The organism is Bradyrhizobium sp. SZCCHNS30572, assembly GCF_032484415.1.
In the GTDB taxonomy this organism is placed as follows: domain Bacteria; phylum Pseudomonadota; class Alphaproteobacteria; order Rhizobiales; family Xanthobacteraceae; genus Bradyrhizobium.
In genome coordinates this window covers 226,623-413,352 of record NZ_JAUESY010000010.1, presented here as the reverse complement: position 1 = coordinate 413,352, position 186,730 = coordinate 226,623, and the positions used below count along the sequence as shown (strand labels likewise).

The following is a 186,730-nucleotide window of genomic DNA, read 5'->3' as shown; positions in this document are numbered from 1 at the left end:
AACTCCAGCAGAAGCGCTTGACGAGCTGCTGTCACGAATGAAAACACTTGGTGTTGCGACCACCGCTTGAGCCCGCCGGATCGTCCGGCTGAGCCTGTGGTTCCTGCCCCGTGCACTTCTTCACGCACGGGGGCCGCGGGTATCAGCGGATACCCGGCCTTCCCTGCGCCCTCTGTTCAAAGAGGGACACCGTACGATCATCACCCGGGCGCGCAACGTGCCGCGGGATCGCGATGACATGCTGTTTGACATTCACATCAGAACGCCACGCGCATGACCCCCGCGCGAGAGCGTCACTTGCCGTCGTCGAGATGGACCAGCACCGCCGCATTGGCGATGATGATGGCATCGCTGCCGGCCTCGGCCGCAATCTCCAGCCCGCCTTTGACCGCGGTCACGGTCACCGTGCCATAGGGCAGCTCCTTGGCCACTGCAGCGGTGTCGACAGCCTCCGGGTTCGGCACGCCGATGGTGACGTCCACGAACATGTCCTGCGGCGTCTTGCCGACCATGCGGAAGAAGCCGAGGCTGGAATGGCGGATCGCGTCCGACACCGCGCGCTTGGCCGCCTTGGTGGCGTCGCGGCCATGGACGTCGACGCCCATGCCCATCTCGGTGATACAGCGGACGCGCGCCATGTCGTGTTTCCCTCGGTTGCTTGCCTCGTATGCCATGCGACCTTAGCCAACGGCGCGGCCGACGCAACCCGGGTGGACATCAAGCGCCCCCGCCGCAGAAAATGGTCATCTGATGCCGACATATATCGTGCAAGATGATGCGCTGGACGAACCCGAGAACAAGGTCTTCGAATGATGTTCCTCCCCGTCTTTCCCGTGATGGCGATCCATCGGCCGGATCCGGCAGGCATGGCTGACCACGAGGAACATTGAAGGAGAACGCCAATGGGTTTTTCACACACGCTGGGCGGTACGCGCTATCGGTTCGACGACCTCAGAACCTTGCTTGCGAAGGCAACGCCGTTGCGCTCGGGCGACGTGCTGGCGGGCCTCGCCGCGGAGGATGCCGCCGAACGCGTGGCGGCACGGATGGCGCTCGCCGAGCTGCCGCTGCGCCATTTCCTCAACGAGGCCGTCATCCCCTACGAGAGCGACGAGGTCACGCGGCTGATCGTCGACCAGCATGACGGCAAGGCGTTCGCTCCCGTCGCAAGCCTCACGGTCGGCGCCTTCCGCGAATGGCTGCTGTCGGATGCGGCCGACGCAGATGCACTCAGCGGCGTATCGCCAGGGCTGACGCCGGAGATGGTTGCTGCGGTCTGCAAGATCATGCGGCTGCAGGACCTGGTGACGGTCGCGGCGAAATGTCAGGTGGTCACCCGCTTCCGCTGCACCATCGGCCTGCCGGGACGGATGTCGACGCGGCTGCAGCCCAACCATCCGCTGGACGATCCCAAGGGCGTGGCAGCCTCGATCCTCGACGGGCTGATGTACGGCGTCGGCGATGCCACCATCGGCATCAACCCAGCGAGCGACGACCTCGACACCATGGTACGGCTGCTCGACTTGATCGAGACCTTGCGGCTCGCCTCCGATGCGCCGATCCAGTCCTGCGTGCTCGCGCATGTCACGACGGCGCTGAAGGCGATCGAGCGCCGCGCGCCGGTCGATCTCGTGTTCCAGTCCCTGGCCGGCAGCGAGGAGGCCAATCGCGGCTTCGGCATCACGCTGTCGCTGCTCGACGAGGCGCTCGCCGCGGCCGAAGGCCTGCAGCGCTGCCCCGTCGGGGGCAACGTGATGTATTTCGAGACCGGACAGGGCAGCGAGCTCTCCTCCGGCGGCCATTGCGGCGTCGACCAGCAGACCTTGGAAGCACGCTGCTACGCGGTCGCGCGGCGCTATCGGCCGCTGCTCGTGAACACCGTGGTCGGATTCATCGGTCCGGAATATCTCTACGACGGAAAGCAGATCATACGCGCGGGCCTGGAGGATCATTTCTGCGGCAAGCTGCTGGGGCTGCCGATGGGCTGCGACGTCTGCTACACCAACCACGCAGAAGCCGACCAGGACGACATGGATGCGCTGCTGACCCTGCTTGGCGTCGCCGGCTGCACCTACATCATGGGTGTGCCGGGCGCCGACGACATCATGCTGAACTATCAAAGCACCTCGTTCCATGACGCGCTCTATGTGCGCAAGGTGCTCGGCAAGCGCGCGGCGCCGGAGTTCGAGGCCTGGCTCGCGGCCACCGGCCTCAGCGATGCCAAAGGCGAGCTGCGCTTCGAGCCGGCGCGGCTGATGCCGGCGCTGCCGCTGCTGGAGGCCAAGTGATGGGCGGCTCCGACGAGAGCAACTCGCCGGCAACGTCGTCATCGGACGATTGGCGCTGGCTGTCACGCTATACCGAAGCGCGGATCGCGTTGGGACGCTGCGGTCCTGGCCTGCCGACATCGGCACATCTCGCCTTCCAGGCTGCCCACGCCGAAGCGCGCGATGCCGTGCTGAAGCCGTTCGACGCCGAGCGCTTTGCCGCCGAGGCGACCGCGCATGGCTGGCCGGCCCTTGCCGTGCACAGCCGCGCCGCCGATCGCGCCACCTATCTGCAGCGTCCCGATGCAGGGCGCCTGCTGTCGTCGGCGTCGGAAGCGCTGTTGTCCGAGCCGCGCGCGCCGGCAGACATCACGCTGGTGGTGGCTGATGGCCTGAGCAGCCGCGCGGTCCAGGTCAACGCCCTGCCCGTGCTCGACATGTTGATGCCGCGCCTGGCTGCAACCGGCAGACGGCTGTCGCCGGTGATCGTTGCTTCGCAGGGCCGCGTCGGGCTCGCCGATCATGTTGGCGAGCTGTTCGGCGCGTCGGCCTCGATCATCTTGATCGGCGAGCGCCCGGGCCTGAGCGCGGCCGATTCCCTCGGCCTCTATCTCACCTGGATGCCGCGCCGGGGCCGCGTCGATGCCGAACGCAACTGCATTTCCAACGTCCGCCAGGGCGGCCTCGCACCGGCGGATGCGGCGAGCCAGGCGGCCGAACTGATCCAGCGCATGTTCCTCCACCAGGCCGCCGGCGTCAGCCTCGCCCGGCTGCCGCAACTCCCCGCACCGGACGGTGATGGCGCGTCATGATGCCGGGGCGGTGCGAGACGTCATACCGCGCAATAGCGGTCCTGGATGTCCTTGTCGGCCAGCAGCGCCGCGGCGCTGCTCTCATGCACGACCTCGCCCTGGTCGATGATGACGGCGCGATCGGCGAGCCGCAGCGCCCATTCGACGTTCTGCTCGACCAGGAGCAGCGTCTTGCCCTGGTCGCGCAGCCGCCGGAACAGCACGCCCATCTCTTCGACGAGCACCGGCATGATGCCTTCCGACGGCTCGTCGAGCAGAACCATGCGCGGCCGCGCGATCAAGGCCCGCGCGATCGCCAGCATCTGCTGCTCGCCACCCGACAGCGTGACGCCCTCCTGATCCAGCCGCTCGTTCAATCGTGGAAAGGTCTCCGCAACCTCGGCGAACGCCGCGCGCTCCTCGATATCGGCGCTGGCGGCGACCAGCCCGAGCCGCAGGTTCTCGCGCACCGACAGGCCCGGCACGATGCGGCGCTCCTCCGGAACATAAGCGAGCCCGAGATGAAAGCGCTTGTGGGCCGCAAGCGGCAGCAGATCATGGCCGGCAAAGCGCACGCGCCCCGCGGCCCGCGGCATCAGCCCCATGACGGTGCGCAACGTCGTGGTCTTGCCGGCGCCGTTGCGGCCGACGAGCGCGACCACCTCGCCCTCGCTCACGCGCAGCGAGATGCCGTGCAGGACGTGGCTGGCGCCATACCAGGCCTGGAGGCCGTCGAGCTCGAGCAACGCGGTCTCAGCCATAGCCTTCACTCTGTCCCAGATAGACCCGGCGCACGTCGGGGTTGGATCGGATGTCCTCAGCACGACCATCGGCGAGCAGCCGGCCGTGATGCAGCACCAGCACCCGCTGGCTCAGGCCGAGCACCATCTTCATCTTGTGCTCGACCAGCAGCACCGTGCGCTTCTCCGCCAGCCGCTCCAGCAGCGCCACCATCTCCTTGGTCTCCTCCGGCCCCATGCCCGCGGTCGGCTCATCGAGCAGCAGAAGCTCCGGTTCGGAGACCAGCGCAATGGCGATATCCAGCGCGCGCTGCTGGCCATGGGCGAGATACTTCGCGAGCTCGCCGCGCCTGCCGATCAGGCCGACAGCCATCAGGGCCGCATCGGCGCGTTCGCCGAGTTCGGCAAGATCGGCGCGCTTGCGCCAGATGTCGTAGCTTACCCGCATCGCCTGGGCGGCGACCCGGACATTCTCGTGCACCGACAGATCGGGAAAGATGTTGGTGATCTGGTACGAGCGCGAGATGCCCTGATGCACGAAGCGATGCTGTGGCAGGCCGTTCAGCTCGCGGCCCTTGAACCGCAAGGTGCCGCTGCTCGGCGACAGCGTGCCGGAGAGAATGTTGAAGAAGGTGCTCTTGCCTGCCCCGTTCGGGCCGATGATCGAGGTCAGCTCACCGACCGCGAACGCGACCGAGATCCCTTCCAGCGCGACGAAGCCGCCGAAACGACGGCCGATCCCGTCGGCGCGCAGCAGCTCGGTGCTCATCGGCGTTGCCTCGCGATCGGCAGCACATCGAGGAACGTGCCCCAGATGCCCTTGGGCAGGAACAGCACGAACACCACGAAGATGGCGCCGACCACGATCTGCCAGTGCGGCGTCCACAATGACACGACGTCCTCCAGGATCAGGAAGACCGCGGCCCCGACGAACGGCCCGAAGAAGCTGCGTGCGCCACCGAGCAGCACCATCATCACGATCATGCCGGAGGTCTGGTAGTGCAGGATGTCGAGCGGAACGATGGACAAATGCAGAGCCGACATGCAGCCGCCGACGGCGGAGATGGCGCCCGACAGCATGAACACGATCAGCTTGCAGCGCTCGACGTCGTAGCCGCAGGCCCGCGCGCGCTGCTCGTTCTCGCGGATCGCCTCGATGACCGCGCCGAATGGCGAGTTGAGGATGCGCGACTGCACCCAGATCGCGATCGCCGCGAGCACCATCAGCACGTAATATTTGTTCACGGGATCGAGGAAGTTGATCTGCGCGCCGAACAGACCGATGTGGTCGACCGTGAAGCCACGCAGCCCGTTCTCGCCGCCGGTGAAGGAGGAGGCCTGCAGCGCCACGTAGTAGACGAGTTGCGCCAGCGCGAGCGTGACCATGGAGAAATAGATGCCGCGGGTGCGCGTCGAGATCGTTCCGATCAATGCGGCGAGCGCCATGCTCGCCGCGATCGCCAGCGGCACTGCGGCAAACCACGGCAGGCCCCAGCGGCCGATGGCGATGCCGGTCAGATACGCGCCGGTGCCGAAGAAGGCGGCGTGGCCGAACGACAGCAGCCCGGTGTAGCCGAACAGCAGATTGTAGCCCATCACCACGACGCCATAGATCAGGACGTTCACGGCGAGCGCCTTCGACGGCAGCAGCCAGGGCAGCAGCGCCAGTGCGACCAGCGAAACCAGCACGCGGTGATCCGCGAGAAGCGTAAAGAGGCGCTGCGCCTGAGGAAGCGGCGGTGCTTCGCCGGTCGAATGCACCGTCATCACGTTCTCCCCTTGAGGCCGAACAGACCCTGTGGCCGGATCAGCAGGACCGCGGCCATGAGCGCGAACATCACGATCGTCGCCATCTCGGGCGCAAACAACGCGACCATGCTGATGCAGATGCCGACCATCAGCCCCGCGACCACGGCGCCGACGATCGAGCCGAGGCCGCCGATCACGGTGACGACGAAGGCCTCGGCCAGCACCAGCGTTCCCATCTCGGGATTGACGCTGCGCATGGGTCCCGCCAGCACCCCGCCGAGCGCGGCAAGGCCGACGCCGAGGCCGAAGATCGCGAGCCACACCTTGCCGATGTCGACCCCGAGCACCCGCATGATCAGGGGATCACGGGCGCCGGCCCGCACGATCAGGCCGACCCGGGTCTTCTCCAGCATCAGCCAGAGCACCAGCAGCACAACGGCGACCAGCGCGATCACGAACAGACGATATTTGGGGAAGAAGCCGACGCCGAGATCGACGACGCCGATCAATTGGGACGGTGTCGGAAACGGAATGCCGTCGCTGCCGAACACGATGCGCACCCCCTCGACCAGGATGTAGCTGAGACCGAAGGTGAGCAGCAATGGATCATCGATCGACCGGCCATACAGGCGCCGGACCAGGACGAATTCGATCAGCATGCCGAACGCGCCGACCAGAATTGGGGCGAGCAGCAAGCCCCACCAGAAGCTGCCGGTCAGCGATGCCAGATACAGACCGGCATAGGCCCCGATCATGAACAGCGCCCCATGGGCGAAATTGACCACGCCGAGCATGCCGAACACGATGGTGAGGCCGAGCGCAGTGATCACCAGCACCGCCCCAAGGGCGATGCCGGAAAACAGCTGCATGATGATCAGCGAGAGGTCCATGCGATCAGGATCAGGTGGCGTGGCCGAGTTCGCCGCAGCTGCGCAGCATCTCGTCCGCCCCGGGATCGCTGGCCACGATCGCGAACAGGTCGTTCTCGCTCGCCATCGCCGACTTCTTCTTGGATTCCAGCACAAGCACCGACTGCACCGACTGGTGGTCGCATTTGCGGTAATGCTGCGGGCCCTTGGTCAGATCGTATTGCAGCCCCTCCAGCACCGCGATGACCTTATCGGTGTCGGTGCCACCGGCGGCCTGCATCGCCTGCAGCAGCGAGCCGACGCCGGAGTAGCCATAGGCGCCGTAGTCGGTCGGGATCGCGCCGCCATTGGCGGCCCGGAACGCCTTGTTGAACTCGGCCGCGGTCTTGTTCTGTGTCTCAAGACCCCAATAATAGTTGGCGCCGCCGACGACGCCCTCGAACACGTCGGGCCCGACGGCGAGGCGCTGATTGTGTAGGATCACCGGCACCACGATCTTCATCTGCTGCTTGATGCCGAAATCCACCGCCTGCTTGATCGCGTTGGCCTGGTCGCGGCCGAAATTGCTGATGCACAGCACGTCCGGCCGCAGCGACATCAGCCGCGGCATGAAGGTCGAATAGTCGGCTGCACCGAACGGATGCAGGATCTCGCCGACGCTCTCGGCACCGATCGCCGTCTGCGCCCGCTTGAAGCCGCGCAGCATCTCATGGCCATAGGCATAGTCGGCCACGAGATGGGCGACCTTCATGCCCTTCTTGATGGTCTGGCGGGCCACGGCCGCCGTGGTCATGTGCGGGTTCAGCGCCTCGTGGAAGGTGTATTTGCTGAAATCCTTGACCTCGTTGATGGTGTCGGACTGGCTGATCGACACGTAGATCACGCCGCGAGCGCGCGTCACCTCGTTGACGGCAAGCTGGACGGCGCTGGAGAGCGCGCCGACGATAGCGTGCACCTTGTCCTTCTCGATCAGCTCGAGCGTCCGCGTCGCCGCCTCGCCGGCGTTGAGCTTGTCGTCGCGCACAAGCAGCTCGACCTTGCGGCCGGCGACGCCGCCCTTGTCGTTGACCAGCTTTACGGCGAGTTCGGCGCACTTGACCTGGTCACGCGCCTCGGCGGCGAACGGACCGGTCAGCGGCGTCGGAAAGCCGATCCGGATGGTGTCATCGGCGGCGCGTCCCAGGCGCGGCATCGCGAGCGTGGCGACACCTGCCGACATCCCCATCAGCGCCGTACGGCGGGATATTCCTGTGCGTCGCAGCCTTGTCTCGTAGTTTGGCATGATCTCCTCCCTCATTCGTTTTTCTTAGAACCGGTTGAGCGCCTTGAGCACGCGCGCAGGCGTGATGGGAATGGTGTTGATGGAAGCGCCGAAGGGCATCAGCGCATCATTGACCGCATTCAACACACAGGCCGACGCGGCCGCGGTGCCGGCCTCGCCGCAGCCCTTTGCACCGAGAATGGTATCCGCCGTCGGCGTCTCGACGTGATCGATGGTAATGTCTGGCATCTCCATCGCCATCGGCACCAGATAGTCGGCCATCGACCCGTTGAGCAACTGGCCGGTCTCACCGTAACGGCACTCCTCGAACAGCGCGGCGCCAAGACCCTGCACGACACCGCCGCGCAACTGCTCGTCGACCAGCATCGGGTTGATGATCCGGCCGCAATCCTCGACGACATAGTGCTTCAGCAGCTTGATGAAGCCAGTCTCGACGTCGACTTCGAGGTAGCAGCCCTGGATGCCATTGGTGAAGGCAAAGGGGTAGCCCTGGGGCGCGAAATGATGGCTGACCGTCAGTTGCGCCTGAGTGCCCGGTGGCAAGGTGTCGGACCGGAAATAGGCGATGCGCGCGATCTCGGCGACTGGGATACGCGGCTGCCCCGTCGCGACAGTGATGATCTGGCCGTCGACCACGTCGAGCGCGGCGGGCTGCTCCTGCAGCACCAGCGCGGCAATCTCCAGAATGTTCGCCTTGAGCTTTCGCGCGGCCTGCAGTGCCGTCTCGCCACCGATGCCCGCACCGCGGCAGGCCCAGGTCGCACCACCATGCGGCGTGACCTCGGTATCGCCGGTGATGATCTTGACGTGCTCCTGGGCGAGGCCGAGCTGGTCGGCGACGATCTGGCTGATGATCGCCTCGGTGCCCTGTCCCTGCTCGGTCACGGAGATCGCACAGCGCACCTCGCCCGACGGAGTCAGGCTGACGGTCGCGCCATCCTGCGAGGAGATGCGCGCGCCGCCGACGCCGTAGAACGCCGGGCTCGGATTGGTGATCTCGACGAAGGTCGCAATGCCGATGCCGCGATGGATGCCGCGCCGATGCAGTTCGGTCTGCTCGGCGCGCAGCGCGTCATAGTCCATGATCCCGCGCAGCCGCCGCAGGCAGACCTCGTGCGACAGCGCCTCGAACCTGTAGCCGCTCGGCGAGGCCGTCGGATAGGCATTGTCGGCGATCACATTCCTGGCGCGCATGCAAAACGGGTCGATCCCGACGCGGCTTGCGGCGAGATCCACCATGCGCTCGGTGACCGCGCAGGCGATGGGATGTCCGACCGCGCGATACTGGCTGGTCTGCACCTTGTTCTGGAACACGACCTCGAGCGCGGCACGATAGGACTTGAAGTCATACGGCGCACCGATCAGGCGGATGACCTGATTGCCTTCGACGACGCTGGTGCGCGGATAGGTCGAGAACGCGCCGATCGCCGTGGCATCGTGGACGTCCATGGCAAGGATCTTGCCCTCGGCGTCGACGGCCATGCGCGCGCGGACGTGGTGGTCGCGGGCATGAATATCCGACACGAAGGACTCGATGCGATCGGCGACGTATTTGACCGGGCGCCCGAGCAGGATCGACAGCCCGACAACCGCCATGTCCTCGTGGTAGACATGCAGCTTCATGCCGAACGACCCGCCGATATCGGGCGCGATCACGCGCACGCTGGCTTCCGGGATGCCGTAGTGGCGAGCGTACAGATCCTGGAACTGGTAGGGCGTCTGCGTGGCGTGGTGCACCGTCAGCGCGCCGCTCTCGGGATCATAGTCCGCGACGATGGCCCGCGGCTCGAGCGTGACCGGGGTATGACGGCCGAAGCTGAATTCTTCCTCGATCACATGCGCGGCCGACGCGAAGGCCTGATCGACGCCGCCGCTGTCGAGCTGCGTGCGGAAACAGATGTTGGACGCCGCAACCGGATTGACCAGCGGCATCCCCGGCCGACGCGCGGCGTCGAGATCGACCACCGCCGGCAGCTCCTCGTAGTCGACCGAGATCAGCTCCAGCGCATCCTCCGCAATCGCCCTGCTCTCGGCGACCACGGCAATCACGGCCTGCCCGGCCCAGACGACGCGATCCAATGGCAGCGGCAGCTGCGGCTCGGACGTCATGCCCTTGAAATGATCGAGCGTCCCGGTCCACGGCGTGCAGATCTTCGCCAGATCGGCGCCGGTCGCAACCAGATGTACGCCCGCAAGCGCCCGCGCCGCATCGACCTCGATGCCGGTGATCCGTGCATGAGCATACGGGGTGCGCAGGAAGGCGGCATACAGCATGCGCGGCAGGCGAATGTCGGTCACATAGCGCCCGCGTCCGGCGAGCAGTCGCTTCGCATTCGGTCGCGGCACGGAGCGGCCGATATAGGAATTCGGACGGTCCAGCGAGGTCAGCGGCGGGCTCATCGCGACGAGCCCTCCGCGCCCTGCGATGCCGTTGCTGCCCGTGCCGCGGCGACCGCGGCGATGGCGTCGACGATCGCTTCATATCCGGTGCAGCGGCAGAAATTGCCCGAGAGCGCGTCGCGGATGGTCTCACGACTCGGCCGTGCCACGTGGGTCAGCAGCTCATGAGCGGTGATCAGCATGCCCGGCGTGCAGAACCCGCATTGCAGCGCATTGCGCCGATGAAACTCGGCTTGCAGGTCGGCGATCACGCCGCTCTCCGAGAGCCCCTCGATCGTATCGATCCGCGCGCCATCGGCCTGCACGGCGAACATCAGGCAGCCATGCACGGCAGCGCCGTCGAGCTGAACCAGGCAGGCGCCGCAGGCGCCCATTTCGCAACCGGCATGCGTGCCGGTCAGCTCGAGCTGCTGGCGAAGACAATCCACCAGCGTGTCGCGAGGCGCGACGTCACACGCCACCTTGCGGCCGTTGACGATGAGGCGAATGCGGACCTGCTCCTCGGTCTCGATGTCGACCGGCGGGCTCATGCGGCTTCTCCGATCCGTCCCAGCAGCCGGCCGAGCAGAACGCGCGCCAGATGCAGACGCATCGCCGCCGGAACATCGTCGCTGTCAGCGGGCGCGAGATCGGCGTCGAGCGCAGCCTGCGCCGCCGCAATCCGTGCAGCATCGATCCGGTTGCCGGTGAGCGCTGTCTCCGCATGCCTCGCACGGGTCGGGACGTCGCCGACCGAAAAGAATGAAATGCCTATGCGCTCGATCAGATCGCCCTGGCAGGTCGCGAGCAGGCCGCAACCGACCAGTGCATAGTCGCCGCGCCGGCGGGCCAGCTCATCGAACGCAATGCGCTGGCCGGCTTGGAAGAGAGGAACATGAACCGCGACGAGGATCTCGCCGGGCGCGATCGCCGTCTCGAAAAGATCGATGAAGAAGTCATCGGCTTTGACGCGGCGCCGGCCGGACGCGCCGGCAATCTCAATCTCGGCGTCGAGCGCCAGCACCATCGCCGGAAACTCGGAGGCTGGGTCGGCCAGCGCGACACTGCCGCCAAAGGTCCCGCGATTGCGGATGGCAGGATGCGCAACGAACGGCGCTGCGGCGCGCAACAGCGGCGCAAACTCAGCGATCAGCGGATCGGTCAGCATCTCGCAGTGCCGGGTCAAGGCGCCGATCCGCAACCATTCGCCGTCCCGCGTGATGCCGCGCAGCGCTGCAATGTGGTTGATATCGATCAGAATTCGCGGGGCCTGAAGACGCAACGCCAGCGCCGGAACCAGGCTCTGACCACCAGCAATGAAACGCACATCGTCGCCGGCGCCCGCATGAGCTTCGAGCGCCTCGCCGATCGTGTGTGCACGAAAATAGCTGAAAGCCCTCGCTTTCATCCGTTTCCTCACCGCCAGGGCTCGCCAGCCCGGATTCCCAAATTTGTAACCATCTGGTCTCAAAAGAGTTGCACGCAGCGGCACCGCGGTCAACCAGAAACGAACGATTGGTCACAAATCAGCTTTCGGCTATCAAGCAGACTGTCGCCGCAATCGATAGAGACCATGGCTAGCACCCCGAAGACAGCGAGCGCTGAGACAACAGGCCGAGTTGATGGACGCCCGCGCAGGTCCGAGAACCGTCCTCAGGCGAGGCGCCGCAACATGCGCGCCGCCGACCGCGAGCGCGTGATCGTAGATGAAGCGATCCGCTTTTTCGCCGAGCGCGGCTTCGAAGGCCAGACGCGGGAGCTCGCCAAGCGCATGGGCATCGCGCATTCGGTGATCTACCGGCACTTCCCCAGCAAGGAAGCCCTGATCGAGCGCGTCTATCAGGAGGTCTATCTTAGCCGCTGGTCGCAGGACTGGGGCCCGCTGATCCGCGATCGCAGCCATCCACTCAAGACGCGACTGACCGGCTTCTATCTCGACTACGTGGCACGCGTGTTCGAATACAACTGGGTGCGGATCTTCGTGTTCTCCGGCATGAAGTCGTTCGGCATCACCGGCCGCTATCTCGACCTCGTCCGGCACGAGATCATCGAGCCTGCCGCGATCGAGCTGCGGCATGAACTGCAGCTGCCAGACGTCGCCACCTGCCCTCTCGGCAGCCGCGAGACCGAGATGTTCTGGGGACTGCACGGACGCATCTTCTATCTCGCGATCCGAAAGTTCATCTACGAGACACCGGTTCCATCAGATCTCGAACAAACCGTGCGTGATGCGATCGACCTCTTCATGGACGGCGCCAGGCTGGCGCTCCCTCGGTTCCTGCGCGACGATCAGGCCGGAACAGCACGATGATCCGGCCCGTCGTCGATGACCGTCACGCCGTCCGGCCGCGCCCGCCCTTGATCTTCGCGGCGACGAGATAGGATAGCGGCATGGCGACGACGAATCCGACCAGCGCCGCCAACGGCAGGTCTTTCATCGGACTCGCGACCAGCCCCTGCACCGTCAACAATGCCGTCACCGCGCTGCCTGCCAGCACCGTGCCCAGCATGACCCAGATGAGAATTGCGACCTTGAACATCTGTCTTTCTCCGTCAGTAGGAAAGCTTCCGATCCCTTGACGCGAGAATGCTCTGCCTGCGGCTTCCGAGCGGCATTGATTTGGAACAACCGGACTCGGCAATCGAGGGAGGAGCGACCTGCTCCTCCCTCGATCAGTCCGTATAAGCCAACGGCCTATCGCTGGCGCCTCGCAATCGGCGAACGACGATGGTCTATCGTGTCACCGGAACGAAGTGATCGCGCTTGCTGACCGACGTCCCGGTCGCCGGATCCGTGATCTTGATCTCGATGTCCACCGGCGCGGAGGGAAGGTCGGCCCCCTTGGCCTCGATCGACATGCGGATCTCGCGGGTCTGATCCTGGCCGACGTCGATCACCATCCGACCGTCCTGCTCGCGCGTTTCGCCGGCCACCGTCACCTTGGCGTTCGGAAGCCCCACGACGTCCAGCACGAAGTCGCGCGGCCCGCGCTTGTTGAGCAGACGAACCGTGTAGTCGTTGCGGACGCCGCCATCCGACAACTGCACGAACAGCGGGTTACGTTCATGCAGCACGTTGATGCCCATCGTGCCGCGCGTCACCAGCGAGTACAGCATGATCCCGCCGACGAGCGCGATGAAGGTCGCATAGATGATCGTGCGCGGTCGGATGATCCGGTAGATCTCGGGCTTGCCTTCCTTGCGGCGCTGGACGTTGATGTCGGTGTCGTAACCGATGAGGCCCGTCGGACGGCCGATCTGGGTCATCACGCTGTCGCAGGCATCGATGCACAGGCTGCACTGGATGCAGCCGAGCTGGATGCCGTGGCGGATGTCGACGCCGGTCGGGCAGACGTTGACGCATTGATGGCAGTCGATGCAATCCCCGGCGGGTGCGCCCTGCAGCCGTGCAGCTTCCGCCTTCTTGACCGACATGCGCGGCTCGCCGCGGTCGCCCTTGTAGGTGACGTTGAGCGCCCACTCGTCGGTCAGCGCCGCCTGGATGCGCGGCCACGGGCACATGTAGATGCAGACCTGCTCGCGGGCGTGGCCGGCGAACACATAGGTCGTCGCCGTCAGGATGCCGATCCAGAGATAGGCGGTGAACGGCGCCTGGAAGGTGGCGAGGTCCTTCACCAGGGTCGGCGCATCGTCGAAATACAGCACCCAGGCGCCACCGGTCCACCAGCCGATCATGATCCAGAGGAAATGCTTGAGCGCGGCCTGGCGGATGTGGGTGAAGGTCCAGCCGCGCTTGTCGCTGAGCATGCGCTCACGTCGGTCGCCCTCGGCCCAGCGCTCGACCGCGTAGAACAGGTCGGTCCACACCGTCTGCGGACAGAGATAGCCGCACCACAGCCGGCCGGCGACCGCGTTCATCAGGAACAGGGCGACCGCCGCAATGATGAGCAGGCCGGTGAAGTAGTAGACCTCCTGCGGCCACAGCTCGATGAAGAAGAAGTAGAACCGGCGATGCGGGAAGTCGACCAGCACCGCCTGGTTCGGCATGCCGGGTCCGCGATCCCAGCGGACGAAGGGCAGCAGGTAGTAGATGCCGAGCGTGATGCACAGGATCGTCCACTTGATGCGCCGGAAGCGACCATGCACGGCCGCCGGATAGACCTTGTCGCGCGCCTTGTAGAGCGGCCCGACGATATAGGTTTCGTCCGAGTCAGCCATGATATCCCCGCTTCATCTTGCCGTCCTTCCGACCGATTCAGGAGAACGCGTTGCCGCTTTTGAGCCCCAGCTTCTTGAAGACGATCGCCGCCGGGCAGAAGCCCGTGAACGAGGCCTGGATCATGTTCACGCCCGCAAAGGCCGCCAGCAAGAACCAGTAGGGACTGACGTACCAGCCCAGCGTCAGGCTGAGCAGGACGACGACGCCCGCGAAGGTGAGAACTGCTTTGTCGACGTTCATGACATAATCCTTCATGGTTGCATTTGAGCGTAATCAAGCAAGTGCCGGCCCGGCCGTACGGCTACTGCCGCAGGCCGGACAGTGTCCAGGCGACGATTCGTTGCGAGTCCATCGCACCCGAGATTCGCGCCAGCTCCCGCCCCTGCTGCAGCAGCAGCATGGTCGGAATTCCGGAGATGCCGAACCGCGCCGACACCTCCGGCGCCTCGTCCGAGTTCAGCTTCAGAAGCTGCACACGCGGCTCCAGCTCTTGCGCAGCGCGCGCGAACATCGGCGCCATCGCGCGGCACGGGCCGCACCATGGCGCCCAGACGTCGACGAGCAGCGGCAGACTGCTGTGCGCGACATGGCGTTCGAACGCGGCCTGGTCGACCTCGATCGGATGGCCGCTGAACAGCGGCGTATGACACTTGCCGCATTTCCCCTGCGTCGGCGCCCGGTCCGCGGGCAGACGGTTGATCTGCCCGCAATGGCCGCACACGATCTGCAAACCGTTGCTCATGTGCCGGTCCTGACTTCCTTGATCTTGGCGATGTTGAGCCGGTCGAGCAGGAACTTTTCGTAGAACGGCTCGGGCGTCCCGCGCCTCATCTTGCGCAGGAAGTACTTCTCGAAGGCGACCTTGGCGTAGTGCACCCACTCTCCCTTCGACGACCAGTTGACGTTGCGCGGCGGGATCTGCGGCTGGGCCAGAAAGGCGACGCCGGAATCACCGAAATCGGCAAGACAGATCGCGTTCCAGGTCGGCTCGGCTTTGGGCTCCTGGCCGCGCAGCAGCGCCCCGATGTTCAAGGCCGTCGCCGTCACCATCGATTCGATCATGAAGCCGGTCTTGGGCACGCCGACCGGCACCGGCGTCGGCCCGATCGGCGGAATCGCAACGCAGACGCCGATGGCAAACACGTTGGGGAAGGTCGGATTACGCTGATGCTTGTCCACGACGACGAAGCCGCGGGGATTGGTGAGCTTGTCGATGCCGCGGACGGCTCCCACGCCGCGAAAGGCGGGCAGCATCATCGAATAGGCAAACGGTAGCTCGTGCGTCTTGCGGACGGTGCCGTCGTCGGCGACCTCCTCCACGAACATGCGGCCATCCTCGACCTTGGTGACGCGCGCGCTGGTGATCCACTTGATGTGCTTTTCGCGCATCTCGCTTTCCAGCAGACCCTTGGTGTCGCCGACGCCGTCGAGGCCGAGATGGCCGATATAGGGCTCGGAGGTCACGAAGGTCATCGGCACCTGATCGCGCATCTTGCGCCGGCGCAGCTCGGTTTCCAGGATGAACAGGAATTCGTAAGCGGGGCCGAAGCATGAAGCGCCCTGTACCGCACCGACGATCACCGGCCCGGGTTTCTCGGCGAGCCTGTCAAAGGCCGCCTTGGCATGAGCGGCGTGGTCGACGTGGCACACGGATTGCGTATGCCCATCGGGTCCAAGCCCCGGGATTTCGTCGAAGGCGAGTTCGGGACCGGTGGCGACGACGAGATAATCGTATGCCACCATGCCGCCGTCCGTCAGCTCGACCTGGTTCTCGGCCGGATGCACGCGCTTGGCGCCCTGCGTCAGCAGCCGGATGCCCTTGCGCTGCATGACGTCGACCAGATCGATCTCGATCTCGTCGCGCTTGCGCCAGCCCACGGCCACCCAGGGGTTGGATGGCACGAAATGATAGGAGGAGCCCTGCGAGACGACGGTCACGCGATCCTCCTTCCTCAGTTGCGGCAACATTTCATAAGCCATCAGCGAGCCGCTCAGCCCCGCCCCGATCACCACGATTTCCGCCATTGGGATCCTCCATCCGCACTTGATTCATTCTTGCTTCATGTCACCGCGGCGCCGCCGCCGGCCTTGACTATATATTCGAATATCTGTATATACGCAACTATGAAAATTAACGCTGACATCATGGAGGCGGCGGCGGACCAGGCCAGCGACCTGCTGAAGGCGCTGTCGAACCGCCATCGCCTCCTGATCATCTGCCAGCTGGTCGACGACGAGCGGTCGGTCGGAGAACTCGCCGAGTTTCTCGGCCTGCGCGATTCGACCGTGTCGCAGCACCTGGCGCTCCTGCGCAAGGACGGCCTGGTCACCGCCAGGCGCGAGGGGCAGACGATCTACTATTCGATCACAAGCGATCCGGCCCGCGAGGTCCTCAAGACGCTCTATCAGGTGTACTGCGGGCCGAGACCGTCACCGAGACTATGAGGATGCCGGACCGGCATCTTGACCGATATCAAACGGGAACTCCCATCCAGGTGAGATGTCTGCAGCCGGCTGCGGACGGCTCGCCCGAACCCCACAAATCGAATCAAACCAGACAGGAATAGGCTGATGCGCAGATTATCGGTCCTGAGCTTGATCGCCGCGATGGCGTGGCAGGCAGCGCCGGCCCTTGCGGAGACGCTGACGGTGGCGCCGCGGCAGGTCGCCGACGAGAAGGCGGTGTTCGCGACGGTGGAGAGCATCAGCGTGGTCCCTGCCCGCGGCCGCATCGGCGGCACCATCGTGCAGCTTTCGGTGCGCGAAGGCGACCCGGTCAGGCGCGGCCAGCCCATCGCCTTGATCGGCGACGACAAACTGGCCCTGCAGATCAAATCGCTCGACGCCCAGATCGAGGCGCTGCAGGCGCAAGCGAACCAGGCGCAGATCGACTTCACCCGCACCGAGGGCCTCGTCGAGCGCGGCACCCTGCCCCGCATCAAGCTCGACGAGACGCGCACGGCGCTGAACGTCGCCGAGAACGGGCTGCGGGCCAAGACCGCCGAGCGTGCCGTGGTCAACCAGCAGATGACTGAGGGCCAGGTGCTGGCTCCCGATGACGGCCGCGTGTTGAAGAAGCTGGTTGCCGTCGGATCTGTGGTTCTGCCCGGCGATCCCGTGGTCACGGTGGCGCAGCAGAACTTCAAGCTGCGACTGCGGGTGCCCGAGCGCCACGCTCTCTTTCTCAAGGCCGGCGACAAGGTCCGGGTCGACGGTGCCGAGTTCGGCGACAGCGCCGACAAATGGGGGGTGATCGACTTGGTCTATCCGCAGATCGAGGAAGGCCGTGTCGTGGCCGACGCGATCGTCTCCGGTCTCGGCCAGTATTTCGTCGGCGACCGGCTCCGGGTCTGGATCTCCGGCGGCCAACGCGATGCCTACGTGATCCCGCAGCGCTACGTCACAACACGGTTCGGCATCGATTATGTCCAGTTGCAGCAAGGGACGCAGAAGGTGAGCGTTCCGGTGCAGCGCGGCCGCGCTCTGCCGAGCGCCGATCTCCCCGATGGACTCGAAATCCTGTCCGGCCTGCGCGCCGGCGACCAGTTGGTGCAGCCGTGAAACTCGGACTCTCAGGCAAGCTTACCCAGGCGACCATCGCCTCGCCGCTGACGCCGCTGTTTCTACTCGCGGCGCTCGTGGTCGGCCTCATCGCCGTCGTCGTGATCCCGCGCGAGGAAGAGCCGCAGATCAGCGTGCCGATGGTCGACATCCGCGTCAGCGCCGACGGCCTGCGTGCGCCCGACGGCGTCGAGCTCGTGACCAAGCCGCTGGAGACCATCGTCAAGGCGATCGATGGCGTCGAACACGTCTACAGCCAGACCGAGGACGACCGTGTCATGGTCACCGCGCGGTTCCTGGTGGGGACCAAGTTCGAGGACGCGATCCTGCGCGTCCACGAGAAGCTACGCGCCAACCTCGACCGCATCCCCGTCGGCATTCCCGAGCCGCTGATCGTCGGCCGCGGCATCAACGACGTCGCCGTCACCGTGCTGACGCTGTCGCCGAAGCCGGAAGCCGCCGGGCGCTGGTCCGACAAGGACCTCTACGAGCTCGCCGACAAGCTGCGTGCGGAGCTGACCAAGGTCGACAATATCGGCCTGACCTATATCTCCGGCGGCGGCGCCCAGCAGATCCGGGTCGAGCCCGATCCGGAAAAGCTGTCGCTGTTCGGCGTGACTCTGCAGCAGCTCGTCGCCAAGGTGAAGGACGCGAACCGCTCTTTCCTGGCCGGAGACGTTCGCGACGGCGGTATCGTGCGCAACGTCGCCGCGGGCCAGACGCTCACGGGCATCCCGGACATCGGCCTGCTGCTGATCTCGACGCGCGACGGCCGTCCCGTCTATGTGCGCGACGTCGCCACCGTCGTCATCGGCCCCAACCTCGCAGAGCATCGCGTCTGGGATGACGCCCGCACCGACAAGGGCGACTGGCACCGGGTGCCGGCGGTGAGCCTCGCGCTCGCCAAGCGCGCCGGCGCCAATGCCGTGGTGGTGTCTCACGACATCGCGCAGCGCCTCGAAGGGCTGAAGGCCAGTCTCATTCCGAGCGACGTCGCAGTCACGGTGACGCGCGACTACGGCGAGACCGCCAACGAGAAGGCCAACGAGCTGCTGTTCCATCTCGGCCTCGCTACGATCTCGATCGTCGTGCTGATTGCGGTCGCCATTGGCTGGCGCGAAGCCCTCGTCACCTTCGTGGTGATTCCGACCACGATCCTGCTGACGATGTTCGCCGCCAATCTGATGGGCTACACGATCAACCGGGTCAGCCTGTTTGCCCTGATCTTCTCGATCGGCATCCTGGTCGACGACGCCATCGTCGTGGTCGAGAATATCGCGCGCCATTGGGGCATGCATGACGGCCGGCCGCGCCTGCAGGCCACCATCGAGGCGGTCGCCGAAGTCGGCAACCCCACCGTTGTCGCGACTTTGACCGTGGTCGCCGCCCTGCTGCCGATGCTGTTCGTGTCGGGACTGATGGGCCCCTACATGGCGCCGATCCCGGCCAACGCCTCGGCGGCGATGCTGTTCTCGTTTTTCGTCGCCATGGTGGTGGCGCCGTGGCTGATGCTGCGGCTGGCGCCGAGGTCGACCAGCGCCTCGGCGGACTCTCACGACGCGCATGGAGAAGGCCGTCTCGGACGCATCTACCGCAGCGTCGCGCGCCCGATCGTCGCCAGCAAGCGCTCCGCCTGGATCTTCCTGCTCGGCGTCGGCATCGCCACCTTGCTGTCGATGACGCTGTTCGCCACCAAGTCCGTCACCGTCAAGCTGCTGCCGTTCGACAACAAGTCGGAGATCGCGGTGATGGTCGATCTGCCCGAAGGCGCGAGCCTGGAGGATACCGAGCGCACGCTGTTCGCGGCCGCCGACATTGCGCATGGGCTGCCGGAGATCACGACCGTGCAGAGCTATGCCGGCACGGCGGCCCCGTTCAACTTCAACGGTCTCGTGAGGCACTACTATCTGCGGGAGCGGCCCGAGCTCGGCGAGCTCCAGGTCAATCTCGCCGCGCGCGGCGACCGCAAGCGCGCGAGCCACGACATCGCGCTCGAGCTGCGCCAGCGGCTGAAGAGCATCCCTGTGCCGGCCGGCACCAGCATCAAGGTGGTCGAAGTGCCGCCCGGGCCTCCGGTGCTCGCCACCCTGCTGGCGGAGATCTACGGTCCGGACGCGGCGACCCGGCGCGCCGTCACCACCGAACTCAAGAAGGTCTTCGCCGACGTTCCCTTCATCGTCGACATCGACGATTCCATCGGTCAGCGCCGGCCGCGGCTGCGACTGTCGATCGACCAGGACAGTCTCGAGTTCTTCGGTGTCGAGCAGCGCGACGTCTACGACACGATCCAGACGCTGTTCGGCGGCGTCTCGGTCGGCTACTCGCATCGCGGCGAAGACCGCAATCCGATCGAGATCGCCGTGCGTCTGCCGAAGCACGACAAGAGCTGGAGTCAGGCCCTGGCCTCGACGCCGGTGCCCGCCAACACGGTGCCCGGCAGCAAGACCGTCGTCGAACTCGGCCAGGTCGTGAAGGCCACCATGGAAGAGGGGTCGCCGACGATCTTCCGCCGCGACGGCCGCTTTGCCGACATGGTGATGGCAGAACTCGCCGGCCGCTTCGAGGCCCCGCTCTACGGCATGCTCGCGGTCGCCGACCGGATCGACGCCCATGACTGGGGCAAGCTGCCGAAGCCCGTGATCGGCTTCCACGGCCAGCCCAAGGACGAGTCCCGTCCGACGCTGCTGTGGGATGGCGAATGGGAGATCACCTACGTGACCTTCCGCGACATGGGCGCCGCATTCGGCGCCGCCATCCTCGGCATCTACGTTCTGGTCGTGGCACAGTTCAAGAGCTTCCGGCTGCCGCTGGTAATCCTGACTCCGATCCCGCTGACCCTGATCGGCATCCTGCTCGGCCACTGGTTGCTGGGCGCGCCGTTCACGGCGACGTCGATGATCGGCTTCATTGCGCTGGCCGGCATCATCGTCCGCAACTCGATCCTGCTGGTCGACTTCATCCGGCACAGTGGCGGCGAGGGCAAGACCCTGCGCGACGTCGTGTTGGAGGCCGGCGCCGTGCGCTTCAAGCCGATCCTGCTGACGGCGCTCGCGGCGATGATCGGTGCTGCGACGATCCTGCTCGACCCGATCTTCCAGGGGCTGGCGATCTCGCTGCTGTTCGGCCTGGCCTCCTCCACCCTGCTCACCGTACTCGTGATCCCCGCGATCTACATCGCACTGCGCGAGCCTGGCAAACCCACCACGAAGATGTCGTAGGAGCTATCATGACCAAACTGTACAGCGAGATCTGCAAGGACATCTCGGGTAACCTGAAGACGCTGCGCAAGGACATTCCGGACGTCATGCAGGGCTTCTCTGCACTGGCGAGGGCCGCCGCCGCTGATGGCGCGCTCGACAAGAAGACCAAGGAGCTGATCGCGCTGGCGATCGGGGTTGCCGTTCGGTGCGACGGCTGCATCGGCTTTCACGCGGAGGCGCTCGTCCGTCTCGGTGCAAGCCGGCAGGAGGTCGAGGAGACGCTCGGCATGGCGATCTACATGGGCGGCGGACCGTCGTTGATGTATGCCGCCGATGCGATTGCGGCGTTCGAGCAATTCCAGCAACAGGCAGCCGCCGCCTGAGCGCGGGTTCAGCCGCAGATATCGAGAATGGCCAGCATGTAGATGCGGATCATGTCGAGATAGTCGGGAATGTCGACGCGCTCGTCCGGCATCGTGTTGTAGCGGCCGCCCGGTCCGCAGACGATGCCCTCCATGCCGCCATAGGTATAAAGATGGCCGGCATCGGTGCCATAGAAGCAGCTCGGCGTCACCGGGCCTGTCGGCTGGGCGGCGCCGCGCACGACACGATAGGCATTGTTAACGGCACGGACGATCGGGCTGTCCGGTGCGACCTCGAACGGCGGCATGGTCGGCACGCCGGCGCGGTCCTCCGACATCAGATGGGCCTTCAGGCCGGGAAAACGCCCCTCCAGCGCATCGAGCTCGCGCCGCATGTCCGCGAGCGCGCCCTGCTCGGTCTGCCCAGGAGCGTAACGACCGGAGCCCTTGATGCGGACGAAATCCGCGACCTGCGGCGTCCGCCATTCGTGCAACTCACGACCGAGCGCGCCGTGCACGACGCCGACATGGACGCGATTGATGGCCTCATGTGCCGGCGAACGCGCGCCGGAGAACCGCATCGCATTGAGGCGCGGAATGAGATCGCAGGCGGCGGTGATGGCGTCCACCGCCTCCTCGCGCTTCGACAGATGCCGCGTGTTGCCGACGAGCTCGATGATGAACATGAATGCCGCGGCATGCATCGTCATCGCCTTGAGGTCGGTCGGCTCGGAATTGATGAAATAGTCCGCGCGCAGCCCCTGCTCCAACAACGAATAGGTGCCGACTCCGCCTTGCAGCTCGCCGACCACATAGGTCAGAACGACATCACCCCTCAGCCTGACGCCGGCCTCGATCAGCGTCTTGACCGCGCAGAAATAAGCGGCGTCGCCGGCCTTCATGTTTGACACGCCGATTCCGTAGACGAAGTCGTCGTCCACCTTCCCCGCCCAGGGATCGAGGGTCCAGCCCTCGGTCACTGGATTTGTATCGACATGGCCGTTGAAGAGCAGGCTCTTGCCGCCGCCGGTGCCGTGCCAGCGGCCGACCGCGTTGACACGGCCCTCGGCCCCGAACGGGGCGACGGCGGCATCCAGGCCGATCGCGCTCATCTGTTCAGCCATGAAGGTCGCGAGCTGCTTCTCGCCCTCGGTCTTCGAATAGCTCTTGTGCTGAACCATGCGCGACAGCAGCGCGAGCGAAGCTGGAATGTCGATGCGGGCGAGCAGGTCGTTGCGATCCATGGGGGCAATCCTTGCGGTCAGCCAACGGGCGCTGGCGAGGCCGCCATCAGCTCGCGGGTGTAAGGGTGAACGTCGTCTGCACCGAAGGCATCGACGGCACGGCTGTCGACCAGCCGGCCGTGGCGCATCACGACGATGCGGTGCGCGATCTGCCTGATCAGGTTGAGATCGTGGGTGATGAAGAGATAGGCCGCACCCGTCTCGGCGCGCAAAGCCAGCAGCAGCTCGATGATCTGGGCCTGGACCGAGACGTCGAGCGGCGCCGTGATCTCGTCGCAGATCACCAGGCGCGGCCGCGCCGCAAAAGCACGCGCGATCGCGACGCGCTGCTTCTCGCCACCCGAGAGCTGGTGCGGCCAGCGCATGGCATACGACGCCGGCAGCCGGACCTGTTCGAGCAGGCGCGGCACGGCGGCTGTGTCGCCGCCATAGAGCTTCAAGGGGCGCGACAGGATCTCACCGATCCGATGGCGCGGATTGAGCGAGGAATCCGGGTGCTGGAACACGATCTGGACATCGCGCCGATAGGCACGGTTCATGTCACCGGCCCTGCGCAACGTTCGGCCGTCGAAGCTGATCGTGCCGTCGAAGCGGGCAAGCCCGGTGAGGGCGCGAGCGACGGATGACTTTCCCGAGCCGGATTCACCGACGAGGCCGACGATTTCGCCGGCACGGACGCGGACATCGACGGCCCTGGTCGCCGGTGGCGGAGCCGCACGGAACAGCCCGCCCCTGCCGTAATGGACTTCGATGCCGCGTGCGTCCAGCACCAGGGCCGCGCCCGGCTGATCGTTCACGAGCCGCCGCTCCGGACGCGGCACGGCGGCGATGAGAGCCTTGGTGTAGGCGTGCTGCGGCGTCCTGAAGATGTCAGACGCGGGCACCTGCTCGACGATGCGGCCGTGCCGGATCACCGCGACACGATCGGCGACCCGGGTCATCATCGCGAGATCGTGCGAGATGTAGAGCGCAGCGACGCCCGTCTCCGCACGCAACCGCGCAAACAGCTCGATGATGCGGGCACCGGTGATGACGTCGAGCGCCGTCGTAGGCTCATCGAACAGGATGACATCGGGCCGGCACCCGAAGGCCGTCGCGATGACTACCCGCTGCTTCTCGCCGCCGGAGATCTCGTGCGGATAGCGCCGCAGCACCGCCACGGGGTCGCGCAGCTCGACATGGCCGAGCAATTCGATCGCGAGGTTCCTGGCGGCCCGCGCATTCAGATCGCGATGACGCATCAGCGCCTCGGTGATCTGGCGGCCGATGGTCAATGTCGGATTGAGCGCGGTCGACGGATCCTGGAACACCATGCCGATGCGGCGGCCACGGACCGCGGTCAGTCGCTTGAGGCTGAGGGACCGCAGGTCGAGGTCACCCAGACACAGGGAGCCCGAGACCTCGCGGGCATTGGCCGGCAGATGCCGCATCAACGCCCAAGCCAGCGAGCTCTTACCGGAGCCGGATTCGCCGACGAGGCCGAGCACCTCGCCGGGCGCGATCTCGAGCGACACGTCACGCAGCACCTCCACAGCGCCCGCCGGGGTGACGTAGTCCAGCCCGTAACCAGTGATGGCGAGCGCCGGCTTCATCGATCGTCCCTCGGATTCAGCGCGTCGCGCAGGGCATCGCCGACGAGATTGAAGGCGATCGCCGACAGCGCGATCGCGGCCGAGGGCGCGATGAGGATCCATGGCGCCCGGTGCATGTATTGGCGCGCATCGGCCACCATCAGGCCCCATTCCGATGCCGGCGGCTGTGCACCCAGGCCGAGGAAGCTGAGCGTCGCGAACAGCATCACCGCAAATGACACCCGGATGGTGGCCTCGATGATGATTGGGCCCATCACGTTCGGAAGCATCTCGCGGAAAATGATCTGCGATGCCGCTTCGCCGCGCGCGATGGCGGCCTTGACGTAGTCCTGACTGCGCACAGCAAGCGCCACGGAGCGCGTGACCCGTGCCATGCCCGGCGCGAACGCAAAGGCAATCGCGATCACCGCGTTGACAGCCCCATTTCCGAGCGTGCTGACCAGCAGCAGCGCCATGAGGAGACCGGGAATGGCCATCACAGCATCGTTGGTGCGCATGATGAATTCGTCGGCCTTGCCACCGAGATAGGCCGATGCGACGCCGATCACGGCGCCCATCGCGCTGCCGGCGAGCGTCGCCGCGAGCGCCATCGGAACGGTGGCGCGCGCGCCGGACAGCAGCCGGCTCAGCACGTCGCGGCCGAACTGATCGGCGCCCAGCCAGTTCTGCCATCCCGGCGGGCGGAAACGGCCGAGAAAATCCATCTTCTCCGGCCCATAGGGCGCGAGCCACGGGCCGAGGATGCAGACGATGGCGAGGGCAACGAGCAGCATCACGCTGATCGCCCCCTGCGGCTTGCGGATCATCCTGCCGAGCAGCTCAGTCATAGCTGATCCGCCTGTCGAGCAGCGCGTAGACGACATCCGCCAGCGTGTTGGTGATCGCATAGGTGACCGCCATGATCATCGCGCCGGCCTGGATCGACGGCAGATCGCGGGTGGTGATGGCGATCATCAATGCCCGGCCGATGCCGGGAATGGCGAAAATCTCCTCGATGACGATGATGCCGCCCAGGAGATAGCCGACGTCGAGCGCGACGATGGTGATGACCGGCAGCAGCGCGTTGCGCATCACATGCCGCACCAGCACCGTCCGCTCGGGCAGGCCTTTCAGCCGCGCCGCGCGGACGTAGTCGGACTGCAGCACGTCCAGCGTCTCCGAACGCATCATGCGCATCACATGCGCGACGAGAATGACCGAGACGGTCAGGACCGGAAGGATCAGATGGCGCAGCGCCGGCCCGGCATCCTCCAGCGGCGACACGTAGCCGGTCGCCGGCAGCCATGGCAGAATGTCGGTCAGCAGCAGCGCGAGCACGGTTGCCGTGACGAACTCCGGCAGGGAGACCCCGAGATAGGCGACCACGCTGGTGGCCGTATCCGCCGGCCGCCCCTTGCGGAGCGCCGCGAAGATTCCGAGCGGGACCGCGATCAGGAGGGTGACGACGAGTGCGCCCGCTGCCAGCAGCAGCGAGCGCGACAGCGCCGTCAGCATCTCCGGCGCGACCGGCAGGCCGGTGCGCATGGAGACACCGAAATTGCCGATGGCCGCGTGCGCGACCCAATGCGTGAATTGCAGCCAGACCGGGTCGTCGAGCCCGAGCCGGCTGCGAATTGCGGCCAGCGCCTCCGGCGAAGCGTTCTCGCCAAGCAGCGTCTGCGCTGCGTCAGCCGGTAGCGCCTGTGTGATGGCGAACACCAGCACACTGACGACGACGACCGTATAGACCATCAGGAGCAGCCGCCGCAGCAGCCAGGCGAATGACACCGCTCGGATCCCCGCCTCAGCTGCGCCTGGGCGCGCCTGCGCCGAGCGAGACGAGATCGAGCCGAAACACCGATCCGCGCGGATGCAGCTGGTATCCTTCCACATAGGCGCGCTGCGCCGCCAGGATGTCGAAGAAGACCGGAATGACCGACGGCACCTCCTCGCTCATCATCGTCTGGGCCCGCGCATAGAGCGCGGCGCGATTGGCATCGTCGGTCTCGCTACGCGCCGCATTGACGATCTCGTCGAAGCGCGCATTGTTCCAGCGTGTCTCGTTCCAGGCGGCATCCGAGGTGTAGAGCAGCTTGAAGATCGCGTCGGCGGTCGATTGCATGTTGTAGAATCCGACGTAGAAATTGCCCTTCTTCCAGACCTGGTCGAGATAGGTCGCGTGCGGCATCGTCTGAACGTTGATGCGGAAGCCGGCCGGTGCCGCCATCTCACGGATCGCAACGCCAAGCTGCGTGCGCGTGTCCGGTTTGTCGGATGCCACCATCGTCAGGTCGATGCCGGAGGGATAGCCGGCATCGGCGAGCAATTGCCTGGCTTTCGCGATGTCGGGCTTCTTCAGCTTGCTGTCCTGATAGAACCGGTAGGCGGGGCTCAGCGGCGTGTCGTTGCCGGGCGTGCCGTAGCCGCCGGCCACGAAGCCGGCCATGGCCTCGCGATCGATGGTCAGCGCCAGCGCCTGGCGCACGCGAACGTCGTTGAACGGCTTCTGATCGCAGCCCATGTTGACGTTCAGAAACTGCCCCGAGGGGACCCGCACCGCCTTGACGCCGCTGGCCTTGCCGAGCCGCTCATATTCGCCGGGCGTGGTCGACAACATGAGATCGATGTCGCCCGAAATCAGAGCCGATGCTTCGGCGGTGCGGTCGGGATAGACGAGAATCTCGACGCGATCGAGCAAAGGCCGCGCCGGATCGTAATACGCCGGGTTGCGCTCGACGACGATCTTGCGGTCCGGCTCATAGGACACGAGCTTGAACGGCCCTGAACCATTCGCCTTTGTGGCGAGGCTGGCGAGATCGGCAGCAACGACTTTCGCAGGCACGATGCGCGCATTGTTGTAGGCGAGCGCGACCGGAAAATCGGCAAAGGCAACCGACAACGTGAACCGCACGGTCGACGCATCGACGGCAGTGACATCCTTGATCGGGCCGACATTGGTGCGCGCCGGTGATGCGGTCTTCGGATCGAGGATCGCCTTGAAGGTCGCGACGACATCCTCCGCCGTCAGCGGCGAGCCGTCGTGGAAGCTGAGATTGGGCCGCAGCCTGAACGTCCACTCGGTGAGCCCCGCGCCGGCCTGCCACGACAAGGCGAGGTCCGGCTCGACCGACATGTCCGGCTTCAACCGGGTCAAGTTGGAATAGAGCAGCTCGGTGATGAGGTATTCCGGATTGACACGCGCGAGCAGCGGGTGAATGACCGCCGCGCCCTGGTCGACCGAGATCCGCAACACGCCGCCGCGCTTCGGCGCCTCGGCCGAGAGAGAGACTTGCGGCAGAGCACCAAGCACGAGCGCGGAGCCGGCAAGGAAATGACGACGGGTCACGGACGGCATCAGGCGAAGTCCTTTTCAGGCGTGATGGCTTCGGGACAGAGTTCGGGACGGAACTCGGCTGCGAGATAGGCGAGCACCGATTTCGCCAATGCGACGATGTCGGCGAGCGTCGTGGATTCGCCCGGCGCATGAATGCGGCTATCGGGCCTGCCGAGGCCCGTGAGCAGCACCTCCTGCACGCCCGTGGCCTGCTGCACCCAGCCGAAATCGGAGCAGCCGGCCGCCCCCCAGCGAGCGAAGTCTTCCGCGGCATAGCCGAAACCGGCCGACAGCGCCTGCTGCCAGCGCGACCAATGCGGCCCGCCGGGATCGGATGTCGGCATCAGATGGCCGGTGAGGATGATCTCGACGTCGAGGGTGCCGGCCGCCTGCCGGACGGCCGCTTCGATCTCGCGGCGTGCAGCGGCGAAGTCCTCCTCGGGCGTGTATCGGCGGCACAGGAGAATCTCGACCAGCGAGGGGATCTGTCCGCCGCATTGGCCGCCATGAATGGCTGAGATGTCGAGGCTCGCGGCGAGCGGTCCAGCCGCCTGCGGCGGTGGCGGCAACGCCGACGTCCGCTGCGCGATGACCGGCTCGAGGGCCGCGAGCGCATTGAGGATCGGCAGCGCCGCCTCGATCGCGTTGGCGCCGGCGCGGCGCTGCTCGCCGGCATGCGCTGCCTTGCCGTGAACCCGCACCGTGAGCGTGAACAGGCCGAAGCAGCCGGCCCAGATCCGCGGCATGGCACTGCCGTTGAAATTCAGAATATGCCCTTCGAGACGGCCCTGCTCGGCAAGGTAACGCACGCCGGGATAAAGCCCTGCCTCCTCGTCCGTGCACAGCAGCAACATCGGATCATAGGCCAGCGGCAATCCAGTCTGCTGCGCGCCGCGGAGTGCGAGCAGCGCCGCCGCAATCGATCCCTTCATGTCGGCCGCGCCGAGTCCGATCAGACGGTCACCGTCGCGGCTCAGCTGCAGCGGATCGGTGACCCAGCCGGGCGCCGCCGGTACCGTGTCCACATGGAAATAGAGCCCGAGCACCGGTCTGCCGGCGCGGCGCCGTGCAATCAGATTCGTCCGCGATCCGCGCGCGCCCGGTGCGCGCCATAGGTCCTCCGGAACGATCACGCGCTCGCTATCCAGTGCCAGCGGGGCAGCGAGCTGCTCCATCACGTCGGCAAATGCATCGTAGCCGGCCCCCGGAGGAAAGCTGGTGTCGACCGCCACCATCTTCCGCAGGTCCTCGACCGCCGTCTCGGCCATGGCGTCGATCGCGGCAAAAGCGCTGGCCAGGCTGCGCGCGCCCCGGTCCGCTGGAATGCCCTCAGAAATCATTTGCCGCCAGCTCTATCCTATATTCTATATAGAAATAGAATTCACGACGCGGCGTTTGTCAATTCCATGAAAAAGGCAGCTGTGGCCACCAAAGCGGCAGACGGGGTGGGGGCGGGTCCGGGCGCGCTGCCGGTGCCGCTCTACGAGCATGTCAAGCGCCAGATCGCCGAGGCGATCCTGATCGGCGACATGCCGCCCGGCACAGTGCTGCCCGGCGAGGTCGCGCTCGCCAATCAATATGGCGTCGCCGTCGGCACCATCCGCCGCGCGCTGGCCGATCTCACCGCGGGCGGCATGCTGATGCGCCGGCGCAAGACCGGCACGGTGGTGACGGGCCGCGCGTCGCAGCATGGGCTCAGCTTCTTCTTCCAGTACTTCCGCCTGCTCGCCGCGGACGGCAGCCTGCTGCACTCGGAGGCCGAGGTGCTGTCGGTGACGACACGCGCCGCCGAGTCACGCGAAGCCGCGCTGTTCGCGATGGCCGAGGGCGGGCCGCTGCTGCATCTTCATCGCATCCGCCGCGTCGCTGGCGCGCCGGTGCTGCATTCGCGGATCTCGATGGTCGCGAGCCGCGTGGCGGGATTTCCGCGCGAGCCGAAGAAGGTCCCTGCCCTGATCTACCGCCATCTGCTCGAGGCCTATGGCATCCGGATCGCCGCGGTGCGCGAGAAGGTGACGGCCGAGGTCGCCACCAAGGAAGACCGCAAGCTGCTCGGCCTGCCCTCTCCGAGCGCCGTGCTCGTGATCGACGAGGAGGCCTTCGACCAGACCGGCGCGCTGGCGATCCTCAGCCAGCACCGCGCCACGACGGCGCAACACTACTACTCGAACGAGATCCGCTGAGCACGCATTGCTTCAGCAGCCCCAGCGCAGCGCCGCGGTGTGCACCGGCGCGTCCCACAGGCCCAGCGACGCATCATCGAGCGCGGTCACGGTGAGCGAGCAGCCGGCCATGTCGAGCGAGGTGACGTAGGAGCCGACCAGCCCGCGCGCGATGGCGAGCCCGCGCCCTTCCAGGATGCGCCTCGCCGCATTGGCCATCACGTACAATTCCATCGCTGGCGTGGCCCCGAAGCCGTTGACCAGCAGCAGGCACGGAGTTCCGGGCTTCGCTGCAAGATCGGCCAGGATCGCGCCCATCATCTCCTCGGCGATGGCGTCCGCGGACGCCAGCTTGACCCGGCGCCTGCCGGGCTCGCCATGGATGCCGACCCCCATCTCCATCTCGTCCTCGCCGAGCGTGAAGGTCGGCTTGCCCGCGGCCGGCACCGTGCATGAGGTCAGCGCCACGCCCATCGAGCGGGTGCGCCTGTTGACGTCGTCACCAAGCGCCTTCAGCGCGTCGAGATCGCGGCCCTGCTCGGCCGCAGCACCCAGCATCTTCTCCACGACCAGCGTGCCGGCAACGCCGCGGCGGCCCGTCGAATAGGTCGAGGTCTCGACCGCGACGTCGTCGTCGGTAATGACGGTCGCGACCTTGCCCTCCATGATCTCCGCGGCCATCGCGAAATTCATCACGTCGCCTTCGTAGTTCTTGACGATGAACAGCGCGCCCGCGCCGGTGTCCACGGCCTGCGCGGCCGCGAGCATCTGGTCAGGCGTCGGGGAGGTGAACACCTGGCCCGGACAGGCGGCATCGAGCATGCCCGGCCCGACGAAGCCGGCGTGGAGCGGCTCATGGCCGGAGCCGCCGCCGGAGATCAGCGCGACCTTGCCCGGTTTGAGGCTCTTGCGGCGAACGAACTTGTTGTCCTCGCCCAGCGTGACGATGTCGCCATGCACGGCGGCAAAGCCCTGCAGGCTCTCGGTCAGCACGTCGGAAACGGCGTTGATCAGCTTCTTCATGGCTTCCCTCCCGGTTCGGCGTCGTCGTTGTTTTCGTTGGCTGAGATCAGCGCGGTGATGCCGCGCGCGACGCCGGTGATGATGCGGTCGGCATGGGCGTTGAGCGCGGGGTCGCCGAAGTCCGGCAGCTCGACCACGAGGCGCCGCATCGGCCGCTGCGCCTCGACCTCGTCCAGCCGGCCCGGATGGGCGGCGCGGTAGGCGGTCAGAAAAGCCTGCTGCTCATGCGGCGAGAAGTGACAGATGTGGAAGATGGTCTCGAGATGCTGCAGCGGGATCGGCGTCGCATAGGCCGGATTGACGATCTGCGAGATGAAGCTGCGATTCTTGCCGATCGCCTCCGCCAGCCGCTGCCGTGTACCGGAGGGACGGCTGTCGATCACCCCGCGCAGGATCGCCTTGTATTCGGCGAGCGGACTCGCGGCCCCCGATGCATCCTGGTCACTCATGCGCCCTCTTCCGCGGTCTTTTCCGTGCCCTTGGCGAGGTCAAGCTCGCGGATCGCCGCCTTCACCAGCGGCAGCAGGCCCGGCGCGACCGACAGCGCGCGCACACCGAGCTCAAGCAGCGCCGGCATGGCTCTGACATCACCGGCGGCGTCGCCGCAGATCGAGACGTCCACGCCCCGCGCAAGACCGGCGCGCACCACATGGGCAATCATCGCCAACACCCCGGGATGCAGCGCGTCGGCATAGTCGGCGACCTCGGCGCCGTCACGCGAAGCAGCGGTCGCGTATTGGGTCAGGTCATTGGTGCCGATCGAGAAGAAGTCCGCAGCGAAGTCATGCGCTGCCAGCGCAGCAGCCGGCACCTCGACCATCATCCCGAAGGCCGGCGCGGCGAACGCGACGTTGCCGGCGGCCAATTCGGCGAGCACGGCGCGGAGATGGCGACGCGCGACGTCCAGCTCCGCTGCATTGGTCACCATCGGCAGCATCACCTTGAGCGGTCCGAGCGCAGCGGCGCGGGCCAACGCGCGCAATTGAACGCGGAAGATCTCGGGGTGACGCAAGGACAGACGGAGGCCACGAAGGCCGAGAAACGGGTTGCTCTCGCCATCGATCGTGTAGCCCGGAATCGGCTTGTCGCCGCCGGCATCGAGCGTGCGGATCGTGACCGGCCGGCCTTCGGCCCAGCGCACGAGCTCGGCATAGGCGTGATATTGTGCCTCCTCGTCGTGAAGCAGGTTGCCGGTGAGAAACTCGGTGCGTGCCAGGCCGATGCCGTCGCAGGCTGCGGCCGGAAGCAGCGTCATGTCGGCAGGGCCGGAGATGTTGACGAGCACCGAGACGCGGGTGCCGTCGCGCGTCAGTGCCGGTTCGTGCTGGCGCGCGATCGCGTCCGCCTTGCGGCGCGAGGCGGTCGCATCCTCCGCCCGGGCGGCAGCGATACGCTGCGCACTGGGATCGGCAATGACGACACCGCGACCGCCATCGACCAGCAAATCCCCTGTCAGCTTGTCCCAATCGTGACCGAGCCCGACCACCATCGGCACGCCGCGGCTGCGCGCCAACATCGCGACATGGCTGGTCGGGCTGCCCTCGCCGAGCGCGATGCCCCCTCCATTCGTCCACTCGATGGCGAGGAAAGCCGATGGCGCCAGATCACGCGCAACGACGATCGCCCCCTTCGGCAACTTGCCGTTCTGCTGCAAGCCGAACAAGTGTCGCAGCACGCGATCCCGGATGTCGGCGAGGTCGCCGGCGCGGGCGCGGAAATATTCGTCCTCAGCGGACTCATACCCCGCCATCTCCTCCGCCATCGCCGCACGCCAGGCCGCATCCGCAGCGACGCCGCCCTCGATCTGGACGTAAGCCGCCTCGGTCAGCGCATCGTCTTCGAGCAGCGCGAGCTGAAAGCCGATCAGCTCGGCCGCGTCTCCCTCGAGCCTGTCGATCAGCTCGGCCACGGCCTCGCGCGCATGCGCGACCGCTACGGCGAGCGCTTCATGCTCCTCGGCGATCGCCCCTTTCGTCCGGCTGGCGCCCTCCAGCGCATGCAGGATCGCCGCGGGCCCGATGGCCATCCCGTCCGACGCCGCCCGCCCGAAGATACGCCGCTCCATCGTCACTCCTCGTCGAACTTGCGGTTCACCAGATCGACCAGCGCGGCGATGGCGGCCTCGGCATCGGTTCCATTGGCGCGCAGGAACAGCGTCTCGCCCTTGGCGGCCTTGACGCGCATGATCTTCACCGGGCTCTTGGCGTCGGTCCAGGGCCCGTCGGCCGCGATCGCGACTTCGATGGTCGACGCAAAGCGCTTGGCGAGCTGGGTCAGCTTGACCGAGGGCCGCGCATGCAGCCCGACCTCGTTGGTCAGCAGCGCGTGCGCCTTCGCTTCCTGCATGCCGATCTCTCCACCGTCAGCCATTGTCGTTCCTGCTCATCCGCCCATCAGCTCTTCGGCGGTCGCGCGCACCGCATCGAGCGGCGAGCCGCCGGAGGCTTCCGTCGCCGCCATCACGGCGCCTTCGACCAGCGGCGCGTTGCAGATCACGATGCGCTCGCGCCGCTCCTCCGGCATCATCTCCACCGCCATCTCGCTGTTGGTCTCGGCGCCGCCGAGATCGACCAGGATCGCAACGCCCGACTCCGACCATGCCTTGTCGATCGCGCCCATGATGGCGCCGACATCGGTGCCGAGCCCGCCATCGGCATTGCCGCCGACCGCCGCGAGCGGCACGCTGTCGCCGACCATCTGCCGGACCATGTCGGCCGCGCCTTCCGCCACCTTGGCGGAATGCGACACGATGACGATGCCGACATTCTTCTGCTCACTCATGTCCAGGCCTCATTGAATACGCCGCAGATCGCCTGCACCAGCAGGCTGGACGAGCGCGCGCCGGGATCCATGTGCCCGATCGAGCGCTCGCCGAGAAACGAAGCGCGGCCGCGGATCGCCAGCATCGGCACCGTCGCGTCGGCGGCCTCGGCGGCGATCGCGGGCAGCCGGGAACTGAGATCGTCGCCACCGGCCGCAAAAGCTGCCTGCACCGGGATCAAGACGTCGAGCATGGTCTTCTGACCGGCTTCCGACTTGCCACGCGCTCTGACGTCCGCGATGGCGCGACCGAGCGCCGCCGCCGCTTCGGCGGCAGAGGGCTCTGATGGCAGCGCCTTGCCAAGTCCCATCGCCAGCGTGCCGTAGAGCGGACCGGACGCACCGCCGACCTTCATCACCAGCGCCATGCCGACCGCCTTCAACGCCTCGGGAAGAGGCTTGGCGGAGATATTGTCCACATCGGCGAGCACGGCCTCGAAGCCGCGCTTCATGTTGAGGCCGTGATCGCCGTCGCCGATCGCCGAGTCGAGCGCGGTCAGCTCCTCCGCATGGGCGATGATGGCATCGGCCATCGCCACGATCACCTTGCGCTTGAACGCCTGGTCCATTGTCTATCTCACCCGCTGGCCCGCCCGGTCGAACAGCAGCGGCCGGGTGAACTCGATAGCGACGGAGTCGCCGACTTTCAATTCCGTATCCGGCTCCACCAGGCTGACGATGGTCTGGTCCTGCAGCGTGATATGCAGATGATTCTGATCGCCGAGATGCTCGATCCATTTCACCCGTGCGTCGGCACGGCTCTCGGCGCGCCGGACCGTCATGTGCTCGGTGCGCGCGCCGATCGTCGCGACGTCGCCCGGCACCGCAAGATCCGGAAACAGCCCGCGCGGCAGCAGATTGATGCCGGGACTGCCGAGCCGGGTCGCCACATAGGTATTGGCCGGATCCTCATAGACCTCCCGCGGGCTGCCGACCTGCACCAGCCGGCCCTGCTCGATCACGCCGATACGGTTGGCGAGCGTCATCGCCTCGATCTGGTCGTGGGTGACGTAGAGCATGGTGGCGCCGAGATCCTGCTGGATACGCTTGAGCTCGATGCGCAGCTCGGAACGCAGCTTGGCGTCGAGCGAGGACAGCGGCTCGTCTAGCAACGCGATCGCAGGTCTGCGCACCAGCGCGCGGCCGATCGCCACGCGCTGCATCTGGCCGCCGGAGAGCTGAGTAGCGCGGTTGCCGAGCTTGTCCTCGATCCGGAGCATCGCCGCGACGTCACCGACGATGCGCCTGATCTCAGCCTCCGCAATCTTGCGCACCGGCGAGCGCAGTGGGAAAGCCAGATTGTCGTACACCGACAGATGCGGATAGAGAGAATATTGCTGGAACACGAACGTGACGTCACGCGCGGCCGGCGTCGCCTTCGTCTGGTCGACACCGCCGATGGTGACGCTGCCGCGATCCGGCATCTCGAGGCCGGCCACGAGCCGCAATGTCGTGGTCTTGCCGGCACCGGTCGGCCCGAGCAGCACGACGAGCTCGCCGTCGCGGATGGTCAGCGACAAATCCCGTACCGCCGGCTTGGAACCGAACGACTTGCTGACGGCGTTGAGCCGCGTCTCAGCCATGATGGCGCCCTCCTCTCACCGGCTGCTCATACAGCGCGGTGCGGACCGCGCGGCCCGTGGCGGCGTCGAACAGCGACAGCCGGTCGGCGCGGAAGCTGAGCCCGACCGGCTCCGCACGCTGCACCCGGACCGCCGCGGGCGCGCGCGCCTTGACGATGCCATGAGACGTCGTGACGGTGATGATCTGGGTGGTGCCGAGATATTCGGTGCCGAACACCTCGCCGCGCAGCCCGCCTTCGGCGCTGAGCGCCACCTGCTCCGGCCGCACGCCGAGGATCAGCTCATCGCTCCCGGCATCCTCGCGCAGCTCGGGCACGCCGATCTCGGCGCCGTCGATCCGCACGCAGTTCGCGCCGGCGCCAAGCCTGCCCGCGAAGCGGATGAAGTTCATCGCCGGCGAGCCGATGAAGTCTGCGACGAACATGGTGGCGGGACGGTCGTAGATCTCCTGGGGCGTTCCGAGCTGCTCCACGACGCCGCGATTCATCACCGCGATCGTGTCGGCCATCGACATCGCCTCGAGCTGGTCGTGAGTCACGAACACGGTGGTGGCCTTGAGCCGGTCGTGCAGGGCGCGCAGCTCGCCGCACATGATGTGACGGAACTCCGCATCGAGCGCGCCGAGCGGCTCATCCATCAAGAACGCTTTCGGCTCCCGGACGATGGCGCGGCCGAGCGCGACGCGCTGGCGATCGCCGCTCGACAACCCGCTCACCGGACGGTCGATCAGATGGTCGATGCGCAGGATGCGCGCGGCTTCCTCGACCCGCCGCCGGATCTCCCCCTTGGGCACCCCCATCGAGACCAGGGGAAAAGCGATGTTCCGGCGCACGTTCATGTGCGGGTAGAGCGCGAACAGCTGGAACACCATGGCGATGTCGCGCTCGCGCGCGCGGCGGAAGGTGACGTCCTCGCCGCCGAGCCTGATCGCCCCCGAGGTCGGCAGCTCCAGGCCTGCAATCATGCGCAGCGTCGTGGTCTTGCCGCAGCCGGACGGACCGAGCAGGCAGAAGAACTCGCCGTCGGCGATCGTGAAGCTTGTGCCGCGCACGGCGGCAAAGCCGCCGAACTCCTTGAACAGATTCTCGATCCGGATCTCGGCCATGGCGTCAGTCCGGAAACTTGGAGACGATGGTGAACATCACGACGCCGGCGAGCGTGGTGATGAAGGAATAGGTGTAGAGCACCAGTGCGAACGGCTGCAGCAGCATCAGCACGCCGGCCGCAATGAGGATCGTTGCCAGCGTCTCCATCGGGCCGCGCCGCAGCGCCCGTGGCCAGCGCGAGTGCGCCGCATCGGCCGGCTGATCTTGTGCCATCTCGCTCATTTGCGCACCGCTCCGAAGGTGATGCCGCGCAACAGATGTTTTCTCAGCAGCACCGTGAACACGACGATCGGGATCAGGAACAGCGTGGTGCCCGCCGCGACCGCCGGCCAATCCTGGCCGCCCTCGCCGATGATGATCGGGATGAAGGGCGGCGCGGTCTGCGCCGTGCCCGAGGTCAGAAGCACCGCGAAGGCATATTCGTTCCAGGCGAAGATCAGGCAGAAGATCGCGGTGGCGACGATGCCGGTGGTGGCCTGCGGCAACACGACCTTGAAGAAGGCTTGCAGGCGGGTGTAGCCGTCGACCATCGCCGCCTCCTCGTATTCGCGCGGGATCTCGTCCATGAATCCCTTGAGCAGCCAGACCGCGAGCGAGATGTTGACGGACGTATAGAGCAGGATCATGCCGAGCCGCGTGTCGGACAGGCCGAGCTCGCGATACATCAGGTAGATCGGGATCGCGACCGCGATCGGCGGCATCATCCGGGTCGACAGGATGAAGAACAGCAGATCATCCTTCAACGGCACCTTGAAGCGCGAGAACGCGTAGGCCGCCAGCGTGCCGAGCACGACCGACAGCGCCGTCGAGCCGAACGCGATCACCAGCGAATTCACGTAGCGTGGGATGTAGTTCGATGGACCCGCGACCACCATGTTGCGGCCGCGCGAGATGCGGTCGCACAGACTGGCAGCCGGTGGCAGCTTGGCCATGTACTCCGGCGCCTGCCGGGTCCGGGTCGTGAACAGGTTGCAATAGCCCTCCAGGCTCGGCTCGGCGACGAGCTTCGGCGGATAGGCGATCGCGTCCGACGGCGACTTGAAGCCGGTCATGAAGATCCACAGCAGCGGCACCAGAGTGATCAGCGCATAGGCGATCACCACGGTTGCCGCGATCCGCTTGGTCAGCGGCGACGGATCGACGACGGAATGGGCGGTTGCGAGACCGGTCATCGGCTTTTCACCCGGTTGAGCGCCTTGACGTAGATGTTGGCGAGGCCGAACACGGTGACGAACAGGATGATGGCGAAGGCCGAGGAATAGCCGGTCCGCCACTTCTCGAAGGCTTCGCGCTTCAGGGTGATCGAGGCGACCTCGGTCGTCGAGCCTGGACCGCCGCCGGTCAGGAGGTTGACCATGTCGAACATCTTGAAGTTCTCGATGCCGCGGAACAGCACCGCCAGCATGATGAACGGCAGCGCCATCGGCAAAGTGATCGACCAGAACTGCCGCCACGGCGAGGCGCGATCGACCTCGGCCGCCTCATAGATGTAGTCGGGAATCGAGCGGAGACCTGCAAGGCAGATCAGCATCACGTAAGGCGTCCACATCCAGGTGTCGACGATGACGATCGCCCAGGGCGCGAGCGGCACTTGCGCCAGCATCTGGAAAGACGATGCGGGCGCGCCCGTCGCGGCGGAGATGACGTAGTTGAAGAGCCCGATCTGCGGCTGGTAGAGGAACGTCCAGAAGTTGCCGACCACAGCCGGCGACAGCATCATCGGCAGCAGGATCAAGGTGGTCCACAGGCCGTGGCCGCGGAACTTCTTGTCGATCAGCCAGGCTAGCGTAAAGCCCAGCAGGGTCTGGATCAGGATGGTCCAGAACACGAAGCGCGCGGTCACCGTCATCGCCGCCCAGACGTCCGGATCGGTCAGGATCGACTGGTAGTTGGCGAGTCCGATATCGAGCACGGTGGCGTTCGGACGGTTCGCGCGATAATTGGTAAAGGACAGCCGGATGGTCCAGATCAACGGGAAAATGTTGATCGCGAGCAGCAGCAGCATGGTCGGCATGATGAATAGCCAGGCGATGGCGCGCTCGGACAGGCCGCGCACGCGCCCCGCCACGGCGGGCGGCGTCACCAGGGCGGCGCGGTCGACGAGGCTGCTCAGTCCGGTTTGGTCGGTCATGCGAGGGGCTGCTTCACTGGCGGCTTCGGGCTGGCGGTGAGACTGGCTGGTCCGCCCGGCAAGCCGAAGCTCGCCGGAGGGATTGTCGTGGCGGATCTCGCTTGCGCGAGAGGTGCCGCCTCCATCACAGCTTGCCGTCCTCCTTGAACACCTTGGTCCAGTCGGCGATCAGCCCGTCGAGCGCGCCTTTCGCCGTACCCTGGTCGGCGACGACATAGTCGTGGACGCGCTTCTGCATCGCGAGCAGAAGCTGGGCGTAGGACGGCTCAGCCCAGAAGTCGACCACCTGGTCCATCGCCACCAGGAAGTCGGCGGCGAACGGCGCGGTGTTCTTGAAGTTGGGATCGTTGAGCACGCCCTTGTGGCAGCTGTAGCCGCCGAGCGCCCACCACTTCTTCTGGGTGTCGAGCGCGGCGAACCACTTGATATATTCGAGCGCTTCGGCGCGGTTCGGCGAATATGCCACCACCGAGATGCCCTGCCCGCCGAGCTGCGAGCCCTTCTCCTTCTGCGCGGGGTTGACGAAGAAGCCGATCTTGTCACCGCCGACATTGGGATCCTTGTAGAGGCCCGGGAAGAAGGCGAACCAGTTCATCTGCAGCGCGACCTGGCCGGACTTGAAGGCATCGAGTCCTTCCTGCATGTAGCCGTTGGAATAGCCGGGCGGCGTGCAGCATTTGTACAGCGCCTTGTAGAATTCGAGGCCCTTCACCGCATCGTCCGAGTTGACGAAGCCCTGCATGTCATACGGCTTCTTCGGGTTCTGGTACTTGAAGCCGAACGGATAGAGCGCGTTGGTGACGCCCATGGTGATGCCTTCCGAGCCACGCTCGGTGAAGATGGCTGCGCCATAAACGGTCTTGCCGTCGATCACCCGCTTCTGGAAGAACTCGGCAATGTCCTTCAGCTCTTCCTGCGTCTTCGGCACCTCGAGCTCGCGGCCGAATTTCTTCTTGAATTCCTCGCGAATCTCCGGCCGCGCGAACCAGTCCTTGCGATAGGTCCAGCCGTTGGCGTCGCCCATCGCCGGAAGCGCCCAGTAGTTCGGCGAGCCCTTCGGCCATTCGGCGTAGCCGGCGACGGTGGCCGGCATGAAATCGGAGATCTTGATGCCTTCCTTGTCGAAGAACTCGTTGAGCTTGACGTATTGGCCATTCTCGGCCGCGCCGCCGATCCATTGGGAATCGCCGATCATCAGGTCGCACAGCTTGCCCTTGGAGTTGAGCTCGTTGAGCATGCGGTCGGCGAAGTTCGGCCATGGCACGAACTCGAACTTCATGTTGACGCCGGTCTTGGCGGTGAAGTCCTTGGACAGCTCGACCAGCGCATTGGCCGGGTCCCAGGCGGCCCAGCACAGGGTGATCGTCTTTCCTTCGGCGCGCGCCGGCGCGGACGCGCCGAGCACGGTCGCGGCGGCGACCGTCGCCGCCAGTGCAAATGTCTGCAGCAACTTCATCTGGCACTCCCTCCCTGTTGGCGCCGTCCCCGCTTCGCGTGGGTGACGGCGATGCATGGCCCGCGGCGAGCGACGCCGTCACAACGACAGCGCGAGCCGCAAGCGTTTCCCCTGGCCCTCGGATCATCCGTCCGAGTTAAGTATTTTGTTTAGTAGATTGCGAACGACTAAACATGTCAAGCGCATTTTCAGGACGTTTGCAGCGCATCATGTTTAGCGACTGCGGTAAGCTGCTCGTCGTCCGGAGGTTTGCCGGGAATGGCGATGGCGCGGCTCTCCGGCGCCGCCGCCAGGACGCAGGCGCGGCCCAACTCCAGGCTGCATCCGCGTGATCAGCCCTTCGCCAACGTCACGCCGCAACTGACCCGGCCGTCAGCGATGAAGAAGCGTCCGGCAAGGCGAGCAACGGCGGCCGGCCAATCCTCTCTCATGACACGCACCTCGAACGTGCCCGCCGCCCATGCGATCGCGAGCTCGACATCCTGGAAATCCAGGAAGCCGCGCGTGAGCGGATACTGGCATTTGTAGTAGGCTTCCTTGGCGCTGAAGATCACGATCGGCAGCATCGGCTGCAACGCGTCGGGCTGGCCGCGAAGCCATTGCCGTTCGGCCGGCGTGAGCACAAGATCGCGCATCGACGGATCGAGCTCGCGCAGGTCCTCGACATCCAGTCCAAGGGACGGGACATCCCTGCTTCGGGCCACGGCCACGGCGCAATGATCGGCACAATGGGAGATGCTTCCCGCATAGCCCGACGGCCACACCGGCGCGCGATCCGGCGTCGGGACGAGCGCGACCGGCGAAGCTCCCAGCGACGCCAGCGCCCTGCGCGCCAGGATCCGGGCGGTCGCGAACTCGGCGCGCCGCTTGGCGACCGCGGCCTGGATATGCGCGCGCTCTTCGGGAAACAGCTCATCCTCCGCCAGCGAGAGGCTGGACGCCGCCACCACGACCGGACCGTCAAACAGATTTGCAAGCACTCACATCACCAACTCTGCACGCGCGTCTCTTTGCGGACCGGCCTCGACCGGCCGCCACCGTATACGAAACGGCGACGTCGAAGCGAATTCCAACGATTCAACATGTCTCGCGATCTCGCGGCGCCACGCCCCCGAGCTTTGCATGGCGAGCGCACGCTGCCGCTCGGCGAGCTGCACCACCGACCACTGCGGATCGGCATCGACCAGCACTTGCGCCCGGCGAGGTGCCAATGCACCCGGCTCCCCCCGGGAGCCCATGGTTGGATCAGGATCAGAACATACTGCGATGCAAGTCGATTCTGCCATAACTCGCCGGCTTGTCCAACGCGCCCCGGCCGCTGTCCCCCGGTCCATGCTTTTCGGCCCCGCTGACATGCGCGTCGGCGGCCAGCTTTTGCTTGACGGCAGCGGGCTGCAACGGGACTTATCCAGTCCCTCTGTCTGCCGAAGAAGTGCGTTCCCATGGCCGCCGATCCGCTCTCGATCCTCAAGACCGTGTTCGGTTACGACAGTTTCCGCGGCCGGCAGCGTGACATCGTCGAGCACGTGATCGCCGGCCACAATGCCTTCGTGCTGATGCCGACCGGCGGCGGCAAGTCGCTGTGCTACCAGATCCCGGCGCTGGCGCGTCCCGGTCTCGGGCTGATCATCTCGCCGCTGATCGCGCTGATGGAGGACCAGGTCGCGGCGCTGCGGCAGGCCGGCGTGAAGGCCGCGGCGCTGAACTCGCGGCTCTGGGGCGCCGAGAAGGACCTGCTGTGGCAGGACATCGAACGCGGCGAGCTCGATCTCCTCTACATGGCACCCGAGACGCTGCTCAAGGCGGAGAACCTCGAGCGGCTCAAGACCGCACGGTTGTCGCTGATCGCGATCGACGAGGCGCATTGCGTCTCGCAATGGGGCCATGATTTCCGTCCCGAATACCGCGCCCTCGACTGCCTCGCCGGGCTGTTCCCGACCATCCCGCGCATCGCACTCACCGCCACGGCCGATGCGCCGACGCGGGCCGAGATCGTCGAGCATCTTTCGATCGGCGACGGCAACAGCTTCATCGCCGGCTTCGACCGGCCGAACATCCGCTATGGCGCAGCGGAGAAAACCAGCACGATGCAGCAGATGCTGGCCTTCCTGAAATCGCGCGAGGGCGAGAGCGGCATCGTCTATTGCCTGTCCAAGCGCAAGACCGAGGAAGTCGCCGCCTCGCTCAGCGATCATGGCTTCCCGGCGCTGCCCTATCATGCCGGCATGGAGATGAAGGCGCGGGAGAAGAACCAGCGCCGCTTCCAGCTCGAGCAGGGCCTGATCATGGTCGCCACGATCGCCTTCGGCATGGGCATCGACAAGCCCGACGTGCGGTTCGTTGTTCATGCCGATCTGCCCTCCAGCATCGAGGCCTACTACCAGGAGACCGGCCGCGCCGGGCGCGACGGCCTGCCCTCCGAGACTCTGATGCTGTACGGGGCGGAGGACATCGCGCTGCGCCGCCGCTTCATCGATGAGTCCGACGCGCCCGATGCGCGCAAGCGCACCGAGCGCCGCAAGCTCGATGCGCTGCTCGGCTTCGCCGAGACCTGCCAGTGCCGCCGCCAGGTGCTGCTGCGCTATTTCGGCGACGATTGCGCGCCGTGCGGCAATTGCGACATCTGTCTTGACCCGCCGGAGACCTTCGACGGCACCATCGCCGCGCAGAAGCTGCTGTCCTGCATCCACCGCACCGGCGAGCGCTTCGGCCAGGCCCACGTCATCGCGGTGTTGCTCGGCGAGACCGACGAGCGCATCGAACGGCTCGGCCACGACAAGCTCTCGACCTTCGGCATCGGCAAGGAGCACGACCGCAACGCCTGGCGCTCGATCGTCCGCCAGCTCGTCGCGCATGGTCTGATCAGCGTCGACGTCGCCGGCCATGGCGGCCTGTCGATCTCGCCCGAGGGCCGCCAGTTCCTGCGCGACAAGCCGCAGCTCAGCCTGCGCGTGCTGAAGAAGCCGCGGCGCGACCGCAAATCCCGGGAGCGGCAGACCACGGCGGCATTTCCCGACCTCGACCGCGACCTGTTTGAGAAGCTGCGCGTACGCCGGATGGAGCTCGCCAAGGCGCAGAACGTCCCGCCCTATGTCATCTTCCACGACAAGACGCTGGCCGAAATGGCGGCCCGCCATCCGCGCTCCGTCGCGGAGCTTGCGAGCATCTCCGGTGCCGGCACGGTCAAGCTCGCGCGCTACGGCGAGGCCTTCGTGGCGGTGATCAATGCGCATGATGCGGGCGCCTGAGCCGGCCATCGTCCAGCAGCACCGCGGCTCCTTCGCTCGACGATCAGACGGCACACATGGCTCACACATGGCCTCGCGATCCCGCCGCTGATGACGCCCGGGTTATGCAACTGAAGTCCCCTTCTCCTCGAAGAAGAGGCGCAGGGAAGACCGGGTATCAGCTGATACCCGCGGTCCGCGTGCAGCAAAAAGCACGCGGCAGAACCACAGGTTCAGCCCAATATCCGGCCTTCCCTGCGCGACGGTTTGACGACTTATAGGCGCTCTCCCCGGGGATCGGCTGTCTTGCCCCCGTCGCCGGCGGATCATCATCACCGCCGGCTTGGCATCAGCACCGCGATGCCAGGACCACACCACTTCGCCGTCGCATCGCTCCGTTCGTCGGCGCGGGCTTTGACACCCGGCTGCGGAGCAACGCGCCCGTCGCCTCCCCGGCTCGACGCTCGTGACGATCGCGAAACGTCCCTCTTCAGCGAGCCGGGATAACAGGAAATGTGGATGTGATTTGCCCGACGGTGCAAGTGATGAGTTTGCGACAAACTGGCACGACGGGCAGTTGGCGCATACGCGCCATGCAGAGATTGCCCGTCGTGCAGCTCGGGATGGCGCGAGTTCGTCGGGTCACAGCAGCCGGTCCCATCGACGCCTTCAAACGTCTTCAGTGATTGGAATGCACCGTCACAGTGATGAGCTTGGCTCCGGCACCGAGCTGCCGGGTCGGCAAAGCACGAGCCATTCTACTTCTCCGCGTGCCCGGCGGCACTGGTCCGACCGCATGGAAGTTCGGGCGGGGCCGGAAGATCGATGCTGCCAATCAGGTCCGAGCGCAACGTTTCAGCGGCGGCCGTCGCCGCCATGGTCTGTCGCAAGGTGCTGACGTTCGATCCGAGCGAAACGATGCCGCCGAGCACCGCGGCAATCGTCCCGAGGACGACGACCGCATTGGACCCCAGCAGGCCCAGCACCGCCCCGAGCAGCAACGCGGCGCAGCCGGATATCACGATCTTCGAGGCCATGATGATCTTTCGACACCGCTCGGCCACGTCGGCCAGCTGTTCGATCCGCGCCTCGATGAGGGAGATTGATCGCTCCGGTCGTCCTCATCCATCAGACCAACTGTTCTCCACGGTGTTGCTTTGGGCTAATTCCGTCCCCGCCCACCAACGTACGGCCATTGGTTTGGACAATCCAAGAGATGGTTTGCGGCCGTGAGGCATCGACCTTGATGAAGCTCGCGATCATCTGAGATATTACAGGCCTTGGATCACACCAACGCATGGCATCTGGCTTTGTTACGGCGCGACCAAGCCGAGGAGCCTCTCGAGACTAGGCCGGCACGGGAACCCCGGCCTTCTTCTCCAGCGCGGCCACCCGGTCGCGAAGGCTGCGGATCTCCGCGACCAGATCGAGGACGTCCGGCGCGGGCTGATGCCCGATCATCCCAACATGGGTCGTTGTCACACGAATGGTCGACGAGCTGATCTCCATGCTGGTGCGGGAGCCCGCAACCGATGGACCCGGCTGCAATGCAGGCGTTGCGGGGACTGCGATCGTAACGCCACCCGCCACAATTCCGTCTGGAGCGGTAACGGTTTTCTCGAACCGCGCGGCGCCTTTAACGGTCACGTCTTCGAGTTTCGCCGCACCGTGAATCGAAACGCCCCCGACGTAATGCTTGCCATCGTTGAGAACAAGTTCGTCAGCCTGGGAGTGCGAGAGCGCCGCGCGCGCCGCCGGGGGCACTTTCGGGTTCTGAAGCTGCACCATCTCGACGTTGCATACCATCATTGCTCGCCCCAACCAGGCCGGGGCCAGCAAGACACGCCCCGCGTGGGCCTCCGCGCCGTCAAACTCGATTCTGAGCATGCCGGGATAGCCCTGCGCGTCGACGGGAATCCTGACGTTGCCGCTCTGCAGCACAGTCGTTGATCCTTCCAGGATGACCGACGTGTCGGTGAGTTTGATGTCGCTCGTCATGTTCGCCGCCTCCCGCTGAAGATGTAACTTAAAATATCGTCAACTCGGCCGCCGCGGGTTGATTCACGTCAACGCTCCATCGGCTGGCGCCTGCGACCGTTAGCTATGAAGTAGGATGTTCTGGCGCGCGCCAGGCCGCGCTCAGAACATGGGAACTGGCGGGGTCTTGAAATGCCCAATGATCTGCACACCGTCCTGAGCGGCATTCACGGATTGAAGGTCGACGCAGTCGAGAGGTCGGTTCCGGCCTGCGCGGACCATGCCTTCGCCTGGGCAGGCAAGCTGCTCCCCACGCCCCACGTTCGAGCCCGCGCCGATTTCAGCTCGGCTCATCATCAGGCCTGGCTCGAGGCAATGGGCAATTTAAGGGCATGGAAGACGCGGCAGATCGATATGAACCTGCCGGCATCGGAGAAGCTGCTCATTGTCGGATGGTACTTCCCGGAGCTCGCGAGCCTGCTCGGCACTGCGGAAAAAAAGCATGTGGTCGTTCTGGTGTCGAATGATGCTCCCTGGCTCTCCGAACTAAAGGACGCAGGCACGACACTGAATTTTCGGGCCCAAGGCGGTGCGTCGGCGCTCGCCGCCTACATGCGCGACGGTCGCAACGTGTTCGCGATGATGGACAATATTCATCCGGGCACCGAGTTCGTCCGCAGCCCATTCTTCGGACGTCCCGCCAAGACCCCGGTCGCCATTCTGCGGCTTGCGATCCGCAACGGCTACACGCTGGCGCTGATAGCGCCCAGGGACAGCCGCGTGGAAGTGGTGGCGACACTGCCCACCGCCGGCAAGCAGCCGGAGGATCTCGCTGCCTGGGTGAACCAGAAGATCGAACAGGAAGTCAGACGGGCGCCGGAACGCTGGCTGTCGTGGCCGACGCTCGCCTACCGCTTCCAGGCAAGCTGATTCACCAGTCAGGAGGACGCGCGCATGCCCACCACGTCGTTCAATCAGCTCGCGCAGCAGGCCGACGCACTTTACCCGCCGCAGTCGATGCACAGCCTGTTGTCCAGGCTGCGCTACCCCGGAGCGGCACCGGGAACGACCCTGCCGACGGCTTCGTTCGCCGAGGCGGCTTGGCGCCTGTCGGGCCCCTCCACGACACGAATTTCATTCCTCCACTACAACATCTGGTGCCTGCGCGCGAAGATCGGATTGAAGGAGATCGTCGCCGCTGCCGGAGGGGTGGGCCACTTCGCGGCTTGTCTTGGGGTCTCATCGGCTGAGTTCATCGGCAAGGCACTGGAGATGATCGGGGCCGACATCGGAGATGTCTGCGACCGCATCTTCCCGCCGATCGTGGAAGTCTGCGGCGTTTCCGCCAACCCGCTGAACGATGCCTGCAAGCTGGTGGGCAACAGCCTCTCGCTCGGCGGATACATCATCGAAAATCTCAGTTCCGACCTCGACTGGCTGATAAGCCTCTTCTCGATCCCCGAGGAGGTCGTATTCGAGGTGCTGATGCAGTTGGTCGCGCCGGTGCTTGGCGTGTTCGAAGTGAGTGTCATGGAGAAGCCGGTCATCCCCGAGCGCGCCGACGAAATCGGCCGGAGGGTGTTCGCCTACGACCTCGTATCGCTGGTCGAGGCTTGGGACCAGGATACGCGGGATACGATCCTGGCACATGGCAGCGCGCAGCATGTCGACGGACCGACCGGCTCCCTTGCCTACAAGCAACTGCAGAGCGGGATCCTCGTGCTCAGCCCGACGCGGACGATCGAGAATGGCGGCGGGCATGTCTATGCCGCGGACGGCGTGTCGCGAGTGATGCCCGGCGGATGCGAGATGGGCTACATGTTCGATTCTGACAAATGGGCGAACAAAGGGGTGCAACTCACGCGTATCCCGGTCGGCTTCGGTGCGATCGAGCTCTATTCGACGCATGTTTATGCCGGCGATGGCGGCCTTCTGCCGCCCGGTCCAACTGACGCGGAGAAGATCGACGTCAGGCGCAGGCAGATTGATGAGTTGATTGCCTTCATCAAGGCGACGCACCTTCCATCCAACGTGGCCATTGTCGCAGGAGATTTCAACATCGGTGCTGATACCGACGAATACCACAACCTGGTCGCGGCGATGGAGCAGGCCGGCTTCTATGACCTGTGGAGCGTCCCGTACGATACGATGAAAAGCGACGGTTTGACCGACCGTCACGGCGAGGGCGACGAGCCGATCTACAACGACTTCAATACCAACTGTAAGGTCTATCGCGCCAGCGAGGCATATCGGCAAGCCTACGATCCGGCCGTTGCCACGCCGACGATGTCAGATGATGTCGATTACTACTGCGACGACATGCAGCCAGACGACGCGAATCCCACCGGATCGAGGATCGACTACCTATTCATGGAACGTGCGACTGCATTTCACGGCTTCAATCTCGACGTCTCACGTGTGCGCCGGCGTGCTTTCAAGTCACGCATTCGCTGGGTCGTCACCCCCGGCCCGCAGGACTACCTTTCGAACCACATCGGACTGGAGGCGACTTTGTTCGCCAGCTCAAGGCACTAGAGCTCCGGGCGTTCAAGAAGCGCGGCAGAGGCTCGGAGTCACAGAATGGGTCACTCATCGTCGACAACGCCGACTTGGCCGTCTGCGCAGCGCTTGTCGGCGGGGATGCCAAGTTGAGGCGTCTTGGCACTCGACCTGGTAAACGGTAGGCCATTAGCATCACCAACCTCTCGCCGACCGCTGAGCATAAGGGTTCGGCCAGCTTCATGTTCATGCGCGCCGGCAGGCCGCCGACCTTGTGGTGCGACTTGATCGTCACCGACAGGCCGCCGGTGAAGAAGACGCTCTCGATCACGTCGAGATAGGGCCGCAGATCACCTTGCGACTGCCCACTTGGTGCGGGACATCGCACGACCGCGTGTTGTACGTTTCAAACAGCAGGCAAGGCTGAGCCATCTCGCGGCGGCATCCGCCCGAGTTGTCATCTTGAGTGAATCTCTTCCTCCGAAGAAGAGGCGCAGGGAAGACCGGGTATCAGCTGATACCCGCGGTCCGCGTGCAGCAAAAAGCACGCGGCAGAACCACAGGTTCAGCCCAATATCCGGCCTTCCCTGCGCGACGGTTTGACGACTTATAGGCGCTCTCCCCGGGGATCGGCTGTCTTGCCCCCGTCGCCGGCGGATCATCATCACCGCCGGCTTGGCATCAGCACCGCGATGCCAGGACCACACCACTTCGCCGTCGCATCGCTCCGTTCGTCGGCGCGGGCTTTGACACCCGGCTGCGGAGCAACGCGCCCGTCGCATCTCCGGCTCGACGCTCGTGACGATCGCGAAACGTCCCTCTTCAGCGAGCCGGGATAACAGGAAATGTGGAGGTGATTTGCCCGACGGTGCAAGTGATGAGTCCGCGACAAACTGGCACGACGGGCAGTTCAGGCATGAGAGGCATGCACGGATTGCCCGTCGCGCAGGGATGGCCGTGGTCAGATGCGCCGCTGCACCGACGCGGGCTGGAGATCCTGCTCGCAGTGGCAGGTCCTCTGCGCCCTCTCCCGCAGGATCTGCGAGACCATCCGCTCCGTCCCGGTCAGGCCGGTCAGGATCGTCGCGCCGACAGCCATGCCCGATCGCAATCCGGCGGGCATGGCCGCCTTCAGCAGGCTGATCTTCAGCGCGATCCGCGCTTCGCCGGTTGGCGAGCCGGACGCCGCGCCGATCCACTCAGCATCCGCGACATGTCCATAGAGCCGGACGGGCAGGCCCGGCACGTCGATCGTGACCGCCTGTCCGATCGCGACATAGGTGATCTCGGAAACCGCGAGGGCTGCGATGACGTGGGGCTCGCCGGGCGTGACCACCGCCATCAACGACCGATCTGTCGTCACGACGTCGCCGACATGGAGACCGCTTGCAGCCACGACGCCGGCGACGGGAGCGATGACGTCGTTCAGCGCGACCGTCGCGGCGCGCTCGTCCCGGTGCTCGATCCGCGCGAGAACCTGTCCCGCAGCGATCTCCTGGTTGTCGGTCACGAGCAGGTCCCTGACCAGGCCGGACACCGCCGACCTGACCGGGATCTCGTTCATACTGACATAGGCGTCATCGGTGTGAACCAGATATTGGCCCACGGTCACATACTCGACCATCCACGGCACCGCGACCAGCATTCCGAACATCAGGCTGAGCGCGACGAGCAACCACAGCGCACGTGCTGCGGACGCCCTGGCGCGCGGCTCCGCCGGGGGACACTCCCGATGCAGAATGACCGGCCGGGATCCACCCGGCGCTTGCTGTCCGTCCACCACTCGCTCCTCACGACTACGGCATCGGGCGCGTTGCCGCCTCGGCGGCATCCTCTTGACGTAAGAGTCGCACCCATCGAATGCCCGTGACGCGAGATGTGGCGGCTCGCGGGCCGGTTGATAATGGCGCCTGGACCGAATTGGGTCTTCAATTTCTCGAAATAATGCCCGTGTCGACGACACCGCGACACCGCCGCAGCCTCGACACGAGACGGGGGTAACGCCGTTGACCGTCGCGCAAGCTTTGCCAGCGCTTCAAACAACGGCCCCAAACAGCCTTCCGATGCCTGCGGTGAGACCCAGGGCGAAGGCCCCCCAGAACGTCACGCGAAAGGTGGCGCGCGGAATGTTGGCCCCGCCTGCCTTTGCGCCGATCGCTCCCAGCACCGCGAGAAAGGCGAGAGAAGCGGCGGAGACGATCGGGACCAGCAAATTGGCGGGCGACACCACGACCATCAGCAAGGGCATGGCGCCCCCCACCGAAAACATCATGGCCGAGGTCAGGGCAGCCTGGATCGGCCGCGCTGCGGTGATCTCCGAGATTCCCAATTCGTCGCGGGCATGAGCCGTCAGTGCGTCTTTCGCCATCAACTGCTCGGCCACCTGCCGCGCAAGGGATTGATCCAGACCTCGCTTGACGTAGATTTCGGCAAGCTCGTCGCGTTCGAATGCGGGGTTGTCGCTCAGCTCCTTGCGTTCCCGGGCCAGGTCGGCCTGCTCCGTATCCGACTGCGAACTGACGGAGACATATTCACCGGCGGCCATCGACATCGCTCCGGCGACCAATCCCGCCACGCCTGCGATCAGGACGTCGTTTCGTGTCGCTGCTGCCGCAGCAACACCGACGATCAGGCTCGCAGTCGAAATGATGCCGTCATTGGCTCCCAGAACGGCCGCTCTGAGCCATCCGATCCGCGCCACCAGATGGCTTTCGGGGTGGATGTGAAGGCGGCTCATGTCTTTCTCCTGATCACGCCTTGCAACTTCGTCGCGGCCGCCACGGTGTTGGAAATCGTTCCATACTTCCTGACATTCTGATGAAGCAGCTCGAGCCGGCGGTCGTCTTCGTCGGTGTCGACGATCAGCTCGTAATCGATCGACGCCATCATCGGCGGGCTGTCCTGACGGACGCCGATCAGTCGCACCTCGACGCCACGAACATGGAACTTGAGCATCGGCGTCACGCGTTCGATTCCCTTGATCATGCAGGCGGCAACCGCGGCGAGAAGAAGCTCGGCCGGGTTGAACGCATCCCGCCGTCCCTGGACATCGGTGTCGAGCACCACGGTCGCATCCTTGCAGTCAGCGACGCTTTCATGCGCATCGATCCGTCGGGCGTTGACGCGATACTCTAGCATTGGGGGAGTCTCCCGGCCGTGTTTCCTTGGGGATTGGCAATCCGAACCATGAGCGGAGTGATCGATCGGATCGCGACCGTTCGGTTACGGCGGCGGAAGCGACCGGCGCAATCCATGGTTTCCGACAGGCGTGTCGCTTCCCTAGTCGTCCGAGTGAGGCAGCATGCGAAGCAGCGTCCGGTCCCGGAAGATCCAGTGATGGATCAGCGCGGCGGCCGCATGCATTGCAGCCACGATGACGAGGGCGTGGGCGAGAATTTCATGCACTTCCTTGACGTTGTGAGCAAACGCACGGTCCTTGGGCCAGGGCGACGCGATCTCGGCGATGCCAAACAGCGGCAAGGAATCACCGCGCGCAAACTGCAACACGATGCCAACGACGGGCACGGCAAAGAGCAGCGCATAGAGAACGTAGTGCGCGAAACGCGCGGCCGGATCCTGCCACTTTCCCATCCATGTGGCGAACTCAGTCGCTTCGGGCGGCGGAGAAGGATCGGCCAGCCGCCAAGCCAGGCGCACCGCCAGAAGCATGAGGATCGCGATCCCAGCCGTGACATGGACGAGCAGGCCGGACTCGCGCGGCGCGCCCTTGGGCAGCACGTCACCGAAGACCCCAAGCGCCCAGGCGACGGCCACGAGAACGACCGTCAGCCAATGCAGCGTCTGCGGAATCGCCCCGTAGTCCCTCGTCGAGTTGAAGAGCTGCATCTCAGACCTCTTTGGTCAAAAGATGCTCCTGGCGCGACCGTCCCTCGTTGATGTGGATCAAGCCCTTGCCGGTCTGGGTGCTCAGGACGGCGGGGCGAGTGCCAGCTCTGCATCGGCGATGACATAGCGGACGTAGCGGTAGTCGCGGATGAAACTGATCTTGCCGTCGCGCCAGCTCAGCCACATGACGTAGCTGGGCCGCGGATCGCCCTGGCGTTCGAACACGGCGATCACTTCCCGGCCCTCGAGCCAGGCCGGCGCCAGCCAGACGCCGTCCATCCCGGCGTAAATGCTGAAGAACATCCCGACATCGGCCGGGCCGACACGGACGGGATGAGTGGACTGATGCAGTTTGACGTCGTGTGCCAGCAGCGCGCGCAGGCCGTCCCAATCACGCCGGTTGAACAGGCTCACATAGCGTGTCGCCGCATCGGAGGCGGGTCTCGCCGCCGGCCGCGCCTCGGCCACAGCGTTGATCTCGGAGAGCCGCGCCCGGGCGCGGGCGAGATGTGCCTTCACCGAGTCCACCGTCAGGTCGAGCAGCGCCGCGATGTCGGCGAGCGACTCATCGAGCACATCCTTCAGAACGAGGACGCTCCGCTGAGGGATCGGAAGCTCCGTGAAGCGCGACACCGCGGTCCGGATCGCCTCGTCGCGCATCATCGCCTCCACGGCATCCGGCACGGTGTCATCGGCGACACCGTCAGCCGCCTCCATCGGTTCGGCGGCCCGGATCGCACGGCTGCGCAGCAGGTCCAGCGCCCGGTTATGCGCGACCCGGAACAGCCAGGCGCGCAGCATCGCGACGTCGCGCATCTCGTCCACCGCGACGAGCGCTTTTGTCAGGGTGTCCTGCACGACGTCCTCGCCGTCGATCACAGAGCCCATCAGGCGCGCGCAATAACGATGCAGCTCGGGCCGCAGCTGCTCTGCGAGGGCCACGAGCTCGGCGCTGCGCGCGCCGCGCGAAGCATGTCCGCCGTCGCTCAAGCTGCCGCTCCTTCCATCACCGTCACGCCGGAATCTCCGTTGAGACCGAACACGACGCCGTCGACGAACCGCGGGTCCTCCAGCACTGCGACCACACGATCGCCGAACGCCCGTGGCGGCATCGGCGCGCCGAAGCGGGCAACGAACGCTTCCGGCGCAATGCCCATGGACCCGGCATAAGCACCCGCGGCCGTATCCCCCACTCCCGTGCCGAGGATCATCATACGCGGCACGATCGCCTGGAAGCGGATGCCGAGCCTGTCGTCCTGCGACACGCCGTTGGCGTATTTCGCCATGAACCAGAGCATGCGCTTGGCGCCGCCGTAGCCGCCTGACATCTGCGAACCGCCCACCGCCGCGCCGCTCGATCCGACCAGGACGCGGCTTCCTGGTTTCAGGGGGAGCTTGAGCGCCGCCTGGATCCAGTACAAGCCCGCCTTGACGTCCGTTTCCCAGGCAACCGAGAAATCCCTCCAGGTCAGCCGATCCAGCCGGTCCATGTGCGGCGTTGTGCCGGCGTTCAAGATCAGGATGTCGGGGCTGATATCGCCGACGATGCGATGCGCAGCGGCCTCGTCGGTGACGTCGGCCGCGATCGTGGCCACACCCAGGCGCGCAGCAATCGCGTTCAGCGCCTCGGTTCCGCGCGCGACGACGGTCACCTTGGCGCCGCGATCGACGAGGGCCTCCACGACTCCCAAGCCAAGGCCGCGGCTTCCGCCGGTCACGACGATCGTCTTGTCTTTCAGGCTCATGATGATGCTCCAATGTCCAGATGACATGAAAACGATCGAGGCATCGGAAAAGAGTCAGGCGGCGAAACCAATGCGAGCCCCCTTGCGCAACCGGCCGCCCGGCTGGATGCTCCGGGCACATCGTTCATCACGGGAATCGCTTCATGTCCGTCGACACCACCGCCGCCACCGATCGTCTGATGCGTTTTCTCGCCGTCCAGGGCGTGACCGGACAGGAAAAGGCGATCGGGCGCGAGATCATGGCCGCGCTGAAGCAGGCCGGCGTGCCGGCCAAGGCGATGCGGCTCGACGATGCCAATACGCGCATTCCGCTGCCGACCGAGACCGGCAACCTGATCGTCGAGCTGCCCGGCCGCGGCAGCCAGCACAATCAGCCGCGGATCATGTTCATGACCCACATGGACACGGTGCCGCTGTGCGCCGGCGCGCAGCCGAAGATCTCCGGTCGCAAGATCGTCAACCAGGCCAAGACCGCGCTCGGCGGCGACAATCGCTGCGGCTGCGGCATTCTCGTCACGCTCGCGGCCGAGCTGATCCGGCAGAAGCTCGATCATCCGCCGATCACGCTGCTGTTCTGCGTGCGCGAGGAGAGCGGGCTCTATGGCGCGCGGCACGTCAACACCGACGACCTCGGCGCGCCCGAGATGGCGTTCAACTTCGACGGCAGCTCGGCCTCCGCCGTCACGATCGGCGCTGTCGGCGCCGACCGCTGGGAGGTCGAGATCTTCGGCCGCGCCTCGCATGCCGGCGTCGCGCCTGAGCGCGGCATCAGCGCCACCATGATCCTGGCGCTCGCGCTCGCCGAGGTGAAAGCCGGCGGCTGGTTCGGCAAGGTGGTGAAGGGCAAAGGCAAGGACGTGAGGCTTGGCACCAGCAATGTCGGTCCGGTCACCGGCGGCGAAGGCCGCCCCGCGGGCGACGCCACCAACGTCGTCACCGACTACGTCCACGTCCGCGGCGAATGCCGCAGCCACGATGCCAAATTCATCCGCGAGATCACCAAGGCCTACAAGGCGGCCTTCGAGAAGGCGGCCAAGCAGGTCACCAACAGCGAGGGCAAGTCCGGCCGCGTCAAGTTCAAGGCCGAGACCGACTATCATCCGTTCCGGATGAAGGAGACCCTTCCCGTCGTCAAGCGCGCCATGGCTGCCGTTTCCGACATCGGCGCCGCGCCGACCCTGCGCGCCGGCAATGGCGGCCTCGACGCCAACTGGATGGTCCGCCACGGCATCCCCACCGTGACCTTCGGCACCGGCCAGAACGAGCCGCACACGATTGACGAATGGATCAACCTGGACGAATACGATCGGGCGTGTGCGCTGGCGGTCAGGCTGGCGACGATGGGGTGAGACGACGCCATCCGGACACGCACTTGGATGGCTGCAACCTCCTTGCTCCCGCGCAACGTCGTGATGACGGGCTTGCCAGCAAACGCGCATGTTCCGAACAGGTCGAACAGCGAGACCACGACGTCGCGCTCCCGCGGCGGATTGCACCCAGGCAGAGATTCCCCGTCGTGCAGCTCGGGACGGCGCGAGCTCGTCGGGTCACAGCGGCCAGTCTCATCGACGCCCGTCAAACGTCTTCAGTGATTGGAATGCACCGTCACAGTGATGAGTTGGCTCGGGCACCGGGCTGCCAGGTCGGCAAAGCACGAGCCAATCCTCCTCCGTGTGCCCAGCGGCCCTTGTCCGATCGCATGGAAGTTCGGGCGGGGCCGGAACTCCAAAGCCGGACGGCGGTTCTAGTGCGATGGACCTGCCATTTGCGTTGGACCCTCGCCAGCTCCTCGGCGAGGTCAGGTCCAGAACCGCAATTGATCATCCGTTTGCCGGCATTGTTCGGCTCTGACGTTCGTCACAGTTCTCGGCAGAGCCAGACACCGGAGACATCAGCCAATCACGGCGCACTTCACTGGAGGCCTGACATGTCGACCAAACCAGCTCTGCTCGGCCGCACGGCCGCAATTGCTTCATTGACTGCACTCGCGATCGGCGCCTTCACCCCGACCAGTGCCGACGCGCGAAATGGGCGCTGGCACGGCGGCGGCGGCGCTGCGATCGGCGCGGCGCTTGCGGCGGGTGCCATCGGCACCGGTCTTGCGATCGCCGCAAGCCGCGACGCCTATGATTATTACGATGGCCCGGTCTATGACGGCCCGGCCTATTACGCGGCTCCGTCCTACTACGGCGTGAACCCCCACGCCTATGGCTATTACCGCAAGGGCGAATACCCCTATCAGGTCTATGGCGGCGACAGCCCGAACGCGGTCTGCGCGCAGGGCACGACCTGGAATTGCCGCTGAGACCGCTTCTGATTGAAACTCGACGCGGCATCGGGCGAGGTCTCGCGGCGCTCGCCCGGCGCTGGACTCCCTTCTCTGCCGTCGCGATCAGTCCCGTAACCTGCCATGAGCGCAGCGACATGCGGGACCGATCTCTCGCCGGGTCGCTTCCCCGAAGCCCATTGAGCCGCGGCGGGGGCTACGCGTCGAACGCGAGGCGGATGACCGATCGCGATACCCTTGCCGGCATGCGCACCGCTGCCCAAATGCGGCGCGCCAGCCGGCATCATGATCCCGATGCGCCATCCGGCGGGATGACGCCCTTGCTGAAGATGAAGCAGCCGTAGAACCGGCGCTCGCCGGTGGCGATCACGCAATAGGCTGATCTGGCCATCTCATAGAATGCGAAGCGCTCGACGCCGACCAGCGGCCACGCCCTGCCCTCGGCGCGGTCGATCACCGCCTGCACCTCCTGCTGCACCGGCGTCACCTCCGCAGGACTGCCCACGACCTCCATCCGCACGGCGGCATCGTCGATGAAGCTGTCGAGCGGCAGCACCGACAGCACGGCCTGGACCGCGCGCGCCGCGCTGACATTATCGATGCGCAGCAGCCCGCCGAACACTGTCTGCCGCGCGATCGCATCCGCTGGAAAATTGGTGTCGCAGATCACGAGACGGTCGCCATGCCCCATCGCGCGGAGCGCATGGAGCACGTCGGCATTGAGCAGTGGATCGATCCCCTTGAGCATGTGGTCTCCCTGTCATTTTCATCGAACGGAGCAGGTCGCCGGGCCATCGGCCAAGGGCAACTGCTGCCAAACACCTGGAGCGCGTCACGCCATCATCCCATCGCGAACTACACGCTCCCTCGCCTCTCGCCGACCAGGCGAAGATCGATGCTGCCGATCAGGTCCGAGCGCAGCCTTTCAGCGGCGGCCATCGCCGCCATTGTCTGTCGCAACGTGCTGACATTCGATCCGAGCGACACGATGCCGCCGAGCAGCGCCGCAATGGCGCCGAGGAGCGCGACCGCATCGGATCCGAGCAGGCCCAGCACCGCGCCGAGCAGCAATGCGGCGCCGCCCGCTATCGCGATTTTCGAGGCCAGGATGATCTTTCGGCACCGCTCCGCCATCTCGGCAAGCTCGTCGATCCGCGCCTCGATCCGGGAGATCTCTCCGCTCGGGTCGTCCTCATCCATCACGCGAGCTGCCCTCCGCGCCATCAGCGCCTCATCCTGAAACGACCCGGTCCCCGATCATGCCACCTGTCACGTGGCGCGCGAGCGTACGACGCCGCCATCCCACCGGCAACCATCCACGGCCTGACTTCACCGCGCACAACAGGTCCCGATGCACGCGGACGCTCCTCCAGGGCCGCGGCCGCAGGCCCGGAACAAAGCCGGCAACTCCGGATTGTCGTAACCGGAATTTCCACACGGCGGATGGGCGGCTCATGCCGAGCGCCCGTTCGGCAACCATCCGCTGCTATTGCCTACACGGCAATGAGCAACTTCTGACCTTGGTGCCAGCAGCTCATCAATGAGAGCTGAGCGGAAACGACAATTCAACTACGAAAGCAGCGCGTCGGCCAGGCGATATCAGGAAAAGGCCGCAGAGGCGCGTGATGCTCAAGGCGCCTCGTTACGGGGACGCGCAACCATATCATCTCGAGTTGCCCAAACACGAGCACCGTCCGCTACTCGCGGCGGCCCGAGCCGTTCGTCAATTGCAAACTTTCCAAGTTGATCCCGTGTTGCACGCGATATAGTAGCGAGCCGGCGGGATCCGAAGCGGCGCGACTCCACTAGCGAGCCATTTGCGTGCGTTGGCCGGGCGGCGGGTGGGGAAGGCCACCCCACCCTGGACAACGACAACGGTTCTCCTAACCACTGCCGCGTCCCCACTTCAGGCAACGACCTGGGGCCGACTTTCACAAGCCGCGAAGTGTGACCAAGTCGTTCTCATGCCTCCAGGCTCCGAGAGGTCACATCGAGCCATGCCTGCGAGCTCACGAGCATGAGAGTCCTCAAACGTTCGCGCCGGCGACGTTCCTGCCCGCGAGCCAGCCGAAGACCAGCGCCGGACCCAACGTGATGCCGGGCCCGGGATAGGCCCCTTCCATGATCGAGGCCATGTCGTTGCCGCAGGCGAACAGGCCAGGAATGGGTGAGCCATCCGCGCGCAACACACGCCCGCGCGCATCGGTGACGAGGCCCGCAGACATGCCGAGATCGGCCGGATAGACCGCGACGGCATGGAAAGGCGGCTCCAGGATCGGCGCGACGCAGGGATTGGGATGCTGATCGGCGTCGCCGAGCGCACGCTGATAGATGTCGCCGCCGCGGCCGAAGGCGGGATCCTCGCCGCGCACCGCACCGGCGTTGAACTGGTTGACGGTTGCAGTCAGCGCCTGCGCCGGGACGCCGATCGTCTCCGCGAGCGCGTCCAGACTGTCGGCACGCTTGAGATAGCCCGCGGCGACGTCGTCAGCGACACTGCGCGTGAACGGCTTGATCTTGCCGAGGCCGTACCTCCACAGGAAGCGGCGATCGCAGATCAGCCAGGCGGGAATGGCCGCAGCGTGATCGAGCTGCGCGCGCACGAACTCGTGGTAGGACACCGCCTCGTTGACGAAGCGGCGGCCGGTGCCATCGACCGCGATCAGGCCGGGCTTGGCGCGATCGGTGACCGTGTGCGGGAAGACGCCACGGCTGCCGTCGGCCCGTGTGAAGGTCGAAGCCGGCACCCAGAACGCGCCCGCTTTCGTCGGCGCCAACAGGCACGCGCCCAGGGCCATGGCCAGCCGTGCGCCGCGCGGTGCGGCGCCGGGATCGACGGTGGCCGACAGCAGGCCGGCGGCCTCAGGCACATAGCAGCGGCGCAGCTCGGCATCATGCGACAGCCCGCCGGTCGCGAGCACCACGCCGCGCCTTGCGGTGATCCAGGAGCGGCCGGAGCGATCGACAATTTCGAGCCTCGAGACCCTGCCCTGCGCGTCGGCCTCAAGCTGCTGGGCGGAGGTGCCGGTCCGTATCACGACGCCCCGATCGAGTGCCGAGCGCAGCAGCCGCGCCGCCAGCGCGTTGCCGAGATAAAGCGTCGTGCCGCGCCGCGCCGTGAGCCGTTGCAGGCCATAGCGCGCGATCAACCTGGCCGCATGCAGAGCCGAGCGCAACGATCGGCCGGCACGGCGCAGATGCGGGATATCCTGGCGGCTGATCATCATGCCGCCGAACAGCATGAACTCCGGCAGCGGATCGCGCAGCAGCGCAAAGGCGTCGCCGAGGCCGCGCGCATCGAATGGCAGCGGCTCCAGCACCCTGCCTCCCGCGGTGGCACCGGGCAGGTCGGGATAATAATCCGGATAGGTCGGCACCGGCTGCAGCCGCAGCGCAGTGCGGGCCTCGAGATCGCGCAAGGCTTCGTCGCCGAATGCAAGGAACGTCTCGAGCCGCGTGCGGTCCTGCCCCGGCACGGTCCGGGCCAAATACGTGCGCGCCGCCTCCAGCGTATCCGCCCGCCCCTCCGCGGCCGCCTTGTGATTGGCAGGAATCCAGACCATGCCGCCGGAGATGGCGGTGGTGCCGCCGATAAATTCGGCCTGCTCCAGCAGCAGCACCGAGCAGCCGTCAGCAGCCGCGATCGTCGCCGCCGTCATGCCGCCCGCGCCGGCTCCGACGACCACGACATCGAACGTCTCGCCGGCGTGCACCGCCGCCGTCATGCTCACACCATGCCGCCATTGGGCTGCACGATCTGTCCCTGGATCCAGGAGGCCTCGCCGGAGGCCAGGAAGCGCACCACCTCCGCAATTTCGCCCGGCTTGCCGATGCGATTGAACGGGCTCAACGCCGCCATGCGCTGCTTGGCCTCCTCGGTCTTGCCGGCATTGAAAAGTTCGGTGTCGACGGGACCGGGCGCCACCGCATTGACGCGAACACCGCGCGCCGAGAGCTCCTTCGCCATCGACCGCACCAGGCTTTCGACCGCTGCCTTGGTCGCCGCATAGGGCCCGGTGCCCGGCACCGCGTGGCGGACCAGCGACGTCGTGATCGCGACGATGGCGCCGCCGTCGCGCACGCGCCGCGCTGCCTCCGCCAGCACGTTGAAGGCACCTACGACGTTGACCTCCATCAGCAGCCGGAAGTCCTCCGGCCTGAAGCTCGCCAGCGGACCTGCCGGCACGTTGATGCCGGCGTTGGCAATGACGGCCTGCGGCGCACCACCGAAGTCGGCGGCAACTTGCGCGAAGACCTGCACGACCGACGCGGCATCGCGGATGTCGACCTTATATTGCCTGCCGGGCCCTCCGTCCGACGGGCTGGTGGCGTAGGTCGAGGCCACCTGCCAGCCGGCGACTGCAAACGCCTGCGCGCAAGCGGCGCCGATGCCGCGGGAGCCGCCGAAGATGAGAACGATCGGAGAAGAGGTGGTCATTTTCGATTCCCTGATGCAGATGGTGTCTTCGCCATCGCGGCCCGCGTCGCTTCGATCGTCGCCTCGATGCCTTTTTGCAGATCGTAGCGCGGCTGGTAGCCGAGCTCCGCCTTGGCGCGGCCGATGTCGAGCGCGCCCTTGACGGCGCTCAGCACGCGGCCGCCATGATGATAGGGACCGGTGTCGCCGACCGTGATCCTCGCACCGGGAATGGCGCGATTGACGGCGTCGGCCGTGTCGCGCAGCGTCGGAGCCACTCCGGTCGCGACATTGTAGGCGTCGAAGCTGTGATGCGGCTTGTCGAGCGCGAGCAGCACGCCGGCCACGGTATCGTCGATATAGACCTGATCGACCGCGAGATTGCCGCCGTCCTCTTGATGAAATGGCTCGCCGCGCAACGCGGCCTCGATGAAGGTGCGCGGCATGCGCAGGCGCGGCAGATGCGGTCCGTAGACCCAGCAGGTCCGCACATTGATGCATTCGAGGCCGTGATCGCGCGAATAGACGCGGCCATAGTGCTCGGCTGCGAGCTTGGTCACGCCGTAGACGCTGGCCGGCTTCTGTGGGTGCTCCTCGTCGATCACGGCGGATTGGAAGTCGCCATAGGTCTCCTCGGTCGAGATCTGCACGACGCGCCGGACGCCGGAGAGCCGCATCGCCTCGAACAGGTTGATCGCGCCCTCGACATTGACCCGCAGCGCCTTCAGCGGGATATCCGCGGCCTGAACCACGCCGACCACCGCGGCGGCGTGGATGACGGCGTCGGGACGAAATGTCTGGAACGCCCGCAACACCTCATGCCATTCGCCGAGATCGATCGCCGCGGTGACGAGCAGCTGTTGTTGCGAGGCGAGTGCGGCCATGGCCGGCGAGACCATCAGGTCGATGGCGACGACGCGATCGCCGCGGGCGAGCAGCGCCTGCACGATCGCCGAGCCGAGCCAGCCGCAGGCGCCGGTGACCAGGATGGTCTTGCTCGTGGTCATGCCCGGCCCCTCACCGCGGCGCCGGCTCCTCATCGGTCGGCGGGCTGGTGATCACGAGGAACAGCAGCGGGTCGTTGCCGGTGCAGTGGAATTCGTGCACCACGCCCGGCGGAATGTAGGTGACGTCATTGGCACGGACCAACCGGCGCTCGCCGTCGAGGATCAGGATGCCCTCGCCCGACAGCACGTGATAGATCTGCTCCTGCACCTTGTGGGAATGGCTCTCGACATGCGCGCCGGGCTCGTAGGAGGAGATGCGATGGTCGAAGAAGCGGCTGCCGGTGGTGTCCGGCGTCACGATCGCCTTCGACAGCGCCTGGTTATAGTGGCCCGGATACTGGGTCCAGAAAATCTCGGCGAGATTGCGCGTCACCGCCTTCTTCTCTGTCGCCGCATTCGCGGAGGCGTTCGGTCCGGGAACGACGATGGTCATGTCTCATCTCCTCAGGAAGGTTCAGATTGGGCCGGCCAGCCGGTGCCGATGGTCACGAACTCGCAGCTGCTCATGACCGGTTTGCCGCGCGTTGCACTGCATCAGCGGTCTGAGTGATGCCAAGCAAACGCCCTTGCAGCTCGTGATCGGCCGCGAGCGCGGCAGCATCGCCGACATGGGCCACGCGCCCATTCACCAGCACATAGGCGCGGTCCGCCATCGCCAGCACGCTCTCGGCATGATGCTCCACGATGACGAGGCTCGCGCGCGACCTCAATTTGGACACGGCGTCGCGGACCTCCTGCACCACGGCGGGCGCCAGGCCCTCGAACGGCTCGTCGAGCAGAATCAGCCGGCTCGGCACCATCAACGCGCGCGCGATCGCCACCATCTGCCGCTCGCCGCCGGAGAGATTTTCGGCACGCGCCTTGTGCAGGATGCGCAGCTTCGGGAACAGATCGAACACGTCGTCGAGCGACGCGCCGCCGGCGCGGGTCGCGAGCTTGAGATTCTCCTGCACGGTCAAGTTCGGAAACAGCCGCCGTCCTTCCGGCACCAGCGAGATGCCGAGCCGGTTGATCTCGTCCGGCCGCAGCCGGTTGAGCTCCCTGCCGTCGAACATGATGCGGCCGCCGCTCGCCGGCACCGTGCCGGTGATGGCCCGCAGCGCGGTGGTCTTGCCGACGCCGTTGCGCCCCAGCAGCGCCACCACTTCGCCCGGCCGCACGGCCAGGTCGAGCCCGTCGAGAACGGTGCCACCGCCGTAGCCGGCGCGCACGCCTTCCAACCTGAGCAGCGGCTCGGCGGCGACGCTGCCGGGCAGCGGCGTCACGTTGGTGGCCCGCGACGGAGCCGCCGCGACCTGGCCATGGGCGGTGCCGAGATAGGCCGTGACGACGTCCGGATGGGCCGCCACGTCCGCCGGCCTGCCGTCGGCGATCAGCCGCCCCTGATGCAGCACCGTGATCCGATCGGACATCGCCAGCACGCGGTCGATGTCATGCTCGATCAGCAGCACGGCATGGGACTTCGCCAGCCGCATGATCAGCTCGCCGACGACCTTGCGGTCCGACTCCGCCAGACCGGCCAGCGGCTCGTCGAGCAGCAGGAGCTTGGCATCGATCGCGAGCGACACCGCGATCTCCAAGAGCCGCTTCTCACCATGCGCCAGCGCGGAGCAAAGCTCGGCGGCGCGATCGGCGAGGCCTACGGCATCGAGCAGCGACCACACCTTCGCGTTTGCAGCCGCATCGTCATAGGCATCGCGCCAAAGACCTGTCCATTGCCGGTTGGCAGCCTGGACCGCGATACGCACGTTCTCGAATGCGGTGAGGTTGGGAAAGACGCTCAGGATCTGGAACGAGCGGGCGATGCCGAGCCGCGCGCGCTTGTACGGCGACAGCTGATCGATGGGCATGCCCTCGAACAGGATGGTGCCGGCGTTGGCCCGGAGCACACCGGTCAGCAGATTGAACAACGTGGTCTTGCCGGCGCCGTTGGGGCCGATCAGGCTGTGCAGTCCGGTGCGGCTCATCTCGAAGGACACGTCGTTCTGGGTCACGATCGAGCCGAAATGCTTGGACAGGTTGCGGATCGCGAGAATTGGCACCTCTGAGGCCGTCGCCGCAGCCTGACGTGCACGATCCGGCGCATAGGGAACGATGTCGCGCGGCCGCGGTGGAATGACATTGCGCGTCAGGGTCCAGCGGCTGCGGCCGGCGATACGCCGGAAGATGCCGTGAATACCCTCATCTGACAGCAGCGCGAAGGCGATGATGATGGGGGCGAAGATCAGCCACCAATTCTCCGTGACGGCGCTGAGCCGGTCCTCCAAGACGATGAAGACGATGGCACCCCACAGCGGCCCCAGGAAATGATGCACGCCGCCGAGCGCCGCCATCAGCACCGGATCACCGGCATGCTCCCAGTTCAGATTGTTGGCGTAGACGCCCTGCAGCAGCAGCGCCATCAAACCGCCGGCGACGCCGATGCCGCCGCCGGCAATGACGAGCGCAATCAGCTTGGTGCGGTAGGTGTCGAAACCCAGGCTTGCGACCCGCTGCTCATTGTCGCGCAACGCCTGCATCAGCCGGCCGAACGGCGCATGCGCCAGCCGCCACAGCATCCACAATGATCCGATCACCACGACGAGCGTGAAGCCGTGGAAGGCAAGCGCGGAGCGAAACAGCGGACGCGCGACGTTCTGCAGGCCGTTCTCGCCTCCGGTCACTGAGGTCCATTTGAACGCAATCTCGAACGCGATCTGGGAGCACGCCAGCGTCAGCAGCGAAAAGTAGAGTCCGCGCCGGCGAAGGATGATGGCGCCGACGATCAGCGCCAGCAGCAGCGAAAATGCCACCGCGATCGCCAGACCGGTGATTTCATTGGCGGCCGGCATGAAGCCCAGGCCGATTGCCAGCGCATAGCTCGCGCAGCCGAAGAAAAAAGAGGCGCCGAACGGCACCAGGCCGAGATAGCCGATCAGGAAGTTCACCTCCGCGCCGTAGAGCGTGTAGATCGCGATCTGGGTGACGCGATGGATCGGCATGCCCACAGCGAGCGCGATGCCGGAGGCGAGCGCCAGTATCGCGGCCGCCACGAGCACCGGGTGACTTGCGAGCCGCTGCAGCACGGACTTGACCGTCGTCATTCGAAACGCTCCCAGCGCTCGCCGAATAGCCCGCGCGGCCGCAGCAGCATGATCGCGAACATCAAGGCATACATCGATGCGGCGGCCGCCTCTGGCCAGAACTGAATGGTCAGCGAGGTGACGATTCCAACCGCGAGTCCGGCGACCACTGCGCCCCGAAAGGAGCCGAGGCCGCCGATGGCCACGATCACGAACGCTGGCATCACCGCATTGGCAGCCATTGACGGCGACACCGTCCACAGCGGCGCGGCCAGCACGCCGGCGATCGCCGCCAGCATGCAGCCGAGCCCGAACACCGCAGTGAGCACCCGCGGCAGATTGATGCCGAGCAATTCCACCATCTCCGGGTCCCGGCTGCCGGCACGCAGGATCCGGCCATAGGGTGTGAACGCCAGGAAGCCCCATAGGCCGAGCAAGGTCGCCGTGGTCGCGCCCAGCACGGCCACGCGATATTTGGTGATCAGGAGAGGACCAACTTCAACGATCCCTGCAAAGGCCGGCGGCGGATTGAACGGCTTGCCGTCGGCGCCCCAGGCGTAGCGGATCACCGCTTCGATCAGGAGCGCCAGAGCAAAGGTCACGATCAGGCTGAGCAACGGCTCCTTGCCGTAGAGGCGGCGGATGATCGTCACCTCCACAGCCATGCCGATCAGCCCGACCACCGGCGGCGCCAGGATCACGGCGCTCCATCCGAACAGCTGGAACAGCTGCCAGGCCACGTAGGCCCCCAGCGCGAAGAAGGCGCCATGCGCGAAGTTGATGACGCCGAGCAGGCCGAAGGTGATCGACAGACCTACGGCGATCAGCACGTAGATGAAGCCGAGCACGAGTCCATTGGCCGCCTGGGAGACGAGAGTGTCGAGCATCGTTCGAGCCTGTCAGTACGCTGCAGGAACAAGGGTCGCCGCCGCCTCAGAGCGAGGGCATGCTGCAGCCGATATCCTCCTTGGTACCGAACGCCTTCGCCGTCTCCTCGGCGGTCGCCGAGGTGTTCTTCAGCACGTCGAAATAGTCGAACTTGTCGGTGATCTGCTTCTTGATCTGGACGATGACGGCCGGGCGCACCAGCTGGTGATCCCAGTCGCGGAAGAAGAACGGAAACTCGCCTTCGGTGTTCTTCCACTGCTCGAGATGCGCCACGAGCTGAGCGGCCTCGGTCGACTTCGCCGCCTCGATCGATTCCAACAGCGCCCGCATGCCGATCCAGCCCGACCACGTCTTGTCCGATGGCGGCTGATTGTACTTCTTCTTGAAATCCTCGATCAGCTTCTGTTCGGCGGCGGTATTCTTCGGATTGTTGTAGTACCACGGCTTGATGTAGATGCCGGTCGAGGCCTGCGGCCCGACGTCCCAGAAATCGGTGTCGGTGACGGCGACCGCCGCATAGGGGATCTTGTCCTTCATCCCCATCTCGTTCCACTGCTTCAGGAAGTTGGAGAAGTCGCCGCCCACCAGGCCGCCGACGATCACGTCCGGCTTGGCCTGGCGGATCTTGAGGATGTAGGAGCTGTAGTCCGCGGTGTTGATCGGCACCTCGTCGACCCCGACCTCGGTGGCGCCGACCTGCTTCAGCATCGCGCGCGAGGCGCGCAGGATGTCCTGGCCGAAGGCATATGACGCCGTGATGAAATAGACCTTCTTGCCGATGCTGGAGACGTAGGGCATCAGGCCGGCCATCTGGACCGGCACGGTCGCCTGGGTGCGGAACGTGTACTTGCTGCAGCTCTTGCCGGTGATCTCGCTGGCCGCGGCGCCGGTCAGGATCAGCGGCACCTTCTCGCGATTGGCAACGCTCATCATGGCGAGCGCCGAGGACGAGTAGTTGCCGCCGACCACGGCGACCACCTTGCTCTCGTCGACAAGCCGCTGCATGTTCTGCTGCGACACCTGGGGATTGGGCTCGTCGAGCCAGACCAGCTCGATCGGGCGGCCCAGCACCTTGCCGCCGGCCTGCTCGACCGCAAGCGCGCTGCCGCGTTGCAGGTACTCACCGATCGAGGCGCCCGGCCCCTGCTTAGCATAGATCATGCCGATGCGGACGGGCCCGTCGGACTGGGCCCTCGCGGGACCGCCGGCGCCGAGCATGGATGCGGCGGCCACGCCGGCCGATGCGCGCATGAAGGATCGCCGGTTCAGATCACGCTTCAACATGGTGCTCCTCCCTCTCAATGTTGTTATCTTTGTTTTGTATCGTCAGTCGCGTTTGTAAGGCTTGCCGAACACCGGCTCCTTGAATGGGATCGGCGGCAGCTCCCAGGTGCCCGTCGATGGCGGGCGCACCTCGGCGTCGACATGCAGATCGATCACGCAGGGGCGGCGGTTCTTGATCGCGGTCTCGACTGCACCGCGCAGGTCGGCGCTGCGGGTCACCGTCACGCCGTCAGCGCCGCAGGCGCGCGCCCAGGCCGCGAAGTCGGGGTTGTAGCGATCTCCGCCGGGCCCCTGATTGCCGCGATAGAACGCGGTGCCGAGCTCGCGGCCCTCGAACAGGCCATACTGCAAATCGCGGATCGCGCTCCAGGCGAAGTTGTTCCAGACGATCCAGATGCACGGCAGGTCATATTCGACGGCCGTGGCGACGACATAGGGCGCCATCATGAAGCCGCCGTCGCCGACGACGGCGACGCAGGGACGGTCGGGCGCGGCCAGCTGCGCGCCGAGCACGCCGCAGACGCCGAACCCCATCGACGAAAAGCCCCAGCTGTTCAGCATGCTCTGCGGCCGCTTCGGCTGCCAGAACTGCATGAACCAGTTGTGATGCACGCCGGAATCGAGCGACAGGATGACGTCGTCCGGCAGCACGTCCTGCAGGGCTCCGACGACATATTCCGGCCGGATCGGCGTGGTGTCGGCGCTGAAGTGCGGCCGCACGAACGCCTCCCACTCCGCCTTCCAGGTCCCGATCTGGTCGCGCCACGCCGCGAAATTTTCGCGGCGGATCGCGGGGCGACGCTCCAGCGCCGCGAGCAATTGCGCGGCGAAGGTCTTGGCGTCGGCGATGATGCCGAGCGTCGGCGGATAGTTGCGGCCGAGCTCCGCCGGATCGATGTCGATCTGCAACAGCTTCGTCGACGGAAAATTCCACGAGTAGCCCTGGTGCCAGCTCGAGGACGAGCGATCGTCGAAACGCGTTCCGATGCAGAGCACGAGATCGGCGTGACGGCCGGCCTGGTTGGCCGGATAGGCGCCGTTGCGGCCGATGAAGCCGAGCGTCAACGGATCATCCGCCGGCACGCAGCCCATGCCATTGGGCGAGGTGATGACCGGAATGCCGTGGCGGCTCTGCAGCGCGCCGATCTCGGGACCGGCCTCGGAGAGGGTCGTGCCCTGCCCGATGAAGAACACCGGCCGCTTGGCGGCTTCGATCAGATCGAGCGCCCTGGTGACGTCGGCCTCGCTCGCACTCGGCCGGTGACTGCCGTGAACATGCGACAGCGCCGGCAGCTCGACGTCGGCCTCCTCCTGGAAAACATTGTACGGGATATCGAGATTGACCGGGCCGGGACGTCCCGTGACCATGGTGTCGAAGGCTTGGCGCAGCGCCAGCGGCAGCATGTCGACGCGGCTCGGCTGGAACGAGCGTTTCACCACCGGGCGCAGCACCTGGGCGAAATCGGCTTGGTTGTGCGCGTACAATTCCTGGAACGGCGCGCGATTGGCCTGCGACGTCGGAACATTGGCGGTGATCGCAAGGAAGCTCGAGGAGTCCGACAACGCAGTTGCGAGCGACATCACCATGTTGGCCGAGCCCGGCCCGGTCGAGGTCAGGGTCGCGACCGGACTGTGTTTGACGCGGAAATAGGCGTCGGCCATGTGGCCGGCGCATTGCTCGTGGCGGGGCGAGACCAGCTTGACGCGGTCACGCACCTGGTAGAGCGCATCAAGAATGCCGACATTGCCGTGTCCGCAGATGCCGATTACGAAGGGCACCTTCTGCTTGACGAGATATTCGGCGATGACTTCGCCGCCCTTCATCTTGGTCATGGTCAGATCCTTGTCAGGTGACGGTTCGCGTCATGCGAGGATCGTCACGATACGCTCTTCGCTCATTTCGCGGATCGCGTAATGCGGCCCTTCGCGGCCGAACCCGGAATCCTTGGAGCCGCCATACGGCATAAGGTCCACGCGGGAGCTCGGAGTCTCGTTGATGTGAACGCCACCGACTTGCAATTGCCGCGCGGCCTGCAGAGCCTCGTCCAGGCGTTTTGTGAAGATGCCCGTGGCAAGTCCATAAGGTGTGTCGTTGACGCGCGCGATCGCCTCGTCCAGCACATCGAAGGGCGCGACGCACATCACAGGCCCGAACACTTCCTGGCAGCCGAGCGGGGTCGCCTTGTCGACATTCGTGAGCAGCGTGGGAGGAACCACGGCGCCCACCCGCGCGCCGCCGACCAGACGCCGCGCGCCGCTCTGCTCGGCCAGCGCGATCCAGGACTCGATGCGCTGCGCGGCGGCCTCGCTGACGACCGGCCCAACAACGGTGTCGTCCTCGCCGGGGTCTCCGTAGGGCAGCCCGGCAACGAGCTCTGAAAGTCTCTGCTCCACCTGCCCGATCAGCGAACGCTGCACCAGCAGCACCTGGATCGATGTGCAGACCTGGCCGGCCTTGCGGAAGCCCGCGTTGACGACCTTCGGCAACGCAATATCGAGATCGGCGTCCTCGCAGATCACGCAGTGCGAGATCGAGCCGAGCTCCATCTGCGTGCGGCGCAGTCCCGCCTTGCTTTGGATGATGCGGCCGATGTCCGTGCTGCCGGTGAACGCGAAGAACTTCACGGCAGCTTCGCTCATCAGCCAATCGGCAACCTCGCTATCGCCATGCAGCACCGACATCAGGCCCGATGGCAGACCTGCCGCGATCAGGCACTCCGCCATGATGCAGGACGTCATCGGCGTATGCAGCGACGGTTTCAGCACCACGGCGTTACCAGCCGCCAGCGCAGGCGCAACCTTGTGCGCCACCGTATTGAGCGGAGCATTGAACGGCGTAATCGCGGCCACGACGCCGAGCGGCACGCGGATGGTGAAGCCGATGCGGCCCTTCTGGCCTGCGGCCCCTTCCATCGGCACCATCTCGCCGGCCAGCCGCCGCGCCTCTTCGGCGGAGAGCCGAAACGTCGTCGCACAACGCTGGACTTCGCCCATTGCATCGCGGCGTGGAAAGCCCGCCTCCTGGCGCAGCACCTCCACCAGCTCCGACGCACGCGTCTCAAGCTCGACCGCAGCGCGATCGAGGATGAGGCCGCGATCATAGGGCGTCAGTACATTGGCTTCGAACGCCCGCTCCGCGGCGACAATGCAGCTGCGGACCTGCTCGCGCGACGGCAGATGCGCGGACATGGCGGGCCGCAGGCGATATTTGTCGAGCACGGCGATGGTGTGCGGACCATTCACCCATTCCCCGGCGATCAAGAGGCGGCACGATGGCAGACCGGCCGACGCCTGTCCCTGAACCGCAGCGTCCGCCATCGTCTGGTTCCTCCCAAAGGGTCTTCACACCTGTTACCCTCGTCCTTAGAGAGAAATTGACATTAGCAAAAATACTGTTTTGGATTAGTTGCCATAAGCTGAGCATATAGCCCGGCGGCAAGGTCTCGTTCTTCCCAAGCAGTGCGGTTCCCGCTCATGGATTTGCGTCAGTTGCGCTATTTCGCCCAGATCGTCGAGAGCGGCAGCCTGTCGAAGGCGTCGCGCTGCCTGTTCGTTGCGCAGCCCGCACTGAGCCAGCAGATCGCAAAGCTCGAGGAGGAAGTGGGCAGGCCCTTGCTGCAGCGCTCCTCGCGCGGCGTGATCCCGACCGAGAACGGCCTTGCGCTCTACCATCACGCCCGGTTCATGCTGCGGCAGCTCGACCATGCGCTGTCGATTGCCCGCCAGGATTCGGCAGAGGTCAGCGGCATGGTATCGGTCGGCTTGCCCGCGACGACCGTGCTCGCGATCGGGCTGCCGCTCACCAAGTGCATCCGCGCCAAATATCCCGGCATCCTGCTCAACGTCGTCGAGGGAATGAGCGGCCACATCGCCCACATGATGCGGCTTGGCCAGCTCGACCTGGCCATCCTGTTCAACAACGACGTGTCATCCAAGCTCGACGCGATTCCGCTGCTCGACGAGGAATTGTTCGTGCTTCTCCCTGCCGACAGCCCGCTGGTGCCGCGCCACCGTTGCAGCATCACAGTTGCAGAAGTTGCAGAGCTGCCCCTGATCCTGCCGACGGGAACTCATGGCCTGCGCCGGCGTGTAGCTGCGGAGTTCGAGCGGCGCAACATCACGCCGAATGTGGTCGCCGAGATCGACTCGCTCTCGCTGGTGATGAGCTGCGTCGGTGAGGGCATCGGGGTCACCATCAAGCCGATGTCGGCGCTGCAGGCAGGAGGACGAAGCAGCGAGGACTGGCGCGCCCTGCCGATCTCGGACGCCCGGATCACGCGACGCAACTATGTCTATTCGATCAAGCCGGACCTGCTGGCGCCTGCAGCCCTCGCCGTCGCCAAGGAACTCCAGGATACTGCGCGAACGCTCGTCACATCCGGACAATGGCGCGGCGTCAGCTTGGTCGACGACTCCATGTCTTCCGCCATCCCGCCGGCGGCCTAGCGCACGCGCCGACCGTCTGACCGGCGGTCGCGACTGCATCACGCCCCGCCTCCGGCCCGGTCTCGTCTACTTCAGCGCCGCTTGCCCGGCCAGGGATACGACGTTGTCCTGGGCGCCCGACCCACCACTCACACCGACGGCACCGATGATCTTGCCATCCACGACCAGCAGATTGCCGCCTCGCGATGCGATCATGTCATCGAGCGTGGCGAGATAGGCGAAATACGCACCTTTGCCCAGCAACGTCTCGAACACCAGCGTGGGGCGTCGATAACGTGCCGACGTGCGCGCCTTGTGCTGAGACAGGCCGATCGACGCATATTGGCAATTGTCCTGCTTTTCGAAATAGACCAGATCGCCGCTCGGATTGACCACGGAGATGCAGAATGCGTTCCAATTGCGCTTCGTCGTTTCGGCAACGGCCGCAGCAGCCACCTTCTTGGCCATCTCCAGGCTGATCGGCTCGCCATAAGGAGGCGGCGTCAGTGCATCCGCGACCGCGTCGTTGGGATTGTCGGTGTTCGATGTCTGGGCGAGGCTGTTCGATAAGTGCAGAGCTGCGACGCATGCGATGACGCTCAAAATGGTCCGATAGTGCATGTCTTCCTCCCGACCCTGTTGCCTTCTCCGTGCTCTCGTCGGCCAGCCTGGGCGCCTTGTTTCGCTCGACGAGGCGTGTCGTTCTCAGCCTCCTCATTCCGACGGCCGTGCTTGGAGGTTGCCGAGATCTCCCGGCTGCCCTGCTTGCATCTCCAACGGAGTCATACGCTGCAGGTCAGCGCCGCTCGTCTCGGGCAAAGCCATCGCGGCGATGAAAGCAAGTCCATAGGCGGCGAGCGCGCAAAGGCCCATCGACAAGCCAAGAGGATGCGACGCAGCAAGCACGCCCACGGTCGCAGGCACGACCGAGCCAAACCCACGCCCGCCACCGAGGCAGAAACCCTGCCCGCTCGCACGAATCTCGGTCGGAAACAATTCGGCAAAGGTCGGCAACATTCCTGATGCCAACCCACCCTGGAACGCGCCCAGAAAGAAGCTGAGCAGGATCGTCGCGTTGGCGCCGATCGGAGCAAGCAGGTAGATGCTCGCGTTCACGGCCTGGCATAGCAGGAAGATCATGAACGCGGGACGCCGGCCCGTGCGATCCGAAAGCCAGCCATAGAGCAACGGTCCGACCAACGAACCCAGGATGTTCATGGCAAGATAACCTGCACTGCTCCCCACGGTCAGGTTGAGGACGGTGCGCAGATAGGTCGGCAGCCACGTGATCATCACATAGGCACCGCCGAAAATGCCGGTGGCCATCGTGACCGCCGCCACGGTACGCCGCACATGGGCCCTGGTGAAGATCGTCCAGGCGGGCAGTCCGGCTGTCTCGTCCGCGCGGCTTTGACGATAAAGCCCGGACTCCGGCACAAGGCGGCGGATGAAGAACACGAGAAAGGCCGGCGCGATGCCGACCGCAAAGAACACGCGCCAGCCGAGCTCTTCAGAAAACAGCGATGAAATGACGGGGAGCAGCGCGACGGAAATCGCATAACCCACCGCGTAGCTGCTCTGCACCGACGCGGCCACCCGGCCGCGAAGCGCGGGCCTGACGACCTCGCTGATCAGGACGCCACCCACGGCCGCCTCACCGCCGTAGCCGAGGCCCTGGAGAAAACGCACGATCAGCAAGTAGTTGAAGCCGGTCGCGAAAGCCGATGCGAGCGTGAACAGGGCAACCCAGAGGATCGTCAGTTGCAGGACCTTGATGCGGCCGATGCGATCGGCAAGGATCCCCCCGCCCCAGCCACCGATGGCTGCACCGACGAGGGCTGCGGTCGCGAGATAGCCGGCTTCAGGGCGCGTCAGTCCGATTGTTGCAATCAGCGCCGGGATGACCAGCGCGTAGATCGTCGAATCCAGCGAGTCGAGACCAAAGCCCGCGAAGCAAGCCCAATACGTCCGGCGTTCGACCTCGTCGAGTTCGGAATACCAGCCCAGTTTCATGATCGTTCACTTTCAGGCCAGGACTCGAACCAGATGCGCTTCTTCGTTGGCCGGGAGAACAAGCGCGAGTGCAGTACAATCGGGTGGCCGCATGGACCATGCAGGCGCACTTTCCGAGCGTGCCTGCCGGTCGTGTCCATCATGATTGCCGACAGCTTCATCGCCCGCCGATTGGAGATAGACGGAATTCCAGCACAGCCAAAATACGATTTGGCGTTGGCGCTCATAAGCCAAAGATATGGCTTGGCCGGAGTTCACCACGGCATCACGGGGCGACCTTGGCGGTGACAAATCCACTTTGATCGAGCACTCGGCGCACCGTGCCATTCGCCTTGGCATCTGCAAGAAATCGGGCCGCCCACTCCCGCGCCGTCACTTTGCCCTTCGGGACGACCACGACGACGCCCGTTGATTGGATGACCTCGTTCAAGACCCGGCTGCCCGACAGGCGCCGCGACAGCTCCTCCAAGGCTTCCATGCCCATGGCGAGGGCGTCGAGCCGACCCTGGCCGATCAGCTCAGCGGCCTCTTCAGGCTTGATGAATTTCGTCACGCTGGCACTTTTCATGCTCGCCTCGACCGTTCTGGACGTCGAGGTGCCTTCGATGCAGCCGACCCGGATTCCCGGACGGTCGATATCGGCGACGGCCGTGATGTCCGAGTTCGCGCGAATGAGATACCCGCTCATGTAGGCGACATAGGCAGGTCCTTGATCGACGAACTGCTCCCGCTTGCGATCCGCCGGCATGAAGGACAGATCCCACGCCCCTTTGCTGCCGGCGGCCGCGATTTCGTCCGAGCTCTGATATTCGACGAGCTCAAGCGGCACATTGAGCTTGCCCGCGGCCGCCTTGGCCAGTTCGACTGTCACGCCGACAGGCTTGCCTGTCGCCGGATCGCGTGTCGTCCAGAACGCGGAGGCGGCCGGCCCGACCGCAACAGCGACGCGCAGCACGCCGGTCGGAGCGATCTCGCGCGCATCCTGCGCAGCTGCTCCCGCCATCATGGCCCAGAAGCCCAAGCCAAGGCTTGCGATGGCAAAGCCAAGCGATGCGAGCGGACCGGTCGATTTCATGCGTGGTCTGGCGCGATCCGACATCGGTACCGCCGTGCTGACAATGTGCCGGTCTTTCATAGCGTCGGATTCCACGATGATGGGATCAGCCGATAGCCGGCGCCGTCTTTCTCGACGCGTCCGACCGACGGGAACGCGAAGTGGAATCCGATCACGGTCGCCTTCTCCGCTGCCGCATCAGCCTCAGCTTCATGTCTCGTCCCTCCCGCTTCGTCTTCTTTTTTCGTCAATCCGCAGAATGCACCGGAGAAGACCGAGCCGACGAGCCGCCCGCCGCGCCGCCAAGGGAATGGATCAGACGATGATGTTCCGTCGCTTCTCATCGCCGTGACAGCCGATCACGCCGCGAATAGTGCGCGCAACCGGCCGATGTCGTCGATTTCTTCGAGCCGCCCAACCATGTCGATCAGCTTCTCCGTCTTCTCACGCCCCAGAACGGGCGTCATCAGATCCCTGGTCTTGACGTTGACGGCCTCCGTGCCCAGCGGATTCTCCTTGGTGCCCGGCGGGTGTCTGGTGAAATGATCGACCTTGCGGCCATCGACCAGAGTCACCTCGACGATCGCACCGCGTGGCGCAGCCGGATCCATCAAGCCCTTGTCGCCTGCGAGCGTCACCTTCGCCCGTTGCTCCAGGATCGTCGGGTCGCGCATCAGCGCGACATCATGACTGTCTCCGAACGAGACCGCCCCCTTGACCAACGCAAGCGCGACGAGATGCTGACAGTTCACGTCGGGCATGGCGCTGTCGCCGACGATGCCCATCGCGTCGGTCGGAAGCTTGACCAGGATGCTGCGGACGTTGTCTGGAGTGAGCCCTTGCTGTCGGCGCAGCGTGAGCAGCGCATCCAGCGGCGACTGGATCGGATAGCCGACCGAAAAGGTCTTGATGGCCGTCTCCGTGACGTAGAAGCGGCTGCCGAGATCCCTGACCATCTCCTCCGGCTTCGGATCGCTCGACAGCGCGATGAACAGGTTGTGGGTGCCATCGAGCACGTCATCGACGCCGGTGAGCCCGGCCATCACCATGTCGACCGCCATGACACCGTTGCGCGCGCCCATTCCGGCGAAATCGAATGCCTTCTCGATGTGGTCCGTGTCCTTGACCCAGCTCCACAGCCCCGAGACTTGCTGCGCCGAATAGGAAATGGCGTGACGCATGCCCCTCTCATCGAGCCGCGCCAGCGAGGCCGCAGCGCCGAGCGCGCCGAATGTCGACGACGTGCCCTCGGCACTGCGATGCGAGCCGCGCACCAGGTCCGGCCCGAGCGCCATCAGAAGGCGGCAGGTCAGGTCATAGCCGAGCACAACGGCGCGGATCACGTCGCGCCCATTGCGATGCTCCCGTTCAGCCATAGCGAGCGCGGCGGGGATGACCGCGCACCCCGGATGCGCCTTGGTGACCGGTTCGAAATCGTCGGTCTCGTCGGCGTGAGCGCACATGGCGTTTGCCATCGCCGCATTGACGGCCGTCGTCCGGACGTCGGAGCCGGCGACGGACGCCTGCGGCTCGCCGCCGAGGCTGCGCACGTATCTCAGCGCCATCTCGCCCGGATGCATACGCGCACCCGAGACGATCGCACCGAGCGTGTCGAGAATGCGGTGCTTGCATGCGAGCATCACCTGCTCCGGCAGCTCCTGGTCACGCGCCGCAACCATGTAGCGCGCCAGGCGCTCGGTCACGCCCGGGCCGGCGGCCCGGGAGAAACGGATCGGCGTCGCCGAGATTGCAGCAAACGCCCCCGCCGATTGCAGCAGACGGCGGCGCGACGACATGGCCCTCCTCGCCATCGTCAGGCCGACGCCGACATCTTCGCGATGTCGGCAGCATTCGACAGACTCTCGACATTCCAGCAGGCGTCCATGATCCGCCGGATCGACGCCGCCGGAACGATGCCGTCGGCGAGGTCCACGAACTTCGCCTCGAGCTGCTGGTCGGTCATCGGCACTTCCACGCTGCCGACGGCGTGCTCGATGCGGCGGCTGAGCTTCCGCCCATCCTTCAGCACGATCATCATCTCGACCTGCTCCGGCTTGATCTCGGGCGTGATGACCGGAATGACCTTGCCACGCAGCGACAGCACCGTCGGATCGGTTACCGCGCGATCGCTGAACTGCTTCTCTCCGCCCGCGCCTTCCACGATCGCCACGGCCACCGCATGAAAGATGCTGAACTTGCCCTCGAGCCCCTGCTGCGGCGTCTTCTTGCCGGTCAGCTCGAGCACGAGCGGATTGACCTTGAGATCGACGTGATCGATCTGGTCGCCCGTCAGCCTGTTCTCGTTGCGCAGCTGAATCGCGGCATCGATCGCCGGATGCAGCACGATGCCGCAGGCGAACGGCTTATAGGTGTTGAGCGCGGCTTCGTAACGCTTGCCGAGATCGCCGACGATCTCGCCATAGTCCTGCTTCGTGCTGATCGTGTTGGCCCAGCCGCGCTTCGCCTCGATCATCCCGTCCGACGACGTGAAGTTCTTCGACGCCAGAAGGCCGGCAAATATGCCGTTTGACGCCGCACGGCCGGGGTTGAAGCTCTTGTTCATGGACCCGAACGATTCGCGCAGGCCGACCGGCTGCGACGCGGCGAGGCCCAGCGCCCAGGTCATCTGCTGCTCGCTGAGCTTCAACAGCTTGCCGGCAGCCGCAGCCGCACCGAACACCCCGGCAGTCCCGGTGATGTGCCAGCCGACATCGTAGTGGTTCGGATAGACGGCGTTGCCGATCCTGCACTCGGTCTCGACACCGAGGACGAGCGCATTCAAGAACTCCTTTCCGGAGACCGGCTGCATTTCCGAGAGCGCAATGATCGCCGAAACCACCGGACCGGCCGGATGGATGATCGTCTTCAGATGGGTGTCGTCGAAATCGAAGATGTGGCTGGACACGCCGTTGATGAAGGCGGCGTTCATGATGTCGAACCGCTCGCGCCGGCCGAACAGCGACGCCTGCTGCGGGCCGGAGAACGGCGCCAACGCCGCGACCGCGATATCGACCGTTTCGTGTCGCGACCCGCCGATCGCGACGCCGACCCAGTTCAGCAGCGTCCTCACGCCTTCCTTGCGGACCTTGACCGGCAGAACATCATATCCCGCCGAGACGATGTACCGCGCAAGCGTACGCGTGATCTCCTTGGGCGGCGCCGCGGCGGGCGCCGCCGGTGCCTGAGCCTGTGCAAATGCCGTAGTCGCGCCGACCGCGGACAAGGGAAGAGCGGCGGCGGCCTGAAGCAGGGTCCTGCGATCAGTGTGCATGTGACATCTCCCGGGCTTTGAACGAGGCCAATTGCGCGGCGAGCCGGACCGCGCTTTCGAGCGCGCCGGTGTCTGCGACGCCCTTGCCGACGATGTCGAACGCCGTGCCGTGCGAGGGCGTGGTGAAGACGGTCTCGAGGCCGGCCGTGACGGTCACTCCGCGATTGAAGCCGCGCAGCTTCGTCGCGATCTGCCCCTGGTCATGATACATCGCGACGACGCTGTCGAACTCGCCGGCAAAGGCGCGAATGTAAACCGTATCCGCCGGATACGGACCGCTGCAGACAATGCCCTGTTTCGCAATCGCCTCCACCGTCGGCTTGATCATCTCGATCTCGTCGCGACCGAACAAGCCGCCCTCGCCGGCATGCGGATTCAGTGCGGCCACGGCGATCCGCGGCGCGGCGACTCCGGATCTCCGCATCATCCTGTCGACGAGGACCACCGCATCGGTGATCCGCGGCGGGCTGATGTCGTTCAGCGCCTCGCGCAGGGACTGGTGCCCGGTGACGCGCGACATCCATTGTCCATCCAACACGTTCATTTCAGAAAAATACGTACGGTGCCCGAGCAGGTCCGCGAACATCTTGTGCTCGTCCGGGTACCTCCAGCCGCCGTCGAACATCGCGCGCTTGTTCAAGGGCGCGAAGGTGATGGCATCGATCGCGCCGTCTTTGGCAAGATCGATCGCCCGCGACAGCGTCTCTCCGGTGAGCCGCCCGGACTCGGCGCTGGCCTTTCCGATCGGGTGCCTCGACGGGTCGGTGTTGCCGAGATCGATCAGCTGGATCTTGCCGGAAACCCAGGAAGCCTCGCTGGGTGAGCCGATCCGCTCGATATCGAAGCTCACGCCGGCATGCGCCATTCCCATCTCCAGCACGCGGGCATCGCCCACCACGACGAGGCGCGCCGCATCGGCCAGGCGGTGATCGGAGAGGATTCGCGCGGTCTGCTCAGGACCGATACCGGTGCAATCACCGGGAACCAGCGCCACGATCGGCAAGTCTTCACTGAGAACCATGGATCCTACTTTGCTGCTTTCATCTGGACGACCCGCCCCCAATCGTCGCGGTCGAATTCACCATCCCATTTCGCCACCACGATCGCGGCCACTGCGTTGCCGATGGTGTTGGTGACCGCGCGCGCCAGCGACATGAAGCGGTCGATTCCGAGCAATAGCGCGAGGCCTTCGACAGGCAGCCCGGCCGCAACGACGGTCGCCGCCAACGCGGCGAACGCTCCGCCCGTGACACCGGCTGCGCCCTTGCTGGTGAACAGCATCACGACAAACAGGCTCAACTGCTGCGCCGTGCTCAGCTCGATGCCGTAGACCTGCGCCACGAAGATCGTGCTCAGCGGCAATGTCAGCGCCACGCCGTCGAGATTGAAGGAGTAGCCGGACGGAATGACGAGACCGATCACGGCGCGTCCCACCCCCGCCCTTGGCAGCTTCTCCATCATTCCGGGAATCGCCGTCTCCGACGACGACGTTCCGAGCACGACGAGAAGCTCGGGGCGCAACAGCCGGAGCAGGTCCATCAGCCGGATGCCGACCAGACGGCAGATCATTCCCAGGACGACGAAGATGAAGAACGCCATCATCGCCCAGGCCGTCCCGACCAAGAGCGCGAGGGCGTACAATGTGGCGGCGCCGAATTTGCCGACCGTGAACGCCATGGCGCCGAAGGCCCCGATCGGTGCCAGCATGACGACGACATGGACCACGCTGAACACGAGCTCGGTCAACCGCTCCATGCCCGAGCGCAACGGCAGCGCCTTTTCGCCGAGCATCAGGAGGCCAATGCCGCACAGCAGCGCGAGCACGAGAACCTGAAGCACGTCGCCGCTGGCAAAGGCGCCGAAGAAGCTTTCGGGGATCATGTGCTGGACATAGGCCGACAACGAGCCGACATGGGTCTGCGCATAGCGGGCCACGGCTTCGGCCTGTTGCGGGGTGGCGTGCGCCACACCCGCGCCGGGCTGGACCCATCGCACCACGATGAAGCTGAACAGCAGGCAGAGCGTCGTGACGATTTCGAAATACAGGAAGGCCTTGAGTCCGATGCGCCCGACCGCCTTCATGTCGCCGACCTGCGCGATGCCGGTCACCACGACCAGGAACACCAGCGGCGCAATCGTGACCTTGATGAGCGAGATGAAGCCGTCGGCGAGCGGCTTGAATTCGAGTGCTGCAGCCGGAAACAGCGCGCCGACGAGTGCGCCGAGCACGGCGCCCGCCACGATCAGGACATAAGGCTCCCGCCAAAGCGAGCCGGCACGGGGCGCAGCAGCCTGCGTCGGGAGCGCCTCGGACAAAGGAGTCGTTGTGATCGTCAATTCCGTGTCCTCCCGCCTCGCGCTCTTTGGCGCTGCAAACAGCGTCTCCGCGGCCCTTATCTTTGGCCTGACATTGGACCAGCCGGTGCCGCGGTGCTAATGCCGTATTGGAATAATTCAATAACGAGCTGGCATCATGGACCTGAGCTGGATCGAGGATTTCCTCGCCATTGCGGAGGACGGCGGCTTCTCCCGCGCAGCGCTGCGCCGGCACGTGACGCAGCCGGCCTTGAGCCGGCGGATCAAGTCGCTGGAAGCGTGGCTTGGAGCGCCTCTGTTCGAGCGCAGCACGCATGTCGTGAAGCTGACGCCGGCGGGGGAGAGTTTTCGTCCGGTGGCGGAGGACGTCATTCGCAGGCTGTCAAACGGCCGCGAGGAGGCCCTGGAAGCGGCGCGCCTCAAGGCCGAGACGGTTCAATTCGTCGCCACCCACGCACTGTCGCAGACGTTCTTTCCGGACTGGATCCGCCGGGTCGACCGCGCGCGATCCGGATCCGCCGTTCAGCTCGTGGCGTCGAACTTCGCCGGGTGTGAGAAGCTCCTGCTCGAGGCCCATGCGCATTTCATGCTGGCGCATTACCATCCATCGCTCGCCAGCCGTCTAAATAACGATCGCTTTCAGCGCATCGACCTCGCCGACGATGTCCTGGTCCCGATCAGCGCGACCGGTTACAAGGCCGTCACGCGCAGCGGTCGCCGCCGACAATCGATGCCGCGGTTTGCGCTGCCTGGCTCCGCGGACAAACCGCTGCCCTATCTCGCCTATCATCCGGGTTCAGGCGTGGGCCGCATCGTGACCGCCTTCCTCGCGACGAAGCAGCCGAGCGCCATGCTGCTCCCCAGCTTCTCAGCACCGGTGATGCTGCTCATCAACATGGCCCGAGAAGGCCGCGGGATCACCTGGGCTCCACGCAGCCTGGTCGAGCTCGATCTCCAGAGCGGCCGATTGGTGAGAGCCGGCCCCAAGGACTGGGACATCAAGATCAGCATATGCCTCATCCGCGCGCGGGCGCGGATGATCCATGCCGCTGAGAGTCTTTGGAGCACGGCAAGGAAGCTGGCAGCGACTTAGCCAATTGGCGAAGATGGCGGCATAGCCAGCGTTGCTGGTCAGCCCACGCAGGGCTTCGGCGTCGCGCTCCATCTCCGCATGTCCAGCGCCTCTTCGACCCGCTACCAGCGGCAGGTTCCGGTATGCGAATTCGTAGCCCGATACCCTGATCGAGGTTCTTTCTCAGTTCAGACCTACGCAAACCCTCGCAATTGGAGCGAATCCGACACCGGCGTCTGGAACTGATCTATTGTTTGGTCCAAGATTCGGGAGAACAGTTGGACCAGAGAACCGATGGCACGACGCCGAACCATCATCGCAATTCCCTCGCTGGGCTCGCTCGACCGGACTGCCGGCCGCGTTGGATACCAACTGACTCAAGCGCTTCGCGAGGCGATATCGAAGGGGATCCTGAAGCCTGGCGAGCGACTGCCATCCACTCGCGCCCTTGCCAATTCATTGCAGCTCGCGAGAGGAACCGTCATCGAGGCGTTTCATCAGCTCCATGCAGAAGGCTACCTCGAGGCCCGGGCCAGAGGCAGCACGATCGTCGCGAACGTCAATGCCGACACCGATTTGATGACCCGCGCTCCGGCGTTGATCGAACGCGCAGACCCCAGTCCTCTGTTGCCGGAGAAAGTCGCCCGTCTGGCTGAGGTCGCGCGGTCTCTCCGGCCTCAAGACCCGGCGCCGTTTGCGATTGCTCATCCCGCGGGTGCAGTTGCCCCCGGCGACCAATGGCGACGGCTTGGCAATCGTGTCCGGGCTCTGCGGGCAGCCGCCCCGTCGGGCTACATTGATCCGAAAGGAGTACCCGATTTGCGGATCGCAATTGCCGAATATGCACGGAAGGCTCGGGGCGTGAAATGCGAGCCCGATCAGGTCATCGTTACGGCGGGCACGCAACAGGGGCTTTTCATATCGGCGACCGTTCTTCTCTCTGACGGCGATGCCGTGTGGGCCGAAGACCCGGCCTACCCCGGCATCATCGCCGTGCTCGAAAACTTCAATGTCCGGACGTTCCGGATTCCCGTGGATGATCAGGGCATCGACGTCCAAGACGGTCTCGTCCAGTGCCCGAACGCCCGGGTCGCTTTCGTCACACCTTCGCATCAGTATCCGTTGGGCATGCCCATGAGCATGGCGAGACGCACCGCGTTGCTGTCGTGGGCGCGGCAGAACAATGCCTGGATTGTCGAAGACGACTACGACAGCGAACTTCGCTACGCCGGACATCCATTTCCATCGTTGCAGGGACTTGATCCCGCGCGCGTCGTGTACCTTGGGACGATGAGTAAGGTCTTGTTCTCCTCGATGAGGATCGGATATGCGATCGTTCCCCCTCCCCTGGTCGACGCGTTCGCTGGCGCGCGCGCCCTCATCGATCGCCATTCGCCGGCGGTCGACCAGCACGTCCTCGCGCAGTACATGCGCGAAGGCCATTTCGAAGCCCACATCCGGCGCATTCGCGGCGCTTACGCAGAACGACGCGCCGCCCTGATCTCCGCCCTTGTCAAGGACCTACCGTCCTGGGCAACGCTGCAGCCGAGCGACCAGGGCATGCACCTGTTACTCTGGCTTCCGCCCGGCCTCGACGATGTCGCGGTTGCGGAGCAGGCGCACAAAGCGGGGCTGGTGGTGCGACCGATCTCGCCCATGTACCATGCGACCCCGCCTCGTGGCGGACTCATGCTCGGGTTCGGCGGCTTTTCGATTGCGGAGCTACAGTCCGCCGTCGTCCGCCTCAGAGGCGTCCTCGATGCATTCGTCGCAGCCAAGGGGACGGCTCGCCCATCCAAGCCCGCGCCGCTGACGGCGGTCAGATCGTGAGACAGTCGCTCATGCTCACACCGGCGCGCCGGACGTCCCCTCGCCCCGCGTGGGGACGCTGACAAATACTGACAAATACGACGGCTGGATCGCTCGCGCGCTGCTCTTATCGCCTGATTGCCGCGTCTCTACTCCTGGCTTGCCTTGACGGCTGCGGCCGCCAGCATGGCGTCTCCGATGAGATGCTCGCCTCGTTCTTTCAAGGCCTCGCCTGCGGAGCGTATGTCCCGCACCTCCTTGTTCTGGCTCAGCTTGGATTTTCCGACCAGGTTCGTGATTGCGATCTCCAGCCCGACGATCGCCTTGAGCATCGTGTCGATATAGTCCTTCGGACCGTCAGTCATCTTCCAAGGGACCGGTTGAGACGCTTCATGCTTCCGTGTCAAACGGGCGACATTGCCGCGCACGTAACGTTCGTCGTCGTGAATGGTCACGCGCCCGTACGCATGCGCGACGAGATAGTTCCAGCTCGGCACCTGCTTGTGGAAATCCTGCTTGCTCGGGTACCATTGAGGGGAGATATAAGCGTCAGACGCGCGGAACACCACGAGCACCTCAGCGCCAGTGTCCAGATCCCGCCACACCGGGTTCGCGCGCGCCACGTGGCAGTGCAACTTTCCCCACTGCCCCTGCGCTCGGTTCAGCTCGAACGGAATATGATTGGCGTCCAAGCCGCCCTTGCCGTGCGTGATCAAAATGCCAAGCGGATTCTTTTCGATCAGATCGCAGAGCATCTCAGGACGGGCTTCGTCGAAGTGCGAGGGAACGTACATTGCAACTCCTTCGGCAGGAAGAGAACGTCACGTCACCGTTGACGCTCACGCAGCCATTGTCAGGATTTGTTCAGACCTCGACCATCGCGAAGTCGCTCTTGCCTGCACCACAGTCGGGGCAGATCCAATCTTCGGACACGTCCTGCCAACGCGTGCCGGGTGGAATGCCGTCGTCGGGCCATCCGTCGCGTTCATTGTAGACGAGTCCGCAGAGCAGGCATGTCCAACTCTTGTAGACGGGCGCCTCAGCGGTCGTTGCGGAGTTCGGGTGAGCGCTGTCCTTGCTCATGATGGCTTGCCCTTGTGTCAGGAGGCGGTTCACGAGCGATTTAGGCCAGGCCTGCCCCATTCAACAGGGCCAGTTCTTGGCATTATCACTGGACCAGAATTGTCCTTAGTGAGACGGCTCGCCAGCTCCGTGCGGGCCGGCCGGTCCAACACGGCAGCTACCGGCCTCCACGAGCGGCGGGTAAAGTCCTCCAGGCTGCGGTGCCACGCGATCAGGAACTGATCACAGCCCTCTAGATTGTACCCGCCCGGGCGGCAGACTCGATGCTTTGCCTGAAGATGAGCTGCTCGTCGCCATTGTCGATTTGCCGAGCGGGAGCTTTCCTGCATGATCCCCTCGCCGGACCGCTCTCGGTGGCGTGCTCAAACGTCGCCCTGACGGCCGGGCCGACCTCAACTGATCGACAATCCCGCAACGCCCGCAAAGGCAGACAAGATCGGTGGCGCGGCCGCGCCCTGGCGACGCCGCCGCGCAGTGCTTTGACGCCACTGGATAGACGGCAGATCACCCTGCGACTGTCCACCTGATCAGGACATCGCACGGGTGCGTTGTATACGTTTCAAACAGCGGGTATGGCTGAGCCGTCTCGCGGCGGACTACGCCCGAGTTGTGTCCTGAGTGAACCTCTTCGTCCGAAGAAGAGGCGCAGGGAAGACCGGGTATCGGCTGACACCCGCGGTCCGCGTGCAGCAAAAAGCACGCGGCAGAACCACAGGTTCAGCCCAATATCCGGCCTTCCCTGCGCGACGGTTTGACGGGTTATAGGCGCTCTCCCCGGGGACCGGCTGTCTTGCCCCCGTCACCAGCGGATCATCATCCCCACCGGCTTGGTCTCAGCGTCGGGAGACCAGGACCACGCCACTTCGCCGTCGCCTCGCTCCGTTCGTCGGCACGGGCTTTTGACACCCGGCTGCGGAGCAACGCGCCCGTCGCCTCTCCGGCTCGACGCTTCATGACGATCGCGAAACGTCCCTCTTCAGCGAGCCGGGATGCGCGAGAATGTGGAGGTGATTTGCCCGACGTGACAAGGGAGAACTGCGCGACAAACTGGCACGACGGGCAGTTGGCGCATGCGGTGCATGCGCGGATTGCCCGTCGGGCAGATGATCACTTGGACGACGACGGGGTGTCCGTCGATGGCTTTCACCGTCTTTAAGTCGCGAGCAACTTGCTCAATCGCAGCGAGGGGAGCGGAGGAGTTTCGCGTCACCGTAAACTCCCCACCGTAACTCCCGCTTGTCCGCCTCACTCGTCAAGGACCGACGGATCGACCGTAAGGGCGCGCCCGCGGCGCTTCCCGACTTTCTTGCGTAGCCGCCCTGCCCGCCGGGAAATGTCCATGATCTCCTTGAGGACGGCGTCCGCGTCCACGCCAACGGCCTCGCAGGCGGAACGCGTAGTCATGGGCTTGCGCGTGATCTCCGGCGCGACTACCGCCTCTGATTGCGAGATGGCGAAGTCAACCTGAGACATGTCGAGGTGCTCGACGGATAACTTCAAGGGGAACGGTTCGGCGAGCGCCTGCCGAAGATCCGCCGCCGACGGCCTATCTCCTTTCCAGAACTTTTTGAGCGCCGTGCGATGCAGAAGCGTCGCGTTCCCAATGCGGTGCGGCACCTTCACCCGAAAGTATTCCTGCTCCAGAAACCGGATCAGCGTCGAGGCATCTGTAAAATAGACCCCGTCGATTGGCTCAAGCCTTGAATAAGGCAAAGAATGCAGCACGCATGCGATGACTGCCTTCCCGACGTGTTGCGGACCCAGCTCCTTTTCAACGATATCGGGATAAGTCCGAAGCGCATCGGCTAACCGTGCCGCCTGCTTGGCTTGGCTCCTTACCTCTAAGTCAAAGTAATACACTGACACGGGATCATTGCCCGACAGACTGCGGTTCTTGCATTCGAACACAAAGATAGTGTCGTCCCACACCAACACCGCGTCGTATTCGAATGTCTGACCGTCCCGCGTCGCTGTGAAGGCATAGACGTCGAGATTATTCCTTTTGAGTACATCGCGGATATGCGTTTCGAACGCCTTTCCCTTGGCACCCAGTTCTTCGTTGCGGTTGGAAAGATTGGAGAGGACCGCAAGCGGCATGTTTCCGTCGATAACCCCAGGCGAGAACAAGATGATTTTGCCGTCTTGCATTCGGATCAACGGGCAATCGAACATATCGCGGCTAGAGCGATGCAACACGGTCAGCGCAATGAAGCGCTTCGCTTGGCTTCGTTCAAGGCCGCAACGCTCCAGAATATCGAGCAAGTCTTCTTCCAAATAGACGAGCATCAACGCATCGCCCGACACGCCGTTCTTGCGAGCTTGCTCCTGTCCCAGCGCCTTCAGGACCGCGTAGCCCCGCAGCCACTCCAGCAAGCGCAACCCGCCCGGCTGGGATGTATCATCGACAATCGCATACCCAAGGATTTCGGACAGAGAGACGCCGGCATGAATTTCCTCCGGCGAGACAAATTGATCCGGAGGCAGCTTCGCGCCCGCATCGATACCGACGCTCAAATCCGAGATGCGGTGCTCAACATCCATCTCCATGAACGTCTGTAGCAAACGGTCCTTCAACCTTTCGTTAGCAAGAAAATCGTAAACTTCTCTCTCCGAGAGGCCGCCTTCTGCCGGGATGTACCGAAGGATGGCTTCGACCCGCGGATCGAGATCGGGCGGACGTTGCGCCCCTCTCAAGGTCCGGATTTCGCCGTCAAGATAGCGCCGGCGCTTTTCCAGCCGCTGCCAGTTCCGCCAGTACAGCGCCATAACCTGCGTAGCGCCGGACTGAAATCGCTCCTGTTCCCCGACCTTGGGCAAGGTTGGCAGTACGACGACATCGTCGTTAAACCAGTTATTTTTATATGCCTCCATGATCACCGTCATGGTCACAGATGCCGACAGACCTTCGACCACGGCGTCAGCCGACACCACGTTTCCATCATCGTCCCGAATCCCGGCAGCCGCCATGAGTTCAAGACTCTTGGTCGCGTTCAATGCCGCCTGCTGCCGCTTGAGAACATCTGCGTATTCGTGGCAGGCGCGGTTAATGCAGGCTGCAACCCTAACATCGGCGGGCTGCTTGCCGATAGCGCATTGGTCGAGGACGTGCAGGATCGACCGGTACCCGTGTTCAATCAGCTTGACTACAGACCGAACCGCGGTCACCTTATCGGGGGCATTGGGGCCGACTTTATCCCGCACGTAGTTTGCAAGCTCGGTGAAAAACGTCTCCCGCTTCTTCTCGAAACCCTTTCGGGGATACTTCGCGATCCAATCCGAAAAGCGACGGATGTGGCCGCAAAGGTCGACAACGTCGTCCATCGTAAGTGCGATCGGGTCAAGATGCGCCTTAAGCTTTGGCCAATCGACGTCCTTCAGCGCCTCTTTTACCAAGTCTTCACGGAGCCTTTGAGTTTCGGAGATCGCTTCAGTCATTTGGTCATCATCCAAAATGGCAAGTTTGCGCGTCGCAATTTGCGCTTCAATTTAACGTTGATTATCGGCATACCCGAAGGAAATTTCGGTGACGCTGCACTTCAAGTTGGAATCCGCCCACTAAACTCTAAACTTCCCATTTGAATCAACCGCGACCATTCCGCTACTTCGCGCATCACCGACCAGGCGAGGATCGATCCCACCGATCAGATCCGAGCGAAACGTCTCAGCGGCGCCATCGCGGCCATTGTGTGTCGCAACGTGCTGACGTTCGATCGGAGTGAAACGATGCTGCCCAGCACCGCGCTGAGAAGCAAGCCGCCGCCGACATAGATCAGGATGATCTTTCGACACCGCTCAGCGACCTCAGCAAGCTCCTTAAGGCGCGCCTCGATTCGGGATATCTGTCAGCTCCTGCCCGCTGCGGAAATGAGCACCTCTCAGCGCGAAAGCCGCCCGTCCGGTAGGATGAAATGTGCACGGACCGCCGTGACCCGCTCGAAGCCCGCGACGCTTGCGGCCTCCGAAATCACGCCCACGAGCCTCCAGCCCCAGGCGCCATCGGCGAAGATCGGCGCAAGCATCGGGCCGCCCGAGATGCCGCCCAGGTCATAGCCCTCCGGCGGCAATCCCGCCCCGCGAACATCCATCCAATATCCACGCTCAAGCTGACAGCAGAGCTGGTGGTCCGTGAAGCTGGTCAGGGGTGTTAAGGCGCTGTGAAGGCCGAACACCATCGCATGCGGCCCTACCGCATCGCGCTCGCATCCCGGAAAGCCGCCGAAGAACACGCCCTCATTTGGCTTGTTTGGCGGTAGCGGCCACGCACCATCCGTACCCTGCACGATCTTCTTGCCCGTAGCCGCGATCTCCTCGGGCGTGACCTTAAAGGTTGCGATGTCGAGCCCAAGATCCTTCCCGTGGGCGATCAAGCGCTCCTCGGGGTTGAAGGAGATATTGGCGATCTGGCAGCTTCGGATGCGCCGCGTCCGGTGATCCTCGACGAATTGCTCGAATACATGCGCCGCCGTGACCGCGAAAGGCCCGCGTCCGCAATCGAGGAAGAACATCGAGCCCTGCCGGGGCATAAACGGTGTCTGTAGCACCTTCGACTGATAGCGCCACACGAACCAGGTGACATGTTCTCCGCCACTATTGATCATCCGCCGCCCGAATTCCTGCATCTCGGGCGATTTCCTCTCTTCCTCGCTGAGCCTGCTCAGGTATTCCGGCGTGAAAGGCTGCGGCGGCTCGGAAGGCGCAAGCTCCTCGGGTGCGGTGGGGATGATCAGGCGGGTCATCCCGCAATCAGATAGGAACAGGAAGCAGCGACACAAGCGCCGTCAGGGGTGGCCGACCTTCCGCCCGGGAAAATCCCAGTCAGCAGGCCGGCACTCCAAACTGCCATACGGAAGCCGCTCCTTCGGCTTCAGCTTCAATCCGCTTTGCATCCAGCTCTCTTGCTCGCGCAAGCGAAAAACCCGGCGCGTCCAGACTTCCCGAAAATGACGGTCTCGCGCCGTCCATTGAGGCGATGGTCCAGGGCAAAGGGCACTGATCGCTTCGGATGCTCGCGGGTGGGTTTGAATCACTCCCACTCAATCGTCCCCGGCGGCTTTGACGTCACGTCGTACACCACCCTGTTCACGCCCTTCACCTCGTTGATGATGCGCGTCGCGGTGTTGCCCAGGAACTTCATATCGAACGGATAGAAATCCGCGGTCATGCCGTCCGTCGAGGTGACCGCGCGCAAGCCGACGACGTAGTCGTAGGTGCGGCCGTCGCCCATGACGCCGACGGTCTTGACGGGGAGCAGCACGGCGAAGGCCTGCCAGATGGTGTCGTAGAGGCCGGCTTTGCGGATCTCGTCGATGTAGATGGCGTCGGCCTTGCGCAGGATGTCGAGCTTGTCGACGGTGATCTCGCCGGGGCAGCGGATGGCGAGGCCGGGGCCCGGGAACGGGTGGCGGCCGACGAACACGTCGGGCAGGCCGAGCTCGCGGCCGAGCACGCGGACCTCGTCCTTGAACAGCTCGCGCAACGGCTCGACCAGCTTCATGTTCATGCGCGCCGGGAGGCCGCCGACATTGTGGTGCGACTTGATCGTCACCGACGGGCCGCCGGTGAAGGAGACGCTCTCGATCACGTCGGGATAGAGCGTGCCCTGCGCCAGGAAATCGGCGCCGCCGATCTTCTTCGCTTCCGCCTCGAACACGTCGATGAAGAGGCGTCCGATCGTCTTGCGCTTCGCTTCCGGGTCGGTGACGCCTGCGAGCTCGCCGAGGAAGAGTTTTGACGCGTCCACGTGCACCAGCGGGATGTTGTAGTGGTGCCGGAACAGATCGACGACGGTCTCGGCCTCGTTGAGCCTGAGCAGGCCGTGGTCGACGAACACGCAGGTGAGCTGGTCGCCGATCGCCTCGTGGATCAGCACCGCGGCAACGGCGGAATCGACGCCGCCGGAGAGGCCGCAGATCACCTTGCCCTTACCAACTTGCGCGCGGATCTTCTTGATCTCCTCCGCGCGGAAGGCGTGCATGGTCCAGTCGCCGCCGAGGCCGGCGATGTTGCGGACGAAGTTGCGGATCAGCTTGGCGCCGTCGGGCGTGTGCACCACCTCGGGGTGGAACATCAGGCCGTAGTACTTGCGCGCCTCGTCCTGGATCACGGCGAACGGCGCGTTCGGCGACACGCCGGCGACGGAGAAGCCCGGTGGCATCTGCGTGATGCGGTCGCCATGGCTCATCCACACCTGATGCTGCTCGCCCGGCTGCCAGACGCCGTCGAACAGCAGGCTTGATGTTTTGACCTCGACGTCGGCGCGGCCGAACTCGCGGTGGTGACCACCCTCGACGGTGCCGCCGAGCTGGGCAGCCATCGTCATCTGGCCGTAGCAGATGCCCATCACTGGGACGCCGGAGTCGAAGATCAGTTGCGGAGCGCGCGGCGAGCCTTCCTCGTGGACGGACTCAGGGCCGCCGGAGAGGATGACGGCCTTAGGCCTCATCTGCCGGAAGGCGGCCTCCGCCTTCTGGAACGGCACGATCTCGCAATACACGCCGTCCTCGCGCACCCGGCGCGCGATCAGCTGCGTGACCTGGCTGCCGAAATCGACGATCAGGATCTTGTCGTGGAGCGCGGCCACCGAGGTGTCAGTGGCGGCGCTGGCGGGGGTGTTGGGCTGGGCTGTCATGGCAAGGAATTACGCCGAGAGCACGAGTCCCGCAACCCTTCGCCGGGGTTGACGCCCTTTCCTCCCCGTCATTCCGGGGCGCGCGGAGCGCGAGCCCGGAATCCATAACCACGACCGGGAGTATGGATTCCGGGCCCGCGCCAAGGGGCGCGTCCCGGAATGACAGCGTGCTTGTGGCAACGCCGTCATGCCCCGCGAAGGCGGGGTATCCAGTGCGCCGCGGCGTCTCGGTCGGCCACGACCGGCGGGTGGATTACTGGGTCCCCCGCTTTCGCAGAGGACGACGGTGGAGGATGCCGCGGCTGCCTCCTCCGTCATTGCGAGCGCAGCGAAGCAATCCAGAATCTCGCGCGCAGCCCTGGATTGCTTCGCTTCGCTCGCAATGACGGCGGTGGGTGGAGTTTAGGCCTGCTTCTTCAGCACCGACACGAAGAAGCCGTCGGTGCCGGTGCGGCGGGGGGTCATCAGCCAGCCCTCCTCCGACTTCAGCGCGGCCTCGGCGAAGGCCTCGGCCTTGTCCCAGAGGACGGTGGCGGTCTGGTCGGGCGGCTGGATGGCGAATTCCGGGTGCCGGCCTAAGAAGGCGCGGACCTGGTCGCCGTTCTCCGGCTGCAGCACCGAGCAGGTGATGTAGGCGATGCGGCCGCCGGGCTTGACCAAGCCCGCAGCCCGATCAAGCACTTCGGCCTGGTCCTTCAGGCGGATCTCGAGCGCGCCGGGGCGCATGCGCCATTTGGCGTCGGGGTTGCGGCGCCAGGTGCCGGTTCCCGTGCAGGGCGCATCAATGACGACCAGATCGGCGGACGCCTTGATGTCGGCGAGCGGATCGGCGTCGCCCTTCGGGCTGCGGACGTCGGCATTATGGACGCCGGCGCGCGACAGCCGCTCGTGGATGGGGGCGAGCTGGCGCTTGTCGTGGTCGGTGGCGATCAGGCGGCCCTTGCCGCCCATCATCGCCGCCAGCGCCAAGGTCTTGCCGCCGGCGCCGGCGCAGAGGTCGATCACCTGCTCGCCGGGCTTGGCCGCGGTGAACAGCGCCGCGAGCTGCGAGCCCTCGTCCTGGACCTCGATCGCGCCCTTGATGAAATCCTCCTCGGCATGGATTCCGGGATTGCGGGCGTCGGCACCGAGCGTGATGCGCAGGCCGATCGGCGACCACGGCGTCGGCACCGCGCCGAGATGCTTCAGCGAGGCCTGCACCTTGTCGCGCTTGGCCTTCAGCGTGTTGACGCGCAGGTCGAGCGGCGCGCGGCTGGCCATCGCCATGGCCTCCGCGACGCGGTCGTCGCCGAACACCGCAGTGAGATACGGGTCGAGCCAGTCGGGATAGTCGCCGGCGACCGGCGGCGGCGCGCCCTCGGTCGTGCGCGAGGCCAGCGCGGTCTCCTCCTGCGCGGTCAAGGGCGGCGGCGCGAAGCGGCTGCCGTCGCACATCGCCGCGATGGTCGGCACATCGAGGCCGCGCTCGAGCTTGAGCATGCCGAGCACCCGCGCCCGCGCCGTGTCGTCCTCCATGACATAGGCGCTGGAGGCACGGCGGCGCAGCACGTCCCAGACCAGGCCCGCGATGGCGGCACGGTCGCCGGAGCCGGCGAAGCGGTGGCTGGTGCCCCAGTCCTTCAAGGCCTTGGCCGCCGGCGCCCTCTGGGCCTCGATGGTCTCGATGATGTCGATGGCGGCGGACAGCCGGGCGGCGGGGGTCATTCAGGAGGTCCAGTTCTAGATCAGGAGAAGGATCTTGAGGGCGAAATACAGCCACATCGCCAGCAGCACCAGCGCCGAGGCGGTCCAGGCGAGGCCGCGCTGGCGGCTGTCCTTGGCGCCGCTGACGAGGCCGGCATCGACGAAGCGGGTCACCACGAACACCCAGGACAGCAGCACGATGACCAGATCGGCATGCCGCAGCGGCAGCGCAATCGCGATCAGCGCGTAGAACAGGGTCGGCAGGCCGAATTCGTCGGCGACGTCAGCGGTTTGTGCCCGTGTCCTGTTCCAGAACAGCAGCGCGAAGGTGAGCCCGACCTGCACGAAGACGGGCAGCAGCACCATGGTCAGCGACATGGAAATCCCCTGGGAAAGTCGAAGGCCCGGCATGATGCCGGGCCCTCGTGGATGAACCGGTTCCCTCAGGACTCCCGATAAGCGCCCGTGGTTCCCGCTTTTTTCCAGACAGGCTTAAGAATTACATCAGGTGTGCTCAGGCCTTGTCGGGTCCGACCCGCACCAGCTGCTTGCCGAAAGGAGCGTCTTTATCGCCGCATTGAAAACACTGCGGTTTTCTTTCGCCTGTTCTCGTTCCGTGCCGGGGGGTTCGATCCGTTGCTGGTACGAAACTGGTACGGGCACCCGTACCACCGGCAGAGACAGGTTCGACAAAAGCTATTGATTCTGATACAAAATAGTGGTGGACCGGTCGGGGATCGGACCCGAGCCCGCGCAGGTGGAAATCCGGCGAGCGTCTCCAGACCCGGCCCTTCCTCGGAGGCCGTCAGTCACGCGCCAACGTGACCAACAGCCTCTTCGGTACCCGATAGCTTCATGTTGTCATGTACCACCTACCTTTCGACCCGCCTCGAACGGGTGCCACACTTCGTGAGAGCCACCGGAGCCTTTGCGGCTCCGGTTTTCGTTTGAGCGTAGATCAAAATGGACCCTCGCTCTTATTCGGAAATTTCATTTTAGCTTCAGTCTTTTCATTGGCCGACCTGATCCGGCTGTCAGCACTACGAATGGTTTTTGGGATGCCACACGCGTCCGCTATCAGTCGCCACCACCGCCGAAACTCGGGCGCAGTCCAAGGCAAATCGTCCCACTCAGAAACCACGATGGGGCCGCTATTAGGCAATTTACCGCCGTTTTTCGCCTTCACGCGCTCAAGCTCCTCCATCACCATCGGAGCTTTTTTCAGCTCGATCTTACCTTTCCCGCTAGGCTGGTGATCCAAGATCAGGTTCTCGTCGATCTCCTCCCACCGGATACCCCGAACCCACTTCAGTCCGTTCGATATGACATCGGAGATTCCCGGCTCCCCAACCGGTAACCACTCGCCGATGACATCCTTCTGCAGTAAGCCACACTCCGTCTGGAAGGCTTGAGCCAAGGCTATCGAGTCCCGCTCCTTCTCGTGGGCTTTCATCCTAATCAGGTTCGCTTGTTCGCGTGTAAGTTGTTGGGTGCGGGCTTTCGGAACCTCGATGGACATGCTGCTCACGATGCCGAAGAGGCGTGCGCAATGTTCATCAGCGAACGTCGCAAAACCAAAGTTAAAGAGGCCTCGCAGCATCACCATCTTGGCGCGGGCCATAGCGGCCTTGTTGCCCGCCTTCCACTTTTCGTACCATTCTTGCAAAATCGCCGCATTGAGATCGGCGATTGGTTGTGCGCCGTGCTCACGCTCGATTAGACCGATGATGGCCTTATAGCTTGCACGGGAGTTGTGCTTGAGCCCGTGATAAGGAGACCTTGCGTCATCACGGTACAATTCGATGAGGTCACGCAGCGTCAATGTTCGCGGCACGTTGGGATATGGCGTTGACGGCTCACCATCGATCCGAACCGTTATGCCGTACTTTGCGGCTAATTTCGCCGCAACTTCCTGTAGTTGCGCTTTGTCGCGCTCCATCTCCTCTGCTTCAGCAGCAAACCGCTTCATCTGCTCAAGCGCATACCTCCTCCGACGCTCGATTTCATCAAGCGTTTGAGAAATATCCGGCAAAGGCTTTTTGGGCAGATCGGTCAACCGAATCCTCGTGGCGCGACAAATAGTTGCCCCGAGAAACTCGCGCTCCCCCACGGAGGGCGGGTTTCTGCGTTTTTGCACGTGTAGTGTACGCCGATTCTCTAATCGCACAATATGGAAAGTTGCAGAATTCGACAGTTTACGCAAACCGCCCGTATTGGTTCGCTTAAAACCCGGACACGACGCCGTTGATAAACAGCGCTATCGGCAGCTCTTGACCAAGCGCCAACGGCCCCAAAGCCGAGCATGGCCGCTATCTCTCAATCATCGGCAGGTTGAGCCCATATTCCTCAACGGTCGCGGGCGCGACCTGTTCGCGCGTGGTCCTCTCTGTTCTGCCGTGCTGCCGCATGATCTCTGCGACCGGCAACAGCCGCTCGCCTGTCCCAAGCGATTGCACCTCAAGCCCCATGTCCCGCAAAGTTTGGGGCAAGCCTGATCCGGGCAGGCATTCAAACCTGACCGGCCACGCCGACGCCATCGACACGATCCAGCCCCCTCCCCTTCGAATCGATTCCTCAACATCATCCCAAATGCGCTGCTGGTCGCTCGGCTTAATCGGCATGGCTCAAGTCCCTGCAGTGATCTGCGCGGCAAGGAACTGGACCACTTGACCGGATGAGAGAGCTGTTGAGTTCGATCCGTTACCGATCACGACGTCAGCGCTAGTAACGGGCGGACCGACCGTCAGGCCGCTGGCGACAATCATGCCGTTTGAGTCCGCAAGCCGGGCCGTTGTCGCCGTCCCGCTTCCCGAAGCGATTGAGACCGCTGTGCCACTGGAGTTGAACGTCAGCACGCCTTGAGCGGCGCTCCCGCATGGTCGTGCCAGGGTGATCGTTGCGAGGGTGGTCCCGGCGCTCAACAACAAGACCAACGAGCCTGCCCCGCCTCCGCCGTCTATCGTGTTGGCAACAGCCTGAAGTCGGGCCGTGTTCGTGGAGAGGCTATAAGTCGGCGTCATTTATGCGGCCATGGACGACGACAAAGCCAAGCCCGACGCCTTGGCAAAGTCCTTATAGAATCGCCGTGTCTGCCCCTTATCCTCTTGCCTGTAACACAGCGCATCGTGATCGGGGCAGTACGACCGGCTTGAGTATTTGGTCAAACCGCAGAACAGCGTGCCGCCTTTGGAGTCATAGGGATATCGGCACTGCATCGGCCCAAGCTCGATCAAAGGCAGCAACAGCGGCGTCACAGCTGCCTCTCTGAGGCGCGGCAGCGCCATACGCTTCATCGAAGTCAATGGAACGTCGTCTCCGGGTTTGCGGCCTCTTCCCTGGCCTCGATCTCGTCCTTGAAGCGCTGCAAGACCGCCTCGCGAGAGAAGCCGAACAGCTTGCAGAAATCTGTGATCGTCGTTTCGGCCCTATCGGGATCGCCGGTCAAAGCAAGAGATAACCCGACCCAAAGGTGATCTGGGATCGCTGCGGGTTCTGGATACGGCAGAGGCCGCTGAAATCGTTTACCAGTTCGCGCCATAGGTCAGCCTGATTGAATCACGGTCATCGTGGTTGTGGCCGTGCTGCTGCCCGCCGTGACATTCAGCCGAATAGCGCTCACGGGAAAGGCGATGCTGAAGAGGCCGCTGGAGACTTGCGCCGATGCGAGCGACGAGAACCACGTCGCCGCGCTGGAGATGAAGGTCGAAGACCCCGAGAAGTCCTGCGAGACTTCGACGTTGTAGGTCGCCGACGAGCCGGTAACGGCGATCCCGACCGCGAACGGTCGAACCATCCAGTCGGGAAAGAACGTCGGAAATCCCGTCGGAAATCCCCCCGTTGAACTCAACCCTGTAACCGACTGAGACCATCGCCCGCAAGGCATTGGCACCCCACAATTGTTCGTAAGTTGTTCTGAAGCTTAGACTATTTACATCGTACCACTTTTGTTCTACTCTGGAAACAGTGGCCCGTCGAGGGCATTTTCGGGGTTAAGGCGCGAGATCGCGCAATTGAGGGATTGGATGAGCGAGAGATTCAAAATCCTGAAGCGCCCGCCAAGCGTCGGGGAGTTCGACCGGTTTTATCACAAGGGCCGCCACACGCCCGGCGACCCCCGGGCCGACGGGCTGGTCAGCACGAAGCAGGCCGAATACGAGCACGCCGCCCGAGGCCCCCAATTCGTTGAGGATCAACACTGCCCCTCATATCGAAATGACATTCCTACAAGCCGCTGGGTCGCTGGCGCCAATGGCGATGCCACGCGTAAGCCCTATTTCGATCACGCGCCGAAGCGTGGTCACGAGCGGTTTGGTGGCAATGACGGCGTGACCGAGGGCTTGCCGATCAGTCGGCTGCCTGACGAGGACACCTACCCAGACCACACTAACGGACGGCCGGATCGGCTCCGTTATCGCGACCCCACTAAGGGATCGGGTGACTTTTCGCACGGGGGAGTCCCCGGGCGTGAACACTACAGCATGAAACATCACCCGGACGGCAGCGCCACGGCGCGGGCCCATGGTCATAAAGGGGGGCGCTGATGGCCGAGGATTTCTTTATCCGAGCCGCCCGCAAGCGCGCTCTGGAGCTGGATGCGGATATTCGAGAGATCGAGACCGGCATGATGCGAGCAAGGGCCGACGATGACGAATTGCGCGCTGCTGAACTCTTCGATGGCTTGACGGCGGCACGCGATGCGCGTGTCCGGCTTGACCGAGAAGTAGACCACTATGTTCGCCAGAACACGCCGCCGCAGCAGCAGCCGATGACCGATGCCGAGTTCATGGCGATGAGCCCAGAGCGGATGCAGCAGCATCCGGAGGCGTTGAACCGCATCTTCTCGAAGTCGAAGTATTACGACAAGCAGATGTGGTCTGACCCTGACGTGGTGCGACGGGTCTCGGATGGCGTTGCTGAAGTCGAGCGTCGGCGCGCTCGCGGAGAGTGACGATGTTTGACTCCAAACCCTCCGACATGACGGCCACCCTGTCCCAGATGGAGCGATGGTCCCGCGAGCGAACAAACTTTAACCAGCCCGAGGCGATCAAGAAATTCATTGAGTATATCGGCACGGACCGCCGGTTTGATGGTTTCGATGCCCAGAAGCTCGCAGAGCGGGTGCAACACTGTAAGAACTACGGGGCCACCCTCGATCTTGAGGCTCCGGAGTTAAGGCGTGGCGGCCACAAGAGGCCCTTGGATCGCTCAAACTATTAGTCCGCCCAGGCACGGTATGGCGCGCGTTGGCGCGTTGAACCGGGTTAGGCAGTGGGATTGCTGAATGTCCCGAGAGGAACGTAAGACATGGCGAAGGTTACGAGCCAGCTTTCTGTAGGTTTGACCGATGAGCTTGTCGCCGCCGTTGAACTGGCGAGCGAGATGGAGGGCATTCGGCCGAGCCAGATGGGCCGCCTGGCCCTCGTCGAGCGCCTGGTGAGCAGAGGATATATGGAGTCCCCCGCCCAGCGTATTCAGAGACGCATGGCTGAAGGGGCCAAGTAGTGCGCAGGCGGAAACCCTATGTGCCGAAGTTCAAGGATGGTGGCGCGGTGCCCGCTGACGTGCCTGAGGCTTCGGTTCAAGACAACACGTCATCCCCACTTAAGGCTCAGATCGAGGCTTCTATCCGTGCGGCCGAGCAACCGCCGCAGCCCCCCGACCCGCTAGACAGCATCCCCCTGCCCCCATTGGCAAAGGACTGGCTCCGTAAGAACCCGGAGTATTTGTATGATGGTCCGAAGAACGAGCGCTTGCAGCGTCTTCACTTTGATCTCGTGAACGAAGGCCATGAAGCGTATGGCCCGGAGTATTTTGCCGAAGTAGATCGCAGGCTGGCCGCCCCGGCTGACGATGAAACCGCAGATCGAGCCCTGGCCACAGCAAAGCGTCATGAGGCAGCCACGGCGGCTAGGCAGCGAGCTGATGACGATGATGCGCAAGTATTCGTCTCTCCTAACGGCAATCGCTTGCGCGTGTCTGCGCCGCCCTCGCGGGAGGGAACGATTGCCGCAAGCTACATGGGAGGGCGCGAATACGACCTCAGCCAAGGCCGCATCACTCTGACTGGTGCGCAGAAGGAAGCAGCGCGCATTTCGGGCATCTCGGAGCGAGAGTATGCCGCCCAGCTGTTGGAACTTAGAGCCCGCAAACAGGCTGGAGACTACGGGGGCAGCCCATGAGTTTGACCGTTCGGGGCCTGAGCCGCGTGGCGGCTGTCGGCTGCGCGCAACAGCGCGTACTGGCGGCCTTTACAGCATTTTTGGTCGCCCCCTCGAAAGAGCGGCGGCGGGCGCTTGATTATGCCCTGTGTCAGCATGACGACTTATTAGACTCGATGCTCTGCGATTGGACGGGCTATGGCCCGACTCTCTACGAAGGTGAGCAGGCATGAACTATTACGCGCAGCCTGCCGGGCTGGTCGGTCAGGATGATTTGGCCAAGCGCCGCAAGATCGATGATGCCCTTAAACAGATCGGCCATCAGCAAGCGTGCGTCATGATCAATCTGCAACAGTGGCTTCGGTCGAGGGACCAAGCAGCCATGGAGCGCCTTCTGGAGGCGCGGGCTGCCGAAAACGCGCTGTTTCGCGACTTGTTCGGAATCAGTTCTGACCGCCTAGCGCTGACCAAGGCGTGATGATGATGACGAACAAAATCCAAACAGATCCCTCTGATGATACAGGCAGCAAGCAGGTATCAACCCGCTTCAAGCCCGGCCAATCGGGCAATCCTGCTGGACGCCCCAAGGGGGCGAGATCGCGTTTAGGCGAGCAGTTCATTCAGGCCATGGCGGATGACTTCGATGAAAACGGCGCCGTCGTCATTCGGCAAGTCCGGACAAGAGACCCGACAGCTTATCTCAAGATCATGACCAGCATTCTGCCCCGCGAAGTTCTCGTTCGGGCATTCAACTTGAATGCGACGGTCGATATTGGTGCGATCGAACAGGCGCAGGGCTATTTGGAGGCCTATCGCTACGCCCGCGACCGGATTGGAGCGCCCATCAGCCATATTGAGGAGGGAACGCTCGTAACGGAGGCTTGGCGGCATCATGACGACGACTAGCCATCCTGAGCCGAGCATCTTCGATGGCTGCGAGTCTTTGGACGAGATCATCGCTTTGTTCCTCAGCCTCATACAAGAGCCTGATGAGTTGCGGCAACTGCTGACCGAGGTCGACCTTGACCGTGAAAGCCTTGAAACGATCGCCGAAAGGCTGTCGGCGGCCGGTCTGCCGGGCGCAAGCATCGTCCTCGAATTCACCGCGACAGCTGCCACCAAGGCCGAACGGGAGATCGATGAAATCCTGGCTGATCCCCTCCGCGCCAACAAGAAATCCCGACTCCGCGAGTACTACAATCGCCATAGCGGCAACCCCGACGTCATCGACGCCCTAGCATCCCGAGGCATCACCGTCTTACAGTGAACGGACGGCATGGAATGGGTCGAATGGGGTGAAATAGACCGGGTACCCCGACGTCCCCGCCTCCCCTTTTTGATTTCAAGTTCCACCCCCGTATAATGCCCGGTATGGTGCGGATGTACCACTTACCGGAATAGCCCGCCAGCGGTGACCCCAAGTCCTACGGCGGGCTATTTCTTGCCCCCGGAGACGAGCACCTCGGGGGGTCCAAAAGTTGCCCGGCTGAGATGCCTGATGAGACGTGATAAAAGCGGCGTAAGCCACTGATCTGAAACAAATTTTACGCTCATCATTCTGATCTTACGGGCGGAAGAAACCGCGCGATTGATCGCGCAACTTCGAGGGCTAGAAACTGAGCGCTTTGTCACCTCGCTTAGAGGCGCCTTAGGAGGTTTGCGACCGACGACGCGTGCCAGCGGCCGCCCCTTGGCGTCACCATCTCCCGGCTGTTCAGTTCAGCAGCAATGGCGCTGAGGGTGGTGGCGCCGCTGTTACGGATATCCTGAACGACATTGGCGAGGTCGCGGGCGCGTTGATCGGCATCGGCCGTCACCCTGGCTAAAGCCGCCTTATTGCCCTTCCCTGCCCGTCTGAGAGCCGCCGCGCCGTTTGGGTTGCCAAGCCTCATACCTCGCGCCCTGGCCGCCTTAAGGGCCTCTTTGGTGCGGATCGAGATCGCCTGTGCTTCATGCTGATTGACGATGGCTAGAACGCCTATGGTCAGATCATTGGCCTCCGGCATGTCACAACAGACGAACCTCACGCCGCTGTCTCTTAAGGCCAGCGTGAACGATGCGGAGCGGCTTAAGCGGTCCAGCTTGGCAATGACCAGGGTCGCTCCTGTTACCTTGGCATGGTGAAGCGCGGCGGCGAGTTGCGGCCGCTCGTTGGTCTGACCAGACTCGATTTCAGTGTATTGGCCGATGGTCTTGGCAGATCGCGCCTTGGCGAACGCGCGGATGGCCGCCTCTTGCGCTTCAAGGCCCAGCCCGCTCTGCCCCTGCTTTTGGGTCGAAACGCGTATATATGCGATGATTTTCATAGGTCGCCTCCATACAGGACTGGCTGACGGACGTTGCGCCGATTTGTAATCGACAGGTTTGAGAAAGGGGCGCCGCGAAGCGCCCCAGCCTGTTAGTTCGCTGCCGCCTTACTGCAAGAGCCCCTTTCGCACCTCCTCGACGATACCGAGCGCTCGCCCCATGGAGCCGTACATCTGGGGCAGCTGCGACAGCGCCAAGTCTCGCGCCTCGATCTCAAGCCGATAGGCATTGAAAACCGCACAATTCGCGATCAAGAACGCCTCATGTTGAAGGCGCAATCCTTCGTCGCCAGCGGCGACAGCGCTTTTCAGGCTGAGAGCTTGTTCGGCCATTTGTTCGATCAACTGCCTTAGGCAGTCATCGATCACCCGTAACTGGTCCGGCCAAGAGGCGAGATCGGTTGCCATGTCCGTGGGCATCGTCAGCGAGGTCAATTCCTGGACCAACGCAGACCGTCGTTCTTCGGATAGGAAATACATATCGTTCTTCCCTTATCGGAGGAGAACGGGAGGCGCTACGGCCTCCCGCACTGATGGGCTTATTGTTCGGAATTGATCAGGCCGACGGCTGCTGCACTGCTTCGCCAGACTTGCCCTTACGGGTGGCCTTACCAGGCGCTACGGGCGCCGCTGGTGCGACAGGCGAGACCGAGGGCAGCTTGCTGGCGGAAGGGCCGGAGGTCGCCTTGGCGGCCTTCTGTGCCAGCAAGGCTTCCGCTTCCGCCTTGGCGATCGGCTCAGTCTGGGAGACGTGGAAGAGGCGGAGGTTCTTTGCTTTGATCGCCTTCTCGCCTGCCTTCACCTTCCTGCCCTGCTGCAACCACTTGGAGTAGGTCAGGACGTTCACATGAGGCTGAACATCGGCATAGCCAGCACGCTTGAAGGCCTTGATGGCTGCTTGAGCTGTCTCGTCGGCCTTTGAGGCCTTAGCTGGCTTCGCAGGTTCGGCTGCGGTCTTGGCCGCCAGTGCGGCGGCGACCGCTTGCTGCACGATGGCTTGAAAGGCGGGATCGTTGAGATCGAACGTGACGGGCTTGCTCATGGTGCGATCCTTTCGCAGGTTGAGCCGACCTCGACGGCGATCCGGCCGCCGATCGGCTCGTCCCACTCAGGCGACGCGCGAGATCGCACGCCCATGGCTCCCGAGCGTCCGCGAGGCCGTGATCCTACGGATCACGAACCGTTGACTTGTGCCGGGCTTCCTGCGGTGCGCGCCCGCGATATGGCAGGCCCCTGCCCCGGGGGGGCGGGCTGTTAGTTGTTTGTTCGGTTCAAACCGATCGGCGCTCGATCGCGTGGTCAGTGCGGGAGAGCAGGCAGGCGGGCGGACGGGTGTTCGCCTACGGGCTTTCAATCGCGCGAGTGCGCCAGACTGGGTCCGGGGTTACGCCCGCCCCCGCTATGCGGGGGGGCCGGGGGTGGCTTGGACAAATTTCCTTGTGCAGACACCCCTATGCCTCCCAAATCCAATCAGGCCCAAAAATTTGCAAACAAAAATTTCGGGGATCGATGTTCGGAAATTGTTCTGATCAGGCCCTTACGCCAACCAACCTCCGATGCCGTTCCACGAGTGGTCACAGAACCCGGACAGCCGCTCGTAGTATTCGAAGTGCGGCTCTGTGGCGCGCTGGAGGGCCGCCTGCATCAGTTCCATGCCGCCTATGGCGTTAAGCTCCTGACCGATCCGTTTCATGTCAGCTGCGTGCTGATCAGTTGGCCGCTGGCCGTCAGCATAGGTGAAAGCCATGGCTTGCAGGAGGCTTGCGAGTTCCGCCTCAACCTGCGTTGCTGTTTTGGTCACGTCGGGTCTCCCTCAAGGTGCGCGATTGGCGGATTTGCGCCATTGCTGCGCCATTGGGAAATAATCAATAGGCGCCATTGCGCCATTGATATTTACCTATGGTGCTTTCATTCAATGGCGCAAAATTCTGCGCCATTGCTGCGCCATTGAAAAACGGCCAATGGCGCAAACATCAGGGTCTCTTGGAGTTGTTCACCCAGAGCCCCTTTACTGGCTTTCTGGTGTCCGGGTTATCGTATTCGTCGACGAACAGCAGGCCCGAAGCGAGCCAGGAGCTGATCATTTTACGTGCGGCGGCTTCAGCCTTCTCTGGCACGTGTTTGACAACGACGCGCCACGCCGCCCGGTCTTTGGCGGCAACAGCGCTGCTGTATCGATTGCCATTGGGTAATCCCTTTTCGATATCGTTCAGGATTTCGTTGATCGTGGGAATCGAGACATCGGCGAATATCGGTGGCGGTGTCCACCTCTCAACAGTCTGGACCTCGTCCCCGTTCGGGTATCTCTCGGTGCCGTTGCCTATCCTAATCCCGACCAGACGGAACCATGTGGCGCTTTCGGTTGGGGGCGCGATATTGACCTTGCCGCTGTCCATTCGGACCAGATAACGGCGCTCGGCGTCTGACAGACCGAACTCCTTCGCCTCGTCAGAATTCATCGGCGTCAGGGTGTACACGAGCCGGAAGGCGTCTTTAGTGGCAGAAGCGCCCCGCCCCCTCTTGGCGTTGCCCGGATCGGATGGCCCCTTGGCCATATGATGCGGAACATCTACGGCAATGTCGTGCTTGATCGCCAGCTCGGTCAAGATTTGGGCCACTCGGTCCATGGCGTTGTTGTCGTTTTCGCCGACACTGTGCAACTTGATCAGGGGGTCGAGTGACACGATATCGATTTGTCGTTTAACGATTACCTCGGTGATCCGCTCGGCAAGTCCTCCCATGACGAGCCGACCTTTTGAGTCGATTTCGAGCAGCTTCCCGGAGTCAAGGCCGGGGGCCGCCAGATACAGCCAGCCCTCCACGTCCTTCAATTCAATGCCATGATGGAGACGAGCCGCGAGCAGCCGCCGCTTAAGCTCGGTCGCGCCATCCTCCAACGACACGATCAGCACCCGGCTCCGCTGGAAAACGTGCTCTCCCGTCAGAGGTCGCCCCGTGGCCAATGACAGCAACTGCACATATCGGAGTGACGATTTGCCTACCGCGCCATCGGCGAGAAGCGAACTGGCGAACTGGCGGCAGAAGATATTCCCCAAGAGCCATCCACGAGGGGGCGGCACGGAATCGTCGAGACCGGCATCCCATTCCCCGAGCGGTGGCGCTGGCTCGATTTCGCTTGCCGGTTCGGTGATGCCGCATTCGGCAGCTTGCCGATAATTGGTCTGCCAGTCCTTCCATTCCCAGGGATGGAGCCTCCCATTACTCAGCCCGCTCCGAATGGTGTTCTTGACGCCCATTGGCCCGCCGCTTGTCCGATCCTGCATCAGCCCGTTGGACTCGCAGGCCCGATTAAGCGCTCGGACAACCGCTCCCTCCCGAAGCGAGCCGTCCGCCACAAGCTTGCCGAGCAGAAATGCCGTTCTATTCAGTTCAATGTTCCGGCCACTATTCGGCCCCATTTGAGACAAACGCGTGCATGCGTTGTGCATAACAGCTTCAGCGTATCTTTGCCGTGAACCAGACTGGCCGTCATCATGATGAGGTAGCGCCCAAGATTCGTCTGAAGGTGCCTGCCTGCTCTCGTCGGAGTCGAGAATAAGGTCGTAAAGCCAGTCCGGGGCGTCTGCGATCTCGGAGGCGTCATAGACCTCATAGCGTGCACCTCCCGCATTCTGAGACGGCGGCGCGATGATATATCCTCCATTGCCGCGAACGTTGATGCCCAGTCCCCGCAGCTTGCCTTCACGGGTTGTGACCGGCTTGTCGCTGCGCCATTTGAACAGCAGATGTAGGCCTCCAGTCGGGGTTCGATGGACCCGCGTTGCAGGCGCGTAGCCATGCTCTTGTTGAAGTCTATCCCAATTCAGAACCCCATCAGCGCCTAAAGGAGTCTTAGGGATGTCCGGATCAATGGCCCATATCCCGGATGCCTCCCCCATCCGAAGCCCGATCATGGCGTTTGGAAATTGACTCCACCAAGCCCGTATCTGGTTCTCGTCCGTGCTCGCCTTGTAAAAGCCGCCCGTCTTATCGATCTTGTGGCCATCAGCATCTCGGTCACTGCCGACAAGTGGTTCCTTGTTCAGGGTGCTGCATGGAAAGACAGGAATTCCACGCCTCGCATAAGACAGCGCCTCGTGTAGCAATGATGGGACTTCGGTAACATGAACGCGCGCTGAAACCGAGCCTGAATTCGTTTCTTCAATTGACATGACTTCTCCTGCGGCGCGGATTGTCCGCGTCCCCAATTCGGCTTGAATATTTGGGCGAAGGGCGGCGACGACCAATGCGTCACCGCTCTTTTCGTCTTGGTTCAGATCAGAACGGAATGTCTTCGTCGTCAAATTCATCAGTTTGCTTCGGGGCCGGCTCATTCTTTGACGGCGCCGCGCTGATTGGACGAACACGAACGCCGGGACCATAAGTCGTCTGTTCAGTGTAGAGTTCAACAGCCGCGCCGGTCCACTTGGACGTATCTTTTCCGAGCACCGCCGCCAATGCTGAAGCGTTGGTTTGATTGAGTGGCAGCGCTTTGTCACAGCCGTCGAAGTGAACTGCGAGTTTCCGCTTGGTCATGCCATCGCGCTGTTTCAGCGTGACTTGCTCAACCAGTCCGATTTTGCGCCGGATCACTTGTCCGCTCAGGTCCGCAGCACCGAGATACTTGGAGCCATACAGGGCGTCGAAGTCGTTCGTCGTCATCGGTTCGTTTCCATTTTGAGCGCGGGTGTGGGACACCGCGACAGCTGCGCTCGACGCCGCTGCGGTGTGTTCCTTGATATCCTTAAGGTTGAAGCTCGGACGCTGGCCGAGTCGTTTGACCACGGTGTCCTGCATCTCAAGAAGGGTCACGGCATCCTGGCCGGACAACCAATGCCGCCAGCGGCGGCAGGCTTTGCAGCGCAAGGCCGCAAGGTGCTGCGCTTTGCCTTCGTCAAGAATTGAAGTGAACCCGCCGCAGTCGCGACAGGGCGTCTGCATCTCGATCTCCGCACCCAACAGGGGCGCAACGTCTAATCTATTAGTTATTAGTTGCATGCTCGGCTCCGGGCGCTGGCGTCAACGCGTCTGTGGCCGGTATGCCGGGCCGTGGATCGCGGCTCAACGCAAATCGCATGCATCTGCCGCTCAAAACGCGGGCAGCCGTATTCTTACTGATTAGTTGCCGCCACCCTTCTGCCACAGTCGAACAATTTCCGAACAAGACAGCAGCGCAAGGGGACTCCCGTCATGCCGATCACGAACATCATACGAACATGGGAACAGGTTTGATTTCCTGAGACTGGACGAGCGCACGGAGCCGCGCCATATCGGGGTCGCGGCCACGCCCCCTCGTGGCGGCACTGCCCGATTGGATGATCGGCGCCTCCCCTGTCCCGGCGCAGATGCTCCAACAAAACTGTTAGTTGTTAGCTGGCGCGTGGCCCGGCCGGGCGGCATGGCAAGGCACGCGATCGTGAACTTCGTTCCCCTGCGGTGGCGGGAAGCCCCCGGCAAATTTCTCTCGACAGCGACCCATGACAGCGCCGATGATTCCGCTTCCCGGCACAATCACCAACACCACGCCTTTAAGGCTCGAAACTGCTGCAACATTGGCGTTTCCTGATGGGACCATTACGGCAGCGACGTTGCGCCGAATGATTGCAAACGGCCAGCTCAAGGCCGTGAAGCTTGCCGGAAGGTACTACACGACGCTCGGCGCCATAGGGGAGATAACAGAACCATGCCTCGTAAAAGCAAAGGACCGCGACTTGAACTCAAGCGCTATCGGGACCGGCCCGCCAGATGGGTCATCCGTGACGGGCAGCAAACCCTTGGCACTGGATGCGATGAACGCGACCGCGATGGCGCTGAAAGAAAGCTTGGGGCGTACATCCTCAAGAAGCATGATCCAGCCAAAGCCATCCGCCAAGGTGACCCCAATCAGGCCAAGATAGCCGACATTATGTCGCTGGAGATGCAGCATATTGCCAAGTCGGACATCACCGACGTTCGCAAAAAGCAACTCATCAGTCTGTGCGAACGGATAGGCAATTGGTTCGGTGATCGTGTTGTTGGCGATCTTAACGGCGAACTGCAAGAGCGGTATGCGGCGGAGCGGATTTTCCAGCCCTCCGCATGGCGTGAACTCAAAATCCTCGCTGCTGCCGTGAATCGTTACCTCAAAAGGAATGTTGGCGGGGTACAGGTCAAGTTCACCCCAACGCTGCCCGATGCACCTCAACCGCGCGAGCGCTGGTTGACGAGGCAAGAGGCGGCCAAACTGATCCGTGCCGCATGGCGGCTACACCATGAGGGTTTTAACGGCGGCAAGGTCTACACGTCCCGCCATGTCGCCCGGTTTATTCTCGTCGGCTTGTATACCGGCTCCCGTGCTGGTGATATCTGCGGCGCCGCTTTGACCCCAAGCCTGCACCGGGGCTTTGTAGACCTGGAGCGAGGCATCTTTCGGCGCAAACCAGCTGGCAAGATTGAAACGTCAAAGCGTCAACCCACGACGCCTCTGCCTCCCCGGCTACTTGCCCATATGAGGCGCTGGCAGCGGCTCGGCATCAGCAAGCACTCTGTCATCGAATACAACGGCCGGTCGATCCATCGCCTACGCAAGGGTTGGGATACGGCCGTAAAAGAGGCCGGGCTTGCGACCGATAACCCCAAGATGAGGGTTGTCCGGCACACCCTGCGGCACACCTCAATTAGCTGGTATCTTGCCAGCGGAACCGATATCGAACTGGTTAGCCAGTTTACCGGGGTGTCGGTCGCGACCATCCGCAAGGTTTACCGCCACGCCCTGCCGGGTACTTTTGATCCGGTTCTAGACGCATCCCATCGGTTTGGACGGTAAGCCGAAGCGCATCGTCAGATAGCCCGCCCAGGGGGTCCTGAGCGGGTTTTTTGTTGCCACGTTTCTGGTACGCAAACTGGTACGCCAGAGAAAAATCAGCAACGTTATCAGTGGTCCGGGCCGACTCTTACCAATTGCTTGCCGAAATTGGCGCCCTTGAGCAGGCCCATGAACGCGGACGGCGCGTTCTCCAGGCCCTCGGTGACGAACTCCTTGTACTTGACCTTGCCGTCGCGGACCCAGGTCGACATGTCCTTGAGGAAGTCGCCATGGCGGGAGGCGAAATCGCTGACGATGAAGCCGCGGATGGTCAGCCGCTTGGTCAGCACGTTGCGCATCAGGGCGCCGGCCCATTTCGGCGCCACCGACTGGGTGTCGTTGTAATGCGCGATCAGGCCGCAGACCGGCATGCGGGCGAAGGCGTTGAACAGCGGAAACACCGCCTCGAACACCGGGCCGCCGACATTCTCGAAATAGACGTCGATGCCCTTGGGACAGGCTTCTTTCAGCTTCGCCGGGAGGTCGGGATCGCGATGGTCGAGGCAGTCGTCGAAGCCGAACTCGTTCTTCACATAGTCGCATTTGTCCTTGCCGCCGGCGATGCCGATGGCGCGGGCGCCCTTGATCCTGGCGATCTGCCCGACCGCCGAGCCGACCGCGCCCGAGGCCGCGGCGACCACCACGGTCTCGCCGGCCTTTGGCTGGCCGATGTCGAGCAGGCCGGTGTAGGCGGTCATGCCGGGCATGCCGAGCACGCCCACCGCGGTCGAGATCGGCGCCAGCTTCGGATCGACCTTGGCGAGGCCCTTGCCGTCGGAGATCGCGTGCGTCTGCCAGCCGGCGCGCGCCAGCACGATGTCGCCGGCCTTGAAGCCGGGATTGTTCGAGGCCACCACCTCGCACACGGTGCCCGCCTCCATCACGCCGCCGACCGGCACCGGCTGGGCATAGGACGGCCCGTCGCTCATGCGCCCGCGCATATACGGATCGAGCGACAGCCAGATCGTGCGCAGCAGCACCTCGCCAGCACCGGGCGTCGGGACGGCGTAGTCCTCGAGACGGAAATCAGTGGGCTTGGGCTCGCCGACGGGACGGGCGGCGAGAACGATGCGCTTGGCTTGGGACATGGTGTTTCCTCCTGATGTTATTATGCTTGCTGAGGGAGCGGTGCCCTCTCCTCCGTCATTCCGGGGCGCGCGTTAGCGCGAACCCGGAATCCAGAGGTGAGGTGCGCAGGTGATGATGCAAGACAATATCGGGATTCCGGGTTCAGCACGCCGCGCGTTGCGCGTCGCGCTGCCCCGGAATGACGTGGGTATGGCTTACGCCCCACCCGGATAGTTCGGGCTTTCGCGGGTGATCGTCACGTCGTGGACGTGGCTTTCGCGCAGGCCGGCGCCGGTGATGCGGACGAACTCGGCCTTGGAGTGAAATTCGCCGAGATCCTTGGCGCCGACATAGCCCATGGCTGCACGGAGGCCGCCGGCGAGCTGGTGCATGACGTTGCCGACCGGGCCCTTGTACGGCACCTGGCCCTCGATGCCCTCCGGCACGAGCTTCAAGGTGTCCTTGATGTCCTGCTGGAAGTAGCGGTCGGCCGAGCCGCGCGCCATCGCGCCGACCGAGCCCATGCCGCGATAGGCCTTGTAGGAGCGGCCCTGCCACAGGAACACTTCGCCCGGGGTCTCGTCGGTGCCGGCGAGCAGCGAACCGACCATGGCGACATCGGCACCGGCGGCGAGCGCCTTGGCGAGGTCGCCGGAGAACTTGATGCCGCCATCGGCGATCACCGGTACGTCGGCCTTCTTGGCGGCCTCGACCGCATCCATGATCGCGGTGAGCTGCGGCACGCCGACCCCGGCGACGATGCGCGTGGTGCAGATCGAGCCCGGGCCGATGCCGACCTTGACCGCGTCTGCGCCGGCATCGATCAGCGCCTGGGCGCCGTCGCGGGTGGCGATGTTGCCGGCGATCACCTGCACCGCGTTGGAGATGCGCTTGATGCGGTTGACCGCCTCGAGCACGCGCGAGGAATGGCCGTGCGCGGTGTCGACCACGACGAGGTCGACACCGGCCTCGATCAGCTTCTCGGTGCGCTCGAAGCCGCCCTCGCCCACGGTGGTCGCGGCGGCGACGCGCAGGCGGCCCTGGCCGTCCTTGCAGGCCAGCGGATGCGCGACCGCCTTCTCCATGTCCTTCACGGTGATCAGGCCGACGCAGCGATACTGGTCGTCGACGACGAGCAGCTTCTCGATGCGGTGCTTGTGCAGGATCTTCTTGGCCTCGTCCTGGCCGACGCCCTCGCGCACGGTGACGAGGTTCTCATGCGTCATCAGCTCGGAGATCTTCTGGCGCGGATCGGTGGCGAAGCGCACGTCGCGATTGGTGAGGATGCCGACCAGCTTGCCGGGGATGCCCTTGCCGCCGCCGGTGACCACCGGGATGCCGGAGAAGCCGTAGTCCTTCATCAGCGCCAGCGCGTCGGCGAGCGTGGCGTCCGGCGCGATGGTCAGCGGGTTCACCACCATGCCCGACTCGAACTTCTTGACCTGGCGCACCTGGGCGGCCTGGCCCTCGGGATCGAAATTGCGGTGGATGACGCCGATACCGCCGGCCTGCGCCATGGCGATCGCCATGCGCGCCTCGGTGACGGTATCCATGGCGGAGGCCATGATCGGAATGTTGAGCGGGATCTCGCGCGTCACGCGCGAGCGGATGTCGACCTCGGAGGGCAGCACATCGGACAGGCCCGGCTTCAAGAGCACGTCGTCGAAGGTGAAGGCTTCGCGAAGTGTCTGGACGGTCGCCATCGTCAACTCCTTGTCTGCGGCCAAAACGGCCGCGATGCGGGTACGGATGAGCGACGCCGCCGTCGAGACCATGCCTCGCCGTCGAATCGGTGCCCATCGGTGGGGTTGACGCGGGTCGATAGCATGGGCCTGTGACGAATCAAAGGGCCGATCCGCTGTCCTCCCGCGATTGCGAAGAACGGCCCAGACCGGCCCTGATCGGGTCCGAAACGCGCAACAAAAGGTCGCGAAGACCCCGATTCCGGAGCAGAAGTTCCGCGCCTCTAGCGCCATGCGCCCGGCGGTGGCCCGTAGCGGCGGATGGCCTCGACCACCTCGCGGTGCCGCCGGTCCTCCCGCCGCATGTGCACGGCGACCAAAGCGTGCGCCGAGGGCACCAGCAGCATGACGTGGAAGAACAGGCCGAGGACCAGGCACACCAGACACAGCAGCAGGTTGAAGATCGCCGCGAACGGCTGCCCGTTGAGCAGCAGACCCAGCGGCGGCACCAAAGCGGCGAGCAGGTAGATCATCGGCACATCTCCAACAAAACGGGACGCGGCAGCGTCACGCTGCATCTAGGGGGCCATGCCAGCAGCGCAATGGCCTCGTTCGCCGCAGGGTGTTAAAGCCCCGGCGCCCGCCCTCCTCCTCCCGCTGCCGACCTCCGATGAACAAGCAACGCGTCATTCCGCTGATCGTCGCCACCGCCCTGTTCATGGAGAACATGGACTCCACGGTCATCGCGACCTCGCTGCCGGCGATCGCCAGGGACATCGGCACCAGCCCGCTGACGCTCAAGCTCGCCATCACCTCCTATCTGCTGTCGCTGGCGGTATTCATCCCGGCGAGCGGCTGGACCGCCGACCGCTTCGGCGCGCGGCGCGTGTTCTCGAGCGCGGTCGCCGTGTTCATGATCGGCTCGATCGGCTGCGCGCTCGCCAACTCGGTCGAGAATTTCGTATTCGCGCGCATCCTGCAGGGCATGGGCGGGGCGATGATGACGCCGGTCGGGCGCCTCGTTCTCTTGCGTTCCGTCGACAAGAGCGCCCTCGTCGGCGCCATGGCCTGGGTCACCATCCCCGCGCTGATCGGTCCCGTCATCGGGCCGCCGGTCGGCGGCTTCATCACCACCTATTTCTCCTGGCACTGGATCTTCCTGATCAACATCCCGATCGGCATCGTCGGCATCATCATGGCGCTGCGCTTCATCGATCCGATCAAGAGCGACAATCCCGAGCCGTTCGATCTCTATGGCATGGTGCTGGCCGGCATCGGCCTCGCGGGCCTCGCCTTCGGTCTCTCGGTCGCCGGTCTCAACCTGCTGCCGTGGCCGGTGGTCGCGAGTCTCGTTGCGATCGGCGCGATCTCGATGACGCTCTACGTCCGCCACTCCTGGCGCACCAACTCTCCTGTGCTCGATTTCTCGCTGCTGCGGCTGCCGACCCTGCGTGCCTCGATCGTCGGCGGCTTCATGTTTCGCCTGGGCATCGGCGCCCTGCCCTTCCTGCTGCCGCTGCTGATGCAGCTCGGCTTCGGGCTGTCGCCGTTCCAGTCCGGCCTCGTCACCTTCGGCTCCTCCGCCGGCGCAATGGGCATGAAGGCGCTGGCCGCGCGCCTCATCCGCGCCTTCGGCTTCCGCCATCTGATGACCGTCAATGCCGTCGTCAGTTCGGTCTTCCTCGCCGCCTGCGCGCTGTTCACGCCGGCGACCCCGCTGCTGCTGATCCTGATCATTCTCGTGGTCGGCGGCTTCTTCCGCTCGCTGCAGTTCACCGCGATCAACACCGTCGCCTATGCCGAGGTCGAGACCGCCCAGATGAGCCGCGCCACGACGCTCACCAGCGTCAACCAGCAGCTCGCGATCTCCGCCGGCGTCGCGGTCGGCGCGTTCTCGGTGGAGACCACGATGTGGATGCACGGCGCGAGCCAGCTCACCGCGGCGTCCTTCGCGCCCGCCTTCATTGTCGTCGCGATCACGTCGGCGCTGTCGTCGATCCTGTTCTGGCAGATGCCTGATGACGCCGGCAGCGAGATCTCAGGCCGCAAGGTGGCCGCGATCGCGAGCCGCAAGGGCGCCGAGAAGGGCGCGGAGAAGGCCGCCAGGAAATCGGCGAGCGAGACCACGCATGATGCGCGGGATCAGAAGCTCGGCTGATCGTCCCGCTTCCGGCTCAAGGCCGCCTCGCCCCGGACTTCCAGTAGTCGGCCAGGCGATCGGCCCACATCCGCGCGTGCAACTCGGTGCCGGCATGGCTCATGTGGCAGCCATCGTGGCGCAGCTTGAGCCCGATCTGGTCGGTATCCGGGCCAGGATAAACGCCGAGTGCCGGGTTCGGCACGGCGGCCTGGGCTGAACGGATGATCTCGTCGGGAACACTGCCGCAGAGCGTCGCCGTGGCGACGAAGATCGGCGCCGTCAGGTCGGCCGCCCGCAGGCCGGCAACGATCTCAAGATAATTGCGCAAGTAGGACAGTCGTCCCGCTTCCTTCATTTTCGCAGTGACGTGCAGGGACGCGCCGTCCTCCGCACCATTGGTGGAGAACGCGAAGGCGTTGTACTCGCCCTGATGCCAGAGCACCGCGCTCGGTTCGAGACCTACGTCGCGCAGGCCGGCGACGGTTGCGAGCAGCACCTCGAAATACTTGCCGCCGCGGGCGCGCCACTCCTCGAGATAAGTCCCGCCGATCGCAACGGGTGCGATCACGACCGTCTTCGCCAGCCCGCGATCGATCAATTCGTCGCCCAACCGGGTGGCGACGTTCTCGCCCTCGCCCGGCGTTCCCAGCAATGGATTGCGCGCCACGTAGCAGCGGCCGTCGAAGCGGTCGAAATTGTAGAACCGGTTGTGAGGCTGATAGAGCCGGCCACTCTGATCGGGCGCGCCGGTGTTGGAGATGTTCGACTGGCCCGCGGTCAGAAGCACCACCAGCCCCTCGCGCGGAATCGCGTCGCAGGCAACCGGCGTGGCCCTGGCACGCACGGCCTCGTTGTCCGGCAGGAGGCAGCGCGAGGCGTTGCCGCCCGCGATGAAATCCGCGTCAGAACCGTACAGTGCACGGGCCAGGTTGCGTCCCTGCAGCAGGCTCTGCACCTCCGGGTCTCCGCTCGCGCCATCGATACGACGGTCGATGTCGGCAAAGGCGGCGCGCCGCGTGCGCACCTGCTCCAGCAGTGCCAGGAACCCAGGGGCGGTCGAGATGGGTCCGACGGCGCAGGGAACGCAATTGCCGTCGCGCGATTTGGCCGAGGTGGTCGGCTGGCAGACATCGCGGGCCGGCAGCACCTCCGCAGCTCCTGCCGTCGCGGTCAACGAGACGGCCAACCACGCTGCGACAAGCGTGGCCACGATTGCGCGTCGCATCATGCTCGGATCACTTCTTTCGTCGCCTCGGTTGACGGCCGCCTCAGGCGCCGGGCATCTGACTCCCAGCCTCGAACATGCCTGAGGAGACCGGATTTCCATTATAGTCCGACTTCATGAAAGAGAGCCGAATCGATCCGCAGCCGCTCGCGGCGATGGCGATGAACTGTTGGCCGTCCGCGCTTCTCCTGGCAGCGACGGCGCTTGCCGCCCCGGCACTCGGCGGCATCGTCAGACCAGCCTTCATCCTCGGCTGCGCGGTGGCCGGCTGGTTCGCGTGGCGTCGCAGCCCCGCGGCCCACGTGCAGTCGGCGATCCTGATGTTCGCCTTTGCTCCTTTCGTGCGCCGCCTGGTCGACATCTCCGCAGGATTCGATTCGTCCGGCGTCATGCTGAGCGGCCCGCTGCTGTTCATCATCGCGCCAGTTCCGAGTCTGGTGCTTTCGCCCTCGGACAAGGACAGGCCGGGCAATCCCTGGCTCGTGGCGCCCTTCATCGTCCTCGCCTGCATCGTCTATGGCGGCGCGCTGTCGATCTTCCAGAACGACTGGTTCAACGCCGCCAATGGCGGAATGAAATGGGCCGCGCCCGTACTCTATGCGATCGCCCTGCAGCAGCGGGCGCGATCCGACGGCGCCCTGCTCGATGCAATCACGCGCGTATTCCTGCTGGTGCTGCCCGTCACCGGCCTTTACGGCATCTGGCAATATGTCGATCCGCAAGGCTGGGATCGGTTCTGGATGGTGAATGCCAGCATCACCTCGGCCGGCTATCCGCTGCCCTACATGGTGCGCGTGTTCAGCACGATGAACGGCCCGGCCAGCTACGCGACCTTCACGGCCACCGGCCTGCTGCTGGTGGGCTTCCTGCGCCCGGGATGGCTGGCAATGGCGGCGATGGCGCCCGCGGCGCTCGGCCTGTTGCTGTCGCTCTACCGCACCAGCTGGATCACGCTTGCGGTGGGCGTGCTGTTCTGCATGTTGTTCCCCGCGACGCGGCGTCGGGCCGTATCGATCACGGTCGGATTGGTCGGCGCGGTGATCGTCACCGTCATGTTCACGCCGTTCGCGGAGGTCATCACCTCCCGTCTGGAATCGCTCGGCAGCGTGTCGCAGGACAGCAGCGGCAGCGAGCGGCTGGATGAGTTCGTCACGCTGTGGAATGCGCCGAACAGCATGGTCCTGGGATCGGGCTTCACCATCACCGACGTCGGCGTCGCCGGCGCGATGCCGATCGACGGGCAGATCATCGCAAGCTGGGTGACGATGGGCATTCCGGTCGGACTGATCTGCCTCGCGGCCTATGTCTGGGTTGGGCTCGCCGCCACCGGCGCCGCGTGGCGGATACCGACGCGCGAGGGCGCCGTGCTCGGGGCGCTCGCCATCAGTGCGCTCTTGATTCAGCTGCCGCTGACCAGCATCTCCTCCGGCGAGGTCTCGGCGCTGTTCTGGATGCTCGTCGCGATGGCCTGTCCGCTCGACCAGATGGCCGACGGAGCACGGCGCACCGTCGCCGCTCGGCAGCATCAGGCCGGCGCCTGATCGGACGTTGCAGCGCGCGGCGTGATCGCCGCAGTCTGGGGCTTGCGGGAGGCCGGCGGTGCGAGCCCGAAGACGGCCAGCAGATTGAGCCGCCGCAGGATGGCATGTGCGATCAGAGGAAGCACCACGCCGGCCGCCGTTCCGGCCAGCAGATAGACCCATGGCGATGGCGGGATGTGCAGCTTCAGCATGATGATCCGCATGCCCGAGCCGGCAAGGATGTGCAGCACATAGATCGTCATCGACGCGACGCCTGCGGCCGCCAGCCAGCGATGGCTCGTTGGCGCGAGCAGCTTGCAGAGCCCGACCGTGCCGGCGATCCCGAGCACACAGGCCGGCAGGGAGGCGAGCCCGTTGGCGTCCATGCCGGACAGCTGGCCGCCCAGCGCCACTGCGGCCGCAAACGCGATCCCGATCACGGCCAACGCGGACCAGCCGAACGGCCGCCATTCCGCCACGACGCTGACACCGTAGACGCCCGCGACGTAGAACGGCAGATGATGCAGCGTGAGCGCGAGGTCAGGCCGGATCGGCAGCGCGAAGAACACGCCGAGCCCGGCCAGCGCGAGCGTGGTCAAAACCGTCCGCGACGGGACCAGCACCGCGATCACGTGGCAGATCATCAGCGCGTAGAGAAACCAGAACTGTGCGATCGGACGATACCAGATCGCGGCGAGATCGCCGGGATGAATCGGGATGTTGGCATCCCGCGCCAGCAGCATCGTGATCCCGCCCTGGATCAGCGACCACAGCACGTAGGGATAGGCGATGGTCCAGAGCTTGGAGGTGAGGAAAGGACGCGCGCCGCGCCGCAAGCTGTGCTGCACGTTCAAGCCGGCCAGGAAGAAGAACAGCGGCATGTGGAACGTATAGAGCGTGTAGTCCATCCAGCGCGCGACGGCTCCATCCGGGAAGATGCCGGGGCGCACCAGACCGCCAAGCACATGACCGTACACCACCAGGATGACACCGAGGCCGCGCGCGAAATCGATCCACGCCGTGCGCGCGGTGTCAGCCGTTGCCCTCTGCGTTCCAGCATCCATGCCCGACTTGTCCTGCCTCTGTCGCGCAGCCCGCGTCCGGTCCGCGATGCTGCGAAGTCAGCGCCCCAAGTCATATCGCAGCCGGCTTTGCAGCGCCGTCGGCGCCTGCCAGGACATCGGAGGTATTCTCGCGTTAGTCTTAACCAACCGATAAGCCTCTGCCGGATGGCTGCGCCTACGCCGGGGATCGCGACCGGAGCCAGGCCCGAGCTGGAGGCAAAGGCGCTGCCGTGATGCTTCTCCGAGGCGAGCTCGAGGTGACGCCGTGCCACCGTCGCGCGTACAAGTGCGAGGTTCGACGGCGGGCCCGCTGCCGCCTGCGGCGGCCTCTCTGCCTACCCGACAGCACGATCGGGAACGTCACCGCCCGACGAAACCGCGTCGCGCCAGCCCTGCCAGCGCACCGCGCAGGCGGGCGCGATCGGTGATGACGCCGCGGGATGAGCTGAACAGGCGGACCACCAATTGCCGCCGTTGCGCTTCGTCGGGCTGCAGGCGCAGATGCGTGGTCGTCCTGGAGACGGCCTCGACCGACGCCTCGAGCCATCCGAGGCCGTCGAGATGCAGCGGCAATCGGGTGCCCGGCCGGGTCATGCGATGATGCGGTGGACCGGCCACGCGGGCCGACGACAGCGACAGCGCCTCGATCTTGCACGGCACGACCTCGCCGCTCTGCGCCAGCCAGCCCGCCTCGCCGCTCGGAAACAGGTCCTCGCCGCGCGGCAGCTCGAAGCAGACGAGAAACGCGATGAAGGCGATCAGCATCGCGATGCCGGCCCATAACAGATTGAAGTAGTCGATCGACGAAATCTCGCTGGCTGCATTCGGCGACACGAACGCCCAGACGATGGCCGCCGCCGAGCTCGCGGCGATCGCGCCGAAGATCGCGGCGAGCTTGCCGTGGACGCGCGGCTTGGAGCGGTCGCCGCCCTTGTCGGTCACCTTGAAGGGGCGGCCGAACGGCCGGACCAGCGCGCTGAGCAAGGTGGCCGTGACGGCAAAGCAGGTCACTGCATGGGTCGCTTCCATGAACAGCGGCAGGGTCTTGGAACGCGAGATCCAGCCCATGTAGATGATCGTCCCGAGCAGCGCCGGCACGCCGTAGCGCAGGAACGACAGATAGTCGGCCTCGAACGCCGGCAGCCCGGCGAACCAGTAGATCGGCGGCGCGATCAGAAGTAGCACCATGAACGGCTTGCAGGCCCAGTTGAGCACGCCATGCAGGAAGTGCCAGCGCTGGGTGAAGCTGTAGCCGCGGCTGCGCAGCGGACCATCGCGCAAGAGCGCGACCTGGATCGTGCCGAGGCACCAGCGGGCGCGCTGGGTGATGTATTCGGGCACGCCTTCCGCCGAGAGGCCGAAGCTGAGCGGTTCGTTCAGCCAGACCGTGCGATGGCCGCGCTTGAGCAGCGTGTAGGTGAGGTTGAGATCCTCGGAGATCGCCGCGTGCGGGAAGCCGCCGATCTCCATGAGCCGCTCGCGGCGGACGACGAAGGAGGTGCCGACACAAAACGCGCAGCCCCAGGCGTCCTTCGCCGGTTGGAACACGTCGAAGAAGAAGCGCTGGTCGTCGACCCAGTGGCTTGACGCCAGCAGATTGTGCTGGATCGGATCGGGGTTGTAGTAGAATTGCGGCGTCTGCACGACGGCGATATCGGGCTCGGACAGCAGCAGGCCGACCGTCCGCTGGAGGAAGTCGCGGCGCGGGGCGAAGTCGGCATCGAGCACCAGGATCACCGGCGCGTTCGATAGCTGCGCCGTCGCCGCAAGCGCGTTGTTGAGATTGCCGGCCTTGGCGCCCTTGTTGTCGGGCCGCGTCAGATGGCGCGCGCCGACCTCGTCGCAGAAGGCGCGGAGCCGATCGCGCCTGGTGTCGTCGAGCACCCAGACGGTCTTGTTGGGATAGTCGAGCGCGAGCGCGGCGAGGATCGAGCGCTCGACTATCTCCATGGGCTCGTCATAGGTGCAGATGAACACGTCCACGGCCGGCTGCTCGCCCCGTGCGGCCAACGCAGCTTGCGCGGCGTCGGCCTGTCCCGAGCGGTCGACGCTGCGGGTCAAGATCAGAATCGACATCAGCGTGTAGGAGATCGCCACGATCTCGAGCGTGATGAACAGCCGCGGCCACAGCGCCTGCAGGGTCAGGTCGAACACCGGCAGCGTGTCGTGCCAGCGCCACAGCGTGTAGATCAGGAGGAACGACGCTGCGGTAGCGCCGAACAGCAGGCGGTCGCGCCGGCGCGTCGGATCGAGCAGACGCGCCATCACGAGGAGCCCGAGCAGGACTCCGAGATCGGTGGTCAACACCGAGGCGTCATTGCTGGGGAGCGGAAACATCAGGGGACCCTTGCGCCGGTGAAAGGATTCCAGCCGGTCTCGGCGAGCACGGCCCAGGCGGTAGCACCGAGATGCGGGCGCTTGTAGTAGAAGAAGTCCTGGATGGTGGTCGCGCCCGTCGGGTCGATCGACAGACCCGTGGTGAGGCGCGCGTTGCGCGTCGCGTTCAGCAGTCCCGTTGCCGTGCGGTCGGCACGCAACCCTGCAAGCAGCTCCTCGCTGGCAGCGGCATCCCCGGCCATGCGATAGGCCAGCGCCGCCTGCGCGGTGCCCTCGACCCAGACGCCGTCGCGATCGCCGTTGAAATCGAAGCCTCCGTCGACGGCAAGATGAGTTTCGGCAAAGCGCAGCGCCCTGCGCCAGTCGGGCGCATCCGTCACCGCCATCCACGGCCAGAGCTGCACGTCGAGCGCGAGCAGATTGTCGTCGGCGAGGTGGCCGTCGGGCTTGGTGCCGAGCAGGAAGCGATCGCCGCGGAACGTGCGATCGAGCAGGCGGCGCGCCGTCTGCGCGGCATCCTGATAGCGCGGCTCCAATGTGATACGATGGAGCCAGGAGGCCACGGCGTAGACATCGGCATTATGCTCGGTCGACATCCAGCTGAGGCGCACCTGCTGCGGATCGTAACCGTGATAACCGCCGCTGAAGCCGTCCGCTCCGTTCGATGCGCTGGCAATGATCCAGTCCATCAGGCGCCGCGCGCCGGACAAGTAGTCCTCCTCGCCGGTCGCCTGATGCAGCGTCAGCAGCGCCAGCGCTGCCCAGGCGACGTTGCCGGTCGCGGTGCCGTCCTGCGCGGCATCCTCGCCCCAGATCTTCTTCTGGTCGTCCCACCAGCCCGGCAGCAGCGCCGCCCCGGGGCCGACAGGACCGGCGCGATAGGCATTGCGAAGGCGCCCATCGCCGAAGGTGCGATCATGAGCGGCGGCATGCACCAGCGCGTTGCCGATCACGCGGCCCTCGTCGGTGCGACCGCATGCGACCAGCGCGATCGCTGCCAGAGCGTTGTCATAGGTGAACGCCGTCGTCGAAAGGCCGAGCGGCAGCCCCTCCTCGTCGGCACCCGGCTCGTAGCTGCGAATGAACGCCGCGTCACGGCCGGCGAGGCCAGGCTCGACGGCCTGCACCAGTCCCGCACAGAGCGAAGTCTCGGCCCGCATCGGCGATGCGCCGCCGAGCAGAGCGATCACCGCCATCATCATGGAGAGAAGCCTCATTGTGCCGAGACCGCGCGCGCCGTCGGAAGCCACTGCTCGTCCAATACCGGCTGCTGCGCCGGGTGCGACCGCAAGGCGGAGTCGAGCTTGGTGACACCGGCACGGCGCGTCGCTTCGTCCGGCTCAGACGGGTCCAGGTCGGTCAGCGACGCAACGAGGTGGCCGAGCCGGCGCCATGTCACCGACATCGACGGCACGATGCCATTGTCGCGCGTCACGGTGACCCACTGCCCCACCGTGCAGGCCGGTGTCGCCGCGGAGGTCGGCTGCGCCGCCGGTTTTTCGTCGGCAGCATCAGGTGTGATCATGACATAGAGCTCGCGCCGCTCGGTCTGCGGAAATGGCACGGCAAAGCGCTCGTCGACCTTGTCGCTGGTCTTCGGCAGCACGGCGCTGACGATGCCGCTATGGAAGCCGCCGCCATCGATGCGCACCTTGGTGCCCGGCTTCATCGCTTCGCCCTGGCGATAGGAGAAGATCGCGACCACAAAACGCTTGTCGCAATCGACCACCGAGGCGATCGTATCGCCGGCGCTGACGTGGCGTCCGGTGTCGGCGCCCACCGCCAGCACCTTGCCGGGACCGGGCGAGAGCACGTCCGCGGCAGCGAGCCGCGCCAGCCGCGCGCGCTCCGACTTGATCAGGCCCTCGAGATCATCGAGCACGGCCGCCTGCTGTTTCTCCTCGATCTCCATCCGCCTTGCATCGAGATCGATGTCACGGCGCTTCTGACTGAGCATGTTCAGCGCGACCAGATCCTCGCCGACATAGACGCCGGCGTCGAGCGCCTTCAGCTGTGTCAGCTTCTGGTTCAGCTTGGCAGTCTGCGCATCGGTGTCGTGCAGCGCCGCCGCATATTGCTGCTCGGTCGGCTTCAGCATCTCGACGCTGGCGGCATCGCGCGCGACCATGCGGTTCTGGCGGTCGACGATGGCCTTCTTCTCGCTGCTCTGCGCGTTCGACTGCGCGACGCGGGCACGCAGCTCCTCGATCTGGGACTGCAACTGCGCCTTCAACTGACCGGCTTGGCTCGCGATCTCCCGATCGAGCGAGCTGACATAAGCGACGTCGGACTGATGCTTGGCGCGGGTGGCGTCGAGCTTCTGACGCGCGTCGCCCGCCTTTTCTTCCAGCGAGATGAGCGTGGCGCGGTCGAGCCGCGGATTGGTGATCTCTGCGAGGCGGTCGCCGGACCGAACCTCGCCACCCGGCTTGGCCGTGAGCGAATCGACCTGGCCCGCGATCGGGGACGTCAGCAGCATCACCGGCGCATCGACCACGGCGCGATCGGACTGGTCGGCCACGATCGGCGGCACCACCGCGGTCAGCATCAGCGCCGAGAGGATGCCGGCCACGCCGAGCGCCGACACCCTGAGGATCACGGGATGGCGCTGTGGCTGGGTTGCGGTCTTCGGAGCGGCGGGACGTTGCGCGGGGGCTGGCTTGAAACCGTCATCGAAGCGATCGGTCATCAGGTCTCTTTCGGTTTGGGGTGACACGCCCCGAAAGACGCTTCCTCGGCTGATCCGGAGTTCCAGGCTCCGGTCTCGATGGCTCAACCCAAACCAGATCGCGGGCACATCGTTTCAAGCTGCGCCCGATCTCCGCGCTCACCTCCGGTCACGTTATGTTGCAGTGCGATGGCGCGGTTTCCGCTTGCGGCCGCACTCAATCCTCATTCGCCTTGAAGCGTCCGAGTCCCTTCAAGATGAACGGCGCGATCAGAGCAATCAGCGCGACGACCAGAAGCGTTGCAGAGATCGGCGACTGCAGCAGGGTCATGGGGTCCCCAAGGCTGATCGCGAGCGCCCGCCGCAACTGGCTCTCGGCGATCGGCCCGAGGATGAGCCCGACCACGACGGGCGCAATCGGGAAATCGAACCGGCGCATCAGGAAGCCGAGCACGCCGAAGCCGGCCAGCATCGACAGTTCCACGACCGACGGTTTTGCCGCGATCGTGCCCATGGTCGCGAACACGAGGATGCCAGCGTAGAGCCATGGTGTCGGGATCGCGAGCAGCTTCACCCACAGGCCGACCAGCGGCAGGTTGAGGACGAGCAGCATCGTGTTGGCGATGAACAGGCTCGCGATCAGGCCCCAGACCAGGTCGGGCCGCTCGGCGAACAACAGCGGGCCCGGGTTGAGACCATACTGCTGGAAGCCGGCGAGCATCATCGCGGCGGTCGCCGACGTCGGCAGGCCGAGCGTCAGCAGCGGCACCAAGGTGCCCGCGGCAGAAGCGTTGTTGGCGGCCTCAGGGCCGGCGACGCCTTCGATCGCGCCTTTGCCGAATTGGTCGGGATATTTGGTCAGGCGCCGCTCGGCAGAATAGGACAGGAACGTCGGGATCTCCGCCCCGCCCGCCGGCAGCGCGCCGATTGGAAAGCCGAACATGGTGCCGCGCAGCCACGGCTTCCACGACCGCTTCCAGTCCTCGCGCGTCATCCACAACGAGCCCTTGATGGCCTCGATCTTCTCCTCGGTATGATGCCGGCGCGAGGCGACGTAGAGCGCCTCGCCGACCGCGAACAGGCCGACCGCCAAGGTCGTCACCTCGACGCCATCGAGCAGCTCCGGCACGCCGAAGGCGAGCCGCGCCTGCCCGGTGAGCTTGTCGATGCCGATGAGGCCGAGCGTGAGACCAATGAACAGGCTGGTGAGGCCGCGGATCGGTGAATCGCCGAAGGTCGCGGACACCGTGACGAAGGCGACGCACATCAGCGCGAAGTAGTCCTCCGGCCCGAAGCGCACAGCGATGTCGACGAGGTAAGGCGACAGGAAGGCGAGACCGATCGTGGCGATGGTGCCTGCGACGAAGGAGCCGATCGCCGCGGTCGCCAGCGCCGGGCCGCCGCGGCCGGCCTTGGCCATCTTGTTGCCCTCGAGCGCGGTCGCCATCGAGGCGCTCTCGCCAGGCGTGTTGATCAGGATCGCGGTGGTCGATCCGCCATACATGCCGCCATAATAGATGCCGGCGAACATGATCAGCGAACCGCCGGGATCGAGCTTGTAGGTGACCGGCAGCAGCAGGGCGACCGTGAGCGCCGGCCCGATGCCCGGCAGCACCCCGACGGCGGTGCCGAGGAACACGCCGACCAGCGCATAGAGCAGGTTCATGGGCTGGACGGCGATCGCCATCCCATGCGCGAGCGCGGCAAAGGTGTCCATCAGAGCAGTCTTTCGAGCGGACCGGCGGGAAGGCTCAAGGTCAGGAGGCGGTCGAAGGCGAGATAGATCGTGGTCGTCAGCACCGCGCCGATGACGAAATCGGTGACAAAGGCGCGCCGGCCGAACGCCGCCGACGTCGTCACGAACAGCGCCGTCGTCGCCAGGATGAAGCCGCCGCCGAAGCCGATGATGGCGATCAGCAGCGCAAGTCCGACAAGAATGAGCAGCACCGCGACCGGATCGGAGCTCTCGCGCGGCGGCAGGTTGCCTCTGACGGCATCGATCAGATTGGCCAGTGCAAGAATGCCGAGCCCGATCGCGATCACGACCGGCATGACCTGCGGGCCCATGCCGTACATCGTGGTCGCCGGGATCTGATTGGCGTCGTAGACCAGCACGAGCGCGACGGCCGCCAGGAGCGCCGCAATGACGATGCCGGCCTTGTCGACGCCTCCCGAGGCGGGTGTCTCGGTGCCGGCGCGCTCCGTCGTCATGACTTGACGAGGCCGACCGACTTCAGCACGTCGGTGACGCGCACGTTCTCCTTCTTCAGGAACTCGGCGAAGGCGTCACCCGGAAGATAGGCGTCATCCCAGCCCTTCTGTTTCAGGATCTCCTTCCAGGAATCCGACTTCACCATCTTCTCGACGGCCTCGCTGAGCGTCTTTTTCTGCTCCGGCGTAATGCCGGGCGCAGCGACGACCGAGCGCCAGTTGGCGAGCACGAGATCGATGCCCTGCTCCTTGAAGGTCGGGATGTCGACGCCGGGAATGCGCTTCTCCGAGGATATGCCGATCGCGCGCAGCTTGCCGCTCTTGATCTGCCCGTCATACTCGGACAGGCCGGAAATGCCGGCGGTGACCTTGCCGCCGAGGATCGCCGCCAGCGACTCGCCGCCGCCTGAGAACGGGATGTAGTTGACCTTCTTGGCGTCGGCCCCGACGGCGCCGGCGAACAGCGCGGCCATGACGTGATCGACACCGCCGGCCGAGCCGCCGGCGAAGGTGACCTTGGCGATGTCGGCCTTCAGCGCCGCGGCGAGATCCTGCGCGGTCTTGATCGGCGATGCGGCCGGCACGACGATGACCTGGATCTCCTCAGTCAGCCGCGCGATCGGCGTCACCTGCTCCAGGGTCACCGGCGACTTGTTCATGGCGAGCGCGCCGACCATCACGAAGCCGTTGACCATCAGCTGGTTGCCGTCGCCCTTGGCGCCGGTGACGAACTGCGCGATGCCGACGGTGCCGCCGGCGCCGGCGACGTTGGTCACCTGGACGCTGCGTGCCACGCCCGACGCCACGAAGGCCTGCTGCATTGCCCGCGCGGTCTGGTCCCAGCCGCCGCCGGGCGCGGCCGGCGCCATGACCTTCAACTCGAGTTGCTGGGCGAAGGCTGGAGTACCGGCAAGCACAGTCAAAGCGACGACCGCGCCGAACAGGCGCGTACAGAACGAATTCAAAGCGGTCCTCCACGGTCGGCCGAACGAACGGCTCGCGTTTCTTTTGCCTCTGAGGAACGGCATTTCAGCGGGAAATGCGGCCGCTGTCCAGACGGGATTGCTCGCGCCGTCGCCCGCGTTGCAGCAGCAGCCTTGGGAGAACGAGACGGTTGTGGGAGGAGCGGCCTAACCGCAAGTCCAGACCATCCCCACCGGCGTCCGCGTCCAGCACGGGCCGAAGCTGCCGCCATTGTAATGGCCGCGATAGAAGCCGGGCTGGCCGAAATAATGCCACTCGCCGTTGTAGAGCATGTATTTCGGCGTACCGTCGATATACCAATGGCGGCGGCTGCCGCGCGGCCCGTTGCGCATGGCCTCCTTGTCGGCATAGAGCGGCAGGCTGTTGTTGGGCGGCTGCTTGTAGCCGGGCAGGAAGCCATAGCCCTGCCAACGGTGCGCCTTGCGCTTGTGCGACGGCGCCGCGGACGCGATCGCGGGCACCAGCAGCAGAAGCATCACGATCGCGACGATGAAACGATGCGGCATCACGGCAGCCCGATGGATACGAGGGTCTCGAATCTTCAGTTCGATTGCGGCACGGCAACGGCCGTTCCGTCATGAAATGTTTCAGCGATGCCGCCGATGCGCGCGGCGCGGCGGAGGCGACGGCGGGGCGTAGAAGGGATTGAGGTCGCACATCGCCGCACGGCCCGACGCCGTCGCGCGACATTGCGGCAGCGACGTATAGCTGCAGTCGATCCACTCGCCACCGCCAAACCGGCCGCCTTCATAGACCTTCATGCACACGGGATAGCGCGGATCGTAGGCTTGGGCGTGAGCAGAGCCCGATAGGACGGACCCGACCGCCAAACCCAGCGCGAGGGCGCTCCAGTTGAGGACACGCATGCAGGACCTCCGGAATCGACGTCTCGCCGGCCCAGGCCGATTCCCGAGACGGTGATTGCCCCTGCTCTGTATCGCCAGGGCGTCAAGGCCGCAATGACGCCATTACAACAGGTCGGCCTGCTCTCCGCCGCGGAACCCCATCGCCAGCACGTAGCGCTCCGACGAATCCTGCCGGCTCGCCGCCGGCTTGACGTGGCGGACGCTGGCGTAATCGCGCTTGAGCTGCGCCATCAAGTCGGCATCGGCGCCGCTCTGGAACGTCTTGGCGAGAAAACTGCCGCCCGGCTTGAGCACCTCGCTGGCGAAATGCGCGGCAAGTTCGACGAGACCGACGATGCGCAGCTGGTCGGTCTTGCGGTGGCCGGTGGTGTTGGCCGCCATGTCCGACATCACCACGTCGGCACGCCCGCCGAGCATCGCGCGGAGCTTTTCGGGCGCATCCTGGGCGTGAAAGTCGAGCTGGGTGAAGGTGACGCCGGGGATCTCGCCCATCTCCAGCAGATCGATCGCGATCACCTTGCCCTTCCCGGCTTCGGCCCCGACCCGGCGCGCCGCGATCTGGCTCCAGCCGCCGGGCGCAGCGCCGAGATCGAGCACCGTCATGCCGGGCTTGAGCAGATGATGCTTGTCGTCGATCTCGAGCAGCTTGTAGGCCGCGCGCGAGCGATAGCCGTCGCGCTTGGCTTGCGCGACATAGGGATCGTTGAGCTGGCGCTCCAGCCAGAGTTTCGAGGACAGCTTGCGCTTGCCTCCGGTCTTGACCTGCACATGCATGCGGCCGGTGGTGTCTTTTGCCATGTGTTTCTCGGTCGTCGTGACCAGACGCGGGAGGCGAAAATCCGTCCACGCTCGAGGTCTGGCGGAACTACAAAGGTCACCCTCCCCTGGAGGGGGAGGGTCGATCGGGAGCGAAGCGAGCGATCGGGGTGGGGTGAGCCGCACGAAGACCGCTCGTGGAACTCACCCCACCCCGTCTCACATTGCGCTGCGCTCCATGTGAGACGACCCTCCCCCTCCAGGGGAGGGTGAAGTCGCTACGCCGTGCGCAGCGCGCCGTCTTCGCGCATCATCTCGACCAGCATGCCCTCGCGCAGGCCGCGATCGGCGACGCGCAGGCGCGGCAGCGGAAAGGACCGGCGGATGGCGTCGAGAATGGCGCAGCCCGCCAGAACGAGATCGGCGCGGTCGATGCTGATGCAATTGTTATCGGCGCGCTCCTGGTAGCTCATCGCCAGCAGCCTGCCGATCGTCGTCGTGATGTCGGCGTCGTTGATCCAGATGCCATCGACCCGGCGCCGATCGTAGCGCGCGAGGTTGAGATGGATGCCCGCCAGCGTCGTCACGGTGCCGGAGGTTCCAAGCAGATGCATGCCGGCGAGATCGCCGCCGTTCTCGGCCGCGAACGGGCCAACATGCTCGGCCACGGCCTCGACCATCGCGGCATAGATCTCCGGCGTCACATCACGGCCGCCGAACCGCTCGGCCAGCGTCACGACCCCGAGCGGGATCGACATCCAGGCCTTGATCCGCGGCTCGGCGTTGCGGTCGCCCGCATCGCGCTCGATCCGGACCAACTCGCTGGAGCCGCCGCCGATGTCGAACAGGATCGCCCCTCGCCCGCCGGGATCGAGCAACGGCGCGCAGCCCTTGACGGCCAGGGCCGCCTCGGTCTCGCGGTCGATCACCTCGAGCTCGATGCCGGTCTCGGCCGCAACCCGGCTGCGGAACCCCTCGGCATTGGCCGCAGCGCGGCAGGCCTCGGTCGCGATCAGCCGCAGGCGCCTGGCCTTCTTCGACTGGATCTTGTCCCGGCAGATGCTGAGGGCCGCGATGGCCCGATCCATCGCCGCGTCGCTGATGCAGCCGGTGGTCGAGATGCCCTCGCCTAGCCGGACAATGCGCGAGAAGGAGTCGACCACGCGGAAACTGTCGCCCGAAGGACAGGCAATCAGGAGCCGGCAATTGTTGGTTCCGAGGTCCAGGGCCGCGTAGACGCTGCTGCCATTGCTGGCGCAGGAAGGCGTCGCGACGTCCAGACCCGGACGCAAGCCGGGCTCCAAGTTCCCGCGCGGCGTGGGACTCTCCCGCAGCCGCGTGTCATTGATCATTCAAATGTCTTTCCGCTGGCCGAACCGGCCCAGATGGAAGTTCTCTTTCATGAGACATTATCAGTGGATAGCGCCGGCGCAACAGCCCCTCCGTCAGGCGTGATGCACCATTCCTAATCAACCGTTGTCCGGCCGCGGGCGCTGCACTATCTGGGAACAGCCCGCATTTGCGACCAATTCAGCCCCTTGGGTCCTCATCCATGCAAGATCACACCTCCCCGGCCTCCCTCGAAAACGCGATCGCGCTGCAGAAATTCGGCGTCGGGCAGCCGGTCCGGCGCAAGGAGGACGACACGCTGGTGCGCGGTCACGGCAAATATACCGACGATTTCAACCTGCCCGGCCAGGCCCATGCCTGGATCGTGCGCTCCAGCCACGCCCACGGCATCATCAAGAGGATCGACACCGCGACCGCCAAGGCCATGCCCGGCGTGCTCGGGGTGTGGACTGGAGCCGACCTCGCCGAAGCCAACTATGGCCCGTTCACCTGCGGCCTGCCGCTGAAGGGCCGGGACGGCTCGCCGCTGCTGCAGACCAACCGGCCGGCGCTCGCCGCCGACAAGGTCCGCTTCGTCGGCGACCCCATTGCGTTCGTGGTGGCGGAGACCGCGGCCCAGGCCCGCGACGCGGCCGAGGCGGTCGAGCTCGATATCGAGCCCCTGCCCGCGGTCACCAATGCCGAGGAAGCCGCCAAGCCCGGCGCGCCGCAGCTCTACGACCATATCCCCAACAACGTCGCGCTCGATTATCATTACGGCGACACGGCCAAGATCGAAGAAGCCTTCGCCAAGGCCGCGCACGTCACCAAGCTCGACATCGTCAACACCCGCGTCGCCGTGGTGTCGATGGAACCACGCGTCGCGCTCGCGGCGTTCGACGGCAAGACCGAGCGCTTCACCTTGCAGGTGCCGACCCAGGGCGTGTCCGGCAACAAGGCGACGCTGGCGAAGATTCTGAACGTCGCGCCGGACAAGGTCCGCATCCTCACCACCAATGTCGGTGGCTCCTTCGGGATGAAGAACGTCTCCTATCCCGAATATGTCTGCATCCTGCACGCCGCCAAAGAGCTGGGCCGCCCCGTGAAATGGCGCGACGAGCGCACCACCGCCTTCCTGTCCGACAGCCAGGGACGCGATCAGATCATCCATGGCGAGCTGGCGCTCGACGCCGACGGCCGGTTTCTCGCTGTCAGACTGTCCGGCTACGGCAATCTCGGCGCCTACATCATGGGCGTGGCGCCGCTGCCGCTGTCGCTCAACACCGGCAAGAACCTCGCCAGCGTCTACAAGACGCCGCTGCTCGGCGTCGATATCAAGACCGTGCTGACCAACGTCACCCTGATGGGCGCATATCGCGGCGCCGGCCGTCCCGAGGCCAACTACTTCATGGAGCGCTTGATCGACACCGCCGCGCGCGAGATGGGTATCGACCGTCTCACCATCCGCAAGCGCAACTTCATCAAGCCGAGCCAGATGCCGTTCCCGGCCGCGTCGGGCGTCACCTACGACTCCGGCGACTTCGCCGCGGTGTTCGAGAAGGCACTGCAGGTCTCCGACTACGCCGGCTTCGCCAAGCGCAAGCGCGAGAGCCGCAAGAACGGCAAGCTTCGCGGCATCGCGGTCGGCTCGTATCTCGAGGTGACCGCGCCGCCGTCGGGCGAGCTCGGCAAGATCACCTTCGACGCCGATGGCGGCGTGACCCTGACGACCGGCACGCTGGATTACGGCCAAGGCCACGCGACTCCGTTCTCGCAGGTCTTGTCGGCGCAACTCGGCGTGCCGTTCGAGAAGATCAGGCTGGAGCAGAGCGATTCCGATCTCGTGCGGTTCGGCAACGGCACCGGCGGCTCGCGCTCGATCACCGCGACCGGCCAGGCCATCGTCGAGTCCTCACAGCTCGTCATTGCCAAGGGCAAGCAGGCCGCCGCGCATCTGCTCGAAGCCTCGGAAGCCGACATCGAGTTCGCGGGCGGCCAGTTCACCATCGCCGGCACCGATCGCAGCATCGACATCATGGAGCTGGCGCGCCGCCTGCGCGAGGGCAAGATGCCCGACGGCGTGCCAGCCTCGCTCGACGTCGACCACAACTCGACAGTAACGGAATCGACGTTCCCCAATGGTTGTCATGTCTGCGAGGTCGAGATCGAACCGGACACCGGCGTCGCGCAGATCGTGGCCTACACCGCGATCAACGATTTCGGCACGGTGATCAACCCGATGATCGTCGCCGGCCAGCTCCATGGTGGCGTCGCCCAGGGCATCGGCCAGGCGCTGATGGAGCATCTGCGCTACGACGAGAGCGGTCAGCCGATCACGGGATCTCTGATGGACTACGCGCTGCCGCGCGCCTCCGACGTGCCGATGATGACGGTCGACAACCATCCGGTGCCGGCGAAGTCCAACCCGCTCGGCACCAAGGGCTGCGGCGAAGCCGGCTGCGCCGGCTCGATGGCATCCGTGATCAACGCGGTGATCGACGCACTGTCCGACTACGGCGTGAAGCATCTCGACATGCCGCTCACCACCGAAAAGCTCTGGCGCGCGATCCAGGACGGCAAGGCGAGGACCGCGGCGTAGCTGCTTCGCTCGCGATGAGGCGAAAACATCTCATTGCCAAACGAAAAGCCCGTAGCCCGCATGAGCGCAGCGATATGCGGGGTCTCACAGGCTGTATCGGTGAACCCGGATGTCGCTCCCGCCTGCACCCGCTGGGCGCCGGCGTGCGCGCATCCGGGCTACGGACTGTCGATCGGGCCGTGGGGCCCTCTCCACGTCATTGCGAGCGTAGCGGCGTAGCGAAGCAATCCAGACTGCCTCCACGGCAACACTCTGGATTGCTTCGCTGCGCTCGCAATGACGGGAGTGTGGGCAAGCAGCGTACCCAGAACTTCGCCGTCATCGTCCGCGCAGGCGGAGCATGACAGCTGTCTTTTGGATGCCGCGTGCCTCTTGCCAAGTCCGTCCGCTAGGCGGCCGCCTGCGCGCGCGGCTGATAGATCGCCACGTGATGGCAATGCGCAAGTGGGCGGTCGCCATTGGCGACCACCAGCGCATCGATCTCGACGAAGCGGTGGCCCTTCTTCTCGTAGTTCGCGACCACCCGGCCACGCGCCGTGATCTCGTCGGCTTCTGCAATCGCCGACAGCAATTGCATTCGGCTGCCGACGTGAATCCAGGGGCCGAGGACGACATTGTCGACCAGCAGCCGGTTCATCACCCTCTGCAACATGCCCGGGTGACCAAACCGCTCGTTTGCATAGATCGGATCGCGCTCGCGAATCTCAGAGAGATAGGCGGTGGCCGCCTGCCCTGGCCACGCGCGTGGCGCCGTGCCGAGCCAGCTGCCGACAGCGAATGACTCCGCACTGACGAGCGGTCGCACCGCCGCGGCTGGAACCTCTCGATATTCGGCCAGAGCGATGTCGGGCGCTGACGCGGGCAGCGACGCGGAACCGGTGGCGCAGATCTCACCTTTACTCGCGACCTCCAGGCTGAGCCCGTCGCCGACCTCCTCCGCCCTGACCTCGGCGATCTCGCCGTCATAGACCGGCTTGGTGAACCGCGCCTCGATCAGCCCGCGCTCCAGGAATGCCCGGCCCCAGCGCACAACCGGCTGATGCAGCATATAGGCCAGCACCTCGACGCCGGGCACGAGGCCGCCGGCGAAGCCGAACCGGCGCGCCACGCTGTCATCGTGCATCTTGTTCTCGGACTGCTTGGCCGTGTTGAACGCCTCGACCGCATAGGTCGCGATTCCGTCTGCCATCCTTGCCTCCCTTTGACCCTTTTCGGGCGATGGTAACGGCCGGAAAGGTCCTGGCAAGGCCAGCGTTTGGCTCGCAATTTGGCTGGCGATGGGGTACCAACCGGCCACCCCCAGCAGAACGCCAGATGACGACCGAAACCGCCGAGCTCGCCCCTGTCACGATCTATGTCGACGCCGACGCCTGTCCGGTGAAGGACGAGATCTATCGCGTCGCGATCCGCCACGGCCTGCCAGTGATCGTGGTCGCGGGCGGCTTCATCCGCGTGCCCGAGGATCCCCTGATCACGCGCGTGGCGGCGGGCAGCGGCATGGATGCCGCGGACGACTGGATCGCAGAGCGCGCCGGCGCCGACGACGTCGTCATCACAGCGGACATTCCGCTGGCGAGCCGCTGCGTCAAGGCCGGCAGCGCGGTGATCGCGCCGAACGGCAAGGCGTTCACCGAGGAGTCGATCGGCATGACGCTCGCCGTGCGCAACCTCATGACCGATCTGCGCTCGTCCGGCGAGGTCACCGGCGGGCCGCGCTCGTTCACGCCGCGCGACCGCTCCACCTTCCTCTCCACCCTCGATCAGACCATCCGCCGCATGCAGCGCCAGCGCGCCGCGCGGATGCAACAGCAAGGCTAGACCCATGGCGCCGCCTCTCATCCAACTCAAGGACATCCGCCTGACCTTCGGCGGCACCGCCCTGCTGCAGGGCGTCGAGCTGTCGGTCTCGCCGGGCGAACGCGTCTGCCTGATCGGCCGCAACGGCTCCGGCAAATCGACGCTGCTCAAGATCGCCGCCGGCCTCGTCGAGTGCGACAGCGGCACGCGCTTCGTGCAGCCGGGCGCCACCGTGCGCTACCTGCCGCAGGAGCCGGACTTCTCCGGCCATGCCACCACGCTGTCCTATGTCGAGGCCGGGCTCGGTCCCGGCGACGATCACTATCAGGCGCGCTATCTCGTCGAGCAGCTCGGCCTCACCGGCGAGGAAGATCCGGCGCATGTCTCCGGCGGCGAGGCGCGCCGCGCGGCGTTGGCGCGCGTGCTCGCGCCCAACCCCGACATCCTGCTGCTGGACGAGCCGACCAACCATCTCGACCTGACCACGATCGAATGGCTGGAGAACGAGCTCGACGGCCGAAGCTCGGCACTGGTGCTGATCAGTCACGATCGCCGTTTCCTCACCAATCTGTCGCGCGCGACCGCCTGGCTCGACCGCGGCCAGATCAGGCAGATCGACCGCGGCTTTGCGGCGTTCGAGGCGTGGCGCGACGAGGTGCTGGCGGAAGAAGAGCGCGAGCAGCACAAGCTCGACCGCAAGATCGTCAACGAAGAGCACTGGCTGCGCTACGGCGTCTCCGGCCGCCGCAAGCGCAACGTCAAGCGGCTCGCCAACCTGCATGCGTTGCGCCAGCAGCGCCGCGACTATCGCGGCACGGCGGGCGCCGCCAACCTCGCCGCGGCCGAGGCCGACAAGTCCGGCAAGCTGGTGATCGAAGCGAAGGGCGCTTCGAAGAGCTTTGGTGATCGCAAGATCGTCGACAACTTCTCCATCCGCATCCAGCGCGGCGACCGCATCGGCATCGTCGGCCCGAACGGCGCCGGCAAGACCACGCTGGTCAACCTGCTCACCGGCGGCAGCGAGCCGGACTGCGGCAGCATCCGGCTCGGCGTCAATCTGGAGACGGCGACGCTCGACCAGCACCGCGAGAGCCTCGATCCCCGGACGACGCTCGCCGAAGCGCTGACCGGCGGCCGCGGCGATCACGTCATGGTGGCCGGCAAGCCGAAGCACGTCGTCGGCTACATGGAGGACTTCCTGTTCTCGCGCGAGCAGATGCGCACGCCGCTCGAAGTGCTCTCCGGCGGCGAGCGCGGCCGGCTGATGCTGGCGCGCGCGCTGGCCAAGCCATCGAACCTGCTGGTGCTGGACGAGCCGACCAACGATCTCGACCTGGAGACACTCGATGTGCTCGAGGACATGCTCGGCGACTACGAGGGCACGGTGATCCTGATCAGCCACGACCGCGACTTCCTCGATCGCGTGGTCACCTCGGTGATCGTCCCCGAGGGCAACGGCAAATGGCAGGAATACGCCGGCGGCTACAGCGACATGCTGGCGCAACGCGGCGCCGACCTAAAGCGCCAGCATGCCAAGGCGGCTGAGGAGAAGAAGGAAACCAGGCACGCGGCCACGGCGCCTGCGAGCGCGCCGAAGCGCAAGCTCTCCTTCAACGAGAAGCACGCGCTGGAGACCTTGCCGAAGACGATCGCCAAGCTGCAAGCCGAGATCGCCAAGCAGCAGGCCGTGCTCGCCGACCCCGCGCTGTATGCGAAAGACCGCAAGAAATTCGACGCCGCCTCCCTCGCGATCGCCACTGCACAAGCCGAGCTCACCGCCGCCGAGGACCGCTGGCTCGAGCTCGAAGTGCTGCGCGAGGAGATCGAGGGCGCGTAACGTTCATCGAAATCACTTCGTCATTGCGAGCGACGTGAAACAATCCGGGGCTGCAGCCGGACTCTGGATTGCTTCGTCGCTTCGCTCCTCGCAATGACGGCAACATGGAGTAAATGACATGACCACCCCGCTCGCCGCCAGGATCGCCCGGGAGTACGGCACGCCCTGTGCCGTCATCGACATGGACAGGGTCGAGCGCAACATCGCGCGCATTCAGGCCCAGTGCGAGGCCGCGGGCGTCGCCAACCGGCCGCACATCAAGACGCACAAGAGCCCGGTGCTCGCGAAGCTGCAGATCGAGGCGGGCGCGCAAGGCATCACCTGCCAGAAGATCGGCGAGGCTGAGATCATGGCGGGTGCCGGCATCGACAATATCCTGATCAGCTACAACCTGATCGGCGAGGAGAAGATGGCACGCCTCGCATCGCTGCAAGCCAAGGCCGACATGACGGTTGCCGCCGACAACGCGACCGTGATCGCCGGCCTGCCGCAGGCGGCAAAGCAATCCGGCCGCACGCTCTCGGTCGTCGTCGAATGCGACACTGGGCGCAAGCGCGCCGGCGTCGAGACGCCGACGGAAGCGATCCAGCTCGCGCGCCAGATCGCAGCGTCAGACGGCCTGCGCTTCGCCGGCTTCATGCTGTATCCGACCGAGACCGGCTGGGACGAGGCGCAGCGGTTCTATGACGAGGCGCTGGCCGGCGTCCGCGCCGACGGGCTGGACGCGGCCATCGTCTCGACCGGCGGCTCGCCCAACCTGAAGAATCTCGGCAAGCTCAAGGGCGCCACCGAGCACCGGCCCGGCACCTACATCTACAACGACCGCATGCAGGTCGCCGCCGGTGTCGCGACCTGGGACGACTGCGCGCTGCACATCTACTCGACCGTCGTCAGCCGCGCCGCACCGGAGCGCGGCATCCTCGACGCCGGCTCTAAGACGCTGACAACGGATACCGGCGGCCTCGACGGCCACGGACTGATCCTGGAGCACCCGGAAGCGAAGATCGCGCGCTTCGCCGAGGAGCACGGCTTCCTCGATCTGTCGCGCAGCAATACCCGCCCCAATGTCGGCGACGTCGTGCGCATCATCCCCAACCACGTCTGCGTCGTCGTCAACATGATGGACGAGGTCGTCATGGTCCGCGGCGAGGAGATCCTGGGCACGCTGCCGGTCGCCGCCCGCGGCAAGCTGCGGTAGGGCGAAACTCTCTCGCAGCGTCATTCCGGGGCAGCCGCGCTAGCGGCTGAGCCCGGAATCCATACGCCCGATCGTGGTCATGGATTCCGGGCTCGCCCTCCGGGCGCCCCGGAATGACGACGGTGTGGCCGCCCGCTCGGCTATTCACTGCAACTGTTCCGCCAATCTTCCATGGAATCGTAGATGACGGCCTCGGGCCAGCGAGGATCAAGCTCGCGGCGCCGTGTCCACGTCAAATGGACTTGAGCCACGCAGCCTCCCCCGAGCGCTACAAGAACGTCGTCGCAGTCCTCGCGTCGGGCGGCGATCCTGAGGGACCGATTAGCCAGCGCATGATTGGGACCTACTTCGCGCGCAAGTTCTTCTTCGAACGCGGCGCGGAGCTGATCGTCCGTCATCCAAGACCAGGGCTCGGGAAGCTGGTCAGACATTGCCTGCCATTCCCCCCGCGCGCCACTTCAACACGCCCTTCCCCGCGGCGACCCCGGTCGCAAACGACGCCTGCAGCAGGTAGCCGCCGGTCGGGGCTTCCCAGTCGAGCATTTCGCCGGCGGCGAACACGCCGGGCAGGCGTTTGAGCATGAAGTCGGCGTCGAGTTCGTCACGCGCGATGCCGCCGGCGCTGGAGATCGCGCGCGCCAGTCCGGCGGTGCCCGTCAGCTTGATCGGCACGGCGTTGATCAGTGCAGCGAGACGGTCCGGCAACAGCGATGACAGCGACAGCCCTTGCGCTTTTGCCGCCTCCTGCAGCAGGCCGATCGCGACGGGGGACAGTTGCAGCGCCTTGCGCAGGACATTCGAGAACGACTGCTTGCCGCGGGGCGCTGACAGCCGCTTGACCAGATCGGCGGTCGCAAGATCGGGCCGCAGCGCGACGTCAAGAATGGCCGCGCCTTCCAGAGCGATTGCCTCGCGCAACTCGGCGGACAGCGCATAGACCGCGCCGCCTTCAATGCCGTCGCGCGTGACGATAGCCTCGCCGCGGACGCTGCGATCAGCAAACGACAGCGCGATGCCTTTGAGCGGCTGGCCTTGGAAGCGGCCGCGGAAGATGTCCGACCAGGCGACAGTGAAGCCGCAATTGGCCGGCCGCAGCGGCGCAATCGCGACACCCTTCGCGGCGAGAAGCGATGCCCAGCCCCCGTCGGAGCCGAGCCGCGGCCAGCTGGCGCCGCCGAGCGCGAGCACGGTCGCATCGGCCGTGATCGCGCGCAGTCCTGCCGGTGTCTCGAATGTCAGCCGCCCTGCCTCGTCCCAGCCGGTCCAGCGATGCCGCAGCTCGAAGCGCACACCCTGCGTGGCCAACCGGCGCAGCCACGCGCGCAGCAGCGGCGAGGCCTTCATCGCGGTCGGAAACACGCGGCCGGAGGAGCCGATGAACGTGGGCTCGCCGAGCGCCTCGCACCAGTCGCGCAGCCGCTGCGGCGGGAACGCGCGGATGGCCGGCTCCAGCCACGCCGCCGCCTCGCGATAGCGCGACAGGAAGGCGGACAGCTCTTCGCTATGGGTGAGGTTGAGGCCGCCGCGCCCTGCCATCAGGAATTTGCGCGCGACCGACGGCATCGCGTCGTAGACGGTGACGGCGGCACCGCCCTCAGCCAACACCTCGGCCGCCATCAGCCCGGCCGGCCCGGCTCCGATGACGGCAACTTGCTTGGATAAGGTCATGACTGGAGTTTAGGGCCATGGCGTCACCACACAACAGGTCGTCATGCCCGGGCTTGACCCGGCCATGACGGCGGAGGGTGCGATGCGTATGGTGCCTTATAGCTTGAGCCCCAGCCGCGCGGCGGCCTGACCGACGTATTTCTGTGTCTGCTCGAATGCACCCTGCAGCGCCCGCGCCTTCGACATGTCGCTGATCTCGGCAAAATGCGCGGCGATCGCGTCCGGTGTCCACTCCTCCGGCGGCAGGTTGATCCCTTCGCTCTCCAGGATCTTGATCACCGCAAAGGAGCCGGCGCCGGCGCCCATGATGGTGCGCGTGGGCGCGTCCTCGCTGAGCAGATATTCCACCGCAGGCGTGATCGATTCCGGCTTCATCAGCTCCAGAGCCTGCGGCGGCAGCAGCTCCTCGGTCATGCGGGTCGCGGCCGTCGGCGAGATGATGTTGACACGGATGTTGGTCTTGCGGCCCTCCTCCGCCAGCACGTTCATCAGGCCGACCATGCCGGTCTTGGCCGCGCCGTAGTTGGCCTGGCCGAAATTACCGAACAGGCCGGACGACGACGTCGTCAGCACGATGCGGCCGTAGTTGCGCTCGCGCATGCCGTTCCACACCGCCTTGCAGCAGTAGAAGCTGCCGACCAGATGCACGTCGAGCACCTTGGCGAAATCGGCAACCTCCATCTTGCCGAACGACTTGTCGCGTAGAATGCCGGCATTGGCGCACATGATGTCGACGCTGCCCCACTCCTTGCTGGCGCGCTCCACCATCGCGGTGACCTGCTCGAAATTCGAGACGTCGGCGCCGTCGGCCATCGCGGTGCCGCCGGCCTTGCGGATCTCCTCGACCACCGTCTCCGCCGCGGTCATCGAGCCGCCGGTGCCGTCGCGCGCGCCGCCGAAATCATTGACCACGACCTTGGCGCCGCGGCTCGCCAGCCCCAGCGCATGCGCGCGCCCCAAACCATTGCCTGCGCCGGTGACGATGGCGACGCGTCCGTCGAATCTGATAGCCATGTGTCGTTCCTATTTGTCGCTCGTCATGCCCGGGCTCGACCCGGGCATCCATCCACTTCGAAAGACTCTCGGACTTGATGGATCGCCGGGTCAAGCCCGGCGATGACGAAGGGTGGGTTGTGACGAGGTGAGTTAGCTCAGATAGATGAGTCCGATCCAGTCGGCGACCAGCGCGGGCTTGTCCTCACCCTCGATCTCGACCGTGACGTTGGTGCGCGACTGCAGCTCCTTCGGCTTGCGCAGAGTGGCTTCGGCAAGGACGAAGCGGCCGCGCACGCGTTTTCCCGATCTCACCGGCGAGATGAAGCGCAGCTTGTCGAAGCCGTAGTTCACGCCCATCGCCGTACCCTCGATCGCCGGCATGACCTCATAGGACATGACCGACAGCAGCGACATCGTCAGGAAACCGTGCGCGATCGTGGTGCCGAACGGCGTCGCCTTGGCCTGCTCGGGGTCGACGTGAATGAACTGATGATCCTCGATCACGTCGGCATAAGTGTCGATGCGCTTCTGATCGAGCACGTGCCATGACGACACGCCGATCTCCTGGCCGACCATGGCCTGATAGGCTTCGAGCGAAATCGGCGGCTTCTTCCAGATCTTGTTCATGCGTTCCTACACCTCGTGCCCGGATGGCCTCGTTTTCAACTCCGGGAAATCCTCTTCCTTGAATTCCGTGCCGCGCAGATGGTCCGTGCGGTTGTCCTCGTGCTCCAGCCGGCGCAGCTGCACCCGGCGGATTTTTCCGGAGATCGTCTTCGGCAGCTCGCTCACGAGCTCCAGCCGGCGGATGCGCTTGAATGGCGCCAGGCGCGCCTGCAGATGGGTGAAGATCGACAGCGCAGTGGCGCGCGAGCGCTCCGCGCCCGCCGTCAGCAACACATAGGCTTTCGGTATAGCAAGACGGATGGGATCCGGAGACGGCACAACGGCAGCCTCGGCGACGGCCTCATGCTCCAACAGCACGCTTTCCAGCTCGAACGGCGAGATGCGGTAGTCGGACGATTTGAACACGTCGTCGGAGCGGCCGACGAAGGTGAGATAGCCGTCATCGTCCTGGAACACGACGTCGCCGGTGCGGTAGCGCATGCCATCGGCGCCCGACAGCTTACCGTCGTCGCCCTGATAGCCCTGCATCAGTCCGGCCGGACGCTCGCCGGTGAGCGCCAGCGTGATCTCGCCTTCGCCGGAGAGATTGCCGTCGATGTCGGCGACCTCGACGCGATAGCCCGGCAGCGGCCGCCCCATCGAGCCGATCTTCAGTTTCTGGCCCGGCGAGTTGCCAACGATCGCCGCGGTTTCGGTCTGGCCATAGCCGTCGCGAATCGTCAGCCCCCAGGCGGCACGCACCTGATCGATCACCTCCGGATTGAGCGGTTCGCCGGCGCCGCAGGCCTCGCGCAGCGAGACCTTGAAGTCGGCGAGATGCTCCTGGATGAACAGCCGCCACACCGTGGGTGGCGCGCACAGCGTCGTGACGCCGCAGCGCTTGATGATCGCGAGCAGCCCCTTGGCGTCGAAGCGCGGCTGATTGACCACGAATACCGTGGCGCCGGCATTCCAGGGCGAGAAGAAGCAGCTCCAGGCATGCTTGGCCCAGCCCGGCGAGGAGATGTTGAGGTGCACGTCGCCCGGCTGCAGGCCGAGCCAGTACATGGTCGAGAGATGGCCGACCGGATAACTGCGATGGCTGTGCCGCACCAGCTTCGGCTTGGCCGTGGTGCCCGAGGTGAAATAGAGCAGCATCGGATCATCCGGCTGCGTCGGTCCATCCGGCGTGAACGCCTCGGCCGCGTCGGCCGCCTGCTCGAACGGCAGCCAGCCGGCAGGTGCCGCCGGCGCGCCGACGACGATGCGGACGAGATCATCGGCGCCCAGATCGGCGAACTTCGCAACCTGATCCTGCGCCGCGACCACGGCCTTGGCGCGGCCGCGCTCCAGACGATCGCGCAACTCGTCGGTGGTCAGCAGCGTCGTCGCGGGGATCACGACGACGCCGAGCTTCATCGCCGCCAACATCGTCTCCCACAGCGGCACGACGTTGCCGAGCAGCAGCAGCAGATGGTCGCCGCGCTTCAAGTCCTGCGCGCGCAGGAAATTCGCGACCTGGTTGGAGCGGCGCGACAACGCCGCAAACGACAGCTTGGTCTGGCGGTCCTGCGCGGCGTCGAAGATCCAAAGCGCGGTGCGGTCGCGGCTCTCCGGATCGGACGCGAGTTCGGCATCGAACCAGTCGAGCGCCCAGTTGAACGGGACGGCATCGGGCCAGCGGAAACCCTTCACGGCCGCATCGTAGTCGGTGCGATGCGCCAGCAGAAACGCGCGTGCGTCCTTGAATGTCGTCATCAGGTGGTCCCGGCGAGCTTGCGAACGTGCTGAATGATCCCGGAAAAATCGACGCCGCCATGGCCGGCGGCCTCGAACGCCTTGTAGATCTCCTGCGCGTGCTGGCCAAGCGGGGTCGCCGCGCCGGCGGCCTTGGCGGCGTCCTGCGACAGCGTGAGGTCCTTCAGCATCAGCGCGGTCGCAAAGCCGGGCTTGTAGTCGTTGTTGGCGGGCGAAGCCGGCACTGGGCCCGGCACCGGGCAATAGGATGTCAGCGACCAGCACTGCCCCGACGAGGTCGAGGCGACGTCGAACAGCGCCTGATGCGACAGGCCGAGCTTTTCACCCAGCGCAAACGCCTCGCTGACCGCGATCATCGAAATGCCGAGGATCATGTTGTTGCAGATCTTGGCCGCCTGCCCCGCGCCGGCGCCGCCGCAATGGACGATCTTCTTGCCCATCTTCTCAAGGATCGGCTTGGCCGCAGCGAACGCGCTCTCCTCGCCGCCGCACATGAAGGTAAGCGTTGCGGCCTTGGCGCCGCCGGTACCCCCGGACACCGGCGCGTCCACGGCGGCGATGCCGTGCCTTGTGGCCAGCGCATGCGCGGCGCGCGCGCTCTCGACGTCGATGGTCGAGGAATCGATGATCAGCGCGCCCTTGGACATCGCCGGCACGACCTCGTTCCAGACCGCCTGCACATGCTTGCCGGCCGGCAGCATGGTGACGACGGCATCGGCGCTTTTGGCCGCGGCGACGGCGCTGTCGGCGATTTCGGCGCCATCGGCCTTGGCCTGGGCGCGCGAGGCCTCGACCAGATCGAACGCGACCACCCTGTGGCCGGCCTTGACCAGGTTGGCGGCCATTGGTCCACCCATGTTGCCGAGGCCGATGAATGCGATCGTTGCCATGGTTCGTTCTCTCCCCTCGACCTGATTGTTATCTGCTCTGCGGAAAGGTCAGCTCGTCGGCGCCAATCTCGGCAAGATATGGCGCCAGCATGTCCGGTGTCACCTGATCGACATCAGGCGGCGACCATCTGGGATTGCGGTCCTTGTCGATGATCGCCGCACGCACGCCCTCGCGGAAATCGTCGCTGCGGAACACTTCGAGCGCCGCACGATACTCGCGCACCAGGCATTCCTCCAGGGACGCCGCACCGCGTGCCAATCGCAGCAGCTCGAGCGTCACGACCATGCCGCGCGGCGACTTCTCCTGCAGCGTCTTCAGCGTCGCCAACGCGAGCTCCGAGCCGTCCGCTTTCAAGGCGGCAAAGATGTCGTGCATGCTGTCATGGGCGAACCAGGCGTCGATCTTGGCCTGCTGCGCCGCCACCGGGCCGGACGTCTCCGACGTCGCGAAGCCTGCGATCAGCCGGTCGATCTCGATCGACAGCGTCCCCGGCCTGACTTTGGTCAGGACCTCGCGCAGCGCCGGCCATTTCTCGGTCGGCACCACGGCATCGGCAAAGCGCGCATGGATCGCATCGGGCCCGTTCATGATCTGCCCGGTCAGGCCGAAATAGGCGCCGAGTTCGCCGGGCGCGCGCGACAAGAGCCAGGTGCCGCCGACGTCGGGAAAGAAGCCGAGACCGACTTCGGGCATTGCGAGCTTGGTCTTCTCGGTCACGATGCGGTGGCGGCCATGCGCCGACAGCCCAACGCCGCCGCCCATCACCAGCCCGTCCATATAGGCGACATAGGGTTTTGGAAACGCCGCGATGCGCGCGTTCATGATGTATTCCTGGCGCCAGAACACCTTGCCGAGATCGCCATTCGTCTTCGAGCTCTCATAGAGCCCGCGGATATCGCCGCCCGCACAAAGTCCACGCTCGCCCGCGCCTTCGAGCACGACAATTGCGACGGCCGGATCGCCCTCGAACCGATCCAGCGCGGCGTCGATGCCCATCGACATCTCCAGCGTCATCGCGTTGATCGCCTTCGGCCGGTTCAGCCGGATGATGCCGGCCGAGCCTTCGCGGCGGACGATCAGGTCGCCTTCGATAGCCTCGGTCATCGCGCCGCCTCGATCAGCTTGCGCGACACGATCAGGCGCATGATCTCGTTGGTGCCTTCGAGGATCTGATGCACGCGCAGGTCACGCACGATCTTCTCGATGCCGTATTCGCTCAAATAGCCGTAGCCGCCATGCAGCTGCAGCGCCTGGTTGGCGACCTCGAAGCCGACATCGGTCCCGAAGCGCTTGGCCATAGCGCACAGCATGGTCGCGTCAGCATCCTTGCGGTCGAGCGCAGCCGCCGCGCGCCAGACGAAGGTGCGCGCCGCCTCCAACTCGATCGCCATGTCGGCGATGCGAAACTGCAGCGCCTGGAATTCGTCGAGCCGCTTGCCGAACGCCTTGCGCTCTTTCGTATAGGCCAGCGTCTTGTCGAGCGCCGCCTGCGCGCCGCCGAGCGAGCACGCGGCAATGTTGAGGCGGCCGCCGTCGAGCCCGGCCATGGCGATCTTGAAGCCGATGCCCTCCTCGCCGAGCCGGTTGGCCACCGGAACGCGCGCATTCTCGAAGATCACCGCGCGGGTCGGCTGCGCGTTCCAGCCCATCTTGCGCTCATTGGCGCCGAACGACACGCCGGGGGTATTGGCATCGATCACCAGGGTCGAGATGCCGCCGGGACCGTCGGCTCCCGTGCGAACCATCGCAACGAGGATATCCGTGGCGCCCGCGCCGGAGATGAACTGCTTCTGGCCGTTGAGCACGTAGTCGTCGCCCTCGCGCGCCGCGCGCGTGCGCAGCGCCGCCGCATCGGAGCCCGCGCCCGGCTCGGTGAGGCAATAGCTCGCGATCAGGTCCATGGCGCAGAGCTTCGGCAGGTAAGCCTGGCGTTGGGCCTCGGTACCGAAGGTGTCGATCATCCACGAGGCCATGTTGTGGATCGAGATGAAGGCCGACACCGTGGGGCAGCCCGTCGCCAGCGCCTCGAAGATCAGCGCCGCATCGAGCCGGCTGAGACCCGAGCCGCCGACATCGTCGCGGATGTAGATGCCGCCCATGCCGAGGCTTGCGGCCTCCCGCATCACATCGACGGGAAAATGCTTCTCCTCGTCCCAGCGCAGCGCATGCGGCGCGATCTTCTCCGCCGCGAAGGCGCGCGCCATGTCGCGCACCGCGATCTGATCCTCGTCGAGAGCGAACTGCATCCGTTCTCCGCGTTTCCTGGTCTTGTTTGTTGGCCGTGGCGCCTCTTCACACTCCGTCATTGCGAGCGAAGCGAAGCAATCCAGAGTCTTTCCGCGGAGGCAGCCTGGGTTGCTCCGCCGCTTCGCTCCTCGCAATGACGGAGTGGGAGCCCTAGCGGGCTCCCACTGTTGTCAGTTCATCTCATCACTTCATCAGCGGGATCGAGAATTCCGCGCCTTCCTTGACGCCGGACGGCCAGCGCGAGGTGACCGTCTTGGTCTTGGTGTAGAAGCGGATCGAATCCGGGCCGTGCTGGTTGAGATCGCCGAAGCCGGACTTCTTCCAGCCGCCGAAGGTGTAGTAGGCGATCGGCACCGGGATCGGCACGTTGATGCCGACCATGCCGACATTGACCTTGGCCGCGAAGTCGCGCGCGGCGTCGCCGTCGCGGGTGAAGATCGCGACACCGTTGCCGTAATCATGCTCCGACGGCAGCGCCAGCGCCTCGGCATAGTCCTTGGCACGAACGACCGACAGCACCGGCCCGAAGATCTCCTCCTTGTAGATCCGCATGTCCTTGGTGACGTTGTCGAACAGACAGCCTCCCATGTAGAAGCCGTTCTCATAGCCCTGCATCTTGAAGCCGCGGCCGTCGACGGCGAGCGTCGCCCCCTCCTTGATGCCGATGTCGACGTAGTTCTTCACGCGCTCGACCGCCTCGCGGGTGACCAGCGGGCCGAAATCGGCCGATGGGTCGACTGACGTGCCGATCTTGAGGCTTTCCACGCGCGGGATCAGCTTCTCCATCAGCCGGTCGGCCGTGGTCTTGCCGACGGGCACCGCAACCGACACCGCCATGCAGCGCTCGCCGGCCGAGCCGTAGCCGGCGCCGATCAGCGCATCGACGGCCTGGTCGAGATCGGCGTCGGGCATCACGATGGCGTGGTTCTTGGCGCCGCCGAAACACTGGCAGCGCTTGCCGTGGGCGGCGGCGCGCTCATAAATGTACTGCGCGATCGGCGACGAGCCGACGAAGCCGATCGCCATGATGTCCGGATCCTCGAGGATGGCGTCGACCGCCACCTTGTCGCCGTTGACGACGTTGAGGATGCCCGGCGGCAGACCGGCCTCGATCATCAGCTCGGCGAGCTTCATCGGCACGCCCGGATCGCGCTCCGACGGCTTCAGGATGAAGGCATTGCCGCAGGCGATGGCGGGAGCGAACTTCCACATCGGAATCATCGCCGGGAAATTGAACGGCGTGATGCCGGCAACGACACCGAGCGGCTGGCGCATCGAATAGATGTCGATGCCCGGACCGGCACCTTCGGTGTACTCGCCCTTCATCAAATGCGGAATGCCGCAGGCGAACTCAACCACCTCGAGGCCGCGCTGGATGTCGCCCTTGGCATCTGGAACGGTCTTGCCGTGCTCGCGGGCCAGCAGCTCGGCGAGCTGGTCGTAATCGCGCTGCGCGAGTTCCAGAAACTTCATCATGACGCGCGCTCGGCGCTGCGGATTGGTGGCGGCCCAGGCCGGCTGCGCGGCCTTGGCGTTCTCGACTGCGGCCCGGAGCTCGGCGCGGGACGCCAGCGCGACCTTGGCCTGAACGTCGCCGGTCATGGGCTCGAAGACATCGGCCGTCCGTCCAGACGTGCCCTTGACCTCTTTGCCGCCAATAAAATGGCCGATCGAACGCATGGGGTATCCTCCGCAGGGGTAAGCAGTGCCGAATTGGCCGGCATCTTGCAGTCTTTGCGGCGTTTGGGAAGGGTCTAAGCGCTGATCGGCGCTGCGAAAATGCCGCCCCTTCGCTCGGTCGGCACGATCACGGCAGACCCCGCGGCGTGCAGCGTGCCGCGTCCAGCATCCGAGCCGCGCGACGGATCAGCGCTTCTCGGCTACCACCTTCTTCACGGGCCTTTTTGCGGGTGCCCGCACAAGTGCCCTGCCCGCCGGCCCACCTCCGCTGGCGACGGCCAGCGCCACCTCGCGCCCGGAGTTCAGGATATCGTCTGACAATTCGCCGCTGCCCATGAGTCGCGCCATCACGAGCGTCCCCGCCAGCGTCGCGAGCATCGCCGAAGCCCGCTTCCGCGCAGTCTTGGCCGGTACGTCGACGATGTACTCGGCGAACAGGTCGATCAACTCTTCCAGCTTCGCAGCAAAGGCCTTGCGGGTCTTGGCGCTCTCGCGCGCGATTTCCGCTCCGAGCGCAGGAACCGCGCAGCCGTGACCGACATCGTCGCGATGGCCGGCGGACAGATAGCCGTCGACGATGGCCGAGAGCCGCTTCTGCGGCGGCAACTGGTCCAGCAGCTTGCGCCAATGCTCCATCGAACGATCGATCGCATAACCGAACGCCTCCACGACCAACGCCTCGCGCGAATCGAAATGCGCGTAGAAGCCGCCGTGAGTCAGTCCGGCCTCCTTCATCAGGTCTGCAACCCCGACACCATGAGCGCCACGCTCGCGCAGCCGCACCGATGCCTTGCGCACGATCCGCGCGTGGGTTTCCGCCTTGTGTTCCGGAGAGTAACGCATTGCCGTCCCATTGAATGTCTGCGGTCATACTATAACAGCTCTGCGTCCTGCTCGCTGCAGCTATTTGATGAATTCGAGTTGATCTAAATCAACTTCGCTGGCCTGATTTATTCCCGGCACACCCCTGTTGCCCAGGAACCCGACGAGGACGACCATGGACACGCTCAATTCCCACTGCGGCGTGAGTCGTGACGGCCAAGGCGTCGTTCGGCTGACGATCTGCAATGCAGGCGCGCTCAACATTCTCGGTTCGGCGGCGATTCTCGACGTGGAAGCCGGGCTGCGATCGCTCGCCTCCGACGCCGCCATTCGCGTTCTCGTTTTGGCCGGCGAAAGCGGGAAGAGCATGATCGGCGGCGCCGACATCAAGGAGATGGCAACGCTGGACCAGGCTTCAGCGGAAACCTTCATCTCGCGACTTGCCGGGCTCTGCGAAGCGGTGCGACATTTTCCTGCCCCCGTGATTGCGCGGATGCCGGGGTGGTGTCTGGGTGGCGGATTGGAGGTCGCAGCGGCCTGCGATATCCGTGTCGCGGGACACGACGCCAAGTTCGGCATGCCCGAGGTGCGTGTCGGCATTCCCTCGGTCATTCATGCCGCGCTGCTGCCACGTCTCATCGGCTGGGGCCGCACGCGCTGGCTGCTGATGACCGCCGAGACGATCGACGCGCCGACCGCTCTCGCCTGGGGCCTCGTCGATGCCGTCGCCGCCGAGGGAGAACTCGACATCGCGGTCGAGAAGGCCGTGGCATCCCTGCTCGCCTGCGGTCCCGAAGCGCTGCGGACGCAGAAGGCTCTGCTGCGGCAATGGGAGGAGCTGCCGCTGAAGGAGTCCATCGAGATATCGATCGGCGCCTTCGGACGGTCGTTCCTCACCGACGAGCCGAAACGGCTGATGCAACATTTCATCGACCGCAAGCGATAGCAAGTTTCTCCAAGTCTCGCCTCGCAGATCCCGGCAGCCTCGCGCCAGCTTCACGACGGTTCAGCAGGGACCGCCGGGGTTTCCTCTTGCGAGAGATTATTATATGATGATTATCATATTTCATCAGAAAGCCTTGTCATGGCCTCGTCCGATTCCGTCGTGATCCTGTCCGCCGCCCGCACGCCGTTGGGCCGTTTCATGGGCGAATTCTCGCCGCTGAGTGCGAACAAGCTCGGCGCGCACGTGATCGGATCCGCGCTCGAACGCGCCACCGTTTCGCCCGATGCGGTCCAGGAGGTGTTCATGGGCAACGTGCTGTCGGCCGGCCAGGGCCAGGCTCCGGCACGGCAGGCCGCGCGCGGTTCCGGCCTGCCCGACGCCACCGGCGCCACCACCATCAACAAGGTCTGCGGCTCCGGAATGAAGGCCGCGATGCTGGCGCACGACGTCATTCGGGCGGGCTCCGCCGAGATCGTCGTGTCGGGTGGCATGGAGAGCATGAGCAATGCGCCATATCTGCTGACCAAGGCGCGCGGCGGCTATCGTGCTGGCCACGATCGGATCCTCGATCACATGATGCTGGATGGCCTGGAGGACGCCTATGAGACCGGACGCTCGATGGGCGATTTCGGCGAGGCCACGGCCGAGGCCTATCAGTTCACCCGCGCCGACCAGGATGCCTACGCCATCGAGACGCTGACGCGTGCGCGCAAGGCGGTCGAAGGCGGGGCGTTCAAGGCCGAGATCGCCCCGATCACGATCGTCGAGAAATCCGGCCCGCGCCTGGTCGCCAACGACGAGCATCCGCTCAAGGTCGATCCGGTGAAGATCCCGGCGCTGAAGCCGGCGTTCCGCAAGGACGGCACGATCACGCCCGCAGCGTCCTCCGCGAACGCGGATGGTGCCGCCGCGCTCGTGCTCGCCGCGCGGTCGCGTGCCGATCGCGACGGGCTGCCTGTCATCGCGGAGATCAAGGGCCACGCCACCCACAGCCAGGAGCCGCAATGGTTCACGACGGCGCCGATTCCGGCGATCAGGAAACTGCTCGACAAGGTCGGCTGGCGCGTCGAGGATGTCGACCTGTTCGAGATCAACGAGGCCTTCGCCGTCGTTGCCATGGCCGCGCAGCGCGACCTTGGCATCCCGCGTGACCGGCTGAACGTCAACGGCGGCGCCTGTGCGCTCGGCCACCCGATCGGCGCCACCGGCGCGCGGCTGATCGTGACGCTGCTGCATGCGATGAAAGCGCGCGGGCTGAAGCGCGGCGTGGCCGCACTGTGCATCGGCGGCGGCGAGGCGACTGCGATCGCCGTGGAGCGACCCTGATGTCCTGAAACGAGGGAACTTAGCCATTTATGTCATTTGGGCGCCCTGGCAGAATGGGCGCGCAACCCCATCGAACTGAGAGCCTCATGATCTCGAACCAACTTGCAGCGATCCTTGGACGGCGCAACATCCATTACGGCTGGGTGATGGTCGCCGTGACGTTCTTCACGGCCCTGGTGTCCGCCGGCACGGTGGGCGCCCCCGGCGTGTTCATCGTGCCCCTCCAGCAGGAATTCGGCTGGAGCACCGCGGAGATCTCCTCGGCGCTCTCCATCCGCTTCGTGCTGTTCGGGCTGATGGCGCCGTTTGCCGCCGCCCTGCTCAACCGCTATGGCCTTCGCAACATCACGCTGCTGGCCCAGTTGATCGTGGTCACCGCGCTGCTTTCGTCGTTGGCGATGAGCCAGGTCTGGCATCTCGTGCTGCTGTGGGGCGTCGTGATCGGCATCGGCACCGGCATGACCGCCTTGGTGCTGGGCGCGACCATCGCCACGCGCTGGTTCGTCGCGCGGCGCGGCCTCGTCGTCGGCATTCTCACGGCCAGCGTCGCGACCGGACAGCTGGTGTTCCTGCCGCTGCTCGCCAGCCTCACCGAGCGGCTCGGCTGGCGCGTCGCGCTCGGGCTGATCTGCATCATGCTCGGCGTTTCCGCCACCGCCGTGCTGCTGCTGATGCGCGATCGCCCGAGTGATCTCGGCCTCCGGCCCTATGGCGACAACGGCACCGACCCGATCGCCGCCCCCTCGCCCGTCACCACGCCGATCCTCGCCGCCGCCCTCGGCACCCTCCGCGACGCCTCGCGGGCGCCGGTGTTCTGGATGCTGTTTGCGACGTTCTTCATTTGCGGCGCCTCGACCAACGGCCTTGTCCAGGTGCATCTCATCCCGATGTGCCTCGACTTCGGAATTCCTCAGGTGCAGGCGGCGAGCCTGCTCGCCGCGATGGGCATGTTCGATTTCGTCGGCACGATCGTCTCGGGCTGGCTGTCGGACCGGTACGACAATCGCTGGCTGCTGTTCTGGTACTACGGCCTGCGTGGTCTCTCGCTGCTGTTCCTTCCGTTCACCGACTTCTCGTTCTATGGCCTGTCGCTGTTCGCGATGTTCTATGGCCTCGACTGGATCGCCACCGTGCCGCCGACGGTGCGGCTGACGGCGCAGCGGTTTGGGCCCGAGCGGGCCAACCTGGTGTTTGGCTGGGTGTTCGCCGGACATCAGCTCGGCGCCGGCACCGCCGCGTTCGGCGCCGGCCTGTCGCGCACGCTGCTCCAGAGCTACCTGCCGGCGTTCTTCACCGCCGGCGCGCTCTGCATCGTCGCGGCGCTTCTGGCGCTGGCGATCGCGCGGCAGGCGAAGCCCGCCGCGGCGTAAGCTCACGGCCGCGTCGTCATCGCCGTGGGCGGCCCGGGCGTGCGCAGCGGCTCGGCGAGGCGGGCGAACTCGCACAGCAGCGCGCGCGTCTTGCGGGGATCGATGATCTCCTCGACCCAGAACTTCTCGGCCGAGCGGAACGGCGAGCGCAGCTTGGTCAGCCGCTCCTCGATCTCCTTGAGCTTGGCCTTCGGATCCTGCGCGGCATCGATCTCGGCGCGATACGCCGCCTCGATGCCGCCCTCGAGCGGCAGCGAGCCCCAATGGGCCGACGGCCAGGCATAGCGGATGGAGAATCGATCGGCCGGCTGATGCACGACGCCAGCGACGCCGAAATTATTGCGCACGATCACCGTGCACCACGGCACCGTCGACTGGTTGACCGCCGCCATTGCGCGCACGCCGTGGCGGATGGTCGCGGCCTTCTCCGCCTCGAGGCCGACCATGAAGCCGGGACAGTCCATCAGGTAGACGATCGGCAGATGAAAGGTCTCGGCGAAGTCGACCCAGCGGATCACCTTCTGGCAGGCGTCCGCCGTCCACGAGCCTCCGAAGTGATAGGGATCGCTCGCCAGAACCATCACCGCGCGGCCCTCGAGCCGCGCGAGGCCGATGATGATCGGACGGCCATAGTTCTGCGCCACCTCGAAGAACGAGCCGTTGTCGACGACGGACTCGATGATCGGCCGCATCTTGTAGACGCGCCGGCGATCCCGCGGCACCGCGCTGATGAGCTGCTCGTCGACGCGCTGCGGATCGTCGGTGCAAGGCAAGGTCGGCGGCAGCTCGTAGACCGACGACGGCAGATAGGACAGGAAGCGCCGCGCGCAGGCGAACGCCTCCGCCTCGGTGTCCACAGCATGATCGACGCCGCCGGCCTTGGTCTGGATGTCGGCGCCGCCGAGCTCCATCTTGCCGAGGTCCTGGCCCAGCCGCTTCACGACCGGCGGCCCGGCGACGAACATCGCCGACTGCTTGGTCATCACCGAGTAGTGGCTCGCCGCGAGCCGCGCTGCGCCAAGCCCCGCGACCGAGCCGAGGCCGAGCGCGACCACCGGGACCAGCGACATGTTCTCGGTCGTGTAGCGGTACCAGCGATTGCCGCCGATGCCGCCGGGCAGATTGGCCGCGCCTTTGGTCTCGATCGTCTTGACCGAACCGCCGCCGCCGGAGCCCTCGATGATACGGATGATGGGCAGACGGAAGTCGTGCGCCATCTCCTCCGCCATCAACGGCTTGGCGGCGATTGAGGCATCGGCCGAGCCGCCACGCACGGTGAAATCGTCGCCGACCACGACCACGGTGCGGCCGTCGACGCGGGCGCGCCCGAACACGCAATTGGCGGGCGTGACGTGCTTGAGCTCGCCCTGCTCGTCATACTCGCCGAGGCCGGCGACCGCGCCGATCTCGTGAAAGCTGCCGGGATCGACGACGCCGTCGATGCGCTCGCGAACGGTGAGGCGGCCCTGGTCGTGCTGACGCTTGACCTTGTCAGGCCCGCCCATCTCCCGCGCGAAGGCTTCGCGCCGGGCCAGTTCCTCGAGCTCCGGCTGCCAACTCATTCGTTCCCCCTGCCCCGGTGATGGTCTTGTTCTTGTGGTTAGTCTTCGCGTTCACCTGGAGCGGTTTTCTGTCCATCCGGTTGTTGAAGACGTCGGCTTCCGCGCCCTGCAGCAGCGCGGCGATGCTGCGGCCGAGCTCGCGCATCGGCTGGGCGACCTCGTCATGCAGCCGCTGCTCGTCGTACATCGCCGACAACAGCCCGATCGTGAGCACGACATAGGTCTGGTATTGCGGCGACCACAGCGGCAGCGCGACGCCATTGATGTGCGGGCTCCACAGGCCGCAGGCCACGACGTAGCCATGCTCCTTGAGAAACTGTCTGTTGTGCTCGAGGCGTGGCCGCAGCAGCTTGGCCGCGTCAGGCATCTCGCGCTCCATCTCGGCCAGCAAGGCGTCGCCGACCTCCGGCTCGAGCGCGGCGACATATGCATGACCGGCCGCGGTCGAGGCCATCGAGATGCGGCTGCCCGTGGTCTCATGCAGGCCGAGCGCATTCGCGGCGCGGCCGAACTCCAGATAGACGAGGTGGAAGCGATCGGGAATCACGAAGCCGACGGTGCCGGGCAACTGCTCGGCGACGTCCTGCAGCCGCTGCCGGATCAGATTGCGCAGCTGCAAGCCTCTGGTCATCGACGTGCTCATCGCCACGGCACTCGGGCCGATGCGGTATTTCTGATCGCGCGGCAGGTAGACCAGCTGACCCATGCGCGTCAGCGTGTGCGTCAGCCGCGACACCGTCGACCGCGGCAGGCCGCAGCGGTTGGAGATTTCGAGATTGCCGAGCCGCGCCTCGTGCCCCTCGAAACAGCGAAGCACGTCGAACGCCCGCGACACCACCTGAATGACCTCGCCCTCGCCGGCGAGATCTCCGGGCAGCATGCTGCCCCTGCTCAATCGCTCAGACCGTCGTCCCATGCGTTTCCCACCAATTCCGTCATGCGGAATGATATTCCGCTTATTGAACAAGCTAGCCCAGCCGTTTTGCCGTCACAACAGCAGACCGTCTCCAAAACCCGCCATTCTTCAGCGTGTTGGCACAAGACTCGGCCTCCTCAGGCAATCGGCTGCAGGATGCGGGAGGGACGATCGTCGCCGGCTCCAATGCGCGGTACCGCAGCGCCGGCTTTCGATGGGCACCGCCTTCCGCGCATGGCAACACGGGGCGGTCATCGCGCCCGCAAACCCGCTCAATCGGTGAGCAGCGGCAACATTTGACCAGCGTTGCGACAAGTGTGGGCTGGCTGCGCCGTCGCGGCTGCGACATAACCGGCGCGAGACCTTGTTCCCGCCGAGCTTGCCATGACCACCCACCCGAGGCCGATCCGACATCCGCAGCATTGGGCGACGGCCGCGATGCCCCCGCTGCAGCGCTTCCTGTCGGCCTGCCATGCCGACTTCTGGCCCGACCATGACGGCGCCGTCGCGAACTACATCCCCGAGCTCGGCAAGGCCGACCCGGCGCATTTCGGCATCGGCCTCGCCACATTGGACGGCCACGTCTACGAGGTCGGCGACAGCCGCGTGCCGTTCACAATCCAATCGATGTCGAAGCCGTTCGTGTTCGCGCTCGCGCTCGATACGCTCGGCTCTGACGAGGTCGAGCGCGTGATCGGCGTCGAGCCGTCCGGCGATCCCTTCAATTCGATCCGGCTCAATGCCGAGAACCACCCGTTCAATCCGATGGTCAATGCCGGCGCGATCGCGTGCAGCGGCCTGATCCGCAAGGCACGTCAGAATGACGCCTTCGAGACCATCCGCGACGCGCTCGGCCGCTTCGCCGGCCGCAAGCTCGATGTCGACGACGCGGTGTTCGCGTCGGAAGCCGCCACCGGCGATCGCAACCGCGCGATCGCCTATCTGCTGCGGACGTCGGAGGTCATCAGGGAGCCTGTCGACGACGTGCTCGCGGTCTACTTCCAGCAATGCGCCGTGCTCGTCACCGCGCGCGACTGCGCGATCATGGCGGCCACGCTCGCCAATCGCGGCGTCAATCCCGTCACCAGCGAGCAGGTGGTGACGCCCTATGCGGTGTCGCGCACGCTGTCGGTGATGACCTCGTCGGGCATGTATGACTTCGCCGGCGAATGGATCTACCGTGTCGGCATTCCCGCCAAGAGCGGCGTCGGCGGCGGCATCCTGGCGAGCCTGCCCGCGCGGCTCGGGCTCGGCAGCTATTCGCCCAGGCTCGACGGTCACGGCAACAGCGTGCGCGGCATCAAGGTCTGCGAGGCGCTGTCGGCGCATTACGGCCTGCACATGCTCAACCGTTCCGACGATGCGCGCACCACGATCATCGCCGACTACGACATCGGCGCCAGCCCGTCGCGACGCAGCCGCCGCGCGCAGGAGCGCAACATCCTCGCCGCACATCCGGACGCGGTGCGCGTGCTCGAGCTGGTCGGTACGCTGTCGCTCTCCAACGTCGACTACGTCTCGCGCCAGCTTGCGGCGAGCACGCGACCGCAATTCGTCATCGTCGACCTCCATCGCGTCACCGCGATGACACAAGCAGGCGTGCGCCTGCTTTCCGAGCTGTTTCACGAGCTCGCCGACTTCGACGTGACCGTCGTGCTGTCGGGCATCCGCCGCAGCTCGCCGGAATGGCAGGAGATCGCGGCCCGCACCGGCGACATCAGGAACGTCCGCGACTTCTACCTGCTCGACGCCGCGATCGAATGGGCCGAGGACCAGATCGTCTATCGCTATGGCGGGGCGATCGACTTCCTCGAAACCACCGAGCTCGCCGAGCAGCCGCTGCTCGCCGGGCTCTCCGCGGACGAGCGCCACGAGCTCGCGGCGCTCGCGACCATCCGGCACTATCAACAGGGCGAACGCATCCTGGCGGCCGGCGATGCTGCGGCCTCGCTTTTCTTCCTGCGCTCCGGCGTCGTCCACGTCACCCTGCCCGACGGCATCCGGCTGGCGACGCTGACGGCAGGGCAATGCTTCGGCGAGATGGCACTGCTGGAGCCCGTGCGCTCCGCCGACGTCGTCGCGGATTTCTCCGCCACCGCTTTCGAGATCTCGCTGGTGGATTTCGAGCGTTTCCGCGTGCGCCATCCGAAAGCCGGCGAGCGCATCATGCGCAATCTGGCGCAACTGTTGGCGGAGCGCCTGACGGTCGCCAATGCGCGGCTCAACCTGCTCGCGGCAGACTGATTTCAGTGCGTCGAAGTCCGTCATCGACGTGTCGCACGCGGTCGAAGCAAACAAATACTCAAGGTTGCAATTCACAGTAACTAACAGCTTCCGGTCGATAATTCGCATCACTCGTATTTGTACGGGCTCGCCTAAACGTTACCGGGACTCGGTCGCAGGACAACCATAAGCGAGCCCAATTCACGCCGCATTACCCGACGATGTTCTGAACCGTCGATGAACGCCGAGTGGGGACTCGCGAAGCGAACGTCGAAGTGGGGTGTTCCGAGTAAAATTCCAGCCGACGTAGCGTGTGTATTTGCGCCACGGAGAGTCGTGTCCAGTGTCCAGGGAGGAAACGGCATGAAGGAAGCCACTAAGAGGGCAACGTCGGAGGCACTCGCGCATATGCTGGCGGTGACATCCATGATCGTCATCGCCAGCGTCCTGTTCTACGGGCGATGAAGGGCTGTCTGGAGGTTCTGCGTCGCAGTTTCTTCATCGCCCGTAGGTAGGAATGTGAGCTTGATTGCTCACGCGAACGACCGAGTTGAGTTGCGTTTGAGTTAGTAGGCGTAGCGTAACAGTATTGTGTCAATCGCGCGGCGATCCGGGTCGGGACGAATTTTTCATGCGTATCGTCCCGCCTCGGCCGCCCGCGGTCGACCTTTTCAGACGTCGTTCTGTTCCCCATCTTCATTTGACTTTCCCGAAGTACGGCACGATGCCGCCTGCGAAGGTGACGAAGCAGGCCATGACGAGATCGCCGATCGCAAGTTCGTGGTCGCCATGGGCCATGATGCGAAAGCCCTCACGCATATCCACCAGCACGATGTTGTAGGGCACATGCGCGCGCGTCTCCGGCGTCGCGGCACGACAGACCAATGATGCCGCATAGATGGTACCTTCGCCCGTCGCCGCGTGATCGGTGAGCGCAAGCGAGCCGCAGGCCGCGCAGAAGCCGCGGCGGAAATACTGCAGGTGGGCACAGCACGCACAGCGCTGAAAGCGAATCGCTGCAACCCCCCTGGTCCAGTCGGACGATTCGCTCATCGCACACGCTCCCAGAACATGCTGACATGCGACGACAGCACGCCGCCATCGCCGTGCAGCAGCGCCAGCGCTGCTTCGCGGACTTGGCGAGGTCCGGCGCGCCCCGTCATCTGCAGATGCGCTTCGCTCAGATGCGCCATGGCGCCGCCGACGCCGCAATGACCGTAGCTGAGCAGCCCGCCATGGGTGTTGAGCGGCACGGCGCCGTCGCGGCTGAAATGACCGGCCCTGACCCGCGCCGCCGCCTCGCCGCGGCCGGCGAGGCCGAGATCCTCGAGCAGCATGCAGAGCGTGATGGTGAAACTGTCATAGACGGCGGCGTAGTCGACGTCTTTGATGTCTACACCCGCTGCTGCCTTCGCCTTCGCGATCGCAATCTCGGCGCCGAGCTCGCTCAGGGCCGGCGCCGCCGTGACGTGCTGATGCGTGTGCGCCTGGGCGCAGCCACGCACGCGCACCGCCGTCGCTCCGGTCGGCTCGCGGCTGATGATGATGGCGGCGCCGCCGTCGGACACCGGACAGCAGTCGAGCAGCTTGAGCGGCCGCGCCACCGGCTTCGATGCCATGACGTCCGCGATGGTGATCGGCTCATGGAATTGCGCGCCGGGATGATCGAGCGCATGCGCCCGCATCAGCACGGCGAACTCGGCGAGGTCATGCTCGGTGACGCCGTATTCGTGCATGTAGCGCGAGGCGACGAGGCCGTAATAGGCAGGGATGGTCGGCCCGAGCGGCAGCTCATAATCGGGATGGCCGACCTGGGCCAGCGCCTGGATCGACGCATCGCGGCTCTGCCCGGTCAGCCGGTTCTCTCCGGCGACCACGAGCATGTGCCTGACGACGCCGGCTTCGACCAGGTGATGCGCGAGCATCACCATCGCGAGCCCGGTGGCGCCGCCGACCTGCACCGCATGGGCGTAAGAGGGTGTGATGCCGAAGTGCTCGGCGAACACGGTTGCGAGCATGATGTGCGGCGACACCGTGGAATAGCCGCACAGGATGCCGTCGATGTCGCGCCGCGTCAGCCCGGCATCGTCGAGCGCGAGCTGCGCGGCCAGGCTCATGAGATCGAGCGAGGAGCGGCCGTCGTGTTTGCCGAACGGCGTGAGACCGGTGCCGGTGACGTAGGTCATCTGGCGCACCAAGAGCACCGCCGCGCTCCCCTCCCCCTTGCGGGGAGGGGTCGGGGGTGGGGGTGGCCGCACGAGGAGTCGTCGTGGGGTACCCCCCTCCCTGCCCCTCCCCCACAAGGGGGGAGGGAATGCGGGCAGCGTGCGTCCATCACGATTGGGTTCATCATTTCAGCAACAGTTCATCTCAATACGACTTCGGCATGCCGAGGACCTTCTCGGCGATGAAGGACAGGATCAGTTGCGGGCTGATCGGGGCGATGCGGGGGATCAGGGATTCGCGCAGGTAACGTTCGACGTGATACTCGCGCGCGTAGCCGAAGCCGCCATGGGTCATCACCGCCTGCTCGCAGGCGTGGAAGCCGGCTTCGGCGGCGAGATATTTCGCGGCGTTCGCCGCCGGGCCGCAAGGCCGGCCCTGGTCGTACTGCCAGCCGGCCTGCAGCACCATCAGCCACGCGGCCTCCAGCTCCATCCAGTTCTTCGCCAGGGGATGCTGGATGCCCTGGTTCTGGCCGATTGGGCGATTGAACACGTTGCGCACCTTCGCATAGGCCGACGCGCGCGACAGTGCGAGATGACCGAGCCCGACGGCTTCGGCGGCAATCAGGATACGCTCCGGGTTCATGCCGTGCAGGATGTAGTCGAAGCCGCGCCCCTCCTCGCCCAGGCGATCCTCGACCGGAATCTCGACATCCTCGAAGAACAGCTCATTGGAGTCGACCGGCTTGCGGCCCATCTTCTCGATCTCGTGCACCTTGATCCGGCTGCGGTCGAAATCGGTGTAGAACAGGCTGAGCCCATGGGTCGGGCGCTTCACCTCCTCCAGCGGCGTCGTGCGCGCCAGCAGCAGGATCTTCTCGGCGACCTGCGCGGTCGAGATCCACACCTTCTGGCCGTTGACGATGTAGCGGTCGCCCTTGCGCACGGCACGCGTCTTGAGCTGGGTGGTGTTGAGGCCGGTGTTCGGCTCGGTCACGGCGAAGCAGGCCTTCTCGCTGCCATCGACGATGCCCGGCAGCATCCGCGCACACTGCTCTTTGGTCCCGAACACGACGACCGGATTGAGCCCGAACACGTTCATGTGGATCGCCGAGGCACCGGACATGCCGGCGCCGGATTCGGCGATGGTGCGCATCATGATCGCAGCATCGAGAATGCCGAGCCCGGAGCCGCCATACGCCTCCGGGATGCAGATGCCGAGCCAGCCAGCCTCGGCCAAGGCCCTGTGGAAGTCGGCGGGAAAACCGCCCTCCTTGTCCTTCTTCAGCCAGTAGGCATCGTCGAAGCGAGCACAGATTTTGGCCACCGCATCGCGGATCGATTCCTGGTTGGCGGAGAGCGCGAAATCCATCGTCTCACTCCCTGGCAGGCGCCGGCGTCGTCACGCCGTCGCGGATCATCGCGGCGATCTCCTCGTCCGAGAAACCAAGCTCGTGCAGGATAACCGCGCCATGCTCGTTCGGCCGTGCCGCCAGACGCAGCGGCTCGGCCTTGGTCTCGGACCAGGTCGCGGACACGCGGGTGCTGCGGATCGGACCTTCGGTCGGATGTTCGACCACGGGAAAGAAATCGGTCGCCACGAGGTGCGGATCGTTCAGCAGGCTTTCGAGGTCGTGCATCGGCATGACCGGCACATCGGCGGCATCCAGCAGATCGGTCCATTCGGCCGTGGTCCGCGTCTGAAAGATGCGCGCGAGCTCGGCATAGACGAAATCGATGTTGGCGGCACGCCGGGCAAAGCTGTTGAACCTGTCATCCGCGCGCAGGTCGGTGCGGCCGGACGCGGTGAAGAACGCGTCCCATTGCTTGTCGTTGTAGACGATCACGCAGATATGGCCGTCGGCGGTCTTGTAGGGCCTGCGGTCGGGCGACAAATGCCGCGCATAGCCGCCCTTGTCGAGCGGGGGCTGGTAGGTGAGCCCGCCCATGTGGTCGCCCATGATGAAGGCCGACATGGTCTCGAACATCGGCACGTCCAGGCGCTGGCCGCGCCCGGTGCGGTCACGGTGCACGAGGCTGGCGCAGATGGCACCGACCGCCGTCAGGCCGACGATGCGGTCGACCAGCGCATTGGGCACATAACGCGGCGTGCCGTCACCGGCGACCGCCATCAGATGCGACAGCGCCGCCCCGCCCTGGATCAGGTCGTCATAGGCCGGTTTGGCCGCATAGGGACCATCCTGGCCGAAGCCGAACACACCGGCATAGACCAGCCGCGGATTGAGCGCGGAGACCACGTCATAGCCGAGGTTCAGCCGCGCCATCGCCTGCGGCCGGATGTTGTAGAGCAGGACGTCGGCGTCCTTGATGAGCCGCAGCGCGGCCTCGCGTCCCCTGGGCTTCTTGAGGTCGAGGCAGATCACGCGCTTGCTGCGGTTGGTATTGAGATAGACCGGCCCCATGCCCGGATGATGCCACGGGCCGATCTTGCGGGTGACGTCTCCTTCCGGCGATTCCACCTTGATGACATCGGCGCCGTAGTCGCCGAGCGTCTGGGCGGCATACGGCCCCATCAGCACGGTGGTCATGTCGATGACCTTGATGCCCGCAAGCGGTCCCATCGTGGCGTCGGCTCCCTCGATCCTTGTTGTCGCCAGAGCTAACGGCACCTGATGTTCCCTAGCAAGCCGCCGCGCGGGTATGGGGCCATGCGTCAGATCCCCCGCCGCAACATTCCGTGTCGCGGATCACGGACGACGACCGCCGCGCTGCACCAGATGTTCCCCGCCGCGAGCTGCATTCTAGGATTCCATTTCAGCGTTCAGGTGTGTCAGCATGCCGGTCCAACATCCAAAACAAACACGAGGGAGAACACTCATGACGCTCTATCAGGGCAAATGCTTCTGCGGCGCGGTCGAGATCGAGGCCGATGGCGAGCCGGAGGCGATGGGCTATTGCCACTGTTCGTCGTGCCGCTCCTGGTCGGCCGGTCCGGTCAACGCCTTCACCCTGTGGAAGCCTGCGAACGTGCGGGTGACCAAGGGGGCTGACGCGATCGGCAGCTATCACAAGACCGACATGAGCCACCGCAAATACTGCACCAAGTGTGGCGGGCATCTGATGACCGACCACCCGCCGCTCGGCATGATCGACGTCTATGCCGCGACGATTCCGACGCTGAAGTTCACGCCCGGTGTGCACGTCAACTACGCGGAGACGGTGCTGCCCATCAGGGATGGCCTGCCGAAGCTGAAGGATTTCCCGGCGGAGTTCGGCGGCTCCGGCGAGATGATGCCGGAGTGAGACAAGGTCTGCTTTTCGCAAGCACCCAAGCATCGATGGCCTCGCGACAGGATCTGTCCGAGCTGTGCTGATCGAAGCCGCCCCCTTCGAAACAGAGGGCGCAGGGAAGGCCGGGTGCCGACTGGCACCCGTGCGAAAGAAAGCACGGGGAGAGAACCACAGGTTCAGCCGGACCGACCCGGCCTTCCCTGCGCGATGGTTTTCACGCTTATTTCGCGCTCTCCTCGGTGCGCCGGCTTTTGGCCACCGTCGTCCTTGGGGATCATCATGCCCCGCGAACTTGGCATCAGCGTCGGGATGCCGGGACCACGCGACTTCACGTCCGCGCCATGCCGTTCGTCCGCGCAGACAAGCTACGCTGCGACACGTCGCGGCCACCGCCTCCCTGCCTCAACGTTCGTGACGATCGCGAAGCGCCCCTCGTGGCGAAGCAGGATGGGGAGAGTGAAGCATATTTTCTGGAAAAGCGAAACATGAATCTTTTTGACCAGGGGACTGGACAGGCCAAATCAGCTTGAAGGCCCTGGAGAAAATCGCCGCTTGGCCGATCCCGGCAGAGTTCCGCAAAAGCGCATGGGGATGATGCGCTCCGGCCCGCCGAAATGGATGGTGAAGGGAGCACGGAGTTCCGTATGATCTGCGGCGAGCCATCACGGGGTGCCCTGATCAATGCCCGCCGATCTCGTCCAGACCTTCCGCGCGTTCGCCTACAACAATGCCTGGGCCAATCACCGGCTGCTGACCGCCTGCGGCCAGCTCAGCGCCGAGGATTTCGCTGCCGAGCGCACCGGCTTTTTCCCCAGCCTGCAGCGGACCCTGAACCACATCTACATCATCGACCTGTTCTACATCGACGCGCTGGAAGGCGGCTGGCTCGGCCCGATGGCGTGGCAGAACGAGGTGCCGTTCCCGCGCCTCGCAGATCTTGCGAAGGCGCAGGGCGCGATGGACCGCCGGCTGATTGCTTTCTGCGAGGCGCTGACGCCGGCGCGGCTCGACGACACCGTCCGCATCAACCGCGAGAGCCGGGTGCAGAACGAGCGCTGCGACCGGCTGCTGCTGCACCTGTTCCAGCACGACATCCATCACCGCGGCCAGGCGCATGCCATGCTGTCGAGCACCAGCGTCAAGCCGCCGCAGCTCGACGAGTTTTTCCCTGCGGATGATTCAAGCTTGCGGGCGAAGGATTTCGCCGAGCTGGGGTTCAGCGAGGAAAAGGTGTGGCGGAGCTGATGCACGCGTGGCTTCCCTCCCTCCGTCATTCCGGGGCGCGCGCAGCGCGAGCCCGGAATCCATAGCCACAACCGGCCGTGGGGCGCGAGATGCTCTTGGCGCCTGCCTTCGACACACCTCGTCCTGTGGTTATGGATTCCGGGCTCATTCGCGCTGCTTCAAAATGGCTTCGCCATTTTGCGCGCGAATGCCCCGGAATGACTGGGAGGAGAGATCAGCGCGAGGCATTGGCCCACACCTCGCGCGGAAGCCGGTACATCACCTGCCGGCGCAACGGGCTGTCCGCCTCGACTCGCGGATGATCGAAATCCGACGCCTCGTCCCTGATCATGCCGAGCTTGCGCATGACGTTCTGTGACGCCTGATTGGCCGGCGCGGCATAGGCGCTGATCTCGTGGAGGCCGAGCTCATCGAAGCCGAACGTGAGCGACGCCCGCGCCGCCTCGGTCGCAATCCCCTGCCCCCAGGCCGCGCGCGCCAGCCGCCAGCCGATCTCGACCGCCGGCGTGAACGGCGCATCGAAGGCGACGCGGAACAGGCCGGTGGCGCCGAGGAAAGTGCCGGTGGCGCGGTCTTCGACCACCCAGAAGCCGAAGCCGTGCGCGGCCTGATGGACGATCTGGAAATCGATCCACCGGTCCGAGTCCTGCCGCGTTGGCAGCGCGCGGAGGAATTGCATCACGGCCGGATCGGCGGACATCGCCGCGAACGGCGCGCGATCGTCGTCGCGCCACTCGCGCAAGGTCAGGCGTTCGGTGGAGATGATCATGATGGGCAATCGGACCAGTCAATGACAAAGAGCTTCCGCATCGCGGAAGCTCTCCTGTATCACCGTCATTGCGAGGAACGCAGCGACGAAGCAATCCAGAGCGGCACGCGCGGCCCTGGATTGCTTCCGCCGTCGCCTTTCGGGCTATGGCGGACAAGTCGCTTCGCTCGCGATGACGAACGATAGACGGTCGTTGAGCCTTACTTCGCTGGCTCCAGGATCGACACGTAGTTGGCCACGGCCGCACCGCCCATGTTGAAGATGCCGCCGAGCTTGGCGTTGGGGAGCTGCATGCCTTCCGGCGCGGAGCCGGTGAGCTGCATGGCGGTCATCACGTGCATGGAGACGCCGGTGGCGCCGATCGGGTGGCCCTTGGCCTTCAGGCCGCCGGACGGATTGACCGGCAGCTTGCCGTCCTTGAGCGTCCAGCCCTCCTTGATGGCGCGGGCACCCTGCCCGCGCGGCGTCAGGCCCATCGCCTCGTACTCGATCAGCTCGGCGACCGTGAAGCAGTCATGGGTCTCGACGAAGGAGAGATCGGACAGCGTGACGCCGGCTTTCTCCAGCGCGCGCTGCCAGGCCACGGTGCAGCCCTCGAAGGCGAGGATGTCGCGCTTGGACATCGGCAGGAAATCCTGCGCGTGCGCGGTGGCGCGCACGTTCACTGCCTTGGCGAAGGACTTCGCGGTCTCGCTGTCGGTCAGCACCAGAGCGGCGGCGCCGTCGGACACCAGCGAGCAGTCGGTGCGCTTCAGGGGGCCGGCGACGTAAGGGTTCTTCTCGCTCTCGGAGCGGCAGAACTCGAAGCCGAAATCCTTGCGCATCTGAGCATAGGGATTGGCGACGCCGTTCCTGTGGTTCTTGGCGGCGATCAGCGCCAGCGCGTCGGACTGGTCGCCGTATTTCTGGAAATAGCCCTGCGCGATCTTGCCGAACACGCCGGCGAAGCCGCCGACGGTGTCGCCGTCCTCCGGCAGGTAGGACGCCTTGAGCAGGTTCTTGCCGATCTCCGGGCCCGGTGTGCGCGTCATCTGCTCGACGCCCACGACCAGCACGATTTTCGCGGCGCCGGCGGCGATGGCGCGGATGCCCTGGTGCACGGCGGCCGAGCCCGTCGCGCAGGCGTTCTCGACCCGGGTCGCCGGCTTGAAGCGCAGCGCCGGATCGGCCTGCAGCACCAGCGAGGCGGTGAAATCCTGGGGCGAGAAGCCGGCGTTGAAATGGCCGAGCACGATCTCGTCGACGTCACCGGCCGAGATGCCGGCGTCGGCGATCGCCTCATTGGCGACCTTGACGACAAGGCTCTCGACGGTCTCGGCGTCGAACTTCCCGAACGGCGTATGCGCCCATCCGACGATGCTGGCGGTCATGCTCTCTCTCCCGAATGTCTCCCTGCCCCTCAAATGGCGCTTTGCGCCATGTGAGTCCAGAGGCTGGCGGCCGTCTCAGGCCACGAACTTGCCACCGAGCTCATCCTCAATGTGAATCCGGATGATGTCGTCGAAGGTCTTTTCCTCGGTGGTGAAGCCGAGTTCGCGAGCCCGCTTGGCCTCGAAATTCCGCGGCCAGCCGGCGACGATGCCCACAATGAAGGGATCCGGCTCCCGCTTGATGCGATCCGCCACCTTGTCGCCTGCCACGCGACGCAGGGCTGCGATCTGCTCGCCAACCGTCGCCGACAGGCCGGGCATGGTCAGGTTCCGGCGTGGGCCGATCTTGGCCGTGTCCATGGTTGCGGCATGCAGGAGGAAGCCGACCGCCGAGCGCGGCGTGGCGTGCCAGTGGCGGACGTCCTCGGACACCGGCAGCACGGCCTCCTTGCCGGCCAAGGGCTCGCGCAGGATGTTGGAGAAGAAGCCGGAGGCGGCCTTGTTGGGCGCGCCGGGGCGGATGCAGATGGTCGGCAGGCGGATGCCGACGCCGTCGAAGAAGCCGCGGCGGCTGTAATCGGCCAGCAGGAGCTCACCGATCGCCTTCTGGGTGCCGTAGCTGAGCAGCGGCGCATTGACGAACTCGTCGCCGATGGCCTCGGGGAACGGCGCGCCGAACACCGCGATCGAGGAGGTAAAGACCAGCCGCGGCTTGTAGCCGTCGCCGATCAGCCTGACGGCGTCGAACAGCATCCGCGTGCCGTCGAGATTGATGCGGTAGCCCTTGTCGAAATCGAGCTCGGCCTCGCCGGAGACGATCGCGGCGAGGTGGAAGATCACGTCGGGACGGCCGGCGACGAGCTTCTCCGCAAAGCCTGGGACGGCGAAGTCCCCGGCGATGGTGTCGACGGCGATGGACGTGTCGGGCTTGGCCGGCGCGACGATGTCCTGCAGCGTCATGCGAGTGATGGCCTTGTCGCCGAGGCGGCCGTCGCGGACGAGACGCTCGACCAGCTTGCGCCCGACCATGCCGGCGGCGCCGAGAACGAGAATATGCAAGGGTATGCTCCTTCAAATGCAACGATTGGGCATGGTCTCAACGTTCGTCATTGCGAGCGAAGCGACTTGTCCGCCATAGCCCGAAAGGCGACGGCGGAAGCAATCCAGAGTCATCGGAATGGCTCTGGATTGCTTCGTCGCTTCGCTCCTCGCAATGACGGGAGTTGAGATCCGCGTGAGCAGCAAGCGACGCCTTGACCCGGCTCACGGACAAAGCCGCCTACTCCTTCACCGCGCCGGTCATGGCCGACACATAATGCTCGACGAAGAAGGCGTAAAGAATGACCAGCGGCAGCGAGCCGACCAGGGCGCCGGCCATCAGCGATCCCCATTTGTAGATGTCGCCGTCGACGAACTCGTTGACGATGGCGACCGGCACGGTCTTGTTCGGCGTCGACTGCAGGAAGGTCAGCGCGTAGATGAACTCGTTCCAGCACAGGGTGAATGAGAAGATGAAGGCCGAGATCAGGCCGGGCACGGCGAGCGGCACCACGATCTTCACCAGGATCTGCCAGCGGCTGGCGCCGTCGATCAGCGCGCATTCCTCGAGCTCGAACGGGATGGTCTTGAAGTAGCCCATCAGCAGCCAGGTCGAGAACGGGATGAGCAGCGTCGGATAGACCAGGATCAAGGACAACGGCGAGTCGAACAGCCCATAGGCCTGGATCACCGAGGCCAGCGGGATGAACAGGATCGACGGCGGCACCAGATAGGCGAAGAAGATCAGCACGCCGACGGTATCGGCGCCCTTGAAGCGCAACCGCACGATCGCATACGCCGCGAGCACCGAGGCGAAGATCGACAGCGTGGTGGCGCCGACCGCGACATACATCGTGTTCCACAGCCAGCGCGGATACTGCGTCTCGAACAGCAGCTTGGAGATGTGCTTGAAGGTCGGATGCACCACCCAGAACGGATTGTACTTCTCCATGTCGATCAGCTGCTCGTCCGGTTTGATCGACGTCAGCCCCATCCAGTAGAACGGGAACAGCAGCACCACGAGGATGATGCCGAGCGGCAGATACAGCGTGATCAGCCGGCGCGGCAGCGACTCGAGGTAGCTCATGCCCTCGGATTCGTCGGTGCCGGCCGTGGTGGGCGCCTTGGCGTGCAGCGTGGTGTCGGTCATTGGTCGGATCCTTGCTGCCATTTGCGCCGTTGCATGCCAAACCAGGAGATCGCGATCGCCGCCATCAGGAACGGGATCATCGCGGTGGCGATCGCGGCGCCCTCGCCGAGCCGTCCGGAGATGATGCCGCGCTGATAGCTCAAGGTCGCCATCAGATGCGTGGCATTGACCGGGCCGCCGCGGGTCAGCGCCCAGATCAGCTGGAAGTCGGTGAAGGTGAACAGCACCGAGAAGGTCATGACGACCGCGATGATCGGCGTCAGCAAGGGATAGGTGATGAAGCGGAAGCGCTGCCAGCTGGTGGCGCCGTCGAGCGTGGCCGCCTCGTACAGCGAGGGCGACACGGTCTGCAGGCCGGCGAGCAAGGTGATCGCGACGAACGGCACACCGCGCCAGATGTTGGCGATGATGACGGAGGCGCGCGCCCAGGAGGTGTCGCCGAGGAAGTTGATGTTCTGGGTGATGATTCCGAGCTTGATCAGCGACCAGGAGATGATCGAGAATTGGGAATCGTAGATCCACCAGAACGCGATCGCCGACAGCACGGTGGGCACGATGAAGGGGATCAGCACGATGGCGCGGATCATCGCCTTGAACGGCATGTGCCGGTTCAACAGCAGCGCGAGATAGAGCCCGATGGCGAATTTGATGGCGCTCGCCACGATCGTGTAGAGCAGCGTGTTGAACACCGACAGCCAGAAGATCGAGTCGTCCCACAGCCATTCGTAGTTCTCCAGACCGACGAAGACGCCGCTGCGGCCGATCTTCTCGTCGGTGAAGCTCATCCAGACGCCGAGCCCCAGCGGATAGGCCAGGAACAGGATCAGGAAAGCCGCCGCGGGCAGCATGAACCACAGCGCGATCACGTTGCGGTTGGTCTTGATGCGCACCCATGCCGAGGGCTCGCCGACGGCGGCGCCTCGTGGCAACGAGGTCTGAATGGTACTCATTTATCCAGCAGCTCCCTTCGAACCGTGGGGTGAGCGACGCGCGCCCACCGGCGTTCGGGACGGATAGAGTTACTCCGTCATTGCGAGGAGCGAAGCGACGAAGCAATCCAGAGTCCAACGTTCGGCCCTGGATTGCTTCCGCCGTCGCCCGTCGGGCTATGGCGGACACGTCGCTGCGCTCGCAATGACGGTGGGCACGGCGCGTTGCGCCTTGCCCACCCTCCGACGATGGCGACCGGCGCTCTCGCGCGCCGGTCGGCCTCGCCTCAGCGGAAGATGCGCTTGGCGGAGCGCTCGGCGCTCGCCATCGCCGTCTTCACGTCCTCGCGGCCCGTGCAGTAGTTCGCGAACATGTCGACCAGGACGAAGTCGGCGATCGCGGCCGCAGCGGCCTCGCCGAGCTTGCCGACGCCGGCCGGCGTGGTCGCGGTCGCCGCGACGTCGCGATACGGCGTGTTCTTCGGATCGACGGTCCAGATCGGGTTGGCGTCATAGGCCTTGAGGAAGTGCGACAGGTAGCCCTGCGCCGCCTCGATCCACGGATTGAACTGCTCCGGCTCCAGCATGAAGGCGGTGAACGCCTTGCAGGTCTGCGGATACTTCGAGAAGTTGAACACCAGGATCGGGAAGCCAAGATGCATCTCGCGGGTCTTGCCGTCGAGGCCGGGCGGCAGATGCGCGTGGTTCATGTCCTCGGCAATCTGCGGCGCCTCCTTCTTGGCGGTCACGTAGATCGAGATGCCGTTGACGGTGGCGTAGAGCTGGCCGGCGAGGAACGCCTTGTTGTTGGACGAGTCGTTCCACGACGCGGTGCCCGGCACGAAATTGTCGTACAGGCCCTTGACGTATTCGAGCGCCTTGGCGGTCTCCGGCGAGTTGATGACGACCTTGTTGTCCTTGTCGATCAAATTGCCGCCGTGCGCCCACAGCGCCCAGTGCACCCAGCCATTGGCGTCGCCCGAGGCATGGCCGAGCGCCATGCCGCCCGGGGTGCCGTTCTTGTTCATGGCCTTGAAGAACTCGGACATTCCCGCGAGATCCTTCGGGAACTCCTTGAAGCCGGCCTTTTCAGCCGCCGAGACGCGGTAGTTGATGAGACCGCCGGTGGCCGCCACGGGAATGCCGATCCACTTGCCGTCGAGCATGCCATAGGCCTTGCCCGAGTCGGTCCAGCCGCCGCACTTCTTGCCGAGGTAATCGGCGACGTCGGTCATGTCGACGCACTTGTTGGAGAACAGGAAGGGCAGCGTGTAGAGGCCCCACACCATGTCGAGCCCCTGCCCCGTATTGGCCGCGACCGAGGCCTTGGGCTGGACGTCGTCATAGGATTCGTTGGAGACGTTGATGGTGACGTTGTTGGCCTTCTGGAAGGCGTCGACGATCTTCATGAAGGCCACGTCCTCGGCCTCGACGAAGCGCTTCCAGCGCATCATGTTGATCTTGGCGCCGGGCTCGGGCTTGAAGGGCGAGGTCTGCGCCCAGGCCTTGGCGTAGCCGAGCAGGTCCTCGGCCGACATGGTCGCGGCAGCCGCCAGCAAGGTCGCGCCGCCCTTGAGCAGAGACCGTCGATCGGTGGGGAAATAAGCCATCTGAAGTTTTCTCCCGTTGAGTATTTTGCTTGTTTTGTTTGTTCTGTCGTTGCGTCGAGCGGCCGGCTCAAATCCTCCGGCCGCTATCCTTGTCGAACAGATGCGCCGCCGACGCCCGCGGGCGCAAATGGATCTTCTCGCCGGGATTGACCTCGTGGCGATCGCGGAACACCGCGATGATGTCCTGGGTGCCGATCCGGGCGACGATCTGCGTCTCCGAACCGGTCGGCTCGACCACGACGACCTCGGCTTCGATGCCGTCGCTGGCGAGCTCGAGATGCTCGGGCCGCACGCCGTACACCACAGGACGACCGTCGGAGGCCGCCGGCGCGGCGAGGATCGGCAGCCTGGCGCCGTTCTCGGTCTCGACATAGACCGACCCATTGGACTTCAGGTGGCCGTTGAGGAAGTTCATCGCCGGCGAGCCGATGAATCCGGCCACGAACTGGTTGTCCGGCTTGTCGTACAGATCGAGCGGCGAGCCCATCTGCTCGACGATGCCGTCATGCATCACGACGATCTTGTCGGCCATCGTCATGGCCTCGATCTGGTCGTGGGTGACGTAGACGGTGGTGGTCTTGAGACGCTGATGCAGCTCCTTGATCTCGGTGCGCATCGCGACGCGCAGCTTGGCGTCGAGGTTCGACAACGGCTCGTCGAACAGGAACACCTGCGGATCGCGCACGATGGCGCGGCCCATTGCGACGCGCTGGCGCTGGCCACCGGAGAGCTGGCGCGGATAGCGGTCGAGCAGCGGCGTCAGCGCCAGGATCTCGGCGGCGCGCGCGACGCCCTTCTTGATGTCCTCCGGCCGCGCGCCGCGCAGCTTCAGCGAGAAGCCCATGTTGTCGGCGACCGTCATATGCGGATAGAGCGCGTAGTTCTGGAACACCATCGCGATGTCGCGCTCTTTCGGCTGCACGTTGTTGACGACGCGCTCGCCGATCGAGATGGTTCCGGCGGTGATGTTCTCGAGCCCTGCGAGCATGCGCAGCAGCGTCGACTTGCCGCAGCCGGACGGCCCGACCAGCACGACGAACTCGCCATCCTCGATCGGAATCGTCACGCCGTGCAGCACTTCGAATCCGCCGAATGATTTGCGCACGTCGCGAATTTGCACCGACGACATCAATTTCCTCCTCAAAGACCGACAGCATTGGCTGCTTGCCGGCGGCATTCTGACCGTTGTTCTCGGCCGTTTGATCAGGCCGCTTGTCGTTTTGTAGTCCTGGTCGTGCAGTCTTGTTCTTGGTGGTCTTGTTTTTGATGGTCTTGTTGGCTCTGGTCGTTCCGACCGGCTCCGAAACAGGGCCAGTGCGGCCGACATTGTCCGCAGTTCAGTTCGCTTCCGCAATGCCTCGCTTAGCAACCGCGTGATAGCGCTGTCAATATCGCTTGTGTACCAGACCGCCTATGCTATGAGCGAGGCATGGGACGGAAACGCATCGAGCCGGGCAAAGTCCGGCTGACCGAAGTTGCGGCACTGGCGGGCGTCAGCCCGATCACGGTGTCACGCTTCTTCCGTAATCCCGACACGGTCTCGGCCGGCCGCCGCACGAGGATCGAGAGTGCCGCCAAGGAGCTCGGCTATGTGCCGAACCTCGCCGCGCGCGCGCTCGCATCGCAGCGCACCGAAGTGATCGGCGTGCTGATACCGTCCCTCACCAACAACGTGTTCTCCGACGTGCTGCGGGGCATCTATGATGCGTTCGAAGGCAGCCGCTACAGCATCCAGCTCGCCAACACCCGCTACAGCGTGTTGCAGGAGGAGCGCCTGCTGCGGTTGTTCCTGATGCAGAAGCCGGCCGGCCTGATCGTGACCGGTCTCGACCAGACGGCGGAGAGCCGGTCGATCATCCAGGCAGCGGACTGTCCCGTCGTGCAGATCATGGAGCTCGGCGCCAACCCGATCGACATGATGATCGGATTTTCGCACGTCGATGCCTGTTTTGCAGCCATTTCACACCTTCTCGCGCAGGGCTGCCGTCGCATCGGCTTCATCGGCGCCCGCATGGACCCAAGGGTGCAGCGCAGGCTGCAGGGCTATCAGAACGCGATGAAGGAGGCCGGCTTGTTCGACCCGCGTCTCATCGTCACGGCGCCTGTTCCGACCTCGACCACAATGGGCGGCAGCCTGTTCTCCGATCTGCTGATGAAGGCGCCGGATCTCGACGCCGTGTTCTGCGCCAACGACGATCTCGCGCTCGGCGTGCTGTTCGAATGCCAGCGCCGGCACATTGCGGTACCCGAGCAGATCGCGATCGTCGGCTTCAACGACATGGAATTCATGGCCGCGGCGGTTCCGACGCTCACCAGCGTGCGTACCAATCGCTACGAGATGGGTCGGCGTGCGGCGACGATGATCATGGACGCCGTCGAAGGCCGTCCCGTGGCGCAGCGCGTCGTCGATCTCGGCTTCGAGGTGATCGAACGGCAGAGCTCGACCTTGCAGCGCGCCGCCGCAAGTCCGCAGCCCGCGTCGGGGCGCGCTTCCGGAACAAAATGGTAGCGCAACCAAAAGCCATGAACTAGAACCACTCGAACCAACGACGACTTGAACGAAAGACGTAGGCGATCTTCGACAGCGGGCCGATAGCGCGCAGACGACGGACCGGCCTCGCCACGTTTGCACTGCGGGAGAAAACACATGACGAACTCGAACGGGCATGCCGGCAACGGCGCTGACAAAAGCCGCAAGCTGCGCTCGCAGGCGTGGTTCAACGATCCGCACAATCCGGGCATGACCGCGCTCTATCTCGAGCGCTATCTGAATTACGGCCTGACCCGGGCTGAGCTGCAGTCGGGCAAGCCGATCATCGGCATTGCCCAGACCGGCAACGATCTCTCGCCCTGCAACCGCCACCACATCGAGCTGGCGCACCGCGTCCGCGAGGGCATCCGCGCCGCCGGCGGCATCGCGATGGAATTTCCGACCCATCCGATCCAGGAGACCGGCAAGCGCCCGACGGCCGCGCTCGACCGCAACCTCGCTTATCTCGGCCTGGTCGAAATCCTGTTCGGCTATCCGCTCGACGGCGTGGTGCTGACGACCGGCTGCGACAAGACGACGCCGGCCTGCCTGATGGCCGCGGCAACCGTGAACATCCCCGCCATCGTGCTGTCGGGCGGCCCGATGCTGAACGGCTGGCACGAGGGGCAGCGCACCGGCTCCGGCACCGTGGTGTGGAAGTCGCGCGAGCGGCTCGCCGCCGGCGAGATCGGCTATGAGGAGTTCATGGAGATCGTCGCCTCCTCGGCGCCGTCGGTTGGCCATTGCAACACCATGGGCACGGCGTCGACGATGAATGCGCTGGCCGAGGCGCTCGGCATGTCCCTGCCCGGCTGCGCCGCGATCCCCGCGCCCTATCGCGAGCGCGGCCAGATCGCCTACGAGACCGGAACGCGCATCGTCGACATGGTGTGGGAAGACCTGAAGCCATCCGACATCCTGACACGCAAGGCGTTCGAGAACTGCATCGTCGCCAACTCCGCGATCGGCGGCTCGACCAACGCGCCGATCCATATCAACGCGCTGGCGCGCCATGTCGGCGTCGAGCTCGACATCGACGACTGGCAGAAGGTCGGCCACGACGTGCCGCTGCTCGTCAACATGCAGCCGGCCGGCTTCTATCTCGGCGAGGAATTCCATCGCGCCGGCGGCGTGCCGGCCGTGATCGGCGAGTTGATGCGGCACAAGCGCATCCACGAGGACGTCATCACCGTCAACGGCCGCAGCATGGGTGAGAATTGCCGCGAGGCAGCGAAGCCCGACGGCGACGTGATCTGGTCCTACGACAAGCCGCTGGTGAAGGATGCCGGCTTCCTGGTGCTGCGCGGCAACCTGTTCGATTCCGCGATCATGAAGACCAGCGTGATCTCCAAGGAGTTCCGCGACCGCTATCTCAGCAATCCGAAGGACCCGAACGCCTTCGAGGGCCGCGCCATCGTGTTCGAGGGGCCTGAGGACTATCACGACCGCATCGATGATGAGCAGCTTGCGATCGACGAGCACTGCGTGCTGTTCATCCGCGGCGCCGGTCCGATCGGCTATCCCGGCGGCGCCGAGGTCGTGAACATGCAGCCGCCGGCGGCGCTGATCAAGCGCGGCATCCTGTCCCTGCCCTGCATTGGCGACGGCCGGCAGTCCGGCACCTCGGGCTCACCGTCGATTCTCAATGCGTCGCCGGAGGCCGCCGCCGATGGCGGGCTCGCAATCCTCAAGACCGGCGATCGCGTGCGCATCGACCTCAACAAGGGCTCGGCCAATATCCTGATCTCGGACGAGGAGCTTGCGAAGCGGCGCGCCGAGCTGAAGGCCAAGGGCGGCTTCCCGCACCCCGCCAACCAGACGCCATGGCAGGAGCTCTATCGCAACACCGTCGGCCAGCAGGCCACCGGCGCCTGCATGGAGCTTGCCACGCGCTATCACAACATCGCCGGCACCGTGGGTGTGGCAAGGCATAATCACTAGACCCAACTGCCGTCATTCCGGGGCGCGCGAAGCGCGAGCCCGGAATCCATACTCCCGATCGTGGTCATGGATTCCGGGCCCATCGCTTCGCGATGTCCCGGAATGACGATAACTAAGAAGTCAATTCCCAAGGGAGACCCCATGTCCGACCGTCTCAAGGGCAAGCGCGCCTTCGTCACTGCCGCCGCTGCCGGCATCGGCCGCGCCTGTGCCATTGCGTTCGCGCGTCAAGGCGCCACCGTATTCGCCACCGACATCGATGATAACGGCCTGAGCACGCTGAAGAGCGAAGGCATTGCCGAGGTCGCGACGCTCGACGTGCGCAACACCGCGGCCGTGAACGCGATGGCCGAGCGGGTCGGCAAGGTCGAGATCCTGCTCAACGCCGCCGGCTTCGTGCACAACGGCACCATCCTCGACTGCTCCGACGACGACTGGGATTTCTCGTTCGATCTGAACGTCAAGTCGATGCACCGCACGATCCGCGCCTTCCTGCCGAAGATGCTCGATCAGGGCGGCGGCGCCATCGTCAACATCGCCTCCGCCGCGGGCGTGTTCAAGGCGGCACCGAACCGCTACGTCTACGGTGCGACCAAGGCCGCCGTGGCGGCGCTGACGCGCTCGGTCGCCGCCGATTTCGTCGGCAAGAAGATCCGCTGCAACTGCATCTGCCCGGGCACGATCGAAACGCCCTCGATGCTCGGACGCGCAGCCTCGGCCGGCCCGAACGGGCTGGAGATGTTCATCTCGCGCCAGCCGATGGGCCGGCTCGGCACGGCGGAGGAGATCGCCCATCTCGCGGTCTATCTTGCCAGCGACGAGAGCGCGTTCACGACCGGCGTCGCGCATACCATCGACGGCGGCTGGACGCTGTAGTTCTGCTCCGTCATTCCGGGGCAGCCCGCAGGGCTGAACCCGGAATCTCGAGATTCCGGGTTCGCGCTGCGCGCGCTCCGGAATGACGACAACAAAGATCGACCGGGGAAACATCATGAACCACATCGACCTTACCAACCGCTGCGCCGTGGTCACCGGCGGCGCGCAAGGTTTTGGCCGCGCCATCACCGAGCGCTTCAAGTCGTCGGGCGCGAAGGTTGCGATCTGGGATCACGACATCGCGCTGGCGGAGAAGACCGCGCAGGCGATCGGTCCGGAGGTGCTGGCGCTGCAGGTCGACGTCACCGACACCAAAGCGGTCGAAGGCGCCCGTGACGCGACGCTGGCCGCGTTCGGCAGCATCGACATCCTGGTCAACAATGCCGGCATCGCCGGCATCAACAAGACGGTGTGGGAGACCGATCTCGAGGAGTGGCGCAAGGTGCTGCGCATCAATCTCGACGGTCCCTTCATCTGCGCCAAGGCGATCGTGCCGGTGATGCTGAAGCAGGGCTATGGCCGCATCGTCAACATCGCCTCGATCGCCGGCAAGGAGGGCAACCCGAACGCTGCGCACTACTCCGCGTCCAAAGCCGGCCTGATCGCGCTGACAAAGTCGCTCGGCAAGGAGCTGGCGCAGCACAACATCACGGTCAATGCGGTGACGCCCGCCGCGGCGAAGACTGCCATCTTCGACCAGATGACGGAAGCGCACATCAACTTCATGCTGTCGAAGATCCCGAAAGGCCGCTTCGTGCTGGTGGAAGAGCTCGCCGCGCTGGTGTCGTGGCTCGCCTCGGAAGAGTGCTCGTTCTCGACCGGCGCCGTATTCGACATTTCCGGCGGCCGCGCAACGTATTAGTCGGCGTGCCGATCGATAGAGCCCGTCCTCACCGAGAAATCGTCATTGCGAGGAGGCGAAAGTCGACGAAGCACTCCAGAGCTCCTCGCGCGGCCCTGGATTGCTTCGCGGCGCCGCTGCGCTCGCAATGACGGCGATAGGCAGAACCTTCCGGTGCTGCTGACGATCGCGAGAGTTCATGACCAGTTGGGAGGTCCCACCATGACCCACCACGGCGGCTGCTTCTGCGGCGCGGTGCGCTTCCAATGCACCGGCGAGCCGATCAACGTACGCGTCTGCCACTGCCGCAACTGCCAGCGGGCGACGGGCGCGCCGTTCTTCGCCCGCGCGCTGTTCGCGCACGACGCGCTGACGATCACCGGCGAAACCGCGCGCTTCCCCTCCTCCGACGCGCTCGATCGCATGTTCTGCCCGCGCTGCGGCGTCAGGCTGTTCTCATGGCGCAGGACGCGCCCGGTTGTCGGCGTGGCCCTGGCCTGCTTCGACGACCGCAACGCCTTTGCCCCGACCGAGCACATCTGGGTCTCGGAAAAGATGGATTGGGTGCAGCTCAGCGACGGCCTGCCGCAATTTCCGGAGAATCCCGCGTAGCATCGGGGAACCATCGTGCCTATGTAAGGCGGTAACGCGTCCGGAACCCCGATCCTTGAACATCTCGCTCTACGGCATCTCCGTCTGGATCCTGCCGATCATCATCGCCATCACCTTTCATGAGGCTGCTCACGCCTTCGTCGCCTGGCGGTTCGGCGACGACACCGCGTTGCGACTCGGTCGCGTCAGCTTCAACCCGCTCAAGCACATCGATCCGTTCGGCACCGTCCTGCTGCCGGGCATGCTGCTGCTGTCCGGCTCGCCGTTCCTGTTCGGCTACGCCAAGCCGGTGCCGGTCGATTTTCGCAATCTGAAGCCGCTGCGCGCCGGCATGGTGATGGTGGCGCTGGCCGGACCGGCCACCAACATCGCGCTGGCGCTGGCGGCCGGACTGGCGTTCCACGCCCTGCCGCTGGTTCCACCGGAGGCGGCGCGGTGGGTGGCCAGCAATCTGTGGAATATTTTCTCGTTCAACATCCTGCTCGCCGTGTTCAACATGCTCCCGATACCGCCGCTCGATGGCGGCCGGGTCGCGGTGGGCGTGCTGCCGGCGGCGCTGGCGCGGCCGCTTGCCCGGCTCGAGCCGTATGGCATGCTGATTCTGATCGGATGTCTGATCCTCCTGCCGCTGGCGGGTTCCCAATTTGGTCTCAATCTTGATCTCGTGTCGGGGCTGCTCCGCGCCACGACCGATTCTCTGAAGCAGCTGCTTCTGCTATTGACGGGTAATGTCTAGATCTACCCGTCAGGGATGGTAACGAACGAGCCCCGAGGCACTCTTGGTCAAAGCCGCTGACATGATGATCGCACGCCGCGCCGACACCCGCGCCCGTGCCGATTTCGCGACCTGGAAGATGATCGCCAAGCTGAACGGCGCCTCCGGCCTGCCGCCGGCGGCGCAGGACTTCCTGGCAAGCTACAAGGCCCGCCTCGGCGACATGCCGGAGGACGAGGCGACCGAGGCCACCATCCGCGAGATGTACAAGGCCTATTATGCCGAGATGGGCGGCGGCGGCGCCCCGCCCGAGGTCAAGCCGGTCGCCGCCGAGCCGGTGACCGGCAATGTCACCGCCTTCCGCAAGCTGCCGCCGAAGAAGGCGGCGCAAAGTGGGACGACCGCTCCGCGCAAGCTGCCGGTTGCGCTGATCTTCGCCGCGCTCTGCGTGGTCTACGTCGGAGTCAGGCTGTATTGGCAGTGAGGTCAGCCGAACCCCACCCGCTCATTTCGGCGGGTTGAACTTGACCGGCAGGATGAAGGAGAACTCGTCGTCGGTGAGGCCCGCGGGAGGCTTTGGCACGGGATCCGAACGGCGGACCATGCTGAGGGCGGCCTGATCGAACTCCGGATCGCCGGACGTTTCCTTGACGTCCACCGAGACGACACGGCCGAGCCGATTGAGCACGAGCGCCAGCTTGAGCTGGGCAGCGGCCTTCTTTCCGGATGGATACTTCTTGTGCAGTTCGAAATAGGCGCTGATCTTGCGGCCCCAATTGGCCGTCAGCCTTTGCACGTCCTTGCCGATACCGGCATTCGGCGCTTTGGTCTTCTCGGCTTCAGGAACCTTCTCGTCCAGGGCCTTGCGCGCGCTGTCTTCGGAGGCTTCCTGCGCCTCCGACGCCTGTGTCTGGACCGTCGCGACCTTCTGCTCCTCGGTCGGCTTCTTCACGTCAGAGGTCGTGACCTCGCGGTCGGCCTCCTCGGTCGTGGTCGGCACATCCTTCTGCAGATCGGTCTGCTCGACCTCGGCCTTCTGCTCCTGCATCTGCGGAGCGGCGGTCTGCGCTACCGAGTCCTGTCCGACCGGAACCTCGTCGTCCTCGACCTTCGGCGAGCCCATATCGATGTCGATGACCTCGGCGCCCGCCGCGCCGAGGCCGCCGGCGTCCTCGTCGTCGTTCAGATGCGTCAGCGCCAGCGCGGCCCCGCCGACATGCAGGATCAGCGCGCCCATGATCGCCAGAAACCAGAGACGGCGCGAGGGGGAGTGCCCGATGTCGAGGTCGCTCATCACAAGCCGGCGCTCCTCACGGCTGCGCGGGCTGGGCCGGCGGCACCTGCACGGCCGCGGCAGGCGGCGCTTCCAGCGCCACCAGCTTGATCTTGGTGTAACCGCCGGCGCGCAGCAGTTCCAGGACGCCCATCAGCTCGCCATAGGGCACCAGCTTGTCAGCGCGCAGGAAGATCGGCCGGTCCTTCGGCTGATCGGTCATGGCATCGAGCTCGCGCACGAGATCGACGCGCTTGACCAGATTTTCCCCGATCGCCAGCGACAGGTCCGGCTTGATCGAGACATAGGTCGGCTTGTCCGGCTTCTTCTGCGGCGTGGCGCTCGAGGACGGCAGGTCGATCGGCAGGTCGACGGTCGAGAGCGGCGCGGCCACCATGAAGATGATCAGCAGCACCAGGATGACGTCGATGAAAGGCGTCACGTTGATGTCGTGGGTCTCGTCGAAATCGTCGTCGAGATCGCCTTCGGAGAGCGAGACGGCCATCCTCGGCTACTCCGCCGCCCGGACGTGAAGGCCGGTATGGCTGCGATCGAGATCGCGCGACAGCAATCGTCCGGTGGTGCCGGAGGCGCGGTTGACGAGCTCGAGATAGCCCTTCGTGACCCGCGAGAAGTGATTGTAGATGATCACGGCCGGAATCGCCGCGGCCAGACCGATCGCGGTCGCCAGCAGCGCTTCCGCGATGCCCGGCGCGACCACCGCGAGGTTGGTGGTCTGCGATCTGGAAATGCCGATGAAGCTGTTCATGATGCCCCAGACGGTACCGAACAGTCCGACGAAGGGCGAGATCGCGCCGACGGTGGCGAGCAGGCCCATGCCGGTGCGGACCCTGCGCGCTTCGGCTCGAACGATCTCGGTGAAGCTCGAGGCTGCGCGCTCCTTGATGCCCTCGTCACTGCCGAGCCCGGCCGACAGCCGTGCCTCTGATATCGCAGCCTGCAGCAGCAATGCCGCGACGGTCTTGCCTTGACCAAGCGCAAGATGGGCCTCGGCCAGCGACTTCGCCCCGGTCAGCTTGCGCAGCGCGACGACCAGCCGGCGGCGCAGGACGGAGAATTCGAGGCTCTTGGCGATCAGGATCGTCCAGCTTGCGATCGAGGCCAGCGCCAGCATGATCATGACCGCTTTGACGACGATGTCGGCCTTGAGAAACATGCCGAACGGCGACAGCTCGTCCAGCCCGGTGGTCACCGACTTGCCATTGCGGGCGCCGGTCTCGATGCCCACCGGGGCGGCAGCCGTTGGGGCGACCTGTCCCGACGCGGGAGGGGCCATCGTCTGGGCTGTGCCCGGCGCCGGCGCGGACAGATCGGTCGAGACCGCCGGGGCGGACCTGGCCGGCTCCTGCTGCGCATGTGCAGGTAGCCCCGCAGCAACAGACAGACATGACAGGACGATTGCAAACCTAACGAGGAACGATGTCATCATATCTCGGCCCATTAGACCTCGGCCCATTGCCGGATCAGATTGTGATAGATGCCGGTCAGCTTGACAGCATCGGGATCGTCCCTCCCGAGGCGGTCAGCCAAGCTCTGGATCGCCGCGTCCAGATCGAAGATCATGCTCCGGACGTGGGCATCCCGTATCATGCTCTGCATCCAGAAAAAAGAGGCGACCCGGGCGCCGCGCGTGACCGGCGTGACCATGTGAAGGCTCGATGACGGATACAGCACCGCGTGCCCCGCGGGCAACTTGACTTCGTGCGAGCCGTAGGTGTCCTCGATCACAAGCTCGCCACCGTCATAGCTGTCGGGCTCGGCCAGGAACAAGGTCATCGACAGATCGGTGCGGATGCGCAGGCCGGTCAGCGGATCGCCGCGCACGGCATTGTCGACATGGATGCCGAAATGGTCGCCGCGCGAGGCAGTGTAGCGGTTGAACAAGGGCGGAAAGATCTGCAGCGGGATCGCCGCCGACAGGAAGCGCGGATGCTTCGTCAACGCCTGGATGACGCGCTGGCCGAGCACCCGCGCCGCCTCGCCATCCGGTGGCAATTGCTCGTTGCGCTTGACCATGGCCGACTGCGCCCCGGCCGTCGAGCGGCCGTCCTCCCACTCCGCCGCATCCATGATGCGGCGGAACTCGGCCACCTCGTCCTTCGACAGAACGTCGGGGATGCAGATCAGCATGATCAGAACTTCGCAGTGGTGACGATGTAGAAGGCGCGCCCCGGGGCCACGGCGACGAACGGCACCGCGCTCCGATACAGTGTGTCGTAATAGAGCTTGTTGGTCAGGTTCTGGGCATAAAGCTTCATGGTCCAGTGCGCATCAAGCTTCTTCTCGACGAACGCGTCGAAGCGCCAGTAGCTCGGCAGCTCGTTGCCGGTGTTCGCCGCGAAGGTACCGCCATAGACCTTGGAGCGGTAGACCGCCTGGCCGCCGATCTCCCAGCCATTGTCGAGCTTGTACTTCGACAGCATGCTGAACGACTGGTGGGCGATGTTGGCGAGCTGCAGGCCGATGTTGGAAGCGACGCCACTCTGCGTGACCTTCGACTGCATCAGCACCAGGCCGCCGAAGATGCTCCAGCGATCGGTGAGCTTGCCTTCCGCCTCGATGTCGATGCCCTGGATGCGGTAGGCCGCGCCCGAGGTGAGCAGGCCGCCGACGGTCTCGCGGGCATTGTCCTTGGTGGTCTGGAACAGCGCGGCTGAGACCAGCAGATGGCGGTCGACCAGCTCCCATTTGGTGCCGAGCTCGGCCGCCTTGTTGCGCTCGGGTCCGAGCAGGACCGCGGTGTTGGCGGGCACGCCGCCATAGTCGGTGCCGGTGGCGTCGAGCTCGGAGCCGAACGGATTGGCCGAGGTCGCATAGGCCGCGTAGATGCTGCCGATCGGCATCGGCTTGTAGACCAGGCCGACATTGTAGTTGACCAGGTCGGCGTTCATCTTGAGGTATTTCGGCGAGTTCGTCGACGAGCTCATGGTGTAGCCGTCATAGCGCACCCCACCGTTCAGGATGACCGTGTCCTGCCAGTTGGCCGTGTCCATGACGTAGACGCTGTTGGTGTTGACGCCGTAGCGCGTCGGGTTGCCGACTAGCGACGGCGTATTGCTGAATGGGATGTAGGTGTACTGCGGCGAGTACACGTTGACGCCGGTAACCGTGCCCGAGCTGGTCGAGCCGCCGCCGAACAATTCGGACGAGAGGCCGGTGTAGCGATCGATCGAGATGTTCTCGTTCGAGAACTCGGTACCAAGCACCGCCGTGTGCTTGATGCCCCCGGTATCGAGCTTGAACGTGGCGTCGTTCTGGTTGGCCCAGACGTCCACCGTCTGATAGCGGCTCTGCGCGCTCGCCGTGGTGGTCCAGAGCAGCGGATTGGGGCTGGTCGTGTTCGGATTCTGCGGCAAGGTGCCGATATAGTTGAGCAGCGAGTGCTCGCCGCGGAACTTGCTGCTGAGGGTGATCGCCTCGTTGACCTTGTACTCGGCCGCGGCAGTGCCGAAATCCTGCCGCGCCGTCTGGAAGTCGCGATTGAGGAAGCCATACCAGGTGCCGCGCGGAATGCCCGCGGAGGTCACGGGGACGTTGCCTTGCTTGTAGTAGGGTACGCCGAAATCCGGATAACCCGACAGATCGGTATGGACATAGTTCGTCGTGATCTTGAGATCGTCGATCGGCGTCCACTTGGTCGAGAGGAAGGCGCCCCAGCGGTCGTCGGTGACGTAGTTGCGCCCCGCGACGTTGGAGTCCTGGAACAGACCGCCGGTGCGCACCGAGAAGGTCGGCGAGATCACCTGGTTCACGTCGAGCGTGACGCGCTTCTGCTGGTCGGTGCCGAACTCGGTATCCATCCGCTTGAAGTTCGTATCGCCAGCCTGCTTGGTGACGATGTTGATGGCGCCGCCGGCGGTGCCGCGTCCGGCATACGAAGAAGCCGGGCCGCGCAGGATCTCGATCTGCTCGGTGAAGAAGTTCTCGCGGATCGACACCGCGGGATCGCGGATGCCGTCGATGAACACGTCGTTGCGGGCGTCGAAGCCGCGGATGAAGAAGCGGTCGCCGAACGCATTGCCGCCCTCGCCCGAGCCGAGCGTGACGCCGGCGGTCGAGCGGCCGATCTCCTTGAGCGCCGTGATGTGCTTGTCCTGCAGCACCTCCTTGCTCATCACCGTGATGGTCTTGGGCGTATTCAGGAGCGGCTCAGGAAACTTGCCCGACGCCTGCACGCGGTTGACCTTGTAGGGCTCGGCTGCGTCTGCGTAAGGGTTGGCGTCCGGCGCAGACAGCCCGCCCGCGTTCGGGAACGCCACCGCGGCCTGCTGCGCCGCCTGTTGACGGGCCGCCGCGCGGCGCAGGGCATTGCGCGCGCGGACCTGCTCGGCGGTCGGCTTGGAGGACGTCGGCTTGGCGCGCGCGATCGGCGCATCGACGTTGACCGGGGGCAGGTCGGAAGCCGGCTGCGCCTCGGCCGAGGACATCGATGCCACCGCCATCAGCCCGGCCACCGCCGACACCTTGGTGACGGAGGGCCCCTCTCCTCGTCCGTCATTGACCTTCATCGCAGCGACCCCACGCAGCGAACGCGGTGCTCTCACCTGTCCCATTTTATTTTCACGCGCCCCAGATTTTTTCGTTCCACATCGCGAACGCGGATCATTTGCGTTGCAACGATGTGTCGTTGGTATCGGGCGCGTTTCAGGGGGTCAATTTGAGGAGCCCTAATTTGGCCTTGAATAGTTCCAGATCAAAACAATTCTAAAACGCTCAACTAACAACATGCGGAACTTGAAATCGTTCTAAACAGCGCGAATTGACTCGCGCTGCCGTCGAATCGCTGCGCTTGTCAGTTCGACGAGCCAGCCGGATCGTCGCTGCTCGGCGGCTTCATCAGCGAGAACAGCTCGTCCACGGTCTGCACCGCGATCTGGCGCACGCGATCGGAATCATCGACCCCCGCGATCCGCACGCCCTTGACGACGGCCCTGATCTCATCGCGAAAATCGGTCAGGAAGCGCAAGGGATCGCGCTGCTCGTTGGCGACGCGCGCGATCAGGCCGGTGACCAGGATCTGGCACGCGAGCATCTTTCCATTCAGTTCTTCCATCGTGAGCTCCCCATTCGCTATCGTCGCACGGCGCATCGTCAGGCGACGCAGCCTCGCTCCGGTTGAATCCTGCCCCTGCCCGACGGCACCATGACGGCGGCCGGACTCATCGGCTTCTAATCAGCTCCCATCGGGCGCGACAAGACGGCGAGAATAGGTCGGAGTGCGGCTTTCGCACGAGAGACCCGCGCGGTCGGCGACAGATCCGGCGCGGCGCGCTGGCCGACGATGGCGGCAGAGGAATGCCGCAGACCGCCCTGCTCTCGCGCAGGCCGCACGGCGGCAATGGCAAGCTTTTGCGCCATTTTTCGCACTCAAGATGTTTTAGTAGAACGGCACAACTCAAGATGGGATCAAGACGCTCCGCGCTGCGGCTCGGCTATTTGAGCGCGACCTCGGCTTTCGGATCGGACAGCGTCTTGATCCGATCCTTCAGGTCCCTGAGCGTGGACAGGCTGGTCGCGACGGCCTCGTCCGGAATGTCGTGCAGAACCTCGCCGGCAATCGCATCGCGCAGCTCGTCGAGATCATCGACGAGCTTTCGTCCCGCGGCGGTGAGATGGAGACGGTTCGCGCGGCGATCCCTCGGATCGTGCCGGCGCTCCAGCAGCCCCTGCTCGACCAGCCTGTCGAGCAGACGCACCAGCGAAATGGGCTGCAGTTCCAGCACTTCTGCGAGATCGACCTGTGACATCCCCTCATGCGCGCGCAGCCGAAACAGCACCACCCATTGTGCGCGGGTCGTGCCGCGCTGTTTGGCACGATGATCAATATAGTTGCGCAGGATGCGCGAGCTTTCGACAAGCTGCGCAACGAGCTGACGTCTCATATCCAGCGACATGGCTGTGAACTCCCTTGCGATCCCTCGAAGCTTGCCGATTGTTTAGGTTTGTCCACGCGCTCGTGTGTTTACACATTAATTGCGTGCGTACTATATCTGGCATGCTGGGAATGGTTTTAAAGACCGGTTATCCTGTTCGTCTCAGCATGTGGGCCAGCATGAAGACATCACGAACCCTCGGTTGGATCCTGCTTGTCGCGGCTCTCGGCGGCGCCGGCTATTACGGCTGGCAGCGTCATCAGGGCGCCGAGGCAGCGAAGAAGACCGCTGAGCAGAATTCGGCCCGACCGCAGGCGGTTCGGGTCTCGACCGTGCCGGTCGAGAAGACGGACTTCCCGGTCTTCCTCACCGGCCTGGGGACCGTGCAAGGCTTCAACACCGTCCAGGTCCGCACCCGCGTCGACGGCCAGATCGACAAGATCGCCTTCACCGAAGGCCAGCTTGTGAAAGAGGGCGACCTGCTGGTCGAGATCGACCCGAGGCCGTTCCAGGCCGCGCTCGACCAGGCCAAGGCCAAGCGGGCGCAGGACGAGGCCAATCTCAACAACGCCAATCTCGATTTGCAGCGCACCACCAAGCTCGGCGAGTTCGCGACCAGGCAGCAGCAGGACACCCAGCGCGCCACCGTCGCACAGCTCACGGCACAGATCGCCGCCGACGACGCCGCGATCGCCAATGCCCAGACCCAGCTCAGCTACACCCAGGTCAAGGCGCCGATCTCCGGGGTCGCCGGCCTCCGCCAGGTCGACATCGGCAATATCGTCAACGCCTCGAGCCAGACCGGCATCGTTTCGATCGCGCAGATCGAGCCGATCGCGGTGATCTTCACCGCGCCGGAGGAGCAGTTGCCCTACATCAACGAGGCGCAGAAGACCGCTCCCTTGAAGGTGATCGCGTTCACCACCGACGGCAGGAAGCAGCTCGCCGAGGGCAAGCTGATGGTCGTGAACAACCAGGTCGACACGTCGAGTGGAACGATCCGGCTGAAGGCGGTGTTCGACAACAAGGACCACGTGCTGTGGCCCGGACAGTCGGTCTCGACGCGGCTGCTGGTGCGGACGCTGAAGGATGCCACGGTGGTTCCCGACGACGCCGTCCAGCATTCGACCAACGGGCTGTATTCCTACACGGTGAGCCCGGACAGCAAGGCCGAGCTGCGCAAGGTGAAGGTCGGCGTTTCGCTCGATGGCCGTACCGTCGTCGAAGAGGGGTTGACCCCCGGCCAGCAGGTGATCACCGGCGGTCAATTCAAAGTTCAGCCAGGCTCGGTCGTGACCACCGCGGTGGCCAGCTCGGAGCCGGCGCCAGCTAAGGTCCGGCAGGAATGAACGGCGGCATCTCGGCACCCTTCATCAAATACCCCATCGGCACCTCGCTGCTGATGGCAGGTATCCTGTTCATCGGCCTGGTCGCCTACCCCCTGCTGCCGGTCGCACCGCTGCCGCAGGTCGACTTCCCGACCATCCAGGTGACCGCCAATCTGCCGGGCGCCAGCCCTGAGACCATGGCGACCTCGGTCGCCCAGCCGCTGGAGCGGCAATTCGCACAGATCCCCGGCATCGCCCAGATGACATCGACCAGTTACCTGGGCACCGCATCGGTCACGATCCAGTTCGACCTGAACCGCAACATCGACGGCGCCGCCAACGACGTCCAGGGCGCCATCAACGCTGCCTCGGGCCAGTTGCCCAAGACCCTGCCGTCGCCGCCGACCTACCGCAAGGTCAACCCGGCGGACGCGCCGATCCTGATCTTGTCCGCCACGTCCGAGACGCTGCCGCTGACGACGGTCTCCGACTCCGTCGATGCACAGCTCGCGCAGCAGATCAGCCAGATCTCGGGTGTTGCCCAGGTGATCATCGGCGGCCAGCAGAAGCCGTCGATCCGTATCCAGATCGACCCGGCCAAGCTGGTCGCCAAGGGCCTCTCGATGGAGGACGTGCGCAGCCAGATCGCGATCACCACGGTCGACAGCCCGAAGGGCAACATCGACGGCGAGCGTCGGGCCTACACCATCTACGCCAATGACCAGCTCACCGAGTCGAAGGACTGGAACGACGTCATCATCGCCTACCGCAATGGCGGTCCGTTGCGCGTCCGTGACATTGGCCGGGCGGTGACCGGGCCGGAGGATGCCAAGCAGGCCGCCTGGGCCAACGGCAAGCGCGGCGTGTTCCTGGTGGTCTTCAAGCAGCCTGGCGCCAACGTCATCGAAACCGTCGACAAGATCAAGGCGACGCTGCCGCGCCTTGTTGCGGCGATCCCGCCGGCCATCAAGGTCGAGCTGATGTCGGATCGCACGACGACCATCCGTGCCGCGGTCGAGGACGTCCAGTTCACGCTGCTCCTGACCATCTTTCTCGTGGTCATGGTCATCTTCATCTTCCTGCGCAGCTTCTGGGCCACGGTGATCCCGACGATCACCGTGCCGCTCGCGCTGCTCGGCGCCTGCGCGATGATGTGGGGGGTCGGCTATTCGCTGGACAACCTCTCGCTGATGGCGCTGACGATCGCGGTCGGCTTCGTCGTCGACGACGCCATCGTCATGCTGGAGAACATCTCTCGCTATGTCGAGGAAGGCGAGTCCCCGATGGCTGCCGCCTACAAGGGGGCCAAGGAGATCGGCTTCACCATTGTCTCGATCTCGATCTCGCTGGTCGCCGTGCTGATCCCGCTCCTGCTGATGGGCGGCATCATCGGGCGCCTGTTCCGCGAATTCGCGGTCGTGCTGGCGATGACGATCTTCGTCTCGATGTTCGTCTCGCTGACGTTGACGCCGATGATGGCCTCGCGTTTCCTGCGCGGCGGCCACCAGGCTCACGGCAAATTCTACCAATGGAGCGAGCGCGGCTTCGAGGCGCTGCTCAGGGCCTACGAGAAGGGATTGGACATCGCACTGCGCTGGCGCTTCGCCACGCTGATGGTGTTCTTCGCCTCGCTCGGCCTGTCGATCTACCTGTTCGTGCTGATCCCCAAGGGTTTCTTCCCGCAGCAGGACAACGGCCTGATCACCGCCGCGTCGGAGGCGTCGCAGGACATCTCCTTCAAGGCGATGCAGTCGCGCCAGGAGGCGCTGGCCAAGATCGTGCAGGATGATCCGGGCGTAGCCAGCGTCGCAATGGCGATCGGCGGTTCCGGCCGCGCCGGCAATACCGGCAATCTGTTCATCACTTTGAAGCCGCGTGACGAGCGTGATGCATCGGCGCAGCAGATCATCGCACGCCTGAGGCCGCAGCTCGAGAAGGTCGAGGGAGCCCGGCTCTACATGCAGGCCGCGCAGGACGTCCGCCTCGGCGGCCGGCCGTCCCGAACCCAGTTCGAGTTCACGCTGCAGGACTCCAATCTCGCCGAGCTCAACGAGTGGGCGCCGAAGATCCTGGAGAAGATGCGCTCGCTCCCGCAGCTGCGCGACGTCGCCACCGACCAGCAGGCCGACGGCACCACCGTGCAGCTCACGATCAACCGCGACACCGCCTCGCGGTACGGCATCTCGCCCCAGCTGATCGACGACACGCTGTATGACGCGTTCGGCCAGCGCCAGGTCGCGCAGTACTTCACCCAGCTCAACTCCTACCGCGTGATCCTGGAGATCCTGCCTGAACTGCAGGGCAATATCGACACGCTCAACAAGCTCTACGTGAAATCGCCGACCACCGGCGACCAGGTGCCGCTCTCGACCTTCGCCAGTTGGACCAACGTGCCGGTGCGGCCGCTGTCGATCAGCCACCAGGGTCAGTTTCCGTCGATCACGATCAGCTTCAACCTCGCCCAGGGCGTCGCGCTCGGCCAGGCCACCGATGCGGTGCAGCGCGCGATGGTCGAGCTCGGCGCGCCGGCAACCTTGAACTCGAGCTTTCAGGGCACTGCGCAGGCGTTCCAGCAGTCGCTGTCGACCGTGCCGCTCTTGATCCTCGCCGCCCTCGTCGTGGTCTATCTGATCCTCGGCATCCTCTACGAGAGCTACATCCACCCGATCACGATTCTCTCGACGCTGCCCTCGGCCGGCGTCGGCGCGCTCGCGATCCTGATGGCATTCGGCTACGATTTCAGCCTGATTGCGCTGATCGGCGTCATCCTGCTGATCGGCATCGTGAAGAAGAACGGCATCATGATGGTCGACTTCGCCATCGCCGCCGAACGTGACCAGCATCTGCCGCCCGAGCAGTCGATCCGCCAGGCCGCCCTGCTGCGCTTCCGTCCGATCATGATGACGACGATGGCAGCCCTGCTCGGCGGCGTGCCCCTGATGCTCGGCAACGGCACCGGCTCGGAGATCCGCCAGCCGCTCGGCTATGCGATGGTCGGCGGCCTGATCGTCAGCCAGATGCTGACGCTGTTCACCACGCCGGTGGTCTATCTCTATCTCGACAAGGTCAACAACGCCTTCGCGCGCTGGGGCCGCACGCATATCGACCACGAGCCCGAGACCGCGGCCGCAGGTCCGGTCAAGGAAGCGGCGGAATAGTCCGCCGCTTGTCGTCGCCTACTGCCGCCCCATCTCGGCGTTGGCGACGCCCTCGCCGTCCAGACTCTGTTCGTCCTGCATCGTCACGGTCACGTGGGAGAGCCGTCCGGTGAACGCAAACGGCGCCGCATAGTCCGACACCGGGCTGCCGCGGTCATGGCCGATGTCGAGCCCCGACCAGGAGATCAGCGTGTGGAAGGCGAGCTGCGTCGTCAGCGCTCCGGCCTCCTCGCCGTCGATCAGCAACGTGTACCGGCTCATGCCGGTGCGCGCGCCCTTGGCGGGCTCGGTCTGCCGCCTGAGACGTTCGACGCGCAGGCCCAGGCGGTGCGATCCCGCCGGCACCGGGCGGGTCGAGCTGATGATCTCGTGCCGGCCGCCGATGTTGAGGTCGTGCACGAGATGACCGTCCTTGACGTAGAGACTGTAGCCCGACGTCGCATCGCCATGGGCGATGAGCACGCCGGATGCGCCCTCTGCATCGATCTCGACATGGGCCTCGATCAGATAGTCGCGGCTGCGCACGTCGGGCGCGACGTCCGTCGGCACATGGCCCATGCCGGCGTGGAACGTAAAGCGCGTGCGCGCGCCGTGGAAACGCGCCGCGTTCTCGGCAAAGCGCGGGCCGAAGCGATCGTCGAGCGGCAGCACCTGGTGCGCCTCCGCCTGCTCCCACCACAGCTTCACCAGTGCCGCGAGCCGCTCCGGCTCGGCGGCGGCGAGATCATGCGTCTCGGAGAAATCCTGCGTGAGATGAAACAGCTCCCATCTATCGTTGTCGAACGGCGTGCCCGACGGGTGAAAGGCCACCGCCTTCCAGCCGTCGTGCCAGAGGCCACGATGGCCGAACATCTCGAAATATTGCGCGACCTGCTTCGACGGTGCCGCCGGATCGGTGATCGAGGCGGCGAAGCTCACGCCCTCGAGCGGCATCTGCGGCACACCCGCGATCATGGCCGGCGCATCGATGCCGATCAGGTCGAGCAGGGTCGGCACGAGGTCGCAGGCATGGACGAACTGGTGGCGGATTT

General features: G+C 65.1%; 169 protein-coding genes and 3 pseudogenes (1 of these 172 running past the window's edge). 47 read left to right on the top strand and 125 right to left on the bottom strand.

Annotation, left to right across the window (positions count from 1 at the left end; translation table 11 throughout):
- Window positions 1–293: 293 nt before the first annotated feature.
- Window positions 294–638 (bottom strand): Lin0512 family protein, encoded by a 345-nt coding sequence (locus QX048_RS29030; RefSeq protein WP_315712523.1) that lies wholly within the window; start codon window positions 636–638, stop codon window positions 294–296.
- A 264-nt stretch (window positions 639–902) separates the two neighbouring features.
- Here QX048_RS29030 and QX048_RS29025 point away from each other — a divergent pair, with 264 nt between their 5' ends.
- Both QX048_RS29025 and eutC read left to right on the top strand, forming a co-directional pair.
- Entirely contained in the window at window positions 903–2,288 is a 1,386-nt protein-coding gene (locus tag QX048_RS29025) for an ethanolamine ammonia-lyase subunit EutB (protein ID WP_315827464.1), read from the top strand.
- On the top strand, window positions 2,288–3,079 hold the full coding sequence (gene eutC / locus QX048_RS29020; RefSeq protein WP_315827463.1) for an ethanolamine ammonia-lyase subunit EutC: 792 nt from the start codon (window positions 2,288–2,290) through the stop codon (window positions 3,077–3,079). The genes QX048_RS29025 and eutC overlap by 1 nt, the downstream gene beginning before the upstream one ends.
- A gap of 20 nt (window positions 3,080–3,099) precedes the next feature.
- Here the strand turns inward: eutC and QX048_RS29015 are convergent, their stop codons facing one another.
- The 8 genes from QX048_RS29015 to QX048_RS28980 are packed head-to-tail and all read right to left on the bottom strand — an operon-like array spanning window position 3,100 to window position 11,485.
- Window positions 3,100–3,819 carry an ABC transporter ATP-binding protein gene (locus QX048_RS29015; RefSeq protein WP_315712527.1) on the bottom strand — a complete coding sequence of 240 codons (720 nt, stop codon included), beginning with the start codon at window positions 3,817–3,819 and terminating at the stop codon, window positions 3,100–3,102.
- Window positions 3,812–4,567: an ABC transporter ATP-binding protein gene (locus QX048_RS29010; protein ID WP_315827462.1), complete on the bottom strand. Its 756-nt coding sequence runs from the start codon at window positions 4,565–4,567 to the stop codon at window positions 3,812–3,814. Before QX048_RS29010 ends, QX048_RS29015 begins: the two co-directional genes overlap by 8 nt.
- Window positions 4,564–5,565: a branched-chain amino acid ABC transporter permease gene (locus QX048_RS29005; protein WP_315827461.1), complete on the bottom strand. Its 1,002-nt coding sequence runs from the start codon at window positions 5,563–5,565 to the stop codon at window positions 4,564–4,566. The genes QX048_RS29010 and QX048_RS29005 overlap by 4 nt, the downstream gene beginning before the upstream one ends.
- Entirely contained in the window at window positions 5,565–6,437 is an 873-nt protein-coding gene (locus QX048_RS29000; RefSeq protein WP_315827460.1) for a branched-chain amino acid ABC transporter permease, read from the bottom strand. The genes QX048_RS29005 and QX048_RS29000 overlap by 1 nt, the downstream gene beginning before the upstream one ends.
- 10 nt (window positions 6,438–6,447) lie before the next feature.
- A complete protein-coding gene (locus QX048_RS28995; protein ID WP_315827459.1) occupies window positions 6,448–7,698 on the bottom strand; it encodes an ABC transporter substrate-binding protein in 1,251 nt (416 codons plus the stop codon).
- Window positions 7,699–7,722: 24 nt separating this feature from the next.
- Window positions 7,723–10,098: a xanthine dehydrogenase family protein molybdopterin-binding subunit gene (locus QX048_RS28990; RefSeq protein ID WP_315827458.1), complete on the bottom strand. Its 2,376-nt coding sequence runs from the start codon at window positions 10,096–10,098 to the stop codon at window positions 7,723–7,725.
- Entirely contained in the window at window positions 10,095–10,628 is a 534-nt protein-coding gene (locus tag QX048_RS28985; RefSeq protein ID WP_315827457.1) for a (2Fe-2S)-binding protein, read from the bottom strand. Before QX048_RS28985 ends, QX048_RS28990 begins: the two co-directional genes overlap by 4 nt.
- Complete coding sequence (locus QX048_RS28980) at window positions 10,625–11,485, bottom strand: xanthine dehydrogenase family protein subunit M (protein WP_315827473.1); 861 nt, start codon at window positions 11,483–11,485, stop codon at window positions 10,625–10,627. The genes QX048_RS28985 and QX048_RS28980 overlap by 4 nt, the downstream gene beginning before the upstream one ends.
- Before the next feature lie 264 nt (window positions 11,486–11,749).
- On the opposite strand from QX048_RS28980, the gene QX048_RS28975 reads away from it, so the two are divergent.
- On the top strand, window positions 11,750–12,388 hold the full coding sequence (locus tag QX048_RS28975) for a helix-turn-helix domain-containing protein (protein ID WP_315827456.1): 639 nt from the start codon (window positions 11,750–11,752) through the stop codon (window positions 12,386–12,388).
- A gap of 22 nt (window positions 12,389–12,410) precedes the next feature.
- On the opposite strand, the gene QX048_RS28970 is transcribed toward QX048_RS28975, so the two are convergent.
- The 5 genes from QX048_RS28970 to QX048_RS28950 form a co-directional block, all read right to left on the bottom strand.
- Window positions 12,411–12,617 (bottom strand): hypothetical protein, encoded by a 207-nt coding sequence (locus QX048_RS28970; protein ID WP_315712536.1) that lies wholly within the window; start codon window positions 12,615–12,617, stop codon window positions 12,411–12,413.
- 193 nt (window positions 12,618–12,810) lie between these two features.
- On the bottom strand, window positions 12,811–14,256 hold the full coding sequence (ccoG, locus tag QX048_RS28965; protein WP_315827455.1) for a cytochrome c oxidase accessory protein CcoG: 1,446 nt from the start codon (window positions 14,254–14,256) through the stop codon (window positions 12,811–12,813).
- A 37-nt stretch (window positions 14,257–14,293) separates the two neighbouring features.
- Entirely contained in the window at window positions 14,294–14,497 is a 204-nt protein-coding gene (locus QX048_RS28960; RefSeq protein WP_315827454.1) for a DUF2892 domain-containing protein, read from the bottom strand.
- Window positions 14,498–14,558: 61 nt separating this feature from the next.
- Complete coding sequence (gene trxC / locus QX048_RS28955) at window positions 14,559–14,999, bottom strand: thioredoxin TrxC (protein ID WP_315749863.1); 441 nt, start codon at window positions 14,997–14,999, stop codon at window positions 14,559–14,561.
- Window positions 14,996–16,282: an FAD/NAD(P)-binding oxidoreductase gene (locus QX048_RS28950; protein ID WP_315712541.1), complete on the bottom strand. Its 1,287-nt coding sequence runs from the start codon at window positions 16,280–16,282 to the stop codon at window positions 14,996–14,998. Before QX048_RS28950 ends, trxC begins: the two co-directional genes overlap by 4 nt.
- Before the next feature lie 99 nt (window positions 16,283–16,381).
- Between QX048_RS28950 and QX048_RS28945 the strand changes: the two genes are divergently transcribed.
- The 4 genes from QX048_RS28945 to QX048_RS28930 all read left to right on the top strand — a co-directional run bounded on the left by QX048_RS28945 (window position 16,382) and on the right by QX048_RS28930 (window position 21,401).
- Window positions 16,382–16,702, top strand: coding sequence for a metalloregulator ArsR/SmtB family transcription factor (locus tag QX048_RS28945; protein WP_316200816.1), 321 nt, complete (start codon window positions 16,382–16,384; stop codon window positions 16,700–16,702).
- A gap of 126 nt (window positions 16,703–16,828) precedes the next feature.
- A complete protein-coding gene (locus QX048_RS28940) occupies window positions 16,829–17,818 on the top strand; it encodes an efflux RND transporter periplasmic adaptor subunit (RefSeq protein WP_315712542.1) in 990 nt (329 codons plus the stop codon).
- Complete coding sequence (locus QX048_RS28935) at window positions 17,815–21,036, top strand: efflux RND transporter permease subunit (protein WP_315712544.1); 3,222 nt, start codon at window positions 17,815–17,817, stop codon at window positions 21,034–21,036. Before QX048_RS28940 ends, QX048_RS28935 begins: the two co-directional genes overlap by 4 nt.
- An 8-nt stretch (window positions 21,037–21,044) precedes the next feature.
- Window positions 21,045–21,401, top strand: a complete 357-nt coding sequence (locus QX048_RS28930) for a carboxymuconolactone decarboxylase family protein (RefSeq protein ID WP_315712545.1) — start codon at window positions 21,045–21,047, stop codon at window positions 21,399–21,401.
- An 8-nt stretch (window positions 21,402–21,409) separates the two neighbouring features.
- Here the strand turns inward: QX048_RS28930 and QX048_RS28925 are convergent, their stop codons facing one another.
- From QX048_RS28925 to QX048_RS28900, 6 genes are read right to left on the bottom strand one after another with little or no spacing between them, the layout of a single operon-like run.
- Window positions 21,410–22,624, bottom strand: coding sequence for a M20 family metallopeptidase (locus tag QX048_RS28925; protein ID WP_315827452.1), 1,215 nt, complete (start codon window positions 22,622–22,624; stop codon window positions 21,410–21,412).
- 17 nt (window positions 22,625–22,641) lie between these two features.
- The gene (nikE, locus tag QX048_RS28920; RefSeq protein ID WP_315827451.1) at window positions 22,642–24,216 is read right to left on the bottom strand and encodes an ABC transporter ATP-binding protein; all 1,575 of its coding nucleotides are present in this window, start codon (window positions 24,214–24,216) and stop codon (window positions 22,642–22,644) included.
- Window positions 24,213–25,043, bottom strand: coding sequence for an ABC transporter permease (locus tag QX048_RS28915; protein ID WP_315712549.1), 831 nt, complete (start codon window positions 25,041–25,043; stop codon window positions 24,213–24,215). Before QX048_RS28915 ends, nikE begins: the two co-directional genes overlap by 4 nt.
- Window positions 25,036–25,983, bottom strand: coding sequence for an ABC transporter permease (locus tag QX048_RS28910; protein WP_315712550.1), 948 nt, complete (start codon window positions 25,981–25,983; stop codon window positions 25,036–25,038). Before QX048_RS28910 ends, QX048_RS28915 begins: the two co-directional genes overlap by 8 nt.
- A 16-nt stretch (window positions 25,984–25,999) precedes the next feature.
- Window positions 26,000–27,550 (bottom strand): ABC transporter substrate-binding protein, encoded by a 1,551-nt coding sequence (locus tag QX048_RS28905; protein WP_315827450.1) that lies wholly within the window; start codon window positions 27,548–27,550, stop codon window positions 26,000–26,002.
- Complete coding sequence (locus tag QX048_RS28900) at window positions 27,550–28,869, bottom strand: M20 family metallopeptidase (protein ID WP_315712553.1); 1,320 nt, start codon at window positions 28,867–28,869, stop codon at window positions 27,550–27,552. Before QX048_RS28900 ends, QX048_RS28905 begins: the two co-directional genes overlap by 1 nt.
- Window positions 28,870–28,935: 66 nt before the next feature.
- On the opposite strand from QX048_RS28900, the gene QX048_RS28895 reads away from it, so the two are divergent.
- Entirely contained in the window at window positions 28,936–29,712 is a 777-nt protein-coding gene (locus QX048_RS28895) for a GntR family transcriptional regulator (RefSeq protein ID WP_315827449.1), read from the top strand.
- A 12-nt stretch (window positions 29,713–29,724) separates the two neighbouring features.
- Here QX048_RS28895 and dhaK read toward each other — a convergent pair whose 3' ends face one another.
- The 14 genes from dhaK to QX048_RS28825 all read right to left on the bottom strand — a co-directional run bounded on the left by dhaK (window position 29,725) and on the right by QX048_RS28825 (window position 41,021).
- On the bottom strand, window positions 29,725–30,714 hold the full coding sequence (dhaK, locus tag QX048_RS28890) for a dihydroxyacetone kinase subunit DhaK (protein ID WP_315827448.1): 990 nt from the start codon (window positions 30,712–30,714) through the stop codon (window positions 29,725–29,727).
- Window positions 30,711–31,163, bottom strand: coding sequence for a hypothetical protein (locus QX048_RS28885; protein ID WP_315827447.1), 453 nt, complete (start codon window positions 31,161–31,163; stop codon window positions 30,711–30,713). The genes dhaK and QX048_RS28885 overlap by 4 nt, the downstream gene beginning before the upstream one ends.
- Window positions 31,160–32,779: a phosphoenolpyruvate--protein phosphotransferase gene (gene ptsP / locus QX048_RS28880; protein ID WP_315827446.1), complete on the bottom strand. Its 1,620-nt coding sequence runs from the start codon at window positions 32,777–32,779 to the stop codon at window positions 31,160–31,162. The genes QX048_RS28885 and ptsP overlap by 4 nt, the downstream gene beginning before the upstream one ends.
- Window positions 32,780–32,781: 2 nt before the next feature.
- A complete protein-coding gene (locus QX048_RS28875; protein WP_315739286.1) occupies window positions 32,782–33,084 on the bottom strand; it encodes an HPr family phosphocarrier protein in 303 nt (100 codons plus the stop codon).
- Window positions 33,085–33,096: 12 nt separating this feature from the next.
- On the bottom strand, window positions 33,097–33,495 hold the full coding sequence (dhaM, locus tag QX048_RS28870; protein WP_284416623.1) for a dihydroxyacetone kinase phosphoryl donor subunit DhaM: 399 nt from the start codon (window positions 33,493–33,495) through the stop codon (window positions 33,097–33,099).
- Window positions 33,492–34,103: a dihydroxyacetone kinase subunit DhaL gene (gene dhaL, locus QX048_RS28865; RefSeq protein ID WP_315827445.1), complete on the bottom strand. Its 612-nt coding sequence runs from the start codon at window positions 34,101–34,103 to the stop codon at window positions 33,492–33,494. The genes dhaM and dhaL overlap by 4 nt, the downstream gene beginning before the upstream one ends.
- Before the next feature lie 3 nt (window positions 34,104–34,106).
- Window positions 34,107–35,117, bottom strand: coding sequence for an ABC transporter ATP-binding protein (locus QX048_RS28860; RefSeq protein WP_315712562.1), 1,011 nt, complete (start codon window positions 35,115–35,117; stop codon window positions 34,107–34,109).
- A complete protein-coding gene (locus QX048_RS28855; RefSeq protein WP_315827444.1) occupies window positions 35,110–36,222 on the bottom strand; it encodes an ABC transporter ATP-binding protein in 1,113 nt (370 codons plus the stop codon). The genes QX048_RS28860 and QX048_RS28855 overlap by 8 nt, the downstream gene beginning before the upstream one ends.
- 4 nt (window positions 36,223–36,226) lie before the next feature.
- Window positions 36,227–36,445: a hypothetical protein gene (locus QX048_RS28850; RefSeq protein WP_315827443.1), complete on the bottom strand. Its 219-nt coding sequence runs from the start codon at window positions 36,443–36,445 to the stop codon at window positions 36,227–36,229.
- Complete coding sequence (locus tag QX048_RS28845; RefSeq protein ID WP_315712568.1) at window positions 36,442–37,395, bottom strand: carbohydrate ABC transporter permease; 954 nt, start codon at window positions 37,393–37,395, stop codon at window positions 36,442–36,444. Before QX048_RS28845 ends, QX048_RS28850 begins: the two co-directional genes overlap by 4 nt.
- On the bottom strand, window positions 37,392–38,354 hold the full coding sequence (locus QX048_RS28840; RefSeq protein WP_315712570.1) for a sugar ABC transporter permease: 963 nt from the start codon (window positions 38,352–38,354) through the stop codon (window positions 37,392–37,394). The genes QX048_RS28845 and QX048_RS28840 overlap by 4 nt, the downstream gene beginning before the upstream one ends.
- A gap of 124 nt (window positions 38,355–38,478) precedes the next feature.
- Window positions 38,479–39,810, bottom strand: coding sequence for an ABC transporter substrate-binding protein (locus QX048_RS28835; RefSeq protein ID WP_315749849.1), 1,332 nt, complete (start codon window positions 39,808–39,810; stop codon window positions 38,479–38,481).
- A 332-nt stretch (window positions 39,811–40,142) separates the two neighbouring features.
- Window positions 40,143–40,790 carry a 4'-phosphopantetheinyl transferase gene (locus tag QX048_RS28830; protein WP_315749848.1) on the bottom strand — a complete coding sequence of 216 codons (648 nt, stop codon included), beginning with the start codon at window positions 40,788–40,790 and terminating at the stop codon, window positions 40,143–40,145.
- Entirely contained in the window at window positions 40,791–41,021 is a 231-nt protein-coding gene (locus QX048_RS28825) for a hypothetical protein (RefSeq protein WP_315827442.1), read from the bottom strand.
- A 231-nt stretch (window positions 41,022–41,252) separates the two neighbouring features.
- Between QX048_RS28825 and recQ the strand changes: the two genes are divergently transcribed.
- Window positions 41,253–43,058: a DNA helicase RecQ gene (recQ, locus tag QX048_RS28820; RefSeq protein ID WP_315827441.1), complete on the top strand. Its 1,806-nt coding sequence runs from the start codon at window positions 41,253–41,255 to the stop codon at window positions 43,056–43,058.
- Window positions 43,059–43,795: 737 nt separating this feature from the next.
- Here recQ and QX048_RS28815 read toward each other — a convergent pair.
- On the bottom strand, window positions 43,796–44,074 hold the full coding sequence (locus QX048_RS28815) for a hypothetical protein (protein WP_409999262.1): 279 nt from the start codon (window positions 44,072–44,074) through the stop codon (window positions 43,796–43,798).
- A gap of 310 nt (window positions 44,075–44,384) precedes the next feature.
- Window positions 44,385–45,035, bottom strand: coding sequence for a hypothetical protein (locus tag QX048_RS28810; RefSeq protein WP_315827440.1), 651 nt, complete (start codon window positions 45,033–45,035; stop codon window positions 44,385–44,387).
- Window positions 45,036–45,206: 171 nt separating this feature from the next.
- Between QX048_RS28810 and QX048_RS28805 the strand changes: the two genes are divergently transcribed.
- Together QX048_RS28805 and QX048_RS28800 are read left to right on the top strand one after the other, a co-directional pair.
- Window positions 45,207–45,944, top strand: coding sequence for a hypothetical protein (locus QX048_RS28805; RefSeq protein ID WP_316159492.1), 738 nt, complete (start codon window positions 45,207–45,209; stop codon window positions 45,942–45,944).
- A 24-nt stretch (window positions 45,945–45,968) separates the two neighbouring features.
- Window positions 45,969–47,549 (top strand): endonuclease/exonuclease/phosphatase family protein, encoded by a 1,581-nt coding sequence (locus tag QX048_RS28800; protein WP_315827438.1) that lies wholly within the window; start codon window positions 45,969–45,971, stop codon window positions 47,547–47,549.
- Window positions 47,550–48,474: 925 nt separating this feature from the next.
- On the opposite strand, the gene QX048_RS28795 is transcribed toward QX048_RS28800, so the two are convergent.
- The 6 genes from QX048_RS28795 to QX048_RS28770 form a co-directional block, all read right to left on the bottom strand.
- Entirely contained in the window at window positions 48,475–49,293 is an 819-nt protein-coding gene (locus QX048_RS28795) for an HlyD family efflux transporter periplasmic adaptor subunit (protein ID WP_315827437.1), read from the bottom strand.
- A 255-nt stretch (window positions 49,294–49,548) separates the two neighbouring features.
- On the bottom strand, window positions 49,549–50,250 hold the full coding sequence (locus tag QX048_RS28790) for a VIT family protein (protein WP_315718499.1): 702 nt from the start codon (window positions 50,248–50,250) through the stop codon (window positions 49,549–49,551).
- A complete protein-coding gene (locus tag QX048_RS28785; RefSeq protein WP_315718500.1) occupies window positions 50,247–50,651 on the bottom strand; it encodes an OsmC family protein in 405 nt (134 codons plus the stop codon). Before QX048_RS28785 ends, QX048_RS28790 begins: the two co-directional genes overlap by 4 nt.
- Before the next feature lie 141 nt (window positions 50,652–50,792).
- A complete protein-coding gene (locus QX048_RS28780) occupies window positions 50,793–51,359 on the bottom strand; it encodes a cytochrome b (RefSeq protein WP_315718501.1) in 567 nt (188 codons plus the stop codon).
- An 81-nt stretch (window positions 51,360–51,440) separates the two neighbouring features.
- Window positions 51,441–52,349: a sigma-70 family RNA polymerase sigma factor gene (locus QX048_RS28775; RefSeq protein ID WP_315827436.1), complete on the bottom strand. Its 909-nt coding sequence runs from the start codon at window positions 52,347–52,349 to the stop codon at window positions 51,441–51,443.
- Window positions 52,346–53,104, bottom strand: coding sequence for an SDR family oxidoreductase (locus tag QX048_RS28770; protein ID WP_315749833.1), 759 nt, complete (start codon window positions 53,102–53,104; stop codon window positions 52,346–52,348). Before QX048_RS28770 ends, QX048_RS28775 begins: the two co-directional genes overlap by 4 nt.
- 143 nt (window positions 53,105–53,247) lie before the next feature.
- Here QX048_RS28770 and QX048_RS28765 point away from each other — a divergent pair, with 143 nt between their 5' ends.
- Together QX048_RS28765 and QX048_RS28760 are read left to right on the top strand one after the other, a co-directional pair.
- Window positions 53,248–54,453 carry a M20/M25/M40 family metallo-hydrolase gene (locus QX048_RS28765; protein ID WP_315827435.1) on the top strand — a complete coding sequence of 402 codons (1,206 nt, stop codon included), beginning with the start codon at window positions 53,248–53,250 and terminating at the stop codon, window positions 54,451–54,453.
- 578 nt (window positions 54,454–55,031) lie between these two features.
- Window positions 55,032–55,409: a hypothetical protein gene (locus QX048_RS28760; protein WP_315827434.1), complete on the top strand. Its 378-nt coding sequence runs from the start codon at window positions 55,032–55,034 to the stop codon at window positions 55,407–55,409.
- A 265-nt stretch (window positions 55,410–55,674) separates the two neighbouring features.
- Here the strand turns inward: QX048_RS28760 and QX048_RS28755 are convergent, their stop codons facing one another.
- The 11 genes from QX048_RS28755 to QX048_RS28705 all read right to left on the bottom strand — a co-directional run bounded on the left by QX048_RS28755 (window position 55,675) and on the right by QX048_RS28705 (window position 69,367).
- A complete protein-coding gene (locus tag QX048_RS28755) occupies window positions 55,675–56,139 on the bottom strand; it encodes an RbsD/FucU family protein (protein WP_315827433.1) in 465 nt (154 codons plus the stop codon).
- A gap of 107 nt (window positions 56,140–56,246) precedes the next feature.
- Window positions 56,247–56,591, bottom strand: coding sequence for a hypothetical protein (locus tag QX048_RS28750; RefSeq protein ID WP_315718526.1), 345 nt, complete (start codon window positions 56,589–56,591; stop codon window positions 56,247–56,249).
- Window positions 56,592–57,418: 827 nt separating this feature from the next.
- Entirely contained in the window at window positions 57,419–59,116 is a 1,698-nt protein-coding gene (locus QX048_RS28745) for an FAD-dependent oxidoreductase (protein WP_315827471.1), read from the bottom strand.
- A 2-nt stretch (window positions 59,117–59,118) separates the two neighbouring features.
- Window positions 59,119–59,829 carry an SDR family oxidoreductase gene (locus QX048_RS28740; protein WP_315827432.1) on the bottom strand — a complete coding sequence of 237 codons (711 nt, stop codon included), beginning with the start codon at window positions 59,827–59,829 and terminating at the stop codon, window positions 59,119–59,121.
- Window positions 59,826–60,815 carry an NAD(P)-dependent oxidoreductase gene (locus tag QX048_RS28735; RefSeq protein WP_315827431.1) on the bottom strand — a complete coding sequence of 330 codons (990 nt, stop codon included), beginning with the start codon at window positions 60,813–60,815 and terminating at the stop codon, window positions 59,826–59,828. Before QX048_RS28735 ends, QX048_RS28740 begins: the two co-directional genes overlap by 4 nt.
- A gap of 10 nt (window positions 60,816–60,825) precedes the next feature.
- Complete coding sequence (locus QX048_RS28730) at window positions 60,826–61,248, bottom strand: cupin domain-containing protein (RefSeq protein WP_315827430.1); 423 nt, start codon at window positions 61,246–61,248, stop codon at window positions 60,826–60,828.
- 70 nt (window positions 61,249–61,318) lie between these two features.
- The gene (locus tag QX048_RS28725; RefSeq protein ID WP_315827429.1) at window positions 61,319–63,898 is read right to left on the bottom strand and encodes a branched-chain amino acid ABC transporter ATP-binding protein/permease; all 2,580 of its coding nucleotides are present in this window, start codon (window positions 63,896–63,898) and stop codon (window positions 61,319–61,321) included.
- On the bottom strand, window positions 63,895–64,764 hold the full coding sequence (locus QX048_RS28720) for a branched-chain amino acid ABC transporter permease (protein WP_315739227.1): 870 nt from the start codon (window positions 64,762–64,764) through the stop codon (window positions 63,895–63,897). Before QX048_RS28720 ends, QX048_RS28725 begins: the two co-directional genes overlap by 4 nt.
- A gap of 46 nt (window positions 64,765–64,810) precedes the next feature.
- Entirely contained in the window at window positions 64,811–66,049 is a 1,239-nt protein-coding gene (locus QX048_RS28715; RefSeq protein ID WP_315827428.1) for an ABC transporter substrate-binding protein, read from the bottom strand.
- A gap of 42 nt (window positions 66,050–66,091) precedes the next feature.
- Window positions 66,092–67,882, bottom strand: a complete 1,791-nt coding sequence (locus QX048_RS28710) for a thiamine pyrophosphate-binding protein (protein ID WP_315718513.1) — start codon at window positions 67,880–67,882, stop codon at window positions 66,092–66,094.
- A 30-nt stretch (window positions 67,883–67,912) separates the two neighbouring features.
- On the bottom strand, window positions 67,913–69,367 hold the full coding sequence (locus tag QX048_RS28705; protein ID WP_315827427.1) for an aldehyde dehydrogenase family protein: 1,455 nt from the start codon (window positions 69,365–69,367) through the stop codon (window positions 67,913–67,915).
- Between the two features lie 156 nt (window positions 69,368–69,523).
- On the opposite strand from QX048_RS28705, the gene QX048_RS28700 reads away from it, so the two are divergent.
- Window positions 69,524–70,495, top strand: a complete 972-nt coding sequence (locus tag QX048_RS28700; protein WP_315718515.1) for a LysR substrate-binding domain-containing protein — start codon at window positions 69,524–69,526, stop codon at window positions 70,493–70,495.
- A 66-nt stretch (window positions 70,496–70,561) separates the two neighbouring features.
- Here the strand turns inward: QX048_RS28700 and QX048_RS28695 are convergent, their stop codons facing one another.
- From QX048_RS28695 to QX048_RS28660, 8 genes and pseudogenes are all read right to left on the bottom strand, one after another.
- On the bottom strand, window positions 70,562–71,095 hold the full coding sequence (locus QX048_RS28695; protein ID WP_315718516.1) for a GlcG/HbpS family heme-binding protein: 534 nt from the start codon (window positions 71,093–71,095) through the stop codon (window positions 70,562–70,564).
- Window positions 71,096–71,188: 93 nt separating this feature from the next.
- Entirely contained in the window at window positions 71,189–72,487 is a 1,299-nt protein-coding gene (locus QX048_RS28690; protein WP_315827426.1) for an MFS transporter, read from the bottom strand.
- Window positions 72,488–72,752: 265 nt separating this feature from the next.
- Window positions 72,753–73,622 (bottom strand): transporter substrate-binding domain-containing protein, encoded by an 870-nt coding sequence (locus QX048_RS28685; protein ID WP_315827425.1) that lies wholly within the window; start codon window positions 73,620–73,622, stop codon window positions 72,753–72,755.
- Window positions 73,619–73,741 (bottom strand): annotated as a pseudogene (locus QX048_RS28680) (MBL fold metallo-hydrolase); the annotation flags it as partial. The gene QX048_RS28685 and the pseudogene QX048_RS28680, both read right to left, overlap by 4 nt.
- A gap of 159 nt (window positions 73,742–73,900) precedes the next feature.
- Window positions 73,901–75,337, bottom strand: a complete 1,437-nt coding sequence (locus QX048_RS28675; protein ID WP_409998614.1) for an MmgE/PrpD family protein — start codon at window positions 75,335–75,337, stop codon at window positions 73,901–73,903.
- Between the two features lie 17 nt (window positions 75,338–75,354).
- Window positions 75,355–76,812, bottom strand: coding sequence for an MmgE/PrpD family protein (locus QX048_RS28670; RefSeq protein WP_315749808.1), 1,458 nt, complete (start codon window positions 76,810–76,812; stop codon window positions 75,355–75,357).
- The gene (locus tag QX048_RS28665) at window positions 76,802–77,833 is read right to left on the bottom strand and encodes a PdxA family protein (protein ID WP_315827424.1); all 1,032 of its coding nucleotides are present in this window, start codon (window positions 77,831–77,833) and stop codon (window positions 76,802–76,804) included. The genes QX048_RS28670 and QX048_RS28665 overlap by 11 nt, the downstream gene beginning before the upstream one ends.
- A 5-nt stretch (window positions 77,834–77,838) precedes the next feature.
- A complete protein-coding gene (locus QX048_RS28660; protein WP_315827423.1) occupies window positions 77,839–79,149 on the bottom strand; it encodes a cation:dicarboxylate symporter family transporter in 1,311 nt (436 codons plus the stop codon).
- Window positions 79,150–79,285: 136 nt separating this feature from the next.
- Between QX048_RS28660 and QX048_RS28655 the strand changes: the two genes are divergently transcribed.
- Window positions 79,286–80,221: a LysR family transcriptional regulator gene (locus QX048_RS28655; protein WP_315749806.1), complete on the top strand. Its 936-nt coding sequence runs from the start codon at window positions 79,286–79,288 to the stop codon at window positions 80,219–80,221.
- A gap of 273 nt (window positions 80,222–80,494) precedes the next feature.
- Window positions 80,495–82,030 (top strand): PLP-dependent aminotransferase family protein, encoded by a 1,536-nt coding sequence (locus QX048_RS28650; protein WP_316200815.1) that lies wholly within the window; start codon window positions 80,495–80,497, stop codon window positions 82,028–82,030.
- Window positions 82,031–82,158: 128 nt separating this feature from the next.
- On the opposite strand, the gene QX048_RS28645 is transcribed toward QX048_RS28650, so the two are convergent.
- The 12 genes and pseudogenes from QX048_RS28645 to QX048_RS28590 form a co-directional block, all read right to left on the bottom strand.
- Window positions 82,159–82,803, bottom strand: a complete 645-nt coding sequence (locus QX048_RS28645; protein WP_316200814.1) for an FMN-binding negative transcriptional regulator — start codon at window positions 82,801–82,803, stop codon at window positions 82,159–82,161.
- 70 nt (window positions 82,804–82,873) lie between these two features.
- The gene (locus QX048_RS28640) at window positions 82,874–83,092 is read right to left on the bottom strand and encodes a rubredoxin (RefSeq protein WP_316200813.1); all 219 of its coding nucleotides are present in this window, start codon (window positions 83,090–83,092) and stop codon (window positions 82,874–82,876) included.
- Between the two features lie 1,245 nt (window positions 83,093–84,337).
- Window positions 84,338–86,527: a nuclease-related domain-containing protein gene (locus tag QX048_RS28635; RefSeq protein WP_316200812.1), complete on the bottom strand. Its 2,190-nt coding sequence runs from the start codon at window positions 86,525–86,527 to the stop codon at window positions 84,338–84,340.
- A gap of 120 nt (window positions 86,528–86,647) precedes the next feature.
- Window positions 86,648–86,931, bottom strand: a pseudogene (locus QX048_RS28630) (hypothetical protein).
- A gap of 36 nt (window positions 86,932–86,967) precedes the next feature.
- Window positions 86,968–87,828, bottom strand: coding sequence for a hypothetical protein (locus tag QX048_RS28625; protein WP_316200811.1), 861 nt, complete (start codon window positions 87,826–87,828; stop codon window positions 86,968–86,970).
- 287 nt (window positions 87,829–88,115) lie between these two features.
- Window positions 88,116–89,720: a glutamine-hydrolyzing GMP synthase gene (gene guaA / locus QX048_RS28620; RefSeq protein ID WP_316200810.1), complete on the bottom strand. Its 1,605-nt coding sequence runs from the start codon at window positions 89,718–89,720 to the stop codon at window positions 88,116–88,118.
- Window positions 89,721–90,122: 402 nt separating this feature from the next.
- Window positions 90,123–91,424, bottom strand: coding sequence for an RsmB/NOP family class I SAM-dependent RNA methyltransferase (locus tag QX048_RS28615; protein ID WP_316200809.1), 1,302 nt, complete (start codon window positions 91,422–91,424; stop codon window positions 90,123–90,125).
- Window positions 91,425–91,439: 15 nt separating this feature from the next.
- Window positions 91,440–91,781 (bottom strand): MAPEG family protein, encoded by a 342-nt coding sequence (locus QX048_RS28610; protein WP_316192687.1) that lies wholly within the window; start codon window positions 91,779–91,781, stop codon window positions 91,440–91,442.
- A gap of 580 nt (window positions 91,782–92,361) precedes the next feature.
- A complete protein-coding gene (locus QX048_RS28605; RefSeq protein ID WP_316200808.1) occupies window positions 92,362–93,459 on the bottom strand; it encodes a hypothetical protein in 1,098 nt (365 codons plus the stop codon).
- 253 nt (window positions 93,460–93,712) lie between these two features.
- Entirely contained in the window at window positions 93,713–94,024 is a 312-nt protein-coding gene (locus tag QX048_RS28600; RefSeq protein WP_316200807.1) for a hypothetical protein, read from the bottom strand.
- A 399-nt stretch (window positions 94,025–94,423) separates the two neighbouring features.
- Complete coding sequence (locus QX048_RS28595; RefSeq protein ID WP_316200817.1) at window positions 94,424–94,696, bottom strand: GcrA family cell cycle regulator; 273 nt, start codon at window positions 94,694–94,696, stop codon at window positions 94,424–94,426.
- A gap of 5 nt (window positions 94,697–94,701) precedes the next feature.
- Window positions 94,702–94,848, bottom strand: a complete 147-nt coding sequence (locus tag QX048_RS28590; RefSeq protein WP_316200806.1) for a hypothetical protein — start codon at window positions 94,846–94,848, stop codon at window positions 94,702–94,704.
- Between the two features lie 577 nt (window positions 94,849–95,425).
- Here QX048_RS28590 and QX048_RS28585 point away from each other — a divergent pair.
- The 9 genes from QX048_RS28585 (at window position 95,426) to QX048_RS28545 (ending at window position 98,828) form a co-directional block, all read left to right on the top strand.
- On the top strand, window positions 95,426–95,944 hold the full coding sequence (locus tag QX048_RS28585) for a hypothetical protein (protein ID WP_316200805.1): 519 nt from the start codon (window positions 95,426–95,428) through the stop codon (window positions 95,942–95,944).
- Window positions 95,944–96,351, top strand: a complete 408-nt coding sequence (locus QX048_RS28580; protein WP_316200804.1) for a hypothetical protein — start codon at window positions 95,944–95,946, stop codon at window positions 96,349–96,351. Before QX048_RS28585 ends, QX048_RS28580 begins: the two co-directional genes overlap by 1 nt.
- 2 nt (window positions 96,352–96,353) lie before the next feature.
- Window positions 96,354–96,620 (top strand): hypothetical protein, encoded by a 267-nt coding sequence (locus QX048_RS28575; protein WP_316200803.1) that lies wholly within the window; start codon window positions 96,354–96,356, stop codon window positions 96,618–96,620.
- Between the two features lie 87 nt (window positions 96,621–96,707).
- Window positions 96,708–96,905 (top strand): hypothetical protein, encoded by a 198-nt coding sequence (locus QX048_RS28570; protein ID WP_316200802.1) that lies wholly within the window; start codon window positions 96,708–96,710, stop codon window positions 96,903–96,905.
- A 20-nt stretch (window positions 96,906–96,925) separates the two neighbouring features.
- A complete protein-coding gene (locus QX048_RS28565) occupies window positions 96,926–97,582 on the top strand; it encodes a hypothetical protein (RefSeq protein ID WP_316200801.1) in 657 nt (218 codons plus the stop codon).
- Window positions 97,579–97,794, top strand: coding sequence for a hypothetical protein (locus tag QX048_RS28560; protein ID WP_316200800.1), 216 nt, complete (start codon window positions 97,579–97,581; stop codon window positions 97,792–97,794). The genes QX048_RS28565 and QX048_RS28560 overlap by 4 nt, the downstream gene beginning before the upstream one ends.
- Window positions 97,791–98,039: a hypothetical protein gene (locus tag QX048_RS28555; protein WP_316200799.1), complete on the top strand. Its 249-nt coding sequence runs from the start codon at window positions 97,791–97,793 to the stop codon at window positions 98,037–98,039. The genes QX048_RS28560 and QX048_RS28555 overlap by 4 nt, the downstream gene beginning before the upstream one ends.
- Entirely contained in the window at window positions 98,039–98,467 is a 429-nt protein-coding gene (locus tag QX048_RS28550; protein ID WP_316200798.1) for a DUF5681 domain-containing protein, read from the top strand. The genes QX048_RS28555 and QX048_RS28550 overlap by 1 nt, the downstream gene beginning before the upstream one ends.
- On the top strand, window positions 98,454–98,828 hold the full coding sequence (locus QX048_RS28545) for a hypothetical protein (RefSeq protein ID WP_316200797.1): 375 nt from the start codon (window positions 98,454–98,456) through the stop codon (window positions 98,826–98,828). The genes QX048_RS28550 and QX048_RS28545 overlap by 14 nt, the downstream gene beginning before the upstream one ends.
- Window positions 98,829–99,198: 370 nt before the next feature.
- Here the strand turns inward: QX048_RS28545 and QX048_RS28540 are convergent, their stop codons facing one another.
- The 6 genes from QX048_RS28540 to QX048_RS28515 all read right to left on the bottom strand — a co-directional run bounded on the left by QX048_RS28540 (window position 99,199) and on the right by QX048_RS28515 (window position 104,808).
- The gene (locus tag QX048_RS28540; RefSeq protein WP_316200796.1) at window positions 99,199–99,867 is read right to left on the bottom strand and encodes a recombinase family protein; all 669 of its coding nucleotides are present in this window, start codon (window positions 99,865–99,867) and stop codon (window positions 99,199–99,201) included.
- Between the two features lie 108 nt (window positions 99,868–99,975).
- Complete coding sequence (locus QX048_RS28535) at window positions 99,976–100,275, bottom strand: hypothetical protein (protein WP_316200795.1); 300 nt, start codon at window positions 100,273–100,275, stop codon at window positions 99,976–99,978.
- A gap of 148 nt (window positions 100,276–100,423) precedes the next feature.
- Complete coding sequence (locus QX048_RS28530; RefSeq protein ID WP_316200794.1) at window positions 100,424–100,909, bottom strand: hypothetical protein; 486 nt, start codon at window positions 100,907–100,909, stop codon at window positions 100,424–100,426.
- Window positions 100,910–101,404: 495 nt separating this feature from the next.
- The gene (locus QX048_RS28525) at window positions 101,405–101,668 is read right to left on the bottom strand and encodes a hypothetical protein (protein WP_316200793.1); all 264 of its coding nucleotides are present in this window, start codon (window positions 101,666–101,668) and stop codon (window positions 101,405–101,407) included.
- Window positions 101,669–101,840: 172 nt separating this feature from the next.
- The gene (locus tag QX048_RS28520) at window positions 101,841–104,177 is read right to left on the bottom strand and encodes a bifunctional DNA primase/polymerase (RefSeq protein ID WP_316200792.1); all 2,337 of its coding nucleotides are present in this window, start codon (window positions 104,175–104,177) and stop codon (window positions 101,841–101,843) included.
- On the bottom strand, window positions 104,146–104,808 hold the full coding sequence (locus tag QX048_RS28515; protein ID WP_316200791.1) for a hypothetical protein: 663 nt from the start codon (window positions 104,806–104,808) through the stop codon (window positions 104,146–104,148). The genes QX048_RS28520 and QX048_RS28515 overlap by 32 nt, the downstream gene beginning before the upstream one ends.
- Before the next feature lie 742 nt (window positions 104,809–105,550).
- On the opposite strand from QX048_RS28515, the gene QX048_RS28510 reads away from it, so the two are divergent.
- On the top strand, window positions 105,551–106,672 hold the full coding sequence (locus QX048_RS28510) for a tyrosine-type recombinase/integrase (RefSeq protein ID WP_316200790.1): 1,122 nt from the start codon (window positions 105,551–105,553) through the stop codon (window positions 106,670–106,672).
- A gap of 107 nt (window positions 106,673–106,779) precedes the next feature.
- On the opposite strand, the gene QX048_RS28505 is transcribed toward QX048_RS28510, so the two are convergent.
- From QX048_RS28505 to QX048_RS28495, 3 genes are all read right to left on the bottom strand, one after another.
- Window positions 106,780–107,799, bottom strand: coding sequence for an NADP-dependent oxidoreductase (locus QX048_RS28505; protein WP_316200789.1), 1,020 nt, complete (start codon window positions 107,797–107,799; stop codon window positions 106,780–106,782).
- Window positions 107,800–107,994: 195 nt separating this feature from the next.
- The gene (guaB, locus tag QX048_RS28500) at window positions 107,995–109,482 is read right to left on the bottom strand and encodes an IMP dehydrogenase (RefSeq protein ID WP_315827414.1); all 1,488 of its coding nucleotides are present in this window, start codon (window positions 109,480–109,482) and stop codon (window positions 107,995–107,997) included.
- A gap of 263 nt (window positions 109,483–109,745) precedes the next feature.
- Window positions 109,746–109,994 carry a hypothetical protein gene (locus QX048_RS28495; RefSeq protein WP_315714411.1) on the bottom strand — a complete coding sequence of 83 codons (249 nt, stop codon included), beginning with the start codon at window positions 109,992–109,994 and terminating at the stop codon, window positions 109,746–109,748.
- Between the two features lie 137 nt (window positions 109,995–110,131).
- Between QX048_RS28495 and QX048_RS28490 the strand changes: the two genes are divergently transcribed.
- Window positions 110,132–111,619, top strand: a complete 1,488-nt coding sequence (locus tag QX048_RS28490; RefSeq protein WP_315749788.1) for an MDR family MFS transporter — start codon at window positions 110,132–110,134, stop codon at window positions 111,617–111,619.
- Between the two features lie 16 nt (window positions 111,620–111,635).
- Here the strand turns inward: QX048_RS28490 and QX048_RS28485 are convergent, their stop codons facing one another.
- Window positions 111,636–112,829: a sialate O-acetylesterase gene (locus QX048_RS28485; RefSeq protein ID WP_315827413.1), complete on the bottom strand. Its 1,194-nt coding sequence runs from the start codon at window positions 112,827–112,829 to the stop codon at window positions 111,636–111,638.
- A 113-nt stretch (window positions 112,830–112,942) separates the two neighbouring features.
- Here QX048_RS28485 and QX048_RS28480 point away from each other — a divergent pair, with 113 nt between their 5' ends.
- Window positions 112,943–114,367 carry an O-antigen ligase domain-containing protein gene (locus QX048_RS28480; RefSeq protein WP_315827412.1) on the top strand — a complete coding sequence of 475 codons (1,425 nt, stop codon included), beginning with the start codon at window positions 112,943–112,945 and terminating at the stop codon, window positions 114,365–114,367.
- Here the strand turns inward: QX048_RS28480 and QX048_RS28475 are convergent.
- The 11 genes from QX048_RS28475 to QX048_RS28425 all read right to left on the bottom strand — a co-directional run bounded on the left by QX048_RS28475 (window position 114,352) and on the right by QX048_RS28425 (window position 126,584).
- A complete protein-coding gene (locus tag QX048_RS28475) occupies window positions 114,352–115,410 on the bottom strand; it encodes an acyltransferase (protein WP_315827411.1) in 1,059 nt (352 codons plus the stop codon). The two genes, QX048_RS28480 and QX048_RS28475, sit on opposite strands and share 16 nt — an antisense overlap.
- A gap of 360 nt (window positions 115,411–115,770) precedes the next feature.
- Window positions 115,771–117,747: a cellulose synthase catalytic subunit gene (locus QX048_RS28470; protein ID WP_315827410.1), complete on the bottom strand. Its 1,977-nt coding sequence runs from the start codon at window positions 117,745–117,747 to the stop codon at window positions 115,771–115,773.
- Window positions 117,747–118,949, bottom strand: a complete 1,203-nt coding sequence (locus QX048_RS28465; protein ID WP_409999261.1) for a hypothetical protein — start codon at window positions 118,947–118,949, stop codon at window positions 117,747–117,749. Before QX048_RS28465 ends, QX048_RS28470 begins: the two co-directional genes overlap by 1 nt.
- A gap of 11 nt (window positions 118,950–118,960) precedes the next feature.
- Window positions 118,961–120,436 carry an HlyD family secretion protein gene (locus tag QX048_RS28460; RefSeq protein ID WP_315749781.1) on the bottom strand — a complete coding sequence of 492 codons (1,476 nt, stop codon included), beginning with the start codon at window positions 120,434–120,436 and terminating at the stop codon, window positions 118,961–118,963.
- A gap of 196 nt (window positions 120,437–120,632) precedes the next feature.
- Window positions 120,633–122,132: a tripartite tricarboxylate transporter permease gene (locus QX048_RS28455; protein WP_315714419.1), complete on the bottom strand. Its 1,500-nt coding sequence runs from the start codon at window positions 122,130–122,132 to the stop codon at window positions 120,633–120,635.
- Complete coding sequence (locus tag QX048_RS28450) at window positions 122,132–122,626, bottom strand: tripartite tricarboxylate transporter TctB family protein (protein WP_315714420.1); 495 nt, start codon at window positions 122,624–122,626, stop codon at window positions 122,132–122,134. Before QX048_RS28450 ends, QX048_RS28455 begins: the two co-directional genes overlap by 1 nt.
- Entirely contained in the window at window positions 122,623–123,591 is a 969-nt protein-coding gene (locus QX048_RS28445; RefSeq protein WP_315714421.1) for a Bug family tripartite tricarboxylate transporter substrate binding protein, read from the bottom strand. The genes QX048_RS28450 and QX048_RS28445 overlap by 4 nt, the downstream gene beginning before the upstream one ends.
- 165 nt (window positions 123,592–123,756) lie before the next feature.
- On the bottom strand, window positions 123,757–124,116 hold the full coding sequence (locus QX048_RS28440) for a hypothetical protein (RefSeq protein WP_315714422.1): 360 nt from the start codon (window positions 124,114–124,116) through the stop codon (window positions 123,757–123,759).
- Window positions 124,117–124,197: 81 nt separating this feature from the next.
- Window positions 124,198–124,476 (bottom strand): DUF3551 domain-containing protein, encoded by a 279-nt coding sequence (locus QX048_RS28435; protein WP_315714423.1) that lies wholly within the window; start codon window positions 124,474–124,476, stop codon window positions 124,198–124,200.
- A gap of 102 nt (window positions 124,477–124,578) precedes the next feature.
- Complete coding sequence (locus tag QX048_RS28430) at window positions 124,579–125,274, bottom strand: RlmE family RNA methyltransferase (protein ID WP_315827408.1); 696 nt, start codon at window positions 125,272–125,274, stop codon at window positions 124,579–124,581.
- Between the two features lie 236 nt (window positions 125,275–125,510).
- A complete protein-coding gene (locus QX048_RS28425) occupies window positions 125,511–126,584 on the bottom strand; it encodes a Ppx/GppA phosphatase family protein (RefSeq protein ID WP_315827407.1) in 1,074 nt (357 codons plus the stop codon).
- 200 nt (window positions 126,585–126,784) lie between these two features.
- Here QX048_RS28425 and QX048_RS28420 point away from each other — a divergent pair, with 200 nt between their 5' ends.
- Window positions 126,785–129,160 (top strand): xanthine dehydrogenase family protein molybdopterin-binding subunit, encoded by a 2,376-nt coding sequence (locus QX048_RS28420; protein WP_315827406.1) that lies wholly within the window; start codon window positions 126,785–126,787, stop codon window positions 129,158–129,160.
- Window positions 129,161–129,548: 388 nt separating this feature from the next.
- Here QX048_RS28420 and QX048_RS28415 read toward each other — a convergent pair whose 3' ends face one another.
- The gene (locus QX048_RS28415; protein ID WP_315827405.1) at window positions 129,549–130,349 is read right to left on the bottom strand and encodes a hypothetical protein; all 801 of its coding nucleotides are present in this window, start codon (window positions 130,347–130,349) and stop codon (window positions 129,549–129,551) included.
- 125 nt (window positions 130,350–130,474) lie between these two features.
- Between QX048_RS28415 and QX048_RS28410 the strand changes: the two genes are divergently transcribed.
- From QX048_RS28410 to QX048_RS28400, 3 genes are all read left to right on the top strand, one after another.
- A complete protein-coding gene (locus QX048_RS28410; protein ID WP_315714429.1) occupies window positions 130,475–130,978 on the top strand; it encodes a YaiI/YqxD family protein in 504 nt (167 codons plus the stop codon).
- 4 nt (window positions 130,979–130,982) lie between these two features.
- A complete protein-coding gene (locus QX048_RS28405; protein WP_315827404.1) occupies window positions 130,983–132,794 on the top strand; it encodes an ABC-F family ATP-binding cassette domain-containing protein in 1,812 nt (603 codons plus the stop codon).
- Between the two features lie 118 nt (window positions 132,795–132,912).
- Window positions 132,913–133,992, top strand: a complete 1,080-nt coding sequence (locus tag QX048_RS28400) for a D-TA family PLP-dependent enzyme (protein ID WP_315827403.1) — start codon at window positions 132,913–132,915, stop codon at window positions 133,990–133,992.
- Window positions 133,993–134,415: 423 nt separating this feature from the next.
- On the opposite strand, the gene QX048_RS28395 is transcribed toward QX048_RS28400, so the two are convergent.
- The 9 genes and pseudogenes from QX048_RS28395 to QX048_RS28355 form a co-directional block, all read right to left on the bottom strand.
- Window positions 134,416–135,660 (bottom strand): TIGR03862 family flavoprotein, encoded by a 1,245-nt coding sequence (locus QX048_RS28395; protein WP_315827402.1) that lies wholly within the window; start codon window positions 135,658–135,660, stop codon window positions 134,416–134,418.
- A 96-nt stretch (window positions 135,661–135,756) separates the two neighbouring features.
- Window positions 135,757–136,674, bottom strand: a complete 918-nt coding sequence (locus tag QX048_RS28390; RefSeq protein WP_315827401.1) for an SDR family NAD(P)-dependent oxidoreductase — start codon at window positions 136,672–136,674, stop codon at window positions 135,757–135,759.
- Window positions 136,675–136,806: 132 nt separating this feature from the next.
- Window positions 136,807–137,283 carry a MaoC family dehydratase gene (locus tag QX048_RS28385; RefSeq protein WP_315827400.1) on the bottom strand — a complete coding sequence of 159 codons (477 nt, stop codon included), beginning with the start codon at window positions 137,281–137,283 and terminating at the stop codon, window positions 136,807–136,809.
- 6 nt (window positions 137,284–137,289) lie between these two features.
- A complete protein-coding gene (locus tag QX048_RS28380; protein WP_315827399.1) occupies window positions 137,290–139,020 on the bottom strand; it encodes an AMP-binding protein in 1,731 nt (576 codons plus the stop codon).
- Window positions 139,020–139,928: pseudogene (gene mmsB, locus QX048_RS28375) on the bottom strand (3-hydroxyisobutyrate dehydrogenase); the annotation flags it as partial. The gene QX048_RS28380 and the pseudogene mmsB, both read right to left, overlap by 1 nt.
- A gap of 10 nt (window positions 139,929–139,938) precedes the next feature.
- Complete coding sequence (locus tag QX048_RS28370; protein ID WP_315827398.1) at window positions 139,939–141,015, bottom strand: enoyl-CoA hydratase/isomerase family protein; 1,077 nt, start codon at window positions 141,013–141,015, stop codon at window positions 139,939–139,941.
- Complete coding sequence (locus tag QX048_RS28365; protein WP_315714438.1) at window positions 141,012–142,157, bottom strand: acyl-CoA dehydrogenase family protein; 1,146 nt, start codon at window positions 142,155–142,157, stop codon at window positions 141,012–141,014. The genes QX048_RS28370 and QX048_RS28365 overlap by 4 nt, the downstream gene beginning before the upstream one ends.
- A gap of 184 nt (window positions 142,158–142,341) precedes the next feature.
- Window positions 142,342–143,838, bottom strand: a complete 1,497-nt coding sequence (locus tag QX048_RS28360) for a CoA-acylating methylmalonate-semialdehyde dehydrogenase (protein WP_315827397.1) — start codon at window positions 143,836–143,838, stop codon at window positions 142,342–142,344.
- A gap of 186 nt (window positions 143,839–144,024) precedes the next feature.
- Window positions 144,025–144,681 (bottom strand): TetR/AcrR family transcriptional regulator, encoded by a 657-nt coding sequence (locus tag QX048_RS28355; RefSeq protein WP_315827396.1) that lies wholly within the window; start codon window positions 144,679–144,681, stop codon window positions 144,025–144,027.
- Window positions 144,682–144,835: 154 nt separating this feature from the next.
- Here QX048_RS28355 and QX048_RS28350 point away from each other — a divergent pair, with 154 nt between their 5' ends.
- The 3 genes from QX048_RS28350 to QX048_RS28340 all read left to right on the top strand — a co-directional run bounded on the left by QX048_RS28350 (window position 144,836) and on the right by QX048_RS28340 (window position 148,302).
- Complete coding sequence (locus tag QX048_RS28350; RefSeq protein ID WP_315827395.1) at window positions 144,836–145,606, top strand: enoyl-CoA hydratase; 771 nt, start codon at window positions 144,836–144,838, stop codon at window positions 145,604–145,606.
- Window positions 145,607–145,744: 138 nt separating this feature from the next.
- Entirely contained in the window at window positions 145,745–146,932 is a 1,188-nt protein-coding gene (locus QX048_RS28345) for an acetyl-CoA C-acyltransferase (protein ID WP_316159494.1), read from the top strand.
- Between the two features lie 86 nt (window positions 146,933–147,018).
- Window positions 147,019–148,302, top strand: coding sequence for an MFS transporter (locus QX048_RS28340; protein ID WP_315827393.1), 1,284 nt, complete (start codon window positions 147,019–147,021; stop codon window positions 148,300–148,302).
- Between the two features lie 2 nt (window positions 148,303–148,304).
- Here QX048_RS28340 and QX048_RS28335 read toward each other — a convergent pair whose 3' ends face one another.
- Together QX048_RS28335 and QX048_RS28330 are read right to left on the bottom strand one after the other, a co-directional pair.
- Entirely contained in the window at window positions 148,305–149,864 is a 1,560-nt protein-coding gene (locus QX048_RS28335; protein ID WP_315714444.1) for an acyl-CoA carboxylase subunit beta, read from the bottom strand.
- Window positions 149,794–150,780, bottom strand: a complete 987-nt coding sequence (locus QX048_RS28330; protein WP_315714445.1) for an IclR family transcriptional regulator — start codon at window positions 150,778–150,780, stop codon at window positions 149,794–149,796. The genes QX048_RS28335 and QX048_RS28330 overlap by 71 nt, the downstream gene beginning before the upstream one ends.
- Window positions 150,781–151,164: 384 nt before the next feature.
- Here QX048_RS28330 and glsA point away from each other — a divergent pair, with 384 nt between their 5' ends.
- On the top strand, window positions 151,165–153,024 hold the full coding sequence (gene glsA / locus QX048_RS28325; protein WP_315827392.1) for a glutaminase A: 1,860 nt from the start codon (window positions 151,165–151,167) through the stop codon (window positions 153,022–153,024).
- 675 nt (window positions 153,025–153,699) lie between these two features.
- On the opposite strand, the gene QX048_RS28320 is transcribed toward glsA, so the two are convergent.
- From QX048_RS28320 to QX048_RS28305, 4 genes are all read right to left on the bottom strand, one after another.
- Window positions 153,700–154,056: a Zn-ribbon domain-containing OB-fold protein gene (locus QX048_RS28320; protein WP_315714447.1), complete on the bottom strand. Its 357-nt coding sequence runs from the start codon at window positions 154,054–154,056 to the stop codon at window positions 153,700–153,702.
- Window positions 154,053–155,189, bottom strand: coding sequence for a thiolase family protein (locus tag QX048_RS28315; protein ID WP_315714961.1), 1,137 nt, complete (start codon window positions 155,187–155,189; stop codon window positions 154,053–154,055). Before QX048_RS28315 ends, QX048_RS28320 begins: the two co-directional genes overlap by 4 nt.
- Before the next feature lie 184 nt (window positions 155,190–155,373).
- Window positions 155,374–156,540 carry an acyl-CoA dehydrogenase family protein gene (locus QX048_RS28310; RefSeq protein ID WP_315714448.1) on the bottom strand — a complete coding sequence of 389 codons (1,167 nt, stop codon included), beginning with the start codon at window positions 156,538–156,540 and terminating at the stop codon, window positions 155,374–155,376.
- Between the two features lie 4 nt (window positions 156,541–156,544).
- Window positions 156,545–157,750, bottom strand: a complete 1,206-nt coding sequence (locus tag QX048_RS28305; RefSeq protein WP_315749743.1) for a CoA transferase — start codon at window positions 157,748–157,750, stop codon at window positions 156,545–156,547.
- Between the two features lie 256 nt (window positions 157,751–158,006).
- Between QX048_RS28305 and QX048_RS28300 the strand changes: the two genes are divergently transcribed.
- Together QX048_RS28300 and QX048_RS28295 are read left to right on the top strand one after the other, a co-directional pair.
- Window positions 158,007–158,432 (top strand): GFA family protein, encoded by a 426-nt coding sequence (locus QX048_RS28300; RefSeq protein ID WP_315749742.1) that lies wholly within the window; start codon window positions 158,007–158,009, stop codon window positions 158,430–158,432.
- Window positions 158,433–159,101: 669 nt separating this feature from the next.
- Window positions 159,102–159,665: a DinB family protein gene (locus QX048_RS28295; protein WP_315827391.1), complete on the top strand. Its 564-nt coding sequence runs from the start codon at window positions 159,102–159,104 to the stop codon at window positions 159,663–159,665.
- A 214-nt stretch (window positions 159,666–159,879) separates the two neighbouring features.
- Here QX048_RS28295 and QX048_RS28290 read toward each other — a convergent pair whose 3' ends face one another.
- The 7 genes from QX048_RS28290 to QX048_RS28260 form a co-directional block, all read right to left on the bottom strand.
- Complete coding sequence (locus tag QX048_RS28290) at window positions 159,880–160,434, bottom strand: GNAT family N-acetyltransferase (protein ID WP_315827390.1); 555 nt, start codon at window positions 160,432–160,434, stop codon at window positions 159,880–159,882.
- Between the two features lie 200 nt (window positions 160,435–160,634).
- Entirely contained in the window at window positions 160,635–161,804 is a 1,170-nt protein-coding gene (locus QX048_RS28285) for an acetyl-CoA acetyltransferase (protein WP_315749736.1), read from the bottom strand.
- A 75-nt stretch (window positions 161,805–161,879) separates the two neighbouring features.
- Window positions 161,880–162,863 (bottom strand): D-erythronate dehydrogenase, encoded by a 984-nt coding sequence (gene denD, locus QX048_RS28280; protein WP_315827389.1) that lies wholly within the window; start codon window positions 162,861–162,863, stop codon window positions 161,880–161,882.
- 220 nt (window positions 162,864–163,083) lie between these two features.
- The gene (locus QX048_RS28275) at window positions 163,084–163,992 is read right to left on the bottom strand and encodes a carbohydrate ABC transporter permease (RefSeq protein WP_315714455.1); all 909 of its coding nucleotides are present in this window, start codon (window positions 163,990–163,992) and stop codon (window positions 163,084–163,086) included.
- The gene (locus tag QX048_RS28270) at window positions 163,989–164,942 is read right to left on the bottom strand and encodes a sugar ABC transporter permease (RefSeq protein WP_315749734.1); all 954 of its coding nucleotides are present in this window, start codon (window positions 164,940–164,942) and stop codon (window positions 163,989–163,991) included. The genes QX048_RS28275 and QX048_RS28270 overlap by 4 nt, the downstream gene beginning before the upstream one ends.
- A 266-nt stretch (window positions 164,943–165,208) precedes the next feature.
- A complete protein-coding gene (locus QX048_RS28265) occupies window positions 165,209–166,531 on the bottom strand; it encodes an ABC transporter substrate-binding protein (RefSeq protein ID WP_315749733.1) in 1,323 nt (440 codons plus the stop codon).
- 67 nt (window positions 166,532–166,598) lie between these two features.
- Entirely contained in the window at window positions 166,599–167,660 is a 1,062-nt protein-coding gene (locus QX048_RS28260; protein ID WP_315827388.1) for a sn-glycerol-3-phosphate ABC transporter ATP-binding protein UgpC, read from the bottom strand.
- 300 nt (window positions 167,661–167,960) lie between these two features.
- Here QX048_RS28260 and QX048_RS28255 point away from each other — a divergent pair, with 300 nt between their 5' ends.
- From QX048_RS28255 to QX048_RS28225, 7 genes are all read left to right on the top strand, one after another.
- Window positions 167,961–169,040 carry a LacI family DNA-binding transcriptional regulator gene (locus tag QX048_RS28255; protein WP_315827387.1) on the top strand — a complete coding sequence of 360 codons (1,080 nt, stop codon included), beginning with the start codon at window positions 167,961–167,963 and terminating at the stop codon, window positions 169,038–169,040.
- A gap of 138 nt (window positions 169,041–169,178) precedes the next feature.
- Window positions 169,179–171,002, top strand: a complete 1,824-nt coding sequence (locus tag QX048_RS28250; RefSeq protein WP_315714460.1) for an IlvD/Edd family dehydratase — start codon at window positions 169,179–169,181, stop codon at window positions 171,000–171,002.
- Between the two features lie 141 nt (window positions 171,003–171,143).
- A complete protein-coding gene (locus QX048_RS28245; RefSeq protein WP_315827386.1) occupies window positions 171,144–171,878 on the top strand; it encodes an SDR family oxidoreductase in 735 nt (244 codons plus the stop codon).
- A gap of 115 nt (window positions 171,879–171,993) precedes the next feature.
- Window positions 171,994–172,740, top strand: a complete 747-nt coding sequence (locus tag QX048_RS28240) for an SDR family NAD(P)-dependent oxidoreductase (RefSeq protein WP_315714463.1) — start codon at window positions 171,994–171,996, stop codon at window positions 172,738–172,740.
- A 201-nt stretch (window positions 172,741–172,941) separates the two neighbouring features.
- Window positions 172,942–173,331: a GFA family protein gene (locus QX048_RS28235; protein WP_315714464.1), complete on the top strand. Its 390-nt coding sequence runs from the start codon at window positions 172,942–172,944 to the stop codon at window positions 173,329–173,331.
- Between the two features lie 55 nt (window positions 173,332–173,386).
- A complete protein-coding gene (locus tag QX048_RS28230; RefSeq protein ID WP_315714465.1) occupies window positions 173,387–174,067 on the top strand; it encodes a site-2 protease family protein in 681 nt (226 codons plus the stop codon).
- Window positions 174,068–174,128: 61 nt separating this feature from the next.
- Entirely contained in the window at window positions 174,129–174,530 is a 402-nt protein-coding gene (locus tag QX048_RS28225; protein ID WP_315714962.1) for a hypothetical protein, read from the top strand.
- Window positions 174,531–174,551: 21 nt separating this feature from the next.
- Here the strand turns inward: QX048_RS28225 and QX048_RS28220 are convergent, their stop codons facing one another.
- The 7 genes from QX048_RS28220 to QX048_RS28190 form a co-directional block, all read right to left on the bottom strand.
- Window positions 174,552–175,340, bottom strand: coding sequence for a TonB family protein (locus QX048_RS28220; protein WP_315714466.1), 789 nt, complete (start codon window positions 175,338–175,340; stop codon window positions 174,552–174,554).
- Between the two features lie 16 nt (window positions 175,341–175,356).
- Window positions 175,357–175,824, bottom strand: coding sequence for a TonB system transport protein ExbD (exbD, locus tag QX048_RS28215; RefSeq protein ID WP_315714467.1), 468 nt, complete (start codon window positions 175,822–175,824; stop codon window positions 175,357–175,359).
- A 6-nt stretch (window positions 175,825–175,830) separates the two neighbouring features.
- The gene (gene exbB / locus QX048_RS28210; RefSeq protein WP_315714468.1) at window positions 175,831–176,769 is read right to left on the bottom strand and encodes a tonB-system energizer ExbB; all 939 of its coding nucleotides are present in this window, start codon (window positions 176,767–176,769) and stop codon (window positions 175,831–175,833) included.
- Between the two features lie 11 nt (window positions 176,770–176,780).
- Window positions 176,781–177,470 (bottom strand): Fe2+-dependent dioxygenase, encoded by a 690-nt coding sequence (locus QX048_RS28205; protein WP_315827385.1) that lies wholly within the window; start codon window positions 177,468–177,470, stop codon window positions 176,781–176,783.
- Window positions 177,471–177,472: 2 nt separating this feature from the next.
- Window positions 177,473–179,893 carry a TonB-dependent receptor gene (locus QX048_RS28200; protein ID WP_315827384.1) on the bottom strand — a complete coding sequence of 807 codons (2,421 nt, stop codon included), beginning with the start codon at window positions 179,891–179,893 and terminating at the stop codon, window positions 177,473–177,475.
- Window positions 179,894–180,132: 239 nt separating this feature from the next.
- Window positions 180,133–180,393, bottom strand: coding sequence for a hypothetical protein (locus tag QX048_RS28195; RefSeq protein ID WP_315827383.1), 261 nt, complete (start codon window positions 180,391–180,393; stop codon window positions 180,133–180,135).
- A 379-nt stretch (window positions 180,394–180,772) separates the two neighbouring features.
- Window positions 180,773–181,234: a MarR family transcriptional regulator gene (locus QX048_RS28190; protein WP_315739692.1), complete on the bottom strand. Its 462-nt coding sequence runs from the start codon at window positions 181,232–181,234 to the stop codon at window positions 180,773–180,775.
- 146 nt (window positions 181,235–181,380) lie between these two features.
- Here QX048_RS28190 and QX048_RS28185 point away from each other — a divergent pair, with 146 nt between their 5' ends.
- Window positions 181,381–182,562, top strand: a complete 1,182-nt coding sequence (locus tag QX048_RS28185; RefSeq protein WP_409999263.1) for an efflux RND transporter periplasmic adaptor subunit — start codon at window positions 181,381–181,383, stop codon at window positions 182,560–182,562.
- Window positions 182,559–185,699 (top strand): multidrug efflux RND transporter permease subunit, encoded by a 3,141-nt coding sequence (locus QX048_RS28180; RefSeq protein ID WP_315749712.1) that lies wholly within the window; start codon window positions 182,559–182,561, stop codon window positions 185,697–185,699. Before QX048_RS28185 ends, QX048_RS28180 begins: the two co-directional genes overlap by 4 nt.
- Window positions 185,700–185,717: 18 nt before the next feature.
- Here QX048_RS28180 and QX048_RS28175 read toward each other — a convergent pair whose 3' ends face one another.
- Window positions 185,718–186,730, bottom strand: the 3' end of a protein-coding gene (locus QX048_RS28175) for an arylsulfatase (RefSeq protein WP_315827381.1). 1,267 nt of this gene lie beyond the right edge of the window; 1,013 of the gene's 2,280 nt are visible here — the last part of the coding sequence; its start codon lies beyond the right edge, outside the window; it ends in the stop codon at window positions 185,718–185,720.

What these genes read in the sequence shown, in the direction of transcription:
- QX048_RS29030 (WP_315712523.1), bottom strand. Translation starts at nt 638, where the DNA reads ATGGCGCGCGTCCGCTGTATCACCGAGATGGGCATGGGCGTCGACGTC.
- QX048_RS29025 (WP_315827464.1), top strand. Translation starts at nt 903, where the DNA reads ATGGGTTTTTCACACACGCTGGGCGGTACGCGCTATCGGTTCGACGAC.
- eutC (WP_315827463.1), top strand. Translation starts at nt 2,288, where the DNA reads ATGGGCGGCTCCGACGAGAGCAACTCGCCGGCAACGTCGTCATCGGAC.
- QX048_RS29015 (WP_315712527.1), bottom strand. Translation starts at nt 3,819, where the DNA reads ATGGCTGAGACCGCGTTGCTCGAGCTCGACGGCCTCCAGGCCTGGTAT.
- QX048_RS29010 (WP_315827462.1), bottom strand. Translation starts at nt 4,567, where the DNA reads ATGAGCACCGAGCTGCTGCGCGCCGACGGGATCGGCCGTCGTTTCGGC.
- QX048_RS29005 (WP_315827461.1), bottom strand. Translation starts at nt 5,565, where the DNA reads ATGACGGTGCATTCGACCGGCGAAGCACCGCCGCTTCCTCAGGCGCAG.
- QX048_RS29000 (WP_315827460.1), bottom strand. Translation starts at nt 6,437, where the DNA reads ATGGACCTCTCGCTGATCATCATGCAGCTGTTTTCCGGCATCGCCCTT.
- QX048_RS28995 (WP_315827459.1), bottom strand. Translation starts at nt 7,698, where the DNA reads ATGCCAAACTACGAGACAAGGCTGCGACGCACAGGAATATCCCGCCGT.
- QX048_RS28990 (WP_315827458.1), bottom strand. Translation starts at nt 10,098, where the DNA reads ATGAGCCCGCCGCTGACCTCGCTGGACCGTCCGAATTCCTATATCGGC.
- QX048_RS28985 (WP_315827457.1), bottom strand. Translation starts at nt 10,628, where the DNA reads ATGAGCCCGCCGGTCGACATCGAGACCGAGGAGCAGGTCCGCATTCGC.
- QX048_RS28980 (WP_315827473.1), bottom strand. Translation starts at nt 11,485, where the DNA reads ATGAAAGCGAGGGCTTTCAGCTATTTTCGTGCACACACGATCGGCGAG.
- QX048_RS28975 (WP_315827456.1), top strand. Translation starts at nt 11,750, where the DNA reads ATGCGCGCCGCCGACCGCGAGCGCGTGATCGTAGATGAAGCGATCCGC.
- QX048_RS28970 (WP_315712536.1), bottom strand. Translation starts at nt 12,617, where the DNA reads ATGTTCAAGGTCGCAATTCTCATCTGGGTCATGCTGGGCACGGTGCTG.
- ccoG (WP_315827455.1), bottom strand. Translation starts at nt 14,256, where the DNA reads ATGGCTGACTCGGACGAAACCTATATCGTCGGGCCGCTCTACAAGGCG.
- QX048_RS28960 (WP_315827454.1), bottom strand. Translation starts at nt 14,497, where the DNA reads ATGAACGTCGACAAAGCAGTTCTCACCTTCGCGGGCGTCGTCGTCCTG.
- trxC (WP_315749863.1), bottom strand. Translation starts at nt 14,999, where the DNA reads ATGAGCAACGGTTTGCAGATCGTGTGCGGCCATTGCGGGCAGATCAAC.
- QX048_RS28950 (WP_315712541.1), bottom strand. Translation starts at nt 16,282, where the DNA reads ATGGCGGAAATCGTGGTGATCGGGGCGGGGCTGAGCGGCTCGCTGATG.
- QX048_RS28945 (WP_316200816.1), top strand. Translation starts at nt 16,382, where the DNA reads ATGAAAATTAACGCTGACATCATGGAGGCGGCGGCGGACCAGGCCAGC.
- QX048_RS28940 (WP_315712542.1), top strand. Translation starts at nt 16,829, where the DNA reads ATGCGCAGATTATCGGTCCTGAGCTTGATCGCCGCGATGGCGTGGCAG.
- QX048_RS28930 (WP_315712545.1), top strand. Translation starts at nt 21,045, where the DNA reads ATGACCAAACTGTACAGCGAGATCTGCAAGGACATCTCGGGTAACCTG.
- QX048_RS28925 (WP_315827452.1), bottom strand. Translation starts at nt 22,624, where the DNA reads ATGGATCGCAACGACCTGCTCGCCCGCATCGACATTCCAGCTTCGCTC.
- nikE (WP_315827451.1), bottom strand. Translation starts at nt 24,216, where the DNA reads ATGAAGCCGGCGCTCGCCATCACTGGTTACGGGCTGGACTACGTCACC.
- QX048_RS28915 (WP_315712549.1), bottom strand. Translation starts at nt 25,043, where the DNA reads ATGACTGAGCTGCTCGGCAGGATGATCCGCAAGCCGCAGGGGGCGATC.
- QX048_RS28905 (WP_315827450.1), bottom strand. Translation starts at nt 27,550, where the DNA reads ATGCCGTCCGTGACCCGTCGTCATTTCCTTGCCGGCTCCGCGCTCGTG.
- QX048_RS28900 (WP_315712553.1), bottom strand. Translation starts at nt 28,869, where the DNA reads ATGATTTCTGAGGGCATTCCAGCGGACCGGGGCGCGCGCAGCCTGGCC.
- QX048_RS28895 (WP_315827449.1), top strand. Translation starts at nt 28,936, where the DNA reads ATGAAAAAGGCAGCTGTGGCCACCAAAGCGGCAGACGGGGTGGGGGCG.
- dhaK (WP_315827448.1), bottom strand. Translation starts at nt 30,714, where the DNA reads ATGAAGAAGCTGATCAACGCCGTTTCCGACGTGCTGACCGAGAGCCTG.
- QX048_RS28885 (WP_315827447.1), bottom strand. Translation starts at nt 31,163, where the DNA reads ATGAGTGACCAGGATGCATCGGGGGCCGCGAGTCCGCTCGCCGAATAC.
- ptsP (WP_315827446.1), bottom strand. Translation starts at nt 32,779, where the DNA reads ATGGAGCGGCGTATCTTCGGGCGGGCGGCGTCGGACGGGATGGCCATC.
- QX048_RS28875 (WP_315739286.1), bottom strand. Translation starts at nt 33,084, where the DNA reads ATGGCTGACGGTGGAGAGATCGGCATGCAGGAAGCGAAGGCGCACGCG.
- dhaM (WP_284416623.1), bottom strand. Translation starts at nt 33,495, where the DNA reads ATGAGTGAGCAGAAGAATGTCGGCATCGTCATCGTGTCGCATTCCGCC.
- dhaL (WP_315827445.1), bottom strand. Translation starts at nt 34,103, where the DNA reads ATGGACCAGGCGTTCAAGCGCAAGGTGATCGTGGCGATGGCCGATGCC.
- QX048_RS28860 (WP_315712562.1), bottom strand. Translation starts at nt 35,117, where the DNA reads ATGGCTGAGACGCGGCTCAACGCCGTCAGCAAGTCGTTCGGTTCCAAG.
- QX048_RS28855 (WP_315827444.1), bottom strand. Translation starts at nt 36,222, where the DNA reads ATGGCCGAGATCCGGATCGAGAATCTGTTCAAGGAGTTCGGCGGCTTT.
- QX048_RS28850 (WP_315827443.1), bottom strand. Translation starts at nt 36,445, where the DNA reads ATGAGCGAGATGGCACAAGATCAGCCGGCCGATGCGGCGCACTCGCGC.
- QX048_RS28845 (WP_315712568.1), bottom strand. Translation starts at nt 37,395, where the DNA reads ATGACCGGTCTCGCAACCGCCCATTCCGTCGTCGATCCGTCGCCGCTG.
- QX048_RS28840 (WP_315712570.1), bottom strand. Translation starts at nt 38,354, where the DNA reads ATGACCGACCAAACCGGACTGAGCAGCCTCGTCGACCGCGCCGCCCTG.
- QX048_RS28835 (WP_315749849.1), bottom strand. Translation starts at nt 39,810, where the DNA reads ATGAAGTTGCTGCAGACATTTGCACTGGCGGCGACGGTCGCCGCCGCG.
- recQ (WP_315827441.1), top strand. Translation starts at nt 41,253, where the DNA reads ATGGCCGCCGATCCGCTCTCGATCCTCAAGACCGTGTTCGGTTACGAC.
- QX048_RS28815 (WP_409999262.1), bottom strand. Translation starts at nt 44,074, where the DNA reads ATGGCCTCGAAGATCGTGATATCCGGCTGCGCCGCGTTGCTGCTCGGG.
- QX048_RS28810 (WP_315827440.1), bottom strand. Translation starts at nt 45,035, where the DNA reads ATGACGAGCGACATCAAACTCACCGACACGTCGGTCATCCTGGAAGGA.
- QX048_RS28805 (WP_316159492.1), top strand. Translation starts at nt 45,207, where the DNA reads ATGCCCAATGATCTGCACACCGTCCTGAGCGGCATTCACGGATTGAAG.
- QX048_RS28800 (WP_315827438.1), top strand. Translation starts at nt 45,969, where the DNA reads ATGCCCACCACGTCGTTCAATCAGCTCGCGCAGCAGGCCGACGCACTT.
- QX048_RS28790 (WP_315718499.1), bottom strand. Translation starts at nt 50,250, where the DNA reads ATGAGCCGCCTTCACATCCACCCCGAAAGCCATCTGGTGGCGCGGATC.
- QX048_RS28785 (WP_315718500.1), bottom strand. Translation starts at nt 50,651, where the DNA reads ATGCTAGAGTATCGCGTCAACGCCCGACGGATCGATGCGCATGAAAGC.
- QX048_RS28780 (WP_315718501.1), bottom strand. Translation starts at nt 51,359, where the DNA reads ATGCAGCTCTTCAACTCGACGAGGGACTACGGGGCGATTCCGCAGACG.
- QX048_RS28770 (WP_315749833.1), bottom strand. Translation starts at nt 53,104, where the DNA reads ATGAGCCTGAAAGACAAGACGATCGTCGTGACCGGCGGAAGCCGCGGC.
- QX048_RS28765 (WP_315827435.1), top strand. Translation starts at nt 53,248, where the DNA reads ATGTCCGTCGACACCACCGCCGCCACCGATCGTCTGATGCGTTTTCTC.
- QX048_RS28760 (WP_315827434.1), top strand. Translation starts at nt 55,032, where the DNA reads ATGTCGACCAAACCAGCTCTGCTCGGCCGCACGGCCGCAATTGCTTCA.
- QX048_RS28755 (WP_315827433.1), bottom strand. Translation starts at nt 56,139, where the DNA reads ATGCTCAAGGGGATCGATCCACTGCTCAATGCCGACGTGCTCCATGCG.
- QX048_RS28750 (WP_315718526.1), bottom strand. Translation starts at nt 56,591, where the DNA reads ATGGATGAGGACGACCCGAGCGGAGAGATCTCCCGGATCGAGGCGCGG.
- QX048_RS28745 (WP_315827471.1), bottom strand. Translation starts at nt 59,116, where the DNA reads ATGACGGCGGCGGTGCACGCCGGCGAGACGTTCGATGTCGTGGTCGTC.
- QX048_RS28740 (WP_315827432.1), bottom strand. Translation starts at nt 59,829, where the DNA reads ATGACCACCTCTTCTCCGATCGTTCTCATCTTCGGCGGCTCCCGCGGC.
- QX048_RS28735 (WP_315827431.1), bottom strand. Translation starts at nt 60,815, where the DNA reads ATGACCACGAGCAAGACCATCCTGGTCACCGGCGCCTGCGGCTGGCTC.
- QX048_RS28730 (WP_315827430.1), bottom strand. Translation starts at nt 61,248, where the DNA reads ATGACCATCGTCGTTCCCGGACCGAACGCCTCCGCGAATGCGGCGACA.
- QX048_RS28725 (WP_315827429.1), bottom strand. Translation starts at nt 63,898, where the DNA reads ATGACGACGGTCAAGTCCGTGCTGCAGCGGCTCGCAAGTCACCCGGTG.
- QX048_RS28720 (WP_315739227.1), bottom strand. Translation starts at nt 64,764, where the DNA reads ATGCTCGACACTCTCGTCTCCCAGGCGGCCAATGGACTCGTGCTCGGC.
- QX048_RS28715 (WP_315827428.1), bottom strand. Translation starts at nt 66,049, where the DNA reads ATGTTGAAGCGTGATCTGAACCGGCGATCCTTCATGCGCGCATCGGCC.
- QX048_RS28710 (WP_315718513.1), bottom strand. Translation starts at nt 67,882, where the DNA reads ATGACCAAGATGAAGGGCGGCGAAGTCATCGCCGAATATCTCGTCAAG.
- QX048_RS28705 (WP_315827427.1), bottom strand. Translation starts at nt 69,367, where the DNA reads ATGGCGGACGCTGCGGTTCAGGGACAGGCGTCGGCCGGTCTGCCATCG.
- QX048_RS28700 (WP_315718515.1), top strand. Translation starts at nt 69,524, where the DNA reads ATGGATTTGCGTCAGTTGCGCTATTTCGCCCAGATCGTCGAGAGCGGC.
- QX048_RS28695 (WP_315718516.1), bottom strand. Translation starts at nt 71,095, where the DNA reads ATGCACTATCGGACCATTTTGAGCGTCATCGCATGCGTCGCAGCTCTG.
- QX048_RS28690 (WP_315827426.1), bottom strand. Translation starts at nt 72,487, where the DNA reads ATGAAACTGGGCTGGTATTCCGAACTCGACGAGGTCGAACGCCGGACG.
- QX048_RS28685 (WP_315827425.1), bottom strand. Translation starts at nt 73,622, where the DNA reads ATGAAAGACCGGCACATTGTCAGCACGGCGGTACCGATGTCGGATCGC.
- QX048_RS28675 (WP_409998614.1), bottom strand. Translation starts at nt 75,337, where the DNA reads ATGTCGTCGCGCCGCCGTCTGCTGCAATCGGCGGGGGCGTTTGCTGCA.
- QX048_RS28670 (WP_315749808.1), bottom strand. Translation starts at nt 76,812, where the DNA reads ATGCACACTGATCGCAGGACCCTGCTTCAGGCCGCCGCCGCTCTTCCC.
- QX048_RS28665 (WP_315827424.1), bottom strand. Translation starts at nt 77,833, where the DNA reads ATGGTTCTCAGTGAAGACTTGCCGATCGTGGCGCTGGTTCCCGGTGAT.
- QX048_RS28655 (WP_315749806.1), top strand. Translation starts at nt 79,286, where the DNA reads ATGGACCTGAGCTGGATCGAGGATTTCCTCGCCATTGCGGAGGACGGC.
- QX048_RS28650 (WP_316200815.1), top strand. Translation starts at nt 80,495, where the DNA reads ATGGCACGACGCCGAACCATCATCGCAATTCCCTCGCTGGGCTCGCTC.
- QX048_RS28645 (WP_316200814.1), bottom strand. Translation starts at nt 82,803, where the DNA reads ATGTACGTTCCCTCGCACTTCGACGAAGCCCGTCCTGAGATGCTCTGC.
- QX048_RS28640 (WP_316200813.1), bottom strand. Translation starts at nt 83,092, where the DNA reads ATGAGCAAGGACAGCGCTCACCCGAACTCCGCAACGACCGCTGAGGCG.
- QX048_RS28635 (WP_316200812.1), bottom strand. Translation starts at nt 86,527, where the DNA reads ATGACTGAAGCGATCTCCGAAACTCAAAGGCTCCGTGAAGACTTGGTA.
- QX048_RS28625 (WP_316200811.1), bottom strand. Translation starts at nt 87,828, where the DNA reads ATGACCCGCCTGATCATCCCCACCGCACCCGAGGAGCTTGCGCCTTCC.
- guaA (WP_316200810.1), bottom strand. Translation starts at nt 89,720, where the DNA reads ATGACAGCCCAGCCCAACACCCCCGCCAGCGCCGCCACTGACACCTCG.
- QX048_RS28615 (WP_316200809.1), bottom strand. Translation starts at nt 91,424, where the DNA reads ATGACCCCCGCCGCCCGGCTGTCCGCCGCCATCGACATCATCGAGACC.
- QX048_RS28610 (WP_316192687.1), bottom strand. Translation starts at nt 91,781, where the DNA reads ATGTCGCTGACCATGGTGCTGCTGCCCGTCTTCGTGCAGGTCGGGCTC.
- QX048_RS28600 (WP_316200807.1), bottom strand. Translation starts at nt 94,024, where the DNA reads ATGCCGATTAAGCCGAGCGACCAGCAGCGCATTTGGGATGATGTTGAG.
- QX048_RS28595 (WP_316200817.1), bottom strand. Translation starts at nt 94,696, where the DNA reads ATGAAGCGTATGGCGCTGCCGCGCCTCAGAGAGGCAGCTGTGACGCCG.
- QX048_RS28585 (WP_316200805.1), top strand. Translation starts at nt 95,426, where the DNA reads ATGAGCGAGAGATTCAAAATCCTGAAGCGCCCGCCAAGCGTCGGGGAG.
- QX048_RS28580 (WP_316200804.1), top strand. Translation starts at nt 95,944, where the DNA reads ATGGCCGAGGATTTCTTTATCCGAGCCGCCCGCAAGCGCGCTCTGGAG.
- QX048_RS28575 (WP_316200803.1), top strand. Translation starts at nt 96,354, where the DNA reads ATGTTTGACTCCAAACCCTCCGACATGACGGCCACCCTGTCCCAGATG.
- QX048_RS28570 (WP_316200802.1), top strand. Translation starts at nt 96,708, where the DNA reads ATGGCGAAGGTTACGAGCCAGCTTTCTGTAGGTTTGACCGATGAGCTT.
- QX048_RS28560 (WP_316200800.1), top strand. Translation starts at nt 97,579, where the DNA reads ATGAGTTTGACCGTTCGGGGCCTGAGCCGCGTGGCGGCTGTCGGCTGC.
- QX048_RS28555 (WP_316200799.1), top strand. Translation starts at nt 97,791, where the DNA reads ATGAACTATTACGCGCAGCCTGCCGGGCTGGTCGGTCAGGATGATTTG.
- QX048_RS28550 (WP_316200798.1), top strand. Translation starts at nt 98,039, where the DNA reads ATGATGATGACGAACAAAATCCAAACAGATCCCTCTGATGATACAGGC.
- QX048_RS28545 (WP_316200797.1), top strand. Translation starts at nt 98,454, where the DNA reads ATGACGACGACTAGCCATCCTGAGCCGAGCATCTTCGATGGCTGCGAG.
- QX048_RS28540 (WP_316200796.1), bottom strand. Translation starts at nt 99,867, where the DNA reads ATGAAAATCATCGCATATATACGCGTTTCGACCCAAAAGCAGGGGCAG.
- QX048_RS28535 (WP_316200795.1), bottom strand. Translation starts at nt 100,275, where the DNA reads ATGGCAACCGATCTCGCCTCTTGGCCGGACCAGTTACGGGTGATCGAT.
- QX048_RS28530 (WP_316200794.1), bottom strand. Translation starts at nt 100,909, where the DNA reads ATGAGCAAGCCCGTCACGTTCGATCTCAACGATCCCGCCTTTCAAGCC.
- QX048_RS28520 (WP_316200792.1), bottom strand. Translation starts at nt 104,177, where the DNA reads ATGAATTTGACGACGAAGACATTCCGTTCTGATCTGAACCAAGACGAA.
- QX048_RS28515 (WP_316200791.1), bottom strand. Translation starts at nt 104,808, where the DNA reads ATGCAGACGCCCTGTCGCGACTGCGGCGGGTTCACTTCAATTCTTGAC.
- QX048_RS28510 (WP_316200790.1), top strand. Translation starts at nt 105,551, where the DNA reads ATGCCTCGTAAAAGCAAAGGACCGCGACTTGAACTCAAGCGCTATCGG.
- QX048_RS28505 (WP_316200789.1), bottom strand. Translation starts at nt 107,799, where the DNA reads ATGTCCCAAGCCAAGCGCATCGTTCTCGCCGCCCGTCCCGTCGGCGAG.
- guaB (WP_315827414.1), bottom strand. Translation starts at nt 109,482, where the DNA reads ATGGCGACCGTCCAGACACTTCGCGAAGCCTTCACCTTCGACGACGTG.
- QX048_RS28495 (WP_315714411.1), bottom strand. Translation starts at nt 109,994, where the DNA reads ATGATCTACCTGCTCGCCGCTTTGGTGCCGCCGCTGGGTCTGCTGCTC.
- QX048_RS28490 (WP_315749788.1), top strand. Translation starts at nt 110,132, where the DNA reads ATGAACAAGCAACGCGTCATTCCGCTGATCGTCGCCACCGCCCTGTTC.
- QX048_RS28485 (WP_315827413.1), bottom strand. Translation starts at nt 112,829, where the DNA reads ATGATGCGACGCGCAATCGTGGCCACGCTTGTCGCAGCGTGGTTGGCC.
- QX048_RS28480 (WP_315827412.1), top strand. Translation starts at nt 112,943, where the DNA reads ATGAAAGAGAGCCGAATCGATCCGCAGCCGCTCGCGGCGATGGCGATG.
- QX048_RS28475 (WP_315827411.1), bottom strand. Translation starts at nt 115,410, where the DNA reads ATGGATGCTGGAACGCAGAGGGCAACGGCTGACACCGCGCGCACGGCG.
- QX048_RS28470 (WP_315827410.1), bottom strand. Translation starts at nt 117,747, where the DNA reads ATGTTTCCGCTCCCCAGCAATGACGCCTCGGTGTTGACCACCGATCTC.
- QX048_RS28465 (WP_409999261.1), bottom strand. Translation starts at nt 118,949, where the DNA reads ATGATGATGGCGGTGATCGCTCTGCTCGGCGGCGCATCGCCGATGCGG.
- QX048_RS28460 (WP_315749781.1), bottom strand. Translation starts at nt 120,436, where the DNA reads ATGACCGATCGCTTCGATGACGGTTTCAAGCCAGCCCCCGCGCAACGT.
- QX048_RS28455 (WP_315714419.1), bottom strand. Translation starts at nt 122,132, where the DNA reads ATGGACACCTTTGCCGCGCTCGCGCATGGGATGGCGATCGCCGTCCAG.
- QX048_RS28450 (WP_315714420.1), bottom strand. Translation starts at nt 122,626, where the DNA reads ATGACGACGGAGCGCGCCGGCACCGAGACACCCGCCTCGGGAGGCGTC.
- QX048_RS28440 (WP_315714422.1), bottom strand. Translation starts at nt 124,116, where the DNA reads ATGCCGCATCGTTTCATCGTCGCGATCGTGATGCTTCTGCTGCTGGTG.
- QX048_RS28435 (WP_315714423.1), bottom strand. Translation starts at nt 124,476, where the DNA reads ATGCGTGTCCTCAACTGGAGCGCCCTCGCGCTGGGTTTGGCGGTCGGG.
- QX048_RS28430 (WP_315827408.1), bottom strand. Translation starts at nt 125,274, where the DNA reads ATGGCAAAAGACACCACCGGCCGCATGCATGTGCAGGTCAAGACCGGA.
- QX048_RS28425 (WP_315827407.1), bottom strand. Translation starts at nt 126,584, where the DNA reads ATGATCAATGACACGCGGCTGCGGGAGAGTCCCACGCCGCGCGGGAAC.
- QX048_RS28420 (WP_315827406.1), top strand. Translation starts at nt 126,785, where the DNA reads ATGCAAGATCACACCTCCCCGGCCTCCCTCGAAAACGCGATCGCGCTG.
- QX048_RS28415 (WP_315827405.1), bottom strand. Translation starts at nt 130,349, where the DNA reads ATGGCAGACGGAATCGCGACCTATGCGGTCGAGGCGTTCAACACGGCC.
- QX048_RS28410 (WP_315714429.1), top strand. Translation starts at nt 130,475, where the DNA reads ATGACGACCGAAACCGCCGAGCTCGCCCCTGTCACGATCTATGTCGAC.
- QX048_RS28405 (WP_315827404.1), top strand. Translation starts at nt 130,983, where the DNA reads ATGGCGCCGCCTCTCATCCAACTCAAGGACATCCGCCTGACCTTCGGC.
- QX048_RS28400 (WP_315827403.1), top strand. Translation starts at nt 132,913, where the DNA reads ATGACCACCCCGCTCGCCGCCAGGATCGCCCGGGAGTACGGCACGCCC.
- QX048_RS28395 (WP_315827402.1), bottom strand. Translation starts at nt 135,660, where the DNA reads ATGACCTTATCCAAGCAAGTTGCCGTCATCGGAGCCGGGCCGGCCGGG.
- QX048_RS28390 (WP_315827401.1), bottom strand. Translation starts at nt 136,674, where the DNA reads ATGGCTATCAGATTCGACGGACGCGTCGCCATCGTCACCGGCGCAGGC.
- QX048_RS28385 (WP_315827400.1), bottom strand. Translation starts at nt 137,283, where the DNA reads ATGAACAAGATCTGGAAGAAGCCGCCGATTTCGCTCGAAGCCTATCAG.
- QX048_RS28380 (WP_315827399.1), bottom strand. Translation starts at nt 139,020, where the DNA reads ATGACGACATTCAAGGACGCACGCGCGTTTCTGCTGGCGCATCGCACC.
- QX048_RS28370 (WP_315827398.1), bottom strand. Translation starts at nt 141,015, where the DNA reads ATGACCGAGGCTATCGAAGGCGACCTGATCGTCCGCCGCGAAGGCTCG.
- QX048_RS28365 (WP_315714438.1), bottom strand. Translation starts at nt 142,157, where the DNA reads ATGCAGTTCGCTCTCGACGAGGATCAGATCGCGGTGCGCGACATGGCG.
- QX048_RS28360 (WP_315827397.1), bottom strand. Translation starts at nt 143,838, where the DNA reads ATGCGTTCGATCGGCCATTTTATTGGCGGCAAAGAGGTCAAGGGCACG.
- QX048_RS28355 (WP_315827396.1), bottom strand. Translation starts at nt 144,681, where the DNA reads ATGCGTTACTCTCCGGAACACAAGGCGGAAACCCACGCGCGGATCGTG.
- QX048_RS28350 (WP_315827395.1), top strand. Translation starts at nt 144,836, where the DNA reads ATGGACACGCTCAATTCCCACTGCGGCGTGAGTCGTGACGGCCAAGGC.
- QX048_RS28345 (WP_316159494.1), top strand. Translation starts at nt 145,745, where the DNA reads ATGGCCTCGTCCGATTCCGTCGTGATCCTGTCCGCCGCCCGCACGCCG.
- QX048_RS28340 (WP_315827393.1), top strand. Translation starts at nt 147,019, where the DNA reads ATGATCTCGAACCAACTTGCAGCGATCCTTGGACGGCGCAACATCCAT.
- QX048_RS28335 (WP_315714444.1), bottom strand. Translation starts at nt 149,864, where the DNA reads ATGAGTTGGCAGCCGGAGCTCGAGGAACTGGCCCGGCGCGAAGCCTTC.
- QX048_RS28330 (WP_315714445.1), bottom strand. Translation starts at nt 150,780, where the DNA reads ATGGGACGACGGTCTGAGCGATTGAGCAGGGGCAGCATGCTGCCCGGA.
- glsA (WP_315827392.1), top strand. Translation starts at nt 151,165, where the DNA reads ATGACCACCCACCCGAGGCCGATCCGACATCCGCAGCATTGGGCGACG.
- QX048_RS28320 (WP_315714447.1), bottom strand. Translation starts at nt 154,056, where the DNA reads ATGAGCGAATCGTCCGACTGGACCAGGGGGGTTGCAGCGATTCGCTTT.
- QX048_RS28315 (WP_315714961.1), bottom strand. Translation starts at nt 155,189, where the DNA reads ATGACCTACGTCACCGGCACCGGTCTCACGCCGTTCGGCAAACACGAC.
- QX048_RS28310 (WP_315714448.1), bottom strand. Translation starts at nt 156,540, where the DNA reads ATGGATTTCGCGCTCTCCGCCAACCAGGAATCGATCCGCGATGCGGTG.
- QX048_RS28305 (WP_315749743.1), bottom strand. Translation starts at nt 157,750, where the DNA reads ATGGGACCGCTTGCGGGCATCAAGGTCATCGACATGACCACCGTGCTG.
- QX048_RS28300 (WP_315749742.1), top strand. Translation starts at nt 158,007, where the DNA reads ATGACGCTCTATCAGGGCAAATGCTTCTGCGGCGCGGTCGAGATCGAG.
- QX048_RS28295 (WP_315827391.1), top strand. Translation starts at nt 159,102, where the DNA reads ATGCCCGCCGATCTCGTCCAGACCTTCCGCGCGTTCGCCTACAACAAT.
- QX048_RS28290 (WP_315827390.1), bottom strand. Translation starts at nt 160,434, where the DNA reads ATGATCATCTCCACCGAACGCCTGACCTTGCGCGAGTGGCGCGACGAC.
- QX048_RS28285 (WP_315749736.1), bottom strand. Translation starts at nt 161,804, where the DNA reads ATGACCGCCAGCATCGTCGGATGGGCGCATACGCCGTTCGGGAAGTTC.
- QX048_RS28275 (WP_315714455.1), bottom strand. Translation starts at nt 163,992, where the DNA reads ATGACCGACACCACGCTGCACGCCAAGGCGCCCACCACGGCCGGCACC.
- QX048_RS28270 (WP_315749734.1), bottom strand. Translation starts at nt 164,942, where the DNA reads ATGAGTACCATTCAGACCTCGTTGCCACGAGGCGCCGCCGTCGGCGAG.
- QX048_RS28265 (WP_315749733.1), bottom strand. Translation starts at nt 166,531, where the DNA reads ATGGCTTATTTCCCCACCGATCGACGGTCTCTGCTCAAGGGCGGCGCG.
- QX048_RS28260 (WP_315827388.1), bottom strand. Translation starts at nt 167,660, where the DNA reads ATGTCGTCGGTGCAAATTCGCGACGTGCGCAAATCATTCGGCGGATTC.
- QX048_RS28255 (WP_315827387.1), top strand. Translation starts at nt 167,961, where the DNA reads ATGGGACGGAAACGCATCGAGCCGGGCAAAGTCCGGCTGACCGAAGTT.
- QX048_RS28250 (WP_315714460.1), top strand. Translation starts at nt 169,179, where the DNA reads ATGACGAACTCGAACGGGCATGCCGGCAACGGCGCTGACAAAAGCCGC.
- QX048_RS28245 (WP_315827386.1), top strand. Translation starts at nt 171,144, where the DNA reads ATGTCCGACCGTCTCAAGGGCAAGCGCGCCTTCGTCACTGCCGCCGCT.
- QX048_RS28240 (WP_315714463.1), top strand. Translation starts at nt 171,994, where the DNA reads ATGAACCACATCGACCTTACCAACCGCTGCGCCGTGGTCACCGGCGGC.
- QX048_RS28235 (WP_315714464.1), top strand. Translation starts at nt 172,942, where the DNA reads ATGACCCACCACGGCGGCTGCTTCTGCGGCGCGGTGCGCTTCCAATGC.
- QX048_RS28225 (WP_315714962.1), top strand. Translation starts at nt 174,129, where the DNA reads ATGATGATCGCACGCCGCGCCGACACCCGCGCCCGTGCCGATTTCGCG.
- QX048_RS28220 (WP_315714466.1), bottom strand. Translation starts at nt 175,340, where the DNA reads ATGAGCGACCTCGACATCGGGCACTCCCCCTCGCGCCGTCTCTGGTTT.
- exbD (WP_315714467.1), bottom strand. Translation starts at nt 175,824, where the DNA reads ATGGCCGTCTCGCTCTCCGAAGGCGATCTCGACGACGATTTCGACGAG.
- exbB (WP_315714468.1), bottom strand. Translation starts at nt 176,769, where the DNA reads ATGATGACATCGTTCCTCGTTAGGTTTGCAATCGTCCTGTCATGTCTG.
- QX048_RS28205 (WP_315827385.1), bottom strand. Translation starts at nt 177,470, where the DNA reads ATGCTGATCTGCATCCCCGACGTTCTGTCGAAGGACGAGGTGGCCGAG.
- QX048_RS28200 (WP_315827384.1), bottom strand. Translation starts at nt 179,893, where the DNA reads ATGGGACAGGTGAGAGCACCGCGTTCGCTGCGTGGGGTCGCTGCGATG.
- QX048_RS28195 (WP_315827383.1), bottom strand. Translation starts at nt 180,393, where the DNA reads ATGGAAGAACTGAATGGAAAGATGCTCGCGTGCCAGATCCTGGTCACC.
- QX048_RS28190 (WP_315739692.1), bottom strand. Translation starts at nt 181,234, where the DNA reads ATGTCGCTGGATATGAGACGTCAGCTCGTTGCGCAGCTTGTCGAAAGC.
- QX048_RS28185 (WP_409999263.1), top strand. Translation starts at nt 181,381, where the DNA reads ATGTGGGCCAGCATGAAGACATCACGAACCCTCGGTTGGATCCTGCTT.
- QX048_RS28180 (WP_315749712.1), top strand. Translation starts at nt 182,559, where the DNA reads ATGAACGGCGGCATCTCGGCACCCTTCATCAAATACCCCATCGGCACC.